Origin of the sequence: Micromonospora vinacea (genome assembly GCF_015751785.1) — a bacterium.
GTDB lineage: Bacteria > Actinomycetota > Actinomycetes > Mycobacteriales > Micromonosporaceae > Micromonospora > Micromonospora vinacea.
Genome location: NZ_JADOTY010000001.1, coordinates 511562 through 737484, shown reverse-complemented (window position 1 = coordinate 737484; position 225923 = coordinate 511562). Strand labels below are relative to the sequence as shown.

215 protein-coding genes, 3 tRNA genes, 3 rRNA genes and 4 pseudogenes (2 of these 225 running past the window's edge) are annotated in these 225923 nt (G+C 70.7%); 130 read left to right on the top strand and 95 right to left on the bottom strand.

Going from position 1 to position 225923, the window contains the following annotated elements; genetic code table 11:
- Positions 1–11: the final stretch of a F0F1 ATP synthase subunit epsilon gene (locus IW249_RS03595; RefSeq protein WP_151491389.1), read on the top strand. The gene continues 271 nt to the left of window position 1, outside the view; only the last 11 of its 282 coding nucleotides appear in the window; its start codon lies beyond the left edge, outside the window; it ends in the stop codon at positions 9–11.
- 12 nt (positions 12–23) lie between these two features.
- Positions 24–479 (top strand): DUF2550 domain-containing protein, encoded by a 456-nt coding sequence (locus IW249_RS03590; RefSeq protein WP_091405874.1) that lies wholly within the window; start codon positions 24–26, stop codon positions 477–479.
- 383 nt (positions 480–862) lie between these two features.
- On the opposite strand, the gene IW249_RS03585 is transcribed toward IW249_RS03590, so the two are convergent.
- The gene (locus tag IW249_RS03585) at positions 863–1435 is read right to left on the bottom strand and encodes a cob(I)yrinic acid a,c-diamide adenosyltransferase (RefSeq protein ID WP_196919489.1); all 573 of its coding nucleotides are present in this window, start codon (positions 1433–1435) and stop codon (positions 863–865) included.
- Here IW249_RS03585 and murA point away from each other — a divergent pair.
- Positions 1434–2876, top strand: a complete 1443-nt coding sequence (gene murA / locus IW249_RS03580) for a UDP-N-acetylglucosamine 1-carboxyvinyltransferase (protein ID WP_196919488.1) — start codon at positions 1434–1436, stop codon at positions 2874–2876. The two genes, IW249_RS03585 and murA, sit on opposite strands and share 2 nt — an antisense overlap.
- A 100-nt stretch (positions 2877–2976) precedes the next feature.
- On the top strand, positions 2977–3825 hold the full coding sequence (locus IW249_RS03575; protein WP_124773549.1) for a 3-hydroxyacyl-CoA dehydrogenase family protein: 849 nt from the start codon (positions 2977–2979) through the stop codon (positions 3823–3825).
- 40 nt (positions 3826–3865) lie between these two features.
- On the opposite strand, the gene IW249_RS03570 is transcribed toward IW249_RS03575, so the two are convergent.
- Together IW249_RS03570 and IW249_RS03565 are read right to left on the bottom strand one after the other, a co-directional pair.
- Positions 3866–4711 carry an ABC transporter permease gene (locus tag IW249_RS03570; protein WP_196919487.1) on the bottom strand — a complete coding sequence of 282 codons (846 nt, stop codon included), beginning with the start codon at positions 4709–4711 and terminating at the stop codon, positions 3866–3868.
- Positions 4708–5559 carry an ABC transporter ATP-binding protein gene (locus tag IW249_RS03565; RefSeq protein WP_196919486.1) on the bottom strand — a complete coding sequence of 284 codons (852 nt, stop codon included), beginning with the start codon at positions 5557–5559 and terminating at the stop codon, positions 4708–4710. Before IW249_RS03565 ends, IW249_RS03570 begins: the two co-directional genes overlap by 4 nt.
- A gap of 151 nt (positions 5560–5710) precedes the next feature.
- Between IW249_RS03565 and IW249_RS03560 the strand changes: the two genes are divergently transcribed.
- A complete protein-coding gene (locus IW249_RS03560; RefSeq protein ID WP_196919485.1) occupies positions 5711–7717 on the top strand; it encodes an ethylmalonyl-CoA mutase in 2007 nt (668 codons plus the stop codon).
- A gap of 54 nt (positions 7718–7771) precedes the next feature.
- Here the strand turns inward: IW249_RS03560 and IW249_RS03555 are convergent, their stop codons facing one another.
- Together IW249_RS03555 and IW249_RS03550 are read right to left on the bottom strand one after the other, a co-directional pair.
- Positions 7772–8068, bottom strand: coding sequence for a DUF1540 domain-containing protein (locus IW249_RS03555; RefSeq protein ID WP_196919484.1), 297 nt, complete (start codon positions 8066–8068; stop codon positions 7772–7774).
- Between the two features lie 91 nt (positions 8069–8159).
- Positions 8160–8777, bottom strand: coding sequence for a DUF4126 domain-containing protein (locus IW249_RS03550; RefSeq protein WP_196919483.1), 618 nt, complete (start codon positions 8775–8777; stop codon positions 8160–8162).
- A 71-nt stretch (positions 8778–8848) separates the two neighbouring features.
- Between IW249_RS03550 and nucS the strand changes: the two genes are divergently transcribed.
- On the top strand, positions 8849–9508 hold the full coding sequence (nucS, locus tag IW249_RS03545) for an endonuclease NucS (protein WP_196919482.1): 660 nt from the start codon (positions 8849–8851) through the stop codon (positions 9506–9508).
- Between the two features lie 8 nt (positions 9509–9516).
- On the opposite strand, the gene IW249_RS03540 is transcribed toward nucS, so the two are convergent.
- Together IW249_RS03540 and IW249_RS03535 are read right to left on the bottom strand one after the other, a co-directional pair.
- Complete coding sequence (locus IW249_RS03540) at positions 9517–10173, bottom strand: class I SAM-dependent methyltransferase (protein WP_196919481.1); 657 nt, start codon at positions 10171–10173, stop codon at positions 9517–9519.
- A gap of 80 nt (positions 10174–10253) precedes the next feature.
- Complete coding sequence (locus IW249_RS03535) at positions 10254–11750, bottom strand: aldehyde dehydrogenase family protein (RefSeq protein WP_196919480.1); 1497 nt, start codon at positions 11748–11750, stop codon at positions 10254–10256.
- A 257-nt stretch (positions 11751–12007) separates the two neighbouring features.
- Between IW249_RS03535 and IW249_RS03530 the strand changes: the two genes are divergently transcribed.
- From IW249_RS03530 to IW249_RS03500, 7 genes are all read left to right on the top strand, one after another.
- Entirely contained in the window at positions 12008–12424 is a 417-nt protein-coding gene (locus IW249_RS03530; RefSeq protein ID WP_196919479.1) for an FHA domain-containing protein, read from the top strand.
- 143 nt (positions 12425–12567) lie between these two features.
- On the top strand, positions 12568–13638 hold the full coding sequence (locus IW249_RS03525) for an alpha/beta hydrolase (RefSeq protein WP_372432931.1): 1071 nt from the start codon (positions 12568–12570) through the stop codon (positions 13636–13638).
- A 126-nt stretch (positions 13639–13764) separates the two neighbouring features.
- A complete protein-coding gene (locus IW249_RS03520) occupies positions 13765–15555 on the top strand; it encodes a 3-hydroxyacyl-CoA dehydrogenase family protein (protein ID WP_196919477.1) in 1791 nt (596 codons plus the stop codon).
- A gap of 40 nt (positions 15556–15595) precedes the next feature.
- Entirely contained in the window at positions 15596–16090 is a 495-nt protein-coding gene (locus tag IW249_RS03515; RefSeq protein ID WP_196919476.1) for a SigE family RNA polymerase sigma factor, read from the top strand.
- The gene (locus tag IW249_RS03510) at positions 16087–17169 is read left to right on the top strand and encodes a hypothetical protein (RefSeq protein WP_196919475.1); all 1083 of its coding nucleotides are present in this window, start codon (positions 16087–16089) and stop codon (positions 17167–17169) included. Before IW249_RS03515 ends, IW249_RS03510 begins: the two co-directional genes overlap by 4 nt.
- A 64-nt stretch (positions 17170–17233) precedes the next feature.
- Positions 17234–17557 (top strand): Rv1322 family protein, encoded by a 324-nt coding sequence (locus IW249_RS03505; RefSeq protein WP_231640156.1) that lies wholly within the window; start codon positions 17234–17236, stop codon positions 17555–17557.
- A gap of 82 nt (positions 17558–17639) precedes the next feature.
- Entirely contained in the window at positions 17640–18449 is an 810-nt protein-coding gene (locus IW249_RS03500) for an alpha/beta hydrolase (RefSeq protein WP_196919474.1), read from the top strand.
- 3 nt (positions 18450–18452) lie between these two features.
- Here the strand turns inward: IW249_RS03500 and IW249_RS03495 are convergent, their stop codons facing one another.
- The 3 genes from IW249_RS03495 to IW249_RS03485 are packed head-to-tail and all read right to left on the bottom strand — an operon-like array spanning position 18453 to position 20656.
- Positions 18453–19682 (bottom strand): AI-2E family transporter, encoded by a 1230-nt coding sequence (locus tag IW249_RS03495; RefSeq protein WP_372432929.1) that lies wholly within the window; start codon positions 19680–19682, stop codon positions 18453–18455.
- A 15-nt stretch (positions 19683–19697) separates the two neighbouring features.
- Positions 19698–19886 (bottom strand): DUF397 domain-containing protein, encoded by a 189-nt coding sequence (locus tag IW249_RS03490; protein ID WP_196919473.1) that lies wholly within the window; start codon positions 19884–19886, stop codon positions 19698–19700.
- A complete protein-coding gene (locus IW249_RS03485) occupies positions 19877–20656 on the bottom strand; it encodes a helix-turn-helix domain-containing protein (protein ID WP_231392953.1) in 780 nt (259 codons plus the stop codon). The genes IW249_RS03490 and IW249_RS03485 overlap by 10 nt, the downstream gene beginning before the upstream one ends.
- A 383-nt stretch (positions 20657–21039) precedes the next feature.
- Here IW249_RS03485 and IW249_RS03480 point away from each other — a divergent pair, with 383 nt between their 5' ends.
- A complete protein-coding gene (locus IW249_RS03480; protein ID WP_196919471.1) occupies positions 21040–21381 on the top strand; it encodes a hypothetical protein in 342 nt (113 codons plus the stop codon).
- A 101-nt stretch (positions 21382–21482) separates the two neighbouring features.
- On the opposite strand, the gene IW249_RS03475 is transcribed toward IW249_RS03480, so the two are convergent.
- From IW249_RS03475 to mce, 4 genes are all read right to left on the bottom strand, one after another.
- The gene (locus IW249_RS03475; RefSeq protein ID WP_196919470.1) at positions 21483–23594 is read right to left on the bottom strand and encodes a coiled-coil domain-containing protein; all 2112 of its coding nucleotides are present in this window, start codon (positions 23592–23594) and stop codon (positions 21483–21485) included.
- A 177-nt stretch (positions 23595–23771) separates the two neighbouring features.
- Positions 23772–25034, bottom strand: a complete 1263-nt coding sequence (locus tag IW249_RS03470) for a DivIVA domain-containing protein (protein WP_196919469.1) — start codon at positions 25032–25034, stop codon at positions 23772–23774.
- Between the two features lie 355 nt (positions 25035–25389).
- Positions 25390–26745: a crotonyl-CoA carboxylase/reductase gene (gene ccrA, locus IW249_RS03465; protein ID WP_196924615.1), complete on the bottom strand. Its 1356-nt coding sequence runs from the start codon at positions 26743–26745 to the stop codon at positions 25390–25392.
- 339 nt (positions 26746–27084) lie between these two features.
- Positions 27085–27561 carry a methylmalonyl-CoA epimerase gene (mce, locus tag IW249_RS03460; RefSeq protein ID WP_091405814.1) on the bottom strand — a complete coding sequence of 159 codons (477 nt, stop codon included), beginning with the start codon at positions 27559–27561 and terminating at the stop codon, positions 27085–27087.
- Between the two features lie 60 nt (positions 27562–27621).
- Here mce and IW249_RS03455 point away from each other — a divergent pair, with 60 nt between their 5' ends.
- The 7 genes and pseudogenes from IW249_RS03455 to IW249_RS03425 all read left to right on the top strand — a co-directional run.
- Positions 27622–28821, top strand: coding sequence for an acetyl-CoA C-acetyltransferase (locus IW249_RS03455; RefSeq protein ID WP_196919468.1), 1200 nt, complete (start codon positions 27622–27624; stop codon positions 28819–28821).
- 40 nt (positions 28822–28861) lie between these two features.
- A complete protein-coding gene (meaB, locus tag IW249_RS03450) occupies positions 28862–29863 on the top strand; it encodes a methylmalonyl Co-A mutase-associated GTPase MeaB (protein ID WP_196919467.1) in 1002 nt (333 codons plus the stop codon).
- Between the two features lie 216 nt (positions 29864–30079).
- Positions 30080–30499 carry an Asp23/Gls24 family envelope stress response protein gene (locus tag IW249_RS03445; RefSeq protein ID WP_196919466.1) on the top strand — a complete coding sequence of 140 codons (420 nt, stop codon included), beginning with the start codon at positions 30080–30082 and terminating at the stop codon, positions 30497–30499.
- A gap of 59 nt (positions 30500–30558) precedes the next feature.
- Positions 30559–30972 (top strand): Asp23/Gls24 family envelope stress response protein, encoded by a 414-nt coding sequence (locus IW249_RS03440; protein WP_196919465.1) that lies wholly within the window; start codon positions 30559–30561, stop codon positions 30970–30972.
- Positions 30973–31111: 139 nt separating this feature from the next.
- Complete coding sequence (gene icmA / locus IW249_RS03435) at positions 31112–32800, top strand: coenzyme B12-dependent isobutyryl-CoA mutase large subunit (RefSeq protein WP_196919464.1); 1689 nt, start codon at positions 31112–31114, stop codon at positions 32798–32800.
- 181 nt (positions 32801–32981) lie between these two features.
- Positions 32982–33905 carry a tetratricopeptide repeat protein gene (locus IW249_RS03430; protein WP_196919463.1) on the top strand — a complete coding sequence of 308 codons (924 nt, stop codon included), beginning with the start codon at positions 32982–32984 and terminating at the stop codon, positions 33903–33905.
- Positions 33906–33974: 69 nt separating this feature from the next.
- Positions 33975–34970: pseudogene (locus IW249_RS03425) on the top strand (arginase family protein); the annotation flags it as partial.
- A 643-nt stretch (positions 34971–35613) separates the two neighbouring features.
- Here IW249_RS03425 and IW249_RS03420 read toward each other — a convergent pair.
- On the bottom strand, positions 35614–37578 hold the full coding sequence (locus IW249_RS03420; RefSeq protein WP_196919461.1) for a penicillin-binding transpeptidase domain-containing protein: 1965 nt from the start codon (positions 37576–37578) through the stop codon (positions 35614–35616).
- A 289-nt stretch (positions 37579–37867) separates the two neighbouring features.
- Here IW249_RS03420 and IW249_RS03415 point away from each other — a divergent pair, with 289 nt between their 5' ends.
- Entirely contained in the window at positions 37868–42949 is a 5082-nt protein-coding gene (locus IW249_RS03415; protein WP_196919460.1) for an NAD-glutamate dehydrogenase, read from the top strand.
- Between the two features lie 75 nt (positions 42950–43024).
- Here the strand turns inward: IW249_RS03415 and IW249_RS03410 are convergent, their stop codons facing one another.
- Together IW249_RS03410 and IW249_RS03405 are read right to left on the bottom strand one after the other, a co-directional pair.
- Positions 43025–43723, bottom strand: a complete 699-nt coding sequence (locus tag IW249_RS03410; RefSeq protein ID WP_196919459.1) for a class F sortase — start codon at positions 43721–43723, stop codon at positions 43025–43027.
- Position 43724: 1 nt separating this feature from the next.
- On the bottom strand, positions 43725–45008 hold the full coding sequence (locus IW249_RS03405; RefSeq protein ID WP_196919458.1) for a putative sodium/potassium/calcium exchanger: 1284 nt from the start codon (positions 45006–45008) through the stop codon (positions 43725–43727).
- A 600-nt stretch (positions 45009–45608) separates the two neighbouring features.
- Here IW249_RS03405 and IW249_RS03400 point away from each other — a divergent pair.
- Positions 45609–47384: a glycoside hydrolase family 6 protein gene (locus tag IW249_RS03400; protein WP_196919457.1), complete on the top strand. Its 1776-nt coding sequence runs from the start codon at positions 45609–45611 to the stop codon at positions 47382–47384.
- Between the two features lie 126 nt (positions 47385–47510).
- Here the strand turns inward: IW249_RS03400 and IW249_RS03395 are convergent, their stop codons facing one another.
- The 5 genes from IW249_RS03395 to IW249_RS03375 form a co-directional block, all read right to left on the bottom strand.
- Positions 47511–47897: a hypothetical protein gene (locus tag IW249_RS03395; RefSeq protein ID WP_196919456.1), complete on the bottom strand. Its 387-nt coding sequence runs from the start codon at positions 47895–47897 to the stop codon at positions 47511–47513.
- A 120-nt stretch (positions 47898–48017) separates the two neighbouring features.
- Positions 48018–48326 (bottom strand): hypothetical protein, encoded by a 309-nt coding sequence (locus tag IW249_RS03390; RefSeq protein ID WP_196919455.1) that lies wholly within the window; start codon positions 48324–48326, stop codon positions 48018–48020.
- A 16-nt stretch (positions 48327–48342) separates the two neighbouring features.
- Positions 48343–50001 (bottom strand): sodium:solute symporter family protein, encoded by a 1659-nt coding sequence (locus IW249_RS03385; RefSeq protein ID WP_196919454.1) that lies wholly within the window; start codon positions 49999–50001, stop codon positions 48343–48345.
- A gap of 189 nt (positions 50002–50190) precedes the next feature.
- A complete protein-coding gene (locus IW249_RS03380; RefSeq protein ID WP_196919453.1) occupies positions 50191–51234 on the bottom strand; it encodes a hypothetical protein in 1044 nt (347 codons plus the stop codon).
- A gap of 11 nt (positions 51235–51245) precedes the next feature.
- On the bottom strand, positions 51246–51839 hold the full coding sequence (locus IW249_RS03375; RefSeq protein WP_196924614.1) for a hypothetical protein: 594 nt from the start codon (positions 51837–51839) through the stop codon (positions 51246–51248).
- Between the two features lie 397 nt (positions 51840–52236).
- On the opposite strand from IW249_RS03375, the gene IW249_RS03370 reads away from it, so the two are divergent.
- From IW249_RS03370 to IW249_RS03340, 7 genes are all read left to right on the top strand, one after another.
- A complete protein-coding gene (locus tag IW249_RS03370; protein ID WP_196919452.1) occupies positions 52237–54627 on the top strand; it encodes a sensor histidine kinase in 2391 nt (796 codons plus the stop codon).
- Complete coding sequence (locus tag IW249_RS03365) at positions 54627–55049, top strand: roadblock/LC7 domain-containing protein (protein ID WP_196919451.1); 423 nt, start codon at positions 54627–54629, stop codon at positions 55047–55049. The genes IW249_RS03370 and IW249_RS03365 overlap by 1 nt, the downstream gene beginning before the upstream one ends.
- A complete protein-coding gene (locus tag IW249_RS03360) occupies positions 55039–55428 on the top strand; it encodes a DUF742 domain-containing protein (RefSeq protein WP_196919450.1) in 390 nt (129 codons plus the stop codon). The genes IW249_RS03365 and IW249_RS03360 overlap by 11 nt, the downstream gene beginning before the upstream one ends.
- The gene (locus IW249_RS03355) at positions 55409–56011 is read left to right on the top strand and encodes a GTP-binding protein (RefSeq protein ID WP_196919449.1); all 603 of its coding nucleotides are present in this window, start codon (positions 55409–55411) and stop codon (positions 56009–56011) included. Before IW249_RS03360 ends, IW249_RS03355 begins: the two co-directional genes overlap by 20 nt.
- An 87-nt stretch (positions 56012–56098) precedes the next feature.
- Positions 56099–57136, top strand: a complete 1038-nt coding sequence (locus tag IW249_RS03350) for a lactonase family protein (protein WP_196919448.1) — start codon at positions 56099–56101, stop codon at positions 57134–57136.
- Positions 57137–57293: 157 nt separating this feature from the next.
- Entirely contained in the window at positions 57294–59051 is a 1758-nt protein-coding gene (locus tag IW249_RS03345; protein WP_196919447.1) for a substrate-binding domain-containing protein, read from the top strand.
- Between the two features lie 217 nt (positions 59052–59268).
- The gene (locus IW249_RS03340; RefSeq protein WP_196919446.1) at positions 59269–60750 is read left to right on the top strand and encodes a sugar transferase; all 1482 of its coding nucleotides are present in this window, start codon (positions 59269–59271) and stop codon (positions 60748–60750) included.
- A gap of 7 nt (positions 60751–60757) precedes the next feature.
- Here the strand turns inward: IW249_RS03340 and IW249_RS03335 are convergent, their stop codons facing one another.
- On the bottom strand, positions 60758–61888 hold the full coding sequence (locus IW249_RS03335) for a PP2C family protein-serine/threonine phosphatase (RefSeq protein WP_196919445.1): 1131 nt from the start codon (positions 61886–61888) through the stop codon (positions 60758–60760).
- Positions 61889–61985: 97 nt separating this feature from the next.
- Between IW249_RS03335 and IW249_RS03330 the strand changes: the two genes are divergently transcribed.
- Positions 61986–62612: a MarR family winged helix-turn-helix transcriptional regulator gene (locus tag IW249_RS03330; protein ID WP_196919444.1), complete on the top strand. Its 627-nt coding sequence runs from the start codon at positions 61986–61988 to the stop codon at positions 62610–62612.
- A 28-nt stretch (positions 62613–62640) separates the two neighbouring features.
- Here the strand turns inward: IW249_RS03330 and IW249_RS03325 are convergent, their stop codons facing one another.
- Positions 62641–64245 (bottom strand): SpoIIE family protein phosphatase, encoded by a 1605-nt coding sequence (locus IW249_RS03325; protein ID WP_307788503.1) that lies wholly within the window; start codon positions 64243–64245, stop codon positions 62641–62643.
- Positions 64246–64371: 126 nt separating this feature from the next.
- The gene (locus IW249_RS03320) at positions 64372–65613 is read right to left on the bottom strand and encodes an ROK family transcriptional regulator (RefSeq protein ID WP_196919443.1); all 1242 of its coding nucleotides are present in this window, start codon (positions 65611–65613) and stop codon (positions 64372–64374) included.
- 78 nt (positions 65614–65691) lie between these two features.
- Between IW249_RS03320 and xylA the strand changes: the two genes are divergently transcribed.
- From xylA to IW249_RS03305, 3 genes are all read left to right on the top strand, one after another.
- On the top strand, positions 65692–66879 hold the full coding sequence (xylA, locus tag IW249_RS03315; protein ID WP_196919442.1) for a xylose isomerase: 1188 nt from the start codon (positions 65692–65694) through the stop codon (positions 66877–66879).
- A gap of 9 nt (positions 66880–66888) precedes the next feature.
- Positions 66889–68316, top strand: coding sequence for a xylulokinase (xylB, locus tag IW249_RS03310; RefSeq protein ID WP_196919441.1), 1428 nt, complete (start codon positions 66889–66891; stop codon positions 68314–68316).
- Positions 68317–68409: 93 nt separating this feature from the next.
- Complete coding sequence (locus IW249_RS03305; protein WP_196919440.1) at positions 68410–69843, top strand: MFS transporter; 1434 nt, start codon at positions 68410–68412, stop codon at positions 69841–69843.
- A 506-nt stretch (positions 69844–70349) separates the two neighbouring features.
- Here the strand turns inward: IW249_RS03305 and IW249_RS03300 are convergent.
- From IW249_RS03300 to IW249_RS03280, 5 genes are all read right to left on the bottom strand, one after another.
- Positions 70350–72023, bottom strand: coding sequence for a glycoside hydrolase family 13 protein (locus IW249_RS03300; RefSeq protein WP_196924612.1), 1674 nt, complete (start codon positions 72021–72023; stop codon positions 70350–70352).
- Positions 72024–72054: 31 nt separating this feature from the next.
- Positions 72055–73101, bottom strand: a complete 1047-nt coding sequence (locus IW249_RS03295) for a LacI family DNA-binding transcriptional regulator (protein WP_196919439.1) — start codon at positions 73099–73101, stop codon at positions 72055–72057.
- Between the two features lie 69 nt (positions 73102–73170).
- The gene (locus tag IW249_RS03290; RefSeq protein WP_196919438.1) at positions 73171–74139 is read right to left on the bottom strand and encodes a carbohydrate ABC transporter permease; all 969 of its coding nucleotides are present in this window, start codon (positions 74137–74139) and stop codon (positions 73171–73173) included.
- Between the two features lies 1 nt (position 74140).
- The gene (locus IW249_RS03285; protein WP_196919437.1) at positions 74141–75187 is read right to left on the bottom strand and encodes a carbohydrate ABC transporter permease; all 1047 of its coding nucleotides are present in this window, start codon (positions 75185–75187) and stop codon (positions 74141–74143) included.
- A gap of 70 nt (positions 75188–75257) precedes the next feature.
- A complete protein-coding gene (locus IW249_RS03280; protein ID WP_196919436.1) occupies positions 75258–76604 on the bottom strand; it encodes an ABC transporter substrate-binding protein in 1347 nt (448 codons plus the stop codon).
- 250 nt (positions 76605–76854) lie between these two features.
- Here IW249_RS03280 and IW249_RS03275 point away from each other — a divergent pair, with 250 nt between their 5' ends.
- Positions 76855–77628: a M23 family metallopeptidase gene (locus IW249_RS03275; protein ID WP_196919435.1), complete on the top strand. Its 774-nt coding sequence runs from the start codon at positions 76855–76857 to the stop codon at positions 77626–77628.
- Between the two features lie 46 nt (positions 77629–77674).
- On the opposite strand, the gene IW249_RS03270 is transcribed toward IW249_RS03275, so the two are convergent.
- The 5 genes from IW249_RS03270 to IW249_RS03250 all read right to left on the bottom strand — a co-directional run bounded on the left by IW249_RS03270 (position 77675) and on the right by IW249_RS03250 (position 80181).
- Positions 77675–78169: a TspO/MBR family protein gene (locus IW249_RS03270; RefSeq protein ID WP_196919434.1), complete on the bottom strand. Its 495-nt coding sequence runs from the start codon at positions 78167–78169 to the stop codon at positions 77675–77677.
- Between the two features lie 171 nt (positions 78170–78340).
- Positions 78341–78484 carry a GPGG-motif small membrane protein gene (locus IW249_RS03265; RefSeq protein ID WP_007464364.1) on the bottom strand — a complete coding sequence of 48 codons (144 nt, stop codon included), beginning with the start codon at positions 78482–78484 and terminating at the stop codon, positions 78341–78343.
- Positions 78475–79251 carry a metallophosphoesterase family protein gene (locus IW249_RS03260; RefSeq protein ID WP_091405690.1) on the bottom strand — a complete coding sequence of 259 codons (777 nt, stop codon included), beginning with the start codon at positions 79249–79251 and terminating at the stop codon, positions 78475–78477. Before IW249_RS03260 ends, IW249_RS03265 begins: the two co-directional genes overlap by 10 nt.
- Positions 79252–79261: 10 nt before the next feature.
- The gene (locus IW249_RS03255; protein WP_196919433.1) at positions 79262–79537 is read right to left on the bottom strand and encodes a hypothetical protein; all 276 of its coding nucleotides are present in this window, start codon (positions 79535–79537) and stop codon (positions 79262–79264) included.
- A complete protein-coding gene (locus IW249_RS03250) occupies positions 79534–80181 on the bottom strand; it encodes a nucleotidyltransferase family protein (protein ID WP_366340715.1) in 648 nt (215 codons plus the stop codon). The genes IW249_RS03255 and IW249_RS03250 overlap by 4 nt, the downstream gene beginning before the upstream one ends.
- A gap of 119 nt (positions 80182–80300) precedes the next feature.
- Between IW249_RS03250 and IW249_RS03245 the strand changes: the two genes are divergently transcribed.
- The gene (locus tag IW249_RS03245; protein WP_196924611.1) at positions 80301–80969 is read left to right on the top strand and encodes a nucleoside/nucleotide kinase family protein; all 669 of its coding nucleotides are present in this window, start codon (positions 80301–80303) and stop codon (positions 80967–80969) included.
- Here the strand turns inward: IW249_RS03245 and IW249_RS03240 are convergent.
- Positions 80954–81646 (bottom strand): SDR family NAD(P)-dependent oxidoreductase, encoded by a 693-nt coding sequence (locus IW249_RS03240; protein WP_196919431.1) that lies wholly within the window; start codon positions 81644–81646, stop codon positions 80954–80956. The genes IW249_RS03245 and IW249_RS03240 overlap by 16 nt on opposite strands.
- Before the next feature lie 57 nt (positions 81647–81703).
- Here IW249_RS03240 and IW249_RS03235 point away from each other — a divergent pair, with 57 nt between their 5' ends.
- The 4 genes from IW249_RS03235 to IW249_RS03220 all read left to right on the top strand — a co-directional run bounded on the left by IW249_RS03235 (position 81704) and on the right by IW249_RS03220 (position 86117).
- Positions 81704–82822 carry an NAD-dependent epimerase/dehydratase family protein gene (locus IW249_RS03235; RefSeq protein WP_231392389.1) on the top strand — a complete coding sequence of 373 codons (1119 nt, stop codon included), beginning with the start codon at positions 81704–81706 and terminating at the stop codon, positions 82820–82822.
- Between the two features lie 75 nt (positions 82823–82897).
- Positions 82898–83812 carry a MurR/RpiR family transcriptional regulator gene (locus tag IW249_RS03230; RefSeq protein WP_196919430.1) on the top strand — a complete coding sequence of 305 codons (915 nt, stop codon included), beginning with the start codon at positions 82898–82900 and terminating at the stop codon, positions 83810–83812.
- Positions 83809–84750 (top strand): N-acetylmuramic acid 6-phosphate etherase, encoded by a 942-nt coding sequence (murQ, locus tag IW249_RS03225; protein ID WP_196919429.1) that lies wholly within the window; start codon positions 83809–83811, stop codon positions 84748–84750. Before IW249_RS03230 ends, murQ begins: the two co-directional genes overlap by 4 nt.
- A gap of 377 nt (positions 84751–85127) precedes the next feature.
- The gene (locus IW249_RS03220; protein ID WP_196919428.1) at positions 85128–86117 is read left to right on the top strand and encodes a sigma-70 family RNA polymerase sigma factor; all 990 of its coding nucleotides are present in this window, start codon (positions 85128–85130) and stop codon (positions 86115–86117) included.
- 72 nt (positions 86118–86189) lie between these two features.
- On the opposite strand, the gene IW249_RS03215 is transcribed toward IW249_RS03220, so the two are convergent.
- Complete coding sequence (locus IW249_RS03215) at positions 86190–87167, bottom strand: C40 family peptidase (protein ID WP_196919427.1); 978 nt, start codon at positions 87165–87167, stop codon at positions 86190–86192.
- A gap of 501 nt (positions 87168–87668) precedes the next feature.
- Here IW249_RS03215 and IW249_RS03210 point away from each other — a divergent pair.
- Both IW249_RS03210 and IW249_RS03205 read left to right on the top strand, forming a co-directional pair.
- Entirely contained in the window at positions 87669–88190 is a 522-nt protein-coding gene (locus IW249_RS03210) for a DUF6232 family protein (RefSeq protein ID WP_196919426.1), read from the top strand.
- Between the two features lie 110 nt (positions 88191–88300).
- A complete protein-coding gene (locus IW249_RS03205) occupies positions 88301–88795 on the top strand; it encodes a DUF3592 domain-containing protein (protein WP_196919425.1) in 495 nt (164 codons plus the stop codon).
- An 86-nt stretch (positions 88796–88881) separates the two neighbouring features.
- Here the strand turns inward: IW249_RS03205 and IW249_RS03200 are convergent, their stop codons facing one another.
- A complete protein-coding gene (locus IW249_RS03200) occupies positions 88882–89214 on the bottom strand; it encodes a DUF3817 domain-containing protein (RefSeq protein ID WP_196919424.1) in 333 nt (110 codons plus the stop codon).
- 25 nt (positions 89215–89239) lie between these two features.
- Positions 89240–89662, bottom strand: a complete 423-nt coding sequence (locus IW249_RS03195) for a hypothetical protein (protein WP_196919423.1) — start codon at positions 89660–89662, stop codon at positions 89240–89242.
- Between the two features lie 131 nt (positions 89663–89793).
- Here IW249_RS03195 and IW249_RS03190 point away from each other — a divergent pair, with 131 nt between their 5' ends.
- The 3 genes from IW249_RS03190 to IW249_RS03180 are packed head-to-tail and all read left to right on the top strand — an operon-like array spanning position 89794 to position 91063.
- The gene (locus IW249_RS03190) at positions 89794–90135 is read left to right on the top strand and encodes a DUF6158 family protein (RefSeq protein ID WP_372433025.1); all 342 of its coding nucleotides are present in this window, start codon (positions 89794–89796) and stop codon (positions 90133–90135) included.
- Positions 90135–90467: an SRPBCC family protein gene (locus IW249_RS03185; RefSeq protein WP_196919421.1), complete on the top strand. Its 333-nt coding sequence runs from the start codon at positions 90135–90137 to the stop codon at positions 90465–90467. Before IW249_RS03190 ends, IW249_RS03185 begins: the two co-directional genes overlap by 1 nt.
- A 53-nt stretch (positions 90468–90520) precedes the next feature.
- A complete protein-coding gene (locus tag IW249_RS03180; RefSeq protein ID WP_196919420.1) occupies positions 90521–91063 on the top strand; it encodes a DUF1360 domain-containing protein in 543 nt (180 codons plus the stop codon).
- 57 nt (positions 91064–91120) lie between these two features.
- On the opposite strand, the gene IW249_RS03175 is transcribed toward IW249_RS03180, so the two are convergent.
- The 5 genes from IW249_RS03175 to IW249_RS03155 all read right to left on the bottom strand — a co-directional run bounded on the left by IW249_RS03175 (position 91121) and on the right by IW249_RS03155 (position 94657).
- A complete protein-coding gene (locus IW249_RS03175; RefSeq protein WP_196919419.1) occupies positions 91121–91315 on the bottom strand; it encodes a hypothetical protein in 195 nt (64 codons plus the stop codon).
- 23 nt (positions 91316–91338) lie between these two features.
- Positions 91339–91572, bottom strand: a complete 234-nt coding sequence (locus tag IW249_RS03170) for a hypothetical protein (protein WP_231392940.1) — start codon at positions 91570–91572, stop codon at positions 91339–91341.
- A 64-nt stretch (positions 91573–91636) separates the two neighbouring features.
- On the bottom strand, positions 91637–92320 hold the full coding sequence (locus IW249_RS03165; protein ID WP_196919417.1) for an SDR family NAD(P)-dependent oxidoreductase: 684 nt from the start codon (positions 92318–92320) through the stop codon (positions 91637–91639).
- A gap of 100 nt (positions 92321–92420) precedes the next feature.
- Complete coding sequence (locus IW249_RS03160; protein ID WP_196924609.1) at positions 92421–93272, bottom strand: helix-turn-helix domain-containing protein; 852 nt, start codon at positions 93270–93272, stop codon at positions 92421–92423.
- Positions 93273–93562: 290 nt separating this feature from the next.
- Positions 93563–94657: a 3-deoxy-7-phosphoheptulonate synthase gene (locus tag IW249_RS03155; RefSeq protein ID WP_196919416.1), complete on the bottom strand. Its 1095-nt coding sequence runs from the start codon at positions 94655–94657 to the stop codon at positions 93563–93565.
- Between the two features lie 272 nt (positions 94658–94929).
- Here IW249_RS03155 and IW249_RS03150 point away from each other — a divergent pair, with 272 nt between their 5' ends.
- On the top strand, positions 94930–95148 hold the full coding sequence (locus IW249_RS03150) for a hypothetical protein (RefSeq protein WP_196919415.1): 219 nt from the start codon (positions 94930–94932) through the stop codon (positions 95146–95148).
- Here the strand turns inward: IW249_RS03150 and IW249_RS03145 are convergent.
- Entirely contained in the window at positions 95115–95864 is a 750-nt protein-coding gene (locus IW249_RS03145) for a phosphodiesterase (protein ID WP_196919414.1), read from the bottom strand. The genes IW249_RS03150 and IW249_RS03145 overlap by 34 nt on opposite strands.
- Positions 95865–95967: 103 nt before the next feature.
- On the opposite strand from IW249_RS03145, the gene IW249_RS03140 reads away from it, so the two are divergent.
- From IW249_RS03140 to IW249_RS03125, 4 genes are all read left to right on the top strand, one after another.
- Entirely contained in the window at positions 95968–97257 is a 1290-nt protein-coding gene (locus IW249_RS03140) for a M16 family metallopeptidase (RefSeq protein ID WP_196919413.1), read from the top strand.
- Positions 97254–98591 carry a M16 family metallopeptidase gene (locus IW249_RS03135; RefSeq protein WP_196919412.1) on the top strand — a complete coding sequence of 446 codons (1338 nt, stop codon included), beginning with the start codon at positions 97254–97256 and terminating at the stop codon, positions 98589–98591. Before IW249_RS03140 ends, IW249_RS03135 begins: the two co-directional genes overlap by 4 nt.
- Positions 98592–98754: 163 nt before the next feature.
- A complete protein-coding gene (locus IW249_RS03130; RefSeq protein WP_196919411.1) occupies positions 98755–99780 on the top strand; it encodes an aspartate-semialdehyde dehydrogenase in 1026 nt (341 codons plus the stop codon).
- A 167-nt stretch (positions 99781–99947) separates the two neighbouring features.
- Positions 99948–100388 carry a PPOX class F420-dependent oxidoreductase gene (locus IW249_RS03125; protein WP_196924608.1) on the top strand — a complete coding sequence of 147 codons (441 nt, stop codon included), beginning with the start codon at positions 99948–99950 and terminating at the stop codon, positions 100386–100388.
- 16 nt (positions 100389–100404) lie between these two features.
- On the opposite strand, the gene IW249_RS03120 is transcribed toward IW249_RS03125, so the two are convergent.
- A complete protein-coding gene (locus IW249_RS03120; RefSeq protein WP_196919410.1) occupies positions 100405–100986 on the bottom strand; it encodes a nucleotidyltransferase family protein in 582 nt (193 codons plus the stop codon).
- Positions 100987–101100: 114 nt separating this feature from the next.
- Here IW249_RS03120 and IW249_RS03115 point away from each other — a divergent pair, with 114 nt between their 5' ends.
- The 7 genes from IW249_RS03115 to IW249_RS03085 all read left to right on the top strand — a co-directional run bounded on the left by IW249_RS03115 (position 101101) and on the right by IW249_RS03085 (position 107443).
- The gene (locus tag IW249_RS03115; RefSeq protein ID WP_196919409.1) at positions 101101–101784 is read left to right on the top strand and encodes a TMEM175 family protein; all 684 of its coding nucleotides are present in this window, start codon (positions 101101–101103) and stop codon (positions 101782–101784) included.
- 73 nt (positions 101785–101857) lie between these two features.
- Complete coding sequence (locus tag IW249_RS03110; RefSeq protein WP_091405600.1) at positions 101858–102274, top strand: CBS domain-containing protein; 417 nt, start codon at positions 101858–101860, stop codon at positions 102272–102274.
- Positions 102275–102488: 214 nt separating this feature from the next.
- Positions 102489–102860: an SCP2 sterol-binding domain-containing protein gene (locus tag IW249_RS03105; RefSeq protein ID WP_196919408.1), complete on the top strand. Its 372-nt coding sequence runs from the start codon at positions 102489–102491 to the stop codon at positions 102858–102860.
- Positions 102860–104920, top strand: coding sequence for an amylo-alpha-1,6-glucosidase (locus tag IW249_RS03100; protein WP_196919407.1), 2061 nt, complete (start codon positions 102860–102862; stop codon positions 104918–104920). The genes IW249_RS03105 and IW249_RS03100 overlap by 1 nt, the downstream gene beginning before the upstream one ends.
- A 95-nt stretch (positions 104921–105015) precedes the next feature.
- The gene (locus IW249_RS03095; RefSeq protein WP_196919406.1) at positions 105016–105768 is read left to right on the top strand and encodes a lysophospholipid acyltransferase family protein; all 753 of its coding nucleotides are present in this window, start codon (positions 105016–105018) and stop codon (positions 105766–105768) included.
- 81 nt (positions 105769–105849) lie between these two features.
- Entirely contained in the window at positions 105850–106458 is a 609-nt protein-coding gene (locus IW249_RS03090; RefSeq protein WP_196919405.1) for an isochorismatase family protein, read from the top strand.
- Between the two features lie 4 nt (positions 106459–106462).
- Positions 106463–107443, top strand: coding sequence for a GlxA family transcriptional regulator (locus tag IW249_RS03085; protein WP_196919404.1), 981 nt, complete (start codon positions 106463–106465; stop codon positions 107441–107443).
- Here the strand turns inward: IW249_RS03085 and IW249_RS03080 are convergent.
- From IW249_RS03080 to IW249_RS03055, 6 genes are all read right to left on the bottom strand, one after another.
- Positions 107325–108047 (bottom strand): hypothetical protein, encoded by a 723-nt coding sequence (locus IW249_RS03080; protein ID WP_196919403.1) that lies wholly within the window; start codon positions 108045–108047, stop codon positions 107325–107327. The two genes, IW249_RS03085 and IW249_RS03080, sit on opposite strands and share 119 nt — an antisense overlap.
- A gap of 72 nt (positions 108048–108119) precedes the next feature.
- Entirely contained in the window at positions 108120–108833 is a 714-nt protein-coding gene (locus IW249_RS03075; protein WP_196919402.1) for a response regulator, read from the bottom strand.
- A complete protein-coding gene (locus tag IW249_RS03070) occupies positions 108806–110011 on the bottom strand; it encodes a hypothetical protein (RefSeq protein ID WP_196919401.1) in 1206 nt (401 codons plus the stop codon). The genes IW249_RS03075 and IW249_RS03070 overlap by 28 nt, the downstream gene beginning before the upstream one ends.
- Positions 110001–111176, bottom strand: coding sequence for a sensor histidine kinase (locus IW249_RS03065; protein WP_196924607.1), 1176 nt, complete (start codon positions 111174–111176; stop codon positions 110001–110003). Before IW249_RS03065 ends, IW249_RS03070 begins: the two co-directional genes overlap by 11 nt.
- Before the next feature lie 118 nt (positions 111177–111294).
- Entirely contained in the window at positions 111295–111690 is a 396-nt protein-coding gene (locus tag IW249_RS03060) for a VOC family protein (protein ID WP_196919400.1), read from the bottom strand.
- A 79-nt stretch (positions 111691–111769) separates the two neighbouring features.
- Positions 111770–112261, bottom strand: coding sequence for a hypothetical protein (locus IW249_RS03055; protein WP_196919399.1), 492 nt, complete (start codon positions 112259–112261; stop codon positions 111770–111772).
- A gap of 93 nt (positions 112262–112354) precedes the next feature.
- On the opposite strand from IW249_RS03055, the gene IW249_RS03050 reads away from it, so the two are divergent.
- Positions 112355–113362 (top strand): hypothetical protein, encoded by a 1008-nt coding sequence (locus IW249_RS03050; protein ID WP_196919398.1) that lies wholly within the window; start codon positions 112355–112357, stop codon positions 113360–113362.
- 55 nt (positions 113363–113417) lie between these two features.
- Here IW249_RS03050 and IW249_RS03045 read toward each other — a convergent pair whose 3' ends face one another.
- Positions 113418–113741: a plasmid stabilization protein gene (locus tag IW249_RS03045; protein WP_196919397.1), complete on the bottom strand. Its 324-nt coding sequence runs from the start codon at positions 113739–113741 to the stop codon at positions 113418–113420.
- A gap of 368 nt (positions 113742–114109) precedes the next feature.
- Between IW249_RS03045 and IW249_RS03040 the strand changes: the two genes are divergently transcribed.
- Together IW249_RS03040 and IW249_RS03035 are read left to right on the top strand one after the other, a co-directional pair.
- Positions 114110–114856: a GAF and ANTAR domain-containing protein gene (locus IW249_RS03040; RefSeq protein WP_196919396.1), complete on the top strand. Its 747-nt coding sequence runs from the start codon at positions 114110–114112 to the stop codon at positions 114854–114856.
- Positions 114857–115168: 312 nt separating this feature from the next.
- On the top strand, positions 115169–115522 hold the full coding sequence (locus IW249_RS03035; protein WP_196919395.1) for an STAS domain-containing protein: 354 nt from the start codon (positions 115169–115171) through the stop codon (positions 115520–115522).
- A 39-nt stretch (positions 115523–115561) separates the two neighbouring features.
- Here IW249_RS03035 and IW249_RS03030 read toward each other — a convergent pair whose 3' ends face one another.
- From IW249_RS03030 to IW249_RS03020, 3 genes are all read right to left on the bottom strand, one after another.
- A complete protein-coding gene (locus IW249_RS03030) occupies positions 115562–116605 on the bottom strand; it encodes a hypothetical protein (protein WP_196919394.1) in 1044 nt (347 codons plus the stop codon).
- A complete protein-coding gene (locus IW249_RS03025) occupies positions 116605–117102 on the bottom strand; it encodes a SigE family RNA polymerase sigma factor (protein WP_196919393.1) in 498 nt (165 codons plus the stop codon). Before IW249_RS03025 ends, IW249_RS03030 begins: the two co-directional genes overlap by 1 nt.
- A 79-nt stretch (positions 117103–117181) precedes the next feature.
- Positions 117182–117412, bottom strand: a complete 231-nt coding sequence (locus tag IW249_RS03020; protein ID WP_196919392.1) for a GntR family transcriptional regulator — start codon at positions 117410–117412, stop codon at positions 117182–117184.
- Between the two features lie 510 nt (positions 117413–117922).
- Here IW249_RS03020 and IW249_RS03015 point away from each other — a divergent pair.
- On the top strand, positions 117923–118237 hold the full coding sequence (locus IW249_RS03015) for a hypothetical protein (protein ID WP_196919391.1): 315 nt from the start codon (positions 117923–117925) through the stop codon (positions 118235–118237).
- Positions 118238–118239: 2 nt separating this feature from the next.
- On the opposite strand, the gene IW249_RS03010 is transcribed toward IW249_RS03015, so the two are convergent.
- From IW249_RS03010 to IW249_RS03000, 3 genes are all read right to left on the bottom strand, one after another.
- Positions 118240–118620: a VOC family protein gene (locus IW249_RS03010; RefSeq protein ID WP_231392934.1), complete on the bottom strand. Its 381-nt coding sequence runs from the start codon at positions 118618–118620 to the stop codon at positions 118240–118242.
- A 53-nt stretch (positions 118621–118673) separates the two neighbouring features.
- Positions 118674–119153 carry a hypothetical protein gene (locus IW249_RS03005; protein ID WP_196919389.1) on the bottom strand — a complete coding sequence of 160 codons (480 nt, stop codon included), beginning with the start codon at positions 119151–119153 and terminating at the stop codon, positions 118674–118676.
- Positions 119154–119360: 207 nt separating this feature from the next.
- Positions 119361–119966, bottom strand: a complete 606-nt coding sequence (locus IW249_RS03000; RefSeq protein ID WP_196919388.1) for a DUF3592 domain-containing protein — start codon at positions 119964–119966, stop codon at positions 119361–119363.
- Positions 119967–120684: 718 nt separating this feature from the next.
- On the opposite strand from IW249_RS03000, the gene IW249_RS02995 reads away from it, so the two are divergent.
- Complete coding sequence (locus IW249_RS02995; protein WP_196919387.1) at positions 120685–120987, top strand: helix-turn-helix domain-containing protein; 303 nt, start codon at positions 120685–120687, stop codon at positions 120985–120987.
- 171 nt (positions 120988–121158) lie between these two features.
- Here the strand turns inward: IW249_RS02995 and IW249_RS02990 are convergent, their stop codons facing one another.
- A complete protein-coding gene (locus IW249_RS02990) occupies positions 121159–121413 on the bottom strand; it encodes a hypothetical protein (RefSeq protein WP_196919386.1) in 255 nt (84 codons plus the stop codon).
- A gap of 477 nt (positions 121414–121890) precedes the next feature.
- Between IW249_RS02990 and IW249_RS02985 the strand changes: the two genes are divergently transcribed.
- Positions 121891–122319, top strand: coding sequence for a DUF4304 domain-containing protein (locus tag IW249_RS02985; protein WP_196919385.1), 429 nt, complete (start codon positions 121891–121893; stop codon positions 122317–122319).
- A 290-nt stretch (positions 122320–122609) separates the two neighbouring features.
- The gene (locus IW249_RS02980) at positions 122610–122939 is read left to right on the top strand and encodes an ATP-grasp domain-containing protein (protein ID WP_196919384.1); all 330 of its coding nucleotides are present in this window, start codon (positions 122610–122612) and stop codon (positions 122937–122939) included.
- Between the two features lie 35 nt (positions 122940–122974).
- Here IW249_RS02980 and IW249_RS02975 read toward each other — a convergent pair whose 3' ends face one another.
- On the bottom strand, positions 122975–123196 hold the full coding sequence (locus IW249_RS02975) for a hypothetical protein (protein ID WP_196919383.1): 222 nt from the start codon (positions 123194–123196) through the stop codon (positions 122975–122977).
- Positions 123197–123525: 329 nt separating this feature from the next.
- Here IW249_RS02975 and IW249_RS02970 point away from each other — a divergent pair, with 329 nt between their 5' ends.
- Positions 123526–124299, top strand: coding sequence for a S1 family peptidase (locus IW249_RS02970; RefSeq protein WP_196919382.1), 774 nt, complete (start codon positions 123526–123528; stop codon positions 124297–124299).
- 22 nt (positions 124300–124321) lie between these two features.
- Here IW249_RS02970 and IW249_RS02965 read toward each other — a convergent pair whose 3' ends face one another.
- Positions 124322–125020 carry an HAD family hydrolase gene (locus IW249_RS02965; RefSeq protein ID WP_196919381.1) on the bottom strand — a complete coding sequence of 233 codons (699 nt, stop codon included), beginning with the start codon at positions 125018–125020 and terminating at the stop codon, positions 124322–124324.
- Between the two features lie 152 nt (positions 125021–125172).
- Between IW249_RS02965 and IW249_RS02960 the strand changes: the two genes are divergently transcribed.
- On the top strand, positions 125173–125709 hold the full coding sequence (locus IW249_RS02960) for a tyrosine-type recombinase/integrase (RefSeq protein WP_196919380.1): 537 nt from the start codon (positions 125173–125175) through the stop codon (positions 125707–125709).
- A gap of 82 nt (positions 125710–125791) precedes the next feature.
- Here IW249_RS02960 and IW249_RS02955 read toward each other — a convergent pair.
- A tRNA-Arg gene (locus tag IW249_RS02955) sits at positions 125792–125864 on the bottom strand.
- Between the two features lie 160 nt (positions 125865–126024).
- Here IW249_RS02955 and IW249_RS02950 point away from each other — a divergent pair.
- Positions 126025–126720 carry a hypothetical protein gene (locus IW249_RS02950; RefSeq protein ID WP_196919379.1) on the top strand — a complete coding sequence of 232 codons (696 nt, stop codon included), beginning with the start codon at positions 126025–126027 and terminating at the stop codon, positions 126718–126720.
- Positions 126721–126739: 19 nt separating this feature from the next.
- On the opposite strand, the gene IW249_RS02945 is transcribed toward IW249_RS02950, so the two are convergent.
- Entirely contained in the window at positions 126740–127840 is a 1101-nt protein-coding gene (locus tag IW249_RS02945) for an alpha/beta hydrolase (RefSeq protein ID WP_196919378.1), read from the bottom strand.
- Between the two features lie 162 nt (positions 127841–128002).
- Complete coding sequence (locus tag IW249_RS02940) at positions 128003–128422, bottom strand: HPF/RaiA family ribosome-associated protein (RefSeq protein ID WP_196919377.1); 420 nt, start codon at positions 128420–128422, stop codon at positions 128003–128005.
- Positions 128423–128726: 304 nt separating this feature from the next.
- Between IW249_RS02940 and IW249_RS02935 the strand changes: the two genes are divergently transcribed.
- The 3 genes from IW249_RS02935 to IW249_RS02925 all read left to right on the top strand — a co-directional run bounded on the left by IW249_RS02935 (position 128727) and on the right by IW249_RS02925 (position 132395).
- Positions 128727–129488: a single-stranded DNA-binding protein gene (locus IW249_RS02935; protein ID WP_196919376.1), complete on the top strand. Its 762-nt coding sequence runs from the start codon at positions 128727–128729 to the stop codon at positions 129486–129488.
- 313 nt (positions 129489–129801) lie between these two features.
- Positions 129802–130860 carry a cobalamin biosynthesis protein gene (locus IW249_RS02930; protein ID WP_196924606.1) on the top strand — a complete coding sequence of 353 codons (1059 nt, stop codon included), beginning with the start codon at positions 129802–129804 and terminating at the stop codon, positions 130858–130860.
- Positions 130857–132395 carry a cobyric acid synthase gene (locus IW249_RS02925; protein WP_196924604.1) on the top strand — a complete coding sequence of 513 codons (1539 nt, stop codon included), beginning with the start codon at positions 130857–130859 and terminating at the stop codon, positions 132393–132395. Before IW249_RS02930 ends, IW249_RS02925 begins: the two co-directional genes overlap by 4 nt.
- A gap of 61 nt (positions 132396–132456) precedes the next feature.
- Here the strand turns inward: IW249_RS02925 and IW249_RS02920 are convergent, their stop codons facing one another.
- Entirely contained in the window at positions 132457–132858 is a 402-nt protein-coding gene (locus tag IW249_RS02920; protein ID WP_196924605.1) for a rhodanese-like domain-containing protein, read from the bottom strand.
- 201 nt (positions 132859–133059) lie between these two features.
- On the opposite strand from IW249_RS02920, the gene IW249_RS02915 reads away from it, so the two are divergent.
- The 5 genes from IW249_RS02915 to IW249_RS02895 all read left to right on the top strand — a co-directional run bounded on the left by IW249_RS02915 (position 133060) and on the right by IW249_RS02895 (position 138330).
- Positions 133060–133773 carry a uridine kinase family protein gene (locus tag IW249_RS02915; protein WP_231392387.1) on the top strand — a complete coding sequence of 238 codons (714 nt, stop codon included), beginning with the start codon at positions 133060–133062 and terminating at the stop codon, positions 133771–133773.
- 66 nt (positions 133774–133839) lie between these two features.
- Positions 133840–134985 carry a M48 family metallopeptidase gene (locus tag IW249_RS02910; RefSeq protein WP_196919375.1) on the top strand — a complete coding sequence of 382 codons (1146 nt, stop codon included), beginning with the start codon at positions 133840–133842 and terminating at the stop codon, positions 134983–134985.
- A 36-nt stretch (positions 134986–135021) separates the two neighbouring features.
- Positions 135022–136365, top strand: coding sequence for a dipeptidase (locus IW249_RS02905; protein ID WP_196924602.1), 1344 nt, complete (start codon positions 135022–135024; stop codon positions 136363–136365).
- Positions 136366–136442: 77 nt separating this feature from the next.
- On the top strand, positions 136443–136649 hold the full coding sequence (locus tag IW249_RS02900) for a hypothetical protein (RefSeq protein ID WP_030333429.1): 207 nt from the start codon (positions 136443–136445) through the stop codon (positions 136647–136649).
- 88 nt (positions 136650–136737) lie between these two features.
- On the top strand, positions 136738–138330 hold the full coding sequence (locus IW249_RS02895) for an ATP-dependent DNA ligase (protein WP_231392386.1): 1593 nt from the start codon (positions 136738–136740) through the stop codon (positions 138328–138330).
- A gap of 10 nt (positions 138331–138340) precedes the next feature.
- Here IW249_RS02895 and IW249_RS02890 read toward each other — a convergent pair whose 3' ends face one another.
- Positions 138341–139162 carry an SURF1 family cytochrome oxidase biogenesis protein gene (locus IW249_RS02890; RefSeq protein ID WP_196919373.1) on the bottom strand — a complete coding sequence of 274 codons (822 nt, stop codon included), beginning with the start codon at positions 139160–139162 and terminating at the stop codon, positions 138341–138343.
- A 205-nt stretch (positions 139163–139367) separates the two neighbouring features.
- Here IW249_RS02890 and IW249_RS02885 point away from each other — a divergent pair, with 205 nt between their 5' ends.
- Both IW249_RS02885 and IW249_RS02880 read left to right on the top strand, forming a co-directional pair.
- Positions 139368–140771: a cobyrinic acid a,c-diamide synthase CobB gene (locus IW249_RS02885; RefSeq protein ID WP_196919372.1), complete on the top strand. Its 1404-nt coding sequence runs from the start codon at positions 139368–139370 to the stop codon at positions 140769–140771.
- Positions 140768–141337: a GNAT family N-acetyltransferase gene (locus IW249_RS02880; protein WP_091405515.1), complete on the top strand. Its 570-nt coding sequence runs from the start codon at positions 140768–140770 to the stop codon at positions 141335–141337. Before IW249_RS02885 ends, IW249_RS02880 begins: the two co-directional genes overlap by 4 nt.
- 25 nt (positions 141338–141362) lie before the next feature.
- Here IW249_RS02880 and IW249_RS02875 read toward each other — a convergent pair whose 3' ends face one another.
- The gene (locus tag IW249_RS02875; protein ID WP_196919371.1) at positions 141363–143492 is read right to left on the bottom strand and encodes a transglycosylase domain-containing protein; all 2130 of its coding nucleotides are present in this window, start codon (positions 143490–143492) and stop codon (positions 141363–141365) included.
- A 121-nt stretch (positions 143493–143613) separates the two neighbouring features.
- On the opposite strand from IW249_RS02875, the gene cobC reads away from it, so the two are divergent.
- The 3 genes from cobC to cobA are packed head-to-tail and all read left to right on the top strand — an operon-like array spanning position 143614 to position 147084.
- The gene (gene cobC / locus IW249_RS02870; protein ID WP_196919370.1) at positions 143614–144699 is read left to right on the top strand and encodes an Rv2231c family histidinol phosphate aminotransferase CobC; all 1086 of its coding nucleotides are present in this window, start codon (positions 143614–143616) and stop codon (positions 144697–144699) included.
- On the top strand, positions 144699–145802 hold the full coding sequence (gene cobT, locus IW249_RS02865) for a nicotinate-nucleotide--dimethylbenzimidazole phosphoribosyltransferase (RefSeq protein WP_196919369.1): 1104 nt from the start codon (positions 144699–144701) through the stop codon (positions 145800–145802). The genes cobC and cobT overlap by 1 nt, the downstream gene beginning before the upstream one ends.
- 40 nt (positions 145803–145842) lie before the next feature.
- A complete protein-coding gene (cobA, locus tag IW249_RS02860; protein WP_196919368.1) occupies positions 145843–147084 on the top strand; it encodes a uroporphyrinogen-III C-methyltransferase in 1242 nt (413 codons plus the stop codon).
- 53 nt (positions 147085–147137) lie between these two features.
- Here cobA and otsB read toward each other — a convergent pair whose 3' ends face one another.
- From otsB to IW249_RS02840, 4 genes are all read right to left on the bottom strand, one after another.
- On the bottom strand, positions 147138–149702 hold the full coding sequence (otsB, locus tag IW249_RS02855) for a trehalose-phosphatase (protein WP_196924601.1): 2565 nt from the start codon (positions 149700–149702) through the stop codon (positions 147138–147140).
- A gap of 41 nt (positions 149703–149743) precedes the next feature.
- Positions 149744–151144 carry an alpha,alpha-trehalose-phosphate synthase (UDP-forming) gene (locus tag IW249_RS02850; RefSeq protein WP_030333449.1) on the bottom strand — a complete coding sequence of 467 codons (1401 nt, stop codon included), beginning with the start codon at positions 151142–151144 and terminating at the stop codon, positions 149744–149746.
- A gap of 142 nt (positions 151145–151286) precedes the next feature.
- Complete coding sequence (locus tag IW249_RS02845; RefSeq protein WP_196919367.1) at positions 151287–151673, bottom strand: PIN domain-containing protein; 387 nt, start codon at positions 151671–151673, stop codon at positions 151287–151289.
- A complete protein-coding gene (locus IW249_RS02840) occupies positions 151666–151950 on the bottom strand; it encodes a hypothetical protein (RefSeq protein WP_196919366.1) in 285 nt (94 codons plus the stop codon). Before IW249_RS02840 ends, IW249_RS02845 begins: the two co-directional genes overlap by 8 nt.
- 210 nt (positions 151951–152160) lie before the next feature.
- Here IW249_RS02840 and ettA point away from each other — a divergent pair, with 210 nt between their 5' ends.
- The 4 genes from ettA (at position 152161) to IW249_RS02820 (ending at position 155752) form a co-directional block, all read left to right on the top strand.
- Positions 152161–153837: an energy-dependent translational throttle protein EttA gene (gene ettA, locus IW249_RS02835; protein ID WP_196919365.1), complete on the top strand. Its 1677-nt coding sequence runs from the start codon at positions 152161–152163 to the stop codon at positions 153835–153837.
- Positions 153838–153849: 12 nt separating this feature from the next.
- Positions 153850–154296, top strand: coding sequence for an acyl-CoA thioesterase (locus tag IW249_RS02830; protein ID WP_112584127.1), 447 nt, complete (start codon positions 153850–153852; stop codon positions 154294–154296).
- The gene (locus IW249_RS02825) at positions 154293–155036 is read left to right on the top strand and encodes a DUF8185 domain-containing protein (protein WP_196919364.1); all 744 of its coding nucleotides are present in this window, start codon (positions 154293–154295) and stop codon (positions 155034–155036) included. Before IW249_RS02830 ends, IW249_RS02825 begins: the two co-directional genes overlap by 4 nt.
- Positions 155037–155167: 131 nt before the next feature.
- Positions 155168–155752 carry a type III secretion system chaperone family protein gene (locus IW249_RS02820; RefSeq protein WP_030333460.1) on the top strand — a complete coding sequence of 195 codons (585 nt, stop codon included), beginning with the start codon at positions 155168–155170 and terminating at the stop codon, positions 155750–155752.
- Between the two features lie 22 nt (positions 155753–155774).
- Here the strand turns inward: IW249_RS02820 and IW249_RS02815 are convergent, their stop codons facing one another.
- From IW249_RS02815 to IW249_RS02805, 3 genes are all read right to left on the bottom strand, one after another.
- Entirely contained in the window at positions 155775–156203 is a 429-nt protein-coding gene (locus IW249_RS02815) for a globin (RefSeq protein WP_307788498.1), read from the bottom strand.
- 122 nt (positions 156204–156325) lie between these two features.
- The gene (locus IW249_RS02810; protein WP_196919362.1) at positions 156326–157711 is read right to left on the bottom strand and encodes an MFS transporter; all 1386 of its coding nucleotides are present in this window, start codon (positions 157709–157711) and stop codon (positions 156326–156328) included.
- A 232-nt stretch (positions 157712–157943) separates the two neighbouring features.
- The gene (locus IW249_RS02805) at positions 157944–159002 is read right to left on the bottom strand and encodes a mechanosensitive ion channel family protein (protein ID WP_196919361.1); all 1059 of its coding nucleotides are present in this window, start codon (positions 159000–159002) and stop codon (positions 157944–157946) included.
- A 286-nt stretch (positions 159003–159288) separates the two neighbouring features.
- On the opposite strand from IW249_RS02805, the gene IW249_RS02800 reads away from it, so the two are divergent.
- Entirely contained in the window at positions 159289–159825 is a 537-nt protein-coding gene (locus IW249_RS02800; protein ID WP_030333470.1) for an HNH endonuclease, read from the top strand.
- A gap of 15 nt (positions 159826–159840) precedes the next feature.
- Here the strand turns inward: IW249_RS02800 and IW249_RS02795 are convergent, their stop codons facing one another.
- Positions 159841–161436 (bottom strand): DUF6194 family protein, encoded by a 1596-nt coding sequence (locus tag IW249_RS02795; RefSeq protein ID WP_196919360.1) that lies wholly within the window; start codon positions 161434–161436, stop codon positions 159841–159843.
- 54 nt (positions 161437–161490) lie between these two features.
- Here IW249_RS02795 and IW249_RS02790 point away from each other — a divergent pair, with 54 nt between their 5' ends.
- The 3 genes from IW249_RS02790 to IW249_RS02780 are packed head-to-tail and all read left to right on the top strand — an operon-like array spanning position 161491 to position 162957.
- Entirely contained in the window at positions 161491–162234 is a 744-nt protein-coding gene (locus IW249_RS02790; protein ID WP_196924600.1) for a MerR family transcriptional regulator, read from the top strand.
- Positions 162235–162271: 37 nt separating this feature from the next.
- Positions 162272–162550, top strand: coding sequence for a type II toxin-antitoxin system Phd/YefM family antitoxin (locus tag IW249_RS02785; protein WP_196919359.1), 279 nt, complete (start codon positions 162272–162274; stop codon positions 162548–162550).
- A complete protein-coding gene (locus tag IW249_RS02780; RefSeq protein ID WP_196919358.1) occupies positions 162547–162957 on the top strand; it encodes a type II toxin-antitoxin system VapC family toxin in 411 nt (136 codons plus the stop codon). The genes IW249_RS02785 and IW249_RS02780 overlap by 4 nt, the downstream gene beginning before the upstream one ends.
- A 24-nt stretch (positions 162958–162981) precedes the next feature.
- Here IW249_RS02780 and IW249_RS02775 read toward each other — a convergent pair whose 3' ends face one another.
- The 3 genes from IW249_RS02775 to IW249_RS02765 all read right to left on the bottom strand — a co-directional run bounded on the left by IW249_RS02775 (position 162982) and on the right by IW249_RS02765 (position 164916).
- Positions 162982–163818: a class F sortase gene (locus IW249_RS02775; RefSeq protein WP_196919357.1), complete on the bottom strand. Its 837-nt coding sequence runs from the start codon at positions 163816–163818 to the stop codon at positions 162982–162984.
- Positions 163819–163830: 12 nt separating this feature from the next.
- Complete coding sequence (locus IW249_RS02770) at positions 163831–164355, bottom strand: hypothetical protein (protein ID WP_196919356.1); 525 nt, start codon at positions 164353–164355, stop codon at positions 163831–163833.
- A gap of 96 nt (positions 164356–164451) precedes the next feature.
- Positions 164452–164916, bottom strand: coding sequence for an Lrp/AsnC family transcriptional regulator (locus tag IW249_RS02765; protein WP_112676060.1), 465 nt, complete (start codon positions 164914–164916; stop codon positions 164452–164454).
- 148 nt (positions 164917–165064) lie between these two features.
- Between IW249_RS02765 and IW249_RS02760 the strand changes: the two genes are divergently transcribed.
- The 14 genes from IW249_RS02760 (at position 165065) to IW249_RS02695 (ending at position 178120) form a co-directional block, all read left to right on the top strand.
- Positions 165065–165967 (top strand): tryptophan 2,3-dioxygenase, encoded by a 903-nt coding sequence (locus IW249_RS02760; RefSeq protein WP_196924599.1) that lies wholly within the window; start codon positions 165065–165067, stop codon positions 165965–165967.
- A gap of 20 nt (positions 165968–165987) precedes the next feature.
- A complete protein-coding gene (gene kynU, locus IW249_RS02755) occupies positions 165988–167295 on the top strand; it encodes a kynureninase (RefSeq protein ID WP_231392384.1) in 1308 nt (435 codons plus the stop codon).
- A complete protein-coding gene (locus IW249_RS02750) occupies positions 167292–168629 on the top strand; it encodes an FAD-dependent oxidoreductase (protein ID WP_196919355.1) in 1338 nt (445 codons plus the stop codon). Before kynU ends, IW249_RS02750 begins: the two co-directional genes overlap by 4 nt.
- Before the next feature lie 23 nt (positions 168630–168652).
- A complete protein-coding gene (locus IW249_RS02745) occupies positions 168653–170134 on the top strand; it encodes a 2-hydroxymuconic semialdehyde dehydrogenase (protein WP_196924597.1) in 1482 nt (493 codons plus the stop codon).
- 20 nt (positions 170135–170154) lie between these two features.
- Positions 170155–170952, top strand: coding sequence for a 2-keto-4-pentenoate hydratase (locus IW249_RS02740; RefSeq protein ID WP_196919354.1), 798 nt, complete (start codon positions 170155–170157; stop codon positions 170950–170952).
- The gene (locus IW249_RS02735; protein WP_196919353.1) at positions 170949–171884 is read left to right on the top strand and encodes an acetaldehyde dehydrogenase (acetylating); all 936 of its coding nucleotides are present in this window, start codon (positions 170949–170951) and stop codon (positions 171882–171884) included. Before IW249_RS02740 ends, IW249_RS02735 begins: the two co-directional genes overlap by 4 nt.
- Positions 171881–172945 carry a 4-hydroxy-2-oxovalerate aldolase gene (gene dmpG / locus IW249_RS02730; RefSeq protein WP_196919352.1) on the top strand — a complete coding sequence of 355 codons (1065 nt, stop codon included), beginning with the start codon at positions 171881–171883 and terminating at the stop codon, positions 172943–172945. The genes IW249_RS02735 and dmpG overlap by 4 nt, the downstream gene beginning before the upstream one ends.
- Positions 172942–173715, top strand: coding sequence for a 2-keto-4-pentenoate hydratase (locus IW249_RS02725; RefSeq protein ID WP_196919351.1), 774 nt, complete (start codon positions 172942–172944; stop codon positions 173713–173715). Before dmpG ends, IW249_RS02725 begins: the two co-directional genes overlap by 4 nt.
- The gene (locus tag IW249_RS02720; protein WP_196919350.1) at positions 173712–174134 is read left to right on the top strand and encodes a RidA family protein; all 423 of its coding nucleotides are present in this window, start codon (positions 173712–173714) and stop codon (positions 174132–174134) included. Before IW249_RS02725 ends, IW249_RS02720 begins: the two co-directional genes overlap by 4 nt.
- Positions 174131–174655, top strand: a complete 525-nt coding sequence (locus IW249_RS02715; RefSeq protein ID WP_196919349.1) for a 3-hydroxyanthranilate 3,4-dioxygenase — start codon at positions 174131–174133, stop codon at positions 174653–174655. Before IW249_RS02720 ends, IW249_RS02715 begins: the two co-directional genes overlap by 4 nt.
- Positions 174655–175662 (top strand): amidohydrolase family protein, encoded by a 1008-nt coding sequence (locus tag IW249_RS02710; RefSeq protein ID WP_196919348.1) that lies wholly within the window; start codon positions 174655–174657, stop codon positions 175660–175662. The genes IW249_RS02715 and IW249_RS02710 overlap by 1 nt, the downstream gene beginning before the upstream one ends.
- 228 nt (positions 175663–175890) lie before the next feature.
- Positions 175891–177354: an amidase gene (locus IW249_RS02705; protein ID WP_196919347.1), complete on the top strand. Its 1464-nt coding sequence runs from the start codon at positions 175891–175893 to the stop codon at positions 177352–177354.
- Between the two features lie 57 nt (positions 177355–177411).
- Positions 177412–177726: an aa3-type cytochrome oxidase subunit CtaJ gene (gene ctaJ / locus IW249_RS02700; RefSeq protein WP_428842198.1), complete on the top strand. Its 315-nt coding sequence runs from the start codon at positions 177412–177414 to the stop codon at positions 177724–177726.
- The gene (locus tag IW249_RS02695; RefSeq protein ID WP_124856680.1) at positions 177713–178120 is read left to right on the top strand and encodes a DUF5130 family protein; all 408 of its coding nucleotides are present in this window, start codon (positions 177713–177715) and stop codon (positions 178118–178120) included. Before ctaJ ends, IW249_RS02695 begins: the two co-directional genes overlap by 14 nt.
- A gap of 53 nt (positions 178121–178173) precedes the next feature.
- Here the strand turns inward: IW249_RS02695 and IW249_RS02690 are convergent, their stop codons facing one another.
- Together IW249_RS02690 and pepN are read right to left on the bottom strand one after the other, a co-directional pair.
- Positions 178174–178737 carry a Uma2 family endonuclease gene (locus tag IW249_RS02690; protein WP_196919346.1) on the bottom strand — a complete coding sequence of 188 codons (564 nt, stop codon included), beginning with the start codon at positions 178735–178737 and terminating at the stop codon, positions 178174–178176.
- A gap of 83 nt (positions 178738–178820) precedes the next feature.
- Positions 178821–181370 (bottom strand): aminopeptidase N, encoded by a 2550-nt coding sequence (gene pepN, locus IW249_RS02685; protein ID WP_196919345.1) that lies wholly within the window; start codon positions 181368–181370, stop codon positions 178821–178823.
- Between the two features lie 223 nt (positions 181371–181593).
- On the opposite strand from pepN, the gene IW249_RS02680 reads away from it, so the two are divergent.
- The 4 genes from IW249_RS02680 to IW249_RS02665 all read left to right on the top strand — a co-directional run bounded on the left by IW249_RS02680 (position 181594) and on the right by IW249_RS02665 (position 184750).
- On the top strand, positions 181594–182220 hold the full coding sequence (locus IW249_RS02680) for a mycothiol-dependent nitroreductase Rv2466c family protein (RefSeq protein ID WP_196919344.1): 627 nt from the start codon (positions 181594–181596) through the stop codon (positions 182218–182220).
- A 181-nt stretch (positions 182221–182401) separates the two neighbouring features.
- A complete protein-coding gene (locus IW249_RS02675; RefSeq protein ID WP_196919343.1) occupies positions 182402–182917 on the top strand; it encodes a hypothetical protein in 516 nt (171 codons plus the stop codon).
- Between the two features lie 78 nt (positions 182918–182995).
- Positions 182996–184195, top strand: a complete 1200-nt coding sequence (locus tag IW249_RS02670; protein ID WP_196919342.1) for a DUF1015 family protein — start codon at positions 182996–182998, stop codon at positions 184193–184195.
- 87 nt (positions 184196–184282) lie between these two features.
- Positions 184283–184750: a ribose-5-phosphate isomerase gene (locus IW249_RS02665; RefSeq protein ID WP_196919341.1), complete on the top strand. Its 468-nt coding sequence runs from the start codon at positions 184283–184285 to the stop codon at positions 184748–184750.
- A 12-nt stretch (positions 184751–184762) separates the two neighbouring features.
- On the opposite strand, the gene IW249_RS02660 is transcribed toward IW249_RS02665, so the two are convergent.
- Complete coding sequence (locus IW249_RS02660; RefSeq protein WP_196919340.1) at positions 184763–185107, bottom strand: hypothetical protein; 345 nt, start codon at positions 185105–185107, stop codon at positions 184763–184765.
- A gap of 138 nt (positions 185108–185245) precedes the next feature.
- Here IW249_RS02660 and IW249_RS02655 point away from each other — a divergent pair, with 138 nt between their 5' ends.
- The gene (locus tag IW249_RS02655; RefSeq protein WP_196919339.1) at positions 185246–185791 is read left to right on the top strand and encodes a hypothetical protein; all 546 of its coding nucleotides are present in this window, start codon (positions 185246–185248) and stop codon (positions 185789–185791) included.
- Between the two features lie 155 nt (positions 185792–185946).
- On the opposite strand, the gene IW249_RS02650 is transcribed toward IW249_RS02655, so the two are convergent.
- Together IW249_RS02650 and IW249_RS02645 are read right to left on the bottom strand one after the other, a co-directional pair.
- Positions 185947–186102, bottom strand: coding sequence for a hypothetical protein (locus IW249_RS02650; RefSeq protein WP_196919338.1), 156 nt, complete (start codon positions 186100–186102; stop codon positions 185947–185949).
- A gap of 10 nt (positions 186103–186112) precedes the next feature.
- Positions 186113–188254 (bottom strand): M14 family zinc carboxypeptidase, encoded by a 2142-nt coding sequence (locus tag IW249_RS02645; protein WP_196919337.1) that lies wholly within the window; start codon positions 188252–188254, stop codon positions 186113–186115.
- 205 nt (positions 188255–188459) lie between these two features.
- Here IW249_RS02645 and IW249_RS02640 point away from each other — a divergent pair, with 205 nt between their 5' ends.
- The 3 genes from IW249_RS02640 to IW249_RS02630 all read left to right on the top strand — a co-directional run bounded on the left by IW249_RS02640 (position 188460) and on the right by IW249_RS02630 (position 190841).
- A complete protein-coding gene (locus IW249_RS02640) occupies positions 188460–189383 on the top strand; it encodes an outer membrane protein assembly factor BamB family protein (protein WP_196919336.1) in 924 nt (307 codons plus the stop codon).
- A gap of 127 nt (positions 189384–189510) precedes the next feature.
- Entirely contained in the window at positions 189511–190020 is a 510-nt protein-coding gene (locus IW249_RS02635) for a SigE family RNA polymerase sigma factor (protein ID WP_196919335.1), read from the top strand.
- Positions 190017–190841, top strand: coding sequence for a hypothetical protein (locus tag IW249_RS02630; protein WP_196919334.1), 825 nt, complete (start codon positions 190017–190019; stop codon positions 190839–190841). Before IW249_RS02635 ends, IW249_RS02630 begins: the two co-directional genes overlap by 4 nt.
- A 122-nt stretch (positions 190842–190963) precedes the next feature.
- Here IW249_RS02630 and IW249_RS02625 read toward each other — a convergent pair whose 3' ends face one another.
- The 3 genes and pseudogenes from IW249_RS02625 to IW249_RS02620 form a co-directional block, all read right to left on the bottom strand.
- Positions 190964–191356, bottom strand: a complete 393-nt coding sequence (locus IW249_RS02625) for a hypothetical protein (protein ID WP_196919333.1) — start codon at positions 191354–191356, stop codon at positions 190964–190966.
- Between the two features lie 77 nt (positions 191357–191433).
- Positions 191434–191616: pseudogene (locus IW249_RS35150) on the bottom strand (putative immunity protein); the annotation flags it as partial.
- Between the two features lie 13 nt (positions 191617–191629).
- Positions 191630–191703 (bottom strand) — tRNA-Gly (locus tag IW249_RS02620).
- Between the two features lie 371 nt (positions 191704–192074).
- Here IW249_RS02620 and IW249_RS02615 point away from each other — a divergent pair.
- The 6 genes from IW249_RS02615 (at position 192075) to IW249_RS02590 (ending at position 197633) form a co-directional block, all read left to right on the top strand.
- Positions 192075–192148 (top strand) — tRNA-Pro (locus IW249_RS02615).
- 138 nt (positions 192149–192286) lie between these two features.
- Entirely contained in the window at positions 192287–193633 is a 1347-nt protein-coding gene (gene tig / locus IW249_RS02610; protein ID WP_196919332.1) for a trigger factor, read from the top strand.
- 247 nt (positions 193634–193880) lie between these two features.
- Positions 193881–194522 carry an ATP-dependent Clp protease proteolytic subunit gene (locus IW249_RS02605; RefSeq protein ID WP_007464111.1) on the top strand — a complete coding sequence of 214 codons (642 nt, stop codon included), beginning with the start codon at positions 193881–193883 and terminating at the stop codon, positions 194520–194522.
- Between the two features lie 10 nt (positions 194523–194532).
- Complete coding sequence (locus IW249_RS02600) at positions 194533–195195, top strand: ATP-dependent Clp protease proteolytic subunit (protein ID WP_030333536.1); 663 nt, start codon at positions 194533–194535, stop codon at positions 195193–195195.
- 209 nt (positions 195196–195404) lie between these two features.
- The gene (gene clpX, locus IW249_RS02595; RefSeq protein WP_030333537.1) at positions 195405–196700 is read left to right on the top strand and encodes an ATP-dependent Clp protease ATP-binding subunit ClpX; all 1296 of its coding nucleotides are present in this window, start codon (positions 195405–195407) and stop codon (positions 196698–196700) included.
- A 135-nt stretch (positions 196701–196835) separates the two neighbouring features.
- The gene (locus tag IW249_RS02590) at positions 196836–197633 is read left to right on the top strand and encodes a carbon-nitrogen hydrolase family protein (RefSeq protein WP_196919331.1); all 798 of its coding nucleotides are present in this window, start codon (positions 196836–196838) and stop codon (positions 197631–197633) included.
- 3 nt (positions 197634–197636) lie between these two features.
- Here IW249_RS02590 and IW249_RS02585 read toward each other — a convergent pair whose 3' ends face one another.
- Entirely contained in the window at positions 197637–197861 is a 225-nt protein-coding gene (locus IW249_RS02585; RefSeq protein WP_196919330.1) for a hypothetical protein, read from the bottom strand.
- A gap of 726 nt (positions 197862–198587) precedes the next feature.
- On the opposite strand from IW249_RS02585, the gene IW249_RS02580 reads away from it, so the two are divergent.
- The 3 genes from IW249_RS02580 to rrf all read left to right on the top strand — a co-directional run bounded on the left by IW249_RS02580 (position 198588) and on the right by rrf (position 203798).
- Positions 198588–200102 (top strand): 16S ribosomal RNA (locus tag IW249_RS02580).
- 384 nt (positions 200103–200486) lie between these two features.
- Positions 200487–203596, top strand: a 23S ribosomal RNA gene (locus IW249_RS02575).
- Positions 203597–203681: 85 nt separating this feature from the next.
- Positions 203682–203798 (top strand): 5S ribosomal RNA (rrf, locus tag IW249_RS02570).
- The 16S, 23S and 5S rRNA genes sit together here, the layout of an rRNA operon.
- Before the next feature lie 175 nt (positions 203799–203973).
- Here the strand turns inward: rrf and IW249_RS02565 are convergent.
- Positions 203974–204660: a hypothetical protein gene (locus IW249_RS02565; RefSeq protein ID WP_196919329.1), complete on the bottom strand. Its 687-nt coding sequence runs from the start codon at positions 204658–204660 to the stop codon at positions 203974–203976.
- A gap of 69 nt (positions 204661–204729) precedes the next feature.
- On the opposite strand from IW249_RS02565, the gene IW249_RS02560 reads away from it, so the two are divergent.
- Genes IW249_RS02560 through IW249_RS02550 form a run of 3 tightly spaced genes read left to right on the top strand, consistent with a single transcriptional unit; the run spans position 204730 to position 209110 of the window.
- Positions 204730–207348: a valine--tRNA ligase gene (locus IW249_RS02560; RefSeq protein ID WP_196919328.1), complete on the top strand. Its 2619-nt coding sequence runs from the start codon at positions 204730–204732 to the stop codon at positions 207346–207348.
- Positions 207345–208679 carry a bifunctional folylpolyglutamate synthase/dihydrofolate synthase gene (locus IW249_RS02555; protein ID WP_196919327.1) on the top strand — a complete coding sequence of 445 codons (1335 nt, stop codon included), beginning with the start codon at positions 207345–207347 and terminating at the stop codon, positions 208677–208679. Before IW249_RS02560 ends, IW249_RS02555 begins: the two co-directional genes overlap by 4 nt.
- Positions 208676–209110 (top strand): DUF4233 domain-containing protein, encoded by a 435-nt coding sequence (locus IW249_RS02550; protein WP_196919326.1) that lies wholly within the window; start codon positions 208676–208678, stop codon positions 209108–209110. Before IW249_RS02555 ends, IW249_RS02550 begins: the two co-directional genes overlap by 4 nt.
- 33 nt (positions 209111–209143) lie before the next feature.
- On the opposite strand, the pseudogene IW249_RS35145 reads toward IW249_RS02550, so the two are convergent.
- Both IW249_RS35145 and IW249_RS35315 read right to left on the bottom strand, forming a co-directional pair.
- Positions 209144–209947 (bottom strand): annotated as a pseudogene (locus IW249_RS35145) (VOC family protein); the annotation flags it as partial.
- Positions 209948–210085: 138 nt separating this feature from the next.
- Positions 210086–210667: pseudogene (locus IW249_RS35315) on the bottom strand (glyoxalase/bleomycin resistance/dioxygenase family protein); the annotation flags it as partial.
- A 142-nt stretch (positions 210668–210809) separates the two neighbouring features.
- Here IW249_RS35315 and ndk point away from each other — a divergent pair.
- Positions 210810–211235 carry a nucleoside-diphosphate kinase gene (ndk, locus tag IW249_RS02540; protein WP_196919324.1) on the top strand — a complete coding sequence of 142 codons (426 nt, stop codon included), beginning with the start codon at positions 210810–210812 and terminating at the stop codon, positions 211233–211235.
- 33 nt (positions 211236–211268) lie between these two features.
- Here ndk and sigJ read toward each other — a convergent pair whose 3' ends face one another.
- Both sigJ and IW249_RS02530 read right to left on the bottom strand, forming a co-directional pair.
- A complete protein-coding gene (sigJ, locus tag IW249_RS02535; RefSeq protein WP_196919323.1) occupies positions 211269–212147 on the bottom strand; it encodes an RNA polymerase sigma factor SigJ in 879 nt (292 codons plus the stop codon).
- Entirely contained in the window at positions 212144–212584 is a 441-nt protein-coding gene (locus IW249_RS02530) for a carboxymuconolactone decarboxylase family protein (protein ID WP_196919322.1), read from the bottom strand. Before IW249_RS02530 ends, sigJ begins: the two co-directional genes overlap by 4 nt.
- A gap of 220 nt (positions 212585–212804) precedes the next feature.
- On the opposite strand from IW249_RS02530, the gene IW249_RS02525 reads away from it, so the two are divergent.
- Entirely contained in the window at positions 212805–214355 is a 1551-nt protein-coding gene (locus tag IW249_RS02525) for an alkaline phosphatase D family protein (protein WP_196919321.1), read from the top strand.
- 82 nt (positions 214356–214437) lie between these two features.
- Here IW249_RS02525 and IW249_RS02520 read toward each other — a convergent pair whose 3' ends face one another.
- On the bottom strand, positions 214438–215634 hold the full coding sequence (locus tag IW249_RS02520; RefSeq protein WP_231392904.1) for an acyltransferase family protein: 1197 nt from the start codon (positions 215632–215634) through the stop codon (positions 214438–214440).
- Positions 215635–215985: 351 nt separating this feature from the next.
- Here IW249_RS02520 and ileS point away from each other — a divergent pair, with 351 nt between their 5' ends.
- Entirely contained in the window at positions 215986–219156 is a 3171-nt protein-coding gene (gene ileS, locus IW249_RS02515; protein WP_196919319.1) for an isoleucine--tRNA ligase, read from the top strand.
- Between the two features lie 105 nt (positions 219157–219261).
- Positions 219262–219951, top strand: a complete 690-nt coding sequence (locus tag IW249_RS02510) for a lysophospholipid acyltransferase family protein (protein WP_196919318.1) — start codon at positions 219262–219264, stop codon at positions 219949–219951.
- A 41-nt stretch (positions 219952–219992) separates the two neighbouring features.
- On the opposite strand, the gene IW249_RS34075 is transcribed toward IW249_RS02510, so the two are convergent.
- Positions 219993–221192 carry a hypothetical protein gene (locus IW249_RS34075; protein WP_231392381.1) on the bottom strand — a complete coding sequence of 400 codons (1200 nt, stop codon included), beginning with the start codon at positions 221190–221192 and terminating at the stop codon, positions 219993–219995.
- 107 nt (positions 221193–221299) lie between these two features.
- Between IW249_RS34075 and IW249_RS02500 the strand changes: the two genes are divergently transcribed.
- From IW249_RS02500 to mycP, 4 genes are all read left to right on the top strand, one after another.
- Positions 221300–223300 carry a TIGR03960 family B12-binding radical SAM protein gene (locus IW249_RS02500; RefSeq protein ID WP_196919317.1) on the top strand — a complete coding sequence of 667 codons (2001 nt, stop codon included), beginning with the start codon at positions 221300–221302 and terminating at the stop codon, positions 223298–223300.
- A gap of 261 nt (positions 223301–223561) precedes the next feature.
- Positions 223562–224002, top strand: a complete 441-nt coding sequence (locus tag IW249_RS02495) for a hypothetical protein (protein ID WP_196919316.1) — start codon at positions 223562–223564, stop codon at positions 224000–224002.
- A 10-nt stretch (positions 224003–224012) separates the two neighbouring features.
- Positions 224013–225494: a WXG100 family type VII secretion target gene (locus IW249_RS02490; RefSeq protein ID WP_196919315.1), complete on the top strand. Its 1482-nt coding sequence runs from the start codon at positions 224013–224015 to the stop codon at positions 225492–225494.
- 10 nt (positions 225495–225504) lie between these two features.
- A protein-coding gene (mycP, locus tag IW249_RS02485) for a type VII secretion-associated serine protease mycosin (RefSeq protein ID WP_196919314.1) crosses the window boundary here: on the top strand, positions 225505–225923 show its 5' portion. Its footprint extends 1054 nt past the window's final position; the window shows 419 of its 1473 coding nt (coding positions 1–419); the start codon lies at positions 225505–225507; the stop codon falls past the right edge of the window.

Here is a 225923-nt window from a genome sequence, read left to right as displayed (position 1 = left end):
CGAGCCGCTGAGCCACACCGGGGATGGAGATCGTCGAAGGATTCGGAATCGGCGTCGTCGTCATCCTCGGCGCGCTTCTGATCCTCTTCGTCCGGCGAGCTCTGGTCACCCGCAGCGGTGGCATCATCCGGCTCAGCGTACGGGTCTCCACCATGCTCGACGGCCGCGGCTGGTCGCCCGGCTTCGGCCGGTTCGCCGGTGACGAGCTGCGCTGGTACCGGATGTTCAGCTTCGCGATCCGGCCCAAGCGGGTGCTCTCCCGCAAGGGGCTGGCCGTGGAGCGCCGCCGGTTGCCCGAAGGTCAGGAACGGTTCTCCATGCCGGCCGACTGGGTGATCCTCCGCTGTACCAGTAACCACGCACCGGTGGAGATCGCCATGGCGCGATCGACAGTGACCGGTTTCCTCTCCTGGCTTGAGGCCGCCCCTCCGGGGGCGGTCTCGCCGCGTATGGCCTCCCAGGACTGGCCGGCTGCCTGATCTTCGTCTGTGGTTGCTCTTCTGGGTTTCCGGGGGAGCCCGCCCGGCTCCGGGCGGTCAGGCTTGATCCCTGCGCCGGGCGGGCTCCCCCGGAAACCCTTCGTTGGGCACTGTCTGCCGGTTCGGCGCGGGCTTTGATCACCTGCCGTTGCCGGTGCAGCGGGGTTTCGCCTTTTCGAGTTGATCGACTCGGGTTTCTTGAATTCGGGGTGTCCTGCTGGTGGGGATGCCCCGGTTTTCATGAGCCCGAGTCGATCACGGGGGCGGCGAGAGCTGGCGCGGCGCTGGTCAGCCTGACTCGGCCGAGTGGATCACGGCTTGGCTACGCGTGGTGGCGGGCAGAGTGGGAACGCATACCTCGACGTGGTGCGGAGCGCCGACGTTCAGCGCTTGCCGCCCGGCACCCATAGCACATCTCCTGCCGGATTTGCCGTTCTTGACAGGATAAAGAGCAGATCGGAGAGCCGGTTGAGATACTTTGCCGGGAGCGTGCTGGTTCGTTCCGGATCGTGGCTGACCAGCGCCCACGCTGCCCGTTCGGCACGCCGGGCGACGGTCCGCGCCACGTGCAGCAGCGCCGCGCCTGCGGTGCCGCCGGGGAGGATGAAGGAGTCGAGCTTGCTCAGGCGTGCGTTGTACTCGTCGCACCAGCCCTCCAGGCGCTCGACGTACTCCTCGGTGACCCGCAGCGGCGGGTACTTCGGGTCCGGCTCGACAGGGGTGGACAGGTCGGCGCCGACGTCGAACAGGTCGTTCTGCACCGACGCCAGCACGCCGCGAAGCTCCTCGTCGAGGTTCCCCAGCGCGAGCGCGACGCCGATCGCCGCGTTGCACTCGTCGACATCCGCGTACGCGGCGATCCGTGGATCGGTCTTCGGCACCTGCTCGTTGTTGCTCAGCCTGGTCATGCCGGCGTCGCCGGCCTTGGTGTAGATGCGCGTGAGGTGGACGGCCATGACGCACAGCCTACGGATTCCCGACCTGACGATCCCGGCGCGGCCGGACAGCACCGCCGGCTGGCCGGTGGTGGTGGGCCCCGGCGATGCCGGCGATCCTGCGGTAAACGATGTCGACGTCATCCGGGTCCGCGGTGACGCCCGGCTGGCCGGCACCGTGCACGTGGTCGGTGCCAAGAACTCGGCGTTGAAGCTGATGGCCGCCGCGCTGCTCGCGCCGGGCCGCAGCGTGATCACCAACGTCCCCCGGATCACCGACATCGCGATCATGGGGGAGGTGCTGCGTCGGCTGGGCTGCGACGTCCAGTTCGACGCGGACGACCCGGTGGACCCGATGGTCGCCCGGGGCGGTGTGGCCCGGTCCCGGTCGGTGACGATCGACGTACCCGAGCAGCCGGGCGCGGAGGCCGACTACGACCTGGTCCGACGGCTGCGCGCGTCGATCTGCGTGCTCGGCCCACTGCTGGCCCGTCGGGGGTACGTGCGGGTGGCCCATCCCGGTGGCGACGCGATCGGGTCGCGGGGGTTGGACATGCACATCTCCGGTCTGACCCGGATGGGCGCGGAGATCTCCGGTGAGCACGGGTTCGTGATCGCCTCCGCCCCGCACGGGCTGCGGGGCGCGGACATCGTGCTGGACTTCCCCAGCGTCGGCGCGACCGAGAACCTGGTGATGGCGGCGGTGCTGGCCCAGGGAACCACGATGATCGACAACGCGGCCCGGGAGCCGGAGATCGTCGACATCTGCACGATGCTCAACCAGATGGGCGCGCGCATCGTCGGCGCGGGCACGTCCACGTTGCGGATCACCGGTGTGCCCGGTCTGCGTCCGGTGCGCCACGCCACTGTGGGGGACCGGATCGTCGCCGGCACCTGGGCGTTCGGCGCGGCGATGACCCGGGGCGACGTGACGGTGACCGGGCTGGACCCGGCCTTCCTGGAGGTCGCCTTGGACAAGGTGGTGGCCGCCGGCGGGCTGGTGGAGACCCGGGGGGACGGCTTCCGGGTGCGGATGGACGACCGACCCCGGGCGGTGGACGTGGTGACGCTGCCGTACCCCGGCTTCGCCACCGACCTGCTGCCGATGGCGATCGGGCTGGCGGCCGTCAGCGACGGCGCCTCCCTGATCACCGAGAACATCTTCGACGGTCGCTTCATGTTCGCCAACGAGATGATGCGGCTCGGCGCGGACATCAAGACCGATGGGCATCACGCTGTGGTCCGGGGACGGGGCCGGCTCTCCGGTGCCCCGGTGCGGGCCACCGACATCCGGGCCGGAGCAGGGTTGATCATCGCCGGGCTCTGCGCGGAGGGGGTCACCGAGGTCTCCCACGTGCACCACGTCGACCGGGGCTACCCGGACTTCGTGGCCGACCTGCGTGCGCTCGGGGTGGCGGTCGAGCGGGGCACCACGCCGGAGGAGCCGGCACTGGAGATCTGAGGCCGGTCCCCGCGACCCCGGCCCGACCGCCACTTAGCCATCGTTCAGGCTCGCCGACTAGGGTGCAGGCAGGCACTCAATCGCAGCGAGGGAGAAGCAGATGGCGGGTCGACTCGCGGTCGTCGGGGCCGGGTTGATGGGTTCCGGCATCGCCCAGGTGGCGGCGCAGGCGGGCTGGCAGGTGACGCTGCGCGACCTGGACGACGCGGCCACCACCCGGGGTCTCGGCGGCATTCGGAAGTCACTGGAGAAGTTCGCCGAGAAGGGCAAGATCGAGGCGTCCGAGGTCGAGGCGACGCTGGCTCGGATCACCCCGACCACCGACCTGGAGGCGGCGGCGGACGCGGACATCGTGGTCGAGGCGGTCTTCGAGCGGCTGGAGATCAAGCACGAGGTGTTCCGCGCCCTGGACAAGATCTGCAAGTCGGACGCGGTGCTCGCCACGAACACCTCGGCCATCCCGGTCACCCAGATCGCCGCGGTGACCGAGCGGCCCGAGGCGGTCGTCGGAACCCACTTCTTCTCCCCGGTGCCGATGATGCAGCTCTGCGAACTGGTGCGCGGTTACAAGACCAGCGACGCCACGCTGGACACCGCGCGGGTCTTCGCCGAGGAGATCGGCAAGACGGTCGTCGTGGTCAACCGGGACATCGCCGGCTTCGTCACGACCCGGCTGATCTCCGCCCTGGTGATGGAGGCGGTCAAGCTGGTCGAGTCCGGGGTGGTGTCCGCCGAGGACCTGGACACCGCCTGCCGGCTGGGCTTCGGGCACGCGATGGGCCCGCTGGCCACCACCGACCTGACCGGCGTGGACGTGCTGCTGCACGCCTCGAAGAACATCTACACCGACACCGCCGACGAGAAGTTCTTCCCGCCGGAGTTGCTCCAGCGGATGGTCACCGCCGGTGACCTGGGCCGCAAGACCGGCAAGGGCTTCTACACGTACTGAGTTGTGGCGACCGGGGCGGGAACCCGCCCCGGTCGGCCGCTCAGCCGTCGCGCTTGGTGGTCCAGCGGAAGGTGGTCAGGCAGAGCACCACGCCGATCACGCACCACAGGGCCAGCACCACCGCCACCCGGCCCAACTCGAACGAGCCGCCCGGCTCCTGGGCACCGAAGCTCTCCGGCAGGAACACCGACCGCAGCCCCTGGCACATCCACTTGAGCGGGAACACCGCCGCCACCTGCTGCATCCAGGTGGGCAGGTCGGTGAAGACGAAGAACACCCCGGAGATGAACTGGAGTACCAGGGCGACCGGGGTGACCACAGCCGAGCCGCTGCGAGCGGTGCGGGCCAGCGACGAGATCGCGATGCCGCACAGAGTGCAGGCGGTCACTCCGAGCACGGCGACCCAGCCGAAGGTGAACCACTTCGCCGCGGTGCCCGGCAGGTCGAGGTCGAACAGCGTCACCGCGACGGCCAGCAGCAGTGCCGTCTCGGCGATGCCGATCGCCACCACCATGATCACTTTGCCGGCGAACCAGACCCACTTCGGCATCGGCGTGCCCCGGTAGCGCTTGAGCACCCCCCGATCCCGCTCGATCGGGATCCAGATGCCGAGGTTCTGGAAGCTCACTGTCATCAGGCCGGTCGCGATCATGCCGGTGATGAAGTACTGGGTGAACTTGACCCCGCCGCCGATCGTGCCGTCGAAGATCGACGCGAAGATCAGGATCATGATGATGGGGAAGCCCATCGTGAAGACCACGGACTCCCGGCTGCGGAGGAACTGGGTGATCTCCAGTCGACCCTGGCGCAGGGCGAGCGTGCCGGCACCCGGCCGCCGGCCGCGGGTCGCGGTGACCGGCGTCGCCGGCTTCGTCGTGGTCGTCATCGCGCGTGTCCGATCATGGTGAGGTAGACGTCCTCCAGGGTCGGCCGGGTCACCGTGAGCCCGGGGACCTCGCCGCCGTAACGCGCGGCGAGGTCGGCCACGAAGGCCGTCGGCGTCGCGCTCTGCGCGCTTTCCAGCGTCCCTTCCGGGGTACGCCAGGAGACCGTCGCGAGGGCCTCCTGCCGATTGCCCAGCCGGTTGGGAGCGGCCACCTCGACCAGCCGACCGCCGGCGATCACGCCGACCCGGTCGGCGAGGGACTCGGCCTCGTCCAGGTAGTGGGTGGTGAGCACGATTGTGGTGCCGGCCGCGGCGAGGTCGCGGATCAGCTCCCAGAACTCGCGGCGGGCCTCCGGGTCGAAGCCGGTGGTCGGCTCGTCGAGGAAGAGCAGTTCGGGGCGGCCGATGATGCCCAGGGCCACGTCCAGGCGGCGCTTCTGCCCGCCGGAGAGGGTGTGCGTCCGGGCCCTCGCCTTGTCGGTCAGCCCGACCCGCGCGATCACCTTCTCCGGGTCGTCCGCGCCGGGGTAGAAGCCGGAGAAGTGCCTGATCACCTCGGCCACGGTCAGTTCGTCGAACTCGCCGGTGCCCTGGAGCACGATGCCGACCCGGGACCGCCAGTCGGCATCCGGTTGGGCCGGGTCGACGCCGAGGACGGTGACCTCGCCGGCATCCCGGTGGCGGTAACCCTCCAGGATCTCCACCGTGGTGGTCTTGCCGGCGCCGTTCGGGCCGAGCAACGCGAACACCTCACCGCGGTGGACGTCGAGATCCACGCCCGCCACCGCCACGTTGTCGCCGTACGCCTTGCGCAGCCCTCGGACGGAGATGGCCAGCTCGTCATCCATGCCGTCCAGTGTGCGTCCTGGCCCGGGCCGGGTGGTGCCCGGGGTGTGGCGGTCCGCGCCACTGCGGGCGCTTGGCACCCGGACGTCCCCGACATGGACCTGTGTGGTTTTCCACAGCCTCTTTTACTGAACGGTAACTTAGACTCCGGCCATGGATGAGACGGCTTTCCCCGGGCGGCTGCCCGAGCGGGACCGCCCGTGGGTGATGCGCACCTACGCCGGCCACTCGTCGGCCGCGGCGACCAACGCCCTCTTCCGCCGCAACCTGGCGAAGGGGCAGACCGGCCTGTCGGTCGCCTTCGACCTGCCCACCCAGACCGGGTACGACCCGGACCACGAACTCGCCTCTGGCGAGGTCGGACGGGTCGGCGTGCCGGTGGCCCACCTCGGCGACATGCGGGCGCTCTTCGACGGCCTCCCGCTCGCCGACACGAACACCTCGATGACCATCAACGCGCCGGCGATGTGGCTGCTCGCCCTGTACGGCACCGTCGGGCTGGAGCAGGGCGCCGACCCGACCCGCTGCGCCGGCACCACCCAGAACGACATCATCAAGGAGTACCTGTCCCGGGGCACCTACATCTTCCCGCCGGCGGCCTCGCTGCGGCTCACTGCCGACGTGGTGGCGTACACGCTGCGGGAGATGCCCCGGTGGAACCCGGTCAACATCTGCTCGTACCACCTCCAGGAGGCCGGCGCGACGCCCGTGCAGGAGGTCGGCTTCGCGCTGGCCACCGCTGTCGCCGTGCTCGACGCGGTCCGTGACTCCGGTCAGGTGCCGGCCGAGCGGATGGGCGACGTGGTCCAGCGGATCTCGTTCTTCGTCAACGCCGGGGTGCGCTTCGTCGAGGAGATCGCCAAGATGCGCGCGTTCGGCGTGCTCTGGGACGAGATCACCCGGGACCGGTACGGGGTCACCGACGCCCGGCAACGGCGGTTCCGCTACGGCGTGCAGGTCAACTCGCTCGGCCTCACCGAGGCACAGCCGGAGAACAACATCCAGCGCATCGTGCTGGAGATGCTCGGCGTGACGATGTCCCGCGACGCCCGGGCCCGCGCGGTCCAACTGCCGGCCTGGAACGAGGCGCTCGGCCTGCCCCGCCCATGGGACCAGCAGTGGTCGCTGCGGATGCAGCAGGTCCTGGCGTACGAGTCGGATCTGCTCGAGTATCCCGACCTCTTCGCCGGCTCGCACGTGATGACCGCGCTGGTCGACGAGGTCGTCACCGGGGCGCGGGTCGAGCTGGACAAGGTGCTGGAGCTGGGCGGCGTCGTCGCCGCCGTGGAAACCGGCTACCTCAAGAGCGCGCTGGTCGCGTCGCTGGCCGAGCGCCGCCGCCGGATGGAGTCCGGTGCCGACGTGGTGGTCGGGGTCAACCGGTACACCGAGACCGAATCCTCCCCGCTGACCGCCGCTGGCGCCGGAGCGGTCGAGCAGGTCGATCCCGCGGTCGAGGCGGCCGCCACGGACGGCGTACGCCGGTGGCGGGCCGACCGGGACGCGGCCGTCGTCGACGCGGCGCTGGCCCGGCTCCGTGCGGACGCCGCGACCACCACCAACCTGATGCCGGCCACCCTGGAGTGCGTGCGGGCCGGGGTGACCACCGGCGAGTGGGCCGGCGCGCTGCGCCAGGTCTTCGGCGAGTACCGGGCGCCGACCGGCCTGGCCGGCGCCACCGGTGGCGGCGGTGAGCCGGGGCTTGTGGCGGTCCGCGAGCGGGTCACCGCCACGGCGCGGGAGTTGGGCAGCGGCCGGCTGCGGATGCTGGTCGGCAAGCCCGGCCTGGATGGGCACTCCAACGGCGCGGAGCAGATCGCGGTACGCGCCCGCGACGCCGGCTTCGAGGTCGTCTACCAGGGCATCCGGTTGACGGCGGGGCAGATCGTCGCCGCCGCCGTGGAGGAGGACGTCGACCTGGTCGGGCTCTCCGTGCTCTCCGGGTCGCACCTGGCCGCCGTGCCAGCGGTGCTCGACGGGCTTCGCGCCGCCGGCCGGCCGGACCTGCCGGTGGTGGTGGGCGGCATCATCCCGGCCGGTGATGCGGACACCCTCCGGGCGGCAGGGGTCGCCCGGGTCTTCACCCCGAAGGACTTCGCTCTCACCGGCATCATCGACGACCTGGTGACTGTCATCCGTCGCGCCAACGACCTGCCCTGATCGAACGCTGCCCCCGGCCCCGGCCCGCGGCCGGGGCTCAGTGGCTGGCGTGGGTCAGCGGCCGGCGTAGGTCATGCAGTCGGCCATGTCGTTGTCCGGGCCGACCCTGATTGACGCCGCGTGGCACTCCAGCTGCTCGTTGTGCCGGCAGTCGGAGCGCTGGCAGGCGCCCACCTGCGCGATCAGGCTCTCCACACCGCCCCGGACGGGCGACTCGACGAAGGTGTGGCAGTGGGCGTGATCCATGCTGCCGATGGTGATCGCGAAGGCGTGGCAGTCACCCGACTGGTTGTACGCGCACGCGGCGACCACACATTCCTGGACTCGGGGCATCTCCAACGCTGCGGTCATGCCGACCTCCTCTAGGCTCTTGCCCCGATACTAGGCATTTGTCGGCCGGTGGAACCCCGGTATGGCGGGCCGCCGATCCGCCGCTCAAGCGTCAGACGCGGAAGCCGGCGGCGCGGGCCGCCTCTCGTTCGCGGCGTCGTTCGGAACGACGGCGGACGAACCAGAAGGTGAAGAACACCAGGCCGACCAGGAAGACGAGCACCAGCACCGGCAGGATGATCGCCACCAGGGAGACCACCACGCTGGTGGCGTCCTCGGCGGTGCTGGCGACCGGGGCGCCGATCCCGGCGGTCGTCGCGTTGATCACCGGGCGGGCTGCGGACTTCAGCAGGTGCACGCCCAACGCCAGCAGTACGCCGGTGACGACCGGCACCCACTGGTGGGACGAGAAGAAGCTCCCCGGGTCGCTGACCGTCACCGTCTCCGACGAGGAGCCGGCACCGAAGGCCAGGCCACCGGCAGTGGGCCTGACCACTGTCTGCACCACGTCGTTGATGTGGTCGACCACTGGCACCTTGTCCGCCACCATCTCCACGGCGAGCAGCACGGCCATGATGGCGATGACCCAGCCGTTGCCGAGCCAGGTCCAGCCGCTGGGCAGGTCGATCAGGTCGGTGTAACGGCCGAGTAGACCGAGGATGAGCAGGGGTATGTAGGCGTTCAGCCCCGCCGAGGCGGCGAGACCGGTGCCGGTGAGGACTTCGAACACGGTCTCAGCATCGCATCGACGCGCCAGTGCCGCTCGCTGGCGACCGGTGGGTGCTCGGCTACCCTCGTCGGGTGCGGTTGGTCATTGCGAAGTGCTCGGTGGACTATGTCGGACGGCTCTCGGCTCACCTGCCGCCGGCCACCCGGTTGCTGATGGTGAAGGCGGACGGGTCGGTGTCCATCCATGCCGACGACCGTGCGTACAAGCCGTTGAACTGGATGAGCCCGCCATGCCGGTTGGAGGAGGCCCCCGGGGTGTGGCGGGTCGTCAACAAGGCTGGCGAGGAGCTGCGGATCACCCTGGAGGAGATTTTCCAGGACACCTCGTACGAGTTGGGTGTGGATCCGGGCCTGCGCAAGGACGGGGTGGAGGCGCACCTGCAGGAGTTGCTGGCCGCCAACCCGAGTGTGCTGGGTGAGGGGTTCACGCTGGTCCGCCGCGAGTACATGACGGCGATCGGCCCGGTCGACCTGCTGTGCCGGGACGCCAACTCGGGCTCGGTCGCCATCGAGGTCAAGCGGCGTGGCGACATCGACGGGGTGGAGCAGTTGACCCGCTACCTCGAGTTGATGAACCGTGACCCGCTGCTCAGCCCGGTCGTCGGGGTCTTCGCCGCCCAGGAGATCAAGCCGCAGGCCCGGGTGCTCGCCACCGACCGGGGCATCCGGTGTGTGGTCGTGGACTACGACAAGCTGCGCGGCATCGTGAAGGACGAGCTGACCCTCTTCTGACCGGCGCCCTAGCCGTTGCGCACCGCGATCAGCGACTTCGGCAGGCCGAACACCCGCTCCACCAGCATCGTGGAGTCGGGGAAGTAGTGGCGCATCTGCGAGCGGTCCAGCAGTTCGGTCCAGAGCACCTGGTGGATGGCGGCGTCGTGGCTGCGGGTCGGCTTGTGCCCCAACGGCCAGCGTTGGGCGAGCGCGGTGCGCAGTCGTACCGGCAGGAACTGCATGCCCGGCGCGATCCAGTGTGGCTCGATGGGAAAGTAGCGGTAGGGCGTCTGCACCCAGTGTCGGTCGGCCAGTGAGCGGACGGCGGCGGCGAAGCGGATCCGGCGTTCGTGCCCGCCCACGTGCTCCAGCACCGAGTTCGAGAAGACCATGTCGAAGCTGCCGTTGGTGAGGTGCGGGGGCAGGTCGCAGGCGTCGGCCTGCTCGACGTGGGCCCATTCCGGAACGACAGCGGGCGGCTGCTCCAGGTTGACGACTGTCACCCGGGCCGGTCGGACGGTGGCGCGGTGCCAGGTGCCGAGCCGACCGCCGAGGTCGACCACGTGCATGTCACCGATGTCGGGGAAGGTGCGCGCCAGCCAGTCCGAGCGGTGCCGACGACGTCGGGCGCTCCACGACTGGTCACTGTCGACAAGGCGGTAGCGCAATCGATTGGGGCCCATTTAACGCAATGTACCGCCGTGGACACAACGTATAAACATGTGGATACGCCGATCCTTGGTGATGATCGGTTATCCGACACTCACCTTCCGTACATCGCCTTGATCGCCTTGACGAGCCGGGCCACGTCGGTGGGCGTGCGGTCGAAGGTCATCGACGGCAGCAGCGACCGGGCGCGGCGTCGGGTGATCGCCTTGGACCGGCCGAACTCACGCAGGCCGTCCTCCCCGTGGATCCGACCGAAGCCGGAGTCGCCGACACCACCGAACGGCAGGGTGGACATGCCGGCGAAGGTCAACGTGGAGTTGATCGAGGCCATCCCGGAGCGCAGCCGCCGTGCGATGGCCACCGCGCGTCGCCGGCCGAAGACCGAACCCCCGAGGCCGTACGACAGGGCGTTGGCGCGGGTGACGGCCTCGTCGGCGTCACGGACCCGGCTGATGGTCAGCGTGGGGCCGAAGGTCTCCTCGCGGACGGCGGCCGACTCCTCCGGCACGTCCACCAGCACTGTGGGGTGGACGTACGGCGGCTGTACGGCGCTCGGGCCGCCGAGCACCGCGCGCCCGCCGGACGTGATCGCGGCGTCGATGTGCCGGCGGATCACGTCGATCTGCCTGGGCATGGTGATCGGTCCGATGTCGGTGCCCTCCGGCCCGACGGTCAGCCGGCCGGCGCGCGCCACCACCTTGTCGACGAAGGCGTCGAAGACGGCGTCCACGGCGTACACCCGCTCGATGCCGATGCAGGTCTGGCCCGCGTTGGTCATGCCGCCCCAGACGCACGCCTCGGCGGCCGCGTCCAGGTCGGCGTCGCTGTCGACGATCATGGCGTCCTTGCCGCCACCCTCGATGAGCACCGGGGTCAGCGTCTCGGCGCAGGCGGCCATCACCTTCCGGGCGGTGGCGGTGGAGCCGGTGAAGGCCAGTTTGTTGACGCCGGAGCGGCACAGCGCCGCGCCCACGTCGCCCAACCCGTGCACGGCGGTGAAGACCGGTTGCTCGGGCACCACCTCGGCGAAGCTGTCCACCAGCCACTGGCCGACGGCGGGGGTGTATTCGCTCGGCTTGAGCACCACGGCGTTCCCGGCGGCGAGGGCGTACGCGGCGGAGCCGATCGGCGTGAAGACCGGATAGTTCCACGGCCCGATGACGCCCACGACCCCGTACGGCTGGTATTCGAGGTGGGCGGAGAACTCGGCGAGGATGAGCCGGGACCGCACCCGGCGTGGGCCGAGCACGCGGCCGGCGTTGCGGGCGGCCCAGTCGATGTGTTCGATAGCGGTGACGATCTCGACGATGGCGTCGGCGACCGGCTTCCCGCCCTCGACGTGCACCACCTCGGCCAACTGCTCGATCCGCTTGGCGAGCAGGGCACGCCAGCGCAGCAACCGCTCGCGACGGCCTGTGAAGCCGAGACCGGCCCACCACTCGCCGGCGGCGCGGGCGCGGTCGACGGCTTCCCGCACGTCGGCATCGGTGGCGACCGGGAGGCGACCGGCCTCGGCGCCGGTCGCCGGGCTGGTGGAAACCAAGTGGCCCGCGTCGATGACCGGAACGCCCGGGATATGCACTGCCGTCATGGCGGAAGTCTAGACCCGAGGATTACTCGCCGGTAGGGTCCGCGATTCGGGGCCGGGGGGCCGGCGTCGCACCAACCCGACCGATCGTTGATCAGTGCAGGTCAGGGCGTTGGTGACGGATGCGGCCCGCCCGAATCGTCGAACGGCAGATGGCCGGGAGGTGACGAGAGGCTGACCGGCCGGTCGGTATTGACGACTACCGTCTGATGGCAAGCTGACGCGCGGAGTGACGGTGTGGGGTGGAGGGCTGACTGTCCATGGAGGAACATCCGGAACTGATGCCGCTGTTGACGGTCGCGGGTGGACCGATGCGCGGAGCGAGCTTTCGCATGCGAGCCGAGGTTCAGGTGATCGGCCGCGCGCCGACCGGTCAGGTGGTCATCAACGATCCGCACCTGAGCCGTCGCCACGCCGAGGTGTGGCTGGCGCCGGAAGGCCCGTCCCTGCGGGACCTGGGCTCCACCAACGGCACCTGGCTCAACGACCGGCGGATCACCGAGGTGGAACGACTCTCCGACGGTGACGTGATCCGGCTGGGCCGCACCGAACTGCGCCTGTTCGACCCCGGGGTGGCGCTCACCGATCCGGTGGGGCTCAGCTTCGGCCCGTCCCGGCGCGACGTCCGACCGACGCTGCCGCTACCGCTGGCCGCGCCACCGGGCACGCGTCGCTGATCGCTGGCGGTCGGCCACATCGGGCAGCTGACCGCCCGGCGGTCGGCCACATCGGGCAGCTGATCGCCTGGCGGTCGGCCACACCGGGCAGCTCCGTTGGGTGGCGGTCCGACACCTGGACCGGCGGAGGCACCCGTGGCAGCATGCCGCGGATGGAAACCGAGCAGCGGACCGTGACGGCGAACGGCATCACCCAGGCGGTACGGGTGGCTGGCCCGCCGGACGGCACACCGGTGCTGCTGATCCACGGCAACTGCTCGTCCGCGCTGTTCTGGGAGCCGCTGGTCCGCCGGCTGCCACCGACGCTTCGGGTGGTCGCCCCCGACCTGCGGGGGTACGGCGACTCCGCGACCGCCCCGGTTGACGCCACGCGGGGCCTGCGGGACTTCGCCGACGACGTGGCCGCCCTGCTCGACGACCCGACGCTCTTTGCCGCCGACGCGCGCCCGGTGGTGGTGGGGCACTCCCTCGGCGGCGGGGTGGCGATGCGGCTGCTGGTCGACCATCCGCACCGGGTGGGGGCTCTGCTGCTGGCGGCGCCGGTCTCCCCGTACGGCTTCGGCGGCACCCGCGACCTGACCGGCACGCCGACCACCCCCGACTTCGCCGGCACCGGCGCCGGCACGGCCAACCCGGACTTCGTCGCCCGCCTCGCGGCCGGCGACCGGAGCGCGGACGCACCGGCCAGCCCGCGGGCCGTGCTGCGAGCCACCTACGTGGCCGATCCCGCCGCCTTGGGCGAGGACGAGGATCTGCTGCTGGACACAGTGCTGTCCACCGCCACCGGGGACGACAACTACCCGGGCACGGCGGTGCCGTCGGAGAACTGGCCGGGCACCGCGCCGGGGGAGCGCGGGGTGCTCAACGCGCTCGCGCCGACCTGGTTCCGGCTCGCCGACGAGCTGGTGGCCGTCGCCGAGAAGCCACCCGTCACCTGGGTACGCGGAGACGTCGACGTCATCGTCTCGGACACCTCACTCTTCGACCTGGCGTACCTGGGTTCGCTGGATCTCGTGCCCGGCTGGCCCGGCGCGGACGCCTGCCCACCGCAGCCGATGGTCGGCCAGACCCGGGCCGTGCTCGACCGGTACGCGGCGGCCGGCGGCGCGTACCACGAGGTGGTGCTGCCCGGCTGCGGTCACAGCCCGCACCTGGAGCGCCCGTCGGAGTTCGTCGCGGAGTTGCTGGCCCTGACCAGCGTGGCGACCGCATAGCGGTCCGGCTGCGCCGTGGGTGAAATATGCCACGGCGTCTCGACAACTCACCGTCACGTGGCAGACTCGCGCGCATAACCTTAGCGGCCGTTCAGTGGCCGTGCGGAGTCTCTGGGGAGGCCGGTCGTGGCGCGCGAGTTCAGCACCGTAGGCGTGGTGGGGCTGGGCACCATGGGTGCCGGCATCGTCGAGGTCTTCGCCCGCAACGGCATCGACGTGGTGGCCGTGGAGATCTCCGAGCCGGCGCTGGAGCGCGGCCGGGCCACCCTGAAGGGTTCCACCGACCGGGCGGTCGCCAAGGGCAAGCTCGCCGAGGCGGACCGCGACGCCCTGCACGAGCGGGTGCACTTCGCGGTCGGGCTGGACGCGTTGCACTCCGTCGACCTGGTCATCGAGGCGGTGCCCGAACACCTCGACCTCAAGCAGCGGATCTTCGCCGAGCTGGACCGGGTCTGCCGACCGGAGACCATCCTCGCCACCAACACCTCCTCGTTGAGCGTCACCGAGATCTCGGTGGCCACCAGCCGACCCAACCAGGTGATCGGCATCCACTTCTTCAACCCGGCCCCGGTGATGAAGCTTGTCGAGGTGGTCCGCACTGTCGTCACCGCACCCGAGGTGGTCGCCGACGTCGAGGCGCTCTGCGCCCGGCTCGGCAAGGTCGACGTCACCATCAACGACCGGGCCGGTTTCATCGCCAACGCGCTGCTCTTCGGCTACCTCAACCACGCGGTCAGCATGTTCGAGTCGCACTACGCGACCCGCGAGGACATCGACGCCGCCATGAAGCTCGGCTGCGGCCTGCCGATGGGCCCACTGGCGCTGATGGACCTGATCGGCCTGGACACCGCGTACGAGATCCTGGACACCATGTACCGGCGCGGCGGGCGGGACCGCCGGCACGCCCCGGTGCCACTGCTCAAGCAGATGGTGACGGCGGGGCTGCTCGGCCGGAAGTCCGGCCGGGGCTTCTACACCTACGAACGGCCCGGCTCCCCGGTGGTCGTACCGGACGAGGCGACGCCGCTCGCCACGGAGTCGGCGCTGGCCGACGGTGCGCGCGCCATCGCGAAGGTCGGCGTGGTCGGCTCCGGAACGATGGCCACCGGGATCATCGAGGTCTTCGCGAAGGCCGGCTACGAGGTCGTCTCGGTGACCCGCGGCATGGAGAAGTCCGCGAAGGTCTGCGAGGCGGTGAAGACCTCACTGAACAAGGGCGTCGTGCGCGGCAAGCTCGCCGAGGCCGACCGGGACGCCGCCCTGGGCCGGATCAGCTGGTCCGCCACGCTCGACCATCTCGCCGACGTCGACCTGGTGGTCGAGGCGGTCGTCGAGGAGCTGAGCGTCAAGAAGGCCCTCTTCGCGAGCCTCGACGAGATCTGCAAGCCGGGCGTGGTGCTGGCCACCACCACCTCGTCGCTGCCGGTGATCGACGTGGCGATGGCCACCCAGCGGCCGGCCGACGTGGTGGGTCTGCACTTCTTCAACCCGGCGCCGGTCATGCCGCTGGTCGAGGTCGTCCGCACCATCCGCACCTCCCCGGAGGCCACCGCCACCGCCCGCGCCGTCTGCGCCGCACTCGGCAAGACGGGTGTGGTCTGCGGCGACCGATCCGGCTTCATCGTCAACGCGCTGCTCTTCCCCTACCTGAACGACGCGGTGAAGATGCTGGAGGCCAGCTACTCGACGGCCGACGACATCGACCACGCCATGAAGCTGGGCTGCGGCTACCCGATGGGCCCGTTCGAGCTGCTCGACGTCGTCGGGCTGGACGTCTCCCTGGCCATCCAGCGCGAGCTGTACCTCGAACTGCGCGAGCCGGGCTTCGCACCCGCGCCGCTGCTGGAACACCTGGTCACCGCCGGCTACCTGGGCCGCAAGACCCGCCGCGGCTTCCGCGACCACTCGCACCGCTGACCGCGTCAACGCCTGCGGGTGTTGACAGCGTCTGCAGAGTGTGACCTTCGAGGAGTACGTCAGCAGCCGGGGTCCGGCGCTGGTCCGGCTCGCCCGGCTGCTGACCGGTGACGAGCACCGGGCCGAGGACCTCACTCAGGACGTGCTGTCGCAGGCGTACGTGCAGTGGCGCAGGATCGCCCGCGCGGACCGGCCCGACGTGTACGTGCGCCGCATGCTGGTCAACGCCAACATCTCCTGGTGGCGCCGCCGGTCCAACCGCGAGCTGGCCGTCGACACCTTCGCCGAGCGGGCACACCGAGGCGACCTCGGCGGCGAAGCGGCCGACCGGGACGAGATGTGGCGGCTGATCCTCGGCCTGCCCGAGCGCCAGAGGGCGGTGCTGGTGCTGCGCTACTACGAGGACCTCGACGACGCGACGATCGCCCAGATCCTGGACTGCTCGCCGGTCACCGTCCGCACCCACGCGATGCGGGCGCTCGCCAACCTCCGGGAGCGCTGCGGTGCCCCGGCCACGAACGGGAGCCGACCGTGACGGACCTCGACGAGCGGATCGTCCGAACCCTGCGGGACCGTGCCGAGGGCACCGTGGACGCCGACCGGCTGCTGCGGGCTTCCCACGCTCGAGGCCGCCGCCGCCAACTCCACCGCCGGGTCGCCGCAGGGACCGCGTTGTCCCTGATCGGGGCGCTCGGCGTCGTCGGAATGACCGGGACGGGCCTCGACGGGTTGACCGGCCGCCTGCCCTGGACCGCCACGACGTCCACCGGGGCCACGCCGGTGCCGCCCCGCATCGACGGGGTGCCCGGGGCCGCCGCCGACCCGGCGCTGGTCGGCAGCGATCCGAACGTGCTGCACTTCGGCCTCGACCCGACCCAGGCCCGCTATCTGGGCTGGGAGGTTATCCGGGGCCGCACCGAATCGGTCCGGCTCAGCGTCCGGGATGACCAACCGGTGCATGTCGAGGTGAGCAGTACGCCGGAGTTGTCGATTAGCGTCTCGTTCGGCGGCGTCGAGGTTGAGGCGGCCGCACCGGGGCCCCAGACCTTCGACGGCACGATCCACCAAGCGAGCGGCAGCGTGCGTGCAATGGTCAAGTCGTGGCACCCCGCGCCAGGTCTGTACGCCCGTGCCGTCATCTTGCGGGGGGACCGTGCCGGGCTGGAGCAGGCGGTCAAGGCACTGCGCTGGAACGAGGCACACTCGTGTGCCGTGCCGCTGCGGCTCGATGCCCTGCCCGAAGGCGCGCCGATCACTTCCTGCTCGGTGGACGTCAGCTCCTACCCGAGACTGGTCTCCTCGGAGATCACCCTTGCGCGGGCGGCGACCGAGGCCATGTTCGTGAAATACCGCTATGCGAGCGGGGCTGGCACCCGCACCGCGGGGAATCGGACTGTCGCTGGCCGGCCCGCGTTCTTCTCTGGGACGACCCTGGATCTGCTCGGCATCCCCAAGACGGTGGTGAGTGCCACCTTCGGCTTGCAGCGGGAGGACAGGCGACCGGTCGGCGTCCAGCCGGGCGCGCCACGCGGCTTCACCGAGGCGGACGCGACGACAGTCCTGGCGGGGGCGCGGGTCGTCGAAGACCCGACGCGGTCGGAGAGTTGGGAGTGATCTCAACCGTTGGGCGGGCTGGCCGCGAGCTCGTCCCGTCCGGCGGAACGTACGCTTGGTGACTGTGAGCCCCCGTCGCAATCGCCCTCGCCGGGACGAGAACGCCAACCTGGACGCCGACCGGGTCCGGCAGGGTGTCGCCTCGGTGCAGCAGTGGACCGACGGCGCCTGGCAGGTACGCGGCATCGGCGCGGGAGCGTCGGTCAAGACGTACCGCTGCCCGGGTTGTGACCAGGAGATCCGACCCGGGGTGGCCCACCTGGTGGCCTGGCCGGCGGACGGCCTGGGTGACCTGACCGACCGGCGGCACTGGCACAGCGGCTGCTGGCGCGCCCGGGAGCGACGCGGCCCCGCGGTGCAGCGCGGCCGGGGTACCCCGCGCTATTGAACGACCCCGCCCGTTAGCGACCTGGGTCACGCTGTTCGTGCCTGGGCGGGCGGCGGCGGCGACTTCGCGACAGACTTGGGCGGTGAGCACAGCGATCCGCGCGTCGTCGATCCTGCCCGGCCGCCGGGAGGACATCGAGCTGCACACCGCCGACGGTCTGCGGCTGGTCGGTGAGCTGGCCCTGCCGGCCGACCGGCCGCCGGTGGCCACCCTGGTCTGCCTGCACCCGCTGCCCACCCACGGCGGAATGATGGACAGCCACGTGTTCCGCAAGGCGGCCTGGCGGCTGCCCGCCCTGGCCGACCTGGCGGTGCTGCGGTTCAACACCCGGGGCACCAGCAGTGTGCGCGGCACCAGCGAGGGGGCCTTCGACGGCGCGGTGGGCGAGCGGTACGACGTGGCTGCCGCCATCGAGTACGCGGAGTTCGCCGAGCTGCCCAACATCTGGCTCGTCGGCTGGTCGTTCGGCACCGACCTGGCGCTGAAGTACGGCTGCGACCCGACGATCGCCGGGGCGATCCTGCTCTCCCCGCCGCTGCGCTTCTCCGCCCCCGAGGACCTGGCCACCTGGGCCGACTCGGGTCGGCCGCTGGTGGCGCTGGTGCCGGAGTTCGACGACTACCTGCGCCCCACCGAGGCGCGGGAACGGTTCGCCGCCGTGCCGCAGGCCGAGGTGGTCGGGGTGCCGGGCGCCAAGCACCTCTGGGTGGGCGACGCGGAGACGGTGCTCGACGAGATCGTCCGTCGGGTCAACCCGGCCGTCGAGGTGCCGCTCCCGACGACCTGGGACGGCCCGATGGAGGCCGGCGACGTCAGCGCGTACGCCGACCGGACGGTGGCCGCCTTCGCCGACACCCCCGTCCCCGGCCCGGCCGCCGGTCAGGCCAGCTGACGCTCAGCGGCGCTCCTGGCGGGGCAGCACCACCTCGCGCAGGATCAGTTGCAGCGCGGCCACAGTGGGGATGGCGATCAGCGCGCCCACCACGCCCAGCAGCGACACCCCGAGCAGGGCGGCCAGCAGGGCAGCCACCTCGTTGACCTCCACCGAACGCCGCATCACCTTCGGGTAGATCAGGTAGTTCTCCACCTGCTGGTAGATGAGGAAGAACACCGCGCAGGCGATGCCGGTGGGCAGGTCGGCGGCGAAGCCGACCAGGCTCACGATCACCGCGCCCAGGGTCGCGCCGATCTGCGGGATCAGGTCGGTCACCGCGACCACCACGGCCAGCGCGAACGGGTACGGCAGGTCGACGATCAGCGCGAACACGAAGGTGGTCGCGCCGGCCAGCACCGCGATGCTCAACGCGCCGACCATGTACGAGCCCACCTTGGCCAGGATCTCGTCGCCGATCAGCTGCACCCTCTGCCGCCGCGACCGGGGCACCACCGAGTAGCCCAGCGAACGCAGCTTGTCGAAGTAGGCCAGGAAGTAGATCGTCAACACCAGCACGGTCAGCGTCCGGAACACCGTGCCGAAGATCAGTTGTGCGCCGCCGAGCACCCCGCCGAGCGCCCGCCCGACCGTCTCCGCGTTGGCCGCGCCCTGCACCCGCTCCACCACGTCGTACCGCTCCACCAGGTCATTGACCGTCGGGTTGCGGCGCAACTCGTCGAGCAGGCTCGGGATCTGGTCGATGAACTGCCCGGACTGGGTGACGATCGGCGGGACCAGCGCCACCACGCCGCCGCAGAGCAGCAGCACCACCGTCAGGGCGACCGCCGCCACCGCCAGGCCGTGCGGCACACCCCAGCGCCCCAGCCGGACCACCGCCGGGTTGAGGCCGACCGCGAGGAAGAGCGCGATCACCACCAGCACGAGGATGCCGCCGGCATTGCGGATCCCCAGATAGAGGGTGTACGCCAGCAGCACGCCCAGAGCACCGGTGAAGCCGAGCAGGAAGCTGCTACGGCGCAGTGGCCGCCCCGGTGTGCCGAACTTTCCGGACGGGACCGCCGGTGGCTCCTCCGGGTCGACCCCCGGTGCGGGGACCGGCACCGGCGGTGGCGTCTCGGCCGCCGCTGGTGTCTCGGCTGACGTTGGCGTCTTCGCCGGTTGTGGGTTTTCCGCTGGCGGAGGACCGGGGGTCACGTTCGGTTCGTCGCCGGACGGGTCGTGCTGTGGCACCAGGGACCTCCCGGCTCAGGCGGTGGGACGACGGGCGACGGCCACGAAGGCCCGCCACGCGGCAGGCGCGAACACCAGCACCGGACCAGCGGGGTCCTTGCTGTCCCGCACCCCCACGACCCCGGGCAGGTTGTCCGCCACCTCGACGCACTCACTGTTGCCGCTGCGAGTGGAGGTGCGCCAAACTGCGCCGCTCAGGTGCATGAATCCACTGCTTCCTTCATCAGGTCAATCGAGTGCCGATGAGAGAGCGCTTCGTTGCGAACCGTCTCCCATCGTGAGAGCAGCGTAGCCACGTCGCCATCTCGGTCAACCACGACGCCGGCAAGCTGGTTTTCGAGGTTGCCGACCCATCCACCGTCCGCGCCGCGCGCAAGCGTGAAGGGTCCGGACATCCCGACGTGCACTCCAACCTCGGCGGGAATGACGTGCACGCTGACCGGCGGACGCTGGGCGTAGGTGATCAGCTGGGTGAGCTGCTCGACCATGATCCCGCGCATGTGCTCAGCGGTGTGCCGCAGCGCGTGTTCGTCGACGACGGCGATGAGCTGCGGTGGGTCAGGCTGCGTGAGGATGGACTGGCGGTCCAGGCGGGCATGGACTCGGCGTTCCACTTCGTCGTCGCTGAGCAGGTCGTCGCAGCGGATCACCGCGCGGGCGTAGTTCTCGGTCTGAAGCAGCCCGGGGATCAGCGACGGCTGGAAGCACCGCAGTTGGCGGGCGGTGCGCTCGGCGTCCAGCCAGGGTCGGAACCAGCTCGGCTGGCCGTCCCGCTCGGCGAGCTTGAGCAGGTAGACGAGCAGACCGCCGGTGGTCAGCACCTCGTCGGCGCGGGCCAGGAAGAGCCGGTCCAGCGGGCGTTGGCCCAGCTCCAGCGCGGACACCATCGAGCCGGAGTAGTGCACCAGCCGGCCGAAGTCCTCCTGGCTCATCCCGGCGGCGATCCGCAGCCGGCGCAGCTGCGCGCGGATCATGTCGGCCGTCGGCGCGGCGTCGCCTTCCACAGTGCCTCCGCAGGTCGAGGGTCGTCTCCACCAACTGTCCCGGCGGACCATGCCGTCGATGCAGTCCCGCCGCCGAGCACGGTGACGCCTTCCGACCGTAACGGTGTTCTCAGCAGACTGTCACGTACCGGATGGGTATGGCTCCGCGTCACCTGCGGCCACCCCGCTTCCGGGCCCACCGCGCGGGCCTGCCGTTGCACGGCGGCGCGTCCGCGCCCCAGTCGAGGAGGTCACCCATGCCCACGTCTCGCCCCGTCGGCCGGTCGCTGCCTGTCACCGTCACCTCGGCGCCGCGGTCGTCCGCCGGCTGCAGCCCGCCGGGCTCCAGCTCAGGCGGGAGGCCACGTACCCCGATGTCGGGGCTGCCGCAGCCGCGGCTCGGGCCGTACCCCGTGTTTCCCCGACCCTGCGGCGCACGGACGCCGCACACCCCGCTGCGACCCATGTGGTGCTGCCGGGCCGACGGCCGGCCGTGGCCCTGCGCGGACGCCAGGCTGCTGCTCAAGGCGGAGTTCGACGAGGACCCGGCCGCGCTGACCATCTACCTCGCCGGTCTGTACCACGAGGCGGCGCACGACCTGTACCAGCTCAATCCCTACGACGGGCCGGCGCCCAGGGAACTGTTCGAACGCTTCGTGGCGTGGGGTCCGTTCCGCCGCCCGATCATCGACCCACCCCCGGACCATCGGTCCTGATCCACTCGCCATTCAGGAAGTCGGGGTGTCCGCGCTGGCGGGACACCCCGACTTTGCTGATGTCGTGTCGATCATGAGTGCGCGTGGCTCAGCGCCCGCCGTCAGTCCTTCTCGATGGTGACCTTGCTGGGCTTGGCGCTGCGCTCGTCGGTGGTCGGCTTGCTGGGTCGCTTGCCGTTCTCACCGGTGCTAGTGATCTTGGTGGGCTTGGCGCCCCGGCCACCCTCGCCCGGAACGGCGGCCACCGTCGGCTCCCCGTCCACCCCGGCGCTCGCCATGCCACCGTCCACCGTGGTCACCGGCTCGGCCACCGGTCGCGTCGTGGACTGCCCGGACTCCTCAGCACCCGCGTTCACCGGCTGCCTGGTGTCGGCGGGTTCGGCCTTCAACCCGGTGCCCGTACCCGAACCCCCGGTGCCCGTACCCGAACCCGCAGCCGCGCCGGCGGAAACGCTCACGCCGTCGTCCCCACCGTCGGGCCCAGCCGCGCTCGCGCCGTCTGCTGCGGCCGGCGCGGTCGGGCCGTCGATCGGGCCGGCGACGCTCTGCAACCGCAGCTCGGACATTTGACGCTGGAGTTCGTCGGACTCCTGCCGGGCCTTCCAGGTCTCCTGCCGCAGATCCGCCAGCTGCTGCTGAGCCTGGGCGATCTCCAGCATCACCTGGGCCAACTGCTGGCGGCCCGCCGCCGACTCCTGCTGGGTCGCCGCCAGGTGCTGCTGGGTGGTGGCCAGGTGCTGCTGCGTCGTGGCCGCGTACTCCTCGAACTGCCGCCGGGACGCCGCGACATGCTCGTCGGCCTTGCGGCGCTTGTCGCTGGCCTCGGTCTCGGCCCGGCTCAGCAGCTCGGCGGCCTCCGCCTCGGACCGCTGGCGCAGCGCCGCCGCGTCCTGCTCGGCTGCCTGACGGATGCCGGCCGCGCCCTGCTCGATCTCGTTCTTGCGAGTGGTGTACTCGGTCTCCAGCTCGTCCTTGCGACTGGAGTATTCGATCTCCAGCTCGTCCCGACGGGTGGTGAACCCGCTCTCCAGCTCCTGCTGCCGGCTGGTGAACCCGGCCTCCAGCTCCTGCTGGCGCGCCGCGTGCTGCTTGTCCAACTCGTCGCGGCGCTTGGCGAACTCCTGTTCGGCCGCGGACCGTCGCTGCGCCAACTCCCGGTCGGCCGTCTCCCGACGGGAGTTGACCTCCTGCTCCACCCCGGCCCGCCAGGCGCCCAGCTCCTGCTGGGTCTGCGCCCGGGTGTGCTGCACGTACGCCTCGGTCTCGGTGCGCATCCGCTGCACGTACGCCTCGGTCTCGGCACGGCTGCGCTTCGCCGACTCGGTGGCCTGCGTCGTCAGCCGCTCGGCCTCCTGCTGCGCCTTGGCGCGGGTGGCCCGTCCGGCCATCGACGCATCGTCGATGATCTGCTTGGCCTCCTGCTGCGCCTTCGCGTGGGTGGCCCGCCCCGCCTCGGTCGCCGTGTCGGTGAGCCGCTTGGCCTCCTGAAGCGCCTTGGCATGCACCTCCTTGGCGGCATCGCGCAGGTCGCTGGCCTCCTGCTGGGCCCTGGCCAGCGTCTCGCGGGCCGTCTCGCGCAGCTTGGTGGCCTCCTGCTGGGCCCGAGTGTGGATCTCCTTGGCAGCATCCCGCAGCTGGGTGGCCTCCTGCTGGGCCTTCGCCAGCGCGTCCTGCGCCGCCTTGCGCAACTGCGCCGACTCGTCCTTGGCCGACCGCAGGGTCGCGTCCGCCTCGGCCCGCTGGGCGGCGCTGTGCCGCTCCTCTTCCGCGCGTCGGGCGGCGAGGGCGATCTCGAAGTCCTTCAGTGCCCGCGCGGCCTGCTCGCGGGCCTCCTCGATGATGTGCTCGGCCGCGGCACGACGGGCCTCGATCTCCCCGTTCGCGTCGATGAGGATCTGCTCGGCCTGCTCCTCAGCCAGCGTGAGGATCGACTCGACCCGCGGGCCGAGATGCCGGAACGACGCCCGGTCGACCACGTTCATCTGCTTGCGCACCTGGGTCAGGTCGCGCTGGAGAACCTCGACCTGGCCGGCGAGCTTGTGTATCTGTGTGTACGCCTGTTCCCGTTCCCCAGCGAGGGTCGCGATCTCGTGCTCAGCACGCGCGACATAGCGGTCGACCTGTTTCTTCTCGTACCCCCGCAGAGCGGACTCGAAGCTGGGCTCCGTCGTCACGTCCCCGCCGAGAGCGAACAGTTCCTCGCCGTGCGACATGCCCCCATCCTCACACGCAACGGGCCCTGCTGGGGCGATACGGACGGGCCTTGTGGGAGCTACTTCACTCCGTTGCGGTCAGCGAATACCAGGGGTTAGGAAACGCATACGGCGCGAGGTGGCACCGGTTACCCGGTGTCACCTCGCGCCGTCGATGCCCCGACCTGACGCCTCGCGTCAGCCAGCGGTCTCCGCGGGCACCCGCTCCTGACCGCCATCGGTCTTCTTGGCTTCCGGCTTGGCAGCCGGAGCGGCCTGCGCCGGCATTCCCGGAACGATGCCGGCGAGCCCGGAGAGCATCTGACCCAGCTGCGAGGTGACCGCGTCCTTCTGCCGGGTGAGGTCCTCGACCTCGCGGCGGGCGGCCTGCGTGGTCAGCTCCGCCTCGGTGCGCGCCTCGGTGAGCAGACGCTGCGACTCGGCCTTCGCCTCGTTGAGGGTCTTCTCCGAGTGCGCCTTGGCCTTGTCGACCGTCTCGGCGGCGTTGCGCTCCGACTCGACACGCCGCGCCTCGGCGCGCTGCTCGATCTCCTTGGCCCGCTCCTGCGCGGCCCGGGCACGCTGCTCGGCCTCGCTGACCATCTTCTGGGTCTGTGCGACCTGGGCGGCGTGGCGCTCGGACTCCTCGCGCTCGGCCTTCTCCCGCCGCTCGGCCAGCTGGAGCTCCAGGGCCTGCAGGTCCTTGTCGCGCTTGTCCCGCGCGTCGGTGAGAAGCTTGGTCGCCTCGGCGCGCTTCTCCTCAGCCTCGCGGGCGGCCTTCGCCCGCTGCTGGGTGATCTCACGCTCGGCGGTGGCCCGGAGGGTGGCGACCTCCCGCTCGACTGTCGACTTCAGCTCGGCCACCTCGTGCGCGGTGACCGTACGCAGCTGCTTGGTCTCCCGGTCGGCGTCGGCGCGCAGCGTGTCAGCCTCGCGGCGGGCCTGCACCCGGACCTCGGCGGCCTCGCGCTCGGCGGCCGTGCGCAGGTTGCCCGCCTCGCGCTCGGCGCTCGCCTTCATGGCAGCGGCCTCGGCGCGGGCCTTGTCGGTGATCTCACGGGCCTCGAGGCGGGCGGCGGAGAGGATGCCCTCCGACTCGCGCTTGGCCTCGTTGCGGTGGTCGTTGGCCTGCTCCTCGGCGAGCCGGAGGATCTGCTCGACGCGGGTGCCGAGCCCGGAGAGGGTGGGCCGGCTGTTCTCTTCGAGCTGCTTGTTCGTGTCGGTGAGCTTCTGCTCCAGCGCACTCATGCGCTGCTCGGCCTGGCGGAGCCGACGCTGGGCGTCGTTCATCCGCTGCTCAGCCTCGGCACGGGCCTGCTCGGACTGGGTCAGCGCGGCGGTCATCCGGCCGAGGAAGTCGTCGACCTGATGGGTGTTGTATCCGCGCAGGCCAACGGTGAAATCTGGCTGCGAGTTCGCGTTATCGAAGAACGCGAGAGGGGAGGACTGCTGCTGGGGCATTGGGACATACTGGCAGACGCCCCAGGGTGCTTCGCAAGAGCGGTGCGAAGCTTTCGTGCCCTCTTTACATGGTCAACTCCCGGGATCGGTGCGGTTGGACCAATCGGCGATCTTGGCAGGTCCCGGCCGGTCGAACGCCACGCAGCGTGACGCGGAAAAGGGCCCCGGGGTTACCCCGAGGCCCTTTGTTCGATCCGGGTGGGTTATCCGCTAATGAGGGCGGAAGAACAATGAGCGATCAGCGCAATGGCCAGCCGGCGTTCCACCATCCGGACGGGGTGCCGCAACCAGGCGGTGCCGGTGAGTGGCCGGGAACCGGCGGTGCCGGTCAGTGGCCGGGAACCGGCGGTGCCGGTCAGTGACCCCGGAACCGGTTGATCGCGTCCTCGTGCCGGGCCCGCAACTCCCCGTCACGGACGCCCAGCCCGTCGGTGGGTGCGAGGCAGCGTACGCCGACCTTGCCCTGGTGGGCGTTGCGGTGCACCTCGTACGCGGCCTGGCCGGTCTGCTCCAACGGATAGGTGCGGGACACCGTCGGGTGCACCTTGCCGAGCGCGACCAGGCGGTTGGCCTGCCACGCCTCGTGGTAGTTGGCGAAGTGGCTGCCCACGATCCGCTTGAGGTGCATCCACAGGTAGCGGTTGTCGTACTGGTGCTGGAAGCCGCTGGTGGAGGCGCAGGTGACGATGGTCCCGCCGCGCCGGGCCACGTAGACGCTGGCGCCGAACGTCTCCCGACCCGGGTGCTCGAACACGATGTCCGGGTCTTCGCCGCTGGTCAGCTCGCGGATCCGCTCGCCGAAGCGTCGCCACTCGTCCGGGTCCTGGGTCTCCTCGTCCTTCCAGAAGCGGAAGCCCTCGGCGGCCCGGTCGATGACCAGTTCCGCGCCCATCCTGCGGCACAGCTCGGCCTTCTCCGGTGAGGACACCACGCAGACCGGGATCGCGCCGCCGTTGAGGGCCATCTGGGTGGCGTACCCGCCGAGGCCGCCGGAGGCCCCCCAGATCAGCACCACGTCACCCTGCTTCATGTTGGCGCCGTGATGCGAGACGAGCTGCCGGTACGCGGTGGAGTTGACCAGCCCGGGGCTGGCCGCCTCCTCCCAGCTCAGGTGCCGCGGCTTGGGCATCAGCTGGTTGGCCTTGACCACGGCCAGTTCAGCCAGGCCGCCGAAGTTGGTCTCGAAGCCCCAGATCCGCTGCTGCGGGTCGAGCATGGTGTCGTCGTGACCGGCCGCGTCCTCCAACTCGACGGAGAGGCAGTGCGCGACCACCTCGTCGCCGGGCGCCCAGCGGGTCACCCCGGGGCCGACGCGCAGCACCACGCCCGCCGCGTCCGAGCCGACCACGTGGTACGGCAGGTCGTGCCGGCGTGTCAGCTCGGAGACCCGGCCGTAGCGCTGGAGGAACTTGAAGGTGGAAACCGGCTCGAAGATGCTGGTCCACACCGTGTTGTAGTTGATCGCGCTTGCCATCACCGCGACCAGCGCCTCGCCCGGCGCCAGCTCTGGCGTCGGCACCTCCTGCACGTGCAGCGCCTTGCGCGGGTCCTTGTCCCGGCTGGCCATGCCGTCGAACATCCGGGACTCCTCGGCGCGGACCACCACGCCCCGGTAGCTCTCCGGTACGGGTAGTCCGGCGACGCCGGCGAGTTCGCGGTCCGGGTCGTTCGATTCCTCCGCCGCCATGATCGCTTCGAGGATGTCCTGCACGGTGACCTCCGGTTCGTCCGCACCCGCACGGGCCCGGGTGCTGCCATCGTCGGCGCCGGTGGGCACGACCGCCATGTCGGCATTCGACACATCCGGCACCGGTCGCGCTCCTGTGGGGCCGGACGTTACTGAACGGTAGCTAGGCCGGGAAGTCCTCTGTGAAAAACTGCATCCGCCGATGCGTGAAGGTGTCCAACCACCCCGCCAACCGCGCACTGACGTGCGTGCATCCGGCCTCCAACGGCCGCCACCCCTGTTGATCAAGAGCTTTCGGTCATCTGCGCGGCGTGGGATGACGCAAACCTCTTGATCAACAGGGGTGAGGGTGGAGCCGGGGCGTCAGTGCGGGGTGGGGGCGGGTTGGACCAGTTCGACGAGGACGCCACCGGCGTCCTTGGGGTGGACGAAGTTGATCCGGCTGTCCGCAGTGCCACGCCTCGGTGCGTCGTAGAGCAGGCGCATGCCACGCTCCCGTAGCGCCGCGCAGGCCACGTCGATGTCCACGACTGTGTACGCGACCTGCTGCACGCCCGGCCCGTTGCGGTCGAGGAACTTCGCGATCGTCGACTCCGGGGTGAGCGGGGCGAGCAACTGCACGCAGCCGCCCTCGGTGGTCGGTCCGACGGCCAGCATCGCTTCCCGAACACCCTGCTCGGTGTTTGTCTCCACGTGGACGCAGCGCATCCCGAACGTCCGCTGGTAGAAGTCGATAGCGGCGTCCAGGTCGGCGACGGCGATCCCGACGTGGTCAATCTTGCGAAGCCCGATGTCTGTGACGTAGTCCGCACCGGGCTCGACGGGGGAGTTCTCTGCCATGGCGCTAGTCTGGCCGAACAATCGTTAAGGCGTACAGCTCGGCACCCCTCGGAGGCAGGCATGGCTTCGGTGATCGTCAGTGGCGCGCGGACCCCGATGGGCCGGCTGCTGGGCAACCTCAAGGACCTCCCGGCCACGAAGCTCGGCGGGATCGCCATCAAGGCGGCGCTGGAGCGTGCCGGCGTCAGCCCGGAACAGGTCCAGTACGTGATCATGGGGCAGGTGTTGCAGGCCGGCACCGGTCAGATCCCGGCTCGGCAGGCGGCGGTCGAGGCCGGCGTGCCGATGTCCGTGCCGGCGCTGACCATCAACAAGGTCTGCCTCTCCGGCCTGGATGCGATCGCCCTGGCCGACCAGCTGATCCGGGCCGGCGAGTTCGACATCGTGGTGGCCGGCGGCATGGAGTCGATGACCAACGCCCCGCACCTGCTGATGGGTCAGCGCACCGGCTACAAGTACGGCGACGTGGTGGTCAAGGACCACATGGCACACGACGGGCTCAGCGACGCCTGGGACTGCTGTTCCATGGGTGAGTCGACCGAGCGGCTCGGCGCCAGGCACGGCATCTCCCGCGAGGAGCAGGACGCCTTCGCCGCCGCCAGCCACCAGCGGGCCGCCGCCGCGCAGAAGAACGGCCACTTCGCCGACGAGATCGCCCCGGTGGTCATCCCGCAGCGCAAGGGTGACCCGCTGGTGATCAGCGAAGACGAGGGCATCCGCCCGGACACCACAGCCGAGTCGCTGGCCAAGCTGCGCCCCGCCTTCGCCAAGGACGGCACCATCACCGCCGGCAGTTCCTCGCCGATCTCCGACGGCGCCGCCGCGGTGCTCGTGATGAGCAAGGCCAAGGCGAAGGAGCTGGGGCTGACCTGGCTGGCCGAGATCGGTGCGCACGGCAACGTGGCGGGCCCGGACAACTCCCTGCACTCGCAGCCGTCCAACGCCATCAACCACGCCCTGAAGAAGGGTGGCCTGAGCGTTGCGGACCTGGACCTCATCGAGATCAACGAGGCGTTCGCGCAGGTCGGCGTCCAGTCCACCCGGGACCTCGGGGTCAGCCCGGACAAGGTAAACGTCAACGGCGGCGCGATCGCGCTGGGGCACCCGATCGGCATGTCCGGCGCGCGCCTCGTACTCACCCTCGCCCTGGAGCTGAAGCGCCGCGGTGGTGGCACCGGCGCGGCGGCGCTCTGTGGCGGCGGTGGTCAGGGCGACGCGCTGATCATCCACGTGCCGGAAAATGCCGCGGCCAGCCAGTGAGCACGAGGAGTGCCCCGCGGTCGCGAACGGGGATGACGCAGTGAGCGAGGCTGAGCACGTCCCGGCAGCGGGCACCACGTCGGTGCGCCGCAGCCGGGACGTACCGCTGCTGGTCGAGCGGGCCCGCGCGGGCGACCCGCGCGCGGTGGCCCGCCTGATCACGTTGGTGGAGAACGGTGACGCGTTGTTGCCGGCGATCGCCGCGGCGCTGGCGCCGTACGCCGGGCAGGCCCAGGTGGTCGGGCTGACCGGCTCACCCGGGGTGGGTAAGTCGACCACCACCAACGAGCTGGTCCGCGCGCTGCGGGCGCGTGGGCACCGGGTGGGCGTGCTGGCTGTCGACCCGTCCAGCCCGTTCACCGGCGGAGCGATCCTCGGCGACCGGGTGCGGATGCAGGACCACGCCACCGACCCGGGCGTCTACATCCGGTCGATGTCCAGCCGGGGGCACCTCGGCGGGCTGGCCGCGGCGACGCCGCAGGCGGTCCGGGTGCTGGAGGGCGCCGGCTGCGACGTGGTGCTGGTGGAGACCGTCGGCGTCGGGCAGGCCGAGGTGGAGGTCGCCTCGCTGGCCGACACGACGCTGGTGCTGCTCGCGCCCGGGATGGGCGACGCCATCCAGGCGGTCAAGGCCGGCATCCTGGAGATCGCCGACGTGTTCGTGGTCAACAAGGCGGACCGGGACGGCGTCGACGCCACAGTCCGCGACATCCAGGGCATGATCGCTCTCGGTGAGCGTGGGCCGGGGCAGTGGCGGCCGCAGGTGGTCCGGTCGGTAGCCGCGCGAGGCGAGGGCATCGACGACATCGCCGCCGCCATCGACAAGCACCGGGGCTGGCTGGTCGAGCACGGCGAGCTGCGCCGCCGCCAGGAGGCGCGGGCCGCCGCCGAGGTCGAGGCGATCGCGCTCGGCATCCTCCGCGCCCGGATCGGCTCACTGCGCGACGGTACGGAGTTGGCGACGCTCGCCACCAAGGTTGCCGAGGGTGCGACCGACCCGTACACGGCGGCGGACGAACTGCTCGCCCAGCTCTCCCGCTGACCCGACGCCCCGCTGGCCGGCGCGTCCACCCTGGACGTGCCGGATCGGCGCGGTCCGACGTCTTTCGTGCGGCCGATCGGAGCGCGCCTCCCGCCCACAAGCGAAGGTCGCTCTGGTTTTAGTAGGCTCGCGGCGCGTGGCCGGCAGCCAGCTGCCGCGAAACGGGCTGACGAGCCGGTCGGTCCACAGTGCACCGGGACCAGGGGAGATGTGATCATGACGGACGCGGTGGAGAACGCCGGCGCAGTGCAGCCCGCGGCGGGTGCCGCCCGGGGTGTCACGTCGGTTTCCGACGAGGTCGTGGAGAAGATCGCCGGAGCGGCCGCTCGCGCGGTGCCCGGTGTCGCCGATCTCGGCGGTGACGTGTCCCGCTTCTTCAACAGCGTCCTGGACAAGATCGGCCTGGACGAGGTGGGCGACGCCCGCCGGGGAGTCTCTGCCGACGTGAAGGGCAGCTCGGCCGTCGTCAACGTGGTCCTGGTGATCGACGCCGGGCACGTCGTGGCCGACGTGACCGAGGCGGTGCGGGCCGCGGTGATCGAGGCGGTGGAGAAGTACGGCCTGACTGTCACCCAGGTCAACGTCACGGTGGACGACATCGAGCTGAACCAGCCGGGGGCGGCAGCCGGAGCCTGAGGCGCAGCTGGCCAACAACCTGACGGCTTACGCGGCGGTGCGAGGAGCAGGGAGCGACTGTGGACCTGGAAGCAACACAGAGGCTGACCAGGGCGTCGGTGCCGGCTGGTGGGACGACGCAGGTCGCCGACGAGGTGATCGAGAAGATTGCTGTCGCGGCGGCCCGCGCGGTGCCCGGCGTGGCCGACCTGGGCGGGGACGTCGCCCGGTTCTTCAACGCGGTTCTCGACCGAGTCGGGCTGGACCAGGTGGGTGACGCCCGGCGGGGTTGCTCGGCCCACGTCACCGAGGACGCCGCAGTGGTCAACCTGGTGTTGGTGATCCAGGCCGGTCGGCAGGTGTCAGAGGTCACCGGTCAGGTGCGCGCTCGAGTGAGCGAGGCGGTCGAGGCGTTCGGGCTGCGGGTCGATGAGGTCAACATCCGGGTCGACGACATGGCGTTCGGCGAAACCCCCGCCACGCCTCCCGCCTGAGAGGTATGCGGCGCGCTCTGCGCCACCTCCCGCGACGCCGTGCCTGCTGTTACTCATGGGTAGGGCGTGACTTAGCGATCGTTCAGGTGAGGGCCTTACACTCGACGTGCAGTCGAGGACCCGAGGAGGAGCCCTGCTCATGGACGCCGACGAGATCGACGCCGGACGGGCGCGCTGGCAGGCCCGGTACGACGCCGCGCGCAAGCGGGACGCGGACTTCACCACGCTTTCCGGAATGCCGGTGGAGCCCGTCTACGGGCCGCCGGAGGGCGCCACCTATCCGGGCTTCGAACGGATCGGCTGGCCGGGCGAGTATCCGTACACCCGGGGTTTGTATCCGACCGGCTACCGCGGGCGGACCTGGACGATCCGGCAGTTCGCCGGCTTCGGCAACGCCCAGCAGACCAACGAGCGTTACAAGATGATCCTCGGCGCCGGCGGCGGCGGGCTCTCGGTGGCGTTCGACATGCCGACGCTGATGGGCCGCGACTCGGACGACCCACAGGCGCTCGGCGAGGTCGGCCACTGCGGCGTGGCCATCGACACCGCCACCGACATGCAGGCGCTCTTCGACGGCATCGACCTGGCCGGCGTGACCACCTCGATGACCATCTCCGGCCCGGCCGTGCCGGTGTTCTGCATGTACCTGGTCGCCGCCGAGCGGCAGGGCGCCGACCTGTCCAAGCTGGACGGCACCCTGCAGACCGACATCTTCAAGGAGTACATCGCGCAGAAGGAGTGGCTCTTCGACCCGGAGCCGCACCTGCGCCTGATCGGCGACCTGATGGAGTACTGCGCCCGGGAGATCCCGCGCTACAAGCCGCTGTCGGTCTCCGGCTACCACATCCGGGAGGCCGGCTCGACCGCGGCGCAGGAGCTGGCGTACACCCTGGCGGACGGCTTCGGCTACGTCGAGCTGGGCCTCTCACGCGGGCTGGACGTGAACGTCTTCGCGCCGGGGCTGAGCTTCTTCTTCGACTCGCACCTCGACTTCTTCGAGGAGATCGCCAAGTTCCGTGCCGCCCGCCGGATCTGGGCCCGTTGGCTGCGCGACGTCTACGGGGCGACCAGCGAGAAGGCCCTGTGGCTGCGGTTCCACACGCAGACCGCCGGGGTGTCGCTGACCGCGCAGCAGCCGGTCAACAACGTCGTACGCACCGCCGTCGAGGCTCTCGCTGCGGTGCTCGGCGGCACCAACTCGCTGCACACCAACGCGCTGGACGAGACCCTGGCGCTGCCCACCGACGAGTCGGCCGAGATCGCCCTGCGTACCCAGCAGGTGCTGATGGAGGAGACCGGTGTGGTCAACGTGGCCGACCCGCTCGGCGGCTCCTGGTACGTCGAGGCGCTGACCGACAAGATCGAGGCCGAGGCGGAGGAGATCTTCGCCCGGATCCGGCAGCTCGGCGGGGACGGGCCACACCAGATCGGCCCGATGACCTCGGGCATCCTGCGCGGTATCGAGGACGGCTGGTTCACCGGGCACATCGCCGAGTCGGCCTTCGTCTACCAGCAGGCCCTCGAGAAGGGCGACAAGAAGATCGTCGGCGTCAACTGCCACACCGGCACTGTCGCCAAGGAGCTGGAGATCCTGCGCATCTCGCACGAGGTGGAGCTGGAGCAGCGCCGGGTGCTCGCCGAGCGCAAGGGCGCGCGGGACGAGTCGGCGGTCCGCGCGGCGGTGGCCCGGATGATCGAGGCGAGCCGTACCGACGAGAACATGATCCCCGCCATGCTCGACGCGGTCCGCGCCGAGGCGACCCTGGGCGAGATCTGCGACGCCCTCCGGGCCGAGTGGGGCACCTACCGAGAACCAGCCCGCTTCTAACCCCCTGCCGTCACACCCACCCCCGTCGATCTTGCGGTTTGTGCGCCGACATAAGGCATGAATGCGGCGTACCGGCGACAGAATATGCAAGATCGCGGGGGTGGGGGCGGGGCGTGAGAGTTGCAACGTCGGGGTTGCGGGTGAGCTGAGATCGGGGGCTCACGTGCGAGACTAGGTAACCATGAGCGACCCACGGATCACCTCGTCGATCTTCACCCGCGGCGCGGTCGACCTCAGCACGCTGCGTGGCCCCGCACCAGCAAGTTCCCGCCCCGGCACGCCCCCGCAGGGCGGCCCGTCCAACGGCGCCCCCGGCGCGCCCACCGCCGGCGGTGACACCGCCATCGTGGACGTCACCGAGGCGACCATCCAGTCCGACGTGCTCGAACGCTCGATGGCCACGCCCGTCGTCGTGTTCTTCGGCGCGGCCGGCTTCCCGGAGAGCGACGAGTTCGCCCCGGTCCTGGAGCGGCTGAACGCCGAGGGCGGCGGCACCTGGGTGCTGGCCCGGGTCGACGTGCAGGAAAACCCCCGAATCGCCCAGATGTTCCGGGTGCAGGGCATCCCCATGGTCTACGCGGTCGTCGGCGGCCAGCCGGTCGACGCCTTCTCCGGAGTGGTGCCCGAGGCGCAGCTGCGGCAGTGGCTCCAGGCCGTGCTCAAGGCCGGCGGCGTGACAGTCGCCGAGCCGGAGGACCCCCGCCTCGACGAGGCGGACGACGCGCTGATGAGCGGCGACCTGGATGCCGCCGAGCAGGCGTACCGGAAGATCCTCGCCGACGCCCCGGCGGACGCCGCGGCCACGGCCGGGCTGGCCCAGGTCGGGGTGGCCCGCCGGGTGGCCGGCGCCGACCCGTCCGCCGCGCTGGCCGCCGCCGAAAGCGCCCCCGACGACGTCGCCGCGCAACTGCTGGCCGCCGACATCGAGGTGCTCAGCGGCCTGGCCGAGCAGGCGTACGCGCGGCTCGTCGGTCTGGTCCGGCGCACCGCCGGTGAGGACCGTGAGACGGTTCGCCAACACCTGGTCTCGCTCTTCTCCATCGCCGGCCCGGACGATCCGGCGGTCGCCTCGGCGCGTCGGGCCCTGGCCAGCGCCCTGTTCTGAGTTCGTAGCACGCCAGCGCGGGCCGGCGTTCCGGCCGGCCCGCCCGACCACCGAGGACGGGAGCTCACGATGCGCCGGATCGCCGTCCTCGACGCGCCGACAAATCTCGGTCTACGGCCGCCGACGCCCACGTCGGTCCCGGGTTGCGCAAAGGCGCCCGGGGCGCTGCGCGACCACGACCTGCTGGCCCGGCTCCGCGCCCGCGACGCCGGCTGCGTCACCCCTGCCCGGTACGACCCCGGCGACTGGCGGCCCGGCGACGGGGTGTGCCACGCCCGGGAGATCGCCGACTACTCGCTGGCCCTCGCCGAGCGCATCGGCTCGATCATCGACCGGGGCGAGTTCCCTGTGGTGCTGGGCGGCGACTGCTCCGTGCTGCTCGGCTCGGCCCTGGCCATGCACCGCCTCGGCGAGGCCGTCGGCGGGCGGATCGGGCTGGTCTTCGTCGACGGGCACTCCGACTTCCGGCACCCCGGCAACGCCTCCTACGTGGGCGCGGCCGCCGGTGAGGACCTGGCCCTGGTCACCGGGCGAGGGCAGGCCGACCTGGCCGCGCTGGAGGGCCGCCGGCCCTACTTCCGCGACATCGACGTGGTGGTGCTCGGCATCCGCGCCCAGGACGAGTACCGGCTCGACCTCCAGGCCGCCGGGATCACCACCCGGCCGGTGCCGGCGCTGCGCGCCGAGGGCGCCGCCCGGACGGCCCAGTGGGCGCACGAGCAACTCGCCGACTGCGCGGGCTACTGGGTGCACATCGACGTGGACGTGCTCGACCCGGCGGTGATGCCCGCCGTGGACGCCCCCGATCCGGGCGGAATCGCCTTCGCCGAGCTGGAGATCCTGCTCGCCGGCCTGGTCGACACCCCGCACTGCCTCGGCGTCGAGTTGACCGTCTTCGACCCCGACTACGACCCGGACGGCTCGTACGCGGCCGAGATCGTCAACACGGTGGTCGCCGGTCTTGCACCGGTGACCGCCCCGGAAGCCGTGCCGCCGCGACTGCTGTCGGCCCGGCCGACACCCTCCCCGCGGCGCGGCAACGGCCGGGCCACGACCGCCACCGACCGCTCCGACCGGGTTGAGCGTCCCGACCGGGCTGAGCGTCCCGACCGGGCTGAGCGGCTCGACGCGCTGGCTGGGCTTGACGGAATCGACCGCGCTGGGCGGGTTTCGCGGCTTGAATTCCCGGTTGGCATCGACCCCGCTGGCATCGACCCCGGTGGCATCGACCCCGCCGATGGCGGGCCTGCTGCGCTCGGGCCTGCTGGGCGCGGGTCTGCCGATGTCGGGCCTGCCGGTGTCGGTGTCCCCGGCGTCGGCTCGTCGGTGAGCGCGATGCCGTACGACGTCCCGGCCGAGGGGGAGTCACCCGGCACGGACGGACGGGCCCACTCCGAGCCATCCGGCGTCGCGGGCACTGTTTCGCCCCTGGTCGAGCGCGAACCGGTCGGCCCGCCGGCGTCGGCCGGCCCAGGTCTCCTCCGACGCACCGCCCCGTCGACCCAGGACCCGCCCGAGAGGCACCAAGCCGACACCGCCTGACCCGGCCCTCGGCCCCCTGGCCTTGATCGACTCGGTTTCCGTGAACCCGGGGTGTCCGAGTGGCTCGGACACCGCACTTCCAGCGAAACCGAGTGGATCAAGGCCAGGCGCCGGGCGTTGACCCGGGCAATGGCCGGACGCCCGGTGGGGCCCCGGGGTGGTGGGGTCAGCCGACCGGGAGGGCGCGGAGGAAGCGCTCGGCGATCGGGACGGCCGAGGCGGTGCTGGCCCCGCCCTTCTCCACGAAGACGGCGAACGCCACGTCGCCCCGCCAGCCGACGAACCAGGCGTGGGTGTGGGCCGGGTTGTTGTCGTACTCGGCGGTGCCGGTCTTGCCGTACACCTCGCCCGGCACATCCTTGAGCGCGCTGCCGGTGCCGGCGGTGACCACCTCGCGCATCATCGTGCGCAGCGCCGTGACGGAGGCCGGCTTCAGTTGCTCGCCGGCCGGGGCCGGCTTGGCCGGCGCCGGGTCGATCAGCAGCTTCGGCTGCTCGAAGCGGCCACGGGCGACGGCGGCGGTGGCACCGGCCATGGCGAGCGGGCTGACCAGCGTGGTGCCCTGCCCGAACGACGCGGCGGCCTGCTCGGCCGGGCTGCCGCCCGTCGAGACCTTGCCGGTGAAGGCGTCAGTGCCGAGGTCCCATTGACCCTCCAGGCCCAGCGTGCGGCCGGCGGCGGCCAGCCCGTCGCCGCCGAGCTTCGGGGCCAGCGCGGCGAACGCCGTGTTGCAGGACTTGGCGAAGTCGGTGCGGAACGGCACCGAACCGAGCTCGAAATTGTCCGAGTTCTTGAAGGACCGGCCGTCCACAGTGAAGGTCTTCGGGCAGTTCACCGGACCGTCCAGGGTGACCGCGCCCCGGTCCAGCAGGCCCAGCGTGCTGACCATCTTGAAGGTGGAGCCCGGAGGCACCTGGGCGTCGAAGGCAAGATTCTCCCCGGCCGGGCCGGGGCCGTTCGCCGCGGCGAGCACAGCGCCGTCGCTGATCCGGAGCGCCACCAGGGCGGAGCGGTGCGACTCGGCGCGGAGTGCCCCGTCGGCCGCGTTCTGGACGGCGACGTCCAGCGTGGTCTTCAGCGCCTGCCCGGGCTGCGGCTCCCGACGGAACAACTCGGCGCCGGTGGGTTCGAGTTTGCCGCCCTCGGCCGGACGCTCGACCACCACGGTCAGCCCGGGGCCGCCGCGCAGTCGTTCGTCGTAACGGCCCTGTAGCCCACCGTGCCCGACCAGGTCGCCGACGACGTACCGGTCGGGGTGTGCGGCGAGGTCGTCGGCCTGCGCCGGGTCGACAGTGCCGAGCAGCGCACGGGCGAACTCGCGGGTGGGCGCCAGGTCGATCTTGTCGGAGACGAACTTGGTGCCGGGCAGGTCGTAGATCCGGGGCTTGATCTGCCGGTACGCCTCCTCGCGGAGCGACACCACCTCGACGAAGGCGCCCGGCTCGGCCTTGGCCACCCGCTCGGGCAGGTCGGCCAGGTCGACGCCCGGGACCAGCGCCGGGCGGATGGCCTTGAACGCCGCGTCGAGGTCCTTGACGAGCTCCTTGATGTCGGCGACACCGTTGGGCTGCACCCCTACCCGGACGACCGGGCGCGGGGTCACGATCGGCTTCCCGGCGTTGTCCAGCACCCCGGCGCGGGCGCCAGCGTCGCGGCGCAGCGCCAACCGGTCGCCCTTGGCGAGCTGCTCTTGCACCACCTTCGGCTCCCAGATCACCTGCCACTGGTCGTCGTCGCCGTGGGCGAGCCGCACCTCCCGGTCGTACGCCCAGCGGGTCTGACCAGGCAGGGTCCACTCCACCTGGACGGTCGTGGTCGCGATGTCCTTGGTGATCTTCGGCTCGCCGCGTCGCGTCAGCGTGGGCGGTGTGGCCGCCAACTCACCGGAGAGTTCCTTGATCTCGCGCGACACGTCGGCCGACGGCAGTTTCGAGCCGAGCGGGTCGATCACTCCGACCGCCTGGAGGTCACCGCTGCGCCAGCCCGCCAGGAAGGCGTCGACGGTGCGCTGCGGCCCGTCGTCACCCGAGCAACCGACCAGGATGCCCGCCGTGAGCAGCGCCGTGGTGACGGCGGCGGCCAGGCGGCGGGCGGGGTTCGGCCGGTGGGGCCGAGGGTACGACAAGGGCATGAAGCTGGTCCTTCCGATCTCGGACTGCCCTCGCACGGTAGTACGCGAACAGCGTCCCCAACGTCCCCCAGGTGCTCGGCCGCGCTCAAAGACGGGCCCCGCCCGTGTGATGAACATCGCGTGGCGGGGTATCCCGCAGCCGGCCAACCTCGGACCCGCAACGGGTGAAAGGACAAAGTCCCGATCCGGACGTCTGGCCAGTGGTCCGCCGACGAAGGCGCACAACGGCAGGGCCTAGGCTGGGCGGCAGAGTGACCCACAACGCGGTGGGTCGAGGGGAGTGGCACCGATGGACCGGCGTCCGGCGATCAAACCGGAACCCGACCTCCGGCAGGATGACTCCGGCCGGGACGATGACAGCTTCGATTCGGCGACCGACGGGGACGGCTACGGCCGGCTCGACACGGGAGTCACCGGGCTGACCGGGTCGAGCATCGACACCATCTACGATCTGGGTCTGCCAGCCGAGGCGCTGGCCGACGACGTGGAGGACGCCGAGCTCGACGAACCCGTCCCCAACGCGGAGCGCCTGGTGGCCCAGGCCGTCGCGCTCGCGGGGGACGACCACGACGCGGCGACACTTGTCGGCCGTTTCTGGCGGTTCGCCCCGGACGAGGAGCTGGTCGGCTTCACGGCGGAGGAGATGCTCGACGCGGCCCGGGCGCACCGGGATCTCGCCCAGCAGCGGGTGCCGGGCGAGTTGAAGCTGCGGATCCACGAACCGCACGCGGACCAGCACCACACAGTCGTCGAGATCGTCACTGACGACATGCCGTTCCTGGTCGACTCGGTGACGGCGCTGCTCAACTCGTACCACCTCGACGTGCACCTGCTGGTGCACCCGCTGGTGGTGGTGCGGCGGGAGCCGCTGGGCCGGCTCACCGAGGTCTCCGCCGACGTGGAGCCGGACGACGCGATCGCCGGCGACATCATCGAGAGCTGGATGCGGATCGAGATCGACCCGGTCCGGGACGCGGCCGAGCGGGACCGGTTGCGCCGCGAGTTGCAGCGGGTCCTCACCGACGTGCGGGAGGCGGTGGAGGACTGGCCGAAGATGCGTCAGCGTGCCCTCGAGCTCGCCGACGAGCTGGCCTCGGCCCGTACCTCCGACAACCGCCCACCGGTGCCGGAAAAGGACATCACCGACTCGGTGGAGCTGCTGCGGTGGCTCGCCCAGGACCACTTCACCTTCCTCGGTTACCGCGAGTACCGGTTGGTGGACGCCGGCGGCGGCGACGCCGCCGACCCGGTCGACGGCAAGGCGTTGGAGGCGGTGCTCGGCACCGGTCTGGGCATCCTGCGCTCCGACTCGCCGGACGCCCGGTCGCTGGCCTCGATGACGCCCGAGGCGCACGAGAAGGTGCTGGAGAAGCGCCTGCTCATCATCACCAAGGCCAACTCCCGTGCCACAGTGCACCGCTCGGCGTACCTGGACTACATCGGCTTCAAGATCTTCAACGCCGATGGTGACGTGATCGGTGAGCGGCGCTTCCTGGGCCTGTTCTCGACGGCCGCCTACCGGACCAGCGTCCGTGAGCTGCCTGTGGTACGCCGCAAGGTGGCCGAGGTGCTGGACCGCTCCGGCCTGAGCCAGCGCAGCCACTCGGGCAAGGATCTGATCCAGATCCTGGAGACCTACCCGCGCGACGAGCTGTTCCAGATCAAGACCGACGACCTGTACCACGCGGTGGTCGGTGTGCTGCGGATGGCCGGTCGCCGGCAGCTGCGGGTGTTCCTGCGTCGGGACGCGTACGGGCGGTTCATCTCCTGCCTGATCTACCTGCCCCGGGACCGGTTCACCACGCAGAACCGGCTGCGCATGCAGGACATCCTGCTGCGGGAGCTGAACGGCGTCGGGGTGGACTACACCACCCGGGTCACCGAGTCGATGCTGGCTCGGGTGCACTTCATCGTCCGTACCGACCCGACCCGACCGCCCGGCGACATCGACGCCGACCTGCTGGCCGAGGAGTTGGCCGACGCCACCCGGCTCTGGGACGACGACTACCGGTTGGTGCTGGAGCGCAAGCTCGGCGACGAGCAGGCCAAGCACCTGTTCACCCGGTACGCCGACGCGTTCCCGGAGGGCTACAAGGACGGGCACACGCCGTACGAGGCGATGAAGGACCTGGCGAAGCTGGAGCTGCTGGAGGAGCCCGGCCAGCTGGAGATGCACCTGTTCCGCAAGCAGTTGGCGCCCCGGCCGGGCACCCGGGTGCCGGGTGCGGACCTGGCCGAGGCGATGGACGTCCGGTTCAAGGTCTACCGGTACGGCGAGCCGATGATGCTCTCCGCCGTGCTGCCGGTGCTGCACTCGCTCGGCGTACGGGTGGTCGACGAGCACCCGTACGAGGTGGACCGGATCGACGGTCGGGTCTACCTGTACGACTTCGGCCTCATGCTGCCCGAGGGGCATCACGAGCTGGCCGAGGTGCGCCCGCACGTGGAGAACGCCTTCGCGGCGGCCTGGCGCGGTGAGGCCGAGGTGGACCGGTTCAACGAGCTGGTGCTGCGCGGCGGGCTGACCTGGCGGCAGGTGGTGGTGCTGCGGGCGTACGCGAAGTACCTGCGGCAGGCCGGCACGGTCTTCTCACAGGACTACATGGAGCAGACCTTCATCGCGTACCCGAAGCTCGCCGCGTTGCTGGTGGAGCTGTTCGAGACCCGGTTCGCGCCGGGCGAGTCGAGCACCGAGCAGCGGCAGCAGCGCAGCGGTGAGCTGGTGGAGACGATCCGGGGCGCGCTGGACGACGTGGCGAGCCTCGACCAGGATCGGATCCTGCGCTCGTACCTGACGCTGATCGAGGCCACCCTGCGGACCAGCTTCTACCAGAAGCGCGCCGACGGGCGACCGAAGGCGTACGTGGCGTTCAAGCTCGACCCGCAGGCCATTCCGGACCTGCCGGCGCCGCGACCGAAGTTCGAGATCTTCGTCTACTCGCCCCGGTTCGAGGGTGTGCACCTGCGGTTCGGGCCGGTGGCCCGGGGCGGGTTGCGCTGGTCCGACCGTCGGGAGGACTTCCGTACCGAGGTGCTGGGCCTGGTCAAGGCGCAGATGGTGAAGAACACCGTGATCGTGCCGGTCGGCGCCAAGGGCGGCTTCGTGTTGAAGCAGAAGCCGGGTGACCGGGACGAGGCGGTCGCCTGCTACCAGGAGTTCGTCGGCGCGATGCTGGACGTCACCGACAACATCGTCAGCGGGCAGATCGTGCCGCCCGAGGACGTGGTCCGGCACGACGGCGACGACCCGTACCTGGTGGTGGCGGCCGACAAGGGCACTGCGACGTTCTCCGACATCGCCAACGAGATCTCCAAGGCGCACAACTTCTGGATGGGTGACGCGTTCGCGTCCGGCGGATCCGCCGGCTACGACCACAAGAAGATGGGCATCACCGCCCGGGGCGCCTGGGAGTCGGTCAAGCGCCACTTCCGGGAGTTGGGCCTGGACACCCAGACCCAGGACTTCACTGTGGTCGGCGTCGGTGACATGTCCGGCGACGTCTTCGGCAACGGGATGCTGCTCTCCGAGCACATCCGGCTGGTGGCCGCCTTCGATCACCGGCACATCTTCCTCGACCCGGAGCCGGACGCCGCCACCTCGTACGCGGAGCGTCGACGGCTGTTCGACCTGCCCCGTTCCTCCTGGGAGGACTACAACCCGGAGCTGATCTCGGCAGGTGGCGGCATCTTCCCGCGTACCGCGAAGTCCATTCCGATCACCCCGCAGGTCCGGGCGGCGATCGGCCTGGACGACGACGTCACGCAACTGTCGCCGCAGGACCTGATGAAGGCGATCGTCACCGCCCCGGTGGACCTGTTCTGGAACGGCGGCATCGGCACCTACGTCAAGGCCTCCACCCAGACCAACGCCGAGGTGGGCGACAAGTCCAACGACGCGATCCGGGTCGACGGGCGCAGCCTGCGCTGCCGGGTGGCGGGCGAGGGTGGCAACCTGGGTTGGACCCAGCTCGGCCGGATCGAGTACGCGTTGACCGGTGGCCGGATCTACACGGACTTCATCGACAACGCGGCCGGGGTGGACACCTCCGACCACGAGGTGAACATCAAGATCCTGCTCAACACGGCGGTGGCCGACGGTGAGCTGACCATGGCCGACCGCGACGAGCTGCTGGCCGGGATGACCGACGAGGTCGCGGAGCTGGTGCTGCGGGACAACTACGACCAGGCTCGGGCGATCAACAACGCCCAGGCCCAGGCCGCATCGCTGCTCCCGGTTCACCGCCGGATGATCAACGAGCTGGAGCGGTCGGGCGGGTTGGACCGGGCGTTGGAGGCGCTGCCGCCGGACGAGGAACTGGCGGTCCGCAGCGAGTCCGGCCTGACCGCGCCGGAGTTCGCGGTGCTGCTCGCGTACGTGAAGATCGTCCTGGAGCGGGAGATCCTCACCGAGGGGTTGGCAGACGAGGAGTGGACGACCGACGTACTGGTCAACTACTTCCCGACGCCGATGCGCGAGCGGTTCGCCGACCGGATGGGCCGGCACCGCCTGCGCCGGGACATCGTCACCACAGTGCTGGTCAACGAGGCGATCAACCGGGGTGGCATCTCGTTCATCTTCCGGGTGGTCGAGGAGACGGCGGCCAGCGCGGCCGACGTGATCCGGGCATACGTGGTGGTCAGCGAGGTGTTCGGCCTGCGCGACCTGTGGGACGCGATCGAGGCGTTGGACAACAAGGTGGCGCCGGAGCTGCAGACCAGCGTCTACCTGGACACCCGCCGGCTGCTCGACCGGGCGGTGCGGTGGCTGGTCTCCAACCGGCGCTCGCCGATCGACGTGCCGGCCGAGATCGCCCGGCTGCGTGACGGGGTCACCCGACTGCTGCCGGGTCTTGAGGAGCTGTTCTACGGCAACGAGCGCCAGGGCATCGCCGCGCACATGGACTCGATGACCGAGCGTGGGCTGCCCCGCGAGCTGGCGGAGCGGGCGACCCGGCTGATGTACAGCTTCGGCCTGATGGACGTGGTGGAGACGGCGAACGCCAGCGGGCGGGACGTCAGCGAGGTGGCCTCGGTCTACTTCGTGCTGTCCGACCTGTTCCGGGTGGACTCGCTGCTGTCGAAGATCTCCCTGCTGCCGCGGGAGGACCGCTGGCAGACGCTGGCCCGGATGGCGCTGCGGTACGACCTGTACGCCGCGCTGGCCGCGCTCACCGCGGAGGTACTCGACTCCACCCCGGGCGACCTGCCGCCGCACGAGCGGGTGCAGCAGTGGGAGCAGTCGAACGCCACCTCCATCCACCGCGCCCGACGGGCGATGGGGGAGTTCGACGAGTCGCGGGCGGATCTCGCCGCACTGTCGGTGCTGCTGCGTCAGATCCGCACCCTGGTGCGGACCTCGGCAGCCGCCTGATTCAGGTATACGCCGGACGCGGTCCGGCCGGTCGGGGGTGACCCCGACCGGCCGGACCGTTTCGTTAGTCGCCGATCAGGCCGCCAGGGTGGCGAAGACGACGATGTTGTCCGGGTAGCTCTTCGCGGCCTCGTCGAACTGACCGCCGCAGGTGACCACCCGCAGGCTGGGTCGGTCGCTCGGTCCGTAGACCAACTCGGTGGGGAAGGCAGTCTTCGGGTACGACTTCACCGAGTCGACAGTGAAGGTGGCCGGCACTCCGTCGGCGCGGCGCACGGTGACGGTGTCGCCGGGGGTGAGAGCGCCGAGGTCGAAGAAGACGGCCGGGCCGAGCACCGCCGAGTCCACGTGCCCGACGATGACCGCGTTACCCGTCTCGCCCGGGCTCGCACCGGGCTCGTACCAACCGGCCTGGTCGGCCTTGTCCAGCGGAGGGACCTGGACGGTGCCGTCCGGGTTGGTGCCCAACGACATGATCGTCGCGTCGACACCGATCCGGGGGATCTCGATGCTGGTCGGTGCCGAACGGGCCAAGCCGGCCGCCGCCTGACCGGCCGGCTGCCCGTCGACCGCTGGAGCATCGTCGGCGGTGCCCGCCGGCGGGGTGACCTCGGGGCCGGCCTGGGCCAGCGGCTGCGGCGGCCGGGGAGTAGGCGTGGTCTTCAGGGAGGCGCCGATCATGCCGGCGCCGATCATGGCCAGGGTGACGACGACGGCCGTGCCGGCGGCACGCCACGGTTTCCCGTGGCGGCCGCCGGCCGGTGTCGTCGTCACGTCAGACGAGCGAACCATCGGTCCGCCGACGACGCATCAGCACGATCCCGCCGAGCGCGGCAGCGCCGAGCAGGCCCGCCCCGCCGGTGGCCAGACCCCGGTCGGTGCCGGTGCTGACGCCGCCGTCACCACCGTCGACACCGCCGTGCGGCAGCACGACCAGCTCGCCCTCGCCGCAGGAGCCCTTGAGCTCGTAGCGACCCGGCTTGGCGTCCTTGTCGACCTTGGCCTCGCCGTAGTAGACGAACTCGCGCTCCTCGTCCCGGCCACGCTCGTCCGAGCCGCGCTCGTCCTTGCCGTAACCGCCACGCTCGTCCGAGCCGTACTCGGAGCCGTGCTCGTCCTTGGACTCCCAGCCCTTGTCGGAGCCGTTGTCCGAGCCGTACTCGGAGCCGTGCTCGTCCTTGGACTCCCAGCCCTTGTCGGAGCCGTTGTCCGAGCCGTACTCGGAGCCGTGCTCGTCCTTGGACTCCCAGCCCTTGTCGGAGCCGTTGTCCGAGCCGTACTCGGAGCCGTGCTCGTCCTTGGACTCCCAGCCCTTGTCGGAGCCGTTGTCCGAGCCGTACTCGGAGCCGTGCTCGTCCTTGGACTCCCAGCCCTTGTCGGAGCCGTTGTCCGAGCCGTACTCGGAGCCGTGCTCGTCCTTGGACTCCCAGCCCTTGTCCGAGCCGTTGTCCGAGCCGTGCTCGTCCTTGGACTCCCAGTCCTTCTTGTCACGGCCTTCTTCGGCGTCCTGGCCGTGCTCCTCACCCTTCCAGTCCTTGCTGTCCTCGTCGCCGTAGGCGTCAGCGGCAGCGCCGCCACCCTGGCCGCCCTTGCCGTTCTCGTCCTTGCCGTTCTCGTCCTTGCCGTTGTCGTCCTTGCCGTGCTCGTCCTTGCCGTTCTCGTCCTTGCCTTCGTGGTCCTTGCCCTTGTCGTCCTTGCCGTGCTCGTCCTTGCCGTTCTCGTCCTTGCCCTCGTGGTCCTTGCCGTTCTCGTCCTTGCCCTTGTCGTGGTCGGAGGAGTTCTCCTCCTCGCGCCACTCGCGGTCCTCACCCCGGTCCTCATGTGCCGGCTTGAGCTTGACCTTGCCGGTGACCTTGGACCACACGTACGCGTGCTCCTGCCGATCCGGGCAGATCTCGAGGAGCTTGACCTCGTCGCCAGCCTTCACGACGTGCGGCTTGGCGTAGACCTTGCCTTCGTCGTGACCGTCGGCGAACGCGATCCCCGGTGCGAACACCAGGAGCGACGCGCCGCCGAGCGCGGCGCCCGCAACGACCTTCCCGAGCATCTTCTTAGCCATGACCTGCGTCACTCCATCCCTGTTGTCCTGAGCCCGGCGACAACCGAGCTAAGACCGACGTTAGACGGTTTCATGACTTATGAAGTGAAAGATTCGCGTTTTGACCTTTGGTCCAGGTAAGAGGTGAAGGGGTGCTACGCGGCTTTCGCCGCGCCGAGCGTCATCTCGGGCGGCCCGGGACCTTCTGGGGTACGGCACGGTGTTCCGCGCCCACAGTTCCCGGCCTGCCTCGCTCATCCGGTAGCGGCGGGTCCGGGCGGCGCGTGCCGGTCGGGCGGGCTCGGGGGTATCGTCCGAAACGGCTCCGGCAACGCATCGAGCCATTGCCATGGAAGCGCTCCCATGCAAGAATCGGCGAACGCGGTTCAGAGAGCCACACCGTGCAGGCAGGGAGTCGAGGGCACCCGGTTCACCGGGCGACACACCCGCCGCCGATCGACCGGCCGACGTCTCGGTCGGGCACCACCACCACCATCGCCCGTCCGGGTCGGGCGCCCCCCAAGAATCCCGTTGGCGCCGACGGCCGTCCGTGTAGGACGCCCATCGGGCCGTCCCGCCGGGCCGTACGTGGGCCCGGTCTCGCCCAAGGAGATCAGTGGCATGAATGTGTGGAGAAGGCTAACCGGCCCACGCCGGGCCCTCGCGCTCGCCGGCGCGGGTGCCCTGGTCGCCGGTGGGCTCGTAACGATTCCGGTTACCGCGGCGCAGGCCGCGACGCAGTGCGATATCGCGTACACGAGCAACGACTGGCCCGGCGGTTTCACCGCGAGCGTCACCATCAAGAACGTCGGCGACGCGCTGAACGGCTGGACGCTGGGCTGGACCTTCCCCAACTCCAGCCAGCGGGTGCAGCAGGGCTGGTCGGCCACGTTCACCCAGTCCGGCAGCCAGGTCACCGCCCGGAGCATGTCCTACAACGGCACCCTGGCCACCGGCGCGTCGACGAGCATCGGCTTCAACGGCGCGTGGAGCGGCAGCAACCCGAAGCCGACCTCGTTCACGCTGAACGGCGTGGTCTGCAACGGTGGCACCACCCCGCCGACCACGCCCCCGCCGACCGACCCGCCGCCGACCACGCCCCCGCCGACCGACCCGCCGCCCACCACGCCGCCGCCCGGCACCAAGGTCGACAACCCGTACGCCGGGGCGCGCGGTTACGTGAACCCGGAGTGGAAGGCCAAGGCGGACGCCGAGGCCGGCGGAAGCCGGATCTCCAACAACCCCACCGCCGTCTGGCTGGACCGGATCGCCGCGATCAACGGTACGCCGGACAGCAGCTCCAACGGGGCCTTCGGGGTGCGGCAGCACCTGGACGAGGCGCTGCGCCAGGGCGCCGGCTACATCCAGTTCGTGATCTACAACCTGCCCGGCCGGGACTGCTCCGCGCTCGCCTCCAACGGTGAGCTGGGCCCGGACGAGCTGCCGAAGTACAAGGCCCAGTACATCGACCCGATCGCCGCGATCCAGGGCGAGTCGAAGTACAGCAGCCTGCGGATCATCAACATCATCGAGATCGACTCCCTGCCGAACCTGGTCACCAACACGTCCGATCAGGCCGGCGGCACTGTCATGTGTGACACGGTCAAGGCCAACGGCGCCTACGTCAACGGCGTCGGCTACGCCCTCGCCAAGCTGGGCGCGATCGGCAACGTCTACAACTACATCGACGCTGGCCACCACGGCTGGCTCGGCTGGGACTCCAACTTCGTCCCGACCTCCAACATCCTGAAGACCGCCGCGGTCGCCTCCGGCAGCACTGTCAACAACGTGCACGGGTTCATCACCAACACCGCGAACTACTCGGCGCTGCAGGAGCCGTACTTCAAGGTCACCGACAACGTCAACGGTCAGTCGGTGCGGCAGTCCAAGTGGGTCGACTGGAACTTCTACGTCGACGAGCTGTCGTTCGCCCAGGCGTTCCGCAACCAGTTGGTCTCGGTCGGCTTCAACTCCAACATCGGCATGCTGATCGACACCTCCCGTAACGGCTGGGGCGGCTCCGCCCGGCCCACCGGTCCGGGCGCGACGACGAGCGTCGACACGTACGTCAACGGTGGCCGCATCGACCGCCGGGCCCACCTCGGCAACTGGTGCAACCAGGCTGGTGCCGGTCTTGGTGAGCGGCCCCGGGCCACCCCGGCGACGGGCATCGACGCCTACGTCTGGGTGAAGCCGCCGGGTGAGTCGGACGGCTCCAGCAAGGAGATCCCGAACAACGAGGGCAAGGGCTTCGACCGGATGTGCGACCCGACGTACGGCGGCAACGCCCGAAACGGCAACAACCCGTCCGGAGCGCTGCCGGACGCGCCGATCTCCGGTGCCTGGTTCTCCGCCCAGTTCCAGGAGCTCATGCGCAACGCCTACCCGGCGCTCTGATCGGGTAGCTCACGCACCAACCCGCTGCCAGTGGTTGGTGAGGCACTGTTGGCAGCAGGTTCCCCCCGGGTCCCCGGCTCGACCGTCACAGGTCGGGCCGGGGACCCCCCCCTTGTGGGCCCCCGATCAGGGCACCGTGCGTTCGATTGCCGCCCGGCCCTGCTCGGCCAGGTCACGGCGGGCCTTGTCCAGGTTCTCCGGTGTCAGGTCCTGGCCACGGGCCATCACCAGGTCCTCCGGCTCCCAGGGCTGTTCGCCCCCGGTGCGGATGTTGTCCCCACCGGCGCCGGTGCCCGTCCCGGTCGCCCCGGTGCCGGCAGCGTACGGATCACCGATCAGCTCGTCGGTGTCCGGTGCGAGGTCGTCCGGTCGACTGCGGGGTTCGGCGAAGCCCGGTGTGTCCCGGTCGGGGCCGCCTCCGGTCCGCAGCTGCGGCACGGTGGCGTCATCGTCCACCGCCGAGGCCACCTCGGGGCTGTCCTCCAGCGGCGGTTGGCGATCGCGATCGGTCATGGTGCTGCCTCCTGTGTCCGACACGGTGCCTGATTTCCCCCACGTACCCCTTCGTGCTCCGCTCATGCCGCACGGCCCGGCGGTCAGGCCGGGCCGTGCTCACGAGGTGCGGTCGGGCGGTCAGGCGTCGGGCTGCTGCTCGTTCGGGTCCGGCGCTTCGGCTGGGCGCAACCACTGCCAGAGCAGCATGAGCAAACCGAACACGAGCATCGCCAGCCCGGCCCACAGGTTGATCCGTACGCCTTCGGCCTTGTCGATCTCGGCCCGGCTGTCGAAGATGCCGATCAACGTCACGATGATCCCGTACGCGACGAACAGGCCACCGATCACCCGGCGGATGTCGAACAGCCGGGCCGCGGCGGACCGCCGCTGCTCCGCCTGCGTCTCGTCGATCAGCGGGTCCTGTGCCGGCTGGCCATCGTTGCTCATCTGCCGACCCCTTTCCTCAGAAGACCGGGATGTAGAAGACGGCGGCCAGCGCGACCGCGATCAGACCGAGCAGCACCGGGGAGCGGTACCAGACGGCGTCCCCGGCGAGCACGTCGCCCTTCAGGTCGACGCCGCCCATGCCGTACACCAGCCCGCGAAGCTCCTCGTCCCGCTTGGGCGAGGTGAGCGGGGTGACGATCGCGGCGACCACCACCGCCGTGACGAAGGCCAGACCGGCACCCCAGAAGCTCTCCTCCAGGTCGGAGTTGAAATCGACCACACCGCCCTTGTAGAGCAGGTAGAGGCTCAGCGACACCAGGGTGCCCAGCAGGAGCGACCAGAAGCCGGCCAGGGCGCTCATCCGCTTCCAGAACATGCCGATGATGAAGGTGGCGAACAGCGGCGCGTTGAAGACGGAGAAGAGAGCCTGGATGTAGTTCATGATGTTGCTGAACCCGGCCGCGATGAACGCGGTGCCGATCCCGATCACCACGGCGGCGACCGTCGCCCACCGCCCGACCCGCAGGTAGTACTCGTCGGACCGGTCCCGGCGGATGTACGCCTGCCAGATGTCGTAGGTGAAGACGGTGTTGAAGCCGCTCACGTTGGCCGCCATGCCGGCCATGAACGAGGCGAGCAGGCCGGTGACCGCCACCCCGAGCACGCCGTTGGGGAGCAGGTCGCGCATCAGCAGCGGGATGGCGTTGTTGTATTGCAGGTCGCCGCTCTCCGCGCCGAGGCCCTTGACAGTGACCAGGGCCACCAGGCCGGGGATGACGGTGACCAGGGGGATGAACAGCTTCGGGTACGCGGCGATGATCGGCGTACGCCGGGCGGCGCTCATGTTCTTCGCCGAGAGGGCCCGCTGCACCTCGGCGAAGTTCGTCGTCCAGTAGCCGAACGACAGCACGAAGCCGAGGCCGAAGACGATGCCGATCCAGTGCGCGCCCAGCGGGTTGGCAGTGCTGCCGGTGTCCTGCCACGCGTGCAGACCCGCCTCGCCGAGCTTGGTGTCGCCGACCGCGTCCATCAGGCCGTTCCACCCGCCGACCTTGACCAGACCGATCACCGTGACCGGGATGAGGCCGGCCAGGATGACGAAGAACTGGAGCACCTCGTTGTAGATCGCCCCGGACAGGCCACCGATGGTGATGTACGCCAGCACGATCGCCGCGCCGACCACGATCGCCGTCCAGAGCGGCCAGCCGAGCAGCGCCTGCATGACGAGGGCCAGCGCGTAGAGGTTCACGCCGGCGATCAGCACCTGGGCGACGGCGAAGCTGAGCGCGTTGAGCAGGTGGGTGGGGCGGTTGAACCGCAACCGCAGGTACTCCGGCACGCTGCGGACCTTGGAGCCGTAGTAGAAGGGCATCATCACGATGCCCAGGAAGACCATCGCCGGGACCGCGCCGATCCAGTAGTAGTGGACCGTCATCACGCCGTACTGGGCCCCGTTCGCGGCCATCCCGATGATCTCCAAGGCGCCCAGGTTGGCCGAGACGAAGGCGAGACCGGTCACCCAGGCCGGCAGGGAACGGCCGGAGAGGAAGAAGTCGACGCTGGTCCGGATCGCCCTGCGCGCGGCGAAGCCGACCCCGAGGACGGTGACGAAGTACAGCGCCAGGATCAGGTAGTCCAGGCCGTTCATGTTGAGCCGAAGACCGTCGCCGTCCATCCCGTCACCCCTCGTCCCGCGGTGGTTGGTGCGCGCGCCCTATTACCCCGTCCGAGCGGTTTCACTCCCGGAGGTCGGGACCGCCGTCTTCCGGCCCCAACGGGTGGTCTGGCCGGCCGGGCGACGATCAGCGCGCAGGAGGGCGCCCCGGCCGTCACGGCCGGGGCGCCCTCCTGCTGGTCGGCTGATTCAGCGACCGAGTACGCGGTCCAGGAAGTCCCGGTAGTTACGTACCGCCATCCGCAGCTGCTCGGTGTCGGCCGAGCCGGCGTCCTGCCATCCACCCAGCGTGTTCTTCTGCGCGGCCAGCGCCGAGGAGAGGGCCTGGATGGCCTCCTCCACCAGCGACTGTGCTTCGCCGGCAGCCGCCTGCGGGTCGTCGACGAAGCGCAGCTGCACGTCCCGCCAACGGTCCCGGAAGCCCTGCGCGGTGTCCGTGTCGAGGAGCGTGGCCGGCTCGGCCGCGACTGTCGACCCGGCGGGTCGGGACGTTCCGGCGGACTCCAGCGTGGGGCTGGTGTCGTCGCCGGGAACCGGTTCGCCGTCCGCGTCCGGGTCGACCATCTCCGGTGTCGCGCTGCCGTAGCCGGCCGCGCCCGCCGTGGCCGCGTCCCGGTCGCCGGTCAGATCGCCGCGCCGCTCGGGGTCGCCGTCAGTGCTCCCCGGCGGGACGACGGTCCGCGCTGACGTGTCCGCGTCGGTGCGGTCGTCGAGGTCCGTGCGGTCGTCGACGTCGGCGCTGTCGTCGACGTACGCGTCGCGGCGGTGCAGCTCCGCTGTGGGGTCGGCGCGCAGACCCTCCCGCTCGCCGTCCTCGGCGCCGTCGCCCGGCTGAGCGGTCCGCTCGGCCCGGGGGTCCGGCTGATCCTGCGGGTGCGGGCTGGCCAGCGCGGAGGCGGCCACCGCGTCGGCCACAGTGGTGGCGCCGAACGTCGTCGGCAGCGGCCCCGGCTCGTGGAAACCGCCCTCGTCGGTGGACCGGTCGTCGCGCCGGTGACGCGTGTCGGAGTCGTCGGTCAGCTCGTCGTCGGACCTGTCGTACGCGGCCTCCCGGTCGGTGTCGTCGGTCCGCTCGTGAGCGGCGGTCTGGTCGTCGAAGGTGCCCCGGTCGTCGAGAGAGTCCTCCGGGACGTCGGAGCGGCCGGCCCGGTCGCCGGCCGGGGGTACCGGCACGGGCGCGGACCGGACGGCCTCCGGGTGGTCGTTGCTCACCTGCTGCTCTTCCTGGCGCATCGGTGGCCTCCTCAGCGGCTCGTGGCGTCGTGGTCCGGGTGGTGGCGCTGTTCGGGAGTGCGGTGGCCGACCGGCTCCTCGCCCAGCAGGTCGGCGAAGAGCGCGCGGTAGTGCACGACCGCCTGCCGCAGCTCCTCGGTGTTGGCCTCGCCCCGGGAGTTGCGCAGGTGGATCTCGTGCGCGTCCCGGTAGTTGGTCAGCGTGCGGGCGTGCTCGACGGAGAGGTGGGCGATCTGGTCGGAGAAGTCGCCGGTCGGGTAGCCCTGCTCCTCGATGAGCCGGGTGACCAGTTCGTCCGCGTCGCCCACGGTCTCGCCCGGGGAGTCGATGAAGCGGACCTGGAGTTCCTCCCAGGCGGCGGCGTACCGGGCCCGGGACTCCGGGGTGAGTGGGGTGAGCGTGAGCTCGGCATGCCGACGTTCCCGGTCGCGCAGTTCGCGCTCGGCGGCGGACCGGCTGTCCTGTTCCGCCACCACCCGGTCGTACTCCGGTCCGAACCGGTTGCGCAGCGAGCGGCGGTTGTTGAGCGAGCGGGCGGCCACGGCCAGCACCGCGACGATCACCAGCACGACGAGCACGATGACGATTATCTGCGTGGGCGACATGGGCTCCTCCTTCGTCATCTGCTATTCCCTCCGCGCAGTGATCGCCAATCCCGATCCGAGACACTTTCCTGACAGGGGCCGCAACTGCCCGGCCAAGACTTGACTCATTCCAGAGCGGCGCCCGAGTGGGTCGACGCGCCGCCGACCTCGAACGGGAGCGGATCCGGGACGAGTGGTGCAGCCGCGCGGTTTCGTCGCAGCCGGCCCGTTCCCACCCCGTGCACACCCCGGAGCGTCGATGCCGACGCGACGGGCGGTAGTGCAACCGCCCTTGATTACGTATCCTGCCCAAGGCGCCCGCGCCGGTGCCCGGCGACGCGGCCGGGCGCTCAGCCGGCCGGCGCGTTGCCCGGCGGTGCCGGCACCCCTCCTGCCACCCCTGTACGGGCGAGGTCTGATGAGAACCCGCGACTGGCCGATCCGCTCGAAGCTGACCGCGTTGGTCGTCGCGCCGGTGACCGCGCTCCTGGCGCTGTGGATCTTCGCGACCACCCTGACCTTCGGTCCCGCCCTGAACCTGCTCTCCGCCCGCACCCTGCTGTACGACCTGGGTCGCCCCGGCGAGACGGTGGTCACCGAGCTGCAACGGGAACGTCGACTCTCGGTGGTGCAGCTCGCCGGTGACTCCGCGCTGCCCGCACTCGCCGAGCAGCGCGGGCGCACCGATCGGGCGATCGCCGAACTGCGCCGCCGGGTGGACGGGGAGCCCCTGCGCGACGCCGCTGACGACCTGCTGGAAACCCGTGTCGACCAGCTGGTCAACGCCCTGGCGGCGCTACCCAGCGGGCGGAAGTTCATCGACGACCGCAAGGTGGACCGGGCCGGCGCTATCGGCCTCTACAGCGGCATGGTCTCCGCGGCCTTCCAGGCGTTCGCCGGCATGGCGACCCTGACCGACCCGGACATCAACCGGCAGGCACTGGCGCTCACCGCGCTGGGGCGCTCCCGGGAACTGCTCGGCCAGAGCGACGCGCTGCTGGCCGGCGCACTGACCGCCGGGCGGTTCGCCGAGGGGGAACACACCCAGCTCGTACAGGCCATCGGCAACCAACGGTGGCTCACCGAGAACGCCGTGGCCGACCTGCCCGAGAGCAGCCGGGTCGCGTACCAGCGGTTGACCGAGGGTGAGGCGTTCACCCGGCTGCGCACGATGCAGGACGCGCTTGTCGTACCCAACCGGTCCGGCCGGCCGACTGTCGACGCGGCGGCCTGGCAGGCCAGCCAGGACGCCGTGCAGCAGCAGTTACGGGACTTCGAGCTGTCCGAGGCCGACGCTCTCACCGACCGTTCGGTGCCGATGGCGGTCCGCATCCTGGTGCGGCTGGCCGCCGCCGGCGTGCTCGGGCTCATCGCCGTGGTCGTCTCCGTGCTGGTGGCGCTGCGGGTCGGCCGCACCCTGGTCCGGCGGCTCAGCGGCGTCCGCACCGCAGCGCTGGAGCTGGCCGAGCACCGGCTGCCCGACGTGGTGACCCGGCTGCGCCGTGGCGAGCAGGTCGACGTGGCCCGGGAGGCGCCGCCGCTGGAGTACGGCCACGACGAGATCGGCGAGGTCGGGCGCGCCTTCACCGAGGTGCAGCGCACCGCCGTCCAGGCCGCCGTGGACGAGGTCACCCTGCGCCGCGGGCTCAACGAGGTCTTCCTCAACATCGCCCGCCGGAGCCAGAGTCTGGTGCACCGCCAGCTGCATCTGCTGGATCGGATGGAGCGGCGTAGCGAGGACCCGGACGAGCTGGCTGAGCTGTTCCAGGTCGACCACCTGGCCACCCGGCTCCGCCGGCACGCCGAGGACCTGGTCATCCTCGCCGGCTCGGCGCCCGGCCGGGGTTGGCGGAACCCGGTCGCGATGGTCGACCTGATCCGCGGCGCGATCTCCGAGGTCGAGGCGTACGAGCGGGTGGACGTCACCGCCGTGCAGCCGGCCGGCGTGCTGGGGCGGGCGGTCGGCGACGTGATCCACCTGCTCGCCGAGCTGGTCGAGAACGCCACTGCTTTCTCCCCGCCGGACACCCGGGTCACCGTCACCGGGGCGCAGGTGGCCAACGGGTACGCCCTGGAGATCACCGATCAGGGGCTGGGCATGTCCGACGCGGCGCTGGAGACCGCCAACACCCGGCTGGCGAGCTCGCCCGAGTTCGACCCGGCGCAGAGCGCCCGACTCGGGCTGTTCGTGGTGGCCCGGCTGGCGGCCCGGCACGGCGTACGGGTGCGGTTGCGCCCATCCGGGCAGGGTGGTGTTACCGCCGTGGTGCTGGTTCCCGGCGATCTGGTCACCACCGAACCGCCGGCCGGCCCCGACCCTGCCACTCTCGGCGCCGCGTCGGCCGACCCGAACCGGCGGCTGGCTCGGACGGCGCGCCGGGGCACCGTGACCCGCCCTCGCACCCGTCCGCCAACGGCCCCGTCCGCCAGCACGGCCCGGCCCGCCCCACCCACCGGAGCACCGGCCTCGGCCGCCCCGCCGGCCACTGGGCGCGGTGAGGGGTCGGCGACCTCCGACGAGCCGGAGGACGAGCTGGATGGCCTGCCCCGCCGGGTGCGACGTCGTACCCCCGCCGCCCAACCCCGTTCCACAGTCACCGACACGCCGTCGCCCCGCTCGCCGGAGGAGGTCCGCCAGGTGATGGCGGCGCTACAGGCCGGCACTGCGCGCGGACGCGCCACCGCCATTCCCCCGACGGCACCGGCTGGCCCGGCGCCAACGGGTTCGGCGGCGCCGACCGGTCCGGCGGCCCTCACCGACCCGCCGACGACCCCCGAACCTTCGACAGCAACTGAGAGGGACGCCTAGTGCGGGATTCGACGAAGCAGAGCGCCGGCCTCGACTGGTTGCTCGACGAGCTGGTGCAACGGGTACCGGCCGCCCGGGAGGCGGTGGTGCTCTCCGCCGACGGTCTGCTGCTCGGCTGTTCGGCGGAGCTGGAGCGCTCCGACGCCGAGCATCTCTGTGCGCTCGCCGCCGGCTTCTCCAGTCTTGCCCGGGGTGCCAGCCGGCACGTGGACGGCGGCCCGGTCCGGCAGACAGTGGTGGAGATGGAGGCGGCGTACCTCTTCGTCACCGCCGCCGGGCAGGGTGCCTGCCTCGCCGTGGTGAGCGACGCCGACGCGGACATCGGGCTGGTCGCGTACGAGATGGCGATGCTGGTGATCCGGGTGGGGGAGAGCCTCGCCGCGCCGGCCCGATCGGCGGCGGGTGCCGGAGATGCGGACTGAGCCGCCCGGGCCGCAGCACGAGTGGCTGGACGGTGAAGCCGGCCCCGTGATGCGCGCCTACGCGCTCACCGGAGGCCGGGTACGCTCCGCCGTCGACGATTTCAACCTGGTCGCGTTCGTGTTGGCCGGTGCGGACGTCGACGCGGCGAGCCACCCGCGCCTGCTGCCGGAGCATCGACGGCTGGTCGGGTTGGCCTGCCGGCCGGTGTCGGTGGCCGAACTGGCCGCCGAGTTGGACCTCGCGGTCGGCGTGGTCCGGGTACTGCTCGGTGATCTCCTCGCCGAGGGCCTGGTCGCGGTGCACGAGCCACCGGCCGCCGGCATCCTTCCCGACGACGACATCCTCAAGGCGGTGGTCAGTGGACTCCGTGCGCTTTGACCAGGCGGGCACCAGCACCACCATCCCGCTGGCCCTGAAGATCCTCATCGCGGGAGGCTTCGGTGCCGGCAAGACGACCTTGGTGAGTGCCCTGAGCGAGGTCCGTCCGTTGCAGACCGAGGAGGTGTTGACCGGTGCCGGAATCGGCACCGACGACATCTCCGGCGTGGAGGGCAAGTCCACCACCACCGTGGCGATGGACTTCGGCCGGATCACCATCAACGACGACCTTCAGGTCTACCTGTTCGGCACGCCGGGTCAGGACCGGTTCTGGTTCCTCTGGGACGAGCTGGCCTTCGGCGCGCTCGGCGCTGTGGTGCTCGCCGACACCCGGCGGCTGGCCGACTGCTTTCCCTCCATCGACTACTTCGAGCAGCGTGGTATCCCGTTCGTGGTGGGCGTGAACTGCTTCGACGATTCCCGCCGGTTCAACCTGGAGACCGTCCGCCGGGCCCTCGACCTGGACCCGGACGTGCCGATGGTGCTCTGCGACGCCCGGGACCGGCAGTCCGGGAAGATGGTGTTGATCTCTCTGGTGGAGCACGTCGCCCGACAGCGCGGCGAGCCGGTGCCGGCGGCCTGAGAACCGGCCCGGAAAGCCGGTTAACGGGCGGGCAACGCGGGCAGCCTCTGGTTGGATCAACGAAGGATGCCGGCGGAGGAGTGGGACGTGAACGGTCAGGGTGAGGTCGTCCACATCGGGGGTTACACCGCGCAGAGTGGCGGGCGGGGCAGCGGCATCGTCGCGGCACGCCGCGACCCGAGGACCGGGGCACTGACCCCACTCGGCACGGTGGCGGTCACCCCGTCCCCCTCCTTCCTGGCGCGGCACCCCACCCAGCCGGTGCTCTACGCGGTCAACGAACTGGCCGACGGGCAGATCAGCGCCTGGCAGGTCGGCGCGGACGGTGCGTTGGACCCGCTCGGCAGCCGGTCGACCGGCGGTGCCGAGCCCTGCCACCTGGCGGTGCTGCCCGGCGGCGGTCACCTGCTGGCGGCCAACTACGGCAGCGGCAGCATCGCGGTCTTTCCACTTGACCCGCAGGGCGTGCCCGGCGAGCGCAGCGACCTGGTCGTGCACGAGGGGCACGGCCCCGACCCGGAGCGCCAGGACCACGCCCACGCCCACATGGTCTCGCCGGGGGCGGGTCGCGGGCCGATCCTCGCCGTGGACCTCGGCACCGACTCGGTCTACCGGTACGACCTGGACGAGGCGACCGGACGACTGGTGCCACGTGCGCCGCGGATGCGTACGACGCCCGGCACCGGCCCTCGGCACCTGGCCCGGCACCCGGACGGACGGCGCTGCTACCTCGTCGGTGAGCTGGACGCCTCGGTCACCGCGTACGAGCTGACCGACGACGGCGCGTTGCACCAGCGCGGGCGGGTCGAAGCGAGTGAGCGGGCCGGTCATGTCCAGCCGTCGGAGGTCGCGGTCGCCCCGGACGGGCGGTTCCTCTACGTCGGCAACCGTGGGGTGGGGACGGTGGCGGTCTTCGCCCTGACCGGGGAGTTGCCCGAGCTGGTGGCCGAAGTGGACACCGGCGGCGAGTGGCCTCGGCACTTCGCTCTGATCGGTGGGCACCTCTACGTCGCCGACGAGCGGGCGGACATGGTGCGGGTGTTCCGGCGCGACGCCGACACCGGCGTCCTGGAGGTGGTCGGCGAGCCGGTGCCGGTGCCGAGTCCAACGTGCGTTTTGCCCTGAACGATGGTTTAGAGACGCGAGTGCTGCACTGATTCGGCAACGCCACGGGGCGGTTACGTCACTCTGTGTTGCAAAAAGGTGGTCAACTGTTTCTCCTCCGTAACTTTAGTCCGAACGGATGTGGCAGAGACGGCACCTAGTACGCAAGATGGTCACCGTGTCAGCAGGCCGCCATCGCATGCGTTCGAAACTCCACCTAGCCGCCGCCGCCGCAACGGCGGGGGTGCTCGTCGTGACGACGGGCGCGTGGTTCGGCTATCGGGAGTTGGTCCAGCCCAGTTGCTCCGGGGAGATCCGGCTTGCCGTGGCGGTCGCCTCCGAACTCGCGCCGGCGGTGGACGCCGCCGCGTCCCAGTGGGTCAAGGACGGCGCCGCGGTAGGCCCGACCTGCATCCGCGTCGACGTCTCGGCGTCCGACCCGGTCGACGTGGCGGCCGTGGTGGCGGCCAAGCACGGCGCTGTACTGGCCGGTGTGGGGCAGGCCAGTGGCACCGCCGTCAGCCCGGACGTCTGGGTGCCCGACTCCTCGACCTGGCTGCTGCGGTTGAAGAAGGACGCGACAGCGTTCGCTCCGACCAACGGCGCGTCAATCGCGCGCAGCCCCATCGTCGTCGCGATGCCCGAGCCGATCGCCACCCGACTGGGCTGGCCGGACAAGGAGTTCAACTGGACCGACCTGCTCAAGCAGGTAAACAACACGAGCACGCCGCTGCGGACCGGGATCGTCGAGCCGACCCGCGACGCGGCGGGCCTGTCCGGTCTGCTCTCGCTGACCGCCGCCGCCAACGGCGCCGGCGGTGACGCCCAACGCAACACCGTCGGCGCGCTCCGCGCGCTGGCCACCGGGCGCTCCTCGCTGCGCAACGACCTACTGGCCCGTTTCCCGACGGCCAACGACGCGACGTCCATCGCCAGTGGTCTCGGTGCGGCGGCTCTGTCCGAAGAAGACGTGATCGCGTACAACAGCAAGAAGCCGCCGGTGCCGCTCGCCGCGCTCTACATGCAGCCGGCGCCCATGCCGCTGGACTACCCGTACGCGGTGCTGCCCGGCATCGAGCCGAGCAAGGCGTCGGCGGCAAAGGTGCTGTTCGAACTGCTCACCAGCCCCACCTTCCGCGACCGGTTGGCCGCGCAGTCGCTGCGTGCGCCGGACGGCAACTGGGGCGAGGGCTTCAAGGCGCCGCAGGGTGCGCCGAGCCCGTCCGGCGGCGCGCCGACTGCGCCGGCGAACGGCGGCACCGCGGCTGGTGGTCTGGACCCGGCCGCCATCCAGCGGGTCGTCTCCAGTTGGTCGATCGCCACCCAGTCGGGTCGGATGCTTGCCGTCATCGACGTCTCCGGCTCGATGAAGGAGCCGGTGCCCTCCGCCAACAACCGGAGCCGGGAGGAGGTCACCGTCGACGCGGCGCGCCGCGGTCTGAGCCTCTTCGACGACTCCTGGTCGATCGGCCTGTGGACCTTCTCCACCAAGCTCGTCGGTAGCCGGGACTACCGGCAGTTGGTCCCGATCGGGCCGCTCTCCGGCCAGCGGGGCCAGTTGGAGGGGGCGCTGGCCACCGTCCGGCCCTCCGACGGCGGTACCGGTCTCTACGACACCATGCTGGCGGCCTACAAGGCGGTGCAGGAAGACTGGCAGCCCGGCCGTGTCAACTCGATCGTGCTGTTCACCGACGGCAAGAACGAGGACAACAGCGGTGTCAGCCAGGGGCAACTGCTCGCCGAGTTGAAGCGGACTGCCGACCCGGAGCGGCCGGTCCAGGTGATCATGATCGGTATCGGTGAGAGCGTCAGCAAGGCAGAGCTGGAGTCGATCACCAAGGTGACCGGTGGCGACGTCTTCGTCACCAAGGACCCGAGCGAGATCGGCAGCATCTTCCTCAGCGCCATCGCGCGGCGTCCGCCAGCGCCACGCTGATCCGACGCTCAGCCGTCCAGGGGGTCTGCCGTACCGCCGATTCGGTGTGGCAGGCCCCTTTTCGGCCAGCAGGTTGTTGAAGAAAAGTGACGGCAATACGTCGGAAGCAATCGGCAGTCATAGTTGTCAAGGCAGGATGTCGACTGTTCCGGCATAGTCGGTCCGCCTCCGGTCCGACCCGTCGGCCGGGGCCATCCTGTACAGAGTGGGAGGGCCGGTGAGCGTGGCGACACTGTTGACCCCCGCCACGTCGGCGGAGCCGGACGCTCGACGCGCCGGGCTGGTGGCCCGCGCCGACGAACGGTCCTACGTTCGGGTTCTGGTGGTGCTGGACACCACCGTCCTCATCATCGCGCTGCTGATCGGCTACGTCGCCCGTTTCGGTGAGGGCGAGCCGACCGGCTCGGAGATCCCGTACGTGCTGGTCGCCCCCGGGTTGGTGCTGGCCTGGCTGGTCTCGCTCAAGGCGCTCGGCTGCTACGACGACCGGGTGATCGGCTACGGGGCGGACGAGTACCGGCGGGTCAGTTCCGCCAGCCTGCGCCTGGCCGGGGCGATCGCCATCATCGGCTACATCGCCGACGTCGGCGTCTCCCGGGGGTTCCTGGGCATCTCCTTCGCGGTGGGCACCGTCGGGCTGGAGGTGGCGCGGTTCGCCGCCCGTAAGCGGCTGCACCGGGCCCGCTCGCTGGGTGTCGGCTGGTCTCGCAAGGTGTTGGTGGTCGGCGACACCGCCCACGTGCTGGAGTTGGTCCACACGCTGCGCCGCGAGCCGTACGCCGGCTACCAGGTGGTGGGCGCCTGCATCCCGGACGCGTTGCTCGCGCCGGTGGCGCAGCGGCTGGGTGACGTGCCGGTGGTGGGGTCGTTCCGGGGCATCCCGGAGGCCGCCACCGCGATCGGCGCGGACACGGTCGCGGTGACCGCCTCCGGTGAGCTGACAGCTACCCGGCTGCGCCGTCTCGGCTGGCAGTTGGAGGGGACCGGCGTCGACCTGGTCGTGGCACCCGCGCTGACCGACGTCGCCGGCCCACGGATCCACACCCGCCCCGTCGCCGGCCTGCCGTTGATCCACGTCGAGGCGCCGGAGTTCCGTGGGGCCCGCAAGCTGGTGAAGGGTCTCGTCGACCGGTCCGTCTCGTCGCTGGCGCTGGCGGTGCTGCTGCCGCTGATCGCGTTCATCGCCCTGGCCATCAAACTGGACAGCCGGGGTCCGGTGCTGTTCCGGCAGGTCCGGGTCGGCCGGGGCGGGCAGGAGTTCGGCGTGTTCAAGTTCCGCACCATGGTGGTGAACGCGGACGCGCTGCTCGCCGAGCTGACCGCGCGCAACGAGACCGACGGCCTGATGTTCAAGATGCGCCAGGACCCCCGGGTGACGCGCGTCGGCCGGCTGCTGCGCAAGTGGTCACTGGACGAGCTGCCGCAGCTGGTCAACGTGCTGCTGGGTCAGATGAGCCTGGTCGGGCCCCGCCCGCCGCTGCCCTCGGAGGTGGCCCGTTACGACGGTGACGTGGCCCGACGGCTGCTGGTCAAACCCGGCATGACCGGCCTGTGGCAGGTCAGTGGCCGCTCCGACCTGAGCTGGGAGGACGGCATCCGGCTCGACCTCTACTACGTGGAGAACTGGTCGCTCGCCGCCGACCTCACCATCCTCTGGAAGACCTTCGGCGCGGTGCTGAACGGCCGCGGCGCGTACTGAGCACCGGTCAGGGTTGCGGGCCGGTCCAGTCCAGGCAGACGACAACCGCGTCGTCGACCAGGTCACCGGCCACGAACGCGCGCAGATCACCGATCAGCGACCGGACGGCGTCCAGGGGCGCCATCGGCCCGGTCCGCCGAAGGAACCGGTCCAGCGCCGTCTCGCCGTAGCGCACGTGCTGTCCGGTGGCCTCCACCACCCCGTCGCTGACCACGAAGACGCGGTCACCGCGCTCCAGCGGGAACTTCTGCTCGTGGTAGTCGGTCGCCTCGAACATGCCCAGCGGGAACTGCGCCTCCAGGGGCTGCTCGGTGACGTCGCCGTCGCGGAGCAGGACCAGTCGGGGCGACCCGGCGTCCACCACTGTCATCATCCCGGAGCGCAGGTCCAACTCCATCAGCAACGCGGACAGGTGCTGCTCGCCCCGGTACAGGTCGTAGATGGCCTGGTCGGCGAGGGCGGCCTGGTCGGCCAGGCCCAGCCCGGCCCGACGCGCGTTGCGCAGCGCGTGAGTGGCCAGCGAGGTGAGCAGGGAGGCGGCCACCCCCTCACCGGTGCCGTTGATGGTGGACAACCAGAGCCGTTCCCCGTCGTCGGACCAGTCGAAGCTGTCGCCGCGCACCGCGTACGCCGGCTCCAACTGCCCGGCCAGGCTGAACGAGGGACGGATCCGGCTGCGGCCGGGGAGCAGGTCCCACTGCATCTCGGCGGCCAGGGTGAGGCGTTGGGAGCGCCGGGCCGCCCGATAGACGTCGGTGCCGGCGGAGACCGCCGCCACCTCGTGGGCGAGCGCGGTGGCGATCTCGGCCAATGCGGCGACGACGTCCCGGTCGTCCGCAACGGGTGACAGGCGCAGCACCCCTCGACGCTCGCCACGCATGGTGACCGGGAACCAGGCGGTGCCGTCGGTCAGTATCGGCGACTGGTGGTCGAAGGCGCGCCAGGCCGGGTGCCCGGGGCTGGTGATCGGGTCACCGTCGGTGAGTGGCAGCAGCTCCGCGATCCGGTAGTCGACCTGGTAGAGCTCGACCTCGGTGATCCCGTACGACTGGACGAGCACATCCCCGATACCACCGACGAGACGGTCAGCTGGTGTCTCGTTCAGGGCACGTCGTGCCCGATTGACCGGTTCGCTCATCGTCAGCCCTTCACTGAAAGCTCGACCACCAGGAGGTTCGGAGTACTCTCGGGCCACCATGGCCGAACTGAACCGTCCGATGGACCCTGAGACGAGTATGGCTGCCGCACTGGACGCGGCGGCCGCTGCCCTGCTGGGCATCTGGGAGTCTGCCCGGGAGGGGACCGCCAACCGCGTGTCGGGTGCCCAGTTACGGGCGGTGATGGTGGTGGAGCAGCACGACGGGATCAACCTGCGTCGCCTCGCCACCCAACTCGACATGCTGCTCAGCTCCGCCAGCCGTCTCTGCGACCGGCTGGTCGCCGCCGGCATGCTGGAGCGCGAGCCGGGCCGCTTCGACCGGCGGGAGATCTCGCTGCACCTCACCCCGGAGGCCCGCCGGCTCGTCGCCGAGTTGCGGGCCGACCGCCAGGGCCAACTCGCCGCCGTGTTGGCCGGGATGAGCTGGGAGGGCCGCGACGCCCTGCTGCGCGGGATGCGGGAGTTCGACGAGACCGCCCGCCGCCAACAGGCGCAGAACGCGCCTCCACCGGACGAGCCGACGGGCCAGGGGGACTGGCCGAACGACCCGGACCGGCCCGGTGGGCGGTCGGGAAACTGGCCGGTCGAGTCGGCTCGGCAGACCCAAGCGGGGTGGACGGGTTCGTCAGGGGGCCCGGAACGATCGCTCGGCTCCACTCGGGATTGGCCGGCCGACGACCCGCCGGTGGCGCGCACCGCCTGATCGAGCCGGCCGGGCTGTCGCCCGTCGGTCATGCCGAGGCGCCCACGGCCAGCATCGCGATGTCGTCGTGGGCCTGCCCGTCCAACCAGTCGTCGACCGCCCGCAGTACCCGGTCGATCAGTGCCGCCGGGGGTTGACCGGCCGCCGCGACCAGCGCGGCCCGCAACCGGGCCTCGCCGAACATCCCCGCGTCGCGCGGTCCGCGCGCCTCGGTCACCCCATCGGTGTACGCGAGCAGCAGGTCGCCCGGATCGAGGTGCACCCGCGCCTCGGCGAACCGGGCGGCGGTCAGCGCCCCCACCGGCATGCCACCGACCGGGACCGTGGTGACGGTGCCGTCGGCGGTGACCAGCAGTGGCGCCGGGTGCCCTCCGCCGGCGATCCGGACGTCCAGCCCGGCCGACCCTCGGTCGAGCGAGCCGAGCAGCACTGTGGTGAACTGGCTGCGCCGTGCCGCGTCCGGCGCGTCGAACAGCGCCTGGTTGAGCAGCTGGATCAGCTCCAGTGGGCGTTGTTCGACGAGCCGCAGCGTCTGCAACGACTGGCGGACCCGGCCGGTCAGCACCGCCGCGCCCACGCCCTTGCCGGACACGTCGCCGAGCCCGAACAGGGCGCCCTGTGGGTGTGGGAACACCTCGTAGAAGTCACCGCCGATGCGCAGGGTGTCGCCCGCTGCCCGGTAGCCGCCGGCCATCGTCACGCCGGGCACCGTGGGCAGCTCGGGCGGGAGCAGGCTGGTCTGCAGCACCCGGGCCAGGTGGGCCTGCTCACCGTGCAGGTCGGCGGTGGCCAGTGCGGCACCCGCGCGGGCGGCGAACTCCCGGGCCAGCTCCACGTCGCGCCTGTCGAAGCCAGCCCGCTCGGGCCGACGGATGAGCAGCAGCGCCCCGGCGGACCCGCTGGCGCTGAGCAGCGGGCTGACCAGCACCATGCCCGGAGGGCCGAACCCGGGCGGCAGCAGGTCGGCCAGTTCGGTGCGCGGGGCGTCCGGCCAGGTGCCCGGCTCGGCAGCTTCGCCGGCCAGCGCCTCGGCCAGCCCGGGCACCGCGCCGGTCAGCGCGGGACCGGCCAGCCCGGTGACAGGGGCGGGCTCACCGTCGGCGTACCGGATCCACCGGGGGTGCGGCTCGGCCGGCACCGTCGGTCGGGGCAGTGCCACGGCGACGTCGGCCAGGTAGGGGACGGCGAGCGTGGCGGTGGCCAGGAGGACATGGTCCCGGTGCAGGGCCAGCGCCAGTCGGCTGCCGGCCTGGGCGAGGAACGCGGTGCGGGAGCGTTCGGCGAGCAGGGCGTCGGCGCGGGCGTGCTCCTCGGTGACGTCGCGGACATACCACGCCCACCGGGAGCCGGCGAGTTGCCGCCGGACGCCGCGCAGTCGCCGGCCGTGGTGGTCGGCGTCGAAGCGGTCAGCGCCGCTGGCGACCGCCCGGGCCAGGGGTGCCACCGGGCAGCCGGCCAGCTCGGTGCCGGCGTCGATCTCGGGGATCAGCTCGGCCGCCATGGCGTTGACCAGGGTGACCCGGCCGGTCCCGTCCGTTGTCAGCACGGCCTCGGCGAGCCCGTCGAGCAGCTCGCGAGCCAACAGCTCGTCGGCCGGCAACGGGGTGCCGCCGGGTTGCCGGGTCGTGGTCACCGCCGGACGCCGGCTCGCGTCTGACGACGTGTGCGCATGCTGCTTCTCGACTCCTCACCGGGGATCGTTGCCTGGGGGCAAGGGTACCGATCCTCCCCGACAGCGGCGCACGGCGCGGGGTGGAGTTCAGCCGGAGCGGGCCAACCAGCCGACGGGCTGGGCGACGATCCGGCGGGCCACCGATCCGGCGGCACCCACCGCCGCGGCCTCCGCGCCGAGCGTCGACGGCCGGACCGTGACCGGCGACCAGGCCGCTGTGAGCACCCGGGCGTCGATCTCGGCGAGGACCGGGGGGCACAGCCAGGGTGCGAGCGCGGCGTAACCGCCACCGAGTACCACGGTGTCCAGGTCGAGCAGGTTGACGACGCCGGCCACCGCGACGCCGAGCGCCGTTCCGGCGTCGTGCAGCGCCCGCAGCGCGTCGGCGTCCCCGGCCTCGGCCAACTCGGCGAGCCGGGCCGTCGCGGTGTCCGCGGGAAGCTCCGCCCTAGCCAGCCCGGCGGCGGACACGATCGCCTCCTGGCCGGCGTACTGCTCCAGGCAACCCTGCCCGCCGCAGCGGCACGGACGGCCCTCGGGGTGGACCGGAAGGTGCCCGATCTCGCCGCTCCACCCGCGTACGCCGCGAAACAGCGCACCGTCCAGCACGATGCCGGCGCCGATGCCCACCTCCCCGGAGATGTGCAGGAAGCTGGACGAGCAGCCGGGCGGTTGAGAGTGCAGCTCGCCGAGCGCGGCGAGGTTGGCCTCGTTGTCCACCGTCAGCGCCGGGATGCCGGGCACCTGCTCGATCAGCGGAGGGTGCTCGGCGAGCAGCGCAGGCACCGGCACGTCACGCCAGCCGAGGTTCGGCGCGAGCCGGACCAGCCCGTCGTCGTCCACCAGGCCGGGCACCGCGAGCGCGGCCCCGACCAGGGTGAGGCCGTGCTGCGCAGCGTCGTCGCGCGCCGCCCCGGCCATCTCGACCAGGCGGGCCAGGGCGTCGGCGGGGGCCACCGGGCGCAGGTCGGCCCGGTGCACAGTGCGGTGGCGGACCTGGCCGGCGAGATCGACCACGCAGACCGCAAGGTAGTCGACGTTGACCTCCAGGCCGAGCCCGGCCGGACCCTGATCGGCCAGGACCAGCCCGCGCGCCGGCCGGCCGGCGCCCGAGCGGGGCGCGGGGTCGGACTCACTGACCAGCCGGCCGGCGAGCAGGTCCTCGACCACCGCGGACACTGTGGCTCTGGTCAGGCCGGTCGCGGTCGCCAGGTCGGCCCGGGACGGAGGGCGGTCGGCCGCGGCGATCCGGCCGAGGACGAGGGCGAGGTTGAGCTCGCGGAGACTGCCCTGACGGACTGCGCCGGCCGGGGCGTGGGTGAGGCTCACCCCTTGACAGTGCCATAGGGTGGGCAAATAATTCAATCGCTGAACAAATAGCGGACAACACCACCCCGGAGGTCGCTCATGGCACCCCGTCCCACCCCCGCCGACAAGTTCTCCTTCGGGCTCTGGACCGTGGGCTGGCAGGCCCGCGACCCGTTCGGTGACGCCACCCGTCCCGAGCTCGACGCGGTCGAGGCGGTGCACCGGCTCGCCGAACTGGGCGCGTACGGCATCACCTTCCACGACGACGACCTGATCCCGTTCGGCGTCGACGCGGCCACCCGTGACCAGCACATCGCCCGGTTCCGCAAGGCCCTCGACGAGACCGGCCTCGTGGTGCCCATGGTCACCACCAACCTCTTCACCCACCCGATCTTCAAGGACGGCGGCTTCACCAGCAACGACCGCGACGTCCGCCGGTACGCGCTGCGCAAGGTGCTGCGTCAGGTCGACCTGGCCGCCGAGCTGGGTGCCAGCACCTTCGTCATGTGGGGTGGCCGCGAGGGCTCCGAGTACGACCTCGCCAAGGACGTCCGCGCCGCCCTGGACCGCTACCGCGAGGCAGTGAACCTGCTCACCCAGTACTCCATCGACAAGGGCTACAACCTGCGGTTCGCCCTGGAGCCCAAGCCCAACGAGCCGCGCGGCGACATCCTGCTGCCGACCATCGGGCACGCGCTCGGCTTCATCTCCCAGCTGGCCCACCCGGAGCTGGTCGGCCTCAACCCGGAGGTCGGCCACGAGCAGATGGCCGGGCTCAACTACGCCCACGGCATCGCCCAGGCGCTCTGGCAGGGCAAGCTGTTCCACCTGGACCTCAACGGCCAGCGCGGCATCAAGTACGACCAGGACCTGGTCTTCGGCCACGGTGACCTGATGAACGCGTTCGCCCTGGTGGACCTCCTGGAGAACGGCGGCCCCAACGGCGGCCCGGCCTACGACGGCCCCCGGCACTTCGACTACAAGCCCTCCCGCACCGAGGACATGGACGGTGTCTGGGCCTCCGCAGCGGCCAACATGAGCACCTACCTGCTGCTCAAGGAGCGGGCGGCGGCGTTCCGCGCCGACCCCGAGGTGATCGAGGCGCTCGCCGCCAGCAAGGTCGGCGAGCTGAGCACGCCGACGCTCGGCGACGGCGAGAGCTATGACGAGCTCCTGGCCGACCGGTCCGCGTTCGAGGACGTCGACGTGGACGCGGTGGCCGCCCGGGGCTTCGCCTTCGTCCGGCTCAACCAGCTCGCCGTCGAGCACCTGCTCGGCGCCCGCTGAGGCCCCGCCATGCCGTTGGTCGCAGGCGTTGACTCGTCCACCCAGTCCTGCAAGGTGGTGATCCGGGACGCGGAGACCGGCGCCCTGCTCCGGCAGGGCCGGGCACCGCACCCGGACGGCACGGAGGTCGACCCGGAAGCCTGGTGGCAGGCGCTGCGCAGCGCCGCCGACCAGGCCGGCGGGTTGGCCGACGTGGCGGCGATCTCCGTCGCCGGCCAGCAGCACGGCATGGTGTGCCTCGACGAGGACGGCCGGGTGGTCCGCCCGGCCCTGCTGTGGAACGACACCCGGTCCGCCGACGCCGCCGCCGACCTGATCGAGGAGGCCGGCGGCGGCTCGGCGGGGAGCCGGTTCTGGGCCGAGGCCACCGGCAGCGTTCCGGTGGCCAGCTTCACCCTCACCAAGCTGCGGTGGCTGGCCCGGCACGAACCGGAGCTGGCCGCCCGGGTGGCCGCCGTCTGCCTGCCACACGACTGGCTGACCTGGCGGCTGGCCGGTGCGCCCGGGTTGGGCGCGCTGCGTACCGACCGGGGCGACGCCAGCGGCACCAGCTACTGGTCGCCGGCCACCGGTGAGTACCGACTGGACCTGTTGGAGCGGGGCTTCGGTCGGCGGCTGGTGGTGCCCGAGGTGCTCGGTCCGGCGGAGTCGGCGGGAAAGCTGGCCGACGACCTGGGTGGGTCGGGTGGCGCGCTGCTCGGCGCGGGCACCGGAGACAACGCCGCCGCCGCGCTGGGTGTCGGCGCCGGGCCGGGTGACGTGATCGTCTCGATCGGCACCTCCGGCACCGTGTTCAGCGTGGCCGACGTGCCGGCCGCCGACGAGAGCGGCACCGTCGCGGGCTTCGCCGACGCGTCCGGTCGTTTCCTGCCGCTGGTTGCCACGCTCAACGCCGCGCGGGTGCTGGACGCCGCCGCCGCGATGCTCGGCGTCGACCTGGACCAGCTGGCCGAGCTGGCGCTCTCCGCGCCGGCCGGGGCGGACGGGCTGGTCATGGTGCCCTACCTGGAGGGTGAGCGGACGCCGAACCGGCCGCTCGCCACCGGCGCGGTGCACGGCCTGACCCTGCGCACGTCGACCCCCGCGCACCTGGCGCGGGCCGCCGTGGAGGGCATGCTCTGCGCGCTCGCCGACGGCCTGGACGCGTTGACCGCGCAGGGCGCCGTCGCCCGCCGGGTCATCCTGATCGGCGGCGGGGCCCGGTCGGCAGCGGTGCGTCAGATCGCCCCGCAGGTCTTCGGCTGCCCGGTGGTGGTACCGCCGCCCGGCGAGTACGTCGCCGACGGGGCGGCCCGCCAGGCCGCCTGGGTCGCCCTGGGTGGTGCCGCGCCGCCGGTCTGGGCGGTCGAGGGCACCGAGGAGTACGCGGCAGAGCCCGTCCCCGCCGTCCGCGAGCAGTACGCCGCAGCCCGCGGGCTGGTGCTCGACCGGCGCTGAGCGTCGGGATCGACGCGGGTGGTTGCCGGCCCACGGTGACCGGCACCCACCCGCGTGACGACCTCCTGCACGGAGTCTGGTTGGCTGCCGGTCATGACGGTGACCACTGGCGGGCCCGGCCTGCGCCCGCACGGTCGGGGCGGTGGGCGGACGCACCGGGCGTACAGCGTCGTGGTGTTCGTGCTGCTCGCCTCGCTGGACAACGTGGCGATCGGGCTGGTCCCCCCGCTGTACGGCCCGATCTCCGACGCGTTCGACGTGTCCGGGCGGCTGCTCGGCGTGGTCACCGCGGTCAGCTTCCTGGTCAGCGCGGTCGCGGCGGTCGGCTGGGCGTACGTCGGGGACCGGACCAACCGCAAGCCGCTGCTCATGGTGGGCACGCTGCTGTGGGCGGCGGGCACGGGCGGTAGCGCGCTTGCCGGCGGCTACCTGACGTTCCTGGCCGCGCAGTTGGTCGCGGCGGTCGGCCTCGGCGCGGTCGGCTCGGTGGGCTTCTCCGTGGTCACCGACCTGATCTCACCGACCCGACGAGGGCTGGTGATGAGCTTCTGGGGGCTCTCCCAGGGGGTCGGCACCCTGGCGGGCACTCTCGTCGGCGGGCTGCTCGGGGCGGCCGACTGGCGCCGACCGTTCCTGCTGCTGACCGGCGTCGGCCTGGCTGCCACACTGGCCTACCTGTTCACGTACGACATCCGGCGAGGCCAGAGCGAGCCGGAACTGGCCGGCCGGATCGACGCCGGCGCCGAGTACGACTACCGGATCAGCCGCGCCGACCTGCCGCGCATCCTGGGCCGGCGGACCAACCGGTGGCTGATCCTGCAGGGGCTGACCGCGCAGGCCGCGTTCGGCTCCCTGGTCTGGTTGCCGGTGCTCTTCGCCGAACGCGCCGAGGCCCAGGGTTACTCCACGTCGACGGCGGTGGTGGTGGGCAGTGTCTTCGCCACCCTGTTCCAGCTCGGTGGGGTGCTGTCCATCGTGGGTGGGTTGATCGGCGACGCTGTGCAACGGCGTACCCCGCGCGGGCGGGCACTCGTCGCCTCGATCGGCATCCTCGCCGCGCTGCCGTTCTACCTGGTGTTGTTCTTCGTTCCGGTGACCATCGACGTGCCGGACGGCGCCAGCGGTGGGGCGGTGGTCGGTGCGGTGCTGGCCAGTGTGTTCACCGAGCCGTCGGTTGGGCTGAGCCTGCTCACCGCGATCGTGGCGCTCGCGTTGACCTCGGCCAACTCGCCGAACTGGTTCGCGTTGATCGCCGACGTCAACCCGCCGGAGCACCGGGGCACTGTCTACAGCCTGGGCAACCTGGTCAACGGGGTCGGTCGCGCGGCCGGCAACGGGCTGGTGGGGGTGGCCTTCCAGGCGCTGCGAGGGGCGTTCCCGCCACCGCTGAACTTCGCCGTCGGGCTGGCCGCGTTCCAGCTCTTCTTCATCCCCACCGGCGTCATGTACTGGCTCGCCTCGCGGACCTCACCGGCGGACATCGACAACGTGCACGACCTGCTGCACACCCGAGCCGACCGCCTCTGACCCCACCCCACCCCACCCCCGCCCCACCCCGGCCCTGTCGATCATGGAGTTGTGGTGGGTGACAATTGGCCCGTAAGGCACCAAGCCAGGCACCATAACTCCATGATCGACGGGCCGGATCGCCCCCCGGCCCGCGATCTTGCGCTTACCGTCCCGACAAAGGCGGGCATTGAACCCATATCGACGACCGAAGCTGCAAGATCGGCGCGACGGCGGCGTCGGGGACACGTTCGGTGTGCGGTTCCGAGGACCTAGGCGTCCCCGCACGTCCTGCGCCACTCAAGATCGCGCTACTTCCTGGTTCTAGTTGCCTTCCGGCGGGCCGAGGCCACTGCATCCTGGAAGTAGCGCGATCTTGAGGGTGCGGGGCGCGGGCGGGCGGGGGCGCGGCGGGCGGGCGCGCGGCGGGCGGGCGTGAATCGTCTACGGCATCAGCTCCATAGCGAGCCGGTCCACACCGACCGGCCCGCCCGCGAGTACCGCCGAACGGGCCGGTCGGCGCTGGGTCAGCCGCGCAGCCAGACGGTCACGTCGGTCGGGACCGTGCCGTCGTCGTCCAGGGGTGCGCTGGCGGCGAGCAGCTCGGCACCGGCCGGCACCGGCACCGGGGCGGCGCCGAAGTTGGTCAGCACTGTCAGCTCACCGTTGCGGAAGCTCAGCACCTCGTCGCCGGAGGACAGCCACTCCAGGGTGCCGCGACCCAGCCCGTGGGCGCGGCGCAACCGCAGCGCCGTGCGGTACAGCTCGTACGTCGAGCCGGGCACGTCGCGCTGGCGGTCCAGCGCGTACTCCGCCCAGAGCGGGGGCTGCGGCAACCAGCTCGCGTCGGTCGGCCCGAAGCCGTACGACGGGGCGTCGGCCTCCCACGGGATCGGCACCCGGCAGCCGTCGCGGCCGCGCTGGGTGTGCCCGCTGCGCGCCCAGGTCGGGTCCTGACGAGCCTCGTCGGGCAGGGTGGTGTGCTCGGGCAGCCCCAGCTCCTCACCCTGGTAGAGGTACGCCGAGCCGGGCAGCGCGAGCATCAGCAGGGTGGCCGCCCGGGCCCGGCGCAGACCAAGTGCGGCGTCCGGCTGCGGGTCGCCGATGCCGATGCCGTTGGGGCGGACGGTGCCCACCGGCAGACCGAGCCGGGAGGCGTGCCGCACCACGTCGTGGTTGGACAGCACCCAGGTGGTCGGCGCGCCGACCGAGTCGGTCGCCTCCAACGAGCGGGTGATCACCGCGTACTGGGCCGGTGCGCTCCACGCGGCGAGCAGGTACTCGAAGTTGAACGCCTGGTGCATCTCGTCCGGGCGGACGTAGCGGGCCAGCCGCTCGGCAGGCTCAACCCAGGCCTCGGCGACCAGCACCCGCTCACCGGGGTAGCTGTCCAGCACCTGCCGCCACTGCCGGTAGATCTCGTGCACGCCGTCCTGGTCCCACATCGGCGGGCGCGGCTTGTCGATCTCGTTGCCGGAGAGGATCTCCTGCGGCTCCTGCCAGTCCGCCAGGTCGGCCTGCTTGATCAGGCCGTGCGCCACGTCCACCCGGAAGCCGTCCACCCCGCGGTCCAGCCAGAACCGCAGCACGTCCAGGAACTCCGCGTGCACCTCCGGGTTGTCCCAGTTGAGGTCCGGCTGCCCGGTGTCGAACAGGTGCAGGTACCACTGGCCGGGCTGCCCGTCGGCGTCGACCGTCCGGGTCCAGGCCGGACCGCCGAAGACGCTCTGCCAGTCGTTCGGCGGCTGGTCGCCGGCCGGACCGAGGCCGTCCCGGAAGATGTAGCGCGACCGTTCCGGGCTGCCGGGCGCGGCCGGCAGCGCGGCCTGGAACCAGCGATGCGCCGAGGAGGTGTGGTTCGGGACCAGGTCGACGATCACCCTCAGGTTGCGGGACCGGGCCTCGGCGATCAGCTTGTCCGCGTCGGCCAGGGTGCCGAACAACGGGTCGATGTCGCGGTAGTCGGCCACGTCGTAGCCGGCGTCGGCCTGCGGCGAGGGGTAGAAGGGAGAGAGCCACACCGCGTCCACACCCAGCTCGACCAGGTGGTCGAGGCGGGCGGTGATGCCGGGAAGGTCACCGACTCCGTCCCCGTCCGAGTCGGCGAACGAGCGGGGGTAGATCTGGTAGATGGCGGCCTCGGTCCACCAGCCGGTGGCCGGGTTGCCGGAGGAGGTCTGCTGCGTCGGGTCGGTGTTCAGGGTCGTCTCCCGTGTTGCGGTGTTTTGGATTTCAGTGTGCCCGGGGCGGCGCGGTCGAATCCCGGACCACCAACCGAGTGGGCAGGACCACCGGAGTGTCGCAACCGGCGCCCCGTTGACTGACGATAGGGCCCGGGGGTCGGGCCCCGAGCGGGTCGAGCAGCATCTGGGCGGCCAGCCGGCCCTGCTCGGCGGCGGGCTGGGCGACGGTGCTCAGCCCGAGCACGCCGGCCAGGTCGTGGTCGTCGATGCCGACCACGCTGACGTCCTGCGGCACCCGCAGTCCGACGTCGCGCAGGGCGGTCATCGCGCCCATCGCCATCTCGTCGCAGGCGGCGACGATCGCGGTCGGCGGCTCGCCGCGGGCCAGCAGTTCAGCGGTTGCCCGGTTGCCGCCGTCGATGGTGAAGGTGGACTCGATGTCCAGTGTGGGGTCGGGTCGCAGGCCGGCGGAGCGCAGCGCCGCCTGGTAACCCCGGCGTCGGTCGAGGTGGGTGGTGAAGGCCAGCTCGTCGTCCGGGTCGCCGGAGATGTGGGCGATCCGGTGATGGCCGAGGTCGATCAGATGCTTGGTCGCGGCCCGCGCGGCCGCCACGTCGTCGATCCGTACACACGGCCAGTTCGGCACCCTGCTGCCCGAGCTGATGGTGACGCCGGGCAGTTCCAGCGAGGCCAGCGCGGTCAGGTCGGCCGGGCGCAGGGGCGTGGCGACCAGCATCATGGCGTCCACCCGCTTGTGCAGGTTGGCCGTACGCAGGACCCGCTGGCGGACCTGCTCCCGGCCGCCCAGGTTGTAGAGCAGCAGGTCGTAGCCGGACTGGTGGAGGTACTCCTCGACCGCCTCGACGACGGTGCTGAAGAACCACCGGGTGATCCGGGGGACCACCACCGCTACCGTGCCGGTCCGGCCGCCGGCGAGCCGGGACGCGCTCGGTGAGACTTCGTAGTCGAGTTGCTCGGCGGCGGCGATCACCCGGCGGCGGGTGGCGGCCGAGACCGTCGGTAGTCCGCGCAGCGCCCGCGAGACGGTGGCCGTGGACACTCCGGCCAGCCGGGCCACATCATCGATCCTCGTCACGGTTTCCCCCGCTCGGTGCCCGGAGCGTCCGCCGCCGCCCGAGGGGCCGGGCGGCGGCGGACGCGCGGGTCAGCCCTTGACGCTGCCGGCGAGCAGACCTCGCACGAAGAAGCGCTGCAGGGACAGGAACACGATGAGCGGTACGACGATGCTGACGAACGCACCGGCGGTCAGGCGCTGCCACTCGTTGCCCCGGGTGCCGGCCATCTCGGCGAGCTGGACGGTGAGCGGGGCGGTCTCATCACCGCCACCGGCGAAGATCAGCGCAACCAGCAGGTCGTTCCAGACCCAGAGGAACTGGAAGATGCCGAACGCCGCCAGCGCCGGGGTGATCAGCGGCAGCACGATGGTACGGAAGATCTTCGGGTGGGTGGCCCCGTCGACCCGGGCCGCCTCCATCAGGTCCCCCGGCAGTTGCGAGATGAAGTTGTGCAGCAGGAAGACGGCGAACGGAAGCGCGAAGCAGGTGTGGGCGAACCACACCTGGGCGAACTTCTGCTCGTCGACCAGGTCCCAGGCCGGCATCAGTGTGACGCCGCCGAGGGTGACGCCGGTGGAGAAGAACTTCAGCAGCGGCACCAGGGCCATCTGCAACGGCACGATCTGCAACGCGAAGATCGAGATGTAGACCCAGTCCCGGCCGCGGAAGTTGATCCACGCGAGCGCGTACGCGGCGAGGCACGCGAAGGCGAGCGGGAAGAGCACCGACGGGATGGTGATCGCCAGCGAGTTGATGAAGGAACCGGCGAGTTGCCCGGAGGACGACGACCGCCCGAACAGGACCTGCTGGTAGTTCTCCAACGTGAACTGGGGGTTGGTGAAGGCCGTCCACCAGCCGGTGGTCTTGATCTCGTCCTCCGGGCGGAGGGAGGAGACGAGCAGGCCGAAGGTCGGGATGGTCCAGACCACCGCGATGACGATCGAGACGAGCGTCGCGGTGCGGCTGTTCAACCGCTTGCGGACCCGGCCGGCCGTGGTGGTCGGGGTGCCGTCGGTCTTCTGGGTGCCGGCGGCGACGGTGGGCGTTGCGGTCGTCATCTCAGCCCTCCCGCTGCTGACGGAGGTTGCGGATCTGGTAGATCACGACCGGGATGACCAGGATGAAGAGGAAGACCGCGAGCGCGGAACCCTGCCCGTTCTGGCCGTACCGGAACGCCTGGTTGTACATCTCGCTGGCGATCACGCTGGTGTCGTAGTTGCCGTTCGTCGAGGTCCGGACGATGTCGAAGACCTTGAGCGTGGCGATGGTGAGCGTCACCACCACGACGATCAGGGCCGGCCGGATGCTCGGCATGGTGATCTGCCAGAACATCTGCCACGGGCTGACGCCGTCGAGCCGCGCGGCTTCGACGATGTCGCCGGGAATCGCCTTGATCGCTGCGGAGAGCACCACCATGGCGAAACCAGCCTGGATCCAGACCATGATGACGATCAGCAGCAGCGTGTTCAGGGGTGATTCGAGCAGCCACTGCTTGGGCTCACCGCCGAGGCTGACCACGATCTGGTTGAGCAGACCGATCTGATCGCCGTCGCCCCGGTAGGCGTATACGAACTTCCAGATGATGCTGGCGCCGACGAAGGAGATGGCCATCGGCAGGAAGATCAGTGACTTGGCCACGGCCTCGAACCGGGCCTTGTCCACCAGCACGGCGTAGATCAGGCCGAACCCGGTCGCTACCAGCGGGACCAGGAGCACCCAGACCAGGGTGTTGATCAGGACCCGGACGATCGAGTCGTCGGAGAACATCCAGCCGTAGTTGCGCAGGCCCACCCAGTTGGTGCTGGTCCCATCCATCAGGGAGAGCAGCGTGGTGCGGATGGCCGGCACGACCAGGCCGATGACGAGCAGCAGCAGCGTCGGCAGCAGGAAGAAGAACGCGAAGAGTCCCTCCCGCTGCTTGCGTCGGCGGGGCAGCGGGCCTCCGCCCACGGAGGCGGCGACGAGCTGGGCCTCCCGCCGACGGGCGAACCAGGCCGGCACCACGTCGAGCAACAGGAGCAGACCGCCCACGACCAGTACGAAGGCGACCAGCCCGTACATCAGCATGAGGAACTTCGGCTGCTGATCGGCGAAGTCGAACTTCATCAACCCTCCCTTCCGGGTCCACCTCGGCCGGTGGCCCGGTCCGCGAACGCGGACCGGGCCACCGCCGGGATCACTTAGGCCAGCTGCTCTCGATGCCCTGGAGCACCGGGGCGGTCGCCTTGCCGTTCAGCCACTCGACCATGCCCTTCCAGAACGTTCCCGCGCCGACGGCGGCCGGCATCAGGTCGGATCCGTCGAAGCGGAAGGTGCCCGTCTTGTCCTGCAGGATCTGGACGGAGAGCTTGTCGATCGGGCTGGCGACGTTGGCGATGTCCAGCTTGTTGTTCGCCGTGACCCAGTTGCCGAGCTTCGCGCGGCTGTTCACGTACTCCGCCGAGACGAGGTACGTCTGCACCGCCTGCACCTCGGGGCGGTCGGCGTAGCCGACGACGAACTCGCCAGCGCCCAGCACCGGCTTGCCCTTGGCCGGGTCGATGGCCGGGAAGTAGAAGGCGAACGCGTCGCCGTCCTCGGCCACCTTGGTGCCCTCGGGGAACTGGTTGGCGTAGAACGACGCCTGTCGGTGCATCGCGCACTTGCCGGTGGTCACCGGCAGGCCCGCCTCCTGGAAGGCGGTGGTGGTGATGCTCTTGACGCCGCCGAAGCCGCCGTTCATGTACTTGTCGTTCTTGAGGATGCTGCCGGCGCGGTCGACCGCGTCGACGATCTTCGGGTCGTTGAACGGGATGGCGTGGGTGGTCCACTGGTCGTAGACCTCGGGACCCTGCGTACGCAGGACCACGTCCTCGATCCAGTCGGTGGCCGGCCAGCCGGTGGCGTCACCGGACTCGACGCCCGCGCACCACGGCTTCGTGCCGCTGGCGGCGATCTTGTCGCTCAGGGCGATGAGCTGGTCCCAGGTGGTCGGAACCTCCCAGCCCTTCTCCTTGAACGTCTTCGGCGAGTACCAGACGAAGGACTTCACGTTGGCGCCGAGCGGCACGCCGTAGAGCGTCCCGTTCACGGTGCCGTACTTCAGCCAGTCGGCCGGCATGTTCTGCTCGGCGAGCGCCTTGGTGTCGGCGCTGAGCGACTTCAGCTTGCCGGCGTCCGCGAAGCGCTTCACCAGGCCCGGCTGCGGCACGAAGGCGATGTCGGGCGCGTTGCCACCGTCGACCCGGACGGGGAGCTGCGCTTCGAACTCGCCGCTGCCCTCGTAGTCGATCTCGATGCCGGTGCACTCGGTGAACTGCGACCAGGACCGCTCCAGCAGGTCGGCCTCGGCGTCACGGATGGACGCGTAGATGGAGACCTTCTTGCCGTCGTGGCCCTCGTACTTCTCGTATGCGGCGCACTCCGCGGAGCCCGCGTTGTTGCTCTTCTTGTCGTCGCCGGTACCGCAGGCGGTGGCGCTGAGCGCCAGCCCGAGTACACCGGCGATCACGAAGGCCTGGCGTGGTCTGGTAAAGACCGCCATGCCGTCCTCCTTCCTAGCCGGCGCGGTCGTGCTGGTGACCCGTCGCCGGTCCGATTGGGCGTGCACACATGTAAGCGCTTGCATCCGGCGCGGTCCACCCCCTGTCAGACACGAGCGAGTAACAATCCGGAAACCTGCGGGCTGCCTGGTGGGCGCGCTCCCGGTACACGCTGGGGACTCTTTCGAAGATTGACGATATCTGTCAGGCTGGGCGCACCGGATCGAAGGTTTTCGACATAGGAGGAGCTGTATGCGAAAGCGGTGGATCAGCCTGCTGGTGACGGGTCTCTTCGTCGGGGGAGCGCTGGTGCCGGCGACCCCGGCGATGGCCGCGCCGACCTTCAAGGTGCCGTTCCCGTGCGGCCAGTCCTGGTCCGGGCAGACCCGGTCGGACCACAGCCCGGCGTACGCCGTCGACTTCAACCGCACCGACGACCTCGGCGACCCGGTGGTCGCCAGCGCCCCCGGCACCGTCGACCGGGTGACCGACCTCGGCGGCACCAGCTACGGCAAATACGTCCGAATCAACCACGGGGGCGGATACAGCACCTACTACGCGCACCTCAACGGCTTCAACGTCTCGGTCGGGCAGACGGTCGGGTACGGCAAGGTGCTCGGCTGGGTCGGCAGCACCGGCGGGTCGACCGGCCCCCACCTGCACTACGAGCAGCGCCTCAACGGGGCCGACATCCAGGTCCGCTTCAACGGCACCCTCGCGCTGTACTGGGGCACCAAGAGCTACACCAGCAACAACGGGTGCTCCTCGGGCAGCGGCAACGGCACTGTCGACACCAGCGGCACCCCGCTGACCGTCCGCTCCGGCCCCGGCACCGGGTACGCCTCGGTGGGCACCGTCGCCGACGGCACCCGGGTGACCATCGCCTGCCAGACCAGCGGCACCACTGTCACCGGCACGTACGGCACCAGCTCGATCTGGGACCGGATCGGCTCCGGCCGCTACATAGCCGACGCGTACGTGTACACCGGCTCCGACGGCTACATCCCCGGCGTACCCCGCTGCTGACCCCGCCACGGTCCCCGGTCGGCCACCGCCACCGGGGACCGGTCGGTCAGTTGTTCAGCTGCCAGATCGACAGGTTCAGCGCGGCGGCGAAGGTGACCCAGGCCCAGTACGGCAGCATCAGCGCCGCCGCCACCCGGGACACCCGGGCGAAGAGCACCACCGTCAGACCGATCGCCAGCCACATCAGCACGATCTCGGCGAACGCCAGCCCGTACCGCCCCGCGCCGAAGAACAGGGGGGTCCAGATCGCGTTGAGCACCAGCTGGGCGGTCCACGCCCAGAGGGCGGGGGAGAAGCCGACCCGGCGCCACGCCAGCCAGCCGGCCACCGCGATCAGCGCGTAGAGCAGCGACCAGACCGGGCCGAAGAGCCAGGAGGGCGGGGCCCAGCTGGGCTGCCGCAGGTTCGCGTACTCCTCGGTGGTGCCCTGCACGCCCAGCCCGCCGATCGCGGCGGCGACGAAGACCGCCGCAGCGAAGCCGGCGAGGGCCCACCACGCTCGCCGGCCGGAGGTCGCCGGCGCGTCCCGAGATATCTCCATGGTCGAGATATTTCCTCTCGGGGCCGGCTCAAACCGCCGAGCGGGAGGGCGGTCCGGGGCCGGCCACCCACGAAAAAGCGCCGGGATCGCCACGGCCGGTGCTTCTGTCGGGAGGACGAAGCTCCGGTCGCGGCGACCCCGGCGGGTCCCGGAATCAGGGCGATACGAGCGCTAATTGAAGATGCTGACACCACCCGGGCCGACCAACAGCCCGACGACGATGAGGACGATGCCCCACAGGATCTGCCGGCGGAACAGCGCGAGGATGCCGGCGACCACGAGTACGACTGCGAGAATCCAGAGAATCAGCTCCATGACCTCTGACTACCCGACTGGCCGATCGGGGAAACCTGGTCGGTGTCGAGTTGATCGCCAACGTGAAAGACGCTGTACGCCTGCTTGATCACCGGGTGCGCGACGTTGCGGACGCGTACCCCGCCGGGGGTCGTGCCGCGTTCGGTGCCGGCGTGCGCGTGCCCGTGCACGGCCAGCGCCGTGGGCGCCGAGTCGATCGCCTGCCCCAACTGGTACGACCCCAGGAACGGGTAGATCTCCAACGGTTCGCCGGCCAGCGTGTCCGGAACCGGGGAGTAGTGGGTGAGCGCGACCAGCATGTCGCAGTCCAGCGAGCGCAGCGCCGCACCGAGGCGGTCCGCGCTGTCGGTGGTGGTCCGCACGAAGGCCTTCATCTCCGGCTCGCCGAAGTCACTCGCGCACCGCCCGGCGAACCCACCGCCGAAGCCCTTCACGCCGGCGATGCCCAGCCGGCCGCCCGCGCAGTCCAGCACGACGCCGTTGCCCTCCAGCACCGTGATGCCCGCGTCCTCCAGCACCTTGACCACCTGTGGCACCTGGTCGCACTGGTGGTCGTGGTTGCCGAGCACTGTCACCACCGGTACGGCCAACCCGCCGAACTCCTCTGCCACGCAGCGCGCCTCGGCCTCGGTGCCGTGCCGGGTCAGGTCCCCGGCCAGCAGCAGCACGTCGGCGCACTCCGGCAGCTCTTCCAACGCCGGTCGGAACCGGCCCACCACGTCCTCGTCCAGATGCACGTCGCCCACAGCGGCAATCCGGATCACCATGGAACCTCCCTCAGGGCAGTTGCTCGATCTCCGTGGGCGCCTGGGCGCGGATCACCCCGATGTCGCTGGTGATCGGCACGTCCGGGAAGCGCTCGGACACCCGACGCAGGATCTCCTCCCGCCGGTGCGGGCTCTCCACCTCGCCGTAGAGCACGAGGGCACGTTCCCGTCGAACCACTGTGATCCCCTGTTCGGCGACGGCGGGGTCCTCGACGAGCAACCGTTGGATCTCCGCCTCGACGTACTCGTCCGGTGGCCCGGCGCCGATGTCGCGTTGGTGGGTCACGATGTCCCCTCTCCTGGCTGGGTGCCGGCGGCCGGCACCACCTCCAGCCGGTCCAGCAGCACCAGGAACGCCTCGGCGTACGGCGAGTGCTGCGTCTCCTTGCGTACCCGTTCCCAGTCGATCTGCTCCCGCAGAGAGCGGGCCAGCGGCAGACCGCGGGCGAAGTCGCAGTAGTGCTGGGAGAAGCTGAGCAGTTTGTGCACCATCAACTGGGTGGCGGACAGCACCGGCATGTGGATCGCGTCGACCGGCCGAACGACCGTGTCGGCGAATGTCTCCTCGGTCACCGGTGTCTCGATCGGCCGGTGGATCAGGTCCACCATCCGGCCGTCGTCGAAGACCTTCACCAGCCAGTCCTCCGGGGGACGCTCGGCGACGAAGCCGGCGGCAACCAGCGCCTCCAGCGCCTGCTCGACGTCGGCCTCCCGGATCAGGAAGTCGACGTCGTGGTCACTCGAGTGGCCCCCGTGGGCGTAGACGGCGAAGCTGCCGCCCAGGGCGAACGGGATCTCGGACTGCTTGAGCACGGCGGCGACCTTCTTGAGGGTGTGCACCAGACTCTCGTCCCCGCGCTCAGCCATCTGGTTCCTCCGTCGTCGTGTTGGTGGACCGGCGGTTGGATTTCGAACTCCGGTACCCGGCATTCCGGTCGCCCACACCTGCTGGTGTCTCGGTCGGGCGTCAACAGGGATGAACCGCGACAAACCCCGCGGAGCAGGTGCGTGGGTCGGATAACCTGTGGAGAGTGGCCAGATCATCGGGGATGCGACGACGCAAGGCCCGATTGCGCACCGTCGCCCTGATCGGCATCGACGGTTCGGGCAAGACCACTCAGGCACACCGGCTGGCCGACGCGCTGACCGCCGCCGGCCGCCCCGCCACCTACCGCCGCAACGCCAGTGGCCGACGCTGGCTCGGACGGCTCGCCCACCGCCTCGGCCGACCGGACGCGCAACGACTCGTCGGGCGCGACGGCGTGCTGGCCGTGGAGTCGGTGCTGCGCTGGCTCGCCATCGCCATCGCCCTGCTCAGCTGTCTGCTCACCGGCCGGACGGCGGTGATGGACCGCTACTCGGCCTGCCAGTACGCGAGCATCCGGGCGCACGGCGGGCAGCGCTGGGAGCGGCTCGCCCGGGCCGGCTACCGGTTGTTCCCGACGCCGCAGGTGACCTTCCTGCTCGCCGTCGACCCGGCGGAGGCGTACCGGCGCATCGAGGAGCGCGGCACCGACCACGAGACGATGGGGTGGCTCACCGCCGCCGACACCGCCTACCGGGCGCTGCCCGAATATCCCAGCTTCGTGCTGGTGGACGCGGGTCGCCCGGCCGAGGAGGTGACCGAGCAGATCCAGGCCCACCTGGAGACCTGGCTGCCGACCTCCGCATCGGACGGGGACGAGGTCGGCCGGGTGGCGGCTCAGGCCCGCCCGTAGACCGGAACGGTGGCCCCGCTGGTCGGAGCGGAGTCGGCCGACGCCAGGAACCGGATCACCGGCGCGATCTCCTCCGGCGTCACCCAACGGGAGTGGTCGGCGTCGGGCTGGGCCGCCCGGTTCGCCGGGGTGTCGATGACGCTGGGCAGAACGGTGTTGCAGCGTACGTGCTGCGACCGGTACTCCACAGCGACAGCGTTGGCGAAGGCCAGCACCGCCGCCTTGGCCGTCGAGTAGCCGGCCGCGCCCCGGAACGGGGCGACCGCCGCGCGGGCCGAGACGCAGACCACCGCGCCGCCGCCGGACGCCACCAGGTGCGGCAGCGCGGCCTGGGTGACCAGGTAGGTCGGCCGCAGGTTGACGGTGAGCATCCGCTCGAACTCCTCGACCGGCGTCTCGTGCACCAGTCCGCCGCTGGCGTACCCCCCGACGAGGTTGACCACCGCACGCAGCGGCGCCGCCGGGTCGCCGACGGCGGCCTCGACCGCCTGCGCCGCGCCCGCCGGCTCGCCCAGGTCCGCGACAACCCGGACCAGTCCGGCGGCCGCCGGCTCCGACCCGGGCCGGGCCTTCCGCTCCGGTACGACCACCCGCCAGCCCGCCTCGAGGAACGCGGTGACGACCGCACCGCCGAGCCCGCCGGAACCCCCGGTCACCAACACGCTGCCCTCTGCCATGGACCCCACGTTAGTGCCCCCAGCCCGCATCCAGCGCTCCCGTCGATCATGAAGTTGTTGCCGAGACACGCCGAGCTGAGTGACAACAACTTCATGATCGCGGTCTGCCGTGGGCAGAGCGGCTGGCCGAATCGACTCGCGACGGCGCAGGATCGGCGGATGCGGATCCTCATTCTGGGTGGCACCCGATTCCTCGGCCGGGAGACGGCCCGGCTCGCCGTCGAGCAGGGTCACGAAGTGACCTGTGCGGCCCGGGGCGTGTCCGGCGTGGTGCCGACCGGCGCGCGGTTCGTGGCGGCCGACCGCGACGATCCGGAGGCGCTCGTCCCGCTCGCCGACGAGGGTTTCGACGCCGTGATCGACGTGTCCCGCCAGGTCAGCCATGCCCGGCACGCGCTCGCCGCGCTCGCCGACCACGTCGGTCACTGGTCGTTCGTCTCGACGATCTCGGTGTACGCCGACCACACCACCCCGGGCCAGACCGCGGCGGACGCCCCGATCCTGGCCCCGGCGCCGCCGGACGTGGACGGTCCGATCGGCCCGGACCACCGCTGGTACGGCGAGTGCAAGGTGAGCATCGAGGAGCTGGTCCGGGAGCGGATGGGAGTGGACCGTTCGTTCATCTGCCGGGCTGGGCTGATCGTCGGCGCGGAGGATCCGAGCGACCGTTTCCCGTACTGGGTGCGGCGGTTGTCGGCCGGTGGTGAGGTGCTGGCCCCCGGACATCCGAGCGACAGGGTGCAGTTCGTGGACGTGGCCGATCTGGCGCGCTGGCTGCTGCACGCCGCCGGCACCCGCCTCGGCGGCACCTACGACGGCACCGGTCCGGCCATGTCCCGGGCCGACCTGTTGGCCGGGGTGGCCGCCGGGCTGGGCGTCGTCGACCCGCTCCTCACCTGGGTCGATCAGGATTTCCTGCTGTCCCACGACGTACGCGAGTGGTCGGGGGAGCGGGCGCTGCCGCTGTGGGTGCGACTGCCGGAGACCGCTGGCCTGATGGACAGGGACGTTCGGCCGGCCCTGGACGCCAGTCTGACGGTCCGTCCGCTGGCCGACACCGTTCGGGCGACCGCGTCCTGGATGGCCGCGCACCCGGCGGCCGTCCGGCAGGGTGGACTCGACCCGGCGGATGAGGCGGCGATCCTGGGGAAGTGGCAGGCTGTGCGGGACCGGTGATCCCGGCGATCGAAGTTTCCCCCACCTCGGACAGTCATAGTTGACGCTCACGCCTGCTGAAAGTAAGTTTCATCCGTGGCGAAGAGTGCGAAGATTTCTGCGAGTCACGAGCCCGGTGGGCTGATCGTCCACATCAGTGGGCTGTTGCCGTCGCTGTCGCCCGCCGAGCAGCGGGTCGCCCGGTTGGTGGTCTCCGACCCGGCGGCCGCCGCCCGTCGGACAATCACCGACCTCGCCACCGCAGCCGAGACATCCGAGGCGACAGTCATCCGATTCTGCCGTTCGGTCGGCATGGACGGTTACCCCCAACTGCGCATTCGCCTGGCCGCCGAGGCCGCCCGCCGGATCGAACCACCGGACGCCCGAGTGGTCGGCGGTGACATCCCGCCCGGCGCCGACCTCGCTCAGATCATCGCCACCATCGCGTTCAACGACGCCCGCGCCGTCGAGGAGACTGCCGAGCAACTCGACCCGGCGGTCTGCGAGCAGGTGGTCGAGGCGATCGGCGGTGCCGGCCGGATCGACATCTACGGCGCCGGCGCCAGCGGGTTCGTCGCCTCGGACTTCCAGCAGAAGCTGCACCGCATCGGCCGGATCGCCTTCTACTTCCCGGACGTGCACACCGCGCTGACCTCGGCCGCCCTCCTGGGCCGGGGAGACGTGGCGATCGGCATCTCGCACACCGGCACCACCTCCGACGTGATCGAGGTGCTGGAGCAGGCCCGTACCCGGGGTGCCGCGACAGTGGCGCTGACCAACTTCCCGCGCTCGCCGATCACCGACGTGGCCGACTTCGTGCTGACCACGGCGGCCCGGGAGACCACCTACCGCTCCGGCGCGACGGCCAGCCGACTGGCCCAGCTGACCGTTGTCGACTGCCTCTTCGTCGGAGTGGCCGCCCGCAACCGGGCCCGAGCCCGTAAGGCTCTCGAGGCGACCGCCGAGGCGGTCCAGTCGCACCGGGTGGGTGCCAACCGGAGGCGGGCATGACGGCCGGTGCGGAGATGCCCGCACCGCCCGCTCGCCCGACGGTCCGGGTGGGCGCCCCCACCGAACGGCGCAACCCGCTCAGCGTCGACCTGGACCTGATGTCGACCCGGGACGTGCTCACCGTGATCAACGAGGCGGACCGGCGGGTGCCCGCGGCGGTCGCCGCGGTGCTCGACGAGATCGCCACCACCGTCGACCTGGCGGTCGCTGCCCTTCGCGGCGGTCACCGGGTGCACTACTTCGGGGCCGGCACCTCCGGCCGGCTGGGCGTACTCGACGCGGCCGAACTGGCCCCCACCTTCAACTCGCCCCGGCACTGGTTCTGCGCGCACCTCGCGGGCGGCCCGGACGCCATGTGGCGGGCCGTGGAGGACGCCGAGGACGATGACCGGGGCGGCGCTGTCGAAGCGGCCAGTTGTGTACGGGCCGGGGACCTGGTGGTTGGTCTGGCGGCCAGCGGACGCACCCCGTACGTCCTCGGGGCGCTCGCCGCAGCCCGCGCCAAGGGCGCCTCGACGGTGCTCCTCTGCGCCAATCCGGAGGCGGAGGCCGCCCGGTCGGTCGACGTGTTCATCGGGGTGGACACCGGACCCGAGGTGGTCACCGGGTCGACCCGGATGAAGGCGGGCACCGCGCAGAAGTTGGTGCTCAACACGTTCTCGACCGCCGTCATGGTGCGCCTGGGGCGGGTCTACTCGAACCTCATGATCGACATGGTGGCCACCAACGCGAAACTCCGGGGACGAATGATCTCGATTCTGGTCGAGGCCACCGGCTGCTCGGAGGAACTCTCCCAGCGGGCCCTCAGTGAGGCCGACGGGGACCTGAAGACGGCATTGGTCTCCCTCGTCTCCGGCGCCGAGATCGACGCCGCCCGGGCCGCGCTGGCCCGCTCGGCTGACCAGGTGCGCGGCGCCCTCGCGCTGCTCGCCTCCTGACGCCACCCGCCCCGGGAAGCGAACGGGCCCTCGGATTGTTCATCTGGCCGGGGGGTAATAACACCCCCGTGGATGAACCGACCGGTCCATCGGTGCGTATCTGGCAGTGACCAGGATCGCATCGCGGTGGTGACCCGGGTCGCTGTGCCCCCACGGCGGGCGGTGTTGCCATGGTGCGGTAACCCGTACGTGGTGCCCAGTGGCGAGCCACCCGATGGGGTGCTGACAGCAAACATGGACCGTGCTCTCAGCTGTTACTCAGGCATTCGTGACACTTTCGACTCACGACGAGGAATCCCCGACACGTCTCATCTGTTGTGTAGGTGTCAGCACCGATGGGCACAGCAGAAGTTACCAGGGGCTGACCGGTGTGGGGAATGGCAAGGAACCGGGCAACCGGCGCGAGCGAGGGGACCGTGGGCAACGTGGACAAGAACATCGGCATGCGAACCGACGAGGTTGCCGAGGAGCGCGACCTGGTCGGCGTCTACCTGCACGAGATCTCCCGGACGCCACTGCTGGACGCCGCCAAGGAGGTCGATCTCTCCAAGGCGATCGAGGCCGGCCTCTACGCCGAGCACCTGCTCGGTGAGGAAGCCGTTCCCGCCGGTGTCGACCGGGCCGACCTGGAGTGGCTGGTCGTCGAGGGAGAGCGGGCGAAGGACCTCTTCATCCGCGCCAACCTCCGACTGGTCGTGTCGATCGCCCGACGCTACGTGCGCTCGGGGATGCCCATGCTGGACCTGATCCAGGAGGGCAACACCGGCCTGGTCCGGGCGGTCGAGAAGTTCGACTACGAGCGTGGCTACAAGTTCTCCACCTACGCCACCTGGTGGATCCGGCAGGCGATCAGCCGGGCGATCGCCCAGCAGGAGCGCACCGTCCGTCTGCCGGTGCACCTGGTGGAGGACGTCAACCGGATGCGCAACGTGGCGCGGCAGCTGACCCGTGAGTTGGGCAGCGACCCGGAGCCGGAGCAGATCGCCACCGCCCTCGGCGTCACCGTCGAGCGGGTGAACGAGCTGCGCCGCTGGTCGCAGGACACCGTTTCGCTGGACACCCCGGTGGGCGACGACGGCGACACGAACCTCGGTGACCTGGTCGCCGACAGTGACGCGCCGTCGCCGGAGGACATCGTCCTCAGCGGTCTGGAGCGGCAGCGCATCGAAGGGCTGCTCAACCACCTCGACGACCGGTCCGCCGGCATCATGCGGGCCCGCTACGGGCTGGAGGACGGCCGGGAGCACTCGCTCACCGAGGTCGCGTCCCGGTTCTCGCTGTCCCGCGAGCGGATCCGGCAGCTGGAGATCCAGGCCCTCGGCCGGCTCCGTGAGCTGGCCCGGGCGGAGGGGCTGCAGGCAGCCTGACCTGGTAGTAATGACGGCGAACGGCCGGCGTCCGATAGGGGGACGCCGGCCGTTCGCCGTTTCCGGTCGTGGTCAGCGAACCCGGCCGTAACCCTGGATCGACATCATGTTCATGCCGCGCTTGAGCACGTTGCGACCGGCGCTGGGCGCGTCGATAACCTGACCGCCGCCCACGTAGAGGGCGACGTGCCCGAGCCCGCTGTAGAAGACCAGGTCGCCGGGGCGTAGGTCGCCCCGCCCGATGTGGGCGACAGCACTCCACTGCATCCGGGTGTTGTGCGGCAGGGACCTCCCGGCTGCCCGCCAGGCCGCCGAGGTCAGCCCGGAACAGTCGTAGCCGTTGGGCCCGTCGGCTGCCCAGACGTACGGCTTGCCGATCGCGCCGAACGCGTAGCGAACCGCCGTACCGGCGGCACCGGACACGGCGGGGACGTTCTTGGCCTCACTCGTCGCCGCCTTCGGCTGGGGTCGCTCGGTGGCGGCCCCGTACGCCTGCCGGCGCAGTTCGTACAGCTTGGCCAGGTCCTGCTCGATCTGCTTCTTGCCGGCGGCCAACTGACGAGCCTGCGCGGCCTGCCGGGTCAGGGTCGCACCCAGGCGGGCCTTCTCGTCGAGCAGCCGCTGCTGATCGGCGGTGAAGCCGGAGATGCGCTCCTGCCGCTGGCGGGTCAACTGCTCGATCGTGCCGAGCCGGTCCAGCAGAGCGGCTGAGCCGCCGGGACGCAGCAGGGCGTCCGCGGTGCGCAGGCCGCCACTCTTGTACGCGGTGGAGGCGAGCTCGGCCACGTCGGCCCGGCTCTGCTCGACCTGCTGTTCGAGCGGGCCGATGCGGGTCTGTAATCGGGCCACGGCCGCCTCGTTTGTCTTGATCTCCTCACGCAGCTTGTTGTACGACTCGACGACCCGCTCCAACTCGGCCGAGGACGTCTCGATCCGGCGGGTCAGGTCGGCGGGGGACGGCTCGGCCTGGGCCACCGCCGTCGGGGCGATCAGCGCGGCCGACATGCCGACCAGCGCCACGGTGCGCAGCAGATTTCTCAGGGATGACAAGAGCGGAAGGCCCCTCTCCCACGGCCGCCGGGGCTGCTGACGCCCTCGACGACACCGGCCGGGGCCACCCGGGCGGACGGCACTGGGCCGGACCGGCTCGCCCAACCTAACCCGGGACGGTTGTCGCTCGCAGTTGAAGTAGGGGCGAAAGTTGGGAGAGTTGCGGGTCGTGCCCCTGGGCTGGGTGGCGTCATCGTGGCTGATGACGCCTGGGAGCGAGGGAACATCGCCCTTTTGGCGAACTAATGACGGATATACGACCTTCGTCGTTCCCGGCGTATGCCGCCGGAATCCTGGCCTCCATAACCGATAAAACCTGAAATGGATGCTGTTTCTCGGCGATGTCACCCAGCCGTGGTGAGCTGTCGGGAGCCGGTAAATGCCCAGGTCGACTGGCGGTGCCGCAACACAATGAAGTCCGGAGCCGGGAATCCCGTCGACAGGTGGCGATGCGGTCACCGGCGGACCCACTCGGCCCAACCGTCCCCTGCGGGAGGAACCGTGAATCGTGAAGGCGCAAAGACGCGACCGCCGCGATCGGTGCCGGGCGCCCGGTCGACCCTGCTGTACGCGCGGCCCGGCATCATCGTGACCGTCGACCGGTTCACCGTCGGTCGGACCAGTTACCGGGTCGCCGACCTGACCCATCTGCGTACCACCCGGGGTCCGCACGACCGGATCGCCGTCCGGGCCGTCGTCATCACCGCCAGCATGCTCGGCGGGGTGGGAGTGCTCCTCGGCTTCACCGGCGGACTGCAACGCCTCACCGCCGAGGCGTACCTGATCCTCGGCGCGGTGTTCCTGCTCCCGGCCGCTCTCGCCCTGGTGGGCGATCGCTGGCGCCCACCGCCCCACGAGTTGTGGGGGTGGTACCGAGGATCGGAGGTGCTGCTGTTCAGCGCCGACGACGAACGGCAGTTCGGCCAGGTCACCCGGGCCCTGCTGAGGGCCCGGGAGGTCAACCGCTACGGCGGTTGGGTCGACCCGCTCGCCTCGGCGGACCCGTGGCGACCCAACCGCTGATTCGACTGATCGGCTCAGTATGTTGAGCGCGCCGCTGACGCCGCCGCGCGTGGTTTCGCCGCCCACTGAGCCGTGCCAGCACGAGTGAATGCCGTGACGAAGAGGTAGGGATGGTTTCTCGCGTGTCGTTGGCCGATGCAACTGAGAATCAGCGGAAGTTGCTCCGCACGGCGGTGCTTCCGCTCCTGGTCGGCCTGGGGCTGCTTGGCGGCTCGCTCGGCTATCGGTGGTGGGACTCCTCCGAGGCGGATCGGCTGCGCGTCGAGGGCGTGCAGGTTCCGGCCACCCTCACCGACCGAGAGGGAGGCAACGCCCGAGGCAGCGGCATCGACCGGATCGAGGTCTACTACATGTACGAGGGGGAGCAGCATCACGACTGGATCCCCTGCGCCAAACTCGCGGTCTGCAGCAGCCCGCCGCCCCAGGCGTTGACCATCTGGGTGGATCCGAGCGACCCGGAGCATTTTGTGGCGGAGAACGATCGTACCGATGGGTCGCTGTTCCCCCTGATGTCCTGGTCCCTCGTTCCGATCGGCGCAGTCGCCACCATCTTTGGTGTCCTGATACTCCTCTTGGCGAGGGCCGACAGGAAAAAGCTGACCTAGTGGTCCAGGGGTGACGCTGACCGGATGGCTAATCGCCCGCCGCAGGGCGTGAAGGTCGGCGCAACCAATCTTCACGCCCGCTCACGTCACCGTGGGAGCACGGGCTCCGGAGCCCGTTCCGCCTGCGGTGCGGCCACCCAGGCGCTGACCCGGCGCTCGGCGTAGAACGAGACGAACGGCACGGTGCCGGCCAGCATCACCAACAGCATCCGCTTCAGCGGCCAGTCGGCTCGGCGGCTCAGGTCGAACGCGGCCACCAGGTAGATCATGTAGAGGAAGCCGTGCGCCGGCCCGATCGTCTCCACGACGACCGGGTTGTCGAACGCGTACTTCAGCGGCATGCCGATCACGACCAGCAGGATCAGCACCACGCCCACGATCCAGGCGATCACGCGGTACCGGGTAAGGGCAGCGCCCACCGTCGTCCGTCCTTCCGAGCCCGGCTCAGCCGGGATAGTCACCGGGCCGGGCGCCCGGATTGGCGTTCAACCATGACAGGTAGTGGTTGTAGGCGGCCAGGTCGGTGTCCTCGACGACATCGCCGGTGGCCGGCACCCGGGACACCCGCACCGGTCGGCGTACCGCCGGTCGGGACCCGGTGGTGACCGCCGGCGCCGGCTCGACGGCCGGATCCGCAGGCGGCGCGTCGGCCTCCTCCGCCCTGCGACGGGCCAGCTTCACCTCACGCCACCACACGTAGACCACGAAGCCGGCGAAGATCGGCCACTCGACCGCGTACCCCCAGCTCAGGCTGTTGCCGGCGGTGGCCCGGCTGATCTGCCACCAGCCCAGCCCGAGGAAGCCCACGACCAGCACGACCATGGCCACGTGGCGCGCGATCCACGCCGGGGTCCAGAGCCGCCTCATGGCATCGAGGGTACCGGGGCCGCTGCCGCTCTCCGACACCGTGTCGTAGTTGTGGCCTCGGCGGTGTGGTTTGGCATCACCACGCCTGGGCAATCGTCTAGACGCCAGCCCAAACGAGATCAAGGGGGGCGATCATGACCGGATCGGTACGAGAAGACGGCTTTGCGTCCAGCGGCGACGCGGAAATGAGCCCGGAGCAGCGGGTGCCCGAGTGGGGTGGCGACCAGCTCGCCGACCCGGCCGGCGCTCCCGGTCTCGACGGCGATCTGCTCGGCATCGACCCGACGGAGCTGACCGACGAGGACCTGATCCGCGAGATGCACAGCCTGCACCGCACCCGCCTGGACACCCTGCGGCACGCGGCGGACTCCGCACTCGCCAACCACCTGCGGCGCACCGCGGAGCTGGAGACCGAGTACCTGGCTCGCCACCCGGGCCGCGAGGTCGATCCCAGCCGCCTGCGGGACGCCTGATGCCGGCGCGCGCCGTGCGCGGCATGTCCGCGCCACCCGAGGTGGTCTTCAACACCGCCACCGACCCCGACCGGGCCTCGGCCTGGCTGCCCGAGCCGCTGCGTGGCGACGGCAGCCCCGCCGCGGAGATCAGTGGTGAGGAGTTACGCGCCCGCTGGGGCGACGCCGACGACTGGTCCGCGGAGATCCGGGTCGAGCCGGCGGATTCGGGCGGCGCCCGCATCCAGCTCGACCTGGCCGACGGGTCGGACGGACCCGGTCCGGACCAGCTGGCCGACGAGGCGCTCACCAACCTGGTACGCGAGGTCGCCGACAACCTCCAGGCTGGCTGAGCCGGCCTCGCGGGACACCGGTCCCGCACCACCACGACATGTGAGGAGATCGGGTGAGCGACACTGGCCTGCGACAGAAGGCGGCCCGGCTACGCCGGGCGTACGCGCCACACGAGCACCGGCCGCTCGGCGGCTACCTGGTGGCAATGGGCGCCTACGCGGGGGTGACCGGGGCTCTCGCCGGCCTGGTCAAGGCGACCGGTCGGCCGGTGCCGGAGCGTCCCGCCCCGTCCGACGTGGTGCTGCTCTCCATTGCCACCCACAAGCTGAGCCGGTTGCTGTCCAAGGACGCGGTGACGAGCCCGCTGCGGGCCCCGTTCACCCGCTACGACCGCCCGATCGGCAGCGGTGAGGTGATGGAGCAGGTCCGCGACTCGGGCAGCCCGACCCGGCACGCCATCGGCGAGTTGCTGAGCTGCCCGTTCTGTCTGGCGGTCTGGGTGGCCACCGGGCTGACCGGGGGCTTGGTGCTCGCACCCAGGCTCACCCGCCTCGTGGCCACCGCGCTGACAGCGGTCGCCGCGTCCGACTTCCTCCAGATGGCGTACGCGACGGCGCAGCAGGCCGCCGAGGGCGGGCACCACGACGACGACTGACGAGCAGGACACGAAAAGGGGGGGCGGCATACGCCGGCCCCCCTTTTCTCGTACCCCTCAGCGCTGCATGCCGGACCAACCGTGCGGCGACTCCGGCTCCCGTTCGTCCTCGTCCGCCCCGGTGATGATGTCCCGATCCACCGCCGTACGGTCGTGCTCGTTGGCGAAGTCCGGCTCGGGCGTGGTGTCCCTGCCCTTCGGCGGCTGACCCAGCGCCGGCACCTTCTCGTCGTGGTTCTCGTGGTGCGTCATGTCGGTGTCCCTCCTACGGTCATTCACGCGATGGAACCGCCCAGCAGGTCACTGGCCTCGTCCACCGCGTACTCACCCTCGGGAAGCGCGTCGATGCGGGCGAGCAGGTCCGGCGGTAGCTCGGCGGCCACCGCCCGGCGATAGATCTCCGCCTGGGTGACCCGCTCCTGCGCCCGGAAGATGTCGTCGAGCAGGTCGTCGAGGGCCTGGGTGTCTGGCTCGCCGGCCACGGATGCGTCGTCGGTCACGTCGATCAGCTACCCGGGGCGGAATCGGTCAAACGTCACGCCTGTCGGCCCACGTACCGACGATGCCGCCTGCTCACCAGGGCAGTTCCCCTGCCTCGTCCTGGAAGGTCCCCGTTGGTCCGCTCGGGCCCAGGGTCGCCAGGCGCACGACCTGGCGTGCGCTCTCCTCCACCGGCCGCCCGATGTTGAAGGCGGCGGTCATGTCGGTGGCGGTGGGGCCCGGTTCGAGGGCGTTGAACTTGATGCCCGGCTGGGACTTCGCGTACTGCACGGTCAGCATGGTGGCTGCGGACTTGGACGCCGAATACAGCGCGAGCGGCAAACCGAACTCCGGCCGCTCGGGATTGGTCACCGCCCAGAACGATCCGGCGCTGCTCGAAACGGTGACGACTGTGGGATTGGACGACCTGCGGAGCAGGGGCAGCGCCGCCTCCGTGACACGCACGATCCCTACCGCGTTCGTGTCGAAGGAGCGCAGGGCCGCGGGCCCGTCGAGGTCGGTCTCCAGAATGCCCGCGTTGTGCACCAGGACGTCGAGGCGGCCCTCGGCCGAGTCGATCGTCGCCAACGCGCTGCGCACAGAGGCGTCGTCGGTCACGTCGAGCTGGACGAACCGCGACCCGAGCGCGACCGCGGCTTTCTCACCCCGCTCGACATCCCGCGCGCCGATGTAGACCTCGTGCCCCAACGCCAGAAGCTGTCTGGCGGTCTCGAAGCCAATGCCCTTGTTGGCTCCGGTGATCAATGTGATGGTCATGTCCCGACGCTAACCACGGCAGGTCGGCGTACCCGGAGCCCTCTTCAGACCGGGGTCTGACAGGACCCCCTCTGATCGCCGGAACTGTCAGCGGCGCGTTTCAGGTCCGGGCGGGCTGGACCGCTCGTGGCTCGCGGCTGGCGGGTAGGTCGGCGGAGGCAAGGAGACTCAACTTCTCGGCGTCACTGGACCCGGCGTCGGCGTGATAGACGACGAGCATCAGGCCGTCCGCTCCGCCGATGCTCAGCCGTTCACGATTGAGGGTCAGCTCCCCGACCTGCGGGTGATCGAACCGGATCGGCGTACCCTGCTGTCCGCGTACCTCGTGGCGTGCCCAGAGCTGGCGGAACCGGGCACTCGCCAAGGAGAGCTCTCCGGTGAGTTCGATGAACCGGGGGTCGTCGATGTCGGTGCCCACTGCCTGTCGCAGGTTCGCCACGAAGCACTCCGTGATGTTTTCCCATTCCGGATGCAGCGCCTGCTCGGCGGGGTTCAGGAACAGGTCCCTGAGCTGGTTGCCCCCTTTGACAAGGCCTGGCGAGAGCGCCTGGGCGAGCCTGTTCGAGGCCAGGATGTCGAAGTACCGGCCCTCGATGAAGGCGGGCTGAACGAGGGAGCCCAGGAGCTTGAGCGCACCCGGCGGAACGGTTTCCCTGCGAGGTCGACGTCTGCGCTTTCGGGCGGAATCCGCGACCAGCATTAGCAGATAGGCCAGGTGCTCCTCGTCGAGCTGCAGGACGCGTGCGATGGACTCGAGCACCTGCACGGACGGGTTACGGTCACGACCCCGTTCCAAGCGCAGGTAGTAGTCCGCGCTCAGGCCGGCGAGCATGGCGACCTCCTCGCGCCGCAGGCCCGGCACGCGTCGCACGCCACCGTGCGGGATGCCGGCCTGCTGCGGTGTCACCAGCGCCCGGCGAGCACTCAGAAAAGCGCCAAGCTCGTTCGACATCTCACCCACAAATCGATCGTATGACCGGGCAGGACGGATAGCAGGGGTCCTGTCGCACCCCCGGCTCCCGCCGGTTGCCGCCTACAGACAGCGCCGCCCCCGACCTCGTGAGTCGGGGGCGGCGCTGGTGTCGGTGTGCAGGTCGCCTCTCGGCGAGTGGCACTACGCGGCTCCAGCCGGACGGTATTCCGCGAAGGCTATTTAGGTGAGGCCCGGGGACACTGGACACACCGACACCCCTGTCAACGAGCCGACCCCCGCTCGTGTTCCGTGTGGCGTCGTGTCGACTGTCACACCGTCGTCGGCACTGTGGCCCGGCGGGCCCGCACCGCCGAGGCGAGGTGTTCGAGCACCTCGGCGGTGTCGTCCCAGCCGAGGCAGGCGTCGGTGACCGACCGGCCGTACTCCAGCTCCCGGGTCGGGTCGAGCTCCTGCCGGCCGGGCAGCAGGAACGACTCCAGCATCACGCCGGTGATGCCCCGCTGGCCGGCGGCCAGTTGGGCGGCCACGTCCGCGGCGACCAGCGGCTGGTTGCGGTGGTCCTTGCCGCTGTTGGCGTGACTGGCGTCGATCACCAGCCGCTCCGGCAGGTCGGCCGCGCGGAGCAGGTCGAGCGCACCGGCGACCGACTCGGCGTCGTAGTTGGGCCGGCCGCCCCCGCCGCGCAGCACCAGGTGCCCGTCGGTGTTGCCCCGCGTGTGCATGATCGCCGGGGTGCCGGAGAAGTCGATGCCAGGGAAGACGTGCGGCACCCCGGCGGCGCGGATCGCGTCCACCGCAGTGCCGATGCTGCCGTCCGGGCGGTTCTTCATGCCGATCGGCATGGACAGGCCGGAGGCGAGCTGGCGATGGACCTGACTCTCCACGGTGCGGGCGCCGATCGCGCCCCAGGCCACCGTGTCCGCGATGTACTGCGGGGTGATCGGGTCGAGGAACTCGCAACCCACCGGCAGACCGAGGCGGAGCACGTCGAGCAGCAGCGCCCGAGCCAGCCGTAGACCGGTGTTGACGTCTCCGCTGCCGTCCAGCCCCGGGTCGTTGATCAGGCCCTTCCAGCCGACCGTGGAGCGTGGCTTCTCGAAGTAGACCCGCATGACGATCAGCAGGTCGTCGGCGTGCCGGTCGGCAGCCTTCCGCAGATGCTGCGCGTAGTCGAGGGCGGCGGCCGGGTCATGCACCGAGCAGGGGCCGACCACCACCAGCAGGCGGTCGTCCTCGCGGTCCAGCACGCGACCGACCGCGCGGCGGCCGGTCAGTACGGCCGACGCCAGCGGGGCGTCCAGGGGTAACTCGTGGTGCAGCAGGGCGGGCGTGGTCAGCGGCACGACACGGTCGATCCGCTGATCGCTGACCCGATCGGTCTCCGGGGTCGTCACGGTGGGCATCCTTCCGCCGACCGTGCCCGGGGCCGGTGCCCGGGACGAGCCGGCTGCTCGTACGCAAAAGGGCAGGAACGACAGCTCCTGCCCAGCCGGCTCGGTCCGTGGTGACGTCAGTTCATGGTGAAGTCACCGGCGTGCGAGCCGGCTGCCTAAACCATCGATAGGAACGCGTCACCGGGCCAGCGTACCCGACCGGACGCGGTCACCCGCCCTGTCGTCCCAAGATGCGGGGCGAAGATCGCGTGCCGGGGATGCGGTCGGGGTAACAGGGTGCCATGACAGACGAGCAGAGCGATCAGGAGCGGGTGGAGTCCCGCGCGCACCACCTCCTGCCCGAGGAGAAGGCGGTGGGCAGCGACGACCCGGAGGCGCAGGCTGAGGCCATCCTCGCCGACTCGGACATCCGCGAGGCGGACCAGAACGCCGCCCCGGACACGGTGCTGGAACGTCGTACCTCGGATCAGACAGTGGTCGCTGTCGAACCGCCGGACTGAGCGGTCGCCCCGCGCGCCCGGCGCGACCCCCGGTAGGTCTGGTCGCGCAGCCAGGCCAGCGGACCTGCCACCCGCAGTTCGGGTGGCAGGTTGCGCACCGGGTCGAAGGCGAGCGACGCGTCCTCCTCGGCGCCGAGCTGGACACCGAAGCTGACCTGCCCGACCAGTCGCCACGGCCCCACCGCCGACGCGACCGCGAGCACCAGACGCGGGGTGTCGGTCCGGGTCGCGGCGGCCGCCGTGGCCAGGCTGCGACCGAGGTCGGCCGAGTCGGGGTCGGCCAACGCCGCCAGCCAGAGGCGGCGCCGACCCGCGCGGTAGCACGTGATCGTGCTGTACGTGCCGGTGAAGCGGCGTCGGGGCAGCGGCAGGTTCCGCAGCACCGGGGCCGCGCCGCTGGAGCTGACCAGCAGGTCGAACGGCCGGCCGTGGTCGCTGTGCAGGCGCAGCGCGAGGCCCAGCACGTCGGGCCAACTGCCGGGTGTGGGCGTTCCCTTGGAGAGCCAGACGGTGGTTCGGTACCGGCCGGGGTGGTCGAGCAGACCGATCCCGGTGGGAGGTCCCGGCGTACCCCAGATCACCGTCTCGCCGACGAACGAGCGACCGGCCGGATGCAGCAACCGGCCACGGCGCAGCCGGCCGAGTGCGGTGCTGGCGCGTTCGACGGCGGTGGCGGCCCGGCCGGCGGACCGGGACGGACGCGGGGTGACGGTCATTCCTCCCCGGTACCCCGAGCGGCGGCCCCGATGCCCGCCCGGGTCGGCTCGCCGACCGACCGCACGTCACCTTTCCGCCCCCGAGATCGGATAGCGTCGGGGCATGCCCGACAGCGGTTACCCCTGGCCCATTCAGACGTCCCGACTGGACAACGGCCTGCGCGTGGTGGTGAGTGAGGATCGCACCGCCCCCGCCGTGGCCGTCAACCTCTGGTACGACGTCGGCTCCCGGCACGAGCCGGCCGGGCAGACCGGCTTCGCCCACCTCTTCGAGCACCTGATGTTCGAGGGCTCGGTGAACGTGGCGAAGACCGAGCACATGAAGCTCATCCAGGGCTCCGGCGGCTCGCTCAACGCCACCACCAACCCGGACCGGACCAACTACTTCGAGACGGTCCCGGCCGAGCACCTGGAGTTGGCGCTCTGGTTGGAGGCCGACCGGATGGGCGGCCTGGTCCCCGCCCTCACCCAGGAGACCCTGGACAACCAGCGGGACGTGGTCAAGAACGAGCGCCGGCAGCGCTACGAGAACGTGCCGTACGGCGACGCCTGGTTGCGGTTGCTGCCGCTGCTCTACCCGCCGGGGCACCCCTACCACCACGCGACGATCGGCTCGATGGCCGACCTGAACGCCGCCGACCTCGCCACCTTCCAGGCGTTCCACCAGACCTACTACGCGCCGAACAACGCGGTGCTGACAGTGGTCGGCGACGCCACCGCCTCCGACGTGTTCGCGCTCGCCGACAAGTACTTCGGCGCGCTACCCACCCGCGACGACATCCCGCCGGCACCGGACGGCCGCAATGTCCCCGTCACCGGGCAGACGGCCGTCGAGTCGGTGAGCGCCGACGTGCCCGCGCCGCGGGTGTACATCGCCCACCGCAGCTACCCGTTCGGCAGCCCGGGGTACAACGTGATCACCGTGCTCGCCACCGTCCTCGGCAGCGGCCGGGGCAGCCGGCTCTACCAGCGCCTCGCCGACGGCGAGAGGATCGCGCAGCCGGACCTGGTCGGGGCGTACGGGGTGGACCTCGCACATGCCCCGGCACCGCTGATCGCCACCGCCACCGCCCGCCCCGGCGTGAGCGCCGAGCGGCTGGCCGAAGGGCTGGCCGAGGTCGTCGACGAGCTGGCCACCGTGCCGGTCACCGCCGCCGAGCTGGATCGGGCCAAGGCGTTGCTCAGCACCGGATGGTGGCGCCAGCTGTCCACCGTCGACGGCCGCGCGGACCTGCTCGGCCGGTACGCCACCCAGTTCGGTGACCCGGCCCGCATCGCCGACCAGTTGCCGGCCCTGCTCGCGGTCACCGCCGAGCAGGTCGCCGAGGCCGCCGCCGATGTGCTCGCCACCGACCGGGTGACCCTGACCTACCTGCCCGAGGAGACCTCATGACGCTGATCGCCGACCGTCCCGGCCCGGGTGCGGCCCGCCCGTACCGGTTCCCGCCGGTGGTCCGCCGCGCCGTGGCCGGTGGTCAGGTCGTCGCCGCGCACCTGCCGGGGCAGAACCTCGCCGTGGCCCTGCTACTGCTCGACGTGGGCGCGGGCCAGGAGCCGGTCGGCAAGGAGGGCCTGTCCGGTGTGCTGGCCAAGGCGTTGGAGGAGGGGACCGCGCAGCGGGACGCCGCCGCGTACGCGCTCGCCGTCGAAGGGCTCGGCACCGCGTTGTCGACCGGTCTGGACTGGGACTCGTTCCAGGCCAGCGTGGTGCTCCCGGTGGACCGGCTGAGCGCGGCAGTGGAGCTGCTCGCGGAGGCGGTCCGGACGCCCAGGCTCGACCCCGCCGACGTACGCCGGGTCCGCGACGACGAGGCGACCGCACTTCGGATGGACTGGGCCAACCCGGGCCCACGTGCCGACGCGGCGCTGCGCGCCGACCTGTTCGGCGCGCAGAACCGCTGGGGGCGCCCGATGCACGGCGACCCGGAGTCGGTCGCGGGGTTGGACGTGGAGGACGTGACGGTCTTCCACTCCGAGTGGTTCCTGCGCCCCGGCACCCTGATCGTCGCCGGTGACCTGGACCGGATCGACCTGGACGCGCTGGCCGCCGCGGCGTTCGCCGGCACCGGTGGTGGCCCCGCCGAGCGGGGCGGCCCCATCGAGGTGCCGCTGCACGGCGGTCGACGGATCATCCTGGTGGACCGGCCCGGCTCGGTGCAGTCCACGCTGCGGTTGGGCCACCCGTCACCGCACCGGGCGCACCCCGACTACGTGCCGATGACGCTCGCCGGCACGGTGCTCGGCGGGGCGTTCACGTCCCGACTCAACCACCTGCTGCGCGAGGTGCACGGCTACACCTACGGCATCCGGGGTGACTTCGCCGCGTCGCGGCGGTTCGGTCGGTTCGCGGTCAGCTCCGGCGTGCAGACGGCGGTCACCGCGCCGGCCCTGGTCGAGGCGGTGGGCGAGATCACCCGTACCCAGGCCACCGGGGTGACCGAGGACGAGCTGGAGGTGGCCCGTTCCTGGCGGGCCGGGCAGCTGTCGGTCGAGTTGCAGAGCCCGCGGGCGATCGCCTCCGCGCTGACCACCCTCGTGGTGCACGACCTGCCGGACGACTACCACGCGCGGCTGCGCGAGTCGCTGCTCTCCGCCGACGTGGACCAGGTCTCCGCGGCGGCAGCCACCCACCTGCACCCGGAAGCCCTCACCCTGGTCGTCGAGGGCGACGCCGCGGTGATCCGCGCCGACCTGGAGGCCACCGCCCTGGGAGATCTCCTCCCCTGACCCGCCCCGGACGAACGCCGTCGATCAAGAGGTTTGCGTCATCCGGAGCACGGTTTCTGACGCGAACTTCTTGATCGACAGCTGTAGGGCGGGGTGTGAGGTGGGACCCGGGGGGTGGGAAAGGGGTCCCGGTTTCGGGGGTGGGGTCGGTAGCCTCGCGGGCATGAGGATCGGCATTGTGGGGGCCACCGGCCAGGTCGGTGGCGTGATGCGGCAGGTGCTGGCGGAGCGGGAGTTCCCGGCGGAGCAGGTGCGGTTGTTCGCCTCGGCGCGGTCCGCCGGGCGTACGCTGCCGTGGCGCGACGGTGAGGTGACAGTCGAGGACGCGGCGACCGCTGACTATTCCGAGCTGGACATCGTGCTCTTCTCGGCCGGTAAGGGCACGGCCCGGGAGTTGGCGCCACGGGTCGCCGAGGCCGGTGCCGTGGTGATCGACAACTCGTCGGCGTTCCGGATGGACCCGCAGGTGCCGCTGGTGGTCGCCGAGGTCAACCCGCACGCCGCCCTGGACCGCCCGAAGGGCATCATCGCCAACCCCAACTGCACCACGATGGCCGCGATGCCGGTGCTGCGTCCGCTGCACGCCGAGGCTGGCCTGGTGGGCCTGGTCGTCTCCACGTACCAGGCGGTCTCCGGCGCCGGGCTGGCCGGCGTCGCCGAGCTGGACGAGCAGGTCCGCAAGGTGGCCGAGCACGCCGCCGGGCTGGCCTTCGACGGGTCGGCCGTGGAGTTCCCCGCGCCGCGCTCGTTCACCCAGCCGATCGCCTTCAACGTCCTCCCGCTGGCCGGTTCGATCGTCGACGACGGCTCGTTCGAGACCGACGAGGAGCAGAAGCTCCGCAACGAGAGCCGCAAGATCCTGGAGATCCCCGACCTGTTGGTCTCCGGCACCTGCGTCCGGGTGCCGGTCTTCACCGGGCACTCGCTCCAGATCAACGCCCGGTTCGCCCGGCCGCTCACCCCGCAGCGAGCCCACGAACTGCTGGCCGACGCGCCCGGGGTGGCACTGACCGACGTCCCGACGCCGTTGCAGGCCGCCGGCCAGGACCCGACCTACGTGGGTCGGATCCGCGCCGACGAGACAGTGGAGTACGGGCTGGCCCTGTTCTGCTCCAACGACAACCTGCGCAAGGGCGCCGCGCTGAACGCTGTGCAACTCGCCGAGCTGGTCGCCGCAGAGCGCCGCTGACCGGCACTGTCGCCGACACACCGAGCACTCAGCGAGCCCTCGCCGTCCGTCGGCGGGGGCTCGGTGCCGTTCCGGGTGGTAGCGCTGCCGTTCCGGGCGCTCGCCCGCGACGGCCGGCAGGTCGTGCTTGGATGGGTCGGAGACGATCGTCCAACCTGGAGGACACCATGCCGGATGACCGCACCCAGCAGGCGTTGACCGATCTGGTGGCCGGCCGCTCGATGGGCGTGCTCGCCACCATCAAGCGGGACGGGCGTCCGCAGCTGTCCACGGTGCTCTACTCCTTCGACCGGGCCGCGGGCCTGATCCGGGTCTCGGTCACCGACGGCCGCGCCAAGACCGCCAACCTGCGCCGCGACCCGCGTGCCAGCTTCCACGTCAGCAGCGAGGACGGCTGGGCGTACGCGGTGGTCGAGGGTCGTGCCGAACTGAGCCCGCCGGCCACCCAGCTCGGCGACGACACGGTCGAGGAATTGGTGGCGCTCTACCGGGGGTTGAGCGGCGAACACCCCGACTGGGACGAGTACCGCCAGGCCATGGTCGACGAGGGACGCATCGTGCTACGCCTGCACGTCGAGCGGCTCTACGGCATACCGCCCCGAGGCTGACACCGAAGCTGGTCGCTCAGCCGGGCTCGATCACTGTCACGCCGGGCCAACGCTCCGCCGGCCGGTGCCGGGCCAACCGCTGCCGGGACCGGGCCACGTCCACCCGGGCCGGGTTGTGCCGCCACACCCCACCCAGCAGATCCGTCAGACCGTACGGGGCGCAGACCTCCAGCCGGCCGGCCGGGTCCACGCGGACGGCCACCGCTGTCGCGTACTCCGGCCAGGTGGCGACCGCCTCGGCCACGCTGCGGTACGGCTCGATCGGGTCGCCGCCGAACTTGGCCGCGTACCAGGTGTGCACCGCCGCCTGGTTGCGCGCCTGCCACGGCGGCTGTGGCCACATCCCCGCCAGCCGGGCGGTGGCCCGGTCGTCGTCGGCTCGGGTCAGCCTCGCCGGGTCGAAGAAGACCACGTCCACATCGCGGACCCGCGCCGGGTCGAACCCGTCGCCGTACCGCTCGCCCCAGACCAGGTCACGCAGCGCCCCGGCGCCGATCCAGGCGTCCGGCAGCCCGGAGTCCCGCACCACTGCCAGCGCCCGGGTCAACCAGGCGCTGCCGGCAACCAGGTCCCGCAGTTTCTCCTCGCCCGTCATCATCCGCCCACGGTAGGCAGCGGAGCCGACGCGCGCCGCCCGTAGGCGGGTGTGCCGCCCTTCGACGGGTATACCGCACTGATTCGCCGTCGCGGGACGTCGGGGAGGGGGTGGGCGATGGGCGCCGGCACGAGCAGCAACGAGGCCCTTCCCGGGGGCCCGCCCCTGCGGAGGGAAACCTCCCGGCTGTTGTCGTTCAGCGACGGGGTCTTCGCCATCATCATCACGCTGCTGGTGCTCGACCTCCAGCCTCCCCGGGTCGGCCGCGGTCAGATGCTGCACGCGCTGGTCGAGCAGTGGCCCGCGTACCTCGCCTATGTCACGTCGTATCTCTGGGTGGCGGTGAACTGGCTGAACCACCGAGCCACCTTCAACCGCGTGGTGAACAGCGGAAAGGCCCTCCAGTGGTACAACCTCGCAGTGCTGTTCAGCACAGCGCTGCTGCCGTTCGCCACCTCGTTCGTCTCGCAGGCCATGCGGGAGGGCGACCAGGCGGACCAGCGGACCGGCGTGGTCCTCTACGGTCTGGTCGGCGTGCTGGTCTCGGTGAGCTGGCTGTGGCTGTACCACTACCTCGCCCGGCATCACGACCTGCTGGACCAGACGGTGCCGCGTCGGTTCTTCCCGACCGAACGGGCCCGGGCCGCGATCGGCCTCCTGGGGTACGCGCTGGCGATCCTGGTCGGATTCCTCACCAGCCCGCTGTTCGCGCTGGTGATCTTCCTGCTGCTGCCGGCGTTCTACAGCCTGACCAGCAGCGGCCTCTACGAACTTCGACGCCTGCGACACCCGCGCGGATAGGCCGGGGCCGTCGGCGTTACCCCCTCCCGCGCGGCGGGTAGACGGGCCGTGCCGACACCGAGAGGGGAGCACCATGACAACGGTCGGAGAGTTCATGACGACCCGGTTGGTGACGATGGACGGCAACGACACGCTCATCGCAGCCGCGCAGGAGATGCGTGACAGCGCAATAGGCGATGTGGTGGTGACCGACGGCGACAGTGTCGTCGGCATCGTCACGGATCGGGACATCACGGTCCGAGGTGTCGCCGAGAACATGGACCCGGGCTCGACCCGGTTGAGCCAGATCACCACTCGCGACGTGATCACGGTGAGTCAGTACGACGATGCCGTGGCCGCCGCGGACCTGATGCGGACGTACGCCGTACGCCGACTTCCGGTGATCGACGACGGGCGCCTGATAGGCCTGGTGTCGATGGGTGACCTCGCGGTCGAGCGCGAACCGCAGTCGGTTCTGGCTGACATCAGCGCCGACGACCCGAACAACTGACCCGTCCGCCGCGGCGCGCGCCGGCCCTCCCGTCCGGGAGGGCCGGCGCTGTGGCGTCCCGGCTCGGCGGCACCGTCGACCGTTCACCCGATCTGGGCGAGGTTGACCGGGGGAGCGGCGGGGACCCGTGCGGGGACGTGCAACGCCGGCCGTCCGCGCGACGCGAGCGCGGTGGGTGGGATCCCCGGCCCGGCAACTGGGAGGAGTGGACCCGATGGTGGACGCGACCACGAGGTTCTTCGAGGACCTGGACCGGCGGGGGTACGAACCGCTGCTGGCCAAGACCTCTGGGACACTGCGGATCGACCTGCACGAGGGGGCGCAGACCCGGCACTGGCTGCTGAGGATCGATCACGGCCGGCTGAACGTCAGTCAGGAGGACCGGGAGGCCGACACGGTGATCGGCGCGAGCCCAATCCTCTTCGACGACATCGCCTCGGGGCGCGAGCACGGCCTGGCCGCGCTGCTGCGTGGGGACATGACGGTGACGGGCGACGCTCGGCTCGTCGTGCAGGTGGAGCGGATCTTCCCAGGTTCCCCGGACGCCCGAGGGCCGCGCCGGCGTTTCGCCGGGGAGGTGCACTGATGGGGCAGAGCAACACGATCCGGATCCTGGACGGCAACACCTTCGTGGTCTGCGAGGACACCGGTGACATCGAGGCGACGCCGAGCGAGCCCACCGGGCTCTTCTCCCTCGACACCCGGTTCCTGTCGACCTGGGTGCTGACCGTCAACGGTGAGCGGCTCAACTCGCTCTCCTTCGACGACCTCCAGTACTTCGAGTCGCGGTTCTTCCTGGTTCCAGGGATGGCCACGCACTACGTGGACGCGAAGCTGTCGATCATCCGGGAGCGAACCGTGGGCGGCAGCTTCCGCGAGCAGCTGACCATCCTCAACCACGACGAGAAGCCGGTGGACCTGGAAGTCCGGATGGACGCGGCGTCGGACTTCGCCGACCTGTTCCAGGTCAAGGACGAGATCCTGAACAAGAAGGGCGAGATCTACACCGAGGTGGAGTCGGACCGGCTGCGGCTCGGGTACCGGCGGGGCAACTTCCGGCGGGAGACGGTGATCTCGTCGTCGATGTCGGCCCGGTACGACAGCAAGGGTTTCGCGTACACGGTGCACCTGGAGCCCAACGAGCAGTGGGATGCCTCGATCGACGTCCAGACCCACGCGGTCGGGCCAGGCGGCCGGGACCTGCGTTTCGGGCTGCGGACGCACGGCACCGAGCGGCTCGCCCTCCAGCACGACCTGGAGAAGTGGATCGCCGACGCACCCAAGGTCAACAGTGAGCACGGGCGGGTGGCCAGCACGTACCGGCGCAGCCTGATCGACCTGGCGGCACTGCGCTTCTCGCCGCTGTCGCTGGGCGGCGCCACCCTGCCGGCCGCCGGTCTGCCCTGGTTCATGACCATGTTCGGTCGGGACAGCATCCTCACCTGCCTGCAGACACTGCCGTTCACCCCACAGTTGTCGAAGACGACGCTGCGCGTCCTGGCGTCCCTTCAGGGCAGCCGGTTCGACGACTTCCGGGACGAGGACCCGGGGCGCATCCTGCACGAGATGCGCTACGGCGAGACGGCGGCCTTCGAGGAGCAGCCACACTCGCCGTACTACGGCTCGGTGGACGCGACACCGCTGTTCATCGTGCTGCTCGACGAGTACGAGCGGTGGAGCGGGGACGTCGCGCTGGTCAAGGAGCTGGAGCAGGAGTCCCGGGCGGCACTGAGGTGGATCGACAACTACGCCGACCTGGTCGGCAACGGCTACATCTGGTACGAGCGACGCAACACCGACACCGGCCTGGAGAACCAGTGCTGGAAGGACTCCTGGGACTCGATCTCCTACTCCGACGGCACGCTGCCGCCGTTCCCACGGGCCACCTGCGAGGTGCAGGGGTACGCGTACGACGCGAAGGTCCGCGCGGCCCGGTTGGCGCGCGAGTTCTGGGGTGACCCGGAGTTCGCCGACCAGTTGGAGCGGGAGGCGGCGGACCTGAAGGAGCGGTTCAACCGGGACTGGTGGGTGGAGGAGGGCGAGTACTTCGCCCTGGCCCTCGACCCGGACGGCCGCCAGTGCGACATCCTCAGCTCCAACATCGGCCACCTGTTGTGGAGCGGGATCGTCGAACCCGAGCGGGCGGAGAAGCTCGCCGCGCACCTGGTCGGGCCGCGGCTCTTCTCCGGCTGGGGGGTGCGCACGCTGGCCGAGGGGGAGACGCGGTACAACCCCATCGGCTATCACAACGGCACGATCTGGCCGTTCGACAACTCGTTCATCGCCTGGGGTCTGCGCCGCTACGGCTTCGCCGAGGAGGCCGCGACCATCGCCAACGGCATCCTGGACGCGGCCACGTACTTCGACGGGCGGTTGCCGGAGGCGTTCGGCGGCTACCCACGGGAGCTGACCAAGTTCCCGGTGGAGTACCCGACGGCGTGCAGCCCGCAGGCCTGGTCGACGGGTACGCCGCTGTTGCTGCTGCGCACCATGCTCGGCCTGGAGCCGCACGAGGGTCACCTGGCGGTCGAGCCACGGCTTCCGGTGGGGATGGGTCGCATCGAGGTGCTGGACATCCCCGGTCGGTGGGGTCGGGTGGACGCGTTCGCCCGGGGTCGGCTGGATCTGGACAAGCTCGCCGACTGACCGATCCGACCGCCGAACCGGCGGTGGCGCGCCGCCCGCGTCGCCGCCGGTTCGCCACCCAGCCGATCCCCAGCCGGTCAGGGTAGATTCTGCGAATGCCGGAGCTCGTGTACCCGCCCGTTATCGCCGCCGCCAAGACGCTGTTCCGGGTCCTCGACCTGAAGATCACCATCGAGGGCGCCCACCACGTACCCCGCACGGGCGGGGCGGTGCTGGCCAGCAACCACGTCAGCTACCTCGACTTCATCTTCGCCGGTCTGGGCGCCAACGCGTCGGGTCGGCTGGTTCGCTTCATGGCTAAGGATTCGGTCTTCACGCACAAGATCTCCGGCCCGCTGATGCGCGGGATGCGGCACATTCCGGTGGACCGGCAGGCCGGAGCGGCCTCGTTCCGCGCCGCCGTGGGCGCCCTCAAGCAGGGCGAGGTCGTCGGCGTCTTCCCCGAGGCGACGATCAGCAGGTCGTTCACCGTCAAGGAGCTCAAGAGCGGCACGGTCCGGATGGCCCGTTCGGCGAAGGTGCCGGTGCTGCCGGTCGCGTTGTGGGGCACCCAGCGCCTCTGGACCAAGGGCCGCCCGCGCACGCTGACCCGCCGGCACACGCCGATCACCATCCTGATCGGCGAGCCGATCAACCCGGCTGACTTCCCGGACCCGAACGTGCTGGCCGCCGAGCTGACCACCCGGCTCAGCGCCCTCGTCGACCGCGCGCAGCGGGATTATCCGGACACCCCGGCCGGCCCGGACGACACCTGGTGGCAGCCCGCGCACCTGGGCGGCAGCGCGCCCTCCCCGGAGGAGGCCGCCGCCCTGGACGCCGCCGCCGAGCAGCGCGCCCCCAGCGCCTGACGCCTTGGTTGGCCAGATCGTTCCGCACCCGGGCAGGATGGTGTCTGCCGGCGCGAACGACGTCCGGCCAGGATCGACGTCATGAGCAGAGCAGCACTCGTCGTGATCGACGTACAAGAGTCCTTCCGTCAGCGCCCGATCTGGGCGCACGGCTCCAACCCCGACATGGTTCGCCAGGTCGACCGGCTGGTGGCTGCCGCCCGGCAGCGCGGCGACCTGGTGGTCTGGGTCCTGCACTCGGAGCCCGGCACGGGCGGGTTGTTCGACCCCGCCCTCGGGTACGTGCGGCTGATCGACGGGCTGGCCCCCGCCGAGGGTGAGCCGACGCTGGTCAAGACGGCGCACAACGCGTTCACCACCACCAACCTCCAGCAGTTGCTGACCCAGGCGGGCATCACCGACCTCACCGTCTGCGGCATTCGCACCGAGCAGTGCGTGGAGACCACCACCCGCATCGGCGCGGACCTCGGCTACCGGATGACCTTCGTCAGCGACGCCACGCTGACCTTTCCCATCCCACACCGGGACCTGCCGGAGACCGCCACGGTCGCGGAGATCCTCGCCGACCCGCGCACCCTGACCAACGAGGAGATCGTGACCCGCACCGAGTACGCGCTGGCCGGCCGCTTCGCGACCATCCGGACCGTGGACGAGGTCACCGGCGCGACCCTCGCCGGCAGCCGGGGCTGACCTCGTGACCCGGGTCGTCTTCCTGCTGGTCCCACAGCTGCACCTGCTGGACCTCGCCGGGCCGGCCCAGGTCTTCTCCAGCGCCGCCGACCTCGGGTACGACTATCAGCTGCACTACGTCGCCGAGCGCGAGCAGGTGCCCACAGTGCAGGGCGTACCGCTGGTCGCCGACACCCGGTGGCCCGAGCTGACCCCGGACGACCTGATGATCGTGCCCGGTTGGCGGCCGGCGGCGCACGGGCCGCAGGGGCCGGTGTCGCCCGGCGACCTGCGGCGGCTCGCCGAGCACCACGCGGCCGGCGGCACTGTGGCCAGCGTCTGCGCCGGGGCGTACGCGCTCGGGCGGGCCGGGCTGCTCGACGGCCGACGCTGCACCACCCACCACGAGGTGCAGGACGACCTGGCCCGCCGGCACCCGGCGGCCCAGGTCGTTCGCGACGTGCTGTACGTGGTGGACGACCGGGTGGTCACCTCGGCGGGCATCGCCAGTGGCATCGACGTGGCGCTGCATCTGGTGGCGACCAGGCACGGCCCGGCGACCGCCGCGAAGATCGCCCGCACGCTTGTCGTCTATGCCCGGCGCAACGGGCACGAGCCGCAGGCCAGCGCGCTGATGCGGCACCGCTCGCACCTGTCCGACTCGGTGCACCGGGTGCAGGATCTGATCGACAGCCGGTACGCCGAGCCCCTGCCCCTGGCCGAGCTGGCCGCCGCTGGCGGCGTGGCCGAACGAACCCTGACCCGGCTGTTCCGGGCGAGCACAGGCCTCACGCCGCTCGGCTACCAGCAGCTGCTCCGGGTCGAACGGGCCGAACATCTCATCGGGCACGGCGCCACAGTGGAAGCCGCCGCGCGAGCCGTCGGCTTCACCGATGCCCGGATGCTGCGCCGCCTGCGAGCCCGCCCCACGAGGTCGGCTCCGGTCTTGAGCGGTAGTAGTCGTCCCGGGAGTGGAACTCCACAGGCAACGAGCCGGGCAGCGTGATCCGGGTGTCGCCGGCGAGCAGGCCGGGGCCGGCCCGCAGCAGCAGTACGTCGCGCTCCTGGGCCGACAGGTCGACCAGTTGTGGACGGGAGAGCCGGAACAGGGCCACCGCCCGGCGGACCTGCCGGGCCAGCGCCACGACCTCGGCGGCCGCTCCGCTGAGGGCCAGCGCCGGCTGCTGGATGGTGCGCAGCGCGTCACAGACGATCAGCAGCTGCGCGGGCGCGTCCGGTGCGCTCGCCGGCAGCTCCAAACGGGACGGCCACTGCCAGCGGATCTGACCGCTCATCAGGCCGTTCAGCCGGGCGGGCGGCCGAGCCCGGTGCGAGCCGTCGGCGACCAGCGACAGCTGTGAGCCACTGCCCACCCAGCAGATCCGCTGATCGGTGACGGTGACCGCGACCTGCTCGGGCAGCTGCCAACGGCAGCGCACCTCGCTCGGCCCGAGCAGGTAGCCCGCGACCAGCAGCCGGTGTCGCCCGAGCACCCGCTCACCGGGCCTCGGTCGCAGGTTGTATTGGCGGTCCAGGGTCGGGCCCACGTCGTCGTCGAGGGCGTCGAACCGGTGGGGACCGATGAAGAAGGGGGACGTGTCGGCGTGCATCGTCACGACCTTCCGGTCAGCTGGCTGTGTACTGAAGCCTGGCGGACCGGAGGCCCCCTGTCATGACGCCTGTTAGGGGGTCGGCCGGTCGTGCGTCGCCTGTGACCGGTAGATGCCGATCTCCTCCGGGCGGACGAGACCGTCCTCGATCGCACGGGCGAGTAGCGCCGCCTTTGTGGCAGCTGGTCGCCCCGCCCGGGTGTACTTGATCCGCGCCCGGTCCACGTACTGCTTCACTGTGTGCTCGCTGATCTGCATCCGTCGCGCCACCGAGGCCTTCGACATCGACTGGAACCAGAGCAGCAGCGCCTCACGCTCCTTGTCGGACAGCATCGGCCGGTCCGGTCGCGGGTCACCGACCATCGCACCGGCCAGCGCCGGCGGCACGTACGGGCGGTCACTCGCCGCGGCCAGCACCGTTTCCACGCAGTGTTCCCTGCCCTCGTGCTTGGCCAGGAACGCCACCGCCCCAGCGTCCAGCGCGGCGAGCATCGTCTGCGGGTCGGTGTGCTCCGAATAGACCACCACCCGCCGCCCGACGGCGCTCAGCTCGGCCAACTTGTCCAACGCCATCCGCCCGTGCAGCCGCAGGTCGAGCAGGATCACATCGGCGTGCGGCGCCGCCCGCAGCACCGCGTCCGGGTCGTCGCCGGTGGCGAGCACCGTCAGGCGCGGCTCGGTGGCGAGCCAGGCGCGGACTCCCTCCACCACCACCGGGTGGTCGTCGACGATCGCGACCCCGACCGGCCGGTCGCCGGTCACCGCCGCCACCGGGTCTGCGCCCATCTGATGTTCCCGTCCCGTTCGTAGAGGTACTGCACCGGCTCGTCGTCCTCCCCGGGGGGCGGGCCGGTCGACTCCGGGCCCTCCCGGTCGGGCGTGACGAGGCTGACCACCACCTCGTCCGGGCCGGAGACCACTGTCAGTCGCGCCCAGTCCCGGGCGTCGGCGAGGGTGCCGGTGAGCGGGTCGGCCAGCCGGCGGCGGACCTCCACCGGCAGCGGCGGCGGGGTGCCGATGGTGACCAGGTCGATCGGGAGACCGTTGCGTTCCGCCAGGTCGGCGGCGGCTCGCAACTCGTGTAGCAGCGGGTCGGGCACGTCGTCGGACTCGGCGATCAGCCGGCGCAGCCGGGCGGCGGCCAGCATGCACCGGCGCTGCACCTCCGGGTCGTCCGGGTCGGCCTGGCCGGCGGCCAGGTCACCGAGGACCCGCCCGGCCGCCGAGCTGACCAGGGCGAGGCGGTTCCGGCGTTCCTGGAGGCCCCGCTCGGCGGCGTCCCGCTCGGCGGCCATCGCGTGACCGGCGGCCGAGACGGCGGCCCGTTCCCGAGCCAGGCCGACGATGACAGTGCTGCCCACGAAGACCGCCACCGGCAGCGAGAACGTGCCGTAGACGTACATCACGTAGCGGGCCACGTCGGCCGGGTCGGGGCCGTGCCAGAGCACGGCGACCAGGGCGATCAACGCGTGCGTGCTGAGGAGCGCGATAAGCCCCACGACGCGTCGACCCCACACCGCCAGCACGAAGAACCAGCCCAGGGTGCCCCACACCCAGTTGGCGGCGGTGAACAACTGCCGCTCGCCGGCCGCGGCGAAGACGGCCGCGTCGACGACCAACAGCAGCCCGGCCAGCGGCCACGGCGGCAGCGGCGAGCCTCGCAGCAGCCGCACCCCGGCCACCGCGCCGGTCACGGCGACCAGTACCCAGGCGCCGAGCACTACCGCGGGCGCGGCGAACTCCGCGCGGGCGGACAGCACCGCCGGCAGCGCGATCGCGACGTGCCAGGCCAACGCGATGGCGACGGCGGCGATCCGGGCACCCCGGTCGGACGCGTGCGCGACGGCGGCCGGCGCCGCGAGCGTGGCGGGGGAGACCGGCTCCCGGGGCGTCGGAACGCTGGTCTGGGTCGGTGCCTCCGGAGCGGCGGTGGGGTGCGCCGGGACGTTCAGGTCAGCCGACACCGGGCCACTCCAGTCGAATCCGGGTGCCCGCGCCGACCGCCGAGTCCACGTCGGCCCGCCCACCGACAGTCACCATCCGGCCGCGGATCGACTCGCGCAACCCGTACCGGTGTGGTGGAACGGTGGCCAGGTCGAAGCCGGGGCCGTCGTCGGCGACCTCGACCACGACGCCGATCGCGTCCCGGGTCAGCCGCAGCGTGGTCGCGGCGCCCGGCGCGTGGCGGACCACGTTGGACAGGGCGGCGTAGGCGCTCTCGCTGATCGCGTCGGCCACCCCGACCGGGACGGCGCAGGACGCCAGGTCCAGCCGTACCGCCAGCTCGGGCAGCCGGTCGACCACCAACCGCAACCGTCCGTCGAGCGGCACCGGGCCGTCGCCGGCCACCGGGCCGCCGTCGGTGAGCGAGACGAGGGTACGCAGGTCGGCTGCGCACCGGTCCCGGAAGACGGTCGAGGGCCCGGCCACCGCGCCCAGCCCCACCATGGTCAGCGTGCCGAGCACTGTGTCGTGCAGATCGCGGTTCTGTTGGCGTTCGGCCTCCCGGGCGGCACGGCCGACCAACGCCTCCCGGGTCAGCCGCTGGTGTTCGACGAAGGCGCGGTCCGCCCGGCCGATGCGTCGGCGCATGACCGCCGCCATCATCGCCGTGCAGGCGGTCTGCGCCAGCAGCGTGGCCGCGTGCGCCCGAGCTTCGGTGGGATTGCCGGCCGCCTGCGCCCCGGTCACATAGGTGGCGATCACGAGTAGACCGGCTGGGATCGACCAGCGCGCCGGGGCGGTGGCCTGTGCGTTGATCACCGTGGTGCTGGCCAGCACGGCGATCCAACTGCCCTCGCCGGGCAGCACCTCGGGCGCCACCAGAACGGGAATGAGCAGGCAGGCCAGCGCGGTTACCGCCACGTCACCGACGACGAGGGCGGGGTTGATGCCGTGGCGCAACGCCCGGTGCGCGTACCAGAGGGACCAGCCGGTCAGCAGGCCCACGGCGGGCAGCAACACCGCCTGCTGCACCGGCGGGGTCTGCACCGAAACGGCCACCGCCGCGCCGAACAGCCCACAGCTCAGCCGCAGCAGCGCCGGCAACGTGGTGAAGATGAGGCCCAGGGCCCCGCCGGCCGGATTGTCCAGCGTGGGCGGCACGGTTGGGGTGGCAACGGCCGGCATCGGGAAGTGTCCTTCCGACAACGACCCGGTCCGGGTCCACGGGGCGTAGATCGACATCGGACAATAGCATGGCCGACAGTGACCGGGTGACTCCTATGTGCGGAGTGTCGCTAACGTGTCACTCTGCGCTGCGGGGCTGGAGGAGGTCCCACCGGTTGCCGTAGAGATCGACGAACACCGCTACCGAACCGTACGCCTCATGTCGCGGTTCCTCCAGAAAACGCACCCCGGCCGCCACCATCCGGGCGTGGTCCCGGGCGAAGTCCTCCGTGTGCAGGAACAGCCCGACCCGGCCGCCGGTCTGGTCGCCCACCCGAGCCCGCTGTTCGGCGCTGCTCGGCCGCGCCAGCAGCAGCGCCGTCTCCCGGGCCCCCGCCGGCCGGACCACCACCCAGCGTGAACCGTCCGGTCGGGCGGTGTCCTCCACCAGCTCGAAACCGAGGTCGCCGACGTAGAAGTCGATCGCCTCGTCGTACTCCCTGACCAGCAGTGCGACAAGTCCCAGATGTGCCATTCGGCCATTCTGCCGGCGGGTGGCCCGGGCCCACCCGGCGGCGTCCGCGCTGGTCGTCCGCGTCACGCCGGCCGGTCGGTCAGGCGAACGCGATAGGGGTGGACTGGATGAACCAGTCGACGGACCGATCACGGCCGTCGCTGTTGACGTAGGCGATCGCCGCGTACTGGCGTCCGCCCCCGGGCATTGTGAAGGTCTCCTGGACGTCGACGCCCGTGCCCGAGACGACGCGCACGACGTGGCGACCCGGCGGGACCCGCACCGGGAACAGGACGAAGTTGTGCTGGCCCTCGACCGCGAATCCCTGATCGACGATCTCCGCGCCGTCGATGCTGATCGAGAGGACCACCGGGTCGTCCGTGAACGACTGGTTGCTCACCCAGAGGTGCAGGTCGGCCTGGTGCTCCTCGACCAGGCGGACGGCTGGCGCAGCCGAGCTCGGCACCGGCGGGTTTGACGCCGCACCTGTCGACGGTGGTGCCGACGCGGCGTTCGGCCCGGCGCAGCCCACCACGGCAAGGAGCGCTGTCACGCTGAGGGCGGCGGCACGCGGGAAGGCGTTTCTGTCCATCCCGCTGGGACGCCGAACGGCGGGTGCCGGTTCCGCCATCCCTGGCGGAACCGGACGCGTTCGTCGTCCGTCTCATCCTCGGGTGGAAGGGTGGTGAGCCGGATGCGCTCGTCGCGGACGGTACTGGCGGTGGCACTGCTCGGCATGGCGCTGGGTGGTTGCGGTGGCACGGAGATCGGGCCGGACAGGGCCGACGATGCCGCTCCGGCTCAGATCGTCGATGGGTGGACCTCGTGCGCCAAGCAGGCCCCACAGGCCGGCGAGGTGCTCTCGGCGCCGAAGGCCGAGACGTCACCACCAGCCACGAAAGAGCCGACGATCGGTCGCATCGACCCCACGTTCACCCCGGTCGCGGCCGTGATCTGCGGGCGGGAGATTCGGCCGGGACCCAACGGCGGCCAGGAGCAGATCGCCACCGAGCGACGCGCCGAGGAGATCGCACCGCTGCTCACCGCGCTGCGCCTGCCCAGCGAGCAGGCCGACGAGGAGGTCGCCTGCACCCTCGAGATGGTCGTCCCGCCGTGGCTGGCCCTGGTGGACGACCGGGGGCGCTGGCTGCGGCCCCACATCCCGACGGACTCCTGCGACAAGCCGCGCACCGAGGTGATCAACGCGTTGACCGGACCGCGGTGGACCACCGTGGACATCCGTACCATCCGGCAGATCGAATCTCCGGCGGCCGAGGCCGCCGGCTGTGCGCAGCAGTGGACGGACATGGTGTGGGTGGAGACCCGGAACGGTACCCCCGGGCCGGCCGGGCCAGGGACCGCGCCGTTCGCCGGGCCGCTACGCCTCTGCGTCTACCAGGTGCCCGCGTCGCTTCAGGAAGGCGAAAAGCCGCCGGGCGACTTCGTGTACGGCGGACCGCTGCCAGCCGAGCGTCAGGCGGGCGTACTCCGGGTGCTGTCCAACCGCCGGGCGGTGGTCGACTGCGACACCCCGGCGACCCGGTTCGCGGTGCTACGCCCGCTCGACGAGGGAGGCCCCGACCGGTACGTGGAACTCGACGGCTGCCGACGGTTCCTGATCGTGCCAGCGACGGGCGGGGCGCAACTCGGCCAGGGCGACGACGCGCTGGCCGCCCTGCTGGGTCCGGTCTGAGCCGGTTCGGCCGATCCGCGACACCCGCCCCGTCGGGCCGAGAAACCCCTGGTCGCTACTTCGACAATGCCCGCTCCAGCTCGCTCTTCGACATCGACGAGCGGCCCTTGATGCCGCGCTGCTTCGCCTCGTTGTACAACTGCTCCTTGGTACGTCCCTGGGCGCCGCTGTGGGAGCGCTTACCGCCGCGGTGCGCGGACGACACGTCGTTCCGGGAGGACCGGCTCGCCGTTCGGGACTCACCCGAGCGGGCCCGTTCCTTGTTGACCGTGCGGGCGGCGATCTCCTTCGCCCGGCCGGAGGAGGCGCCCCGCTGCTGCGCGCTCTCCTTGATGTGCTCGTACTGTCGTTCCCTCTTCGGGCTTGATCCTGCTGGCATCGGTGCCTCCCACCTCCGCTGTCGGGTGCGGTCCAGACCCGGCTGGCGTGCTTTCGCGCTGTCATCGGCACATTCCGGGCCGGAGCGTGGTGTTCACGCTGTCTGAGCACGATGCCCCGCCGTCCCGGCGGCCAAACGAGTGCGCCCGAGCCGATCCGGCTGCACCTTCGGGGAGGTTCCACTCGGCGTCGTATAGTTGTCGCCGCAGCCGACGCCTGGGGCGTCGGTCAGTCAGCGTCCAGCAGCGGGCGCCCGGGCTCGGTTGGCGAGTCCGTGCGGCGCCCCGTGCTCGCGGTGCGCCATCACCACGCGCGCTGCCGTCGCCTTCTGCAACCGGTACGCGCCCCGGGCACGAGGACCTTGAAGTCATGGCACAGCAGCCCATTGACCCCAATGCGGCGATCTTCGAACTCGGCCAGATCAAGCTCGGCGAAACCGACCTGTCTGGAGTGTTGACCCAGGTCTCCGAGTTGGCACGACGCACGATCCCCGGTGCCGAGGAGGTGTCGGTGACGTTGATGAAGCAGGAGAGTGCGCACACCGCCGCGTTCAGCGGTGAGATGGCGCTGCGACTCGACGAACTGCAGTACGAGTTTGGCCAGGGTCCATGTCTGGAGGCGGCCAGAGACTCCGCCGTCGTGTCCGTCCCGATCATGTCCGAAGAGGCCCGCTGGCCACAGTGGGCGACCCAAGCGGTGCAGGGCGGAGCTCACAGCTCATTGTCGATCGGGTTCACGATCCAGGAGTCCGTGCTCGGTGCGCTGAACATCTACGGGGTCAAACCGAGCGCCTTCGACGACGAGGCGGTCACCCTCGCACAGACATTCGCGGGGTACGCCGCCGTCGCCCTCGCCAACGCCCACCTCTACGACGCCACCGCCAGCCTGGCCGCGCAGATGCAACTGGCCATGCAGAGCCGGGCCGTCATCGAGCAGGCCAAGGGCATCATCATGGGCGAACGCCGCTGCACCCCCGACGAGGCGTTCGCCGTTCTCGCGAAGGTCTCTCAGGACTCGAACCGCAAACTTCGGGAGGTCGCCGCCGCTCTCGTGGAGAGGGCCACCCGACCGCCGAGTCTCAAGCGTGACCGCGGTGGGGCAGGCAACCTGCCGTAGGCGTTCGGCAATGGGCTGTGGTGTTGCGGTAAGTGGTGGCCCGCCGGCTGAGCTCGGCCAGGGACGGACGCCCTGACTGGCGGCCGCCCGCCCAGCCCGTTATCTTCGAGATTGGTCAAGCCATGCGCCAATCCTGTTACGGATTTCAACAGGAGGCGTGTGCTCCTATGCCTGAGCGTTCCTGGTTCTTCCAGACCCACCTCGACAGTTTCCCGACGGCGATCAGCCTCGGGCAGGTCACGCCCAGCGGCGCTCGCCGGCGGTCAGCGGGACGGCATTCTTGACCCGGACTCCTCCAGGCCGTCGTTCCAGGTGACCCGCTCCACTGAGCCCACGAACCTGTCCGCGACCAGCTCGGCTGAGCGGATGGTCGTCGCCCCGGTGGGGTACGTCGACATGGACACCGCGCCACGCCTGGCCACGGCCCTGATGAACGCGATCGACAGCCACCCCGAAGTCTGTTGCGACCTGACCGGCGTCGGCTTCTTCAGTGCCGCGGGCGTGCGCGTACTTCTACTGGCGCGGCAGCGGGCGAAGCGGGTCGGCTCCCGCTTCTCGGTCCGAGGCGCCGCGGGAATCACCAAGCGGGTGCTGCGGATCACGGGCGTGGAGCGTCTGCTCCTGGGCCCCGAACAAGACACCGGGCCGGGAGCACGGCTCGGCTGATCCGTAGCGCGTGACCCACACCCCTGCCCGGCGGTGGCGTCACCAGGTGTCGGGGCGGTCGAGATCACGGGCCGGCTGGTACCCGCCGAGGATTGCCAAGCCTTCCGCCTCGGTGTAGCCGTTCCCCCAACCCTTCAGGAACGCCTCGACGTGGCAGGACTTGACCACCATCTTCAGCACGTCACTGCCTTGCCGGTGGACCCGATAGGGGCCGGCGACAAGATCCCCGGGCCGAGCGTCATCGCCGGCCGGGGAGAATTGCGCCCGAACCGTCAGCCAACGGCCGGACCCGTCACCGACCACCAGAGACCCGTCGACGAAAGAGTCCCGCGCCGACCGGCCGAGCGTGACCGAACACTCCAGCAACCGTCCGCCGGGCGGCAGCGACTCCAGGCGGAACGGCACGACGCAGCGGTGGGCACCGTCGAACCGGACCCGGCTCGCCGTGCCGGCCGCCTTGTCCCGGGTGGTCGCGTAGATGTCCAACTGGGCCCAGAGCCCGTCGGCGGGTTGCCAGCGGACGAACCACAGCTTCCGGTCGCCGGACGGATCGAACCAGGCGACCCCCGCACGGTCGCCGACCCGTATCTCCGTCCGTGCCTGCGGTCGCCCGGCCGAGGACAACGTCTGCTGGAGCCCATTCAGCAACGCTTCGGTGCGGGCCAGCGCGAAACGGGCCTGACCGCTCGGGCCCCGGAACTCGACGCTCTCGATGCCGCGCCCGGTGCGCCACGTGGCGAAATCGGCACCGCTCAGCAGGGCGTCGGTCGTGAAGTGCACAGTCGCGGGATCGGCACCGACCTCCTCGGGGCGTACGGTCCCGTTGCTCTGTGCCTCCGGCAACATCAGCGCCGCAGCCGGCATGATCGGGTCATCAGTGCTCCTAACGCCCGGGATCGCCAGCACCACCGAGGTGAGAGCGACACACACCGCTGCCACGCCGCCGGCGATCAGCCCCCGCCGCCGCAGTCGCAACCGCCGGCCGCGATGCCGAGCCTGTTGCACGATCGGCGTCGGATCGATGTCGCCGCCCGCCCGATGCCTGAGCGTGGTGGCGAGCTGCTCATCGAGGTCACTGAACATCAGAGCTCTCCCGCCCATGCGTGGGTTGCCGCAACCTGTCGTTGACGCAGCGCCGCCAGAGCACGCTTCGCGTGGGTGCGTACCGTCCCGGCCGAACAGTCGAGGATCTCGGCTATCGACGTGTCATCAAGATCCTCGTAGTAGCGCAGAACTATCACGGTTCGCTGACGCGCCGGCAGCTCACAGACCAGCCGCCACAGCGCGTCGCGCTCGGCGACCCCGGCGGCCTCATCCACATCGCCAGCCCGATCGAGCACTGCTGCCACGGAGATCTCCCGGCTGCTGCGCCGACGCCACCACGAGTTGTGGGTGTTGACGAGCATGCGCCGGACATAGGCATCGGGACGGTCCGTCCGCGAGATGCGGCCCCACCGGGCGTACGCCCGCGCGAGGACATCCTGAACCAGGTCCTCGGCCCGGTGCTCGTCACCGGTCAGCAGCCGGGCGAGCCGCACCAGGGCCGAAGTGCGAGCGAACGCGTACTCCTCGAACGTCACGCCCTATTAACGCCGTCGGCCGGCCAACCCGTAGACACCCGCCGGGCACTTTCTGCCGAGCAGGGCCGTCGTGGCGCGCCTACTTGTCGCTGACGTAGGTGCCCCGCTGCGGCACGGTCATCACCAGTCCACGCTCTCGTAGCAGTCGCACCGCCGCGCGGACCGTGCCGCGAGCGACGCCGTACTCCTGCTGAAGCGTGGATTCACTCGGGATCGGTCGATTAGGTGGCAGCTCCCCGGTCTCAATCCGCTTGGCGATCACGTCGGCGAGCTGAACGTAGATCGGCGTTGGAGACAGGGGATCGAGCATGGACGCAACCTAGGGGACGTCCATAGACGTTCAAACCTCTGGTACGTCTATAGACGTACAGGAACGTACAGCGCTACGGTTGTCATCGAGAGGGTGACGCACCGTAGGGGGCCGGATGCGAAGGGTTGGTTTCGACGATTACCTGCTGTCGGTGGCTCTGACCCTGGCTCGGCGCCACCGCCCGGGATGGAGCTGGAAGCGTTGGCGCTACGTGTGTCGCTGCGGTGCGGATCTTCCCTGCCGGTTCCGGCACCGCATCCCGATCAACCGGCGGCACTGGCCCGGTGAAGACCAATGACGAAGCACGGACCGGGTCCTGCCGCTCTGGCTGTGCGAGACGTGCCATCGGCCTTGGCCCTGCGCTCCATGCCGCGATGAGCTGCTGGGCGAGCACGCCGCGACGTCAATCTCGCTGGCCCTCTACATGGGCGCGTGCCTGCTGTCCGCCAGGAAAGACATGAGCTGGGCCCCGCCGGACGCCCTCCGGCGCCGCTTCCTCGGCTGGATGCCGTGAGCGCGCTCAGCTCCGGCGATGTGGTGCTGATCGAGTCGGCGTGCTCGGTGCAGTTCAGCGGCGAACGGGCGCTCCGGCTCCGGCTCACCGCAGTCGGCAGCGTCGACCCGTACGACGGCTGGGTGTGGTTGACGGGCTACGTCCTCGACGCAAAGGGCACAGCTACCGACAAGCGGGAGGTGTACATCCAGCGTGCGGGCATCGTGGTCGAGCAGAGGCAGCCCGGCTCGCCGCCGTCCGGCCGGACCGTCGCCCAGGCTCGCACGAGCCCGCCACGGCTACGAAAGTCGCCGCAGTCCGCCCTTCCATGAGGTCAGAGTTGTTGGACGATCTGGATCGGGTTGCCGTCCGGGTCGGCCGTCCAGGCGATCAGCAGGCGATCGAGCCACCGGTGCGGTGCGGCCAGTGCGGGGGCGCCGTTCGCCGTGAGTTCGGCGTACGCGGCGGCGGTGTCGTCGGTCCAGAGGATCACCGCGGCCCGCTGGCCCTGGGGTACGGGGTCGAGCCCGTGGTCGTCGCGGGTGGAGGTCACCGAGGCGACGCCGATCTTGTAGCCGTCGAGCGCGAGGTCGATGTGGATCGGCTCGCCCTCGGCCGGCACCCGGAAGGTCTCGGTGAAGCCGAGGCCGGCGTAGAACTCGGCGGCGCGGGAGACGTCCTCGCTGAAGAGGATCACCTGAGGAGTGCGGAACATCGTCACCGCCCGACGCTACGACTTTCCGCTACATGCGCCGCTGTCGGCCCCGACTAGAGACAGATCCAGCAGTAGATGCTGTCCCCGCTCGTTCGTGCTCTGCGGGCCAGCCCGACGAACTCCCGCAAGCGCGACAGCATGACCTCCGGCTGAGTGTCGCTGTAGTGGGACAGCTCCTCAATGTGTGACCATCGGTTGGCCAGGTCCGGCAAGCGGTCATCCGGAATTTCGGCAAGCGCATCCCGGGCGCCTTCGCTCAGTACGACGACCCAGGGGCCTTCGTACTCACGGTCCTCACGAACACCCTCCGGCCAGATGAGTCGTTCCCCGATCAGGTCGGCGTCCCATGGCACGTCGAGGGCGAACGAGACGACTTGGCCGAGGACGACGGGCGGATCGATCCCCTTGCCATCCACGGCGTCCTCGACCGGGGAGTCCCCCTCTCGCACCACCGGGCCGCCATCGATGGCGGCCATCAGCTCCGCGACAGCCTTGTCGTCAGAAGCACGGAAGTAGTCGTACAGAACACCCACAGCGCCTCCGATCTGCTGCCATGCCGCGACCTGTGGGGCGACCGAGAGAACATACAGCCCGCCGCGAGGGGAACCCGGTAACCATCGTGGTCCGGGGCGAGACACCCACTTCGAGGCTGACTTCGTGGTCGGCGTTGTGGGCGCCGGCCAGTCTCGGCAGCTGCCCCTTGCAGCTACCCCGTCGCCGTAGCAGGAAGCGCTTGGCACCTACGGGGCTGAGCGGCCATGCGTCCGGGCCGGCTGACGCCGCTCGCCGAGTCGAGGCACGGGCTGGCGGCTGCGCCACGACTCCGCGTCGCCTCGCAGCCGGTTCCAGTTTCGTCGCAGCCACCATGCGTACGCCAGTGCCAGCACCGTGCTACCAGCGAGGAGAAGGGTTGGGTAGAGCATGCCCGGTTCGTCGTCCGAGAGGTAGGCACTTCCCACTGGGTCCACTCGGTCGTAGATCACGTCGACCTCTTCCCCGACGCTTGGTTCGTCCCACGGCGAGTGACTGATCCAGGCGATGACCTCCTCACCGCTTCGCGTGGTGAAGCTGACTGACACCCACCACTGCCGGCCGTGCACCTCGCGCACCGTGCCGACCGCCCGCTCGCCCCGTTCCACCAGGTCGTTGCGGTGGCGCAGGTTGCCCAGGCCGCAGGTTACGAGGACGAATACCAGCAGTGCCCCGACAGCGACGCCGAGGGCCGGGTGCCGGAGCCAGTAGCCGGGGCGCCATCGGCTCCGGGGTTTCGGATCAACCAGCTCAGTCGACTGCCCGGTGATCCGTGGTCCCGTCGCTCGCGAGCGCCGTCGGTACCGCTTGACCACCGCGCCTCCCGTATACGTCGCCCTCGGGATGTTCCCGCCCACGGTAGTTGGCTGCGCATAGCCCTACTGATCTCGCGTACGACGCCACCCGCGACGGTCCGAGTTCCACGGATGGCTGCACTGGCGGGGCTATCTCCGTCCTCGGAGAAAATCTATGTCCGAAGCGCTAGACATCCTTGATGGCGCCGACTAACGTTCCTGAGGTCGAAGACGGAGTAAACAAAGACGCTGACGTTGCCGCCCCGCACGAGGGCGAAGGAGTGGGGCCAGGGAACGTGCAAGTCCTGCTCAGCTCGGCGGCAGACATCTGCCGTAGTTAGGTAGTACGCGTGTGACAGCGGGTGGGGCCAACGCTTGTTCAGGGCTTCACCCGAGGTAAGGAAAGTCCGTCGCACGTGTTGGGGCCATGAAGTTGCGTGGGGCTTCGACACCGACGGACAGCACGGAGTACAGCAGAGGAAATCAGAGGCAAGGGAGGGCATTACACCGTTGGATCGCCCGCTGCCAGTCGCGTTCGTGGGCTGGGCGCGGACACCGCAGTTTCCCTCGAACGAGAGGTGGTCTCCGGTCACGCTTATGCGATCCTCGCACCCGAAGCCGTCCCTGACGGCCGGTGCGGACAAGACAAGCCGACGTTCTGTCGGTAGATGGTGTTCCTGACCCACAACCCTTGGGCCCCGGTGCTTCCGAGCACCGGGGCCCTCGTGATGGAGGTTCCATGGCTCAACCAGACGACATGCTCGACGATGAGGACTACCCCGCCTACACGATGGGCCGCGCCGCCGAGATCCTCGGCTGCTCGCAGGATTTTCTACGCCGACTCGGCGATGCGAAATTGATCGACCCGCAGCGCTCCAGCGGAGGGCACCGCCGCTACTCCCGCTACCAACTGCGCCTTGCCGCGCGAGCTCGGGAGATGTGTGATCAGGGCACCGACATCGCCTCGGCCTGCCGGATCATCATTCTTGAGGACCAACTCGAAGAGGCCCTTCGGCGCAATGAGCGCCACCAGCAGGGCTGAGCACACCTCCGCGCGGGTCTGCCCGCAACGTGAAGCCGAGCGCCATACGGTCCCTCCCGTCAGGGCAGGGGCCGTCGGTCGTCTGCGGAAAGGGTTCGGTCGTGTGGATCGGCGGGCCTGCCGGCAGCGCTCGATTGTGGTCCCTGCCCGAGCTGCGTCGGGATGGGCCGACTATCCGACGCCTCTGGCAAACAGCGCCACCACAGTCGGATTGTCCGTGCTGAGGCCGATCTGCTGCGCCCAACGTCCGAGGCCGACCAGTCCGATCTCGTGGGCCTCTTGTTCGGTGACGGCCGCGACGACCGCGCTGAGGGTGGTGGCCCGATCCCCAAGTATCGACACGGCGATCGGGTTCACACGTAAGTCATCCGTGGTGCCGTCGCCCTCACACCAAGCAGGCGACACGCCGACATACTCCACCGTCATGACCCACGTCGGGGTGGCAGCTGACTCCATGGATGTCCCTTCCACTCTGGCCCAGCAGGAATCTGTGTCGCGGATGTGCGTCTGGTCAGAACTGGGGCTGAACCAGTGCGAGCTGCATGTCGGACCACGTGCGTCGCTACCGCTCCCCGTCCCGGCACCTGCAGCGACAGATACCGCCGGGGTAAGCGTCCACTCGCCCATCGAGCCGCTGGACCTGGAGGTGGTCGTCTTCGTGCCAGATCGTCTCGCCAGGATGCACGAGGACCGGTCGGTTCAGTACGAAGTGGTGCCAGCGATCGATCAGTGTGAGGCGGTCGGCCTGCTCGCGCAACGCTGCCCCTCCTCCTAGCCGTGCTCGTGCTCAACATCATCGGCCAGCCGATAGGCGAGCCGCAACGGGTGACCTGGCTGGGCAGCGCCCCGGGTCGTTCATGCCTGACGCTAGGTTCTGGTCCTCAGACCAGAGCGGGTGATGACGTGGGCGACGTGCAGGCTACCTATCGTGCGATGCTGCGCGACGATATTGCTCCTGCTCTACGCGTCCTCGGCCTCAACGGATCGGGCTCCCGGTACAGCCTGCCGGACCCGGAGTCCTGGGCGTTGCTGGGGTTCCAGTCCTCGCGGTTCAACACGAGCGAGGCCCTGACGTTCACCGTCAACCTCTGCGCCATGTCACGGCTCGTCTGGGAGTCGCTCAGGCGTGAGCAGAGCCACCTACCGGAGAAGCCTTCGCCGGGCACCTTCTACGGTCGTTTCGTCTGGTCCTGCCGCCGGGGCCATCTGATGCCTGAGAACAGGGACGTCTGGTGGGATCTGGACGAGGATGCTGATGCCAAGGCTGTTGCGAGCGAGGTCGTCGCCGCTATCAGCGCGTACGGCCTTCCTGCTCTCCGCGAACGGCTTTGATCTAACAGTCTTCGCCATGGCCGGCCGGCCCGGCCGATGCCGGCCGGAGGTCGCCAGCAGGCCGGGGCCAGGCGTGCCAAGCCGCTGACCTGCGGCGGTGGGTGTGCGCCCGGCAGGATTCGAACCTGCGGCCTTGGGATTAGAAGAAGATCAGGGATGGCTGGTCGCGGTAACCTGCCCCTGCTCAAGGCGTCTGCCGCTGTCGGATCGCGTCGGCCTTGGTCGACAGTGTTGGCTGTACGAATGGCTGTACGGCCGCGAAGTGCTGCTGCGGCATGGTGGGAGGATCGGTGGCGCTCAACAAGCGAGGCAGTAGGCCGATCGTTGTCGATGGCAAGGGCTATCGCTGGATCGTCCGCCGGAAGCCGACGTACAGCCAGGGCTTGACCTGGTCGCCGCTGAGCTTTGCTGTTGAGCGGACGGATCCGCCTGGCCGCGCCACTCTCGTCGTCCAGCTGGCGTCGCCTCATCCGGCCAACTGGATGAACGCTCCGTCGTCTCCGGTGCTGCCTTCGGCGGTCGCCAGCGCCATACGACAGGCGCTTGACCTTGGGTGGCAGCCGAATCACCCCGGATCGTCTTTCATGCTGAACCTCGGTGATGAGGACCAACTTCCGTAGCCATCGCAGGCCACCCGTCATTCCGGGTCATCGACTCAATCCATGCTGGGGTCCTCTTCGTCGGGTGACGTTGCGATCACCTGGTCCCATGCGTTGACGATGGCTGCGGCCTGCCGCTCGCTACAGGCCAAGCCACTGAGCAGGACGTTGTTCTGGTAGTCGATGATCTCGAAGCGCCATCGATCGAGTTCAGGCCGGTGTTCCAGCGTTGCCCAGAAGTGGCCGGAAAGGTCGCTCGGAAATACCTCGTCGGCCACGTACCGCTCCTCTGCCTCAAGCCCATCTCCGCCGTGAGTCCGCACATCGTGGAACGGGCCTGCTCCCCGGTGTCAACACAACGATCCACCGTGTTGACACCGGGGAGCAGGCCCGTTCGGCTTCGCCCGGACTCACGGTGGAGGTGGGCGGCCCCATCTCTGTCGAAGATCCCCGCCGGAGGCATCGGTTCCGGTCCTTAGGGCACCTGCAATCGGCCGGCGCGCCGGCCGATGCCGGCGCTTGCGCCGCCAGCAGGCCGAGCGCGGCCGGCGCGGCCCGCTTGCGGGCCGCCTTGATTACCAAGAGCCCAATTCGGCAAGCTGTCACCGTGATTTCTCAGCCGTCCGTCCAGTCGTTGTTCCTCGAAGCCATGGCCAACGGGGAAGTACTTGGAACAGGGACGGGATTCGTGGTAGAACACGGCAACCGTCCATATTTGATAACCAACTACCACGTCGTCGCAGGCCGCAGCCCGATCGACGGTCAGCCTCGGCACCGGAGCGGTGCGGTGCCGGACAAACTCCGAGTGTCTTACCTTCTGCCGCCGATGCCAGGCCGGCTCTTCTGGGAAGAACGATACGAAACCGTTCTTGACGTGGAGGAAGACCGCGCGCTTTGGCTTGAACATCCGACACACGGGCGGCTTGTAGATGTCGTCGCAGTTCCACTTGCCAACTCCGCTGGGACGGAGCTGCGCCCCTACGACCTCTTGGGCGGGGCGCCCGAAATAATGGTCGGCCCGTCCGACGGGGTAAGCATCGTTGGTTTTCCATTTGGCATAACTGGTGGTGGAAGGTTCGCTATATGGACGCGCGGATTCATCGCGAGCGAAAGGGACGTGGATTTCCATGACCTGCCGCGCTTCTTGATCGACGCGAGAACGCGTCCAGGGCAGTCTGGCTCTCCCGTCATTGCCTACAGCGCCGGTGGAATGACCTCGATGGCCGACAGGTCAACTGCAATCTTCGACGGGCCTGTGACAAATCTTCTCGGGATTTATTCGGGCAGGATCAATGAGCAGTCAGATCTGGGAATCGTATGGAAAGTTCGCGCAATCAAGGAGATCCTCGCTGCCCAAAAGCCCGGCGTTGCTGGCCTTTGATTCTGGGCATTCAAGTCCGTTTTTATTGATGCAATGCAGTTGCAATCTTCCTCATCCACTCCGAACGTTCCGTAATGGTGTCGGCTCCTGCACTAAGAAGCCGCCTACGCTTTCCGGGCTTGTTGGCGAACCCGATCGTTCGTACGCCGGCTGCCTGTCCACCTTTAATGTCGGAGGTGGAGTCGCCCACTAGTACGCAATCGCTGGGGTCGGCGCCCACCGCTACGACAGCCTGCAGGACTGGTGCAGGGTTCGGCTTCTTGAGGCTCGGGGCAGCATGAGCCCTACCGATGGTTCCCACGACATAACGGGAAAGTCGATGGACTGCAAGGTAACGTGCGATGGCCGCAGCGGAGTTGTTGCTGACGATGGCCACTGGACGGCGAGTTTCGTGGGCAGCGACGATGACCTCTCGTGCATAAGGTGTCGGGCTGGCACCGCCGACCGCGGCTAGCTCGGCTCGGCACAGTGCATCCTCTACCTGTTCGACCAGCGATTGCTCGCCGACTGTCGCAACGAAACGGAGCACTTCGAGCGGATCGTCCACGGCCCGGATGTGGGCAGGAATCTCGACAGCCTGCTCATCTATGACGCGGCGCAGCTCGGCCACAACGGTGAAGTCCGCCAGCGTGGCGAAGACGCTGCAGACCGGTCCGCCGAAGTCGAGCAGGAGCGGCCCGGTGTCGCTAAGGACTTGGGCGACGCTGTATCGCGCGTTCATGGCGTGTGGTCGGGCGCGATGGTTGACCACATGGAGTCGAACCAGGTTGGGGCCTGATCAACGTACTGCGACGCGTCGGAAGCCTCGTCGTCGCTGACGGCCCGATGAAAGAGAACCGCGTCTTTACCCATCGGGTCCTAGATTGCCGTCGGTTGACCTTTGATCATTACGGTGTGCTCTGCCACTGGGTAGAAGCCGCAGAAGGCTTCCTCGCCTTTGACGCCGGCACCCTGACCGTTCGGCAAACCGTCCAGCGGGCAGAGGGCAGCCTTCAGATCGTTGCGCCGAAGACGGAGCGGTCTCGGCGGACGCTTCCGGTGCCGGCGCAAACTCTCGCCCTGTTTCGCGCGCACCGTCGGCAGCAAGCCGCCGACAGGTTGGCGGTGGGGGAGCGGTGGCAGGATCACGGCCTGGTCTTCCCGTCCAAGGTCGGTACGCCGATGGACCCGGACCACATCGACCGGACGTGGCACAAGATCCGGGCGGCGGCCGGACTCGACTGGCTGCGGCTGCACGACCTGCGGCACGCGTGCGCCACATTCCTGCTCGTCTCCGGTGCCTCGCCCCGGACCGTGATGAAAGTGCTCGGTCACAGCCAGATCGGGCTGACCATGAACACCTACGCCCACGTCCTACCCGAGATCGAGCGGGCCGCCGTGGACGAGGCCGCAAAGTACCTCTTCGGCTGACTTGGCTGTCGAACGGCTGTATGGAGGGCCGTGGTGATCGTCTCGACCGGAAGTGGAAGCCGTTGACCTGCGGCGGTGGGGGTGCGCCCGGCAGGATTCGAACCTGCGGCCTTGGGATTAGAAGTCCCCTGCTCTATCCGCTGAGCTACGGGCGCGTGTGGCGTGGATGTCGCGCCCAGAGGGTACCGCCGTCCTACTGCCCGACGGCGAAAAGGGTGCCCGCGTACACGTTGCCGAGCAGGGTCTCACGTTCGCCTCGTGGCGGGCATCCGGGTTACCGCGGACCGGCCTGGCCGTGGACCGTACCTTTGGCTGGTGTTGCTGGATTCCGATGCCGAGAGCGACGTCGCCTACGAGCTGTGCCAGGTCGTCGGTCGCGCCATCCTGCCGTACCGGTCCTCGGGCGACTTCGGTACCGCGTTCTTCTTCCAAGGCGGCGACGACCCGGTGGGGGAGTCGTTGTTGACGGCGGCCGACCTGGTGGTCGGTTCGGGGGGTGAGCTGGGCCTGCGGTCGAGTGTCACCGAGCCGGCGGGGGTGGCCCCGGCCGTCATTGCCGAGGCCGAGATCGTGCCCGGCTGGGCCCGCTTCCCGGGCGACGGGGTAGCGGTGTTGCCGACCGCTGGCCTGCACCGGTATGCCGGCGACGGCGGCTGGCGGTGGCGCGTCCAGCCGGTGCCGGCGGAGGTCGCCGCCGGGCCCGAGGTGGTCGCCCGCCTCGGCGCCGACGCCAGTTCCGCTTTCGTGCTGGCCCTTGGGGTACGCGAGGACGGGTCGCGGCCGCTGGAGGTCGCGATCGAGCGGGTGGTCCGCGACGGGGACGCCGTGGTGGTCACCACGGAGCTGCCGCCGGGGTACGTCGGCGCGCCGGTCTTCATCGTTCAGGCAGCCGCCACCGGTGCGATCTCCCCGTACTGCCTGGGCCTGGTCCTGCCCGGCGTCGGCGAGCACCCGGTGGCGACCTTCGACCGGATCCGTGCCGTCCTGCCGGCGACGCCCGGTGACGTCTGAGCCCCGCTATCCGGCCTGGTCAGCGGCCGGGCGTCGCCGCCTCCGTCGCGTCGGCCGTCTGCGCGGTGGTCGGCGCGGCGTCAGCTGGGCCCGCGTCGGTCAGTGCGGCATCCACTGGGGGCGCGTCTGAGCGTGCGGCGTCGGCCGGTGTGGCGTCGGCCGGGGCGGTGGGGCCGGCGGCGAGGAACGCCTCGGCCCAGCGGCCCACCTCGTCGAAGACCTTCTTCCGTACGGCGGGGCCGGAGAGGGTGAGGTCGTGCAGCCCGCCGTCGAAGCGGGCCAGTGTGACGTGGCGGCCGAGGCGGGGCGCGTAGCGGACCATGTGCTCCACGTCCAGCACGGCGTCGGCCAGTGTCGCGTTGTCGTGCCACTTGGTGCCCCGGAAGGACCGGGTCGAGCAGGCCAGCAGCACCGGCACCTGGATGTCCAGGCCGGCGCGGAGCCGGCGTTGCCCGGTGCGGATCGCGTTCAGCCAGCCGGCCCGGACCGGGAACCCGGCCAGCGGCTTCCACGCCAGGTCGTAGGTCCACTCGCCGCGGTGGTCGGAGTGGATGCTCTCGCCGTACACAGTGCCCAGCCCGAACGGGAGGATGCGGTGCGGCGCCCTGCGGCCCAGCCGGGACGCGGCGGCCGCGAGGGGTCGGCGGACCGCCCAGGGGGCGTTCAGGTCGAAGAAAGGGCTGTTGAGCACCAGGCCGTCGATGGTGCCGGTGTCGCGGCGGGCGTCCGCCCAGAGCGAGATGATCAGGCCGCCGGTGGAGTGGCCCATCGTCAGCAGGGTGTCGTGCCCGTCGTCCTTGCGGATGATCTCGGCGGCGGCGTCCAGCTCGGCGAAGTAGTCGCTGATGTCGTGGCAGAAGTTCGGGGTCTGGCCCGGGAGCAGACTGCGACCGTATTTGCGCAGGTCGAGTGCGTAGAAGTCCCAACCTCGCTCGGCGAAGAAGTCGGCCAGATGGGTCTGGAAGAAGTAGTCGACGAAGCCGTGCACGTAGAGCACGGCCCGCCCGGTGGGGCGCTCGGCCCGCCGCCGGACCAGAGTCGCGACAACGGGTCCTTCGTCGTCGGTGCCCAGGTCGATCGTCTGCCGCTCGTACGGCGGCCCCAACACGTCCGGTTCCACGAACGCGACGCTACGCCGCCGCCCTACCGAGCGGTAGCCCAAGCCTCGCTGGTTCAGTTGACGCCACTCGCCCCGCGATCTTGCACTTTCTGTCCCGACAAAAAGGGGCGATAGCCGCTGTTCGGGAGCCGAAAGTGCAAGATCGCGGGGGTGGGGCGTGGGTCAGGCCGTTTCCGCGTCGGCGCGGAGGGCCGGGTCCTCGGACTCGTCGGCCTCGGTCTGCGGCTGGGGGAGGTCGCGCAGGTGCTTGTTGTGCCGGGGCTCCTGGCGGGTCTTGGCGTCGTTGAGCCGGCGCCGCAGGTCGTCACGGACGTCGTTGAGGGCGGCGTGCAGGTCCTCCTCGGCGGAGGTGGTGACGATCTTCTGCCGGCCGGCGATCCAGCACTCCAGGGTGACCTTCTGCCCACGCGCCTCCCGGTCCTTCACCGACACCTCCAGCTCGGTGGCGTCGGCGTGGAAGCTGGCCAGCCGGGCGTCGAGGGTGCCGAACTGCTCGGCGATCCAGTTGCGGTCGCCCTGCGAGAACCCGGCACCCACCCGCAGGCACTCGGCCACGGTCGCCGGGTTGGCCACGGCGCTCATCGCTGCGCCTCGGAAGCGTTCGCGGAGCCGATGGTAGTGATCATCATGGCGCTGACCTCTCGTCGACGTGGAGCTGTCGGTGGTGCCTTGATCAAGTCCTTACCCAGTTCGGGCGGCCCGGGAAACCGTGGACGGCGGGTCGGCCGGGTCGGGCGTACCACATCCGGGCGTGATCAGGGCGTTGTCCACAGGTGGGTCCGTCATCCACAGGCGGGGAATGGGCGCTCGCAACGGGTGCCCTCAGTGTCGATGCTCGGTGTCGAGTCGACTCGCGCTGGCAGGCCCCGATCCCCCTGGAGGGACGATGTTCGACACTTACGTGACAATCGTCGGCAATGTGCTGACTACGCCCGAGTGGCGGCGTACGACCCAGAGCAACACCCTGGTGGCCAACTTCAAGGTCGCCTCCACCGCCCGCCGACTCGACCGGGACAGCGGCCGGTGGGTCGACGGCAATTCGCTCCGCGTCCGCGTCAACTGCTGGCGCAAGCTCGCCGAGGGGGTCGCGGCCTCCGTCATGGTCGGCGATCCGGTGGTGGTCTGCGGGCGGCTCTACACCCGCGACTGGACCGACGACGCCGGCAACCACCGCACGCTCTACGAGTTGGAGGCGGTCGCCGTCGGCCACGACCTGTCCCGGGGCCGGGCCCGGTTCCTGCGCAACCGGCCGAGCATGACGACAAGCACCGTGGAGGACACGGAGGCCGAGAGCCGGGTGCACGGCGAGCCCACCGAGCCGGTGCCGGCCGGGCAGGCACCCGTGCTGCCCGACGACCGTCCGCTGGACGACGACTTCGAGCTGCCCGACTACGCGGAGCTGGTAACCAGCCCGTTCGCCACCGTCGGAGAGGACGACGACAGCACCCCGAGTGGCGGACAGGTCGGGCAGGGCAACCTCCCGTCGGGCCTCGACGACGAGTTGGCATCTCCGCCCGAGGCGGACGACGACCACGCCGACGGTGAGCTGGACATCGAGTTGGGGCCGGTGCCCGACGAGGGGCAACCGGAGCCGGCGCAGCCCGGTCGAGGGCGGCGTGGTCGGGGCCGGATCCCGCAGCCAGCCTGACTGGTCGGCTCGGCCGTCGCGGGTTGGGCGGCGGCCGAGCTGGCTGAGGTTCGGCCACATGGCACCACGCGGCACCACACGGCGCGGTGCGGCACAGCATGGTGCGGAGCGGTGCGGCACATGCGGCACGACGGGGGCGGGGTGGCGGCGTGATCAGCGCTGTCACCCCGCGTGACGGGCGTCAGCGGGGCTGGCCTGCCTCTTCGCTCCAGGGGTTCTCGTCGCCGGTGCGGGACCGTGGGTCGGGTTGGTTCACGGGGTGCTCGTCTAGGCTGGCCGGCCGGAGGTGGTGCGGGTGCGACGGACAGCGCCGATGGCGAACGCGGTGGGGCTGCTCGCCGGGTACGCGCTGGACAGGGTGCTCGGCGACCCCAGCCGGTGGCACCCGGTGGCCGGCTTCGGGCAGGCCGCGGGCGCGCTGGAGCGCCGCCTCTACCGCCCGGACCGAACGGCGGGTACGGCGTTCACCGCCCTGGCCGTCGGCGGGCCGGTGTTGCTCGGTGCGGTCGCCGCAGCCGCCACCCGGCACCGGCCGGTGACCCGGGCGGTGCTCGTCGCGGCCGGCACGTGGACCGTGCTGGGCGGCCGCACGCTACGACACGAGGCGACAGTGATGGGTCGGACGCTGCGCGACGGTGACCTGCCCGCCGCCCGGCGACGCCTCGGTCACCTCTGCGGACGGGACCCGTCGACGCTGGGCGAGTCGGAACTGGCCCGTGCCACAGTCGAGTCGGTCGCGGAGAACACCTCCGACGCTGTGGTCGCTCCGCTGCTCTGGGGTGCGGTCGCCGGGCTGCCCGGGCTGCTTGGCTACCGCGCGGCGAACACCCTCGACGCGATGGTCGGCCACCGGTCGACGCGCTACGCGCGGTTCGGCACCCCGGCCGCTCGGCTGGACGACGCGCTCAACCTCGTGCCGTCCCGACTGACCGGGCTGCTCACCATCGCCGTCGCGCCGGTCGCGCACGGGGACCGCCAGCGCGCCTTGCAGGTGTGGCGGCGGGACCGCAACGACCACCCGAGCCCCAACGCCGGGCAGTGCGAGGCGGCGATGGCCGGTGCGCTCGGGGTCCGCCTCGGTGGCCGCAACGTCTATTTCGGGCGCTCCGAGGTGCGGCCGTTCCTCGGTGACGGTCCCCGCCCCGAGGCGCGGCACCTGAAGCGGGCCGCCCGGATCTCCGGCGCGGTGGGGTTGGCCGCCGTCGGGCTGGCCGCCGCGTACCCGGTGACCCTCGGCCGGTTGGTAGGCGCCGTGAGCAGGCGTGCACTGATCGGCGCCGTGGGCCGGCGAGGGCTGGTTGCTGCGGCCGGAGGGCGCGGGCTGGCCGGCCTCGCCCGGGGCGTTGGGGCGTGGCGGGTGAGCGGGCGGTGAGCGGCGGGCTGCTGGTGGCCGGCACGACGTCCGACGCCGGCAAGAGTGTGCTCACCGCCGGCATCTGCCGCTGGCTGCACCGGCGGGGCGTGAAGGTGGCGCCGTACAAGGCGCAGAACATGTCGAACAACTCGGCGGTGGTCGTCGGGCCGGACGGACGCGGCGGCGAGATCGGGCGCGCCCAGGCCATGCAGGCCGCGGCGTGCGGGCTGGCACCCGACCTGCGGTTCAATCCGGTGCTGCTCAAGCCGGGCAGCGACCTGGCCAGTCAGGTGGTGCTGCTGGGTGAGGCGGTCGACACGATCACCGCAGGCACCTTCCGGCAGCTACGTCCCCGGCTCGCCGAGACCGCGTACGCCGCCCTGGCGGAGCTGCGCGAGACGTACGACGTGGTGATCTGCGAGGGCGCCGGCAGCCCCGCGGAGATCAACCTCCGGGCCGGTGACTACGTCAACATGGGGCTGGCCCGGCACGCCAACCTGCCCGCCATCGTCGTCGGCGACATCGACCGGGGTGGTGTCTTCGCCTCGATGTTCGGCACTGTGGCCCTGCTCGACCCGGCCGACCAGGCCCTGATCGCCGGCTTCGTGATCAACAAGTTCCGGGGCGACCTCGGGCTGCTCCAGCCGGGTCTGGACATGCTGCGTCAGGTCACCGGCCGCCCCACGTACGGGGTGCTGCCCTGGGCACTCGACCTGTGGCTCGACGCGGAGGACTCACTCGCCTACGGCCGGGTGCTCGGCCGGCCCGCCGCCCCGCACGGCAGCGAATGGCTGGACGTGGCCGTCGTCCGCCTGCCCCGGATCAGCAACGCCACGGACGTGGAGGCGCTCGCCACCGAGCCGGGCGTCCGGGTACGCCTCACCATCGAACCGGCCGAGCTCGCCGCCGCCGACCTGGTCGTCCTGCCCGGCTCCAAGTCCACCGTCGCCGACCTCGCGTGGCTGCGCGAAACCGGGCTCGCCGACGCCGTGGCCACCCATGTGGCGGCCGGCAAGCCCCTGCTCGGCCTCTGCGGCGGTTTCCAGATGCTCGGCCGCGCCATCCACGACCCGGTGGAGAGCCGGCAGGGCAGCGTGCCGGGGCTCGGCCTGCTGCCCATCGACATCACCTTCGACCCGCGCAAGACCGTCCGGCAGTCGGCGGGCACCGGCCACGGTGGGCTCCCGGTGCGTGGCTACGAGATCCACCACGGGTACGTCTCACAGGCCGACCCCGGCCTGACCCCGCTGCTGACCGGCGACGACGGTGTCGGAGAGGGCGCCGTGCTCGGCGCGGTGCACGGCACACACTGGCACGGGGCGTTCGAGTCCGACGGGTTCCGCCGATGGTTCCTCACCGAGGCGGCTCGCCTGGCCGGGCGCAGCGGCTTCCGGGTCGCACCGGCCACCAGCTTCGCCGCCGCCCGGGAACGCTCACTCGACCTGCTCGGCGACCTGGTCGAGGAACACCTGGACACCGATGCCCTCTGGCGGCTCATCGAAGTCGGCCCGCCCGCCGACCTCCCCTTCATCCCACCCGGCGCCCCGTCCTGACCGGCACACCGTCCCCTGAGGAGGGTGCAGGCGGCACGGCGCACGGCAAGGCCGGGGGATATCAGGGGCGGACGTCGGCGGGGCGGTCGGTGGTGGGCAGGCCGGCGGCGAGCCAGGCGTCCACGCCGCCGATCATGTCGGTGGCCCGGCGCAACCCGAGGGTCTGCAGGCTGGCGGCGGCCAGGCTGGAGCTGTAGCCCTGCCGGCACACCAGCACGATCTCCCGGTCGTACCCGGTGGCCTCGGGGATCCGCCAGGCGCTGGCCGGATCGAGGCGCCACTCCAGTACGGTCCGGTCGATGACGACCGCGCCCGGCAGGTCGCCCTGTTCGCGGCGCTGAAGTTCGCTACGGGTGTCGACCAGCAACGCGCCGCCGCGGACCGCCTCGACGGTCTGCTGCGGAGTCAGTCGGTTCAGCCCGGCGCGGGCCTGTTCGAGTAGGGCGTCTATACCGGGGCTCATTACGTCTCGGAGCACCACCCGATCATGCCGATTCGGTGGCACCCCGGGCGGCGAACGGGCCGCCCGTCACCCGTCGCCGCACCAATTCCCCCGGACGTGACGGTGGCGGGCCAGGGCGGTCAGCCCTACGTGTCACAGTGCCCCACTTCGGCCCCGCAAACGGCATGATCGACACGGGCCAGCAGGGATATCGCGACGTCGATGAACCAGAGCCGATCACCCTGCCCAGCAGCGGTGGCGGCATACTTCGGGCATGCACCACGGGAGGCTGTGCTGAACCCGGAGACTGGCGGGCCGACAGTGGCGGTCGTCGAGGCGTACGCCGGATTGGCTCGTCGGGTGCTCGCCGGCCCGGCGCGGTTGGGGCGGACCCGGCTGGTCGCTGTCGACGGGCCGAGCGGCGCGGGTAAGAGCCGGTTCGCCGCGCGGCTCGCGGATGCCCTGGCAGGGCCGCTCGACGGCCGGCCGCCGGTGGTGCACACCGACGACCTGCTCGACGGATGGGACGACCAGGTCACCTTCTGGCCCCGACTCGACGAGGGGGTGCTCGCCCCGCTGCGCAAGGGGGAACCGGGCGCCTACCGGCGGTACAGCTGGGTCCGGCGATGTTTTCTGCCCCGGCCGGTTCCGGTTCCGGTGGCTCCGGTGCTGGTGGTCGAGGGGGTCAGCGCCGCCCGGGCGGTCGTCCGGCCGGAGCTGACGCTGGCGGTGTTCGTCACCGCGCCCGCGCCGCTGCGACTGGCTCGCGCGGTCGACCGGGACGGGCCGGCGATCCTGCCCGAGCTGCGCCGCTGGCATGACGGGGAACGGGCGCACTTCGCCGTCGACGAGACCGCGACCCACGCCGACCTGTTGGTGGATGGCGCGCCGACCCTGCCGCACGACGCGGACCGGTACTACGTGCGGCTTCGCTAGGCGGGCATGGACGTCTGCCACCGACTGCGGCACGATGCGGGGAGCTACGGCGAACGGGGAGCCACCATGACGGCAGCGGACGCGCCAGCGCGGCGTCGGATCACCCTCACCGGAATCAGCTCGCGGGCCTGGGAGCATCCGGCCGACCGGGGTGCCCTGGTCGCGCTGCGGGAGCTGCGTGGTTTCGACGACGTGGTGCGGGCGTTCTTCGGGATGTGGAACGAGCGGGGGTTCCGGCTGTCCGTGCTGGCATCCGGCATCCGGGTCGACCACCGGCAGTACCCGGCGGTGTGGCAGCGCTACACCGAGGCCGCGGCGGCGCTCGACGTGGCCGAGCTGCCCGAGCTGTACGTGACCCAGTCGCCCTGGCTGGGCGCCGAGGCGGTGGGGCTGGAGCGGCCGTTCATCGTGCTCAACTCCGCGTGCGTGCAGCAACTCGACGAGGACGAGCTGCGCTGCCTGCTCGGCCACGAGTTGGGGCACGTGGGCAGCGGGCACGCGGTCTACAAGACCATGCTGATGATCCTCACCCGTTGGGCGGCCAACCTGAGCTGGTTGCCGGTCGGCGCGATCGCGCTGCGGGCCATCATCGCGGCGATGCTGGAGTGGTGGCGTAAGGCGGAACTCTCCGCCGACCGGGCCGGCCTGCTCGCCGGGCAGGACCCGGCCGCCGCGCTGCGGCTGCTGATGAAGCTGGCCGGCGGCGGCGACCTGTCCCAGGTCGACACCACAGCCTTCCTGGAGCAGGCCGCCGAGTACGCCGGCGGCGGCGACCTGCGCGACAGCCTGCACAAGATCCGGATGACCGCGTGGAGCACCCACCCGACGCCGGTGGCACGGGCGGCGCAGCTGCGCCAGTGGATCGACTCCGGGGCGTACGGGCAGGTGCTGGCCGGGGACTATCCGCGCCGCGAGGACGACAGCTCGACAAGCGTCTCCGAGGAGATCAAGGCGGCTGCCGAGTCGTACCGGGAGGAGTTCAGCCGGTCCACCGACCCACTGGTGGGGTTGCTGCGCCGGCTCGGCGACGGCGCGAGCGACGTCGGCGAGTGGGTGGGTGGCACCGCCGGTCGGGCCCGTTCCTGGATGGATGCCGCCACCGAGGCGGCCGGCCGCGCCCACCGTGCCGGCCGGGCCGCCCCCGGCGCGCGGGCCGGCGCCGGCCCCGCCGACAGCGGTGACGGTACGGGCTCCGCCGGCACGCCCCGGTAAGGCCGGCATACGATGCCGGTCATGACCTCACCGATCATGTCCGAGTCCGAGGTGCGGGCCGCCGTCGAGCGGGAGATGCCTGGCGTCCGGGCCGACCTGGAGCGCCTCGTCCGCATTCCCGGCATCGCCTTCGAGGGCTTCGACCACTCGCACGTGGAACGCTCCGCCGAGGCGGTCGCCGAGCTGCTGCGCGGCTGTGGCCTGGACGTCGACATCGTGCGATCCGGCGGCCAGCCGGCGGTGATCGGCCGTCGGGCCGCGCCGCCCGGCGCACCCACCGTCCTGCTCTACGCCCACCACGACGTCCAGCCGGTCGGCGACCGCTCGCTGTGGGAGTCCGACCCGTTCGAGCCGGTGGAGCGGGACGGCCGGCTCTACGCCCGGGGCGCGGCCGACGACAAGGCCGGCATCATGGCGCACGTCGCGGCGCTGCGCGCGTACGGTGACGCACTGCCGGTCGGCGTGGTCCTCTTCATCGAGGGCGAGGAGGAGTACGGCTCCGACTCGCTGGAGCAACTGCTGGCCGAGCACCGCGACGAGCTCACCTCCGACGTCATCGTGATCGCCGACTCCGGCAACTGGGACATCGGCGTACCGGCGTTGACCACCTCGCTGCGGGGCATCGTCAACTGCTTCGTCGAGGTGCGCACACTGGACCACGCGGTGCACAGCGGCATGTTCGGCGGCGCCGTGCCGGACGCGCTGACCGCGCTGGTCCGGCTGTTGGCGACGCTGCACGACGACGCCGGCGACGTGGCAGTGGACGGCCTCGTCGGCCGGGAGGGCGCCACCGTCGACTACCCGGAGGACCGGGTCCGGGCCGAGGCGGGGCTCGCCGACGGCGTGCAGTTCATCGGCACCGGCCGGATCACCGACCGGCTCTGGACCAAGCCGGCGCTGGCCATCCTCGGTGTGGACGCGCCGTCCACCGGTGAGGCGCCGAACGCCCTGGTCCCGGCCGCGAAGGCGAAGCTCAGCATCCGCCTCGCCCCGGGCGACGACCCCAAGCGGGCGTACGCGGCGGTGCGCGCGCACCTGGAGCAGCACGCGCCGTGGGGTGCGCAGGTGACTGTCACGTTCGAACACGACGGCGACCCGTGCGTGATCGACGCGTCCGGGCCGATGTTCGACGCCGCCCGTTCGGCCTTCCGGACCGCCTGGGACGGCACCGCCCCGGTGGACATCGGCGTCGGCGGCTCGATTCCGTTCATCGCGACCTTCCAGGAGATGTTCCCGAAGGCGGCGATCCTGGTGACCGGTGTGGAGGACCCGCACGCCCGCGCGCACGGCCCGAACGAGAGTCTGCACCTGGGGGAGTTCGCCCGGGTCTGCCTCGCCGAGGCGCTGCTTCTGCGCAACGTGGCGGCGGTCGGCGGTTAGGTGTCAGAACGGCAACTTTGGGCCTGATCTGGGAGTTTACGGCGTGTCGGATGGTCGGCTGTTATAGCCTTTCGTACATGAGTACGAACGAGGTGATGGCCCGGTTGGGGGCCGCTGTCAGCGCGCTGGGCGATGTCGATGTCTCCGCGTGGTCCGAGGACACGCTCAACGAACAGCTCGGTGAGCTCTCCGCCGCACTGGTCGCCCTCGACTCGGTGCTCTCCCGGGTCGCCGGCGAGGTCCGCGCCCGAGGTTTGCGCATCGAGGAGCCCGTCTCCGCTTAAGGGCCTGTCGTCCGCGTGAGCGGGCGGCACCCTGCCGACACCGCCCGGGCACGGCAATGCCCGGGCGGTGTCGGAGGTGACTGGCAGGATGAGCTGCGTGCGGTTCCTCGATCTGGCAGCCACGTCCGCCGCCGTCGGCGCCACCAGCGGCCGGCGCGCCAAGGTGGAGCTGCTCGCTGACGCGCTGCGCCGGCTCGACCCCGACGAGGTCGAGCCCGGCGCCGGCTATCTCGCCGGTGAGCTGCGCCAACGGCAGACCGGGGTCGGCTACGCGAGCCTGCGTGACCTGCCGCCACCGGCCGCCGAGCCGACGTTGACGGTGGCGGCCGTGGACGCGGCCATCGCACAGATCGCCGCTGTGCACGGCTCCGGCTCGCAGGCCCGGCGTCGGGCGCTGCTCGGTGCCCTCTACGCGGCGGCGACGGCCGACGAGCAGCGCCTGCTCACCGGCCTGTTCAGTGGCGAGCTACGGCAGGGCGCCCAGGCCGGGCTCCTCGCGGACGCGGTGGCCCGGGCCGCCGAGGTGCCGGTGGCGGCGGTCCGCCGAGCGCTGCTGCTCGCCGGTGATCTCCGGGCGGTTGCGGTGGCCGCGCTGGCCGGCGGGGCCGCCGAGCTGGCCGGGTTCGGTCTCCAGGTCGGCCGGCCGCTGGCGCCGATGCTCGCGCAGAGCGCCCCCTCGGTCGACGAGGCGCTCGCCGCGACCGGCACGCCGGCGGTGGTCGACGTGAAGCTCGACGGCATCCGCATCCAGGTGCACCGCTCCGGCGCCGACATCGCCGTGTTCACCCGCAGCCTCGACGAGATCACCACCCGGGTGCCCGAGGTGGTCGCCGCGGTCCGGGCCCTGCCCGGCCGGGAGTTGGTCCTCGACGGCGAGGCGATCGGCCTGGACGAGACCGGCCGCCCGCTGCCGTTCCAGCAGACGTCGAGCCGGGCCGCCCGGCGCACCACCCCCAGCACCACCGGGCGCACACCGGTCGCCCCGGCGGTGCTCGCGGCGGCCGCCAGCACGGGCGCGGCGGTGCTCACCCCGTACTTCTTCGACCTGCTCCACCTCGACGGTGAGGATCTGATCGACAGTCCCGGCCGGGAGCGGTGGGCCGCCCTCGCCGGTTCGGTGGATTCGTCGCTGCTGGTCGGGCGGATGGAGGTCGACGATCCGGAGCAGGCCGCCGCCGCGTTCGCCGCCGCGCTCGACGCCGGGCAGGAGGGCGTGGTGGTCAAGGCGCCGGACGCCCCCTACGACGCCGGTCGGCGCGGTGCCGCCTGGGTCAAGGTCAAACCGCGACACACCCTCGACCTGGTGGTGCTCGCCGTTGAGTGGGGCAGCGGCCGACGCAAGGGCTGGCTGTCCAACCTGCATCTGGGTGCCCGTGATGCCCGCACCGGCGACTTCGTCATGCTCGGCAAGACGTTCAAGGGGCTCACCGACGAGCTGCTGCGGTGGCAGACCGAGCGGTTCCTCGGCCTCGCCGTGGAACGCGGCGACTGGGTGGTCCGGGTCCGGCCCGAGCAGGTGGTCGAGATCGCCTTCGACGGGGTGCAGACGAGTTCGCGCTATCCCGGTGGGATGGCGCTGCGGTTCGCCCGGGTGGTGCGCTATCGCGACGACAAGTCCGCCGCCGAGGCGGACACCATCGACGCGGTCCGCGCCATCCACGCCGGCCGTGTGAGTGGCTGACGGAGCGAGGTCAGGCGGAGGCGGTCGGCGTCGGTTCGGCGGCCCGGTCCAGCGGAGCCGGGGCGGTGCCGATGCCGGCGGCCCGGCGGGCCTCCCGACGGGCCACCCAGCCGTAGCCGAAGATGGCCATCACCGCGAAGAGCCACCACTGCACGACGTAGCCGAAGTTCTGCCAGTTGTTGGTGTGCCCGACCGGCACGGCCTTGAACACTGGATCGGCGGCCGGGGTCTGCTCGTCGAGCAGCAGGTAGGCACCGTAGACCGGGTAGGGAAGCTCGCCGGCCAGCCGTGACACCCCGATCCGCCGGATCTCCAGCAGCCCGTCGCGTCGGGCCACCGCGCCGGCGCCGCTCTCGGTCTCGTGCACCCGACCGACCACAGTCACGTCGCCGGTCGGCGCGGCCGGCACCGACGGCTGGGCGGTCGCCCCACCGGGCGCCGGCGGAATCCAGCCCCGGTCCACCAGCAGCGCCGTGCCGTCGGCGAGCACCAGAGGGGTGAGCACCTCGAAGCCGACCCGGCTGTCCACCGTCCGGCCACGGACCAGCACGGTGTTCGTGGGGTCGTACCGGCCGGTGACGGTGACCCGGGTCCAGACCTTGTCCTCGGCGGGGGCCGGACCGGCCGTTCCCGCGCCGCCGGTGGGAGCGCGCAGCGCATCGGCGAGCGGCGCGGGGGCCATCCGCTGGCCCGCGTCGATCCGCTCGTTGACCTCGGTGCGCCCCCGGTAGCGGTCCAGCTGCCAGTTGCCGAGGAACACCATGACGGCGGCCGCGACCAGGGTCAGCGCGAGAGCGCCCAGCCAGCGTGGGCTCAGCAGGAACCGGTACACGGCACCGAGGCTACTCGTATGACCGGCGCCACTGACCTGGACCGGGCCGGACGGGCCGGGACCGGCGCCCCGGGGCTCCGGCCAGGGCCGGGCCGGGCACCCGGTTGGCGGTGCTCGCGCCTCCAGCCGGGCGGGTATCGTCACGCCGACGGATCGGCCTCGGTCGTCCCGTCGCGTACCCGCCGCCGCTCGCGAGGAGTCGATGATGACCGTCGTGCCGCGCCTGGTGCTCAGCGCGCCGTCCTCCGGGCATGGTAAGAACGCGCTGGCGATCGGGCTGCTCGCCGCCCTGGCCGAGCGAGGGGTCGACGTCGCCGGGTTCAAGCTCGGCCCGGACCACGTCGACGCCGCCTACCTCGGTCTCGCCTCCGGTCGGCCCGGTCGGGTGATCGACCCCCGACTGGTCGGCCTCGACCGGCTCGCCCCGTTGGTGGCGCACGGTGCCGCCGGTGCCGCGCTGGCCGTGGTGCAGGGCAGCATGGGCCTGTACGACTCGGTCGGTGGCCGTCCCGAGCAGGAGTCCACTGCCGCCGCGGCCGCCGCGCTGCGCAGCCCGGTGGTGCTCGTCGTCGACGTGGCCGCGATGGGGCAGTCGGTGGCGGCCCTGGTGCACGGTTTCCGCTCGTACGACGAGCAGTTGTGGCTCGGCGGGGTGATCCTCAACCGGGTGGCGTCGTCGCGGCACGAGGGGATGCTGCGCGAGGCGTTGGACGACGTGGGGGTGCCGGTCTACGGCGCGCTGCGTCGCCAGGACCTGCCGGCGGTGCTGCCGTCGCGGCGGCACGGGGTGGCACCGGTCGTCGACGGCTCGGCCGACGCTGTCCGTGCGATCCGTCGGCTGGGCGAGGCCGTCGCCGCCACTGTCGACCTGGAACGGCTGCTCGGGCTGGCCCGCTCCGCCCCGCCGCTGCCGGCACCGGCCTGGTCTCCCGAGGAGGCCCTCGGCACGTTCACACCCCCGGCGAACCGGCCACTGGTGGCGGTGGCCGGTGGGCCGGGCGGCAGCTTCAGCCACCCGGAGACCACCGAACTGCTGCGGGCCGCCGGCGCCGAGGTCGTCGTGGTCGACCCGCTGCGCGACGAGGCGCTGCCGGTCGGCACCCGCGCGCTGGTCGTCGGCGGCGCGCTGCCCGAGGCGTACGCCGAGCAGTTGTCTGCCAACCGGCGGCTCTGCATCGCGGTGGCCGAGTTGGCGCGGACCGGGCGTCCGGTGATCGCCGAGGGCGCCGGCCTGCTCTGGCTGGCCCGGGAACTGGACGGGCTGCCGATGTGCGGTGTCCTGGACGCGGTCGGTGTCAGCCGGGACGGGGTGGTGGCCGGCTACCGGGAGGCGACCGCCCAGACCGACAGCGTGGTCGCCGCCACCGGCACTGTGCTGGTCGGGCACAAGGCGCACCGTGCGGTGCTCACCCCCCGCGCTGGTCAGCGCCCGGCCTGGAGCTGGGACGGCGGCGCGCCGGAGGGCTTCGTCTGGCGCAACGTGCACGCCTCGCAGCTCACAGTGCACTGGGCCAGCCATCCGGCGACCGCCGCCCGGTTGGTCGCCGCGGCTGCGGCCGACCCGACGAGCGAGGTGGTGCCCGCGCAGTCGGGTGAGGTGTCGGTGTGATCGGTCAGGTGGCGGTGCGCCGGTTTCCGGCGTTGACCGTCTCCACCCCGCGTACGGAGGTGCGTCAGCTCACGGCGGCCGACGCGGCGGCGGCCGGGGAGATCTTCGCCGACAAGCTGACCCGGCGTTGGCTGCCGCTGCCCGACGACTCCGGCCCGATCGACGGGCTGGCCTGGTGCACCGATCTGGCCCGGCAGCGACGCGACAGCGGGGAGGGCGACCACTACGCGGTGCTCCGGCGCGAGGACGACCAGGTGGTGGGCTCGCTGTGGACCCGGCGTACCGACTGGGGCGCCCGCCTCACCGAGATCTCCTACGCGATGGCGGCGCACGCGCGGGGCTTCGGCTTCGCCGCCGAGGCGGTCGACGCGGTGGCCATCGCGCTGATCCTGGAGCACGGCTTCCAGCGGGTCGAGCTGCGGGTGGCACCCGGCAACCTGGCCTCGCGCCGGGTCGCCGAGAAGGCCGGGTTCAGCTACGAGGGCCTGCTGCGCAACGCCGGCTTCGTCAGCGGCGGCCGGGTGGATCTGGAGCTCTGGTCGTTCGTCGCCGCCGACCTGCGCTGAGCCGCGCCGGCCCGTTGACTCCCGGTCAGCCGACGATGGCGTCCGATGGTGGGGTGAACTGGCGGGTCGGTGTGCCCTTCAGGCCGTCGCGCAGGGTCTCCGAAACCGCCTTGATCGGGATCTGGGACTGCCCGTCACCGACGGCGTTGAACGGATTGTCCGGGTCGGAGATGAAGCTCGCCGCGGCCAACTCCGGGGTGTAGCCAACGAACCAGGCGGACCGGGTGCTGTCGGTCGTACCGGTCTTGCCGGCCACCGGACGTCCGACGGTGCCCCGCACGCTGTCGGCGGTGGACCAGCCGCCGCAGCTGCCGCGCGCCGGGGTGTCTCCGGTCGGGCAGCGGGCCGCGTCGGTGGCCGCCCGTGCGGCGTCCGCGCTGACCACCTGCCGGCAGCGTGGCTTGGCCACCTCGCGGTGCAGGCCGCCCGGGGTGGCGTACGTGGCGGGCGTGCCGTCCCGATTCATGATCGCTTGCACGGGGATGGCCTCGCAGTAGCGGCCGTCGGCAGCGATGGCGGCGTACGCGTTCGCCATCTCCAGCGGGGTGGCGTCGGAGACGCCCAGGGTGAACGCACCCCACTTCTTCGCCTTGTCCGGGGACGCGTGATCCCGGTCGACGTCGGTGCGCCACCGCAGCCCGAGCTGCTCGGCCAACCGGACGGCCCGGTCCGCGCCGACCTTCTCCTCCAGCCACACGAAGTACGTGTTCACCGACTTGCCGAAGCCGGACCACATGGTCTGCTGACCGGACATCGCGCCGCTGGCGTTGGAGGGCGACCAGCCGTCGTAGACCTCGGAGCGGTAGCGGTGTGGGGCGTTGAACGAGGTGGAGAGGGGCATCCCCGCGTCGAGCGCGGCCAGCATCGGGAACATCTTGAACGTCGAGCCGGCCTGGTAGCCGGCCAGGTCACCGCCGCCGAGCAGCGGTGCCACAGTGTTCGGGTAGTTGGCCTTCACCTTCGGCCCGGCCTCGGGGTTGGAGCTCTGCGGGTTGTCGGCCAGGTCCAGCGAGTACGTCCGGTTCACCGCCATGGCCTTCACCCGCCCGGTGCCCGGCTCGGAGACCACGATGCCGTTGGCGAACGGACTGCCGGTGGCCTCCTTGGCGCCGACGTTCTTCTCCGCCGCTGCCTGGACCTTCGGGTCGAGGCTGAGCACGATCCGGTAGCCGCCCCGGCGCAGGTTGTCCATCCGTTCCAGCCGGTTCGCGCCGAACGCGGGCTGCGCGCTCCACCAGTTCTTCAGGTAGTCGCAGGCGAAGCCCCAGCTGTTGTACTTCTCCGCCACGGCGGCACAGTCGTGCGGTGGGGTGGTCAGCTTGAGTCGGATCGGCTCGGACTTGGCGGCGGCGGCCGAGTCGGGGGAGAGGTAGCCGAGCTGGCTCATCCGGTCCAGCACGTAGTTGCGCCGCCCGGTGGCCTCCTTCTGGTCGGAGTCGGCCGGGTCGTACTCGGAGGGGGACTTGACCAGGCCGGCGAGGGTGGCGGCCTCGACCGGGGTGAGGTCCTTCGGGGTCTTGGAGAAGAAGATCTCGCTGGCGGCGTAGATGCCGTACGCCCGGTGTCCGAAGTACGCCGAGTTCAGGTAGCGCTCCATGATCTGTTCCTTGCTCAGCTCCTTCTCCAGGTCCAGCGCCATCCGCATCTCCTTGACCTTGCGAATGCTGGTCTGCTGGGTGGCCTCCTGGACCTCCTTGGGCGTGGTCGCGCTGTCCCGCAGGGCCATCCGGACGTACTGCATGGTCAGCGTCGACGCGCCCTGGGAGCCGCCGGAGCGGGCGTTGGACACGAAGGCGCGGGCCACGCCCTTCGGGTCGACGCCGTGGTGCTGGTAGAAGCGGGAGTCCTCGGCGGCCACGATCGCCTGCTGGATGTTCGGCGACATGTCCGACAGCTTGGTGTACTGCCGGTACTCCTCGTAGAACATGGTCAGCACGGTCTTGCCGTCCGGGCCGTAGACGTACGAGGTCTCGGCGGGCAGGGCGGTCTTCAGCACCCGGGTCTTCTGTTCGACGGCGTGCGCGGTGGCCTTCGCGCCGAGCCCGGTGAGGGCGACCAGTGGGTACGCGGCGGCGGCGATCACGATTCCGGCGATCAGTCCGGCGCGGAGGAGAGGGACGAGACGACCAGCGGCAGCAAGGGGTCGGTTGCTCACCTGGTTAAGTTATGACATTTCCGATTCATACATGAGAAGAACTCTTAAACCGGCGAGTGGTGACGCGGCTTACGCCGACATCGACTGTCCCACCGGCCACCTTCCCGGCAGGATCGCGGACATGTCTGATCAGCCGAGCGCTGTCGCCCCTCCCACCGGGGTCGAGCCGGACCTCGCCCACCACGGCGACGCGGAGGCCACCGCCGGCCTGATCGACCTCGCCGTCAACGTACGGCGGGCGCGGCCCCCCTCCTGGCTGGCCGACCCGATCGCCGCCACCCTGACCGACCTGGCCCGCTATCCGGACCCGGCGCCGGCCCGGGCGGCCGTCGCCGCCCGACACCGCCGTCACCCGAACGAGGTGCTGCTCACCGCCGGCGCCGCCGAGGGCTTCGTCCTCATCGCCCAGGCGCTGCGCGGCGTTCGCCGCCCCGTGGTGGTGCACCCCCAGTTCACCGAGCCGGAGGCGGCGCTTCGGGCCGCCGGACATCCGGTCGAGCGGGTGCTGCTCGACGCCTCCGACGACTTCCGGCTCGACCCGTCCCGGGTGCCCGCCGACTCCGACCTCGTGATGATCGGCAACCCGACGAACCCGACCTCGGTGCTGCACCCCGCCCAGACGGTGGCCGCGTTGGCCCGCCCCGGCCGGGTGCTGGTGGTCGACGAGGCGTTCGCCGACACCACCATGGCCGTCGGGCACCCCGGCGAGCCGGAGTCGCTGGCCGAACGCCGCGACCTGCCCGGGCTGCTCGTGGTGCGCAGCCTCACCAAGACGTGGGGCCTGGCCGGGCTGCGGATCGGCTACCTGCTCGGTGCCGCGGAGCTGCTGTCCCAGCTGGCCGCCGTCCAACCGCTCTGGGCCGTCTCCACGCCCGCGCTGGCAGCCGCGTCGGCCTGCGCCAGCAGCGTCGCGGTCCAGGCCGAACGCGCGATCGCCGCCGACCTCGCCGCCGACCGCGACCACCTGGTCGCGCGCCTCGCCGACCTGCCCGGTGTACGCGTCGTCGGCCGTCCCGCCAGCGCGTTCGTCCTGCTGCACCTGCCGGGCGCGACAGCGATCCGGGCCGCCCTGCGCGAGCGCGGCTGGGCGGTGCGCCGAGGCGACACGTTCCCTGGCCTCGGCCCGGACTGGCTGCGGGTGGCCGTGCGCGACCGAAACACCACCGACGCGTTCATCGACGTGCTGCGCGAGACCATGGAGGCATGATGCTGGAGACCACGATCGCGGCGATCCGCCCGGCGGACGAAGCGGCCATGGCCGCCGCCCGGGAACTGCACGGCCGGCTCACCAAGCCGGCGGGCTCGCTGGGCGCGCTGGAGGAGCTTTCGGTACGCCTCGCCGGCCTGGCCGGAGCCTGCCCACCACCGCTGCCCGAGCCGGCCGCGGTGGCGATCTTCGCCGGTGACCACGGGGTGCACGCCCAGGGGGTGAGCCCCTGGCCGCAGGAGGTCACCGCGCAGATGATCGGCAACTTCCTGGCCGGTGGAGCGGTGGTCAACGCGTTCGCCCGGCAGGCCGGCGCCTCGGTCACAGTGGTCGACGTCGGCGTGGCCACCCCGCTGCCCACCGACCCGGCTGTCGCCGATGCGGCTGGGCTCGATCCGGCCGTGCTCGACCCGGCTGTGCCCCGGCTGGTTGTCGCGTCCGTCCGCCGGGGCACCCGGGACCTCGCGGTGACCGCCGCGCTGACCCGCGACGAGGCGCTGGCGGCTGTGCAGACCGGCATCCGGATCGCCGACGAGTTGATCGACGCCGGCGCCGGCATCCTGCTCACCGGGGACATGGGCATCGGCAACACCACCCCGGCGGCCGCGCTGATCGCCGCGTTCACCGGCGTCGACGCGCTCGACGCCACCGGTCGGGGCACCGGGGTCGACGACCCCACGTACGCCCACAAGGTGGCGGTGGTGCGGGCCGCGCTGGCCCGGCACATCCCCGACCCGACCGACCCGCTGGGGGTGCTGGCCGCCGTCGGTGGCCTGGAGCACGCCGCCCTGGCCGGGCTGATCCTGGGGGCCGCGGCGCGCCGCACACCGGTGCTGCTGGACGGTGTGATCGCGGTCTCGGCAGCGCTCGCCGCCGCCGCGTTCGCCCCGGACGCGGTCAGCGCCATGGTCGCCGGCCACCGCTCGGCCGAGCCCGGTGCCACTGTGGCGCTGCGCCACCTCGGCCTCGACCCGCTGATCGACCTGGGGCTGCGCCTCGGCGAGGGCACCGGCGCCCTGCTGGCGTTGCCCGTGGTCACCGGCGCGGTCCGGGTGCTGCACGAGGTGGCCACGTTCGACTCCGCCGGAGTGGCCGAGAAGTGACCACGCGCAGCGAACGAACCCTCCGCCCCGGTGGTGCGGCGTGACCTCCAATCCGTACCCCCTCGGTTTGCGGCTGCACGGGCGGCGTGTGGTCGTGGTGGGCGGCGGCGCGGTCGCCACCCGGCGCGTACCCGCGCTGCTGGACGCCGGCGCGGACGTCCTGCTGGTCTCCCCGGAGTTGACCCCGGCGTTGCGCGCCCGGGCCGACGCGGGTCGGCTGCACTGGGTGCCGCGCCGGTTCCTGCCCGAGGACCTGGACGGCGCCTGGCTGGTCCACGTCGCGATCGACGACCCGATGGCGGCGGCCTCGGTGAGCGCCGTCGCCGCCGAGCGGCGGATCTTCTGCGTCCGGGCCGACGACCGCACGGCCGCCACCGCCTGGACCCCGGCGGTGACCCGGCACGGCCCGGTCACCGTGGCGGTGCTCGGCGGCGGCGACCCCCGCCGTGCGATGACAGTCCGCGACGCGATCCGCGACCTCCTGGCGGTCCGGCTGGCACCGGAGGGGACCGCTCCGACGCGGAGCCGACCCGACGCTGCTACCGGTGGGCCGCAGCGAGGGCGGGTGGCGCTGGTCGGGGCGGGGCCGGGTGACCCGGAGCTGATCACCGTGAAGGGTTGGCGGCTGCTCACCGAGGCCGACGTGGTGGTCGCCGACCGGCTGGTGCCCGGGCTGCTCCTGGACGAGCTGCGCCCGGACGTCGAGCTGGTGGACGCCTCGAAGATCCCCTACGGCCCGTCCCGGGCCCAGGAGGAGATCAACCAGATCCTTGTCGACCGGGCCCTGGCCGGCGCCTTCGTGGTGCGGCTCAAGGGCGGTGACCCGTACGTCTTCGGCCGCGGCGGTGAGGAGCTGCTGGCCTGCGCGGCGGCCGGCGTGCCGGTGACAGTGGTGCCCGGGGTGACCAGCTCCATCGCCGCGCCGGCCGCGGCCGGCATCCCGGTCACCCATCGGGGGGTGGCGCACGAGTTCACAGTGGTCTCCGGGCACCTGGCGCCCGACGCGCCGGCCTCACTGGTGCGCTGGGACGCCCTCGCCGGTCTGCACGGCACCCTGGTGATCCTGATGGGGCTCAAGAACCTCGCCGCCATCACGGCCACCCTGATCGCCAACGGTCGGTCACCGCAGACGCCGGCCGCCGTCGTCCAGGAAGCCACCACCGGCACCCAGCAGGTCCTGCGGTCCACGCTGGGCGAGGTGGCCGCCGACCTGCTCGCCGCCGACCTGCGCCCGCCCGCCGTCGTCGTGGTGGGAGACGTGGTGGGCGCGCTCGACGCCTGAGACAGACGACGGGGCCGGAGCATGCGCTCCGGCCCCGTCGTACGAGCTGTCGACTACTGCTTGAGCATGTTGTCCAGCAGCAGGGCACAGCGGATCAGCCCGAGGTGGCTGTACGCCTGCGGGTGGTTGCCCAGCCCGCGCTCGGCGAGCGGGTCGTACTGCTCGGGGAGCAGGCCGGTCGGGCCGGCGGTCAGCACCATCTGCGCGAACAGTTCCTCGGCGTCGGTGCGGCGGCCGGTGCGCAGATACGCCTCGATCAGCCACGCCGTGCAGATGTGGAAACCGCCCTCACGGCCGGGCAGGCCGTCGTCCCAGTGGTAGCGGTAGACGACCGGGCCGCTGCGCAGGTCCGCCTCGATCCGCAGGACCGTGGACAGGAAGCGCGGGTCGTCGCCCGGGAGCAGGCCGGAGAGCCCGATCCAGAGCGACGAGGCGTCCATGTCCTCGTCCCCGTACGCGACGCTGTACGCCTCGACGTCGGAGTGCCAGCCGTGCTCCAGCACGTTGGCGCCGATCCGGTCCCGCAGGTCCTTCCACTCGGGCCGGTCCTCGCCGCCGTGCTCGCGCATCACGTGCAGCGCGCGGTCGACTGTCATCCAGCACATCACCTTGGAGAAGACGTGGTGCCGGGGTGGCAGCCGGGCCTCCCAGATGCCGTGGTCCGGCTCGTGCCAGCGGCGGCGGACCGCCTCGACCATGTTCTCCAGGACCCGCCACTCGTCGTCGCGGACCGAACCGCGAGCGTCGGCGACGGCCGCGATCAGGTCGGCGATCGGGCCGAAGACGTCCAACTGCAACTGGTGGTTGGCCAGGTTGCCGACCCGGACCGGCCGGGAGCCGGCGTACCCGGGCAGCGTGTCGATGACCGCCTCGGCGCCCAGCTCGTAACCGTCGATGGTGTAGAGCGGGTGCAGTCGCTCCGGGTGCCCGCCGGTGCGCTCGATGCAGCCGTCCACCCAGCGCAGCAGTGCCTCGGCCTCCTCGACGGAGCCCAGGTCGACAAGTGCGCGGGCGGTCAGCGCGGCGTCCCGCAGCCAGCAGTACCGGTAGTCCCAGTTGCGGACGCCGCCCAGCTCCTCGGGGAGCGAGGTGGTCGCCGCGGCCAGGATCGAGCCGGTGGCCTCGTGGCAGAGCCCGCGCAGGGTGAGGGCGCTGCGCGCGACCAGGTCACGAGCGGTGGACGGCAGCCGCAGCGACGCCACCCAGTCCTTCCACGGCTGCTCGGCGGCGGCCTGCCGCTCGTGGATCGGGACCCGGTGGTGCTCCAGGCTGTGCGTGCCGAAGCGCAGCTCCAGCACGACCTGCCCACCGGCGGCGGAGAGGTCGACGATGGCCTTGGCGGTCTCGTAACCCCCGTCGTTGCCAACCTCCCACTCCACGCCGGGGGCGTAGAGCGCGACCGGTTCGTTGGAGCCGAGCACCAGCAGGCCGTCGCCGAGCGGCTGCAACTGCACGGCGACCTGACCGAACTCCGGCCTCGGCGCGAACTCCACCCGGGCCTTGCCACTGCCGGTGAGCACCCGGACCAGGGTCGAGTCGCCGGTGATGACCGCCGGGCTGTCGTCCGGAGTGGTCTCCCGGGCCGGCTTGTCCAGCCAGTCGGTGACGGTGAGCCCGGACCAGCGGGTCTCCACTGTCATCGTGCCGGAGCGGTAGCGCTGACCCAGCGGGATGCCGCCGCGTTCCGGGGCGACGCTGAAGTGGCCGGCCGGGCTGCCACCGACCAGGTCGGCGAAGATCGCCGCCGAGTCCGGCTTGGGGTGGCAGAGCCAGCTCACCTTGGCCTCGGGGGTCAGCAGAGCGACGGTACGACCGTTGGCCAGCATGGAGTGCCGTTCGATCGGCACCGCCCGCTCGCCGAACAGCCAGTGCCGCCGGGTCTCCAGCAGCAGCGCCAGCGCGCGGGCGGCCTCCAGCGGGTCGGCGACCCGGTAGCTGGCCTGGGTGTCGCCGGGGCCGATCTTGATGCCGAGGTCGGGGCCGTGCAGGTGGCCGAACGCGTTCTCGTCGGTGATGTCGTCGCCGATGAAGAGCACCGCGCTGGAGGCGAGCTGGGTCCGGAGCTGGTCGAGTGCGGTGCCCTTGTGGGTGGCCACCACGGAGAGCTCGATGACCTCCTTGCCCTGGGTCACCGTGACGCCGTCGAAGGTGGCCGGACCGTTGCGGACCGCCTCGATGGCGGCGGCGGCGATCTGCGGGTCGACGCCGCGGGTGTGCATCGCGACGCTTGCCGGTTTGCGTTCCAGCCGGATGCCCGGGTGCTGGGCCGCGATCTCGCGCAGGGCGTTGCGGACCTGGGTCCGCACGGCGACCAGCTCGGGGGAGAGCCGCTCGACGAAGCCGATGTCGAATTCGGAGCCGTGGCTGCCGACGAGGTGCACCTCGCTGGGCAACCGGGACAGTGCGGCCAGGTCGCGCAGCGCCCGACCGGAGACCACCGCCACGGTGGTCTGTGGCAGCGCGGCGAGCGCGCGGACCGCCGCTACCGACTCGGGCAGCGGGACGGCCGTGCTCGGGTCCTCCACGATCGGCGCCAGCGTGCCGTCATAGTCGCAGGCGACCAGGAGCTGGGGGACCCGGGCGATCCGGCCGATGGCGGAACGCAACTCAGGGTCCATGACCCCGGTGGCGGTTGCCGCCCCATCGTTGACGGGCGTGTTCACTCGGCCTCCGCCTCGGGAACTCCGAGCTCCGAGAGGAAAGACTTGGCCCAGTGACCCACGTCGTGGGTACGCAGGTGACGTTGCATTGTCCGCATCCGGCGGCGTGCCTCGGTTTTCTCCACGTGCACTGCCCGGAGGAGGGCGTCCTTGACCGCGTCCGGGTCGTGCGGGTTACACAAAAATGCCTGGCGAAGCTCGGTGGCGGCGCCGGCGAACTCACTGAGTACGAGTGCGCCGCCCTGGTCGGCACGTGATGCTACGTATTCCTTCGCCACGAGGTTCATTCCGTCTCGCAGCGGGGTCACCATCATCACGTCGGCAGCAACGTACATCGCCGCCAGCTCACTGCGACTGTACGACTGATGGAGGTAATGGACCGCCGGCACGCCGACCCTGCCGAACTCGCCGTTGATCCGACCGACCTCGCGCTCCACCTTCACCCGTAGTGCCTGGTAGTGCTCCACGCGCTCGCGGCTGGGCGTGGCGACCTGAACCATGACCGCGTCGGGAACTGTCAACTTTCCGTCAGCCAGCAGCTCCCGGAAGGCCTTGAGGCGCAACTCGATGCCCTTGGTGTAATCCAGCCGGTCCACGCCCAGGATTATCGTCTTCGGATCGCCCAATTCGGCGCGAATCTGCTTGGCCCGGGCCTGGATGGCCGGATCGGCGGCCATCCGTTCCATCTCCTGGGTGTCGATCGAGATGGGGAAGGCGCCCGCCTTCACCTGCCGACCGTCGACCTGGATCATCTGGCCCTCGTAGCGCAGCCCGAGCAGGTGCCGGGCCAGCCGGACGAAGTTCTGCGCGGCCAACCGCTGCTGGAAACCGACAAGGTCGGCGCCGAGCAGACCGCGCAGGATCTCGGTGCGGAACGGCATCTGCATGAACAGCTCGATGGGCGGGAACGGGATGTGCAGGAAGAACCCGATCCGCAGGTCCGGACGGAGCTCACGCAGCATCGCCGGCACCAACTGGAGCTGGTAGTCCTGCACCCAGACCGTCGCGCCCTCGGCCGCCACGTCGGCCGCAGCCTCCGCGAAGCGGGCATTGACCAGGCGGTACGCCTCCCGCCACCGGCGCTTGTAGGCCGGCGTCTCCACCGCGTCGTGGTAGAGCGGCCAGATCGTCGCGTTGGACTGGCCCTCGTAGTAGCGCTCCAGTTCCTCGGCGCTGAGCGGGACCGGGTGCAGCCGGATCCCCTCCAGGTCGAACGGCTCGGGGGCCGCGCCGGTGCCACCGGCCCAGCCGACCCAGGTGCCCTTGTGTTCGGCGAGTACGGGGTGCAGCGCGGTGACCAGCCCGCCAGGGCTGCGTCGCCACTGCCGGCCCTCGGGTGTGCTCACCTCGTCGACCGGCAGACGGTTCGCCACTACGACAAAGGAGCTACGGACGGTCACGATCGGCCACCTCCGGGTACTGACGGGTCCACCGCGATGAGCGTACTGAGCGTAGCTGCGGCGTCTTGTGCCCCGTGCCGGAGTCTCCTACCCGCCTCGGTCCGACCGAATCCTAAGGGTGATCTTGTCGACAGCCGGTGGGTCAGAGGTCGATGATCGGCCATTCCTTCGGCAGTACCTCGCCGAGCAGCTCCCGCCGGTCCGTCATGATCGGTGTGATCGCCCGAGCCGCCTCCATCGCAGCCTGGGCCAGGTCCATGCCGCCGAGGGTTCGTGACCAGCCGCCGAGGATGGCGCACATGTCGTGCTCGACGGGCGTGACCATGACCTGCTCCAGATCGCCGACGATGTCGAGCAGTGGCCAGCCGTCGCTGGTCACCTGGCGGTACGCGGCGGCGAGGCAGAGCGCCGGGATGATCACGCCCTGCCCCTTGTCCGCGACTTTCGCGATCTGCTCCCCGACCGCTTCCATGCCTTCCGAGTAGGCGAGGAGGCAGCCCGTGTCGAGGACGAGGCCGGCATCAGTCACGAATGGTCATCCGTCCGCGAGACGCCTCGCCCAGCAGCGCGGCTGCCTTGGATCGCAGTTCCGGGGTGATCTTCGCGTGAGCCTCGTCGAGCTTCCTGCCCGCCTCTGCGAGGCCTTCGTCCGTGAGTTGGAAGCCCACCTGTCGAAGCGTCCGCCTCGTGCGCTCGCCAGCCATCCGCTGACGAACGGAGTCGGTGATGAAAGCGGAGACGTTGGATTCCTCGGCCAGCCGCTCCGCCACGTCATCCGGCACGCTGATGGCGATCTTCTTGGTCATACCGAGGACGCTAGCGGGTGATACCACGGTCGGCAACGCGGCGCGCCCGCGTACTCCTGGGGCGGGGTGATGTGGGCGAAGCGCGCCGTACCTGTCAGGATTGACGATGGCGTGCGCGCGGCCGGCTCCAGGCCGGCGGCGGCGGGCGGTCCTCGCAGCCCGCGCCGCGCCGCCGATCAGCGACAGCAACCGACGGAGGTAGCCCGCACCGTGGCCCAGTACATCTACGTCCTGGAAAAGGCGCGCAAGGCGCACGGCGACAAGGTCGTGCTCGACAACGTCACGTTGAGCTTCCTGCCGGGGGCCAAGATCGGTGTGCTCGGTCCGAACGGCGCCGGTAAGTCCAGCCTCCTCAAGATCATGGCAGGGCTGGACAAGCCGAGCAACGGCGAGGCCCGACTCATGCCCGGCTACACCGTCGGCATGCTCGCCCAGGAGCCCCCGCTCAACGAGGCCAAGACCGTGCTCGGCAACGTCGAGGAGGCGGTCGCCGAGACCAAGGCCAAGCTGGAGCGGTTCAACAAGATCGCCGAGCAGATGGCCACCGACTACTCCGACGAGCTGATGGAGGAGATGGGCAAGCTCCAGGAGGAGCTTGATCACCTCGACGCCTGGGACGTCGACTCCAAGCTCGAACTGGCCATGGACGCGCTGCGTTGCCCGCCGCCGGACGCCGACGTGACCCAGCTCTCCGGTGGTGAGCGTCGCCGGGTGGCGCTCTGCAAGCTGCTGCTGGAGGCGCCCGACCTGCTGCTGCTCGACGAGCCCACCAACCACCTGGACGCGGAGAGCGTCTCCTGGCTGGAGCAGCACCTGGCGAAGTACGCCGGCACCGTCATGGCGATCACCCACGACCGGTACTTCCTCGACAACGTGGCCGGCTGGATCCTGGAGCTGGACCGTGGCCGGGCGATCGGATACGAGGGCAACTACTCCACCTACCTGGAGAAGAAGGCCGCCCGGCTGGCCGTCGAGGGTCGCCGCGACGCCAAGATGAAGAAGCGCCTCACCGAGGAGCTGGAGTGGGTCCGCTCCAACGCCAAGGCCCGGCAGACCAAGTCCAAGGCCCGCCTGGACCGGTACGACGAGATGGCCAACGAGGCGGAGAAGACCCGCAAGCTCGACTTCGAGGAGATCCAGATCCCGCCGGGCCCGCGCCTGGGCAGCACGGTGATCGAGGCGGTCAACCTGAGCAAGGGCTTCGGCGACCGGCTGCTGATCGACAACCTGTCGTTCTCGCTGCCGCGCAACGGCATCGTCGGCATCATCGGCCCCAACGGCGTCGGCAAGACCACCCTGTTCAAGACCATCGTCGGGCTGGAGGAGCCGACCGGCGGCCAGGTCCGGGTCGGCCCCACCGTCTCGCTGTCGTACGTCGACCAGAACCGTGAGGGCCTCAACGGCGACAAGACCGTCTGGGAGGTCGTCTCCGACGGGCTGGACTACCTGATGGTGGGCAAGGTCGAGATGCCGTCGCGGGCGTACATCGCCGCGTTCGGCTTCAAGGGCCCGGACCAGCAGAAGCCGACGAAGGTGCTCTCCGGCGGTGAGCGCAACCGGCTCAACCTGGCGCTGACCCTGAAGATCGGCGGCAACGTCATCCTGCTCGACGAGCCGACGAACGACCTGGACGTGGAGACGCTGTCCAGCCTGGAGAACGCACTGCTGGACTTCCCCGGCTGCGCCGTGGTCATCTCGCACGACCGGATGTTCCTGGACCGCGTCGCCACGCACATCCTGGCCTGGGAGGGCGACGACCAGGACCCGTCCAGGTGGTTCTGGTTCGAGGGCAACTTCGAGGCGTACGAGAAGAACAAGATCGACAGGCTCGGTGCGGAGGCCGCTCGGCCGCACCGGGTGACCTACCGCAAGCTGACCCGCGACTGACCGGCCGAGACGGTGTCTGACCGCTTCGTCTACCACTGCACCCTGCGCTGGTCCGACCTGGACGCGTACGGCCACGTCAACAACTCGCGCTTCCTCACCCTGTACGAGGAGGCGCGGGTGGCGTTGATGTTCGCCGGCGGCCGGGCCTGGGGCGTCGGCTCGTTCGCCGACGGGGTGGTGATCCGCCGGCACGAGGTCGACTACCTGCGCCCGGTCGACTACGCGCTCGGCCGGGCCACCGCAGAGGCGGCACCGACAGTGCGGATCGAGCTGTGGGTGGAGGAGATCCGGGCCTCCCGGTTCACCGTCGCCTACGAGTTGTACGACGGCGAGGTGCTGGCCAGCCGTGCCCGCTCGGTGCTGGTGCCGTTCGACCTGACCCGTCAGGTGCCCCGGCGGATCACCACCGAGGAACGGGACTTCCTGCTCACGTACGCCCCGCAGGGTGGTGTGGCGTGACCCGGCCGGGCACCGCTGAGCCGGGCCGGGTGGCGGCCTCGGCGTCCACGCACGGGGTCGCCGGGGTGGCCGACGCGGGCGCCTTTCTGGCCCGGCTGGTCCGGCTGGATCCGGCATCGCCGGTCCGGCTGCGGCCGGCCGGCGCCCCCGGCCGGGTCGCCCTGTGGGCCCGGCTGCCGTGGCAGGTTCTGGTGGTCCGCACGGTCGCCGGTGGGCCGGCCGACGGTGTCGCCGAGGACGTCACGGTGGCGGCCGCTGAGCTGCTCGCCGAGTTGGAACGGGGCGGCACGGCCCTGCCGACCCGCCGGGACGCCCAGTGGCGGTGGCCGCTCCCGCCGACGCGGAGCCGTCAGGTGGAGGCGCTGCCCGTCGCCGAGGTGCGACGGATCGCGGCCGCGGCGGCGGGCACCCTGCGGACGGCGAGCGAGGAGGGGGTCGCCGGCCGGGCCGTGGGCCAGCGGGCGCTGCGTGACGCGTTGCTCGACCACGTGGCGGTGCTGATCACCCCGGACGGGGCGCCCGCCGCGCCGGTCGAGGTGCCGCAGCGGCTGGTGCAGGGGGTGGTCCGGATGGGCTTCCTCGGCGCCGCCGACGACTCGGCGGCTGGCGAGGGCGCGAACGCCGTTCAGGTGCGGGTGGCCGGTCGTTGGGTCGGCCTGGTGGGACCGCACGGAGCGGCATGGTTGCAGAAGGCCACGGATCTTGCCGTGACACCCCTCAGTACTCGTACGAACGGATGACCCCAGATCGTTCTTCTGGTCAGGGGCGGTCGTTGGGGGGGTGCTTCAACCCGGCTGTCCGGGTACCGTCCATCCTCGGATCCAACGCACCGTAGGCGACTGGATCCGCTGGGGAGTGAGGTGCGCGAGCGATGCCGTGGTGGTCATGGCGCCCCGGTCCCGCCGACGGCGGCGATCCGGAAACCCGAAGCGGGATCACAGTCGATAGCGCGGTCCGGATCGGGCCGCCCAGTCCTCGCCAGCCGGGGGACGACTGCCCGTCCAACGAGCGGCCCGTGCTGACGGAGATGCCCGCCACCGTCGAGCCGGTGAGTCTGCGCCGGGTCTGTGACGCACTCGATCTGCTCGACGTGCGTTACCTGGCCGACGGCGACGGCAACCTGCTGGCGATGTGGGAACGGCACGCCGTGCTGGTCACGCTGGAAGGCCCGGAGGACGAGATCCTGGTCATGCGGGCACGTCCGCACGCCACGGTCCCGCCGGACTGGGCCGACCGCGCGTACCGGGTGGTCAACGAGTGGAACCACACCCGTCGGTTCTGCAAGGCGTACATCGGCGACCCGACCGAGCGCGGTCAGCTGCCGATCTACGCCGAGCTTCAGGTGCCGCTGGGTGCCGGCACCCACGACGCGCTCCTGGTCGAGATGCTCGACTGCGGCGCGGCGGTCGCCACCAGCTTCGTGGACTGGCTGCACGACGAGGGCGCGCTGCTCTGACGCCACGCCGGGTCGGGCGGGGTCAGCCGCCGTTGGCCGGGTCGTCCTCGACGTTGACCATGAAGTACGCGGCCCGCTCCAGATAGTCCCAGAGTGTGCCGGCGACCTCCGGCTCCAGGTCGAGCCGGTCCACGGCGCGGCGCATGTTCCGCAGCCAGGCGTCCCGTTCGGCGGCGCCGATGCGGAACGGCGCGTGCCGCATCCGCAGCCGGGGGTGCCCGCGTTGGGCGGAGTACGTGTTCGGGCCGCCCCAGTACTGCATCAGGAACAGGGTCATCCGGTCCGCGGCCGGGCCCAGGTCCTCCTCCGGGTACATGGGCCGCAGCAGGGGATCGGTGGCGACACCGGCGTAGAACTCGTCGACCAGCTTGCGGAAGGTGGGTTCGCCACCGACCGCTTCGAAGAGGGTCATCGACGCACCGGGACGGTCGGATTCACCTGCGGAAGTCACAGTTCCATCCTGCCAGGTGCGCCCGGTGTCGACCCGACCCGCACGGCGTGCGTCGGATCACGCCGGGTTCGACACCCCCGAATGCCCGGCACCCGGCCCGCTGGTGACGTCGGCTTGACGGGTCAGGTGACCGCGTGCCGGCGGTGGCCGTCACCGGCATGAGAGTCGGACGTGTCTCCCACCGTGCCGTCGCTGGCCGGGCCGTCGGGCCTGGAGGGCGGCGGATCGGCGTTGGCCAGCGAGGCGGCAGCGATCGCATCGTCCACCGTCTGCCGGTCCGGCCAGCGCAGGCTGGCCACCGCCATCAGCACCACCCCGGCCGCGCTCCACACCCCGACCACGATGGGAATGGGGAACCGTTCGGCGAGCACCCCGGTGACCAGCACCGCGAAACCCTGGATGACCTGCACACCGGTAGCCATCACGCCGAAGGCGCGGGCCCGGAACCCGTTCGGCAGCGCCTGGACGAACAACCCGTTGGCCATCGGCATCATGCCGGCGACCGCGAACCCGCAGAGCGCGGCGAGCAGCGCGACCACCAACGGCGGGGGATCGAACAGCACCGGTACGAGCATCAACGGGGCGAGCACCGCGAGCGGCCGCATCAGCTTCAGCCGGCGAGCCGGCCCGAACAGGCGACTCACCAGCAACCCACCGAGGATGAAGCCGACCGGGTTCGCCACCATGATCGCTGCCTGTGCGGTGCCCGCGCTCACCGCGCCGCGACTCTCGTCGTTGGCCCAGGCCGCGGCCAACCCCTCGGGGACGATCGAGAAGAGCATCGCGCTGAACACCAGCACCGCGATGGCCCGCAGCACCGGTGTACGGAACACGATGCCGAACCCCTCGCGGGTCTCCCGCAGCAGGTGGCTGCGGTGGGCCGGGTTCATCACCGGCGGGCGGTGGCGCACCCCGAAACGGACCAGCAGCGCCGAGAAGCCGAACGTGGCCGCGTTGAACAGCAGCGCCACCTCCGGGTCGATCGCGGCGACGGCGGCGCCGAACACGTACCCCACGACCTGGGCGGCCTGCCCCACGCTGCTGTTCAGCGACAGCCCCAACACCAGTCGGTCCCCGGTGAGCAGCTGCGGGATCAGCGCGGACTTCGCCGCCTGGCTCGGTGGGTTGGCCAACGTGGCGGCGAAGATGAGCACCAGCACCGCCTGGTACGGCAGGCTGGGAATGGCGATGACCAGCATCAGCGCCATGCGAATGAGGTCGCACGCCACCATCACCCGGCGGTACGCGTACCGCTCCGCGAGTGCGGCGAGCACGGGACCGCCGAGCAGCCAGGGCAGGAAGCTGACCGCGAAAGCAGCAGCGGAGAGCGCGACTGACCGGGTCTGCTGGAAGACGAGCAGGGTGACGGCGGCCTTCGCGACATAGTCGCCGACCCAGGAGAGAGAGCCAGCCAGGAACACAGCCCGGAACTCGCGCTGGGCGAACACTTCGCGAAACGTGGCGGGGCCTTCCGCGGAAGGTCGCTCGTCAGGCACCGTCGCCTCCATCGGCCCCGGCTCGACCGCTCGTGGCAGCCGGGCCGGAAGCTCTCGTCAGATCTACGGATCAGCGAGGATGTGATCACGCTTTGGTGGGAACGCGTGCTCCGGATTCTGCCCGATCGTCTGACAACTAGCTAGGTCGAACGGGTCGTTCGTCGCCTCCCCGACTGAACGAACGGACGATACCCGAGGGGCCGGCCGGCTCGCGACCCCTGAATCACAGGTCAGTGTCGAGGGGTCAGGTGGCACCGCCCTGACCAGTCTCACCCTCGGGCAACGGCCGGGTGGACAGGCCGGGATAGATGCGGGCGGCCGCGATCTGCGCGGTGATTCCCGAGTTCTCCAGGGCCTCCGCGAGACGCCGACGCAACTCCCGGCCGACAGCGAACTGCCCGTCCGCGGTCGTCTTCACCACAGTGCGGATGACCGCGCCGTCCACAGTCACCTGCTCGACACCCAGCACCTCGGGCGCCTCCACGATCTCCGGTGACAGCTCCGGGTCCATCGCGACCGAGGCGGCAGCGGTCCGGAGCACCGCCGTGGCCTCCTCGGTGCTGTTGAAACCGATCGGCAGGTCCACCACCACGAGGGCCCAACCCTGGCTCTTGTTGCCCACCCGGATGATCTCGCCGTTGCGGATGTACCACAGCACACCGCGCCCGTCGCGCACCGTGGTGACCCGCAGGCCGACCGACTCGACCACGCCCATCGCCTCGCCCAGGTCGACGTTGTCACCCACGCCGTACTGGTCCTCGATCAGCATGAAGAGGCCGGCTATCAGGTCCTTCACCAGGCTCTGCGCGCCGAAGCCCAGCGCGACGCCGGCGATCCCCGCGCTGGCCAGCAGCGGCGCCAGGTCGAAGCTGAACTCCCGCAGGATCATCAGCAGCGCGATGCCGAACACGAACGCGGTGGTCAGGCTGCGCAGCACCGACCCGATCGCCTCGGCCCGCTGCCGTCGCCGCTCGGGTACGAACTCGGCCGGGTCGGCCGCGGCGGTGGGCACCCGCTCACGTAGCGGCCGCAGCATCGTCGGCACCGCACCGTCGGTGGTCGTCCGGACCAGCCGGTTGATCGTCCGATGCAGCGCCCACCGGGCCACCATCGCCAGTGCCAGGATCAGCAGCACCCGAAGCGGCTTGAGCAGGATCCAGTAGCTTCCCTCGGCGAACCAGGCCGACCTGGTGATGTCGTAGATCCACTCGCAGGAGGTACTGCCCTGACAGCTCACCGAGACGGCGTCGGACAGGGCTAGGGGCGTCACGCTGGCGGCACTCACCCTGTCTTCGTACCGCAAGGGACCCGAGCGCCCGCCGCCGACCCACCGGCCGGGTGATTCGCCACCGAGGGCGTCGTAAATCCGTCACCACGGCAGCGTCCGCCCAGGCTGGAGCGGCTACCCGCCCCGGCGCGGGTGATCCGCTTACCAGAAGAGAGATTAGTACGTGCAATCCGGGGTCCGATCAGGGACTATTGGCGCAACGGACGTCGGTGATCGGCCCGGCGTCGACCGTGTGGGCCGTTGTGCCCGGCCCCGGTCGACGGCGGTCCGCAGCAGCCGCTGAACCGGGAGGGTGAGCGCGATGCCTGACATACGACCCACGGTGGGCTCCGGCGCGTTGGTCCTCAACGCCACCTACGAGCCGCTGTGTGTCGTGTCGGTGCGTCGCGCCGCGATCCTCGTCCTCTCCGCCAAGGCGGTCTGCGTTGCCGATGGTGACGGCATCCTGCACAGTGCCCGGGACGCGCTCCCGGTGCCCTCAGTGGTCCGGCTGACGCGCTTCGTTCGTGTGCCGTACCGAACACATGTCGGGCTGTCCCGGCGGGCGATCTTCGCCCGGGACGGCTGGCGGTGCGCCTACTGCCGGGGCCCGGCCGAGACCATCGACCACGTCTTTCCGCGTAGCCGGGGTGGCCGGCACGCCTGGGAGAACGTGGTCGCCGCGTGCGCACGGTGCAACCACACCAAGGGCGACAAGACCCCGGCCGAGATGGGGTGGCGGTTACACGCGTTGCCGGCCGCCCCGAAGGGCACCGCCTGGCGGGTGCTGGGTCACCGCGCCCCCGACCCCCGCTGGGCGGACTGGCTGGACCTGCGGGAGCCCGAGGCAGCCGCCTGACTCCGGAGGGCGTGGTCAGGCTCCGGGGTGCGGATGGTTCGCCCGGCGCGCTGCGCGTTCGTGGCGGTCGACCGCTCGGCCGTGTGCGGTCGCGATGAGCCGGTCGATCTCCGGCAGCAGGTGCGGACCGGGCATGACGATGCTGGCGAAGCCGTACTGTGCGTAGCCCGGGTGCGGTACGAGGGTGTCCAGTCGGGCGAAGTCGAACTCGTGCCGGTGCTCCTCGAACGCCTTGGGCGGGAAGCCGAACCGCCGCTCGAACTCGGCCCGGCCCAGGTCCAGGTTGAGGCGGAAGACGCCAGGGCGGTCAAGCTGCGAGGCCTCGTCGAAGCCGGGCACGTCGTGCTCGACGATGGTGGCGAACGGCTGGCGGCGGTCCGGGCCGACGAAGAAGAACCGGTCGCCCCAGGCCGCCTCGGGTGATCCGTTCTCCTCGCTTGCCACGAGCTGCTCGACGCCGGGTAGCGCGGTGATCCGATCGGCGAGCACTGCCGCGTCGACACCGGTCGGGACGTGCAGGATCGCGTCGGCGTGTTCGATGGTGGCCTGGTTGAGCGGGAAGTAGCGGTAGTCGTGTGTCCGCTGCTCGGCCACCGCGATGTCGGACGCCGGCAGGTACCGGGGAAGGCCGGAATCCTGCTGGAGTCTGCCCTCATAGGTCGAGGCGGTGGGCGTCCCGATGCCGAGCGCCGGGCTCGCGCCGAGGCTGCCGACGATCACCGCGTAACGCCCGCCCAGCAGGGACGCGAGGATCGCTCCGGCGCCGGCCCAGGACACCTCCGTGTCGGCCAGCGTCATCGTGCTCTGGTGGCGCTGGAGGTGCGTGTTGTGCGCGAAGACCAGTGTGGGCCCGCGGTGTGCCTCGGCCGATCGGATCGCGAGCAGGTTCTCGGCCATCAGCGCGTCCCGGACCGCGGCCAGGCGGGCGAAGCGTTCCTCCTGGGCAAGTGGTGCGGCGGCTGCGGCGTGGTAGCGCAGCAGTGCGACAGCGGCGGTGGCGTGTACGAACGCCGCCGACCAGCCGGCTGACCTGCCCGGCGCCCGCAGGTACAACTCGGTCAGCAGGTCGTCGGCGAGCACCCGCAGTCGCTGGGCGTCGGTGGAGCGCCCGACCGATCGGCCCGGTTCCCAGATCGCGGCCGTGTCGCTCCACAGCGCCTCGTCCCCGATCAGGTCGTCGATCTCGGCTGACCGGTCCAGGTCGAGGAAGTGGCAGACCTGGTTGAGGTGGTGGCGCGGGCTCGGGGCGCTCTCCAGCTCCACCGGGGCGTCGAAGCCGTGGAAGGTCAGGCGCTCGGCGACCGGTCGCCCGGCGTTCCACTCCCGCATGCGCAGCAGGAGGTCACGGTTGGCCGGGGCGGCCCCGAATCCGTGGCTGAACCCTTCGCTGAGCGCACGGTCGAGGGTCACGGCGGCGGCGCCCTGCACGAAGTCGTCGGCGATCAGTCCGGCCGCCCGGTCGCTCTCCACGGCGATCGAGCGGTAGCCGTGCTCGGCCAGCGACAGGAACGCTTCGTTGCGGAGTTGGAGGAAGGCGGATTCACCGTGCGTCGGTTCGCCGAGCGCGAGCAGGTCCGGCGAGACCGCCAGCAGGTCGAGAAAAGATGGCATTCCATGAACCGTATCGTTGAACCAGCGTTTGAGACTTACGAGCGGTGGAGCGCGATGACGGCCACAGAACCTTCAAACCCCCTGGTACGCCGACCGGTGGATCTCGCGCGCGCCCACGGCCTCTCCGCGCAGGCCGTGCGCAACTACGAACGAGACGGCGTCCTGCCTCCGGCCCAGCGCACCCCGAACGGCTACCGTCGCTTCACCGAGCTGCACGTCAAGGCGCTGCGTGCCTACCTCGCGTTGATCACGGGCCACGGCTATGCGGCCAGCGGCGAGATCATGCGGGCCGTCAACCGGGGCGACATCGACACGGCGTTGCGCACCATCGACCAGGGCCATGCCCTGCTCCAGCGCGATCGGGAGACCCTGGACGCGGTCGAGACGGCGGTGGCGACCCTCACCGGGACGAGCCCGCAACCGCAAAGCCAGAAGGCCGTCCCGATCAGCGTGCTGGCTCACCGGCTCGGTCTACAGCCGGCCACGCTGCGCAAGTGGGAGCGGGCCGGGGTGCTGCGACCGGTACGTGATCCGGTGACCCACTACCGGCTCTACCTGCCCGACGACGTCCGTGACGCCGAACTCGCTCACCTGTTGCGCCGCGGTGGGTACCGGCTCGACCACATCACCGGCGTGCTGCGTCGAGTGCGCGACGCTGGCGGTGCCGAACCCCTCGCCGCGTCGCTGGGTCAGTGGCGGCAACGGCTCACCGAGCGAGGCCGGGCCATGCTCACCGGGGCCGCCCGGCTCGCCGAATACGTCGAGGCGGCCGCCGTCCTCTCGATACGAGGCGAATAGGCTCGCAGTGTAGAACATTTAGTTCTACGCTGTGTTCGTGGAGCGTATCGGGGTTCGAGAGCTGAACCAGAACACGAGTCAGGTCCTGGCTCGGGTGAGCCGCGGCGAGACGGTCGAGATCACCGATCGCGGGCGCCCCGTCGCCCGCCTCGTTCCGGTCAGCGACGACAGGTCGGTGCTGGCCAAGCTCGTGGCGGCGGGGCGGGCGGTCGCTCCAACCGGCGGTGGTCCTGTCCCGCTTCCGCCCAAGCTCGGTGCTGAGGATGTGGACGTCGCCGCCACGCTCGCCGCCATGCGGGACGAGGAGCGCTGGTGATCTATCTCGACTCCGCCGCCGTCGTCAAGCTGGTTCGGCAGGAGGAATACAGCGCTGACCTCGTCTCCTGGCTCAACAGCCACGGAGACGTCCCGCTGGCCTCCTCCGCCCTCGTCGAGGTTGAGGTGCCCAGAGCGTTGCGCCGATCAGCCCCGCAAGCGTTGATCGGAGTGCCGGCTGCCGTCGGACGCCTCTTCCGGCTGGAGATCGACAGCACTGTCCGCGCGACCGCAGCTGCGTTCGCCGAGCCGACGCTACGCAGCCTCGACGCCATCCACCTTGCCACGGCCCAGGTTCTGACAAACGAGTCCGGAACGACACTCATCGCATTCGTCAGCTATGACCGGCGACTGCTCGAGTGTGCCAAGGCCGCAGGGCTGCCCGTGGCAAGCCCAGGCCAGAACTGACCCGTAGTTCCGATCTGCCCGCTCTCACCCTGGACGCGCCTTGACCAGCGAGGCGAAGACCACCACGTTGTCCGCGTAGCCAGTCTCGCCGCCGACCCACTGGCCGCCACAGGTGATCAGTCGGAGGCTCGGACGGCTGAAGTCGCCGTACACCTCGTCCACCGGCAGCCGGCCCTTGTCGAACTTCTCCACCGAGTTGACCTCGAAGACCGCCACGCGCCGGTCGGTGCGGGTGACCTCGATCTCGTCACCGGAACGCAGCTCACGGAGCTTGTGGAAGACCGCCGGGCCGCTGGTGGTGTCGACGTGCCCGACGATCACGGCTGGGCCGTACTGGCCGGGGGTGGGCCCCTGGTCGTACCAGCCGGCCTCCTGGGCGCGGGCCGCGTCCGGCACGGCGATCGTGCCGTCCGGGGCGATGCCCACGTCGTGCACGGGCGCCCGCACGTCGATCTTCTCGATGGCGAGGCTGGTCGGCTGGCTGGCCGGCAGCACCGGGAACTTCTTCGGCGGCGGCCGCAGGCCGGCGCTGAGCCGGTCCGGCAGCAGGCTCATTCCGGTCACCTGCTCGACGCCGAGCATCGCCACGATCAGCACCATCAGCGCGGCGATGGCCAGCACGGGCAACCCGGGGCTCGTAGGGAAACGGTGTCGGGCCGACCCCGGCCCGGCCGGACGCCTCGGCGGCAGCGGGCGGTCGGCCGGGTCGGTGGTGGTGACACTGGCCGACACGGCCTGCCCGGCGACCCTGCGCAGCCGCCCGGAGACGCGGGCCACCAGCCGGCCGGACGCGCGCAGCGCCGGCCCGGCCCGGAAGCGGGCGCGGCGATCCGGCCGCGCACGCGCGGTTCTGCGGGTCATGGGTGATCCGGCTCAGGAGCCGGCTCCGGGTCGACGTCGGCCGCCGGCCATCCCGAGCACGATCGCGGTGGCCACCAATGCCACGCCGCCGAGCACCAGCAGCGAGCCGGTGCCGCGACCGCCGGCCATTCCACCGCCACCGGTCGCCGGCCCCTTGCTCGGCGAGGCCATGTTCAGCACTGTCAACGTGGTCGACGACGTCTGGCCGTTCTCGCAACGCAGGTCGACCGGGTACTCACCGGCCGCCTTGTCCCCCGGAATGGTGACCTGACCGGTCAGGAAACCCTTGTCCGGTTTGAGCATCACGTGCCCGAACGCGTCGGAGTGCACGTTGGACTGTCGGTTGTTGTTGTCGTTGTCGCAGCTCGCCTTGATGTTGACCCGGCTGCCGGCCTGGGCGCTGTTCGGTGTCACCTCGACGAAGACGTTCTCGCCGGCCCGCGCCGGTGCGACCGACAACAGGACGAACGCCCCGACAAGCCCCACCAGTGTCAGTACGGACGAGAGCGCGCGGTTGATCGTGCGGACTGCCTGCATGATTTCCCCCCAACCGGCGACGACCGCCGGAACCCTCCCCTGGGCACGCGCGCTGCTTTCCCGCTGGCGCGGGGGCAAACCCGAGGGGCGAGGGGGTCAGCGCGGGCGGGGGACGGGCCCGGTGGCGGGTAGGGGGGTGACGGGGTGCCAGTTCAGCGGGGAGGAGAGGACCATCGTGCTCGACGGTTGGCCGTACGGGGCGAGGCGGTCGATGACCCCCTCGAACGCGCCGATCGATCCGGCCGCGACCTTCAGCACGCTGCACGCGTCCCCGGTGATCCGGTGGATCTCCAGGATCTCCGGCCAGTCGGCCACGGCGGGGTCGTGCAGGATGCAGCGCGCGCCGTAGCAGGACATCCGGATCAGCGCGACCACGGTACGGCCGGCGCGGCTCAGGTCGACGTGGGCGTGGTAGCCGGTGATGATCCCGGCCTCCTCCAGCCGGCGGACCCGCTCCGCGACCGACGGTGGCGACAGGTGCACCCGCCGGGACAACTCACTGAAGGAGAGCCGCGCGTCGGCCTGCAACTCGCGCAGCAGCGCCCAGTCCATGTCGTCCACGCTCAGACCTTACTTTCGTGAACCGACTTCGCCTAGTTGCTTTTGGTTTGCCAGGTGAAGGGGCCGAGAGCCGTTGATTCGGCATTCCGCAGGCCGATCCGACCGCGAGATCATGACGTCGACTAGTCCGGGGGAGGGAGACGAGATGGTGGATCAGACGGATCGGCGGGCGCCGAACCGCCGTGCCACGGTGCAACCGGTGACCCCCGGGCAGCGTGCGGCGCAGGCGGCGCGCACCGGCGGCGAGCCGACCCTGGAGTTCGCCGACATGGTGCCGTACGACGCGTACGTGCAGGCCAGCGCCCTGCACAAGATGCAGCACCCGCTCAGCAGTGACCCGGGCGAGATGTCCTTCCTGATGGTCAGCCAGATCATGGAGCTGTACTTCGGGCTGACCTGCCACGAGCTGCGGGAGACCCAGCGGCTGATTCGCGCCGACCAGATCTGGGAGGCGTTGGCCCCGCTGGGCCGGGCCAAGCTGCACCTGGAGGGGCTCAACGCCGCCTGGCAGGGCCTGCGGTGGATGAGCCCGGCCGACTTCAACCGGTTCCGCAATCTGCTCGGCGAGGCCTCCGGCTTCCAGTCGGCGATGTACCGGCAGTTGGAGTTCCTGCTCGGGCTGCGCGACCCGACGTTGATCCGCCCGTTCCGCCGGCAGGCCGAGGTGCACGCCGAACTGAGCGCCGCACTGACCACCCCGAGCCTCTGGGACGATGTGCTCGCGCTGCTCGCCCGTCGCGGCTTCGACCTCCCCGCCGACCTGCTCGACCGGGACGTGGCAGTCGAACACGACCCGCACCCGTTGGTCGAGGCGGCCTGGGTACGGATCTACGACGACGCCAGCCCGGACAATCACCTGCGACTGCTCGGCGAGGCGCTGAGCGCTGTCGCCGAGGAGTTCGGCGACTGGCGCTGGAACCACGTCAAGGCGGTGCAGCGGACGATGGGCGCCAAGGTCGGCAGCGGAGGCTCCGCCGGCCTGGCGTGGTTGCAGCGCAGCATGGCCCGGGTGGTCTTCCCGGAGCTGTGGTCGGCCCGCACCGCGATGTGACCGGAGAGCGAGAAGAAGCAATGACGACCCCAGAAGCTGAGCTGCTGGGCTTCGCCGCTGGCGAAGCGGAAGCGCGTCGCCGCGACGAGGCCGACCCCGGCCACCGGCACCTGTTCCACGTGCCGCCTGCCGACGGTGGCGACCACCCCGAGTCGGCGTACCTGGCCGGCAACTCGCTCGGCCTGCAACCTCGGGCCACCCGCGACGAACTCCTGGCCGACCTTGACGCGTGGGGGCGGCTCGGCGTGGAGGGGCACCTGGAGGCGGAGCGCCCCTGGCTGCCGTACCACGAGCTGTTGACCGGGCCGGCCGCGCGACTGGTCGGCGCCCGGCCCGCCGAGGCCGTGGTGATGAACTCGCTCACTGTCAACCTGCACCTGCTGATGGTGAGTTTCTACCGACCGGCCGGCGCACGCACCCGCATCGTCATCGAGGACGCCGCGTTCCCCTCGGACAGTTACGCCGTGCGCAGCCAGGCCCGGTTCCACGGCCTGGACCCGGACGACGCCGTGGTCCGGTTGCGTCCGCGCGCGGGTGAGGACGCCCTGCGCACCGAGGACGTGACCGACTACCTGGCCGCCGAGGGCGACCGGGTGGCGCTGCTGCTGCTCGGCGGGGTCAACTACCTCACCGGCGAGCTGTTGGACATCCCGGCGATCACGGCTGCCGGCCGGGCCGCCGGCGCTGTGGTCGGGTGGGACCTGGCCCACGCGGTCGGCAACGTGCCGTTGGCCCTGCACGACTGGGACGTCGACTTCGCCGCGTGGTGCTCCTACAAGTACCTGAACTCGGGGCCGGGTGCCCTGGCGGGCGTCTTCGTGCACGAGCGGCACCTCGGCGACGAGAACCTGCCCCGGTTCGAGGGGTGGTGGAGCACCGCGGCGGCCACCCGGTTCGAGATGACGCCGGTGTCCCGGCCACCGGCCACAGTGGAGGCCTGGCAGATCTCCAACCCGCCGATCTTCGCGATGGGCCCGGTGCGTACCTCGCTGGAGCTGTTCGACGCGGTGGGGATGACCGCGCTGCGCGCCCGCAGTCAGCGTCTCACCGGTTGGTTGGAGTCGCTGTTCGACGAGGTGACAGTCGGCCGGCCGCTGCGGGTGGTCACCCCGCGCGACCCGGCTCGGCGTGGCTGCCAGCTCTCCGTGCGCATCGGCTCCGGCAGCGCCGCGGAGCTGACCAAACGCCTACGGTACGAACACGGGGTCATCGCCGACGCCCGTGAACCGGACGTCGTCCGGTTCGCCCCGGTGCCGCTGTACTCCACGTACCTCGACTGCTGGCGGGCCGCGGCCGCGCTGGCCGCGACGGTGGGGGCGACCTCATGACCGCGCGGCGGGACGAGATCGCGATCATCGGCGCCGGGTTGGCCGGCTGCCTGGCAGCCTGCTTCCTGGCCCGGCGCGGCTACCCGGTGGCCCTCTACGAGCGCCGCTCCGACCCGCGCGCCGGCACCGCCGAACGCGGTCGCTCGATCAACCTGGCGCTCTCCGAGCGCGGCCTGGACGCGTTGCGCCGGATCGGGCTGGCCGAGCAGGTGATGACCGACGCGCTGCCGATGCGCGGCCGGATGATCCACCCGGTCGAGGGCGAGCAGCAGTTCCAGTCGTACAGCGCGGCCGGCGACCGGGCGATCAACTCGATCAGCCGCGGTGCGCTGAACAACGCCCTGCTGGACGAGGCCGCCGCGCTTCCCGGGGTGCGGGTCGTCTTCGACCACCGGCTGGTCGGGCTCGACCCGACCGACGGCGCCCTGAGTTTCGAGACCCCGCAGGGTCCGGTCGCGGCGAAGGCGTCGGTCGTGCTGGGTGCCGACGGCGCCGGCTCCGCGGTGCGCGGGCAACTGCTGGCGTACGGGCTGCTGGACGAGAGTGTCGACTTCCTCGACTACGGCTACAAGGAGCTGACGATTCCGCCGCTGGGCGGGGACTTCGCCCTGGACCCGGACGCGCTGCACATCTGGCCCCGGGGCACCTCGATGATGATCGCTCTGCCGAACCCGGACCGCTCCTTCACCTGCACGCTGTTCTGGCCCAACGACGGTGCCGGCAGCTTCGCCTCGCTGACCAGCCCGGCGGAGATCGAACGGCACTTCACCGAGCACTACCCGGACGTGGTCCCGCTGGCCCCGAACCTGGTCGACGACTACCAGCACAACCCGGTGGGCGTGCTCGGCACCGTGCGTTGCACGCCCTGGCAGGTCAACGGGAAGGTCGGCCTGCTCGGCGACGCGGCGCACGCCATCGTGCCGTTCTACGGGCAGGGCGCCAACTGCGCCTTCGAGGACGTGGTGGAGCTGGATCGCTGCCTGGACGAGTGCGCCGACGACTGGTTGGCGGCGCTGCCCCTGTTCCAGCGGCGTCGACAGGAGAACGCGGAGGCCATCGCGACGATGGCGCTTACCAACTTCGTGGAGATGCGGGACAAGGTCGCCTCCCCGGTCTTCCAGACCCGGCGGCGGGTGGAGCACGCACTGGAACGGGCCCTGCCCGGCCGGTACGTTTCCCAGTACGAGCTGGTGTCGTTCTCCACCACCCCGTACGCGGAGGTTCGCCGCCGGGTGCGCCGACAGCACCGGGTGCTCGGGGCGGTCGTCGGCGGGGCCGCGCTGCTGCTGGTCGGCGCGATCGGCGCGGCACTGAGCCGAGGGAGGCAAGAATGACCGGCCTGTGGGACCCGCGACTGATGGCCGGCCACGCGCCGGGTGGCCCGCAGCGGTTGCGCAACTTCGTCGCTGGCGAGTTCGTCGACGGCGGGCCGACGTTCACCAAGGCCAGCCCGGTCACCGGGGATCAGGTCTTCGAGGTCGACGAGGCGTCGCGGTCCACTGTCGACGACGCGGTGGCCGCCGCCCGGGCGGCACTGCGCGGCCCGTGGGGCCGGATGGGGGAGCGCGAGCGCGCCGAGGTGCTGCGCCGCGTCGCCGACGAGTTGGAGCGACGCTTCGACGACCTGGTCACCGCCGAGGTCGCCGACACCGGCAAGTCCATCGCCCAGGCCCGCACTCTGGACATCCCGCGTGGCGCGGCGAACTTCCGGGCGTTCGCGGAGATCGTGGCGACCGCCCCCACCGAGTCGTTCACGACTGTCACCCCGACCGGTGGCCGGGCGCTCAACTACGCGCTGCGCAAGCCGGTCGGCGTGGTCGCGGTCATCGTGCCGTGGAACCTGCCGCTGCTGCTGCTCACCTGGAAGGTGGCGCCGGCGCTGGCCTGCGGCAACGCCGTCGTGGTCAAGCCCAGCGAGGAGACGCCCGCCTCGGCGACGGTGCTCGCCGAGGTGATGGCCGCCGCCGGCGTACCGGCCGGGGTGTTCAACCTGGTGCACGGCTTCGGACCGGACTCGGCGGGCGAGTTCCTCACCCGCCACCCGGGCGTTGACGCCATCACCTTCACCGGCGAGTCGGCCACCGGCGGCGCGATCATGCGGGCCGCCGCCGACGGGGTGAAGGCGGTGAGCTTCGAACTCGGCGGCAAGAATGCCGGCCTGGTCTTCGCCGACGCCGACCTGGACGCCGCGGTGGCCGGCTCGGTGCGGTCCAGCTTCACCAACGGCGGGCAGGTGTGCCTCTGCACCGAGCGCATCTACGTGCAGCGCCCCGTCTTCGAGGAGTTCACCGCCCGGCTGGCGAAGCGGGCCGGCGAGCTGGCGTACGGGTGGCCGACCGACGAGGCCACCGCCACCATGCCGCTGATCTCCCACCAGCACCGGGCGAAGGTGCTCGGCGCGTACGAGCTGGCCCGCTCCGAGGGCGCCGAGGTGCTCACCGGTGGCGGCACGCCCACCTTCGGCGACACCCGCGACGGCGGGTCGTACGTGCAGCCGACGGTGCTCACCGGGCTCGGCCCGGACGCCCGCACCAACCGGGAGGAGATCTTCGGCCCGGTGGTGCACGTCGCGCCGTTCGACACCGAGGACGAGGCGTACGCCCTCGCCAACGGCACCGAGTACGGCCTGGCGGCGACCGTGTGGACCCGGGACGTGGGCGTCGCGCACCGGGCCGGCGCCCGGCTCGACGCGGGCATCGTCTGGGTCAACACCTGGTTCCTGCGTGACCTGCGCACCCCGTTCGGCGGGGTGAAGGCGTCCGGGATCGGTCGCGAGGGCGGCGTGCACTCGCTGAACTTCTACTCCGAACTCACGAACGTCTGTGTGGACCTGTCGTGAGCCGTAGCGAGGGAGCGGGCATGGAAGCTGACATCGAGGCCGCCAACCGGGAGTTGGCCGACGCCCGCAGCACCGGCAAGCCGTGCGCACCACTTCGGGGCCGGCTGCTGCCGGAGGGCGACGTCGAGGCCGCGTACCGGGTGCAGCAGCTCCAGGCGCGGGCCTGGCAGGGCCGCGGCGAACGCCGGGTCGGCGCGAAGATCGGGTTGACCTCCCGGGCCGTGCAGGAGACCTTCGGGGTGTTCCAGCCAGACTTCGGCATGCTGACCGACGCCATGGCGGTCGGTGACGGGGTCGAGGTGCCCATCGACCGGCTGCTCCAGCCCCGCGTCGAGGCGGAGATCGCCTTCGTGCTCGACAAGGATCTCCCGAACCCGCAGCTCACCACTGTCGACCTGATCCGCGCTGTCGACCACGTGCTGCCGGCGATCGAGATCGTCGACTCCCGCATCGCCGCCTGGGACATCTCCATAGTGGACACCGTCGCCGACAACGCGTCCAGCGGGCTCTTCGTGCTCGGCACCACGCCGCGCCTACTCGCCGACGTCGACCTGCGACTGTGCGGGATGGTGCTGGAGCACGCCGGCGAGCCGGTCTCGGTGGGCGCCGGCGCCGCCTGCCTGGGTAACCCGCTGCACGCCCTGCAGTGGCTGGCCGGCACCCTGGCCCGCGCCGGCGACCCGCTGCGCGCCGGGGACGTGGTGCTCTCCGGGGCGCTCGGCCCGATGGTGCCGGTCACCCCGGGAGCCGCGTACGAGGCCCGGATCTCCGGGCTCGGCTCGGTGCGGACATCCTTCAGCGACAGGGGCGGCGAGTGACCACCAACGTGGCGGTGCTGGGGTCGGGAAACATCGGGACCGACCTGATGATCAAGGTGTTGCGGCTGAGTGACAGCCTGCGCATGGTGGCGATGGCCGGCATCGACCCGGCCTCCGACGGGCTGGCGCGCGCTCGCCGGCTCGGCGTCGCCACCACCGCCGACGGAGTGGACGGGCTCGTGGCGATGCCCGAGTTCGCCGATGTCGAGCTGGTGTTCGACGCCACCTCGGCCGGCGCGCACCGACGCCACGACGAGGTGCTGCGCGCCCACGGCCGCACTGTGGTCGATTTGACCCCGGCCGCGCTCGGCCCGTACGTGGTGCCGCCGGTCAACCTCGACGAGCACCTGCACGAACCGAACGTCAACATGGTGACCTGCGGCGGTCAGGCCACGGTGCCGATCGTCGCCGCGGTGCGCCGGGTCACCCCGGTGGCGTACGGGGAGATCGTCGCGTCGATCGCGTCGAGGTCCGCCGGGCCGGGCACCAGGGCCAACATCGACGAGTTCACCGAGACCACGGCCCGCGCCATCGAGGTGGTGGGCGGTGCCGAGCGGGGCAAGGCGATCATCGTGCTGAACCCGGCGGACCCGCCGCTGCTGATGCGGGACACCGTCTACTGCCTCTGCCCGGACGCTGACGCCGACACCGAGGCCATCGCCGCCTCGGTCGCCGAGATGGTGGCGGCCGTGCAGGAGTACGTCCCCGGCTACCGGCTCAAGCAGGACGTGCAGTTCGACAGGGTGGAGGCGTACCTGCCGACGTTCGGTCGGCGGCTCACCGCCCTCCAGGTGTCGGTCTTCCTGGAGGTCTCCGGGGCCGGGCACTACCTGCCCGCGTACGCCGGGAACCTGGACATCATGACCTCCGCCGCGCTGCGCACCGCGGAACGGCTGGTCGCCCTGCGTGCTCCGGAGGTGGCCGCGCCATGACCGACCTGTACATCCAGGACGTGACGCTGCGCGACGGCATGCACGCCGTCGCCCACCAGTACACGGTCGACCAGGTACGCACCATCGCCGCCGCGCTGGACGCCGCCGGGGTGGCCGCCATCGAGGTGGCGCACGGTGACGGCCTCGCCGGCTCCAGCGTCAACTACGGCCACGGCGCCGCCAGCGACGCGGAGTGGATCTCCGCGGCTGCCGAGGTGCTGACCACGGCGAAACTCACCACCCTGCTGCTGCCGGGCATCGGCACGATCGCCGACCTGAAGGCAGCCAAGGCCCTCGGGGTGACCAGCGTCCGGATCGCCACCCACTGCACGGAGGCGGACATCTCCGCCCAGCACATCTCCTGGGCCCGGGAGAACGGCATGGACGTGGCCGGGTTCCTGATGATGTCGCACATGTTCGACCCGGCCGGGCTGGCCGGGCAGGCCAAGCTCATGGAGTCGTACGGGGCGCACTGCGTCTACGTCACCGACTCCGGCGGCCGGCTGCTGATGTCCGACGTGGCGCAGCGGGTCGACGCGTACCGGCAGGTCCTCGCTCCGGAGACGCAGATCGGCATCCACGCGCACCACAACCTGTCGCTCGGGGTGGCCAACAGCGTGCTCGCCGTCGAGCACGGCCGGGTCACCGGCTCCGCGCCGGTCGGCCCCGACGCCGTGCACGGCCGGACCGTCCGCGTCGACGCCTCCCTCGCCGGCATGGGCGCGGGCGCCGGCAACGCCCCGTTGGAGGTCTTCGTCGCGGTCGCCGAGCTGCACGGCTGGAAGCACGGCTGTGACGTGTTCGCGCTGATGGACGCCGCCGACGACATCGTCCGCCCGCTCCAGGACCGGCCGGTCCAGGTGGACCGGGAAACCCTCTCCCTCGGCTACGCCGGGGTCTACTCGAGCTTCCTGCGGCACGCCGAGCGGGCCTCCACGAAGTACGGGGTGGACGTCCGGTCGATCCTGGTCGAGCTGGGCCGCCGCCGGATGGTGGGCGGCCAGGAGGACATGATCGTGGACGTGGCACTCGACCTGGCCGGCAAGGAGCAACAGTCATGATCGGACCGGACATCGCGGGGATCGCCGAGAAGTTGGGCGCGGCGGCCGACACGGCCACCGCGATCCCGCAACTCGCCGCCGAGACCGGCCTCGACGTGGACACCGCGTACGCCGTGCAGGCCGCGCTGCTGCAACGCCGGCTGAACGCCGGTGAGCGGCTGGTCGGGTTGAAGATGGGGCTGACCAGCAGGGCGAAGATGGCCCAGGTCGGCGTGGACGAGGTGATCTGGGGACGGCTCACCAACGCGATGCGGGTGCCCGACGGCGGTGCCGTGGACCCGGCCGCGTACATCCATCCCCGGGTCGAGCCGGAGGTGGCGTTCCTGCTGGACCGGCTGCCCGAGCCGGGTGAGCCGGTCGGCGACTTCGCCACGGCGGTCCGCGCGGTCGCCCCGGCCATCGAGGTGATCGACTCCCGGTACGCGGACTTCCGGTTCTCGTTGCCGGACGTGATCGCGGACAACACCTCGGCCGCCGCCTTCGTGATCGGGCCGTGGTCGCCGGTGCCGGCAGGGCTGGACAACCTGGGTGTGCTGCTGGAGGTCGACGGGCGGGTGGCGCAGGTCGGCTCCACGGCGGCGATCCTCGGTGACCCGCGCCGGGCGCTCGACGAGGGCATCCGGCTGGCCGGTCGGCACGGGGTGCGGCTGGAGTCCGGCTGGGTGTTCCTGGCCGGTGCCGCCACCGCGGCTGTTCCGCTGCGTCCCGGCGCCCACGTTCGTGCCGTCGTGGAGAAGCTCGGCACAGCCTCGCTGCGGGCGTCGTCGTGACCGCCCGGGTGGTGGCCGGGAAGGCCGTCCCGCGGGGGGCTTTTCCGCACGTCAAGGTCGCCGGTGGGTTCGTCTTCGTCTCCGGTACGTCGTCTCGGCGCCCGGACAACACCTTCGCCGGTGTGGAGGTGGACGGGTTCGGCACCACCAATCTCGACATCCGCGCGCAGACGCGGGCCGTCATCGAGAACATCGGGGATCTGCTGCGGTCGGTCGGCGCGGACCTCACCGACCTGGTCCAGGTGACGACGTACCTGGTCAACATGAACGACTTCGGTGGTTACAACGAGGTGTGGGCCGAGTTCTTCGACGCCTCCGGACCGACCCGTACGACGGTGGCGGTGCACCAACTGCCGCACCCGCACCTGCTGATCGAAATCCAGGCCGTGGCCCTTCTTCCCTCGGGAGGTCAGTCGTGAGTGAGATCGCCGAGCCGTTCAGCTTTCCGGGCTGGATCGCGGACAACCAGCACCTGTTGAAGCCCCCGGTGGGCAACAAGGAGATGTTCCCCGGCGGGGACGACTTCATCGTGATGGTGGTGGGCGGGCCCAACCAGCGCACCGACTTCCACGTGGACCCGTACGAGGAGTTCTTCTACCAGGTCAAGGGCAACATGCACATCAACCTGATGACCCCGGAGGGGCCGCGTACGGTGCACGTGCGCGAGGGTCAGATGTGGATGTTGCCGCGCAACACCCCGCACTCGCCGCAGCGGCCGGAGGCCGGCTCGATCGGCGTTGTGGTCGAGCGGGTCCGCGAGGAGGGCACCCTGGAGACGTTCCAGTGGTACTGCCCGGAGTGCGGCAACAAGGTGCACGAGGTGGAGTTGCAGGTCCGCGACATCGCCGCCGATCTGCCCCCGGTGTTCCAGGCGTTCTACGCCGATGAGCAGGCGCGCACCTGCGCCAACTGCGGCACCCTGCACCCGGGCAAGGGCTGATGCCGGCAGGCGTTGTCGACGTGCACACGCACGTCGTACCGAAGGGTTGGCCGGACCTCGGCGCGGCGTGCGGCGGGTCCGGTTGGCCGTGGTTACGGGTGGACTCCGAGCGGGCCGCCATGATCATGGTGGGTGAGACGGAGTTCCGCCCGGTCGGCGCCGAGTGCTGGGACGCGTCGCGCCGACTGGCCGACATGGACGCCGACGGCGTTGCCGTGCAGGTGGTCTCACCCACACCGGTCTTCTTCAGCTACGACCGTCCGGCCGACCAGGCGGTGAAGGTCGCCCGGATCTTCAACGACCTGACCCTGGAGGTCACAGCGGCCGGAGGTGACCGTCTGGTGCCGTTCTGCCAGGTGCCGCTCCAGGACCCGGACGCCGCCTGCGCCGAGTTGGACCGCAGCCTCGCCGCCGGGCACGTGGGCGTGGAGATCGGCAACCACGTCGGCGACCGGGACCTGGACGACGCCGGCGTGGTCACCTTCCTCCAGCACTGTGCCGAAGTGGGCGCCCCCGTCTTCGTCCACCCGTGGGACATGCCGGGCGGGCCCCGACTGGACCGCTGGATGGCCCGGTGGCTCACCGGGATGCCCGCCGAGACGCACCTGTCGGTGCTGGCGATGATCCTCGGCGGCGTCTTCGACCGGGTGCCCGAGACGCTGCGGATCTGCTTCGCGCACGGCGGCGGCAGCTTCCCGTTCTGGCTCGGCCGCGCGGACAACGCCTGGCACCGCCGTGGCGACCTGGTCCGGGGCGCGTCCGCCGGCCCGCCCAGCAGCTACCTCGACCGGTTCAGCGTCGACTCGGTGGTCTTCGCGCCGCCCGCGCTACGGCTGCTGGTCGACACGTTGGGGGAGGACCGGGTGCTGGTCGGCAGCGACTACCCGTACCCGCTGGGCGAACGGCCGTCCGGCGCGGTGGTCCACGCGGCCGACTTCCTCACCGACGCCCAACGCGACAAGCTCCTGTCCACCAACGCCCTGCGCTTCCTGCACGGGCCGCGCTGAGGGCGTACCCCTGTTCCGCTGCCTTTGCTCTGCTTCACCCTACGCAACGCCCCGTGTCCGGTAATCGGACGCCTGCTGTTGCGTCCGTTGAAGCAGAGCAAAGGGCACGGCAGGGAGGTGCGGTTGGCGGCGCGGCCGATACTGCGGGTCGGCGGATACCGGCGCCGCCGCAGAGGCCGACGCCGTGTCGGCCCGTCGACAGCCGCTCCCAGCGGGCAGGATGAGGGCATGGCCGAGCCGCACGACCTGACCGCGTTGGAGCAGGCCGCCGCGATCGCCCGCGGCGAGCTGTCCAGCGTCGACCTGGTCGAGCACGCTCTGCGCCGGGTGGCGGCCCTCGGCGACACCGTGGGCGCGTTCGTCACCGTCACACCGGACCTCGCCCGGCAGGCCGCACGCGCCGCCGACGCGGCACCGATCGGGGAGCGCGGCCCGCTGCACGGCGTGCCGACCGCGATCAAGGACCTGACCCTCACCGCCGGGATCCGCACCACCTTCGGTTCGGCCGCCTTCCTCGACTTCGTCCCGCCGGTCGACGCCGACGTGGTCCGGTTCATCAAGGCCGCCGGTCTGGTCAGCCTCGGCAAGACGACCACCTCCGAGCTGGGCTGTTCGCTCTACTCGGAGGGCCGGGTCGCGCCGCCGGCCCGCAACCCGTGGCAACTGGCGTACACAGCGGGCGGGTCCAGCGGAGGCGCGGCGGCGGCGGTCGCGGCCGGGCTGGTCCCGGTCGCCCAGGGGTCCGACGGCGGTGGGTCGCTGCGCATCCCGGCGTCGCTCTGCGGCCTGGTCGGCTACAAACCCAGCCGGGGCCTCGTCTCCGGCGGCCCGATCGGCTCCGGCGCGTTCGGCCTGCCCACCAGCGGCCCGCTCGGCCGGACGGTCACCGACGTCGCCGCGCTGCTCGACGTCATGGCCGTTCCGGTGCCCGGCGAGCCCTACCTGCCGCCGCCCGCGCCGCCCGGCGGCTACCTGGCCGTCGCGCGTCAGGCCGAGCCCGGCCCGCTGCGGATCGGCCGATTCACCACGCCGATGCTCGCCGACGAGCCGGTGCACCCCGACTGCGTGGCCGCCGTGGACCGGGCCGCCGCGCTGCTCACGGCGGCCGGCCACGAGGTGGTCGAGGTGCCACCGCCGCTCGGGCCGGCGGTGTGGCCGCTGTTCGAGACCCTCTGGTACGTGTTGGCGCTCTCCCCGGTGCCGCCGCAGCGGGAGGTGGAGTTGCTGCCGTTGACCCGGCTGCTCCGGGCCCGGGGCGCCGAGCTCTCCGCCGGCACCCTGGCCGCCACCCTCGGCGAGTTGCAGGCCCAGGTCCGCCTCGGCACCCGCCGCACCGCCGGCTGCGACCTTCTCCTCTGTCCCACCCTGGCCGCCCCGCAGGCACCCGTCGGCTGGTTCACCGCCGACGCGGACCCGGCCGCCGACTTCGACAGACAACGCCGGTTCTCGCCCTACTGCGCCATCTTCAACGTCACAGGGGATCCCTCCGTCTCCCTGCCGGTGGGCATCACGACCGACGGCCTGCCCGTCGGGGTGCTGCTCACCGGCCGGTACGGCGACGACGCGCGGCTTATCGCTACCGCTGCGCAACTGGAGAACTCCAGTGACGGATGGGATCGGCACCCCGCAATCTGGCGGGCCGTCGACTCCGCTAACGTGAATGGCGACGGAGTCGGGCGGTCGGCAGCATGAGCGTCCATCCGACCCGGTTGTTCAAGGTCGTCCTTCTTCCGCCTGGGGGCGTTGGGATTGTCTGTTACCGAGACGTTGCTGGTCTTCGTCGGCATCCCGTTGGCCGCGGTGCTGGTCATCGCCGGCCTGTCGTACGCCGGTAGCCGCGGGGGTGCCACCGGCGGTGGCGGTGGCGCCAAGCGCTACCGTCCGGGCCGGCCCTTCGACTTCACTCCGGTCTGGTTCCTGGGCCGCCCGGAGCAGCTGGCCGACTCGGCCGGCACCGCGCTGACGGCGGGGGCGCAGGCGCCCGCGCTGACCAGCCACAAGCTTGAGCAGGCCAGCGTCGAGGCGCCGGCCGGTGGAACCGGAGGCGCAAGTGACCGTTGGTGAGAAGCAGGCCGGGTCGGAAAATCCGCCCGAGGTGCTCGACGGGCCGTTCTCGACCCGCCAGCTGCTGCGCATCGACGAGGCGCTGCGCCTGGCCGACAAGGGCACGGGCCTGGTCTTCTCGGTCTTCGTCGGTGGTCTCGACGAGCCGATCCGTGAGCACGCCCAGCGGCTGCACCGTCAGCTCGCCGAGCCCGACAAGTCGGTGCTGATCGCGGTGTCGCCCAACCAGCGTCAGCTGGAGATCATCACCGGGCGGTACGCCCGAAAGCGCATCCCCGACACGTACGCCAAGCTGGCCGCGCTCTCCATGGTCGGCGCGTTCAGCGGCGGTGACCTGGCCGGTGGCATCATCAACGGCCTCGACCAGCTCGCCAGCCACGCCGGCAAGGGCTGACCCACAGACACGACGAAGCCCGGCCCGCGTTCAGCGGGCCGGGCTTCGATGTGTCAGCGGGGCCAGGCGGACGGGTCCAGCTTCATCGGCCACGGCTCGTCCACGTTCACCGGGTCTTCCGGGCCCAGGGTGCCCAACAACTCGTAGTGTTCACCCTCGCCAAGCCGATAGCGGTAGATCACCGGGCCGAAGTTGCCCCGTTCCACCCGCCAGTAGTGCGGGATGCCTGCCTCGGCGTAGAGGGCGGGCTTGGTGAAGCGATCGTGCCGACGGCTTGCCGTCGACTCGACTTCCAGGACGAGCCCGATGTCCACCGGTTCGGCCCACATCCGCCCACGCGGCGCGCCTGGACGCAACGCCGTCAGATCGGGGATGAGATTGCCGCCAGAGACGTGTACCCCGATTTCCCGGATCACCCGCCACCCTGCGGGAGCTGCCTGGCGGAGCGCCATTCGGATCTCGTCGGCCAGTTCATGGTGTTCGGGACTGGCCGGTGGCGTCACGTGCAGGCTCCCGTCGATGATCTCGTAGCGGTTCCCGTTCTCAGGCAGGTCGGACAGGTCCTGCTCGCGCCAGCCCCGCTCCGGGGGCTGCCACTGGTGAGTCGGCTGTGCCATCACGTCCACCTCCTTTCGCAACCATAACGGCCCGTGCCGGCGTCGGTTCGCACCCACGCCGGCACGGGCCGCGTACTCCCTGCTCAGGCGCTCTGGGCGTCCTTCGCCCGGGCCTTCAGCGCCCGCACCACACCGTCGCGGCCCTCGGCCACCAGCCGACGCAGCGGGGCGGGGTGCCCGTCACCGGCCAGCCACGCGTCGGTGGCCGCCACCGTGTCGTCCTCCACCAGGTACGTCGGGTACGCCAGCTGGGCGAACTCCTGCGCCGGCTCGCTGTCCCGGGTGGCCCACACCTGCCCGACCGCCGCGAAGTACCGCTCCCGGTACGGGGCGACCAGCTCCACCTGTGCCGGGTGGGCGAAGCCCTGCAACAGCGCCCGGTGCCGCCAGTTGGGCAGCGCGTCCGGGCCGGTGAGCAGTGCCCACACGGCGGCCTTGTTCTCGGCCGTCGGCATCAACGCGTGCGCGTACGCGGCCTCCCGCTCGCCGCTGGCCGTGCGGTCACCGCTCAGCTCCGCCTCGACCTCGTCGGCCCCGGCGGCACCGTTGGCCACCAGCGCGGCGAGGACCGACCAGCGCAGCTCGGTGTCGACGGTCAGCCCGGCCGGCACGCCGGTGCCGTCCAGCCAACCGCGCAGCGTCGCCAGGTCTTCCTCGGAGCGGACCGCCGAGGTGAACGCACGGGCCCAGGCCAGCTGGAACCCGCTGCCGGGCTCGGCGGCGGCGAGTGCGTCGCGGGCGGTACGGGCCAGGTCGGCCCAGCCGGTCGGCGCCCAGGCCGGGTCGGCGTACAGGGTGAGCGCGGTGGTCGCCTGCCGCAGGGTGGCGGTGACCAGGTTGATGTCGGTCTCCGCGGGCAGCCCGCTCAGCGTCAGCGCCACGTAGTCGCGGGCGGACAGTTCGGCGTCGCGGATCATGTCCCATGCGGCGGTCCAGCAGAGCGCGCGGGCCAGCGACGAGTCGAAGCCACCGATGTGCTGCACCACTGTCGCCATCGAGCGCTCGTCGAGGCGGAGCTTGGTGTAGCTGAGGTCGTCGTCGTTGAGCAGCAGCACGTCGGCCGCCCGGACGCCACGCAGCGGGGCGAGATCGGTGTGCTCGCCGGTCACGTCCACCTCGTACCGCTCCCGGCGGACCAGCCGCCCGTCGGTCAGGTCGTACAGGCCCACGCCGATCCGGTGCGTGCGCAGCGTCGGGTACGCCGCCGGCGCCTCCTGCCGTACCAGCACCTGCTCGTACGTGCCGTCCGGTCCGATGGTCACCTCCGGACGCAGCGTGTTGACCTGCGCGGTCTCCAACCACTGCGCGGCGAACTTGCGCAGCTCCCGCCCGGAGGCCGCCTCCAGCTCGGTGAGCAGGTCGTCGAAGGTGGCGTTGCCCCAGGCGTGCTTGCCGAAGTAGGCCCGCAGCCCAGCCACGAACGGCTCCTCACCCACGTACGCGACGAGCTGCTTGAGTACGCTCGCGCCCTTGGCGTAGGTGATGCCGTCGAAGTTGACCTCGACGGCCTCCATGTCCGGCATCTCGGTGTAGACCGGGTGGGTGGAGGAGAGCTGGTCCTGCCGGTAGCCCCAGTTCTTCCGGATGGACAGGAAGGTCGTCCACGCTTCGGTGAACCGGGTCGCGTTGGTGTTGCACCAGTGGCTGGCCCACTCGGCGAACGACTCGTTCAGCCACAGGTCGTTCCACCAGCGCATGGTGACCAGGTCACCGAACCACATGTGGGCCAGCTCGTGCAGGATCGTGTTGGCCCGCTGCTCGTACTCGAAGTCGGTGACCTGCGAGCGGAACAGGTAGTGCGACTCGGCGTGCGTCACGCAGCCGAAGTTCTCCATCGCGCCGGCGTTGAAGTCGGGCACCCAGAGCTGGTCGTACTTCGGCAGCGGGTAGCGCACGCCGAACTTCTCGTGGAAGAAGTCGAAGCCCTGCTTGGTGATCAGGAACAGGTCGTCGGAGTCCAGGTACTGCGCCATCGACGCCCGGCAGAAAACCCCCAGGTCGATGCCGTCGTGAGCGTCGCGCACCTCGTGGTACGGCCCGGCGCACATCGCCGTGATGTAGGTGCTCATCCGGGGCGACTCGGTGAAGTGCAGCGTCTTGAGCGCCTCACCCGCCGGCTCCTCGCGCTGCACCGGCATGTTGGACACCGCCCGCCAGTGCGCCGGCACTGTGACGTGCCAGGTGTAGACGCTCTTCAGGTCGGGCTGGTCGAAGCAGGCGAACACCCGCTGCGCGTCGGCCGTCTCGAACTGGCTGTAGAGGTACGTCTCGCCGTCCACCGGATCGACCGTCCGGTGCAGACCCTGGCCGCTGTTGGAGTAACCGAAGTCGGCCTCGACCACGAGGACGTTGTCGCTGTCCAACCCGGACAGGGTCAGGCCCTTCTCGGCGGACCAGTCGGAGAGGTCGACGGGCGTGCCGTTCAGCGTCGCGGACCGCACCGACTCGGCGGCCAACTCGATGAAGGTGCTCGCGCCCGGTTCGGAGCAGCGGAACCGGACCTCGGTCGTCGACCTGAACGTGCGGCCGTCGGCCGCCAGTACGGCGGTGGACAGGTCCAGACTGATGTCGTACCCCGTCACGTTGAGCAGGCGTGCCCGCTCGGTCGCCTCGACCTGCGTCAGGTTGCGCACTCCCGGCACTGTTCGTCTCCATCCCACATGTCGCCGTACGCCCGGCGGCGCCCGTTCGCCTACCGCTCGTGACGGCCGGCCCGATTCGAGTCTTCCATGTACGGGCAGCCCGCGGTGGCCGAGGTCACGCTCTCATTCGGGTGCCGGCCGATGCGCCGCGGGGTGAAGATTCTCCTGAGACGCCGACCGCCGCCGGCGCCACCCGTCGCGAAAGGATCTCACCGTGACCGAGCGTGTCACCGCCGACATGTGGTTCGATCCGGCCTGCCCGTGGGCCTGGATCACCTCCCGCTGGCTGCTCGAGGTCGAGCAGGTCCGGGACGTGGACATCCGCTTCCACGTGATGAGCCTTGCCGTGCTCAACGACGGCCGGGACGAGCTGCCCGAGGAGTACAAGGAGTTCCTGAAGACCGCCTGGGGTCCGGTGCGGGTCTGCATCGCCGCCGAGCAACTGCACGGCAACGAGGTGCTGCGCCCGCTCTACACCGCGCTCGGCACCCGGATCCACCTACAGAAGCAGGAACGGGGCCCGGAGCTGTACGTCGCCGCGCTCACCGAGGCCGGCCTCGACCCGGCGCTGGCCGCGGCGGCCGACAGCACCGACTACGACGAGGCGCTGCGCGCCAGCCACGAGGCGGGCATGCGCCCGGTCGGGCAGGACGTGGGCACGCCGGTCGTGCACGCGCCCGGCCCGGACGGCCCCCCTGTCGCGTTCTTCGGCCCGGTGATCACTCCGGCGCCGAAGGGGGAGGCCGCCGGTCGACTCTGGGACGGCGTGCTGCTGGTCGCCGGTACCCCGGGCTTCTACGAGCTCAAGCGCACCCGCGAGCAGGGCCCGATCTTCGACTGAGCGATGACCACCGCGCCCCCGTCCGTGCCGCGTCAGCTGCACGGACGGGGGCGTTTCCGGTCGGGTGCCGAGGTCGGCGGACGGTCGTGGCGTCACCGGGAGGCGGGGGGCGTCGTTTCCCTCGGTGTCCGCCGCAGCGACCCGCAGGGCCGCACGCCGCAGTTCGTGGAGGCAAATCCCGATGGCCAAGCACCGTGCGTCCGGTGACGATCAGTTGACCCGGCAGGGGGTGATCGAGAGTCCCGGCGCGGACTACTGGTCCGTTGACGACTCTCGTTGGCCTACGGTCCGCCCGGACCTGCCCGCCCACCTGGTGGATCTGCTCGCGCCGCCCATCGTGGTGGGCGTGGCGCGGGTCCCGGTGACCTCCCGGCTCACCCCGCCCACGTCGATCGACCCGCTGCCGTCGCCCGTCGACGCCGTGCCGGCCGATGCGCCGGCGCTGGTGCCGTCGGGGGCGGCACCGGCCGAACCGGCGCCCCCACCGCCGGCGCCGGCTCCTCCGCGCCCGGTGCCGACGCCGCCGCTGAGCCCACGGCCCGTCCCGACGCCGCCCCCGGACCGTCCCGTGCCGGGGCCACCAGCGTCGCCCCGCCGCGCCCTGAACACCGGGCCGATCGGGACCGGTCGACGCGGCAACGGCGGGCCGGTGAGCGCGGGTAAGCACCGCCGGGGCGCCTCCGACCGTGCCGGCTGACCACCCGGGGCTTTCATCTGGTGGACGCCCCGCGGGTCCCCGTCGGCGGCGACACCGTCGCCGGTAGCGTCAGTGGGCATGACGGTCGTGCATCCGATCACCCGGGCCTGGGTCACCACTGGCGGCACCGGCGCGCAAAACTACGACGAGTTCGCCGACGACGCGGAGATCACCGCGATCATCGAGTCGAACCCGCACAGCGCTCTCGGCATCGAGATGCCGCACCGCGCCCCGCAGAGCCTGGGCAAGTCGTTCCTCGACGCGCTGCCGGACGCGGTGGCCCGCCTCGCCGAGGCCAAGGCCGACGGCAGTTACACCCCCGCCGAGGAGGTGGTGGTCCTCTACCGGATCAGCGCACCCGGTGAGGAGCCGGCGTACGGGCTGTTCGCGATGGTGGACACCGACCAGATCTCCACCCGGGCGGACGAGCCCGGCCTGGTCATCCGCAACGAGGACGTCTTCATCGCCAAGGTGCGCGAGCGGGTGGCGCTGGCCGACGCGCTGAGTCACCTGCTCTCACCCGTCCTCCTGCTCCAGACCGGGCGTGGCGACGAACTGCACGCCGCGCTCGCCGCGGCGACCGACACGGCCGGCGCGCCCGCCGCGACAGACACCGACCAGGCGGGGCGCACCCACGCCATCTGGCTGCTCGGCCCCGGCCCGGAGCAGGCCACGCTGACCGCTCTCGCCGGTGGCGGGGACCTGGTCGTCGCGGACGGCAACCACCGCAGCCTGGCCGCCCAGACCGGCGGGCTGCCGCGCTTCCTGGCCGTGGTCACCACCCCTGCGTCGGTGGCCATCCAGCCGTACAACCGGCTGGTCAGCGAGCTGACCACGACCCCGGCCGAGCTGCTCGACCGGCTGCGGGCCGCAGGCGCCGAGGTCGAGCCGATCGACGGCCCGGTCGAGGTCCCGGCGGCCGGCGGCACCGTGCACCTCCGCCTCGACGGCAAGGGGTACGCGGTGCGCCTGCCCGCCACCGCCTCCGCCCGCCTGGAGAACCTGGACCACGCCCTGGTCGAGCGGCTGGTGCTGCGCGACGCTCTCGGTCTGGACCCGGGCGACAAGCGGATCACCTACGTCGGCGGCGACTACCCGGCGAGCTGGCTCACCGGTGAGGTCGACGCCGGGCGGGCCGAGTTGGCCATTCTGATCGCGCCGGTGACCGTGGCAGACTTCGTCGCGGTCAACCTGGCCAGGGAGAAGATGCCCCGCAAGAGCACCTGGTTCACCCCGAAGGCGCGCGGCGGTCTGGTCGTCGCCGAGCTGCCGCGCTGAGCACCACCCCCACGACCGTGTGACGAACTCGGCTCGGGGACGCCGCCCCTGTGACGTCCCCGAGCGCGGCCTGACAGACTGCCCGGTATGCGCGTCTATCTGGGATCCGATCACGCCGGTTTCGAGTTGAAGGTGCACCTGGCCAACCACCTGGCCATGCAGGGGTACGACGTGGTCGACGTCGGCCCGCACGGCTACGACCCGGACGACGACTACCCCACGTTCTGCCTGCACACCGGCGACCAGGTGGTGGCCGACGAGACGGGCCTCGGAGTGGTCATCGGTGGTTCCGGCAACGGTGAGCAGATCGCCGCGAACAAGGTCGCCGGCATCCGCGCCGCGCTGGCCTGGAGCGTCGAGACCGCTCAGTTGGCCCGCCAGCACAACGACGCGAACGTGGTCGCCATCGGTGCCCGTCAGCACACGCTGGACGAGGCGACCGGGATCGTCGAGGCGTTCCTGAACACGCCGTTCTCCGGCAACGAGCGGCACGCTCGGCGGATCGCCCAGGTGGCCGAGTACGAGCGGACCCGGAAGCTGCCCGACCTCCCCTGACCCGTGCGGCGCTCAGCGCGGCGAGCGGGGCAACTCCTCGCGGGGCACCCAGTTCCGCCGGACGACGACCACCCGGGCTTCCGCCTCGGCCAGGTCGTCGTCGGTGGGGCGGGCCGCGTCCCGGGCCCGCAGCGCGGCGCTCAGCCCCACCTGGGACGAGCCGGAACCGACCAACCCGCGCAGCCCTCGCTCGCCGTCGCGCTCGTCGCCCCCGGTGCTCCTGCGCCGCGGCGGCGGCGGTTCGTCACCGTCATGCACGCCCGCGGTGCTGGCCGTCGAGCCGTCGGCGCCCGGTCTGGCCGTCTCGGTGTCGGCGTGGTGGCGCAGCCGTCGCCGTCGTCGGTCGGGGTCACCCATCAGCCGACCGTACCCTGGCCGGGTCTGATCCGGCACTGTCGCGCGATCTCGCGTCCCGGCCGGGGTCGGCGACCGATTTGCCGGCTGGCTACCCTCGAATCAGGCGGTGCTGTTGCCGTCGGTCAGGGGGAGGACGAGATGGCAGACCAGACGCAGCCGTGGGCGGAGCGGACCGTGGAGGTGCCACCGCAGGCCGGCGTCGGGGTGCCGCCGCAGCGCGACGGGTTCCGCCGAGGGGTCGCTCCGGTGGGTCAGCCGCGCACCCCGCGGACGGAGCCTTTCCCGGTGGTCGAGCAGGAGCCGACCGGCACCGGTTGGCCGGGCGAGCCGGCGCCCCGCCGTTCGCTGAGCTCCCGGGTGGCGCAACTGCGGCGCGGCGGCGAGTGGAGCGCGGCGGCCGGCCTCTTCGCGTTCGTGTGCTGGGGGATCTGGGCGCTGTCCGGCCAGGGTGACCTGAGCGGCCCCCTGCTGGTGCTGGTGCTCAGCCTGCTGGTGGCGGTGGGCCTATTCGCCCTGTCCCGGCTGGTCGGCCGGGTGGTGTGGGAGCGGCAGCTCGGACGGGTGCGGCGCAGCGCCCGTGGTGCCCACCTGGCGACGGCGGTGTTCCTCGCCGGCCTCGGGGTGGCATGGCTCCAGCAGACCGAGTGGGTCGTCTCAGCCTGGAACTGGATTTCTTCGAACTGACCCGTGCGTGCACGGGCGGGCCGGTCCATGACCGCCCACCCGTGCACCCGGTCGTCTCCCCACCAGGCAGGCCGCTGCTTACCCGGCCGGCCGCGGTTCATCCGTGGCCGGCCGCTCCGACCGCTACCTCCTTCGTGGGCTCTACGGTGCGACGGTCAGTGGGTGCCGCCGTGGCCCTCGGCGTCGGCTCGGGGCGACGCGACCCGGGCGGCCGGGTCCTCGACGCCGGGCTCGCCGCCGTCCGGGGCGACCGCCCCGTCGTAGGTGATATCCGGCCAGCGGTGCCGCGCCCCGACGAGTGGACGCGGCACCGCCGAGGGTTCAGCCGGCGAATTCGGCGGCGGCGTAGTCGCGGGCCACCCGGACCATCTCCACCAGCCCGCCGGCGTACTCCTGGGATTCGCCGTGCGCCTCGTCGAACGGCGGCTGGAAGCCGACGCCCTCCCACTGGTTGGTCGCCGGGTTCCACCGGTCGTTGCCGACCTCGAAGTCCCAGGCGAAGATGCCCAGCTCGTAGTAGAGCTGGTCGGCGGAGTTGCCGGCGGCGGAGTAGAGCACGTCGGCGACCGGACCGGTCTGGGACGGCCAGGTGACGGTGCCGCGTTCCTGCGCGATGGCGCCGACGATCCGCCGGGCGCTGTTGAGGAACAGCGTCGACTCGTCGATCGACGGTCGCGGCAGGGTGACCCTGCCGTCGGCCCGGTACGCCCCCGGCGGCCACATGAAGTACCCGCCGTAGGAGTGCACGTTCATCGCGAACCTGATGTTCGGGTGGTCCTCGGCGAGCGCGATCACGTTGCCGCTCTCCGCCTCGGACAGCTCGGCGGTGCCGGCGTAGGTGCCGGACAGGCAGTTGGCGCTGGCGCCCACGTACCCGTCGAAGTACGACCCGACGGTGTAGTTGCGGTTGAGGTCGACGCCCCACGAGGTGCGGTACCTCGGGTCGCGGGCCGCCCCGGTGCAGTGGTTGACCAGGTTCTTGCGCTGCATGGCGAAGTCGTTGAACGAGTAGTTCGCGCCATCCGGGTTGACCGTCGGGATGACGAAGATGTCGACCTGTTCCAGCAGCTCACGGGTCGCCGGGTCGGTCCGGGAGTTCGCCAGCATCCGCTCGGCGAACTCCAGGGTCACCAGCGGCGTGGCCCACTCCCGGGCGTGCTCCTGGGAGTACGCGAGCACGCCGACCCGGGAGCCGTCCCGGTGCACGCCGAGGCGCAGCGCCTGCACCGTCCACGGCCGTGCCGGCACCTCGGTGCCCTGGAGCCCGTCGTCGAGCCGGGCCGGGCCGGCGACCGGCATGGGCAGCCCGGCCGAGCCGTCCTCGACGGTGGCCCGGAACCGGTTCGACTGGCGGGCGTTGATCGCTGCCGCGACCTCGTCGGTGGTGCTCACCGTCTTACCGGCGGTGTCGGTGGCCAGCGACACAGTGAGGACGCGATCGCGGTAGCCGACGGTCAGCGGCCGGTTCGCCCGGCCCGGGTCGACAGTGCGCACCTGTACGCCGTTCATGCCCTGGTCGCCGAAGCGGACCGACTCGACCACCACTGCCGCCACGGCCGGGTCCCCCAGGTACGCGACGGCGTTGCGCCGGTATCCCTGGGTCTTGTTCGGCAGGTCGATCACGTCCACCAGGTCCCGGTACTGGCGGGCCAGCCGCTTGATCCGCGCCTGGATGTCGATCGGCGTCAGGTACGCGTCGATGAAGTCCTTCTGGTATCCGGCCGGCAGCGGCGGCGGCGTGGCGTTGGGCCAGAGCGTCGGGGTGATCACCCGGCTGACCCCACCGAGGCTGGAGATGGCGCTCAGCTGAACGGGTCGGCTCGGCACCGGCTGGGGGAGTGCGTAGTGGTACTGGTACTCGCCGGAGTCCTCGAACCGGTACAGCGGGAACGAGCCGGTGGCGCCGTCCGCCGTCCGCCAACTGACGGTGATCTCCACGTCCGGGTCGTCGGTGGCGGTGGTGGCCACCTGGGCCTGCAGGAAGGTCTGTCCGGACGTGGTCCACCAGTACGCCTGCTGCACCTGGAGGGTGTCCACGGCGGCGGCGGTGGACCGCTGGCCAGCGGCCGGCGTACGCAGTCCGGCAGCGGTACGGGCCTGAGCCGCCCGGACGCTGTCGGCGTAGTGCCGGTTGCCGTCCCCGGCGCGCTGCACGATCTGCACGGCCGTCGCGCCCTGCGCTGTCAACTCGGCGAGCTGCGTGCCGCTGAGCACCAGGTCGGCGAGGATCCGGCCGTCCCGGGCGCGGGGCCGGTTGGCCAGGTCCGCGCCGGTGGCGACGAGCCGGTCCAGTTGGGCCTGATCGCGGAGTTGGACTCGGACCAGTGCGGTCTCGGTGGCGCTCAGGGTGATCGGGGCGGCCGGGGCGGCGGGTGCCGCCGTGCCGGAAGCGGGATGGGACAACACTGCGCTGAACAGGATCACTGTGGTGGCGGCAGCTGTCCACCGTCGTCGGACGATCATGTGCCCTCCTGTGACGGACGTCGATGTGCTTGGTCCTTACACCAGTGCACAGATCGACACCTGTCAAGGTGGGGATGCGCCGTCCGCGCCTTACCGGCGTAGTCGACGCGGGTTAAGCTGGCTGATCTTCAAAATCCTTTGGCGTCGTGGGCTGCACCAGCGGGCCGACCCGACAGCGACAGCGAGCACAGCCGACGGCGTACTGGTGCACGAGCGCTCGACCCGTCTGGTCTGTCTCGATCCGGCCGACGGCGTGGCCCGGTGGGACGTACCGATCGGCACCTGGCCCCGCGCCGTCGTGGCCGACGGGTCGCAGTGCTGGGTGATCAGCCAGGATCGCGACGAGTTGCGCTGCCTCGACGTGCGCGGCGGCGAGGTCCGCTGGAGCGCCGATGTGCCCCGCTTGACGGGCCACATCGTGGTGACCGGTGATCGGGTGTTGGTGGGTGGCTGGCGGGGTTACACGGGACTACGGGCGTTCGATCGGTGGACCGGCGCCCTGCTCTGGTCCGACCGGCAGCGGGTGGCGACAGTACTGCCGGCCGCAGTCGGCGAGCGGGTGCTCGTCGGGGAGCCGGGCGGCACGTCGGTGCGGCTGCTCGACGCTCGCGACGGCAACGAGGTGCACCGCTGGAGCCTGCCGGAACCCCTGGTGGGCCGCGACGGACAGTGGCCCACGTTCGTGGCGGCCGGTGCGGATCGGTTCCTGGCGCGCTGCGGGGCACGAACGCTGTGGCAGGTCCGTCCGGGATCGGGGACGGCAGGGGAGTTCTTCCGGCACGATCGGGACCTGGCCGATGCGGGAATCAGCACCGTCGGCAGTGTGGTGTGGGCGCGCGAGCGCCGGGCCGGTGCCGTCGCGCTGGACCTGACCACCGGTGCGACCCTCTGGCGGGTGACCGCCGGACCGGACTCGGTGGACCAGGTCGTCCCGGGCGCCGGCGGGCACGTGCTGGCCACCGGGCGACCCGGCATGCTGCTGCTCGTCGACGACACCGGCCGCCCCCGCTGGCGACACTTCGTCGAACAGCAGATCAGCGGAGTGCGCGTGTTGACGCCGGGTGTCCTGCTCGTGGTCGCTAAGGGCGCACTACTCGCGGTGGACGGCGGTGCGCCGACGCATGAGTGACGCCTGTCGTCGTCGGTAGCCGCCGGACGCCGTTCGGCGTTGATCCCGTGACAGGTCCGCGAGTTCCGGAGCAACCCTCTGGGCCAGACCCCGCGTGACTAACTCGAAACGGGGATCGGAGGCCTGAATGAGCGATCGCGACAAGGCGTTCGCCGAGTACTTCGCGGCACGGTCCGGTGCCATGCGCGGCACCGCGTACCTGCTGTGCGGCGACTGGCACCGTGCCGAAGACCTGGTCCAGACCGCGTTCGTCAAGCTCTACCGGGTCTGGAACCGGATCTCGCGGCACGAGGTGCTCGACAGCTACCTGCGTCAGATCCTGATCCGGACCTTCCTCGACGAGCGCCGTCGCGGCTGGTGGCGGCGTGAGCGGGTGGGTGGCGAGGACGCCGAGCAGGTGGCCCCGCCCGACTCGCCGGAGAGCCGACTGGTGCTGCTCCAGGCGCTGGCCCGGGTGGCACCGCGTCAGCGGGCCGTGCTGGTTCTGCGGTACTGGGAGGACCTGTCGGTCGAGGACGTCGCGGCGCTGCTGGAGTGTTCTCCAGGGACGGTGAAGAGCCAGGCGGCACGCGGGCTCGACACGTTGCGCGGCCTCCTGACCCCTACCTACAGCGGGATCGAGATGGGGGAGCGATGAACGAGGAAGAGTTGCGCGAGGGGCTGCGCAGCGAGATGGCGGGCATGACCCCGCCACCACCATTGAGTACGACAGCCGCGCTCGGCGCGGCACGACGGACGCACTTCCGCCGACGGGCGGTGTGGGCGTCCCTCGGATCGGCGGCTGTCGTGCTGGCGGTCACCGGGTTCGCGGCCGTCGCCACTCCGGACGGCCATGTCTACCAACCGGCGGGTCAGGGGTCACTGGCTCCTCCGGACACCAAGGAGCCGTGGCCGACCGGGCCGGACGGGCAGCCGCAGGAGGACCGGACCGCGCGGGCGGGGTCCAGGTACGAGCAGGGCATCCACCTACTCAGGGAGGTTGTCTCGGTGGTACCCGCCGGCTTCACCGCGCCGGAGGACCCGCCGGGCCAGTCCGACCCGACGCTCCGGACCCAGCAGGCGCAGTTCGAGGCAACTGTGGACGGCGTCGACGTGTGGAGCTACCTGTCCTCGGTGGCCGTGGCGAAGGGCAAGGGCACCGGGCGCGTGATCGTCGAGGTGCACGACGGCCCCAACCCGCTGCCGGCCGAGCCGTGCGACCTGGCCCAGAAGTTCTGGGGCATGCGGGGCGAGTGCCAGGTCGAGACCGTCGGTGCGACGCGGGTGGGGGTGGTGGTCCGACCGAGTGACGACGATCGGCTCGACCAGTGGTCGGCGTACCGGCACCCGGACGGCGTGGTGGTCTTCGTGGCGCAGAGCGTGCGGCTGGACGAGAGCCGGCCGGCGTTGACGAAGCTGCCGTTCTCCGTGCCACAGTTGGCGGCTCTCGCGGTCGACGAGCGGTTCCACCTGAAGTGACTCGGCGACTCGGCCTCGCCGAGTGGGTCCAGGTGCCGCCACCGTGCGGTCCACCTGGGCCTTGCTGTGTGTCGAAGCCGGCTGCCTCGTGACCGTGCGGGGTGCTGCGCCGCGGGTCCCCCTCAGCGGCGTGCCGTGAGGGGCACGAGGACGAGCACGGCGACGCCCAGCGTGGTGGCGCCGACGGCCCACCACCAGAAGAATCCCGAGAAGACCGAGGCGATCAGGAGGCCCACGCCGAGACCGGCCAGCAGGCCGAGTGCGAACAGGGCCCGTGGGGGCAGGGCGAGGTACGGCAGGCGTCGTACCACGAGCACCTCCAGCCAGGTGCCGCCGCACGCCAACAGCGTTGCGCCGACCCCGTCCACGGCGGACAACCCGTGCCCCTCGCTGATGGGCACGAGAACTCTGCCCTCGTCGCCGGCCGGGACGAGGAGGACGAGCACGCCAGCGAGGATGAGCAGAGCGGCAGCGACGACCTGCCTGCGCGGGGCGCCCTCACCACCCTGTGACATGGCCACAGTCTCGTTCGTCCGCCATCGTCTGCACAGCGGCCGTATCGGCGAACATCGAACGCCTGGCGTCCGGGCTCGTGTGCTGCCGCGCCCAGTTCGTGCGCGGCGACGTGTGCGACGGCTCCCGCCTGGCCGGCCGCGTACGCGGCATGTCCTGCCGCCCCGCGCAGGTCGCCCGCCGCGCCCATGGCATGACCGCCCGCCGCGCGGGCCTGGGCCATCGTGACCTCGCCCGGAACGCAAAAGCGCCCTCCGACCAGGGCCGGAGGGCGTTGGAGCGGGCGACGAGAATCGAACTCGCGTAGTCAGTTTGGAAGACTGAAGCTCTACCATTGAGCTACGCCCGCGTGCATCCCGCCGGAGCAGGACGCGCTCCATCGTACCCAATGTCGACGCCTGACGCGTAACCGCGCCACCGCCCCGCGGTGCCGAGTCGTCCCCGACGCGGCGGCACCACGCCCTCACCCGGCGGCACGGCACCTCAAGATCCGCGCAACATCCGTGAAGTAGTGGCCTCACGGCACGCGAAGGCCACGACATCCGTGAAGTTGCGCGGATCTTGAACCAGGTTGCGCTGATCGTGAACCCGTCCGGGTAGTTGTGCCGATCTTGAAGCAGGCGGTTCGGGGTGCAGTGGTAATTTTCGGGGGTTCTGTCCGGGTGGCTGATGCCCCGGCACCGACTGAGGCGTGGCGACGGCATAGACTGCACGTCGCCACGGGGTGTGGCGCAGCTTGGTAGCGCACTCGCTTTGGGAGCGAGGGGCCGTGGGTTCAAATCCCGCCACCCCGACTGTCGTCCGCGGCCGGGCCGCCCCGGGTGCCGCCCAGTGCGGCCCCCGGGCGATGCCGGAGCGTCAGGCCGGCTCGCCTACACTCGATGGGCTGAATCACGCCCAGACTCAACTGAGATCCGTCAAGGAGTACGCCTGTGAAGAGCACCGTCGAGACTCTGAGCCCGACGCGCGTGCGGCTCGCCATCGAGGTGCCGTTCGTCGAGCTCGAGCCGAGCCTCAAGAAGGCGTACCGCGAGATCGGTTCGCAGGTCCAGGTTCCGGGCTTCCGCCGGGGCAAGGTGCCGACCGCGGTGATCGACCAGCGGGTGGGCCGGGGCACCGTCCTCAATGAGGCGGTCCAGGAGGCCATCCCGGAGAACATCCTCGCCGCGGTGCGTGAGCACGACCTGAAGACGCTGGGGCGCCCGGAGGTCGAGATCACCGAGTTCAACGACGGTGACTCGCTGAACTTCACGGCCGAGGTCGACGTCCGCCCGGAGATCACCATCCCGGACGCGAGCACCATCGAGGTGACCGTCGACGAGCTGCAGATCGACGAGAGCGAGATCGACGAGCAGGTGAAGAACCTGCGGGAGCGGTTCGCGACCCTCAAGACCGTCGAGCGCGCCGCCGCCGAGGGCGACTACGTCCAGATCGACCTCAACGCCACCGTCGACGGCGAGGACGTGCCGGGCGGCCAGGCGAGCAACATCTCCCACGAGGTGGGCAGCAAGCAGCTCCTGCCGGGCCTGGACGAGGCCGTGGTCGGCCTCGCCGCCGGCGAGGACACCACCTTCACCACCCAGCTGGTCGGCGGCGACTTCGCCGGTCGGGACGCCGACGTGGCGGTGACCGTGCGCACGGTCAAGGAGAAGGAGCTGCCGGAGCTGAACGACGAGTTCGCCCAGATGGCGAGCGAGTTCGACACGATCGAGGAGCTGCGCGGCGACCTGCGGGCCCGGGTCACCCAGGGCAAGCAGGTCGAGCAGATCTACGCCGCTCGGGACAAGGCCCTGGCCCAGCTCGTCGAGGCCGCCGACATCCCGGCCCCGGAGGGTGTCGTCCGCGAGGAGGTCCAGAGCCGCAAGCAGGCGATGGTCGACCAGCTGGAGCGGATCGGCGCCTCGATGGAGGAGTACCTCGCGGCCGAGGACAAGACCGAGGAGCAGATCGACGCCGAGCTGACCGAGGCGGCGACCGAGGGCGTCAAGGTCCAGCTCCTGCTGGACACGCTTGCCGACGCGGAGGACGTACAGGTCTCCGACGACGAGTTCGGGCACGAGATCGTGCACCGGGCGCAGCGCGCCGGGATGGCCCCGCAGCAGTACTACGACCAGCTGGTGCGCTCCGGCGCGGCCGCCGCGGTCTTCGGCGACGTGCGGCGGGGCAAGGCGCTCGCGGCCGTCATGGAGAAGATCACGATCAAGGACTCGGCCGGCAACGGGATCACCCTCGACGCCCTGCGCGCCGCCAACGAGGCGGAGCACAACCACGACCACTGATCGTCGGGTGCGGCCGCCGTCCGCCGCTCAGCGGCGGACGGCGGCCGTTTCCCTTTCCGGGTACGCCCGGGCAGCAAGCACTGCCGGGTACGCCCGGGCGGCAAGCACTGCCGGGTACGCCCGGAAGCCCGCGCCGCGGGTACCCCGACACAGCTGCGCTGAGAGCGAACACTGCCCCGACCGGGACTCTGCCGCCCCGCACAGCGGTTAGTGTCGGGAAAGACGGTACGGAGAGCGAAGGGCTGCCATGACCGACATGCACATCCCCAAGAAGTCGCTCCGGGCGATTGACGCGCGCGGTGGCGACTCCATTGGCAACCTCGACGACTCGGTCTACAACCGGTTGCTCAAGGAACGCATCATCTTCCTGGGCAGTGAGGTGACCGACCAGGTCGCCAACCGCATCTGCGCGCAGCTGCTGCTGCTCGCCGCGGAGGACCCGGACCGCGACATCAACCTGTGGATCAACTCGCCGGGTGGCTCGGTCTACTCCGGCATGGCGATCTACGACACCATGCAGTTCATCGACAACGACGTGTCGACCGTGGCGATGGGCATGGCTGCCTCGATGGGCCAGCTGCTGCTCTGCGCGGGCACCAAGGGCAAGCGGTACGCCCTGCCCCACGCACGGATCATGATGCACCAGCCGTCCGGTGGTCTGGGCGGCACGGCGTCCGACATCGCCATCCAGGCGGAGCAGATGCTCTACACGAAGCGGATGTTCCAGGAGCGGGTCGCGCACCACACCGGCCAGAGCCAGTCGCAGATCGAGGCCGACTCGGACCGGGACCGTTGGTTCACCGCCCAGGAGGCCATGGACTACGGCTTCATCGACAAGGTGATCATCGGGGCCGCACAGGTTCCGGATGGCGCCGGGACCCTGAGCTGAGGAGCTGACGATGACCGATCTGAGCCTGCCGCCCCAGTTCGCGGCCGTGCACAACCGCTACGTGCTGCCGTCGTTCGTCGAGCGCACGTCGTACGGGGTCAAGGAGTCGAACCCGTACAACAAGCTCTTCGAGGACCGGATCATCTTCCTCGGCGTCCAGGTGGACGACGCGTCGGCCAACGACGTGATGGCCCAGCTGCTGACGCTCGAGGGCACCGATCCGGACCGCGACATCATCATGTACATCAACTCGCCGGGTGGGTCGTTCACCGCCATGACGGCGATCTACGACACCATGCAGTACGTCCGTCCGGACATCTCGACGGTCTGCCTCGGGCAGGCCGCGAGCGCGGCGGCGGTGCTGCTCTCGGCGGGCACTCCGGGTAAGCGGATGGCCCTGCCGAACTCGCGGATCATCATCCACCAGCCGGCCACCGAGGGCGGCTATGGGCAGGGCTCGGACATCGAGATCCAGGCCCGGGAGATCCTGCGGATGCGTACGCAGCTGGAGGACATGCTGTCCCGCCACTGCAACCGCCCGATCGAGCAGGTTCGCAAGGACATCGACCGTGACAAGATCATGACGGCCGAGGAGTCCAAGGAGTACGGGCTGGTCGACACGATCCTGACCAGCCGCAAGAAGGGTCTGCTGGCGGCCAACGCCGCCCGCTGAGCTGTACCGGGTCAGAGGTTGGCCGGGGCTCCGTTCCCGGCCGACCTCTGACACACCCGTTTTGGGGGTCGGAGAATGCCCCGCCAGCGGGTAACGTCGGGTCCGTACCGCTTCGCCGGTTGAGCCGGCGGCGCGAACTAAGCCGGGCGGCGCGCAACGTCCGCAGGTCAGGGCCGGGTCTCCGGCCGATGAGTGCAGGGAGAACGTAGGTGGCACGGATCGGTGACGGCGGCGACCTACTGAAATGCTCCTTCTGCGGCAAGTCGCAGAAGCAGGTCAAGAAGCTCATCGCAGGCCCAGGGGTCTACATCTGCGACGAGTGCATCGATCTCTGCAACGAGATCATCGAAGAGGAGTTGGCCGAGTCCGGCGAGGTGAAGTGGGAAGAGCTTCCCAAGCCGATGGAGATCTGCCAGTTCCTCGACACCTACGTCGTGGGCCAGGATCAGGCCAAGAAGGCGCTCGCGGTAGCGGTCTACAACCACTACAAGCGGATCCAGGCCGAGGCGGCTGGCGCGCCAGGCTCCGGCAGTGACGCCGTCGAGCTGGCCAAGTCCAACATCCTGCTGCTCGGCCCGACGGGGTGCGGCAAGACCCACCTGGCGCAGACCCTCGCCCGGATGTTGAACGTCCCGTTCGCCATCGCCGACGCCACCGCGCTGACCGAGGCGGGCTACGTGGGCGAGGACGTGGAGAACATCCTCCTCAAGCTGATCCAGGCCGCGGACTACGACATCAAGCGCGCCGAGACCGGCATCATCTACATCGACGAGGTCGACAAGATCGCCCGCAAGTCGGAAAATCCGTCGATCACGCGGGACGTCTCCGGTGAGGGCGTGCAGCAGGCCCTGCTCAAGATGCTCGAGGGCACGGTGGCCAACGTGCCGCCGCAGGGTGGCCGCAAGCACCCACACCAGGAGTTCATCCAGATCGACACCACGAACGTGCTGTTCATCTGTGGTGGCGCGTTCGCCGGTCTCGACCAGATCATCGAGTCCCGCACCGGGCAGGGCGGCACCGGCTTCGGCGCCCGCCTCCGGTCGGTGTCCGAGCGGTCGACCGACGACATCTTCAGCCAGGTCATGCCGGAAGACATGCTCAAGTTCGGGCTGATCCCCGAGTTCGTCGGCCGGCTGCCGGTGATCACCAACGTGCGCAGCCTGGACCGCAGCGCTCTGGTACGGATCCTCACCGAGCCGCGCAACGCCCTGGTCCGGCAGTACCAGCGCCTGTTCGAGCTGGACGGTGTCGAGCTCGAGTTCGACGAGCCGGCGCTGGAGGCGATCGCCGATCAGGCGATGCTGCGAGGCACCGGTGCCCGTGGTCTGCGGGCCATCATCGAGGAGGTTCTCCTCTCCGCGATGTACGAGGTGCCGAGCAACCCCGACGCCGCCCGCGTGCTGATCACCCGCGAGGTCGTCCTGGAGAACGTCAACCCGACGATCGTGCCGCGTGAGTTCACCGGGCGTCGGGCTCGGCGCGACCGCGAAGAGAAGTCTGCCTGATTCTTCCCGCGTCACGCCGGCCGTTCGATCCTGAGCGGCCGGCGTGATCGTGTTCGGCGCCGCTCGCCCCTGACGGCTGGCGCCGGCCAGATCGTGACGCTGTCCGTCAGCGCCCTCCAGCCGTACCCTTTGCTCATGCGTGTCGCCGTCTGCCAGCTGAACGCCCGGGACGACCGTAAGGCCAATCTGGCGGCCGCGGAGGCCTTGCTGGAGCGGGCCGCCGCCGGCGGTGCTGATCTCGCCGTCCTTCCCGAGTACGTCGACTACCTGGGTCCTGGCGCGGGGTTGCCCGAGTCGGAGCCGGTCGACGGGGAGGTGGGCAGCTTCTTCGCCGACGTCGCCCGGCGGCTCGGGATGTGGTTGGTGGCCGGCTCGTTCCACGAGGTCGGGCCGGACCCGGACCACACCTGGAACACCTCGCTGGTCTTTGACCGTGCCGGCAACCTGGCCGCGAGCTACCGCAAGATCCACCTGTACGACGTGGAGATCCCCGGTCGGGTCTCCTACCGGGAGTCGGCGAGCGTTGCCGCCGGCGTCCAACCGGTGGTGGTCGACGTCGAGGGGCTGAGGGTCGGCCTGTCGATCTGCTACGACCTGCGTTTTCCGGAGCTGTACCGGCTGCTCGCGTCGGAGGGCGGCGCGCAACTGCTTGTCGTTCCGGCCGCGTTCATGATGCACACCGGGCGGGACCACTGGGAGGTCCTGCTGCGGGCCAGGGCGATCGAGAACCAGTGTTTCGTGGCGGCGGCCGGCCAGACCGGCGATCATGAGCCGGGTCGCACCTGCTTCGGCCGCAGCATGGTGGTCGACCCGTGGGGGACGGTCATCGGCCAGGTTCCGGACGGTCCGGGGGTTTCCGTCGTCGACCTGGACCTGGACCGGCTCGCCACGATCCGCGCCGAGCTGCCCAGCCTGGCCAACCGCCGGCTCTGAGCCTCAGCCCTCCAGCAGGACGCCGATCACAGCGAACCCGGCGATGGCCGCCGCGGTGACCAGCAGCGCCGTGGTCATCCGGGACCTGCCCCGTCGAGCCAGTCGTCCCACCGAGAGCACGAGTACGACAAGCACGACCGCACCGATCACCACCTGCCAGAACGGCCCGATGAGGCCGAGTAGCGCCTCCTCGGCCAACACCCTGGCACCGTGCCCGGACTCATCCATGACTGACACTCTGGCACGTCGGGGCGGCCCGCGTCCTCGGCTGCGCCGGGGAGTCAGGTGCTCGCGTCCTTGGCTGCGCCGCGGACTGGTGGGCGCTCTTCGTCCGAACCAGTGATGAACCCTGATTTGCCTTCTCCGGGCCGTCCGCGTAACTTTCTCTCTGCACGGGGGAGGCCGGACAAACCGGCCGAGAACGGGCGCCAGGCTCGTGGCGGGAACGCCGAGCGAGACTGAGGATCGGGCGGTGCGGAACACTCCGGAAACGGGGTTGCGAACGCGGAGCCGACCGGGTAGAGTTCTGAAGCCGGCAGGAGCCGGGCGGAGAGCCGCGAAGCGGCGATCGGCCGGTCTGCGGCTTCCCACGACAGAAACGAACGTCGGAAACGACGTGCGTCATCGTGGACTCGAGCTAGCAACACTATCCGCATTATCGGGTGAAGCACGACGAACCGCGAAATATCGGTTTGACACGGCGGAAACGAGCGGGTAACGTAGTAAAAGTGCCTGGCGCTGAAAGCGCCGGTCACGGTACGGAAAACCCCGGTTGGGGTTCCACTTGGGTGGGGCTTCTGGTCGGTGTGTGGTTGTTCTTTGAGAACTCAACAGGGTGCTTGTAAAGCCAGTGCCAATTATGATTTATACCCCGGACTGGTCAGTTTTTGCTGGCTGGTTGGGATTCCTTTGGCAACATTTGTTTGTTGCCGGGATAGCTGTTCAACTAATTTTTTGTTGGAGAGTTTGATCCTGGCTCAGGACGAACGCTGGCGGCGTGCTTAACACATGCAAGTCGAGCGGAAAGGCCCTTCGGGGTACTCGAGCGGCGAACGGGTGAGTAACACGTGAGCAACCTGCCCCAAGCTTTGGGATAACCCTCGGAAACGGGGGCTAATACCGAATAGGACTGCTGGCCGCATGGCTGGTGGTGGAAAGTTTTTCGGCTTGGGATGGGCTCGCGGCCTATCAGCTTGTTGGTGGGGTGATGGCCTACCAAGGCGACGACGGGTAGCCGGCCTGAGAGGGCGACCGGCCACACTGGGACTGAGACACGGCCCAGACTCCTACGGGAGGCAGCAGTGGGGAATATTGCACAATGGGCGGAAGCCTGATGCAGCGACGCCGCGTGAGGGATGACGGCCTTCGGGTTGTAAACCTCTTTCAGCAGGGACGAAGCGAGAGTGACGGTACCTGCAGAAGAAGCACCGGCCAACTACGTGCCAGCAGCCGCGGTAAGACGTAGGGTGCGAGCGTTGTCCGGATTTATTGGGCGTAAAGAGCTCGTAGGCGGCTTGTCGCGTCGACCGTGAAAACTTGGGGCTCAACCCCAAGCCTGCGGTCGATACGGGCAGGCTAGAGTTCGGTAGGGGAGACTGGAATTCCTGGTGTAGCGGTGAAATGCGCAGATATCAGGAGGAACACCGGTGGCGAAGGCGGGTCTCTGGGCCGATACTGACGCTGAGGAGCGAAAGCGTGGGGAGCGAACAGGATTAGATACCCTGGTAGTCCACGCTGTAAACGTTGGGCGCTAGGTGTGGGGGGCCTCTCCGGTTCCCTGTGCCGCAGCTAACGCATTAAGCGCCCCGCCTGGGGAGTACGGCCGCAAGGCTAAAACTCAAAGGAATTGACGGGGGCCCGCACAAGCGGCGGAGCATGCGGATTAATTCGATGCAACGCGAAGAACCTTACCTGGGTTTGACATGGCCGCAAAACTCGCAGAGATGTGAGGTCCTTCGGGGGCGGTCACAGGTGGTGCATGGCTGTCGTCAGCTCGTGTCGTGAGATGTTGGGTTAAGTCCCGCAACGAGCGCAACCCTCGTTCGATGTTGCCAGCGCGTTATGGCGGGGACTCATCGAAGACTGCCGGGGTCAACTCGGAGGAAGGTGGGGATGACGTCAAGTCATCATGCCCCTTATGTCCAGGGCTTCACGCATGCTACAATGGCCGGTACAATGGGCTGCGATACCGCGAGGTGGAGCGAATCCCAAAAAGCCGGTCTCAGTTCGGATCGGGGTCTGCAACTCGACCCCGTGAAGTCGGAGTCGCTAGTAATCGCAGATCAGCAACGCTGCGGTGAATACGTTCCCGGGCCTTGTACACACCGCCCGTCACGTCACGAAAGTCGGCAACACCCGAAGCCGGTGGCCCAACCCTTGTGGAGGGAGCCGTCGAAGGTGGGGCTGGCGATTGGGACGAAGTCGTAACAAGGTAGCCGTACCGGAAGGTGCGGCTGGATCACCTCCTTTCTAAGGAGCACCTTCCGACGAAAGTCGGCAAGGAGCCCGCGGCCTACGAATGTTGGGTCGGGGTGCTCAGATGGCGGAGACACTGGCAAGTTTTGCCCTGGCAACGGCCGGCGGCGCCTAGTACAGCCACCCTTCGGGGATGGTGGGAATGGTTGCTTCTGGTGCGGCTGGGGGGAGATGTAGGCACCCTGTTGGGTCCTGAAGGAACAACCCGTGTGGTTGTTGTTTCAGAGACGTGGCCGGCCTCCTGTGTGGGGGCTGGCAGTCTGCCAGGCATGGCCTGGCCTCACATACCGCCGACTGTTGTCGGGTTTGGTGTGGGGCGGATCGGGTTGTGGGTTGGTCGTTTGTTGAGAATTGCACAGTGGACGCGAGCATCTTTGTGGTCAAGTTGTCAAGGGCGAACGGTGAATGCCTTGGCACCAGGAGCCGATGAAGGACGTGGGAGGCCGCGATAGGCCTGGGGGAGCTGTCAACCAAGCTGTGATCCCAGGGTGTCCGAATGGGGAAACCTGGCACCAGTCATGTGGTGTCACCCACACCTGAACACATAGGGTGTGTGGAGGGAACGCGGGGAAGTGAAACATCTCAGTACCCGTAGGAAGAGAAAACAATTTAGTGATTCCGTGAGTAGTGGCGAGCGAAAGCGGATCGAGGCTAAACCGGCTGCGTGTGATACCTGTCAGGGGTTGCGTGGTCGGGGTTGTGGGACCCCGCTGAACAAGCTGACACTTGTTCGAGGAGTTACAAAGTCAGTGGCTAGTCGAACAGTCTGGAATGGCTGACCGTAGACGGTGAGAGTCCGGTAGGTGAAAGTTGCTGACCTTCTGTGGGTGTTCCCGAGTAGCGGCGGACCCCTGAAATCTGCCGTGAATCTGCCAGGACCACCTGGTAAGCCTAAATACTTCCTGGTGACCGATAGCGGACAAGTACCGTGAGGGAATGGTGAAAAGTACCCCGGGAGGGGAGTGAAATAGTACCTGAAACCGTTCGCCTACAATCCGTCGGAGCCTTGCGGGGTGACGGCGTGCCTTTTGAAGAATGAGCCTGCGAGTTAGTGGCATGTGGCGAGGTTAACCCGTGTGGGGGAGCCGTAGCGAAAGCGAGTCTGAATAGGGCGATTCAGTCGCGTGTCCTAGACCCGAAGCGGAGTGATCTAGCCATGGGCAGGCTGAAGCGCGGGTAAGACCGCGTGGAGGGCCGAACCCACCAATGTTGAAAAATTGGGGGATGACCTGTGGTTAGGGGTGAAAGGCCAATCAAACTCCGTGATAGCTGGTTCTCCCCGAAATGCATTTAGGTGCAGCGTCGCGTGTTTCTTGCCGGAGGTAGAGCACTGGATGGTCTAGGGGGCCCACAAGCTTACCGAAATCAGCCAAACTCCGAATGCCGGTAAGTGAGAGCGCGGCAGTGAGACTGCGGGGGATAAGCTTCGTAGTCGAGAGGGAAACAGCCCAGATCACCAGCTAAGGCCCCTAAGCGTGTGCTAAGTGGAAAAGGATGTGGGGTCGCATAGACAACCAGGAGGTTGGCTTAGAAGCAGCCACCCTTTAAAGAGTGCGTAATAGCTCACTGGTCAAGTGGTTCCGCGCCGACAATGTAGCGGGGCTCAAGCACACCGCCGAAGCTGTGGCATTCACATTTTATCCTCGCTTGGACTTGATTCCTTGTGCAGGTGTGTGGATGGGTAGGGGAGCGTCGTGCCGCGAGTGAAGCAGCGGGGTGACCCAGTTGTGGACGCGGCACGAGTGAGAATGCAGGCATGAGTAGCGAAAGAAGGGTGAGAAACCCTTCCGCCGGATGACCAAGGGTTCCAGGGCCAGGCTAATCCGCCCTGGGTGAGTCGGGACCTAAGGCGAGGCCGAGAGGCGTAGTCGATGGACAACGGGTTGATATTCCCGTACCCGCGAAAGAGCGTCCCTGATGAACCTCGTTGTGCTAACCATCCGAACTTGGTGAGGTCTTCGGACTGAGTTGAGGGAGCGTGGGAACCTGATGGGTAGTAGTCAAGCGATGGGGTGACGCAGGAAGGTAGCTGAGCCCGGCCGGTGGTTGTGCCGGGGTAAGCGTGTAGGCCGTGTTGTAGGCAAATCCGCAACACACTAGGGCTGAGACGTGATGCCGAGCCGATTCAGGTGAAGTCAGTGATCCTATGCTGCCGAGAAAAGCCTCTAGCGAGTTCTTAGCGGCCCGTACCCCAAACCGACACAGGTGGTCAGGTAGAGAATACCGAGGCGATCGGGCGAACTGTGGTTAAGGAACTCGGCAAATTGCCCCCGTAACTTAGGGAGAAGGGGGGCCGGAGACGTGAAGCCCCGCGCGGGTGGAGCGTTGTATGGCCGCAGAGAGCAGGGGGAAGCGACTGTTTACTAAAAACACAGGTCCATGCGAAGAAGTAATTCGATGTATATGGACTGACGCCTGCCCGGTGCTGGAACGTTAAGGGGACCTGTTAGCTCTTCGGGGCGAAGCGGAGAACTTAAGCGCCAGTAAACGGCGGTGGTAACTATAACCATCCTAAGGTAGCGAAATTCCTTGTCGGGTAAGTTCCGACCTGCACGAATGGCGTAACGACTTCCCCACTGTCTCAACCACAGGCCCGGCGAAATTGCAGTACGAGTAAAGATGCTCGTTACGCGCGGCAGGACGGAAAGACCCCGGGACCTTTACTATAGCTTGACATTGGTACTCGAATTAGCTTGTGTAGGATAGGTGGGAGCCGGTGAAGTCCATACGCCAGTATGGGTGGAGGCAATCTTGAAATACCACTCTGGTTGATTTGGGTATCTAACTTCGGACCGTTATCCGGTTCAGGGACAGTGTCTGGTGGGTAGTTTAACTGGGGCGGTTGCCTCCTAAAAGGTAACGGAGGCGCCCAAAGGTTCCCTCAGCCTGGTTGGCAATCAGGTGTTGAGTGCAAGTACACAAGGGAGCTTGACTGTGAGACTGACAGGTCGAGCAGGGACGAAAGTCGGGACTAGTGATCCGGCACTTGCGAGTGGAAGCGGTGTCGCTCAACGGATAAAAGGTACCCCGGGGATAACAGGCTGATCTTCCCCAAGAGTCCATATCGACGGGATGGTTTGGCACCTCGATGTCGGCTCGTCGCATCCTGGGGCTGTAGCAGGTCCCAAGGGTTGGGCTGTTCGCCCATTAAAGCGGTACGCGAGCTGGGTTTAGAACGTCGTGAGACAGTTCGGTCCCTATCCGCCGTGCGCGTAGGATACTTGAGAAGGGCTGTCCCTAGTACGAGAGGACCGGGACGGACGAACCTCTGGTGTGCCAGTTGTCCTGCCAAGGGCACGGCTGGTTAGCTACGTTCGGAAGGGATAACCGCTGAAAGCATCTAAGCGGGAAGCCTGCTTCAAGATGAGGTATCCCACCCACCTTGGTGGGGTAAGGCCCCCAGCTAGACGACTGGGTTGATAGGCCGGAAATGTAAGCCCGGTAACGGGTTCAGTTGACCGGTACTAATAGGCCGAGGACTTGACTACTAAGCTGCTACGCGTCCACTGTGCAACTCTGAACAAGCGAACACCCGTGTTTGTGTGCCGGGGTTGTTTGATATGTTCATAGAGTTACGGCGGTCATGGCGGAGGGGAAACGCCCGGTTACATTCCGAACCCGGAAGCTAAGCCCTCCAGCGCCGATGGTACTGCACTCGTGAGGGTGTGGGAGAGTAGGACGCCGCCGGACAATCTTTCAGAAAAGGCCACCCCATTGGGGTGGCCTTTTCTGCGTGCCCGATACGGTTGTCCTGATAGCAGGGTCTCACGGCCGCAGTGACGCCCCTACAACCAGAATGTTGCGCGATCATGTGGTCGGCGGGCCCGCGGCCTGCGGATCGGCGCGTGGTGGCCCGCAGTGCGGGTCAGCCTCGGGTCTGCATGCCGTCGCGGAGGTTGCGCAGCAGGCCACCGGCGTCGTCGACCGATCGGCCCGGGAACATCGCCATGACCACGCTGCCGTGGTCGGCCCAGCCGCACACCGCGAAGTCTCCGCCCTCGCCGCTGGTGCTGCCGCACTTCAACACCCCGCCGAGGCTGCCCGCGGGCAGCTCGCGCAGACCGTTCACCGCACCGGTCTCGTCCGACATCAGCCGGAAGAGGCTGTCCAGGTCCCGCTCCGGCTGCCAGAGCAGTGTGGTGCCCCCGAAGATGAGCACTGAGCGCTTCTCGTCGGCCGGGTCGCGGTAGACAGTGCCGAAGCTACGGTCCAGCTCGATGTTGGCGGCCAGGCCGCTGCGTAGATAGTCGGCAGTGCTCTTCGCCCGCTCACTGTCGTCGCGGGTCAGACCCGCCACCTGATCGGGTGACGTCAGCTGGGTGTCCTTCTGTTGCGCCACCCGCAACCCACCGACACCGAGCACTGCGGCGCCGGCGAGGCCGACCACCAGCGCGACCGTCCAACCGATCTTGCGTCGGCGGGACCAGCCGCCGGACCGCTCGTCGGGGTCGCCTCCGGGGTCCCGAGTGCTCAGCTGGATCGGCTCTTCGGTCAGCTCGACCGGCTCGCGGCCGCCGTCGCGCGACCGCTCGGTGAGATGTGCGTCGGACATAGCCGACACCGTACGCGAACGGCAGGTGGCGCACGTCAGGTCTGCGGAAGCCCTCCGTAGACTTGTCCGGTGACCGAGAGACTGGATGCCCGACGCCCCGACGCCCCGACCCTTGCCGGCCAGTACCAGCCCGGTGAGGTTGAGCAGCGACGGTACGAGCAGTGGGTAGCCGCCGGGCACTTCCGGGCCTCCGCCGACAGCGACAAGCCTCCCTTCACCATCGTCATCCCGCCGCCGAACGTCACCGGCTCGCTGCACATGGGCCACGCGTTCGAGCACACGCTGATGGACGCGTTGACCCGGCGTAAGCGGATGCAGGGCTTCGAGGCGCTGTGGCTGCCGGGCATGGACCACGCCGGCATCGCCACCCAGAACCTGGTCGAGCGTCAGCTCGCCGCCGAAGGGCTGTCCCGGCACGACCTCGGCCGGGAGAAGTTCGTCGAGCGGGTCTGGCAGTGGAAGGCCGAGTCCGGTGGCGCCATCCTCGGCCAGATGCGCCGCCTCGGCGACTCCGTCGACTGGGACCGCGAGCGCTTCACCATGGACGAGGGGCTGACCCGCGCCGTCCAGACGATCTTCAAGAAGCTCTTCGACGACGGGCTGATCTACCGGGCCAACCGGATCATCAACTGGTGTCCGCGCTGCCTCACGGCGCTCTCCGACATCGAGGTCGAGCACACCGACGACGACGGCGAGCTGATCTCGATCCGCTACAGCGACGAGGTCGTGGTGGCCACCACCCGGGCCGAGACGATGCTCGGCGACACCGCCGTGGCGGTGCACCCCGACGACGAGCGCTACCAGCACCTGATCGGCACCGAGGTCGAGCTGCCGCTGACCGGCCGCCGGATCCCGATCGTCGCCGACGCGCACGTCGACCCGTCCTTCGGCACCGGCATGGTCAAGGTGACGCCCGCGCACGACCCGAACGACTTCGAGATCGGCCAGCGCCACGGCCTGCCCGCGCTGACCGTGATGGACGAGCGCGGTGTGATCACCGTGCCCGGCCCGTTCGAGGGGTTGGACCGGTTCGAGGCGCGGCCCGCGATCGTGGCCGCGCTCCGGGAGCAGGGCCGGATCGTCGCCGAGAAGCGCCCGTACATGCACGCGGTCGGGCACTGCTCGCGCTGCAAGACCACCGTCGAGCCGCGGCTGTCGCTGCAATGGTTCGTCAACACCGCCCCGCTGGCCCAGGCCGCGGGGGACGCGGTGCGCGACGGCCGGGTCCGCATCGAGCCGGCCGAGCTGGCCAAGCGCTACTTCGCCTGGGTCGACAACATGCACGACTGGTGCATCTCCCGCCAGCTGTGGTGGGGGCACCGCATCCCGGTCTGGTACGGCCCGGCGGGTGAGATCGTCTGCGTCGGCCCCGACGAGGCGCCGCCGACCGGCGAGGGCTGGCACCAGGACGAAGACGTCCTGGACACCTGGTTCTCCAGCGGCCTGTGGCCGTTCTCCACACTGGGCTGGCCCGAGCAGACCCCGGACCTGGCGAAGTTCTACCCGACCAGCGTGCTGGTCACCGGGTACGACATCCTGTTCTTCTGGGTCGCCCGGATGATGATGTTCGGCCTCTACGCGATGGACGGCCGGCCGCCCTTCGACGTGGTCGCCCTGCACGGCATGGTGCGCGACCAGTTCGGCAAGAAGATGTCGAAGTCGTTCGGCAACGTGGTCGACCCACTGGACTGGATCGACAGGTACGGCGCCGACGCCACCCGGTTCACCCTGGCGCGGGGCGCGAACCCCGGCCAGGACGTCCCGGTCAGCGAGGAGTGGTGCCAGGGCTCCCGCAACTTCTGCAACAAGCTCTGGAACGCCACCCGGTTCGCCCTGATGAACGGCGCACACACCACGGGCGACCTGCCCCCCACCGAGCAGCTCTCCACCGTCGACCGGTGGATCCTGTCCCGGTTGGCGCACGTCACCGCCGAGGTCGACGAGCAGTTCGAGTCGTACGAGTTCGCCAAGGTGTGCGACCTGCTGTACCACTTCGCCTGGGACGACGTCTGCGACTGGTACGTCGAGCTGAGCAAGCCGGTGCTCGCCGAGGGCGGTGAGCGCGCGGAGGCCAGCCGTCGGGTGCTCGGGCACGTGCTCGACCAGTTGCTGCGGCTGCTGCACCCGGTCATCCCGTTCGTCACCGAAGAGTTGTGGCTCGCGCTGACCGGCGGCGAGACGGTGCAGGCCGCCGCCTGGCCGGTGGCCGACCTGTCGCTGATCGACAACGCCGCCGAGGCCGAGCTGGTCGGCGTGCAGCGGGTGGTCACCGAGATCCGCCGGTTCCGTTCCGACCAGGGGCTGCGCCCGACACAGCGGGTGGCCGCCCGGCTGGACGGCCTGTCCGGCGCGGGTATCGCCGCCCACGAGCCGCTGATCCGTTCGCTGGTCCGGCTGGACCCGGCCGGTGACGACTTCCAGGCCAGCGCCACGCTGGCCATGCCCGGCGCGGTCGGTGTCGCGTTGGACACCCGGGGGTCGATCGACGTGGCCGCCGAGCGGGCCCGGCTGACGAAGGACCGCGCGGCGGCCGAGAAGGAGGTCGCGCAGGCCCGGGCGAAGCTCGACAACCCTGCCTTCATCGGCAAGGCCCCCGAGCCGGTGGTCGCGAAGATCCGCGACCGGCTCGCCACCGCCGAGGCCGACCTGGTCCGGATCGACGCTGCTCTGGAGACACTGCCCTCGTGACCGACCGTACCGATTTCGCCGCCGTCGAAGCCGAGCTGAACGCCCGCGGTTTCACCCGCATGGTCTTCGAGCTGGACCGGATCGAGTCGCTGCTCGACCTGCTCGGCAGCCCACAGCGGGCGTACCCCGCGATCCACCTGACCGGCACCAACGGCAAGACCTCCACCGCGCGGATGATCGACTCGCTACTGCGGGCGCACGGGCTGCACACCGGCCGGTACACCAGCCCGCACCTGGAGACCGTCCGGGAGCGGATCAGCCTGGACGGGGAGCCGGTCAGCGAGGAGCGGTTCACTTCGGTGTACCGGGAGATCAAACCGTTGGCCGAGCTGGTCGACGCACGGTCGGACGAGCCGCTGACGTACTTCGACATGACCACCGCGCTGGCGTTCGCCACGTTCGCCGACGCGCCTGTCGACATCGCGGTGGTCGAGGTGGGCCTCGGCGGTGCCGAGGACGCCACGAACGTGCTCCAGGCCGGGGTCTGTGTGATCACCCCGATCGGGCTGGACCACACCGAGTGGCTCGGTGACACGCTTCAGGACATCGCGCTGGCCAAGGCCGGCATCATCCACCCGGGGGCCACAGTGATCTCGGCGGCCCAGGAGGAGGAGGCCGCTGGTCCCCTCCTCGAACGCTGCGCCGAGGTCGGGGCCACCATCGCCCGGGAGGGCGGCGAGTTCGGCGTGCTGGGTCGGGCGGTCGCGGTCGGCGGTCAGGTGCTCACCCTGCAGGGGCTGGGTGGCGTGTACGACGACGTGTTCATTCCGCTGCACGGTGCCCACCAGGCGCAGAACGCGGCAATGGCGCTCGCCGCCGTGGAGGCGTTCCTGGGCGCGGGGGCTCGACGTCAGCTGGACATCGAGGCAGTCCGGGAGGGCTTCGCCTCGACCAGTTCCCCGGGCCGACTGGAGCGGGTCCGCAACGCCCCGACGATCCTGCTGGACGGGGCGCACAACCCGCACGGCATGAAGGCCACAGTCACCGCGCTCCAGGAGGAGTTCGCGTTCAGCAAGCTGGTGGCCGTGATCGGCGTACTGGCCGACAAGGACGCGGAAGCGCTGCTGGAGCTGTTGGAGCCGGTGGTCGACCAGGTGGTGGTCACCCGCAACAGCTCGCCCCGGGCGATGCCGACGGAGGAACTGGCCGCGCTGGCCGCCGAGATCTTCGGCGAGGAGCGGGTGGCCTCGGCCGAGGAGATGCCGGACGCGATCGAGCTGGCGGTGGCGATGGCCGAGGAGGACGTCCCCGGTGAGCTGAGCGGGGTCGGGGTGCTGGTCACGGGTTCCGTGGTGACGGTCGCCGACGCGCGCCGGCTGCTGAAGCGATGACCAGCCCGGAGCGGGAGCCGCACCCCACCGAGGACCCGACGCGCCCGCCGGCCGAGGAACCGGTGGGGGAGGAGCCCACGGCCGGGCAGCCGCGGCGCTCCGGGTTGCGCAACCCGGAGCGGGCGGTACGCGGTCTCGGTGCCGGCACGCTCAGCCTGGAGGCGCTGGTGCTCCTGCTGGCGATCCAGCCGATCCGGGTGGTCGGCGGTGACCTCGGTGGCGCCGCGATCGGTGCGGTGGTGGCACTGGCGGTGGCCGCCGTGGTGCTCGCCGGCATGATGCGCCGCCCCTGGGCGTGGAACGCCGGCACCGTGCTCCAGGGCCTGCTGTTGCTGGGTGGTCTGCTGCACTGGTCGCTGCTCGGGCTGGGCATCATCTTCGCCCTGGTCTGGGCGTACGCGTTGCACGTTCGCCGGGTCATCCTCGGCTGATGCCGGACCCGACCGAGGCGGGAGCGGGCCGGGTCAGGCCTCGGCGCGTTCGCGCCACTGGGTGAGCGCGACGCCGTGGCCGTCCGGGTCGCGGAAGGCCGCCGCCCACCCCTCCAGCTTGGTGCCCCGGTTGACCACCCGGGGCGCGTACGTGAAGCGGACGCCCGACTCGCGCAGCCGTTCGTACGCCGTCTCGATGTCGTTGACCTCGAGGTTGACGTGTACGAGCCGGCGGCTGATGGGTGCTGCCCCGGTCACCTCGCGGAGGACGATCCGGGTCGTCCCGGAGGCGAGGACGGCGTTGTGGGCACCCTGGTCGACCTCGTTGAAGCCGAGCATGTCGCGGTAGAAGGTGAGCGACCGGGGCAGGTCGGTGACGAGCAGGGTGAGCCCGACTCCGCTGATCGGCGCGGTCGGGTCCGCGGCCGAAGCGGCTTCGAACCCGAAGATCGCCTGGTCCAGTTCCTCGTCGGTCACTGTCGCGCGTGCGGCCCCGGCCGGGGACGGATCGTCCAGCGGAAGGTCGAGTGGGTCCAGCGGGTCGGCAGCACCGGGACCGGACCGCTGCGCGGGCGGTGGGTCGGAGCGCTGCGAGTTGGGCGGGTCGACGGGGTCCTCGACGGGTGGGACGGTCGTGCCGTGCTGTGCCGGAGCGTCGAACCGGTCGGCGGCGGGCTCGTCGAAGCGCTCCTCGGCGGGCGGGCGTGGCGCCGGTGTGGCCCGTCGGGGCAACCCACCGGGCTGCTGCTCGACGAGAACGCCCTCCAACACCACCGGGCCACCCGGGCTCTGGTGCATCACCACCGGCTCGCGTTCCTCGGGCACGACGACCGGGTCATCGCGCCGAAGGTCATCGCGCCGAAGGTCATCGCGCCGAAGGTCATCGCGCCGAAGGTCATCGCGCCGGAGGTCGTCACGTAGGAGGTCGTCGCGGGAAGCGTCACTGCGCAGGGGGTCACCGAGCGGGTCCCGGAACGGGTCCCCGACCGGGTCCCGGAAGTCGTCGCGGAAGTCGTCGTCGGGTGCGCGGTCGGCCCACGGCGGCGCGTCCTGCTGGATCAGCAGCTCGTCCATGGCCTCCGCCTCGGCGAACTCCGGCGGGAGATCGGCGACGGCAGCGGCGGTCTCGGCGTGGGTCGGCACCTCGTCCCAGAGGACCTTGACGTGCCGCTGGTCGTCCAACGCGACCCGGATCGGCAGGGTCTGGCCCAGCGACGGCCACTTGGAGACCGGCACCCTCGGCTCGATGATTTTCTTGGATCGCGGCGGCAGACCAGGGGCATCGATCACCAGTTGCAGTTCACAGCGGCCGAACGCGTACTGGGTGGGTGGTTCGGAGGCGCTGTGCACGTGCCCGACACCGACGACCCACGTGCGACCGCCGCCGCGTACGGTCGCCAGCGCGATCGCCAGCACCAGCAGGGCGACCCCGAGAGCCACGATGGCCCAACTGGTCATGCCCAGCCCGAACAGGACGACGAACGTGGCCACGGTGCCCAGCACCGTGCCGATCAGCTTGCGTACCGGCGCGATGGGTCGGTTCCCGCCATTCGCCACAGTGGACCTCCCGGGGGTCAGGGCCAGGCTAGGCCGGATCGGCCACCGGGGGAAAGACCGGCCGCCGCGCCGGCGCCGGGACCGGGTCGCTAGGCTGACCGTACCGATCCCAAGCGTTCCGCGCGTACAGGAGGAACCCAGCGTGTCCAGCAACAGCCCGGATGAGCGCAGCCTCGTTCTGATCAAGCCCGACGCGGTCCGCCGCGGCCTGGTCGGCGAGGTCCTCTCCCGCTTCGAGCGCAAGGGGCTGCGGATCGACGCGATGGTGCACCGGACGATGGACGCCGCGCTCGCCGACGAGCACTACGCCGAGCACGTCGACAAGGCGTTCTACCCGCCGCTGAAGGACTTCATGACCGGCGGCCCGCTGGTCGCCCTGGTGCTCTCCGGCGACCAGGTCATCGACGTGGTCCGCGGGCTGGTCGGCGCCACCGACGGGCGCAGGGCCGCCGCCGGCACCATCCGGGGTGACCTGTCGCTGTCCAACCGGGAGAACCTGGTGCACGCCTCCGACTCGACGGACAGCGCCAAGCGCGAGATCGCGCTCTGGTTCCCCGAGCTGGGCTGACGGCCACCGGCCCGGGGTCGACGGCGCCCGGGTTCAGCCGACCGCCGGCACCTTCGCCGGGTTTCCGACCACGTAGATCCCGGTGATCCGCCCGTCGGCCGCCGCGATGGTCAGCGTGTACCGACTGCCGTCCGCGCGGGTGATCAGCATCGCGGGTTCCCCGTTGAGCTCGATCGGATCCATTGTCACCCGGTGACGCGGGCCGTAGACCCCGGCGTAGAAGCGGGCGATCCGGTCCGCGCCGGTGACCGGGTTCAGGGCGGCCCGCGCCCGACCGCCACCGTCGTTCCACGCGGTGGCGTCGGCGGCCACCAGCTCGGTGAGCCTCGCCAGGTCGCCGTCGCGGGCGGCGGCGAGGAACGCGTCCAGCAGTCGCTCCCGCTCCGGGCGGCTGGCGGTGAACCGGCGCTGCTCCTGCCGTACCCGCGCGGTGGCACGGTGGTACAACTGCCGACAGTCGGTGACGGACCGGTCCAGGATCTCGGCGATCTCCGCGTACGGCAGGTCGAAGGCCGTGTGCAGGACGTACACCGCCCGCTCCGGCGGGGTGAGTCGCTCCAGGACGTGCAGCAACGCTGTGGAGAGCGAGTCGCGTAGCTCCACCCGGTCCAACGGCCCGAACGGCGAGGGCGCGGTCGGCACCGGCTCGGGCAACCAGGTCCCGACGTACGTCTCGCGGGCCGCCTGCCGAGCGCGCAGCCGGTCCAGGGCCAACCGGGTGACCACCCGGGACAGGTACCGGCGCGGCTCGTCGACCCGGGCCCGGTCCACACCCAGCCAGCGCAGGTACGCCTCCTGGAGCACGTCCTCCGCGTCGTGCCGGCTGCCGAGCAGGCGGTACGCGAGCCCAAGCAGCATGGGCCGGTGCTCCTCGAGCGCACCGGCCGCCTCCGCTGCCGCCTCGGTGGTCACGCCTGGGCCGGAGGCTCCAGCCGCATCGTCACCCCGATCCGGTTCCACACGTTGATTGTGGCAATCGCGATGACGAGGTCGGCCAGTTCCTTCTCCGACCAGACCTTCGCGGCGGCATCCCACACCTCGTCCGGCACCCCGTGCTCGCCGAGCCGGGTGACCGCGTCGGTGAGGGCCAGCGCGGCCCTCTCCCGCTCGTCGAAGAAGGGCGCCTCCCGCCAGGTGGCGACCGCGAACAGCCGCTGGCTCGACTCGCCGCCGGCGAGCGCGTCCCGGCTGTGCATGTCCACGCAGTACGCGCACCCGTTGATCATCGACGCCCGCAGCTTCACCAGCTCCAGCACTGTGTGGTCGACGTTCGCCTGGACGTACTTCTCCAGCCCCAGGACCGCCTTGTACGCCTGCGGTACGACCTCGGTCGGGTTCATCCGTTGCATGACTACCTCCTGATCGGTCCGACGCCGATACGACGGTTGGGCCGGGGTGGGTCGTGACAACCGGGGGTGTGACCCCGCTCATGCCGCCCGGCGGCCGGGGTGGGCGGCCAGCCGACCGACGCCCCGACGACAGGCGTTCGCGTTCGCGTCACCCGGGCCGCCGCTCACTGTCATCTCCGCCCGATAGACCCACGGGGTCAACCCATGATCGGGAGGAAGCATGACCGAGCTTGATCGACGTACCCTGCTGCGGGCCGGCCTGGTGGTCGGTGCCGGAGCCGCCGGTGGCGCCCTGCTGGGCGGTGCCGGCGCGAACGCCGCCCCGGCCTGGCGTCCGGCGGAGCGCCCGGTGCTCACCCATGGTGTGCAGAGCGGCGACGTGACCGCGGACTCGGCGCTGGTCTGGACGCGGGCCGACCGGCCGGGTCGGATGCTTGTCGAGGTGAGCCGTCGGCCGGACTTCCGGGGGGCGCGCAAGCTGCGCGGCCCGGTGCTCACCCCGAACGGCGACTTCACCGGGAAGGTCCGGCTGCGGGGGCTGCCGGATGCCGAGCGGCTGCACTACCGGGTGCGGGTGGAGAGCCTGGACCGGCACGGGGTGGTCAGCGAGCCGCTGACCGGGACGCTGACCACCGCGCCGGGGCGGCACCGGCGGCGCGACGTGAAGTTCGTCTGGACCGGCGACGTGGTCGGGCAGGGCTGGGGCATCGACCCGAACTTCGGCGGCATGTCGATCTTCCGGGCCATGCGGCAGACCCGGCCGGACTTCTTCCTGTGCAGCGGCGACACCGTGTACGCCGACGGCCCGCTGGTCGAGTCGGTGACGCTGCCCGACGGGCGGATCTGGCGCAACCTGGTCACCCCGGAGAAGAGCAAGGTGGCCGAGACGCTCACCGAGTACCGCGGGCAGTTCGCGTACAACCTGCTCGACGAGCACCTGCGGGAGTTCGCCGCGGCGGTGCCGCAGATCAACCAGTGGGACGACCACGAGGTCCTGAACAACTGGTACCCGGGCGAGATCCTCGACGACCCGCGCTACACCGAGCGGCGGGTGGACGTGCTGGCCGCCCGGGCCCGGCAGGCGTTCAACGAGTGGCTACCGGTGCCGGTCGACGGGCCGATGTACCGGCGGCTGTCGTACGGGCCGTCGCTGGACGTGTTCGTGCTGGACATGCGCACCCACAAGGACCCGAACGACGGCAACACGTACGCCGACCCGAAGCGTGGCCTGCTCGGCCGGCAGCAGCGGGAGTGGCTGATCCGGGAGCTGAAGCGCTCCACGGCGACCTGGAAGGTGATCGCCAACGACCTGCCGATCGGTGTGGTGGTGCCGGACGGTCCGGGCGCGCAGGAGGGGGTGGCGCAGGGCGACCCGGGTGCGCCGGCGGGCCGGGAGCTGGAGTTCGCCGAGGTGCTGCGGGCCACCCACCGGGCCGGGGTGACCGGCATGGTCTTCCTGACCGCCGACGTGCACTACTCCGCCGCACACCACTACGACCCGTCCCGCGCGGCGGTCGGCGACTTCACCCCGTTCTGGGAGTTCGTCTCCGGCCCGGCGCACGCCGGCGCGTTCGGCCCGAACGCGTTGGACGGCACGTTCGGGCCGCAGGCGGCCTTCGTGCACGCGCCGCCGGTGGCCAACACGGGCCCGGCGGGAGGTTTCCAGCACTTCGGTGAGGTCACCATCGACGGCGAGTCGGAGGCCCTGACGGTCCACCTGCGCGACCGCGACGGCGCCTCGCTCTGGAACACCACCCTCCCGGCCCCCTGACCGCAGTTCGTTGATCATGAGGTTGGCGGGTGGCTCGGCGACCGACCGTCCCGTCAACCTCATGATCAACGGCGGTCGCCGGTCAGCGGCGGTCGCCGCCGAGGGTGAGGACCGGGGCGGGCGGCACGGTCCGATCGGACAGGTCGGAGGCGGGGCGGTTGGTGAGGGCGGTGGGGGTCGCGGGGGTGGGGGTCGCGGGGGTGGGGAGCGGCGGCTCGGCGGACGGCACCGGGGGGACCACCTTTCCTCGTCCGGAGAGCCGACGTCCCACAGCGATCATCGGTTGCTCCACCCAGCGGTACAGCAGGTCGGCGGCGAGCAGGCCGACAACTGTGGTGGCGACGAACAACCGGGTGCTGTGCCCGGCGTACGACGGCACCAGCGCGATCACCGCCGTCATGGCGAGGTACTGCACCAGGTAGAGCGAGTAGGAGCGTTCGCCCACCAACACCAGTGGTCGCCAGGAGAGCAGTTTCGTCGACAGGCCAGGGGTCAGCGTGGCGGGGAGCAGAAGCGCCACCGCCACCGCGTACACGCCGACCATCAACTCCGAGTGGCCGTCCTCGGCCGGCGGCCAGTAGTACAGCGACAGGTGCAACGCCACGAACCCGACCAGCACGGCGACGGACGCCACGGGATGGGTCAACGGCCGGAGCAGCGCGTACCCCCGGGGGTGGTGCATGACGACCGCCAGCAGGCAGCCCACCAGGATCGACACGTAGTGGATCGGCCAGTAGGGCCAGTCCTTCTCGAACGGGACCAGCGCGACGAGCGCGGCGATGGCCAGCACCGTCACGGCCACCCGGCGCCAGAACGCGGCGGTGACGAACGCGAAGGCGAGCAGCGGCCACACCAGGTAGAACTTCCACTCGATAGCGATCGTCCATGAGTGCAGGAACGCCTTGTTCGGCGCGAACTCGTTGACCATGAGCAGGTAGTACGGCATCGATTCGCGGAGCCTGCCGGTGGCGCCGTTGAGGTGCGCGAGCGCGTACGTCGCGGCGAGCACCACCAGGTAGACCGGCAGGATCCGGAAGAGGCGCCGGATGTAGAAGGACCGCAACGACACCCGTCCCCGCGACTCCTCCTCGCGCAGCATCAGCGTGGTGATCAGGAAGCCGGAGAGCACGAAGAACAGTTGGACGCCGAGCGAGCCGGACAGCCACGTCCATTGCGGCCCCCCGAAGTGGAAGGCGACGACGATCACCGCGGCGATCGCGCGGAGCCCGTCAAGGGCAGGAAACCGGCGCATCGCACGGTATTGGGCGTAACTGATCATGGCCACCGGTGAATTCTGGGGAGCGGCACACACTGCGTCAAGGCGGCTCCCCCGCCGCCGCTCCGGTTCGGCGTCACTCGTCGGCGCGGCGGTGGGCGCGTCGAGTATCGTTGAGCACCGTAAGGCGATGACCCGGCCATCACCGGTGAGCCTCCGGAAGAACAGCCGGGCAACCGGCCCAGTAGAACCGGACGGGTGCGGCCCGTCACAGCCGGTAATGAGCGGGCGGTCGATCCTGACCGCCAAGCGGGGTGGTACCGCGGACCACGGGAGCGCCGTTCCAGGCGTACCCCGGACGGTTCGTCCTCGCAGACCCACGTTGAGTGAGCTGCATGAGGAGAGCGACCCCCGATGGCCTATCCGTTGCACGACGCGACCGCCGCCGGTGTCCCGGCGAGCCCGGACCTGCCCTCGGTGGAGCGCCGGGTGCTGGAGCACTGGACGGCCGACAAGACCTTCGAGGCCAGCATCGAGGCCCGTCCCGCCGGCACGGACGGCAAGAACGAGTACGTCTTCTACGACGGCCCGCCCTTCGCCAACGGCCTGCCGCACTACGGTCACCTCTTCACCGGCTACGTCAAGGACGTGGTGCCGCGCTACCAGACCATGCGCGGCCGGCACGTCGAGCGGCGCTTCGGCTGGGACTGCCACGGCCTGCCCGCCGAGGTGGTGGCCGAGAAGCAGCTCGGCATCACCAGCAAGGCGGAGATCATCGACCTGGGCGTGGCCCGGTTCAACGAGGCCTGCCGTACCTCGGTGCTGGAGTTCACCCAGGACTGGGAGCGGTACATCAACCGGCAGGCCCGCTGGGTCGACTTCAGCAACGACTACAAGACGCTCGACCTGGACTACATGGAAAGCGTCATGTGGGCCTTCAAGACCCTGCACGACAAGGGTCTGATCTACGAGGGCTTCCGGGTGCTCGCGTACTGCTGGCGCTGCGAGACGCCGCTGTCGAACACCGAGACCCGGATGGACGACGTCTACCGGGACCGGCACGACCCCACCCTGTCGGTGTGGTTCGGGCTGACCGCCGACGAGTCCGCGCCGGAGCTGGTGCGCGGGCCGGTCAAGCTGGGCGTCTGGACCACCACGCCGTGGACCCTGCCGTCGAACCTGGCGCTCGCCGTCGGGCCCGACATCGAGTACGCGGTGCTCGAACACCGGGGTTCCCCCGACAGCGAGCGCAGTGGCGACCGCTACGTCGTCGGCGCGGCGCGGCTGGCCGCGTACGCCAAGGAGCTGGAGGGGTACGAGCAGGTCGGGACGGTGTACGGCCGGGACCTGGTCGGGCGCCGCTACACGCCGCTGTTCGACTTCCTCGTCGAGCAGGCCGGGGAGAACGCCTACCAGGTGCTCGGCGCGGAGTTCGTCACCACCGAGGACGGCACCGGGATCGTGCACCTGGCCCCGGCGTTCGGCGAGGACGACCAGAACGTCTGCAACGCCGCCGGCATCCCGACCATCGTCACCGTCGACGACCACACCCGGTTCACCGCGCTGGTTCCGCCGTACCAGGGTGAGCAGGTCTTCGACGTCAACAAGCCGGTGATCCGGGAGCTGAAGGACCGGGGGGTGGTGCTCAAGCAGGACACCTACACCCACTCGTACCCGCACTGCTGGCGCTGCGACACCCCGCTGGTCTACAAGGCCGTGTCGTCGTGGTTCGTCGCGGTGACCCAGTTCCGGGACCGGATGGTCGAGCTGAACCAGGAGATCAACTGGACGCCCGGCCACATCAAGGACGGCTCGTTCGGCAAGTGGCTGGCCAACGCCCGGGACTGGTCGATCAGCCGGAACCGGTTCTGGGGTTCGCCGATCCCGGCGTGGAAGTCCGACGATCCGAACTACCCGCGGCTGGACGTCTACGGTTCGCTGGCCGACATCGAGCGCGACTTCGGCGTACGCCTGACCGACCTGCACCGGCCGGCGGTGGACGACCTGGTCCGCCCCAACCCGGACGACCCGACCGGCAAGTCGATGATGCGCCGGGTGCCGGAGGTGCTGGACTGCTGGTTCGAGTCCGGGTCGATGCCGTTCGCCCAGGTGCACTACCCGTTCGAGAACGCGGACTGGTTCGAGCACCACTACCCGGGTGATTTCATCGTCGAGTACATCGGGCAGACCCGTGGCTGGTTCTACACGATGCACGTGCTGGCGACCGCGCTGTTCGACCGGCCGGCGTTCCGCAACTGCCTGAGCCACGGCATCCTGCTCGGCTCGGACGGGCGCAAGATGTCCAAGAGCCTGCGCAACTACCCGGACGTCTACCACGTCTTCGACGCGTACGGCTCGGACGCGATGCGCTGGATGCTGATGTCCTCGCCGGTGCTGCGCGGTGGGGACATGGCGGTCACCGAGGCGGGGATCCGTGACGCCGTCCGGCAGGTGCTGCTGCCGCTGTGGAACGTGTGGTACTTCTTCACGCTCTACGCCAACGCCGACGGGTACCAGGCGCGGCGGCGCACCGACTCCACCCACCTGCTCGACCGGTACGTGCTGGCGAAGACGAACGAGCTGGTGTCCACTGTCGGCGCGCAGATGGACGCGTACGACATCTCCGGTGCCTGCGCCACCGTCCGGTCCTACCTGGACGCGCTGACCAACTGGTACGTGCGTCGGTCCCGGGACCGGTTCTGGTCCGGTGACGTCAACGCGTTCGACACCCTGTCGACTGTGCTGGAGACGCTCTGCCGGGTGGTGGCGCCGCTCGCGCCGCTGACCGCTGAGGAGATCTGGCGTGGCCTGACCGGGGAGCGCTCGGTGCACCTGACCGACTGGCCGGAGGCGAGCGAGTTCCCGGCCGACCACGACCTGGTAGCCGCGATGGACAACGTGCGGGCGGTCGCCTCGGCGGCGCTGTCGCTGCGCAAGGCCAAGGGGCTGCGGGTACGACTGCCGCTGTCGAAGCTGACAGTGGCCTCGCCGGCCGCCGAGCAACTGCGGCCGTTCGCCGACCTGGTCGCCGACGAGGTCAACGTGAAGGCTGTGGAGTTCAGCGCGGAGTTGTCCGCGTACTGCGAGCAGGTGTTGACGGTGGTGCCCCGGGCGCTCGGCCCGCGGGTCGGCAAGCAGGTGCAGCAGGTGATCAAGGCGGTCAAGGCGGGCGACTGGGAGCTGGTCGACGGCGCCCCGGTGGCCGCCGGCGTCACCCTCGCCGAGGGCGAGTACGAGTTGCGCCTGGTCGCCGCCGACGCCGAGCACTCCGCGCCGCTGCCCGGCGGTGAGGGCGTGGTCGTGCTGGACACCGACGTCACCCCGGAGTTGGCAGCCGAGGGGCTGGCCCGTGACGTGGTGCGGGTGGTGCAGCAGGCCCGCCGGGACGCCGACCTGGACGTCTCCGACCGGATCGTGGTGTCGGTGTCGGCGTCCGACGAGGTGCGCGCGGCGGTGGCCGCGTACGTCGACTTCGTCTCCGCGGAGGTGCTGGCCGACTCGGTGGACTTCGTCGAGGGCCAGGAGGGCTTCGCTGGCGAGGTCGGCGATGGTGAGCGGGTAACGGTGGCCGTCCGCCGGGTATAACGGACCATCGCCAGGGTGCGGGCGCCTCACCACCTCCGTCTGGGAGGTGTGGAGGCGTCCGCTACCGTGACACCGCCTGTTCGCACCTGATCTGCCGGAGGACCAGTGCCCCTGCTCTACACCATCGGCAAGCTCACCGTGGCGCCCACGCTGCGGTTGGCGTTCCGCCCGACCGTGGAGGGGCTGGAACACGTGCCGGAGATCGGTGGCGCGGTCTTCGCCGGCAACCACCTCTCGGTGGCCGACGAGCTGTTCCTCGGCACTGTCGTGCCCCGGCACCTGGCGTTCTGGGCCAAGTCGGAGTATTTCAAGGGCACCGGCGTGAAGGGTGCGATCTCCAAGTTCGTCCTCACCGGCCTGGGCGCCATCCCGGTCGAACGGGCCGGTGGCCGGGCGGCGCTGTCCGCGTTCGACGCGGCGATCCCGGCGCTCAAGGGCGGTGACCTGGTGGTGGTCTACCCGGAGGGCACCCGCTCGCCGGACGGCAAGCTCTACCGGGGGCGGACCGGCGCGGCCCGGCTGGCGATCTCGGCCGGCGTGCCGATCATTCCGGTCGGCATGATCGGTACGGACAAGGCGCAGCCGATCGGCGCCAGGGTGCCCCGGCCGGGCACTGCCAAGATCACGGTTCGATTCGGCAAGCCGCTGGACTTCACCGGCCGTCCGGACGACCGCGCCTCGCTGCGGCAGATGACCGACGAGGTGATGAGCGAGATCCAGAAGCTCACCGGCCAGGAGTACGTGCCCCGCTACGCCCCGCCGCGCGCCCACCCGGACCCGACCCGCGACGCCTGACCCCGCCGCCGGTCCCGGTCTCTGGCCGGCCGGGGTGCGGCTCAGCTCCGCTCGGGCTGGACGATCTGGGCGCGCAGGGTGGCCAGCAGGCTGGCACTGTCGGCGACGGAGAGCCGGGTGAACACGCCGGTGGCGATGCTGCCGTGGTCGACCGACGTGCAGACCACCACGTCACTGCCGTCGGCGCTCCCCACCGCGCACCGTTCGTGCCTGCCGCGCACTCCGGTGTCCACGCTCTCCGGGGTACTCAGCGCGTACCGCTCGGTGAGCCGGCTGATCTCGGCTTCCGCGTCCGACTCGGGACTCAGCCGGAAGCCGGTGCCGCCGAAGACGGTCACCCGCTTGCCGCTCGTCGTGGAGTAGACGCCGGCGAAGGTGTCCTCGGCCAGCCAGTGCTCCTTGCGTACCTCGCCCTCCAGCTTCTGGGCGGTCTCCGTGCTGCGGTTGTCCTGCCGCAGGCTGAGGTCGTCGACCTGGACGGGCAGCGCGGCGCGCGCCGGGTACTGGGCCGAGATCGGGAACCCGTAGTAGGCGGGGCAGCCACAGCAGCAGGCCAGCGTGAGCAGGAGCAGCCACGGCCAGCGGCGTCGCCGGCGGACCGGGACCGGCACGTACCCCTTCGGGGCCTGCCATCCGGGCGGTGGCGCCGGTGGCGCGGCGGATCGCCGGCCCCGGCGCTGCTTCGGCACCTTCGGCATCGTCGGCGGCGCGGGTGGCGACATGGGTCGGGCCGGCACCGTGGGCCCGATGGCCCGGGGGGCGCTCGGGGCGGCCGGCGGCGGTACCGGGTGCGATACGGCCGGGGGAGCGGGCGGCCCGGACCACTGCCGGGTGTCCGGCGGCGTCGGGTACGACATCGTCGGCGGCAGCGGGGGCAGTTCGGCGGAGGGCAGGTCCCAGCCGCCGGTGTCCACGCCGGCCCACGGGTCGACCGGGGTCTGGTGCTCCGGCGGCCCGACGGCCACCGGCGGGGGAGGGGTCGGCTCGGCCGACTCGCCCCAGACAGGTCGTCGGGGCAGCGGCGGTGGCACCGGGGCCGAACCGCTCCACCTGGGCGCCGGGACCTCCGCGGTCGCGGCAGGTTTCGGCTGGTCCGAGGGTTCCGGCTGGTCCGAGGGTTCCGGCTGGTCCGCGGGTACGGGTGGGGAGGTCGGCTCGTCGGCGACCGCCGGGTCCCGCTCCGGCTCCGCGCCCGGGGTGCTCCCGTCGGCCGGCCGTGCTCCCGGCTTCGGCTCCGGCATCGCGGCAATCTCCTCTCGCGCCGATCCGAGGTTAGTACCGCCCCGCCACCACCGCCGATCGGGCGTGCGCGCGATCCCCGCCGGAGGAACGCGTACCCTTGGGCATCATGAGTGCCCCGTCCACGACGCCGCGCGCGGCCGCGACCAACTCCGTGTGGTCCCAGCTCGAGCCGCTGCTACCCCAGATCTCCAAGCCCATCCAGTACGTCGGCGGCGAGTTGGGTGCGGTCACGAAGGACTGGGACTCGGCGACCGTGCGCTGGGCGCTGATGTATCCCGACGCGTACGAGGTGGGCCTGCCCAACCAGGGCGTGCAGATCCTCTACGAGGTGCTCAACGAGTTGCCCGACACCCTCGCCGAGCGGACGTACGCGGTCTGGCCGGACCTGGAGACGCTGATGCGCACGCACGGCGTGCCGCAGTTCACCGTCGACGCGCACCGGGCGGTGCGCGGGTTCGACGTGTTCGGCATCTCCTTCTCCACCGAGCTGGGTTACACCAACATGCTCACCGCGATCGACCTGGCCGGCATTCCGATGCTGGCCGCCGACCGCACCGACGCCGACCCGGTGATCGTTGCCGGCGGGCACGCCGCGTTCAACCCGGAGCCGATCGCCGACTTCATCGACGCCGCTGTGCTCGGCGACGGCGAGGAGGCGGTCCTGGAGATCACCGCGATCGTCCGGGAGTGGAAGGCCGAGGGCTCGCCGGGCGGCCGCGACGAGCTGCTGCTGCGGCTGGCCCGCACCGAGAGCGTCTACGTGCCGCGCTTCTACTACGTCGACTACCTGCCGGACGGCCGGATCCAGCGGGTCGTGCCGAACCGGGCGGACGTGCCGTTCCGGGTGCACAAGCGCACGACGATGGACCTGGACGCCTGGCCGTACCCGAAGAAGCCCCTCGTGCCGCTGGCCGAGACGGTGCACGAGCGGTACGCGGTGGAGATCTTCCGGGGCTGCACCCGGGGCTGCCGGTTCTGTCAGGCCGGGATGATCACCCGGCCGGTGCGCGAACGGTCGATCACCACTGTCGCGCAGATGGTCCGCGAGGGCCTGGAGTTCTCCGGCTTCTCCGAGGTCGGCCTGCTGTCGCTCTCCTCGGCGGACCACTCCGAGATCGGCGACATGTGCTCGGGCCTCGCCCAGCAGTACGAGGGCACGAACGTCTCGCTGTCGCTGCCGTCGACCCGGGTGGACGCCTTCAACATCGACCTCGCGCAGGAGCTGTCCCGCAACGGGCGGCGTACCGGCCTGACCTTCGCCCCGGAGGGCGGGTCGGAGCGCATCCGCAAGGTCATCAACAAGATGGTGTCGAAGGAAGACCTGATCCGTACGGTCGTCACCGCGTACACCAACGGTTGGCGGCAGGTGAAGCTCTACTTCATGTGCGGCCTGCCCACCGAGACCGACGAGGACGTCCTCGAGATCGCGGAGATGGCCCACGAGGTGATCCGGGCGGGCCGGGCCGCGACCGGCTCCAAGGACATCCGCTGCACGGTCTCCATCGGCGGGTTCGTGCCGAAGCCGCACACCCCGTTCCAGTGGGCCGCCATGGACCGTCCGGAGGTCATCGACCACCGGCTGAAGATCCTCAAGCAGGCCATCAACGCTGACCGTTCGCTGGGCCGGGCCATCGGCTACCGCTACCACGACGGCGAGCCGTCGCTCATCGAAGGGCTGCTCTCCAGGGGTGACCGCCGGGTCGGCTCGGTCATCCGCAAGGTCTGGGAGAACGGCGGCCGGTTCGACGGTTGGAGCGAGCACTTCTCGTACCAGCGCTGGGTGGACGCGGCGGCCGAGACGCTGCCCGCCTTCGGCGTGGACCTCGACTGGTACACCACCCGTCAGCGCGACGAGCTGGAGGTCCTGCCCTGGGACCACCTCGACTCGGGCCTGGACAAGGACTGGCTCTGGCAGGACTGGCAGGACTCGTTCAGCGAGTTCGAGCAGGACGACTGCCGGTGGACGCCCTGCTTCGACTGCGGCGTCTGCCCATCGATGGACACCGAGATCCAGATCGGCCCCACCGGCAAGAAGTTGCTGCCGCTCACCCCGCTGGGCGGCAACGGCATGAAGGTCCCGTCGGGCCACCAGCACTCGCACCCCTGACCGGGCCGCCGTCGGGCAGCGCCCGCTGGCGGTGACCCACCACCCTCCACATCCGACATGTCACCCAACGGGTCCGCGTCTCGCGGGCCCGTTGGCGTTGTTCGGGCCCGGCCGCGCTGCGGCCCGGCACCGAACCTTCCGCGAGATCGGCCGCCATCTGTACCACGTGCTGGTGGCTGGGGCTGCCCGGACTGGGTCAGACTCGATACGCTGCGTCTGACATGGACCGACCCGGCGGGTCGGGGACGGGGGAGGAATCGCATGGGGAGCATCCCGCCGCCGAGCATCGGCGATCTGCAGGTCAGCGTCGAGGACCTGGACGCCGCCGCCACGTACGTCGAGCGGCTCAGGCAGTACATCGACGACACCATCAAGTACGAGATGGAACGCATCAAGACGCGGATGAAGGGCGACAGCAACAACGCCCAGACCGTCCCGAACGGCACCCCGTTCGGCGCGTACGAGGACGCCGTCATGCAGTGGCGGGCCCTGGAGACCTCCACGGCGAACATGGAGGCGCACCTCACGACGCTCTCCCAGAAGCTCGCCGCGCTGAAGGAGGGCACCGAGGAGATCGCCAAGGCGTTCCGCGACACCGAGGCGCGCAACGGCGCCAACGGCAAGGAGATCGAGCGGCTGCTGGAGTCGGCGGCGCCGCCGCCCACTGCCAGCGGCGCACCCACCTACCCGTACACGGCCTGAGGGGGACGTCATGGCTGGAGGAACCTGGGAGCGGTGCGTCCGCGAGGTGACGCTCTCCGCGGACCCGGAAACGGTCGGATCGGTCGGAGCGGGCTGGAGCAACCTCTCCAGCGGCCTGCAGCAACTGCGGGACGCGCTCGTCGGTCGATCGTTCGTCGGCCCGGTCGCGACGGGCCAGGAACGCCCGAACGTCGGCGGCCTGCCCGGGATGCTCGCCGGTTGGAAGGGCAGCGGTGGCGACGCGTACCGCGAGCACCTGGGCAAGATCGGCAAGCAGATCGAGGATCTGATCACCGACGCGACGAACGTCAGTGGCGCGTTGACGCGGATCGAGGGCGACATCCGCAAGTCGGTCTCCACAATTCCGATCCCGCTGATGGACGACTTCGGCTTCAACGAGTGGAGCCTGCCCAACGGCACCGAGCTCGACGATGCCCGCGACGGCGAGAGCTCGTCGGGTTTCCTCGCCGCCCTGCGGAAGGACTACCAGAGCAACCCCGGCTCGTACGCCGACGGCGCGTTCCGCGACAAGGCCGACGACCTGGAGGCGACCATGAAGGTCGACGGTCAGGCCGGCGACCAGAAGCGGGGCGGCTGGTGGGACACCAAGGCCCACCTGGACAACTGGTACCGGGACAACCAGCAGGCGGCGAACACGGCGATGTCGCCGCTGCCGCAGGCCGTGTACACCGAGCGTCCCAAGCTGACCGTGGTGGGGCCCGAGGGCCACGAGAAAATCGACGACGTCCGCCGCGACCCCCGGGTGCCGCCCACGGGACGGCCCGACATCAGCGGTGGCGAATTCGGCGGGAAGCCCGACATCGGTGGTGGCGGCCCCACGATCGGCAGTAGGCCACCGGGCATCGACGACACGGGCGGTCCGACGTCCAGTGTCGAACCGTTCTCCCCGACCAAGCCCGGTGGGCTCGGCGATGGCTCGCCAACCGGCGGCACCGGCCAGCTCACGGCCCCACCGACCGGTTCCGGTTACCCGGGCTACGGCGACGATGACTACACCAGCGGTCTGGCTGGTGCCACCCCGGGCGGTGTCGGCGGCCTGGGCGGTGGCGTCGGCGGCGGCGGGGTCGGCAGCGCCGGTCTCGGTGGCGCCGGCGGCGGTTTCGGCGGCGGGGCCGGGGTGGGCTCGGCCGGCGGCATCGGCGCCGGCGGCGGCCTGGGCGGTGGTGCCGGGATCGGCGTGGGTGGCATCCCCGGCATGGTGGGTGGCGGTAACGGAAAGCTGCCGCCGATGACGAGCGCCGCGAACGCGCTGCGTACTGCTGCCGCCGCCGGCCCTGGCGGCGCCGGGATGGCGGGCGGCGCGCGTGGTGCGGGCGTCGGCGGCGCCGGAATGATGGGCGGCGGCATGATGGGCGGCGCGGGCGGCGCCGGGCACGGTGGCGGCGCCGGCTCCGAGCACTCGTCGTGGTTGACTGAGGATGACGATCCGTGGGGCCCCGGTGACGGGGCGTCCCCGGGTGTCCTTCGATGAGGATGGACGGATGAGGGTGAACGTCGGAAGCCTCCGGCCGGTAGCCGCCTGTCTGCTGGCGGGGCTCCTCGTGGTGGGGGCCGCCCAGCCGGCGGCCGCCGCGCCGCGGCGGGCCGAGCAGTGGTATCTGGATGAGCTCCGGATCGACCAGGTGCACGAGATCTCCACCGGGCGGGGCGTGGTCGTGGCCGTGGTCGACACCGGCGTCGAGGCCAGCCACCCGGACCTTCGGGGTCAGGTGCTGGCTGGTGGTCGCAGCTACGGCGCCTCCGGGGACGGCCGGGTAGACGAGGACGGGCACGGCACGCACATGGCCGGCATCATCGCGGCGAAGGGCAGCGGCGACGGTGTGGACGGCATCGCCCCTGGCGCGAAGATCCTGCCCATCAAGTTGCGCAAGGGCAGCGGCGCCACCAGTGACGCGGCGAT

Bases quoted from the DNA above. Each gene is read 5' to 3' on its own strand.
- IW249_RS03415 (WP_196919460.1), top strand. From the start codon at position 37,868: ATGGACCGGCGTCCGGCGATCAAACCGGAACCCGACCTCCGGCAGGAT.
- IW249_RS03245 (WP_196924611.1), top strand. From the start codon at position 80,301: ATGCGACGACGCAAGGCCCGATTGCGCACCGTCGCCCTGATCGGCATC.
- IW249_RS02770 (WP_196919356.1), bottom strand. From the start codon at position 164,355: ATGCAGGCAGTCCGCACGATCAACCGCGCGCTCTCGTCCGTACTGACA.
- IW249_RS03455 (WP_196919468.1), top strand. From the start codon at position 27,622: ATGGCTTCGGTGATCGTCAGTGGCGCGCGGACCCCGATGGGCCGGCTG.
- IW249_RS03395 (WP_196919456.1), bottom strand. From the start codon at position 47,897: ATGACCGATCGCGATCGCCAACCGCCGCTGGAGGACAGCCCCGAGGTG.
- IW249_RS03380 (WP_196919453.1), bottom strand. From the start codon at position 51,234: ATGCGCCAGGAAGAGCAGCAGGTGAGCAACGACCACCCGGAGGCCGTC.
- IW249_RS03335 (WP_196919445.1), bottom strand. From the start codon at position 61,888: ATGAGCGAACCGGTCAATCGGGCACGACGTGCCCTGAACGAGACACCA.
- IW249_RS03020 (WP_196919392.1), bottom strand. From the start codon at position 117,412: ATGCTCGATCCCCTGTCTCCAACGCCGATCTACGTTCAGCTCGCCGAC.
- IW249_RS03570 (WP_196919487.1), bottom strand. From the start codon at position 4,711: ATGACGACCACGACGAAGCCGGCGACGCCGGTCACCGCGACCCGCGGC.
- IW249_RS02635 (WP_196919335.1), top strand. From the start codon at position 189,511: ATGAGCGATCGCGACAAGGCGTTCGCCGAGTACTTCGCGGCACGGTCC.
- kynU (WP_231392384.1), top strand. From the start codon at position 165,988: ATGACGACCCCAGAAGCTGAGCTGCTGGGCTTCGCCGCTGGCGAAGCG.
- dmpG (WP_196919352.1), top strand. From the start codon at position 171,881: ATGACCGACCTGTACATCCAGGACGTGACGCTGCGCGACGGCATGCAC.
- IW249_RS03360 (WP_196919450.1), top strand. From the start codon at position 55,039: ATGCGGACTGAGCCGCCCGGGCCGCAGCACGAGTGGCTGGACGGTGAA.
- IW249_RS03105 (WP_196919408.1), top strand. From the start codon at position 102,489: ATGGTGGACGCGACCACGAGGTTCTTCGAGGACCTGGACCGGCGGGGG.
- IW249_RS02795 (WP_196919360.1), bottom strand. From the start codon at position 161,436: ATGCCATCTTTTCTCGACCTGCTGGCGGTCTCGCCGGACCTGCTCGCG.
- IW249_RS03540 (WP_196919481.1), bottom strand. From the start codon at position 10,173: ATGGGCCCCAATCGATTGCGCTACCGCCTTGTCGACAGTGACCAGTCG.
- IW249_RS02710 (WP_196919348.1), top strand. From the start codon at position 174,655: ATGCCGGCAGGCGTTGTCGACGTGCACACGCACGTCGTACCGAAGGGT.
- IW249_RS03385 (WP_196919454.1), bottom strand. From the start codon at position 50,001: ATGGACGGCGACGGTCTTCGGCTCAACATGAACGGCCTGGACTACCTG.
- IW249_RS02895 (WP_231392386.1), top strand. From the start codon at position 136,738: ATGAGCTGCGTGCGGTTCCTCGATCTGGCAGCCACGTCCGCCGCCGTC.
- IW249_RS02490 (WP_196919315.1), top strand. From the start codon at position 224,013: ATGGCTGGAGGAACCTGGGAGCGGTGCGTCCGCGAGGTGACGCTCTCC.
- IW249_RS03280 (WP_196919436.1), bottom strand. From the start codon at position 76,604: ATGGCGGTCTTTACCAGACCACGCCAGGCCTTCGTGATCGCCGGTGTA.
- IW249_RS03250 (WP_366340715.1), bottom strand. From the start codon at position 80,181: ATGCCGGGTACCGGAGTTCGAAATCCAACCGCCGGTCCACCAACACGA.
- IW249_RS03115 (WP_196919409.1), top strand. From the start codon at position 101,101: ATGGGCGCCGGCACGAGCAGCAACGAGGCCCTTCCCGGGGGCCCGCCC.
- IW249_RS03125 (WP_196924608.1), top strand. From the start codon at position 99,948: ATGCCGGATGACCGCACCCAGCAGGCGTTGACCGATCTGGTGGCCGGC.
- IW249_RS03265 (WP_007464364.1), bottom strand. From the start codon at position 78,484: ATGGAGCTGATTCTCTGGATTCTCGCAGTCGTACTCGTGGTCGCCGGC.
- IW249_RS02675 (WP_196919343.1), top strand. From the start codon at position 182,402: ATGGCCAAGCACCGTGCGTCCGGTGACGATCAGTTGACCCGGCAGGGG.
- IW249_RS02740 (WP_196919354.1), top strand. From the start codon at position 170,155: ATGGAAGCTGACATCGAGGCCGCCAACCGGGAGTTGGCCGACGCCCGC.
- IW249_RS02655 (WP_196919339.1), top strand. From the start codon at position 185,246: ATGGCAGACCAGACGCAGCCGTGGGCGGAGCGGACCGTGGAGGTGCCA.
- IW249_RS02585 (WP_196919330.1), bottom strand. From the start codon at position 197,861: ATGGATGAGTCCGGGCACGGTGCCAGGGTGTTGGCCGAGGAGGCGCTA.
- IW249_RS02840 (WP_196919366.1), bottom strand. From the start codon at position 151,950: ATGACCAAGAAGATCGCCATCAGCGTGCCGGATGACGTGGCGGAGCGG.
- IW249_RS03100 (WP_196919407.1), top strand. From the start codon at position 102,860: ATGGGGCAGAGCAACACGATCCGGATCCTGGACGGCAACACCTTCGTG.
- IW249_RS02935 (WP_196919376.1), top strand. From the start codon at position 128,727: ATGTTCGACACTTACGTGACAATCGTCGGCAATGTGCTGACTACGCCC.
- IW249_RS02930 (WP_196924606.1), top strand. From the start codon at position 129,802: ATGGCGAACGCGGTGGGGCTGCTCGCCGGGTACGCGCTGGACAGGGTG.
- IW249_RS02705 (WP_196919347.1), top strand. From the start codon at position 175,891: ATGGCCGAGCCGCACGACCTGACCGCGTTGGAGCAGGCCGCCGCGATC.
- IW249_RS03480 (WP_196919471.1), top strand. From the start codon at position 21,040: ATGTCGGGGCTGCCGCAGCCGCGGCTCGGGCCGTACCCCGTGTTTCCC.
- IW249_RS02920 (WP_196924605.1), bottom strand. From the start codon at position 132,858: ATGAGCCCCGGTATAGACGCCCTACTCGAACAGGCCCGCGCCGGGCTG.
- IW249_RS34075 (WP_231392381.1), bottom strand. From the start codon at position 221,192: ATGCCGGAGCCGAAGCCGGGAGCACGGCCGGCCGACGGGAGCACCCCG.
- IW249_RS03290 (WP_196919438.1), bottom strand. From the start codon at position 74,139: ATGACGACCGCAACGCCCACCGTCGCCGCCGGCACCCAGAAGACCGAC.
- IW249_RS03220 (WP_196919428.1), top strand. From the start codon at position 85,128: ATGGCAAGGAACCGGGCAACCGGCGCGAGCGAGGGGACCGTGGGCAAC.
- IW249_RS02940 (WP_196919377.1), bottom strand. From the start codon at position 128,422: ATGAGCGCCGTGGCCAACCCGGCGACCGTGGCCGAGTGCCTGCGGGTG.
- IW249_RS03525 (WP_372432931.1), top strand. From the start codon at position 12,568: ATGCCGCGGATGGAAACCGAGCAGCGGACCGTGACGGCGAACGGCATC.
- IW249_RS03010 (WP_231392934.1), bottom strand. From the start codon at position 118,620: ATGTTCCGCACTCCTCAGGTGATCCTCTTCAGCGAGGACGTCTCCCGC.
- IW249_RS03560 (WP_196919485.1), top strand. From the start codon at position 5,711: ATGGATGAGACGGCTTTCCCCGGGCGGCTGCCCGAGCGGGACCGCCCG.
- IW249_RS03490 (WP_196919473.1), bottom strand. From the start codon at position 19,886: ATGCACCTGAGCGGCGCAGTTTGGCGCACCTCCACTCGCAGCGGCAAC.
- IW249_RS02885 (WP_196919372.1), top strand. From the start codon at position 139,368: ATGACCGTCGTGCCGCGCCTGGTGCTCAGCGCGCCGTCCTCCGGGCAT.
- IW249_RS03535 (WP_196919480.1), bottom strand. From the start codon at position 11,750: ATGACGGCAGTGCATATCCCGGGCGTTCCGGTCATCGACGCGGGCCAC.
- IW249_RS03420 (WP_196919461.1), bottom strand. From the start codon at position 37,578: ATGCCCTTGTCGTACCCTCGGCCCCACCGGCCGAACCCCGCCCGCCGC.
- IW249_RS03470 (WP_196919469.1), bottom strand. From the start codon at position 25,034: ATGCCCCAGCAGCAGTCCTCCCCTCTCGCGTTCTTCGATAACGCGAAC.
- IW249_RS03575 (WP_124773549.1), top strand. From the start codon at position 2,977: ATGGCGGGTCGACTCGCGGTCGTCGGGGCCGGGTTGATGGGTTCCGGC.
- IW249_RS02750 (WP_196919355.1), top strand. From the start codon at position 167,292: ATGACCGCGCGGCGGGACGAGATCGCGATCATCGGCGCCGGGTTGGCC.
- IW249_RS02775 (WP_196919357.1), bottom strand. From the start codon at position 163,818: ATGACCCGCAGAACCGCGCGTGCGCGGCCGGATCGCCGCGCCCGCTTC.
- IW249_RS02800 (WP_030333470.1), top strand. From the start codon at position 159,289: ATGCCTGACATACGACCCACGGTGGGCTCCGGCGCGTTGGTCCTCAAC.
- IW249_RS02605 (WP_007464111.1), top strand. From the start codon at position 193,881: ATGACCGACATGCACATCCCCAAGAAGTCGCTCCGGGCGATTGACGCG.
- otsB (WP_196924601.1), bottom strand. From the start codon at position 149,702: ATGGACCCTGAGTTGCGTTCCGCCATCGGCCGGATCGCCCGGGTCCCC.
- IW249_RS02905 (WP_196924602.1), top strand. From the start codon at position 135,022: ATGTCCGAGTCCGAGGTGCGGGCCGCCGTCGAGCGGGAGATGCCTGGC.
- IW249_RS03110 (WP_091405600.1), top strand. From the start codon at position 101,858: ATGACAACGGTCGGAGAGTTCATGACGACCCGGTTGGTGACGATGGAC.
- IW249_RS03275 (WP_196919435.1), top strand. From the start codon at position 76,855: ATGCGAAAGCGGTGGATCAGCCTGCTGGTGACGGGTCTCTTCGTCGGG.
- IW249_RS03475 (WP_196919470.1), bottom strand. From the start codon at position 23,594: ATGTCGCACGGCGAGGAACTGTTCGCTCTCGGCGGGGACGTGACGACG.
- IW249_RS02745 (WP_196924597.1), top strand. From the start codon at position 168,653: ATGGCCGGCCACGCGCCGGGTGGCCCGCAGCGGTTGCGCAACTTCGTC.
- IW249_RS03165 (WP_196919417.1), bottom strand. From the start codon at position 92,320: ATGACCATCACATTGATCACCGGAGCCAACAAGGGCATTGGCTTCGAG.
- ileS (WP_196919319.1), top strand. From the start codon at position 215,986: ATGGCCTATCCGTTGCACGACGCGACCGCCGCCGGTGTCCCGGCGAGC.
- IW249_RS03140 (WP_196919413.1), top strand. From the start codon at position 95,968: ATGCCCGACAGCGGTTACCCCTGGCCCATTCAGACGTCCCGACTGGAC.
- IW249_RS03530 (WP_196919479.1), top strand. From the start codon at position 12,008: ATGGAGGAACATCCGGAACTGATGCCGCTGTTGACGGTCGCGGGTGGA.
- xylB (WP_196919441.1), top strand. From the start codon at position 66,889: ATGCCGTTGGTCGCAGGCGTTGACTCGTCCACCCAGTCCTGCAAGGTG.
- IW249_RS02495 (WP_196919316.1), top strand. From the start codon at position 223,562: ATGGGGAGCATCCCGCCGCCGAGCATCGGCGATCTGCAGGTCAGCGTC.
- IW249_RS03075 (WP_196919402.1), bottom strand. From the start codon at position 108,833: ATGGGCGCAGACCCGGTGGCGGCGGTGACCGGCGACCGGCCGGTCGGG.
- IW249_RS03390 (WP_196919455.1), bottom strand. From the start codon at position 48,326: ATGAGCAACGATGGCCAGCCGGCACAGGACCCGCTGATCGACGAGACG.
- IW249_RS03120 (WP_196919410.1), bottom strand. From the start codon at position 100,986: ATGATGACGGGCGAGGAGAAACTGCGGGACCTGGTTGCCGGCAGCGCC.
- IW249_RS02725 (WP_196919351.1), top strand. From the start codon at position 172,942: ATGATCGGACCGGACATCGCGGGGATCGCCGAGAAGTTGGGCGCGGCG.
- IW249_RS03285 (WP_196919437.1), bottom strand. From the start codon at position 75,187: ATGAAGTTCGACTTCGCCGATCAGCAGCCGAAGTTCCTCATGCTGATG.
- IW249_RS03065 (WP_196924607.1), bottom strand. From the start codon at position 111,176: ATGCCGGCCGTTGCCACCCCAACCGTGCCGCCCACGCTGGACAATCCG.
- IW249_RS03145 (WP_196919414.1), bottom strand. From the start codon at position 95,864: ATGACCGTCACCCCGCGTCCGTCCCGGTCCGCCGGCCGGGCCGCCACC.
- IW249_RS03270 (WP_196919434.1), bottom strand. From the start codon at position 78,169: ATGGAGATATCTCGGGACGCGCCGGCGACCTCCGGCCGGCGAGCGTGG.
- IW249_RS02645 (WP_196919337.1), bottom strand. From the start codon at position 188,254: ATGATCGTCCGACGACGGTGGACAGCTGCCGCCACCACAGTGATCCTG.
- IW249_RS02910 (WP_196919375.1), top strand. From the start codon at position 133,840: ATGACGGCAGCGGACGCGCCAGCGCGGCGTCGGATCACCCTCACCGGA.
- cobT (WP_196919369.1), top strand. From the start codon at position 144,699: ATGCTGGAGACCACGATCGCGGCGATCCGCCCGGCGGACGAAGCGGCC.
- cobC (WP_196919370.1), top strand. From the start codon at position 143,614: ATGTCTGATCAGCCGAGCGCTGTCGCCCCTCCCACCGGGGTCGAGCCG.
- IW249_RS03045 (WP_196919397.1), bottom strand. From the start codon at position 113,741: ATGCCAGCAGGATCAAGCCCGAAGAGGGAACGACAGTACGAGCACATC.
- IW249_RS03240 (WP_196919431.1), bottom strand. From the start codon at position 81,646: ATGGCAGAGGGCAGCGTGTTGGTGACCGGGGGTTCCGGCGGGCTCGGC.
- IW249_RS02530 (WP_196919322.1), bottom strand. From the start codon at position 212,584: ATGCAACGGATGAACCCGACCGAGGTCGTACCGCAGGCGTACAAGGCG.
- xylA (WP_196919442.1), top strand. From the start codon at position 65,692: ATGGCACCCCGTCCCACCCCCGCCGACAAGTTCTCCTTCGGGCTCTGG.
- IW249_RS02520 (WP_231392904.1), bottom strand. From the start codon at position 215,634: ATGATCAGTTACGCCCAATACCGTGCGATGCGCCGGTTTCCTGCCCTT.
- IW249_RS02690 (WP_196919346.1), bottom strand. From the start codon at position 178,737: ATGGCACAGCCGACTCACCAGTGGCAGCCCCCGGAGCGGGGCTGGCGC.
- IW249_RS03090 (WP_196919405.1), top strand. From the start codon at position 105,850: ATGAGCAGAGCAGCACTCGTCGTGATCGACGTACAAGAGTCCTTCCGT.
- IW249_RS02500 (WP_196919317.1), top strand. From the start codon at position 221,300: ATGAGTGCCCCGTCCACGACGCCGCGCGCGGCCGCGACCAACTCCGTG.
- IW249_RS03155 (WP_196919416.1), bottom strand. From the start codon at position 94,657: ATGCCCACCGTGACGACCCCGGAGACCGATCGGGTCAGCGATCAGCGG.
- IW249_RS02660 (WP_196919340.1), bottom strand. From the start codon at position 185,107: ATGGGTGACCCCGACCGACGACGGCGACGGCTGCGCCACCACGCCGAC.
- IW249_RS02810 (WP_196919362.1), bottom strand. From the start codon at position 157,711: ATGGAGGCGACGGTGCCTGACGAGCGACCTTCCGCGGAAGGCCCCGCC.
- IW249_RS03485 (WP_231392953.1), bottom strand. From the start codon at position 20,656: ATGATCCGCGCGCAGCTGCGCCGGCTGCGGATCGCCGCCGGGATGAGC.
- IW249_RS03565 (WP_196919486.1), bottom strand. From the start codon at position 5,559: ATGGATGACGAGCTGGCCATCTCCGTCCGAGGGCTGCGCAAGGCGTAC.
- murQ (WP_196919429.1), top strand. From the start codon at position 83,809: ATGACGGCCGGTGCGGAGATGCCCGCACCGCCCGCTCGCCCGACGGTC.
- IW249_RS03445 (WP_196919466.1), top strand. From the start codon at position 30,080: ATGACGGACGCGGTGGAGAACGCCGGCGCAGTGCAGCCCGCGGCGGGT.
- IW249_RS03095 (WP_196919406.1), top strand. From the start codon at position 105,016: ATGCCGGAGCTCGTGTACCCGCCCGTTATCGCCGCCGCCAAGACGCTG.
- IW249_RS03375 (WP_196924614.1), bottom strand. From the start codon at position 51,839: ATGTCGCCCACGCAGATAATCGTCATCGTGCTCGTCGTGCTGGTGATC.
- IW249_RS02625 (WP_196919333.1), bottom strand. From the start codon at position 191,356: ATGTCACAGGGTGGTGAGGGCGCCCCGCGCAGGCAGGTCGTCGCTGCC.
- IW249_RS02630 (WP_196919334.1), top strand. From the start codon at position 190,017: ATGAACGAGGAAGAGTTGCGCGAGGGGCTGCGCAGCGAGATGGCGGGC.
- IW249_RS02790 (WP_196924600.1), top strand. From the start codon at position 161,491: ATGACGGCCACAGAACCTTCAAACCCCCTGGTACGCCGACCGGTGGAT.
- IW249_RS02665 (WP_196919341.1), top strand. From the start codon at position 184,283: ATGCGCGTCTATCTGGGATCCGATCACGCCGGTTTCGAGTTGAAGGTG.
- IW249_RS03150 (WP_196919415.1), top strand. From the start codon at position 94,930: ATGACAGACGAGCAGAGCGATCAGGAGCGGGTGGAGTCCCGCGCGCAC.
- IW249_RS03060 (WP_196919400.1), bottom strand. From the start codon at position 111,690: ATGGCACATCTGGGACTTGTCGCACTGCTGGTCAGGGAGTACGACGAG.
- IW249_RS02900 (WP_030333429.1), top strand. From the start codon at position 136,443: ATGAGTACGAACGAGGTGATGGCCCGGTTGGGGGCCGCTGTCAGCGCG.
- IW249_RS03555 (WP_196919484.1), bottom strand. From the start codon at position 8,068: ATGACCGCAGCGTTGGAGATGCCCCGAGTCCAGGAATGTGTGGTCGCC.
- IW249_RS02565 (WP_196919329.1), bottom strand. From the start codon at position 204,660: ATGTCCGACGCACATCTCACCGAGCGGTCGCGCGACGGCGGCCGCGAG.
- IW249_RS03400 (WP_196919457.1), top strand. From the start codon at position 45,609: ATGAATGTGTGGAGAAGGCTAACCGGCCCACGCCGGGCCCTCGCGCTC.
- IW249_RS02600 (WP_030333536.1), top strand. From the start codon at position 194,533: ATGACCGATCTGAGCCTGCCGCCCCAGTTCGCGGCCGTGCACAACCGC.
- IW249_RS03330 (WP_196919444.1), top strand. From the start codon at position 61,986: ATGGCTGCCGCACTGGACGCGGCGGCCGCTGCCCTGCTGGGCATCTGG.
- IW249_RS03370 (WP_196919452.1), top strand. From the start codon at position 52,237: ATGAGAACCCGCGACTGGCCGATCCGCTCGAAGCTGACCGCGTTGGTC.
- IW249_RS02990 (WP_196919386.1), bottom strand. From the start codon at position 121,413: ATGACGGTGGAGTATGTCGGCGTGTCGCCTGCTTGGTGTGAGGGCGAC.
- IW249_RS03130 (WP_196919411.1), top strand. From the start codon at position 98,755: ATGAGGATCGGCATTGTGGGGGCCACCGGCCAGGTCGGTGGCGTGATG.
- IW249_RS03205 (WP_196919425.1), top strand. From the start codon at position 88,301: ATGGTTTCTCGCGTGTCGTTGGCCGATGCAACTGAGAATCAGCGGAAG.
- IW249_RS02915 (WP_231392387.1), top strand. From the start codon at position 133,060: ATGAACCAGAGCCGATCACCCTGCCCAGCAGCGGTGGCGGCATACTTC.
- IW249_RS02670 (WP_196919342.1), top strand. From the start codon at position 182,996: ATGACGGTCGTGCATCCGATCACCCGGGCCTGGGTCACCACTGGCGGC.
- IW249_RS03080 (WP_196919403.1), bottom strand. From the start codon at position 108,047: ATGCACGCCGACACGTCCCCCTTCTTCATCGGTCCCCACCGGTTCGAC.
- IW249_RS02550 (WP_196919326.1), top strand. From the start codon at position 208,676: ATGACCAGCCCGGAGCGGGAGCCGCACCCCACCGAGGACCCGACGCGC.
- IW249_RS03055 (WP_196919399.1), bottom strand. From the start codon at position 112,261: ATGGACAGAAACGCCTTCCCGCGTGCCGCCGCCCTCAGCGTGACAGCG.
- IW249_RS03185 (WP_196919421.1), top strand. From the start codon at position 90,135: ATGCCGGCGCGCGCCGTGCGCGGCATGTCCGCGCCACCCGAGGTGGTC.
- IW249_RS03030 (WP_196919394.1), bottom strand. From the start codon at position 116,605: ATGTTCAGTGACCTCGATGAGCAGCTCGCCACCACGCTCAGGCATCGG.
- IW249_RS02590 (WP_196919331.1), top strand. From the start codon at position 196,836: ATGCGTGTCGCCGTCTGCCAGCTGAACGCCCGGGACGACCGTAAGGCC.
- IW249_RS03135 (WP_196919412.1), top strand. From the start codon at position 97,254: ATGACGCTGATCGCCGACCGTCCCGGCCCGGGTGCGGCCCGCCCGTAC.
- IW249_RS03260 (WP_091405690.1), bottom strand. From the start codon at position 79,251: ATGGTGATCCGGATTGCCGCTGTGGGCGACGTGCATCTGGACGAGGAC.
- IW249_RS03040 (WP_196919396.1), top strand. From the start codon at position 114,110: ATGGCACAGCAGCCCATTGACCCCAATGCGGCGATCTTCGAACTCGGC.
- mce (WP_091405814.1), bottom strand. From the start codon at position 27,561: ATGGCAGAGAACTCCCCCGTCGAGCCCGGTGCGGACTACGTCACAGAC.
- IW249_RS03305 (WP_196919440.1), top strand. From the start codon at position 68,410: ATGACGGTGACCACTGGCGGGCCCGGCCTGCGCCCGCACGGTCGGGGC.
- murA (WP_196919488.1), top strand. From the start codon at position 1,434: ATGACGCACAGCCTACGGATTCCCGACCTGACGATCCCGGCGCGGCCG.
- IW249_RS03590 (WP_091405874.1), top strand. From the start codon at position 24: ATGGAGATCGTCGAAGGATTCGGAATCGGCGTCGTCGTCATCCTCGGC.
- IW249_RS02965 (WP_196919381.1), bottom strand. From the start codon at position 125,020: ATGAACGCGCGATACAGCGTCGCCCAAGTCCTTAGCGACACCGGGCCG.
- IW249_RS03175 (WP_196919419.1), bottom strand. From the start codon at position 91,315: ATGACGCACCACGAGAACCACGACGAGAAGGTGCCGGCGCTGGGTCAG.
- IW249_RS03585 (WP_196919489.1), bottom strand. From the start codon at position 1,435: ATGGCCGTCCACCTCACGCGCATCTACACCAAGGCCGGCGACGCCGGC.
- IW249_RS02525 (WP_196919321.1), top strand. From the start codon at position 212,805: ATGACCGAGCTTGATCGACGTACCCTGCTGCGGGCCGGCCTGGTGGTC.
- IW249_RS02820 (WP_030333460.1), top strand. From the start codon at position 155,168: ATGCCGTGGTGGTCATGGCGCCCCGGTCCCGCCGACGGCGGCGATCCG.
- IW249_RS03405 (WP_196919458.1), bottom strand. From the start codon at position 45,008: ATGGCTAAGAAGATGCTCGGGAAGGTCGTTGCGGGCGCCGCGCTCGGC.
- IW249_RS02995 (WP_196919387.1), top strand. From the start codon at position 120,685: ATGGCTCAACCAGACGACATGCTCGACGATGAGGACTACCCCGCCTAC.
- IW249_RS03195 (WP_196919423.1), bottom strand. From the start codon at position 89,662: ATGAGGCGGCTCTGGACCCCGGCGTGGATCGCGCGCCACGTGGCCATG.
- icmA (WP_196919464.1), top strand. From the start codon at position 31,112: ATGGACGCCGACGAGATCGACGCCGGACGGGCGCGCTGGCAGGCCCGG.
- IW249_RS03430 (WP_196919463.1), top strand. From the start codon at position 32,982: ATGAGCGACCCACGGATCACCTCGTCGATCTTCACCCGCGGCGCGGTC.
- IW249_RS03160 (WP_196924609.1), bottom strand. From the start codon at position 93,272: ATGTCGAACGAGCTTGGCGCTTTTCTGAGTGCTCGCCGGGCGCTGGTG.